General features: G+C 68.2%; 200 protein-coding genes, 3 tRNA genes and 1 pseudogene (2 of these 204 running past the window's edge). 109 read left to right on the top strand and 95 right to left on the bottom strand.

Annotated features, from left to right (window positions below; all coding sequences use genetic code 11):
* Nucleotides 1-2,053, bottom strand: partial view of an ATP-binding protein gene (locus tag ACWPXK_RS06850; RefSeq protein WP_454195120.1) — the 5' portion only. It extends 848 nt beyond the left edge of the window; 2,053 of the gene's 2,901 nt are visible here — the first part of the coding sequence; it begins with the start codon at nucleotides 2,051-2,053; its stop codon lies off the left edge, out of view.
* Between the two features lie 225 nt (nucleotides 2,054-2,278).
* Between ACWPXK_RS06850 and ACWPXK_RS06855 the strand changes: the two genes are divergently transcribed.
* The 8 genes from ACWPXK_RS06855 (at nucleotide 2,279) to ACWPXK_RS06890 (ending at nucleotide 10,713) form a co-directional block, all read left to right on the top strand.
* Nucleotides 2,279-2,965 (top strand): response regulator transcription factor, encoded by a 687-nt coding sequence (locus ACWPXK_RS06855; protein WP_454195121.1) that lies wholly within the window; start codon nucleotides 2,279-2,281, stop codon nucleotides 2,963-2,965.
* Nucleotides 2,966-2,974: 9 nt separating this feature from the next.
* Entirely contained in the window at nucleotides 2,975-4,429 is a 1,455-nt protein-coding gene (locus ACWPXK_RS06860) for an ATP-binding protein (protein WP_454195122.1), read from the top strand.
* Between the two features lie 468 nt (nucleotides 4,430-4,897).
* Nucleotides 4,898-6,310, top strand: a complete 1,413-nt coding sequence (locus tag ACWPXK_RS06865) for a S1C family serine protease (protein ID WP_454195123.1) — start codon at nucleotides 4,898-4,900, stop codon at nucleotides 6,308-6,310.
* 92 nt (nucleotides 6,311-6,402) lie between these two features.
* Nucleotides 6,403-6,897, top strand: a complete 495-nt coding sequence (locus tag ACWPXK_RS06870; protein ID WP_195044576.1) for a MogA/MoaB family molybdenum cofactor biosynthesis protein — start codon at nucleotides 6,403-6,405, stop codon at nucleotides 6,895-6,897.
* A gap of 683 nt (nucleotides 6,898-7,580) precedes the next feature.
* Nucleotides 7,581-8,249: an MspA family porin gene (locus ACWPXK_RS06875; protein ID WP_454195472.1), complete on the top strand. Its 669-nt coding sequence runs from the start codon at nucleotides 7,581-7,583 to the stop codon at nucleotides 8,247-8,249.
* A 67-nt stretch (nucleotides 8,250-8,316) separates the two neighbouring features.
* Nucleotides 8,317-8,985, top strand: coding sequence for an MspA family porin (locus tag ACWPXK_RS06880; protein ID WP_454195124.1), 669 nt, complete (start codon nucleotides 8,317-8,319; stop codon nucleotides 8,983-8,985).
* A gap of 323 nt (nucleotides 8,986-9,308) precedes the next feature.
* On the top strand, nucleotides 9,309-9,983 hold the full coding sequence (locus ACWPXK_RS06885; RefSeq protein WP_454195125.1) for an MspA family porin: 675 nt from the start codon (nucleotides 9,309-9,311) through the stop codon (nucleotides 9,981-9,983).
* 67 nt (nucleotides 9,984-10,050) lie between these two features.
* Nucleotides 10,051-10,713, top strand: coding sequence for an MspA family porin (locus ACWPXK_RS06890; RefSeq protein ID WP_454195126.1), 663 nt, complete (start codon nucleotides 10,051-10,053; stop codon nucleotides 10,711-10,713).
* Nucleotides 10,714-10,788: 75 nt separating this feature from the next.
* Here the strand turns inward: ACWPXK_RS06890 and ACWPXK_RS06895 are convergent, their stop codons facing one another.
* The 3 genes from ACWPXK_RS06895 to ACWPXK_RS06905 form a co-directional block, all read right to left on the bottom strand.
* The gene (locus tag ACWPXK_RS06895; protein WP_454195127.1) at nucleotides 10,789-11,454 is read right to left on the bottom strand and encodes an SAF domain-containing protein; all 666 of its coding nucleotides are present in this window, start codon (nucleotides 11,452-11,454) and stop codon (nucleotides 10,789-10,791) included.
* A gap of 86 nt (nucleotides 11,455-11,540) precedes the next feature.
* Nucleotides 11,541-11,831, bottom strand: coding sequence for an FmdB family zinc ribbon protein (locus tag ACWPXK_RS06900; RefSeq protein ID WP_454195128.1), 291 nt, complete (start codon nucleotides 11,829-11,831; stop codon nucleotides 11,541-11,543).
* Nucleotides 11,832-11,900: 69 nt separating this feature from the next.
* Nucleotides 11,901-12,506, bottom strand: coding sequence for a 5-formyltetrahydrofolate cyclo-ligase (locus ACWPXK_RS06905; RefSeq protein ID WP_454195129.1), 606 nt, complete (start codon nucleotides 12,504-12,506; stop codon nucleotides 11,901-11,903).
* A gap of 68 nt (nucleotides 12,507-12,574) precedes the next feature.
* Here ACWPXK_RS06905 and ACWPXK_RS06910 point away from each other — a divergent pair, with 68 nt between their 5' ends.
* From ACWPXK_RS06910 to ACWPXK_RS06930, 5 genes are all read left to right on the top strand, one after another.
* Complete coding sequence (locus ACWPXK_RS06910) at nucleotides 12,575-13,531, top strand: UTP--glucose-1-phosphate uridylyltransferase (RefSeq protein ID WP_454195130.1); 957 nt, start codon at nucleotides 12,575-12,577, stop codon at nucleotides 13,529-13,531.
* 151 nt (nucleotides 13,532-13,682) lie between these two features.
* On the top strand, nucleotides 13,683-14,939 hold the full coding sequence (gene glp, locus ACWPXK_RS06915) for a molybdotransferase-like divisome protein Glp (protein ID WP_454195131.1): 1,257 nt from the start codon (nucleotides 13,683-13,685) through the stop codon (nucleotides 14,937-14,939).
* 12 nt (nucleotides 14,940-14,951) lie between these two features.
* A complete protein-coding gene (locus ACWPXK_RS06920; protein ID WP_454195132.1) occupies nucleotides 14,952-15,602 on the top strand; it encodes a GNAT family N-acetyltransferase in 651 nt (216 codons plus the stop codon).
* Between the two features lie 260 nt (nucleotides 15,603-15,862).
* The gene (gene sepX, locus ACWPXK_RS06925; protein WP_454195133.1) at nucleotides 15,863-16,957 is read left to right on the top strand and encodes a divisome protein SepX/GlpR; all 1,095 of its coding nucleotides are present in this window, start codon (nucleotides 15,863-15,865) and stop codon (nucleotides 16,955-16,957) included.
* Between the two features lie 85 nt (nucleotides 16,958-17,042).
* Nucleotides 17,043-17,115 (top strand) — tRNA-Ala (locus tag ACWPXK_RS06930).
* Between the two features lie 543 nt (nucleotides 17,116-17,658).
* Here the strand turns inward: ACWPXK_RS06930 and ACWPXK_RS06935 are convergent.
* A complete protein-coding gene (locus ACWPXK_RS06935) occupies nucleotides 17,659-18,303 on the bottom strand; it encodes an HAD family hydrolase (protein WP_454195134.1) in 645 nt (214 codons plus the stop codon).
* A gap of 178 nt (nucleotides 18,304-18,481) precedes the next feature.
* On the bottom strand, nucleotides 18,482-18,682 hold the full coding sequence (locus tag ACWPXK_RS06940; protein WP_454195135.1) for a hypothetical protein: 201 nt from the start codon (nucleotides 18,680-18,682) through the stop codon (nucleotides 18,482-18,484).
* Between the two features lie 260 nt (nucleotides 18,683-18,942).
* On the opposite strand from ACWPXK_RS06940, the gene ACWPXK_RS06945 reads away from it, so the two are divergent.
* The 4 genes from ACWPXK_RS06945 to ACWPXK_RS06960 all read left to right on the top strand — a co-directional run bounded on the left by ACWPXK_RS06945 (nucleotide 18,943) and on the right by ACWPXK_RS06960 (nucleotide 21,806).
* A complete protein-coding gene (locus ACWPXK_RS06945; RefSeq protein ID WP_454195136.1) occupies nucleotides 18,943-19,896 on the top strand; it encodes a helix-turn-helix transcriptional regulator in 954 nt (317 codons plus the stop codon).
* A complete protein-coding gene (locus ACWPXK_RS06950) occupies nucleotides 19,893-20,657 on the top strand; it encodes a glucose 1-dehydrogenase (RefSeq protein ID WP_454195137.1) in 765 nt (254 codons plus the stop codon). The genes ACWPXK_RS06945 and ACWPXK_RS06950 overlap by 4 nt, the downstream gene beginning before the upstream one ends.
* 121 nt (nucleotides 20,658-20,778) lie before the next feature.
* Entirely contained in the window at nucleotides 20,779-21,108 is a 330-nt protein-coding gene (locus tag ACWPXK_RS06955) for an ArsR/SmtB family transcription factor (RefSeq protein WP_454195138.1), read from the top strand.
* The gene (locus ACWPXK_RS06960; RefSeq protein WP_454195139.1) at nucleotides 21,108-21,806 is read left to right on the top strand and encodes a cation transporter; all 699 of its coding nucleotides are present in this window, start codon (nucleotides 21,108-21,110) and stop codon (nucleotides 21,804-21,806) included. Before ACWPXK_RS06955 ends, ACWPXK_RS06960 begins: the two co-directional genes overlap by 1 nt.
* Before the next feature lie 130 nt (nucleotides 21,807-21,936).
* On the opposite strand, the gene ACWPXK_RS06965 is transcribed toward ACWPXK_RS06960, so the two are convergent.
* Both ACWPXK_RS06965 and ACWPXK_RS06970 read right to left on the bottom strand, forming a co-directional pair.
* Nucleotides 21,937-22,413, bottom strand: a complete 477-nt coding sequence (locus tag ACWPXK_RS06965; protein ID WP_454195140.1) for a nitroreductase/quinone reductase family protein — start codon at nucleotides 22,411-22,413, stop codon at nucleotides 21,937-21,939.
* 281 nt (nucleotides 22,414-22,694) lie between these two features.
* On the bottom strand, nucleotides 22,695-23,210 hold the full coding sequence (locus ACWPXK_RS06970) for a MarR family winged helix-turn-helix transcriptional regulator (RefSeq protein ID WP_454195141.1): 516 nt from the start codon (nucleotides 23,208-23,210) through the stop codon (nucleotides 22,695-22,697).
* Nucleotides 23,211-23,429: 219 nt separating this feature from the next.
* Between ACWPXK_RS06970 and ACWPXK_RS06975 the strand changes: the two genes are divergently transcribed.
* From ACWPXK_RS06975 to ACWPXK_RS06995, 5 genes are all read left to right on the top strand, one after another.
* Nucleotides 23,430-24,383 (top strand): NADP-dependent oxidoreductase, encoded by a 954-nt coding sequence (locus tag ACWPXK_RS06975; protein WP_454195142.1) that lies wholly within the window; start codon nucleotides 23,430-23,432, stop codon nucleotides 24,381-24,383.
* 22 nt (nucleotides 24,384-24,405) lie between these two features.
* Nucleotides 24,406-24,948 (top strand): cupin domain-containing protein, encoded by a 543-nt coding sequence (locus ACWPXK_RS06980; RefSeq protein WP_454195143.1) that lies wholly within the window; start codon nucleotides 24,406-24,408, stop codon nucleotides 24,946-24,948.
* 60 nt (nucleotides 24,949-25,008) lie between these two features.
* Nucleotides 25,009-25,656, top strand: a complete 648-nt coding sequence (locus ACWPXK_RS06985) for a TetR/AcrR family transcriptional regulator (RefSeq protein ID WP_454195144.1) — start codon at nucleotides 25,009-25,011, stop codon at nucleotides 25,654-25,656.
* 51 nt (nucleotides 25,657-25,707) lie between these two features.
* Nucleotides 25,708-27,177 carry a cytochrome P450 gene (locus ACWPXK_RS06990; RefSeq protein WP_454195145.1) on the top strand — a complete coding sequence of 490 codons (1,470 nt, stop codon included), beginning with the start codon at nucleotides 25,708-25,710 and terminating at the stop codon, nucleotides 27,175-27,177.
* A 270-nt stretch (nucleotides 27,178-27,447) separates the two neighbouring features.
* Nucleotides 27,448-27,681 carry a hypothetical protein gene (locus tag ACWPXK_RS06995; protein ID WP_364328078.1) on the top strand — a complete coding sequence of 78 codons (234 nt, stop codon included), beginning with the start codon at nucleotides 27,448-27,450 and terminating at the stop codon, nucleotides 27,679-27,681.
* A gap of 53 nt (nucleotides 27,682-27,734) precedes the next feature.
* On the opposite strand, the gene ACWPXK_RS07000 is transcribed toward ACWPXK_RS06995, so the two are convergent.
* Entirely contained in the window at nucleotides 27,735-28,499 is a 765-nt protein-coding gene (locus tag ACWPXK_RS07000; protein ID WP_454195146.1) for a uracil-DNA glycosylase, read from the bottom strand.
* Nucleotides 28,500-28,755: 256 nt separating this feature from the next.
* Between ACWPXK_RS07000 and ACWPXK_RS07005 the strand changes: the two genes are divergently transcribed.
* The 6 genes from ACWPXK_RS07005 (at nucleotide 28,756) to ACWPXK_RS07030 (ending at nucleotide 35,908) form a co-directional block, all read left to right on the top strand.
* Nucleotides 28,756-29,199: a GyrI-like domain-containing protein gene (locus ACWPXK_RS07005; protein WP_040782680.1), complete on the top strand. Its 444-nt coding sequence runs from the start codon at nucleotides 28,756-28,758 to the stop codon at nucleotides 29,197-29,199.
* A complete protein-coding gene (locus ACWPXK_RS07010; protein WP_364328084.1) occupies nucleotides 29,196-29,630 on the top strand; it encodes an effector binding domain-containing protein in 435 nt (144 codons plus the stop codon). The genes ACWPXK_RS07005 and ACWPXK_RS07010 overlap by 4 nt, the downstream gene beginning before the upstream one ends.
* 250 nt (nucleotides 29,631-29,880) lie before the next feature.
* Nucleotides 29,881-30,654 carry a hypothetical protein gene (locus ACWPXK_RS07015; RefSeq protein ID WP_454195147.1) on the top strand — a complete coding sequence of 258 codons (774 nt, stop codon included), beginning with the start codon at nucleotides 29,881-29,883 and terminating at the stop codon, nucleotides 30,652-30,654.
* Nucleotides 30,644-32,779 (top strand): Rv1355c family protein, encoded by a 2,136-nt coding sequence (locus ACWPXK_RS07020; protein ID WP_454195148.1) that lies wholly within the window; start codon nucleotides 30,644-30,646, stop codon nucleotides 32,777-32,779. The genes ACWPXK_RS07015 and ACWPXK_RS07020 overlap by 11 nt, the downstream gene beginning before the upstream one ends.
* A gap of 43 nt (nucleotides 32,780-32,822) precedes the next feature.
* Entirely contained in the window at nucleotides 32,823-34,664 is a 1,842-nt protein-coding gene (locus ACWPXK_RS07025) for a putative bifunctional diguanylate cyclase/phosphodiesterase (protein WP_454195473.1), read from the top strand.
* A gap of 116 nt (nucleotides 34,665-34,780) precedes the next feature.
* Nucleotides 34,781-35,908 (top strand): glycosyltransferase, encoded by a 1,128-nt coding sequence (locus tag ACWPXK_RS07030; protein WP_454195149.1) that lies wholly within the window; start codon nucleotides 34,781-34,783, stop codon nucleotides 35,906-35,908.
* A gap of 29 nt (nucleotides 35,909-35,937) precedes the next feature.
* Here the strand turns inward: ACWPXK_RS07030 and soxR are convergent, their stop codons facing one another.
* Nucleotides 35,938-36,423, bottom strand: coding sequence for a redox-sensitive transcriptional activator SoxR (gene soxR / locus ACWPXK_RS07035; protein WP_454195150.1), 486 nt, complete (start codon nucleotides 36,421-36,423; stop codon nucleotides 35,938-35,940).
* Nucleotides 36,424-36,544: 121 nt separating this feature from the next.
* Here soxR and arcA point away from each other — a divergent pair, with 121 nt between their 5' ends.
* Nucleotides 36,545-37,834, top strand: a complete 1,290-nt coding sequence (arcA, locus tag ACWPXK_RS07040) for an arginine deiminase (protein ID WP_454195151.1) — start codon at nucleotides 36,545-36,547, stop codon at nucleotides 37,832-37,834.
* Between the two features lie 7 nt (nucleotides 37,835-37,841).
* On the top strand, nucleotides 37,842-38,201 hold the full coding sequence (locus ACWPXK_RS07045; RefSeq protein WP_454195152.1) for a GntR family transcriptional regulator: 360 nt from the start codon (nucleotides 37,842-37,844) through the stop codon (nucleotides 38,199-38,201).
* Between the two features lie 479 nt (nucleotides 38,202-38,680).
* Here the strand turns inward: ACWPXK_RS07045 and ACWPXK_RS07050 are convergent, their stop codons facing one another.
* Nucleotides 38,681-40,306: a dolichyl-phosphate-mannose--protein mannosyltransferase gene (locus tag ACWPXK_RS07050; protein WP_454195153.1), complete on the bottom strand. Its 1,626-nt coding sequence runs from the start codon at nucleotides 40,304-40,306 to the stop codon at nucleotides 38,681-38,683.
* Nucleotides 40,307-40,809: 503 nt separating this feature from the next.
* Between ACWPXK_RS07050 and rsmI the strand changes: the two genes are divergently transcribed.
* Nucleotides 40,810-41,655, top strand: a complete 846-nt coding sequence (rsmI, locus tag ACWPXK_RS07055; protein ID WP_454195154.1) for a 16S rRNA (cytidine(1402)-2'-O)-methyltransferase — start codon at nucleotides 40,810-40,812, stop codon at nucleotides 41,653-41,655.
* Nucleotides 41,656-41,714: 59 nt separating this feature from the next.
* Nucleotides 41,715-42,467, top strand: coding sequence for an isocitrate lyase/PEP mutase family protein (locus tag ACWPXK_RS07060; protein ID WP_454195155.1), 753 nt, complete (start codon nucleotides 41,715-41,717; stop codon nucleotides 42,465-42,467).
* Nucleotides 42,468-42,653: 186 nt separating this feature from the next.
* Here ACWPXK_RS07060 and ACWPXK_RS07065 read toward each other — a convergent pair whose 3' ends face one another.
* Both ACWPXK_RS07065 and metG read right to left on the bottom strand, forming a co-directional pair.
* Nucleotides 42,654-43,334, bottom strand: a complete 681-nt coding sequence (locus ACWPXK_RS07065; RefSeq protein WP_454195156.1) for a TetR/AcrR family transcriptional regulator — start codon at nucleotides 43,332-43,334, stop codon at nucleotides 42,654-42,656.
* A gap of 215 nt (nucleotides 43,335-43,549) precedes the next feature.
* Nucleotides 43,550-45,109, bottom strand: a complete 1,560-nt coding sequence (gene metG / locus ACWPXK_RS07070; RefSeq protein WP_454195157.1) for a methionine--tRNA ligase — start codon at nucleotides 45,107-45,109, stop codon at nucleotides 43,550-43,552.
* A 138-nt stretch (nucleotides 45,110-45,247) separates the two neighbouring features.
* Here metG and ACWPXK_RS07075 point away from each other — a divergent pair, with 138 nt between their 5' ends.
* From ACWPXK_RS07075 to rsmA, 3 genes are all read left to right on the top strand, one after another.
* A complete protein-coding gene (locus tag ACWPXK_RS07075) occupies nucleotides 45,248-46,075 on the top strand; it encodes a TatD family hydrolase (protein WP_454195158.1) in 828 nt (275 codons plus the stop codon).
* Between the two features lie 177 nt (nucleotides 46,076-46,252).
* Complete coding sequence (locus ACWPXK_RS07080) at nucleotides 46,253-47,380, top strand: transglycosylase family protein (protein WP_454195159.1); 1,128 nt, start codon at nucleotides 46,253-46,255, stop codon at nucleotides 47,378-47,380.
* Between the two features lie 12 nt (nucleotides 47,381-47,392).
* A complete protein-coding gene (gene rsmA / locus ACWPXK_RS07085) occupies nucleotides 47,393-48,274 on the top strand; it encodes a 16S rRNA (adenine(1518)-N(6)/adenine(1519)-N(6))-dimethyltransferase RsmA (protein ID WP_454195160.1) in 882 nt (293 codons plus the stop codon).
* Between the two features lie 59 nt (nucleotides 48,275-48,333).
* On the opposite strand, the gene ACWPXK_RS07090 is transcribed toward rsmA, so the two are convergent.
* The gene (locus ACWPXK_RS07090; RefSeq protein WP_454195161.1) at nucleotides 48,334-48,540 is read right to left on the bottom strand and encodes a heavy-metal-associated domain-containing protein; all 207 of its coding nucleotides are present in this window, start codon (nucleotides 48,538-48,540) and stop codon (nucleotides 48,334-48,336) included.
* Nucleotides 48,541-48,787: 247 nt separating this feature from the next.
* On the bottom strand, nucleotides 48,788-50,599 hold the full coding sequence (locus tag ACWPXK_RS07095; protein ID WP_454195162.1) for an ABC-F family ATP-binding cassette domain-containing protein: 1,812 nt from the start codon (nucleotides 50,597-50,599) through the stop codon (nucleotides 48,788-48,790).
* Between the two features lie 273 nt (nucleotides 50,600-50,872).
* Here ACWPXK_RS07095 and ACWPXK_RS07100 point away from each other — a divergent pair, with 273 nt between their 5' ends.
* Entirely contained in the window at nucleotides 50,873-51,721 is an 849-nt protein-coding gene (locus tag ACWPXK_RS07100) for an LLM class flavin-dependent oxidoreductase (RefSeq protein WP_454195163.1), read from the top strand.
* Nucleotides 51,722-51,740: 19 nt separating this feature from the next.
* Here the strand turns inward: ACWPXK_RS07100 and ACWPXK_RS07105 are convergent, their stop codons facing one another.
* Entirely contained in the window at nucleotides 51,741-52,676 is a 936-nt protein-coding gene (locus ACWPXK_RS07105; RefSeq protein WP_454195164.1) for a 4-(cytidine 5'-diphospho)-2-C-methyl-D-erythritol kinase, read from the bottom strand.
* 47 nt (nucleotides 52,677-52,723) lie between these two features.
* On the bottom strand, nucleotides 52,724-53,476 hold the full coding sequence (locus ACWPXK_RS07110; protein ID WP_454195165.1) for an SDR family oxidoreductase: 753 nt from the start codon (nucleotides 53,474-53,476) through the stop codon (nucleotides 52,724-52,726).
* Between the two features lie 77 nt (nucleotides 53,477-53,553).
* Here ACWPXK_RS07110 and ACWPXK_RS07115 point away from each other — a divergent pair, with 77 nt between their 5' ends.
* Nucleotides 53,554-54,147, top strand: coding sequence for a TetR/AcrR family transcriptional regulator (locus ACWPXK_RS07115; protein ID WP_454195166.1), 594 nt, complete (start codon nucleotides 53,554-53,556; stop codon nucleotides 54,145-54,147).
* On the opposite strand, the gene ACWPXK_RS07120 is transcribed toward ACWPXK_RS07115, so the two are convergent.
* Both ACWPXK_RS07120 and ACWPXK_RS07125 read right to left on the bottom strand, forming a co-directional pair.
* The gene (locus ACWPXK_RS07120; RefSeq protein ID WP_454195167.1) at nucleotides 54,144-55,037 is read right to left on the bottom strand and encodes an Abi-alpha family protein; all 894 of its coding nucleotides are present in this window, start codon (nucleotides 55,035-55,037) and stop codon (nucleotides 54,144-54,146) included. The two genes, ACWPXK_RS07115 and ACWPXK_RS07120, sit on opposite strands and share 4 nt — an antisense overlap.
* A complete protein-coding gene (locus ACWPXK_RS07125; protein ID WP_454195168.1) occupies nucleotides 55,028-56,350 on the bottom strand; it encodes a DUF445 domain-containing protein in 1,323 nt (440 codons plus the stop codon). The genes ACWPXK_RS07120 and ACWPXK_RS07125 overlap by 10 nt, the downstream gene beginning before the upstream one ends.
* Before the next feature lie 193 nt (nucleotides 56,351-56,543).
* On the opposite strand from ACWPXK_RS07125, the gene ACWPXK_RS07130 reads away from it, so the two are divergent.
* Together ACWPXK_RS07130 and ACWPXK_RS07135 are read left to right on the top strand one after the other, a co-directional pair.
* Nucleotides 56,544-57,416 carry an Abi-alpha family protein gene (locus tag ACWPXK_RS07130; protein WP_454195169.1) on the top strand — a complete coding sequence of 291 codons (873 nt, stop codon included), beginning with the start codon at nucleotides 56,544-56,546 and terminating at the stop codon, nucleotides 57,414-57,416.
* A 451-nt stretch (nucleotides 57,417-57,867) separates the two neighbouring features.
* Nucleotides 57,868-58,395, top strand: a complete 528-nt coding sequence (locus tag ACWPXK_RS07135; RefSeq protein WP_454195474.1) for a nuclear transport factor 2 family protein — start codon at nucleotides 57,868-57,870, stop codon at nucleotides 58,393-58,395.
* A gap of 1 nt (nucleotide 58,396) precedes the next feature.
* Here ACWPXK_RS07135 and ACWPXK_RS07140 read toward each other — a convergent pair whose 3' ends face one another.
* Nucleotides 58,397-60,040: a peptide chain release factor 3 gene (locus tag ACWPXK_RS07140; RefSeq protein WP_454195170.1), complete on the bottom strand. Its 1,644-nt coding sequence runs from the start codon at nucleotides 60,038-60,040 to the stop codon at nucleotides 58,397-58,399.
* Nucleotides 60,041-60,348: 308 nt separating this feature from the next.
* Here ACWPXK_RS07140 and ACWPXK_RS07145 point away from each other — a divergent pair, with 308 nt between their 5' ends.
* Nucleotides 60,349-60,945 (top strand): 50S ribosomal protein L25/general stress protein Ctc, encoded by a 597-nt coding sequence (locus ACWPXK_RS07145; protein ID WP_454195171.1) that lies wholly within the window; start codon nucleotides 60,349-60,351, stop codon nucleotides 60,943-60,945.
* Between the two features lie 16 nt (nucleotides 60,946-60,961).
* Complete coding sequence (pth, locus tag ACWPXK_RS07150) at nucleotides 60,962-61,549, top strand: aminoacyl-tRNA hydrolase (protein ID WP_454195475.1); 588 nt, start codon at nucleotides 60,962-60,964, stop codon at nucleotides 61,547-61,549.
* 119 nt (nucleotides 61,550-61,668) lie between these two features.
* Here the strand turns inward: pth and ACWPXK_RS07155 are convergent, their stop codons facing one another.
* A complete protein-coding gene (locus ACWPXK_RS07155; protein WP_454195172.1) occupies nucleotides 61,669-63,321 on the bottom strand; it encodes a fatty acyl-AMP ligase in 1,653 nt (550 codons plus the stop codon).
* Between the two features lie 120 nt (nucleotides 63,322-63,441).
* A complete protein-coding gene (locus ACWPXK_RS07160) occupies nucleotides 63,442-64,626 on the bottom strand; it encodes an aminotransferase class V-fold PLP-dependent enzyme (RefSeq protein WP_454195173.1) in 1,185 nt (394 codons plus the stop codon).
* A gap of 177 nt (nucleotides 64,627-64,803) precedes the next feature.
* Here ACWPXK_RS07160 and egtA point away from each other — a divergent pair, with 177 nt between their 5' ends.
* The 4 genes from egtA (at nucleotide 64,804) to egtD (ending at nucleotide 69,665) form a co-directional block, all read left to right on the top strand.
* Entirely contained in the window at nucleotides 64,804-66,150 is a 1,347-nt protein-coding gene (gene egtA, locus ACWPXK_RS07165) for an ergothioneine biosynthesis glutamate--cysteine ligase EgtA (protein WP_454195174.1), read from the top strand.
* A 279-nt stretch (nucleotides 66,151-66,429) separates the two neighbouring features.
* Nucleotides 66,430-67,776 carry an ergothioneine biosynthesis protein EgtB gene (gene egtB / locus ACWPXK_RS07170; protein WP_454195175.1) on the top strand — a complete coding sequence of 449 codons (1,347 nt, stop codon included), beginning with the start codon at nucleotides 66,430-66,432 and terminating at the stop codon, nucleotides 67,774-67,776.
* Between the two features lie 93 nt (nucleotides 67,777-67,869).
* A complete protein-coding gene (egtC, locus tag ACWPXK_RS07175; RefSeq protein WP_454195176.1) occupies nucleotides 67,870-68,676 on the top strand; it encodes an ergothioneine biosynthesis protein EgtC in 807 nt (268 codons plus the stop codon).
* A 17-nt stretch (nucleotides 68,677-68,693) separates the two neighbouring features.
* Nucleotides 68,694-69,665 (top strand): L-histidine N(alpha)-methyltransferase, encoded by a 972-nt coding sequence (gene egtD / locus ACWPXK_RS07180; RefSeq protein WP_454195177.1) that lies wholly within the window; start codon nucleotides 68,694-68,696, stop codon nucleotides 69,663-69,665.
* 48 nt (nucleotides 69,666-69,713) lie between these two features.
* Here egtD and ACWPXK_RS07185 read toward each other — a convergent pair whose 3' ends face one another.
* The 6 genes from ACWPXK_RS07185 to ACWPXK_RS07210 form a co-directional block, all read right to left on the bottom strand.
* Nucleotides 69,714-70,358: a DUF2461 domain-containing protein gene (locus tag ACWPXK_RS07185; RefSeq protein ID WP_454195178.1), complete on the bottom strand. Its 645-nt coding sequence runs from the start codon at nucleotides 70,356-70,358 to the stop codon at nucleotides 69,714-69,716.
* Nucleotides 70,359-70,435: 77 nt separating this feature from the next.
* Nucleotides 70,436-71,482, bottom strand: coding sequence for a hypothetical protein (locus ACWPXK_RS07190; RefSeq protein ID WP_454195179.1), 1,047 nt, complete (start codon nucleotides 71,480-71,482; stop codon nucleotides 70,436-70,438).
* A gap of 102 nt (nucleotides 71,483-71,584) precedes the next feature.
* Nucleotides 71,585-71,845, bottom strand: coding sequence for a hypothetical protein (locus ACWPXK_RS07195; RefSeq protein ID WP_454195180.1), 261 nt, complete (start codon nucleotides 71,843-71,845; stop codon nucleotides 71,585-71,587).
* Nucleotides 71,846-72,065: 220 nt separating this feature from the next.
* Complete coding sequence (locus ACWPXK_RS07200; RefSeq protein WP_454195181.1) at nucleotides 72,066-73,046, bottom strand: ribose-phosphate diphosphokinase; 981 nt, start codon at nucleotides 73,044-73,046, stop codon at nucleotides 72,066-72,068.
* A gap of 2 nt (nucleotides 73,047-73,048) precedes the next feature.
* The gene (gene glmU / locus ACWPXK_RS07205; RefSeq protein ID WP_454195182.1) at nucleotides 73,049-74,533 is read right to left on the bottom strand and encodes a bifunctional UDP-N-acetylglucosamine diphosphorylase/glucosamine-1-phosphate N-acetyltransferase GlmU; all 1,485 of its coding nucleotides are present in this window, start codon (nucleotides 74,531-74,533) and stop codon (nucleotides 73,049-73,051) included.
* Nucleotides 74,534-74,624: 91 nt separating this feature from the next.
* Nucleotides 74,625-74,695 (bottom strand) — tRNA-Gln (locus ACWPXK_RS07210).
* A 624-nt stretch (nucleotides 74,696-75,319) separates the two neighbouring features.
* Here ACWPXK_RS07210 and ACWPXK_RS07215 point away from each other — a divergent pair.
* From ACWPXK_RS07215 to ACWPXK_RS07235, 5 genes are all read left to right on the top strand, one after another.
* Nucleotides 75,320-75,934, top strand: coding sequence for a TetR/AcrR family transcriptional regulator (locus ACWPXK_RS07215; RefSeq protein ID WP_454195183.1), 615 nt, complete (start codon nucleotides 75,320-75,322; stop codon nucleotides 75,932-75,934).
* Between the two features lie 181 nt (nucleotides 75,935-76,115).
* On the top strand, nucleotides 76,116-76,763 hold the full coding sequence (locus ACWPXK_RS07220; RefSeq protein WP_454195184.1) for a TetR family transcriptional regulator: 648 nt from the start codon (nucleotides 76,116-76,118) through the stop codon (nucleotides 76,761-76,763).
* A 285-nt stretch (nucleotides 76,764-77,048) separates the two neighbouring features.
* Complete coding sequence (locus ACWPXK_RS07225; protein WP_454195185.1) at nucleotides 77,049-77,336, top strand: DUF1330 domain-containing protein; 288 nt, start codon at nucleotides 77,049-77,051, stop codon at nucleotides 77,334-77,336.
* Between the two features lie 125 nt (nucleotides 77,337-77,461).
* Entirely contained in the window at nucleotides 77,462-81,073 is a 3,612-nt protein-coding gene (mfd, locus tag ACWPXK_RS07230) for a transcription-repair coupling factor (protein ID WP_454195186.1), read from the top strand.
* Between the two features lie 152 nt (nucleotides 81,074-81,225).
* Nucleotides 81,226-81,867: a MazG family protein gene (locus tag ACWPXK_RS07235; RefSeq protein ID WP_454195476.1), complete on the top strand. Its 642-nt coding sequence runs from the start codon at nucleotides 81,226-81,228 to the stop codon at nucleotides 81,865-81,867.
* 95 nt (nucleotides 81,868-81,962) lie between these two features.
* Here ACWPXK_RS07235 and ACWPXK_RS07240 read toward each other — a convergent pair whose 3' ends face one another.
* The 5 genes from ACWPXK_RS07240 to ACWPXK_RS07260 form a co-directional block, all read right to left on the bottom strand.
* Nucleotides 81,963-83,585 (bottom strand): FAD-dependent monooxygenase, encoded by a 1,623-nt coding sequence (locus ACWPXK_RS07240; protein WP_454195187.1) that lies wholly within the window; start codon nucleotides 83,583-83,585, stop codon nucleotides 81,963-81,965.
* A 362-nt stretch (nucleotides 83,586-83,947) separates the two neighbouring features.
* Nucleotides 83,948-84,523 (bottom strand): TerD family protein, encoded by a 576-nt coding sequence (locus tag ACWPXK_RS07245; protein ID WP_454195188.1) that lies wholly within the window; start codon nucleotides 84,521-84,523, stop codon nucleotides 83,948-83,950.
* 69 nt (nucleotides 84,524-84,592) lie between these two features.
* Entirely contained in the window at nucleotides 84,593-85,078 is a 486-nt protein-coding gene (locus tag ACWPXK_RS07250; RefSeq protein ID WP_454195189.1) for a hypothetical protein, read from the bottom strand.
* 141 nt (nucleotides 85,079-85,219) lie between these two features.
* A complete protein-coding gene (locus ACWPXK_RS07255; protein WP_454195190.1) occupies nucleotides 85,220-86,188 on the bottom strand; it encodes a DUF389 domain-containing protein in 969 nt (322 codons plus the stop codon).
* A gap of 233 nt (nucleotides 86,189-86,421) precedes the next feature.
* On the bottom strand, nucleotides 86,422-86,877 hold the full coding sequence (locus ACWPXK_RS07260; RefSeq protein WP_454195477.1) for a flavodoxin domain-containing protein: 456 nt from the start codon (nucleotides 86,875-86,877) through the stop codon (nucleotides 86,422-86,424).
* Between the two features lie 501 nt (nucleotides 86,878-87,378).
* Here ACWPXK_RS07260 and ACWPXK_RS07265 point away from each other — a divergent pair.
* On the top strand, nucleotides 87,379-88,839 hold the full coding sequence (locus ACWPXK_RS07265; RefSeq protein ID WP_454195191.1) for a stealth family protein: 1,461 nt from the start codon (nucleotides 87,379-87,381) through the stop codon (nucleotides 88,837-88,839).
* Here ACWPXK_RS07265 and ACWPXK_RS07270 read toward each other — a convergent pair.
* From ACWPXK_RS07270 to ACWPXK_RS07300, 7 genes are all read right to left on the bottom strand, one after another.
* Nucleotides 88,787-89,776, bottom strand: coding sequence for a phosphodiesterase (locus ACWPXK_RS07270; RefSeq protein WP_454195192.1), 990 nt, complete (start codon nucleotides 89,774-89,776; stop codon nucleotides 88,787-88,789). The two genes, ACWPXK_RS07265 and ACWPXK_RS07270, sit on opposite strands and share 53 nt — an antisense overlap.
* 129 nt (nucleotides 89,777-89,905) lie before the next feature.
* Nucleotides 89,906-90,997 (bottom strand): glycerol dehydrogenase, encoded by a 1,092-nt coding sequence (locus tag ACWPXK_RS07275; RefSeq protein ID WP_454195193.1) that lies wholly within the window; start codon nucleotides 90,995-90,997, stop codon nucleotides 89,906-89,908.
* A 108-nt stretch (nucleotides 90,998-91,105) separates the two neighbouring features.
* Nucleotides 91,106-92,509, bottom strand: a complete 1,404-nt coding sequence (locus ACWPXK_RS07280; protein ID WP_454195194.1) for an MATE family efflux transporter — start codon at nucleotides 92,507-92,509, stop codon at nucleotides 91,106-91,108.
* A gap of 190 nt (nucleotides 92,510-92,699) precedes the next feature.
* Nucleotides 92,700-93,731 (bottom strand): PLP-dependent cysteine synthase family protein, encoded by a 1,032-nt coding sequence (locus ACWPXK_RS07285; protein WP_454195195.1) that lies wholly within the window; start codon nucleotides 93,729-93,731, stop codon nucleotides 92,700-92,702.
* A gap of 35 nt (nucleotides 93,732-93,766) precedes the next feature.
* Nucleotides 93,767-95,194, bottom strand: a complete 1,428-nt coding sequence (locus ACWPXK_RS07290; protein ID WP_454195196.1) for an alanine racemase — start codon at nucleotides 95,192-95,194, stop codon at nucleotides 93,767-93,769.
* Nucleotides 95,185-96,195: an ornithine cyclodeaminase family protein gene (locus tag ACWPXK_RS07295; protein WP_454195197.1), complete on the bottom strand. Its 1,011-nt coding sequence runs from the start codon at nucleotides 96,193-96,195 to the stop codon at nucleotides 95,185-95,187. Before ACWPXK_RS07295 ends, ACWPXK_RS07290 begins: the two co-directional genes overlap by 10 nt.
* Nucleotides 96,167-97,321, bottom strand: a complete 1,155-nt coding sequence (locus ACWPXK_RS07300; protein ID WP_454195198.1) for a TauD/TfdA family dioxygenase — start codon at nucleotides 97,319-97,321, stop codon at nucleotides 96,167-96,169. Before ACWPXK_RS07300 ends, ACWPXK_RS07295 begins: the two co-directional genes overlap by 29 nt.
* A gap of 285 nt (nucleotides 97,322-97,606) precedes the next feature.
* Between ACWPXK_RS07300 and ACWPXK_RS07305 the strand changes: the two genes are divergently transcribed.
* From ACWPXK_RS07305 to ACWPXK_RS07345, 9 genes are all read left to right on the top strand, one after another.
* Nucleotides 97,607-99,124: an ABC transporter substrate-binding protein gene (locus ACWPXK_RS07305; RefSeq protein WP_454195199.1), complete on the top strand. Its 1,518-nt coding sequence runs from the start codon at nucleotides 97,607-97,609 to the stop codon at nucleotides 99,122-99,124.
* Nucleotides 99,121-100,050 carry an ABC transporter permease gene (locus ACWPXK_RS07310; protein ID WP_454195200.1) on the top strand — a complete coding sequence of 310 codons (930 nt, stop codon included), beginning with the start codon at nucleotides 99,121-99,123 and terminating at the stop codon, nucleotides 100,048-100,050. The genes ACWPXK_RS07305 and ACWPXK_RS07310 overlap by 4 nt, the downstream gene beginning before the upstream one ends.
* Nucleotides 100,051-100,174: 124 nt before the next feature.
* On the top strand, nucleotides 100,175-101,002 hold the full coding sequence (locus ACWPXK_RS07315) for an ABC transporter permease (RefSeq protein ID WP_454195201.1): 828 nt from the start codon (nucleotides 100,175-100,177) through the stop codon (nucleotides 101,000-101,002).
* Between the two features lie 64 nt (nucleotides 101,003-101,066).
* A complete protein-coding gene (locus tag ACWPXK_RS07320) occupies nucleotides 101,067-102,890 on the top strand; it encodes an ABC transporter ATP-binding protein (protein ID WP_454195202.1) in 1,824 nt (607 codons plus the stop codon).
* A gap of 203 nt (nucleotides 102,891-103,093) precedes the next feature.
* Nucleotides 103,094-103,819: a lytic transglycosylase domain-containing protein gene (locus tag ACWPXK_RS07325; protein WP_454195203.1), complete on the top strand. Its 726-nt coding sequence runs from the start codon at nucleotides 103,094-103,096 to the stop codon at nucleotides 103,817-103,819.
* Between the two features lie 113 nt (nucleotides 103,820-103,932).
* Nucleotides 103,933-105,219: a phosphopyruvate hydratase gene (eno, locus tag ACWPXK_RS07330; protein WP_454195204.1), complete on the top strand. Its 1,287-nt coding sequence runs from the start codon at nucleotides 103,933-103,935 to the stop codon at nucleotides 105,217-105,219.
* A 16-nt stretch (nucleotides 105,220-105,235) separates the two neighbouring features.
* A complete protein-coding gene (locus ACWPXK_RS07335; protein WP_454195205.1) occupies nucleotides 105,236-105,838 on the top strand; it encodes an FtsB family cell division protein in 603 nt (200 codons plus the stop codon).
* On the top strand, nucleotides 105,835-106,374 hold the full coding sequence (locus ACWPXK_RS07340) for a DUF501 domain-containing protein (protein WP_454195206.1): 540 nt from the start codon (nucleotides 105,835-105,837) through the stop codon (nucleotides 106,372-106,374). The genes ACWPXK_RS07335 and ACWPXK_RS07340 overlap by 4 nt, the downstream gene beginning before the upstream one ends.
* Complete coding sequence (locus ACWPXK_RS07345; protein ID WP_454195207.1) at nucleotides 106,367-107,314, top strand: Ppx/GppA phosphatase family protein; 948 nt, start codon at nucleotides 106,367-106,369, stop codon at nucleotides 107,312-107,314. Before ACWPXK_RS07340 ends, ACWPXK_RS07345 begins: the two co-directional genes overlap by 8 nt.
* A gap of 18 nt (nucleotides 107,315-107,332) precedes the next feature.
* Here the strand turns inward: ACWPXK_RS07345 and ACWPXK_RS07350 are convergent, their stop codons facing one another.
* Nucleotides 107,333-107,824: an SRPBCC family protein gene (locus tag ACWPXK_RS07350; protein WP_454195208.1), complete on the bottom strand. Its 492-nt coding sequence runs from the start codon at nucleotides 107,822-107,824 to the stop codon at nucleotides 107,333-107,335.
* A 164-nt stretch (nucleotides 107,825-107,988) separates the two neighbouring features.
* On the opposite strand from ACWPXK_RS07350, the gene ACWPXK_RS07355 reads away from it, so the two are divergent.
* The 4 genes from ACWPXK_RS07355 to ACWPXK_RS07370 all read left to right on the top strand — a co-directional run bounded on the left by ACWPXK_RS07355 (nucleotide 107,989) and on the right by ACWPXK_RS07370 (nucleotide 112,382).
* On the top strand, nucleotides 107,989-109,452 hold the full coding sequence (locus tag ACWPXK_RS07355) for a peptide MFS transporter (protein ID WP_454195209.1): 1,464 nt from the start codon (nucleotides 107,989-107,991) through the stop codon (nucleotides 109,450-109,452).
* A gap of 110 nt (nucleotides 109,453-109,562) precedes the next feature.
* Nucleotides 109,563-111,008, top strand: coding sequence for an amino acid permease (locus ACWPXK_RS07360; protein WP_454195478.1), 1,446 nt, complete (start codon nucleotides 109,563-109,565; stop codon nucleotides 111,006-111,008).
* A 137-nt stretch (nucleotides 111,009-111,145) separates the two neighbouring features.
* Entirely contained in the window at nucleotides 111,146-112,063 is a 918-nt protein-coding gene (locus ACWPXK_RS07365; protein WP_454195210.1) for a ribonuclease Z, read from the top strand.
* 245 nt (nucleotides 112,064-112,308) lie between these two features.
* A tRNA-Leu gene (locus ACWPXK_RS07370) sits at nucleotides 112,309-112,382 on the top strand.
* A 194-nt stretch (nucleotides 112,383-112,576) separates the two neighbouring features.
* On the opposite strand, the gene ACWPXK_RS07375 is transcribed toward ACWPXK_RS07370, so the two are convergent.
* The 3 genes from ACWPXK_RS07375 to ACWPXK_RS07385 form a co-directional block, all read right to left on the bottom strand.
* Entirely contained in the window at nucleotides 112,577-112,981 is a 405-nt protein-coding gene (locus ACWPXK_RS07375; RefSeq protein ID WP_454195211.1) for a hypothetical protein, read from the bottom strand.
* Between the two features lie 644 nt (nucleotides 112,982-113,625).
* Nucleotides 113,626-114,882: a serine hydrolase domain-containing protein gene (locus ACWPXK_RS07380; RefSeq protein WP_454195212.1), complete on the bottom strand. Its 1,257-nt coding sequence runs from the start codon at nucleotides 114,880-114,882 to the stop codon at nucleotides 113,626-113,628.
* Between the two features lie 385 nt (nucleotides 114,883-115,267).
* Complete coding sequence (locus ACWPXK_RS07385) at nucleotides 115,268-115,504, bottom strand: hypothetical protein (protein ID WP_454195213.1); 237 nt, start codon at nucleotides 115,502-115,504, stop codon at nucleotides 115,268-115,270.
* A 164-nt stretch (nucleotides 115,505-115,668) separates the two neighbouring features.
* On the opposite strand from ACWPXK_RS07385, the gene ACWPXK_RS07390 reads away from it, so the two are divergent.
* Nucleotides 115,669-116,634: a helix-turn-helix domain-containing protein gene (locus tag ACWPXK_RS07390; RefSeq protein WP_454195214.1), complete on the top strand. Its 966-nt coding sequence runs from the start codon at nucleotides 115,669-115,671 to the stop codon at nucleotides 116,632-116,634.
* Nucleotides 116,635-116,705: 71 nt separating this feature from the next.
* Here ACWPXK_RS07390 and ACWPXK_RS07395 read toward each other — a convergent pair whose 3' ends face one another.
* Entirely contained in the window at nucleotides 116,706-117,509 is an 804-nt protein-coding gene (locus ACWPXK_RS07395) for an SDR family oxidoreductase (protein WP_454195215.1), read from the bottom strand.
* Nucleotides 117,510-117,704: 195 nt separating this feature from the next.
* Here ACWPXK_RS07395 and ACWPXK_RS07400 point away from each other — a divergent pair, with 195 nt between their 5' ends.
* The 3 genes from ACWPXK_RS07400 to ACWPXK_RS07410 all read left to right on the top strand — a co-directional run bounded on the left by ACWPXK_RS07400 (nucleotide 117,705) and on the right by ACWPXK_RS07410 (nucleotide 120,412).
* Entirely contained in the window at nucleotides 117,705-118,286 is a 582-nt protein-coding gene (locus tag ACWPXK_RS07400; RefSeq protein ID WP_454195216.1) for a TerD family protein, read from the top strand.
* A 322-nt stretch (nucleotides 118,287-118,608) separates the two neighbouring features.
* A complete protein-coding gene (locus ACWPXK_RS07405; protein WP_454195217.1) occupies nucleotides 118,609-120,006 on the top strand; it encodes a three-helix bundle dimerization domain-containing protein in 1,398 nt (465 codons plus the stop codon).
* Between the two features lie 82 nt (nucleotides 120,007-120,088).
* Complete coding sequence (locus ACWPXK_RS07410) at nucleotides 120,089-120,412, top strand: protein UsfY (protein ID WP_454195218.1); 324 nt, start codon at nucleotides 120,089-120,091, stop codon at nucleotides 120,410-120,412.
* A gap of 76 nt (nucleotides 120,413-120,488) precedes the next feature.
* Here the strand turns inward: ACWPXK_RS07410 and ACWPXK_RS07415 are convergent, their stop codons facing one another.
* A complete protein-coding gene (locus ACWPXK_RS07415; protein ID WP_454195219.1) occupies nucleotides 120,489-121,220 on the bottom strand; it encodes a TetR/AcrR family transcriptional regulator in 732 nt (243 codons plus the stop codon).
* A gap of 60 nt (nucleotides 121,221-121,280) precedes the next feature.
* On the opposite strand from ACWPXK_RS07415, the gene ACWPXK_RS07420 reads away from it, so the two are divergent.
* Nucleotides 121,281-122,870 (top strand): FAD-dependent monooxygenase, encoded by a 1,590-nt coding sequence (locus tag ACWPXK_RS07420; RefSeq protein ID WP_454195220.1) that lies wholly within the window; start codon nucleotides 121,281-121,283, stop codon nucleotides 122,868-122,870.
* 3 nt (nucleotides 122,871-122,873) lie between these two features.
* On the opposite strand, the gene ACWPXK_RS07425 is transcribed toward ACWPXK_RS07420, so the two are convergent.
* The 4 genes from ACWPXK_RS07425 to ACWPXK_RS07440 all read right to left on the bottom strand — a co-directional run bounded on the left by ACWPXK_RS07425 (nucleotide 122,874) and on the right by ACWPXK_RS07440 (nucleotide 125,896).
* A complete protein-coding gene (locus tag ACWPXK_RS07425) occupies nucleotides 122,874-123,425 on the bottom strand; it encodes a hypothetical protein (protein ID WP_454195221.1) in 552 nt (183 codons plus the stop codon).
* Between the two features lie 140 nt (nucleotides 123,426-123,565).
* Nucleotides 123,566-124,207 (bottom strand): DUF305 domain-containing protein, encoded by a 642-nt coding sequence (locus ACWPXK_RS07430; protein WP_454195222.1) that lies wholly within the window; start codon nucleotides 124,205-124,207, stop codon nucleotides 123,566-123,568.
* A gap of 87 nt (nucleotides 124,208-124,294) precedes the next feature.
* Nucleotides 124,295-125,239 (bottom strand): hypothetical protein, encoded by a 945-nt coding sequence (locus ACWPXK_RS07435; protein WP_454195223.1) that lies wholly within the window; start codon nucleotides 125,237-125,239, stop codon nucleotides 124,295-124,297.
* A 66-nt stretch (nucleotides 125,240-125,305) separates the two neighbouring features.
* Nucleotides 125,306-125,896, bottom strand: coding sequence for an AMIN-like domain-containing (lipo)protein (locus ACWPXK_RS07440; protein ID WP_454195224.1), 591 nt, complete (start codon nucleotides 125,894-125,896; stop codon nucleotides 125,306-125,308).
* A gap of 692 nt (nucleotides 125,897-126,588) precedes the next feature.
* On the opposite strand from ACWPXK_RS07440, the gene ACWPXK_RS07445 reads away from it, so the two are divergent.
* A complete protein-coding gene (locus ACWPXK_RS07445; protein WP_454195225.1) occupies nucleotides 126,589-127,740 on the top strand; it encodes a class I SAM-dependent methyltransferase in 1,152 nt (383 codons plus the stop codon).
* 129 nt (nucleotides 127,741-127,869) lie between these two features.
* A complete protein-coding gene (locus tag ACWPXK_RS07450) occupies nucleotides 127,870-128,730 on the top strand; it encodes a Bax inhibitor-1/YccA family protein (protein ID WP_454195226.1) in 861 nt (286 codons plus the stop codon).
* A gap of 54 nt (nucleotides 128,731-128,784) precedes the next feature.
* On the opposite strand, the gene ACWPXK_RS07455 is transcribed toward ACWPXK_RS07450, so the two are convergent.
* From ACWPXK_RS07455 to ACWPXK_RS07465, 3 genes are all read right to left on the bottom strand, one after another.
* Entirely contained in the window at nucleotides 128,785-130,005 is a 1,221-nt protein-coding gene (locus ACWPXK_RS07455) for an acetyl-CoA C-acetyltransferase (protein ID WP_454195227.1), read from the bottom strand.
* 42 nt (nucleotides 130,006-130,047) lie between these two features.
* The gene (locus tag ACWPXK_RS07460; RefSeq protein WP_454195479.1) at nucleotides 130,048-130,899 is read right to left on the bottom strand and encodes an SGNH/GDSL hydrolase family protein; all 852 of its coding nucleotides are present in this window, start codon (nucleotides 130,897-130,899) and stop codon (nucleotides 130,048-130,050) included.
* Nucleotides 130,900-131,102: 203 nt separating this feature from the next.
* The gene (locus ACWPXK_RS07465) at nucleotides 131,103-131,606 is read right to left on the bottom strand and encodes a hypothetical protein (protein WP_454195228.1); all 504 of its coding nucleotides are present in this window, start codon (nucleotides 131,604-131,606) and stop codon (nucleotides 131,103-131,105) included.
* Between the two features lie 102 nt (nucleotides 131,607-131,708).
* Here ACWPXK_RS07465 and ACWPXK_RS07470 point away from each other — a divergent pair, with 102 nt between their 5' ends.
* Entirely contained in the window at nucleotides 131,709-133,097 is a 1,389-nt protein-coding gene (locus ACWPXK_RS07470; RefSeq protein WP_454195229.1) for a cystathionine beta-synthase, read from the top strand.
* 282 nt (nucleotides 133,098-133,379) lie between these two features.
* Here the strand turns inward: ACWPXK_RS07470 and ACWPXK_RS07475 are convergent, their stop codons facing one another.
* Nucleotides 133,380-133,862, bottom strand: coding sequence for a DUF4254 domain-containing protein (locus ACWPXK_RS07475; RefSeq protein ID WP_454195230.1), 483 nt, complete (start codon nucleotides 133,860-133,862; stop codon nucleotides 133,380-133,382).
* 568 nt (nucleotides 133,863-134,430) lie between these two features.
* Here ACWPXK_RS07475 and ACWPXK_RS07480 point away from each other — a divergent pair.
* Nucleotides 134,431-135,552 carry a membrane protein gene (locus ACWPXK_RS07480; RefSeq protein WP_454195231.1) on the top strand — a complete coding sequence of 374 codons (1,122 nt, stop codon included), beginning with the start codon at nucleotides 134,431-134,433 and terminating at the stop codon, nucleotides 135,550-135,552.
* A 70-nt stretch (nucleotides 135,553-135,622) separates the two neighbouring features.
* On the opposite strand, the gene ACWPXK_RS07485 is transcribed toward ACWPXK_RS07480, so the two are convergent.
* Both ACWPXK_RS07485 and ACWPXK_RS07490 read right to left on the bottom strand, forming a co-directional pair.
* Entirely contained in the window at nucleotides 135,623-136,045 is a 423-nt protein-coding gene (locus tag ACWPXK_RS07485) for a DUF6401 family natural product biosynthesis protein (RefSeq protein ID WP_454195232.1), read from the bottom strand.
* 108 nt (nucleotides 136,046-136,153) lie between these two features.
* Complete coding sequence (locus ACWPXK_RS07490) at nucleotides 136,154-137,329, bottom strand: acyl-CoA dehydrogenase family protein (protein WP_454195233.1); 1,176 nt, start codon at nucleotides 137,327-137,329, stop codon at nucleotides 136,154-136,156.
* Nucleotides 137,330-137,543: 214 nt separating this feature from the next.
* Between ACWPXK_RS07490 and ACWPXK_RS07495 the strand changes: the two genes are divergently transcribed.
* Nucleotides 137,544-138,686 (top strand): cystathionine gamma-synthase, encoded by a 1,143-nt coding sequence (locus tag ACWPXK_RS07495; RefSeq protein ID WP_454195234.1) that lies wholly within the window; start codon nucleotides 137,544-137,546, stop codon nucleotides 138,684-138,686.
* Nucleotides 138,687-138,783: 97 nt separating this feature from the next.
* On the opposite strand, the gene greA is transcribed toward ACWPXK_RS07495, so the two are convergent.
* Both greA and ACWPXK_RS07505 read right to left on the bottom strand, forming a co-directional pair.
* Nucleotides 138,784-139,278: a transcription elongation factor GreA gene (gene greA, locus ACWPXK_RS07500; RefSeq protein ID WP_364328324.1), complete on the bottom strand. Its 495-nt coding sequence runs from the start codon at nucleotides 139,276-139,278 to the stop codon at nucleotides 138,784-138,786.
* A 297-nt stretch (nucleotides 139,279-139,575) separates the two neighbouring features.
* Nucleotides 139,576-140,034: a DUF4307 domain-containing protein gene (locus ACWPXK_RS07505; protein WP_454195235.1), complete on the bottom strand. Its 459-nt coding sequence runs from the start codon at nucleotides 140,032-140,034 to the stop codon at nucleotides 139,576-139,578.
* A gap of 192 nt (nucleotides 140,035-140,226) precedes the next feature.
* Here ACWPXK_RS07505 and mca point away from each other — a divergent pair, with 192 nt between their 5' ends.
* The 5 genes from mca to ACWPXK_RS07530 all read left to right on the top strand — a co-directional run bounded on the left by mca (nucleotide 140,227) and on the right by ACWPXK_RS07530 (nucleotide 144,518).
* On the top strand, nucleotides 140,227-141,093 hold the full coding sequence (gene mca / locus ACWPXK_RS07510; RefSeq protein ID WP_454195480.1) for a mycothiol conjugate amidase Mca: 867 nt from the start codon (nucleotides 140,227-140,229) through the stop codon (nucleotides 141,091-141,093).
* On the top strand, nucleotides 141,090-141,401 hold the full coding sequence (locus tag ACWPXK_RS07515) for a hypothetical protein (RefSeq protein ID WP_454195236.1): 312 nt from the start codon (nucleotides 141,090-141,092) through the stop codon (nucleotides 141,399-141,401). Before mca ends, ACWPXK_RS07515 begins: the two co-directional genes overlap by 4 nt.
* A gap of 152 nt (nucleotides 141,402-141,553) precedes the next feature.
* On the top strand, nucleotides 141,554-142,864 hold the full coding sequence (locus ACWPXK_RS07520; protein ID WP_454195237.1) for an FAD-binding oxidoreductase: 1,311 nt from the start codon (nucleotides 141,554-141,556) through the stop codon (nucleotides 142,862-142,864).
* A gap of 427 nt (nucleotides 142,865-143,291) precedes the next feature.
* On the top strand, nucleotides 143,292-143,870 hold the full coding sequence (locus ACWPXK_RS07525) for a TIGR03086 family metal-binding protein (RefSeq protein ID WP_454195238.1): 579 nt from the start codon (nucleotides 143,292-143,294) through the stop codon (nucleotides 143,868-143,870).
* Nucleotides 143,871-144,065: 195 nt separating this feature from the next.
* A complete protein-coding gene (locus tag ACWPXK_RS07530; RefSeq protein ID WP_454195239.1) occupies nucleotides 144,066-144,518 on the top strand; it encodes a hypothetical protein in 453 nt (150 codons plus the stop codon).
* A 61-nt stretch (nucleotides 144,519-144,579) separates the two neighbouring features.
* Here ACWPXK_RS07530 and ACWPXK_RS07535 read toward each other — a convergent pair whose 3' ends face one another.
* Entirely contained in the window at nucleotides 144,580-145,305 is a 726-nt protein-coding gene (locus tag ACWPXK_RS07535) for a hypothetical protein (protein ID WP_454195240.1), read from the bottom strand.
* Nucleotides 145,306-145,346: 41 nt separating this feature from the next.
* Nucleotides 145,347-146,075 (bottom strand): hypothetical protein, encoded by a 729-nt coding sequence (locus ACWPXK_RS07540; protein ID WP_454195241.1) that lies wholly within the window; start codon nucleotides 146,073-146,075, stop codon nucleotides 145,347-145,349.
* Between the two features lie 450 nt (nucleotides 146,076-146,525).
* On the opposite strand from ACWPXK_RS07540, the gene ACWPXK_RS07545 reads away from it, so the two are divergent.
* Nucleotides 146,526-146,966 carry an SUKH-4 family immunity protein gene (locus ACWPXK_RS07545; protein WP_454195242.1) on the top strand — a complete coding sequence of 147 codons (441 nt, stop codon included), beginning with the start codon at nucleotides 146,526-146,528 and terminating at the stop codon, nucleotides 146,964-146,966.
* A gap of 159 nt (nucleotides 146,967-147,125) precedes the next feature.
* A complete protein-coding gene (locus ACWPXK_RS07550; RefSeq protein ID WP_454195243.1) occupies nucleotides 147,126-147,770 on the top strand; it encodes a hypothetical protein in 645 nt (214 codons plus the stop codon).
* Nucleotides 147,771-147,777: 7 nt separating this feature from the next.
* On the opposite strand, the gene ACWPXK_RS07555 is transcribed toward ACWPXK_RS07550, so the two are convergent.
* From ACWPXK_RS07555 to ACWPXK_RS07580, 6 genes and pseudogenes are all read right to left on the bottom strand, one after another.
* Nucleotides 147,778-148,365, bottom strand: a complete 588-nt coding sequence (locus ACWPXK_RS07555) for a hypothetical protein (protein WP_454195244.1) — start codon at nucleotides 148,363-148,365, stop codon at nucleotides 147,778-147,780.
* Nucleotides 148,366-148,648: 283 nt separating this feature from the next.
* On the bottom strand, nucleotides 148,649-148,789 hold the full coding sequence (locus tag ACWPXK_RS07560) for a hypothetical protein (RefSeq protein ID WP_454195245.1): 141 nt from the start codon (nucleotides 148,787-148,789) through the stop codon (nucleotides 148,649-148,651).
* A 10-nt stretch (nucleotides 148,790-148,799) separates the two neighbouring features.
* On the bottom strand, nucleotides 148,800-149,621 hold the full coding sequence (locus ACWPXK_RS07565) for an alpha/beta fold hydrolase (RefSeq protein WP_454195246.1): 822 nt from the start codon (nucleotides 149,619-149,621) through the stop codon (nucleotides 148,800-148,802).
* A complete protein-coding gene (locus tag ACWPXK_RS07570) occupies nucleotides 149,621-151,057 on the bottom strand; it encodes an NAD(P)/FAD-dependent oxidoreductase (RefSeq protein WP_454195247.1) in 1,437 nt (478 codons plus the stop codon). The genes ACWPXK_RS07565 and ACWPXK_RS07570 overlap by 1 nt, the downstream gene beginning before the upstream one ends.
* 170 nt (nucleotides 151,058-151,227) lie before the next feature.
* Complete coding sequence (locus ACWPXK_RS07575; protein WP_454195248.1) at nucleotides 151,228-152,028, bottom strand: alpha/beta fold hydrolase; 801 nt, start codon at nucleotides 152,026-152,028, stop codon at nucleotides 151,228-151,230.
* 40 nt (nucleotides 152,029-152,068) lie between these two features.
* Nucleotides 152,069-152,754 (bottom strand): annotated as a pseudogene (locus ACWPXK_RS07580) (alpha/beta fold hydrolase).
* Nucleotides 152,755-153,017: 263 nt separating this feature from the next.
* Here ACWPXK_RS07580 and ACWPXK_RS07585 point away from each other — a divergent pair.
* Complete coding sequence (locus ACWPXK_RS07585) at nucleotides 153,018-153,761, top strand: AfsR/SARP family transcriptional regulator (RefSeq protein WP_454195249.1); 744 nt, start codon at nucleotides 153,018-153,020, stop codon at nucleotides 153,759-153,761.
* A gap of 36 nt (nucleotides 153,762-153,797) precedes the next feature.
* Here the strand turns inward: ACWPXK_RS07585 and ACWPXK_RS07590 are convergent, their stop codons facing one another.
* Nucleotides 153,798-154,142, bottom strand: a complete 345-nt coding sequence (locus ACWPXK_RS07590) for a MoaF-related domain-containing protein (RefSeq protein WP_454195250.1) — start codon at nucleotides 154,140-154,142, stop codon at nucleotides 153,798-153,800.
* A 102-nt stretch (nucleotides 154,143-154,244) separates the two neighbouring features.
* Nucleotides 154,245-156,944: an ATP-binding protein gene (locus ACWPXK_RS07595; RefSeq protein ID WP_454195251.1), complete on the bottom strand. Its 2,700-nt coding sequence runs from the start codon at nucleotides 156,942-156,944 to the stop codon at nucleotides 154,245-154,247.
* Between the two features lie 340 nt (nucleotides 156,945-157,284).
* Between ACWPXK_RS07595 and ACWPXK_RS07600 the strand changes: the two genes are divergently transcribed.
* Nucleotides 157,285-158,394, top strand: coding sequence for an FAD-dependent monooxygenase (locus ACWPXK_RS07600; RefSeq protein WP_454195252.1), 1,110 nt, complete (start codon nucleotides 157,285-157,287; stop codon nucleotides 158,392-158,394).
* 49 nt (nucleotides 158,395-158,443) lie between these two features.
* Nucleotides 158,444-159,136: an alpha/beta fold hydrolase gene (locus ACWPXK_RS07605; RefSeq protein ID WP_454195253.1), complete on the top strand. Its 693-nt coding sequence runs from the start codon at nucleotides 158,444-158,446 to the stop codon at nucleotides 159,134-159,136.
* Here ACWPXK_RS07605 and ACWPXK_RS07610 read toward each other — a convergent pair.
* Nucleotides 159,115-161,142 carry an ATP-binding protein gene (locus ACWPXK_RS07610; RefSeq protein WP_454195254.1) on the bottom strand — a complete coding sequence of 676 codons (2,028 nt, stop codon included), beginning with the start codon at nucleotides 161,140-161,142 and terminating at the stop codon, nucleotides 159,115-159,117. The two genes, ACWPXK_RS07605 and ACWPXK_RS07610, sit on opposite strands and share 22 nt — an antisense overlap.
* Before the next feature lie 416 nt (nucleotides 161,143-161,558).
* On the opposite strand from ACWPXK_RS07610, the gene ACWPXK_RS07615 reads away from it, so the two are divergent.
* Both ACWPXK_RS07615 and ACWPXK_RS07620 read left to right on the top strand, forming a co-directional pair.
* Nucleotides 161,559-163,610: a thioredoxin domain-containing protein gene (locus ACWPXK_RS07615; protein ID WP_454195255.1), complete on the top strand. Its 2,052-nt coding sequence runs from the start codon at nucleotides 161,559-161,561 to the stop codon at nucleotides 163,608-163,610.
* A gap of 191 nt (nucleotides 163,611-163,801) precedes the next feature.
* Nucleotides 163,802-164,695, top strand: a complete 894-nt coding sequence (locus ACWPXK_RS07620; RefSeq protein ID WP_454195256.1) for a hypothetical protein — start codon at nucleotides 163,802-163,804, stop codon at nucleotides 164,693-164,695.
* Nucleotides 164,696-164,734: 39 nt separating this feature from the next.
* Here the strand turns inward: ACWPXK_RS07620 and ACWPXK_RS07625 are convergent, their stop codons facing one another.
* On the bottom strand, nucleotides 164,735-166,429 hold the full coding sequence (locus ACWPXK_RS07625; protein ID WP_454195257.1) for an adenylate/guanylate cyclase domain-containing protein: 1,695 nt from the start codon (nucleotides 166,427-166,429) through the stop codon (nucleotides 164,735-164,737).
* A gap of 345 nt (nucleotides 166,430-166,774) precedes the next feature.
* Entirely contained in the window at nucleotides 166,775-167,461 is a 687-nt protein-coding gene (gene trhA, locus ACWPXK_RS07630) for a PAQR family membrane homeostasis protein TrhA (RefSeq protein ID WP_454195481.1), read from the bottom strand.
* 222 nt (nucleotides 167,462-167,683) lie between these two features.
* Between trhA and ACWPXK_RS07635 the strand changes: the two genes are divergently transcribed.
* Together ACWPXK_RS07635 and ACWPXK_RS07640 are read left to right on the top strand one after the other, a co-directional pair.
* Entirely contained in the window at nucleotides 167,684-168,463 is a 780-nt protein-coding gene (locus ACWPXK_RS07635) for an isoprenyl transferase (RefSeq protein ID WP_454195258.1), read from the top strand.
* Nucleotides 168,464-168,476: 13 nt separating this feature from the next.
* Nucleotides 168,477-169,070, top strand: a complete 594-nt coding sequence (locus ACWPXK_RS07640; RefSeq protein WP_454195259.1) for a hypothetical protein — start codon at nucleotides 168,477-168,479, stop codon at nucleotides 169,068-169,070.
* A gap of 6 nt (nucleotides 169,071-169,076) precedes the next feature.
* Here ACWPXK_RS07640 and coaA read toward each other — a convergent pair whose 3' ends face one another.
* Entirely contained in the window at nucleotides 169,077-170,009 is a 933-nt protein-coding gene (gene coaA, locus ACWPXK_RS07645) for a type I pantothenate kinase (RefSeq protein WP_454195260.1), read from the bottom strand.
* A 949-nt stretch (nucleotides 170,010-170,958) separates the two neighbouring features.
* On the opposite strand from coaA, the gene ACWPXK_RS07650 reads away from it, so the two are divergent.
* From ACWPXK_RS07650 to ACWPXK_RS07665, 4 genes are all read left to right on the top strand, one after another.
* Nucleotides 170,959-185,202, top strand: coding sequence for an amino acid adenylation domain-containing protein (locus tag ACWPXK_RS07650; protein WP_454195261.1), 14,244 nt, complete (start codon nucleotides 170,959-170,961; stop codon nucleotides 185,200-185,202).
* Nucleotides 185,203-185,231: 29 nt separating this feature from the next.
* A complete protein-coding gene (locus ACWPXK_RS07655; protein ID WP_454195262.1) occupies nucleotides 185,232-186,152 on the top strand; it encodes an aldo/keto reductase in 921 nt (306 codons plus the stop codon).
* Nucleotides 186,153-186,260: 108 nt separating this feature from the next.
* Nucleotides 186,261-187,625, top strand: a complete 1,365-nt coding sequence (locus ACWPXK_RS07660) for a wax ester/triacylglycerol synthase domain-containing protein (protein ID WP_454195263.1) — start codon at nucleotides 186,261-186,263, stop codon at nucleotides 187,623-187,625.
* Nucleotides 187,626-187,791: 166 nt separating this feature from the next.
* Entirely contained in the window at nucleotides 187,792-188,991 is a 1,200-nt protein-coding gene (locus ACWPXK_RS07665; protein WP_454195264.1) for a DUF885 domain-containing protein, read from the top strand.
* A 275-nt stretch (nucleotides 188,992-189,266) separates the two neighbouring features.
* Here the strand turns inward: ACWPXK_RS07665 and ACWPXK_RS07670 are convergent, their stop codons facing one another.
* Nucleotides 189,267-189,725, bottom strand: a complete 459-nt coding sequence (locus ACWPXK_RS07670; RefSeq protein WP_454195265.1) for a PaaI family thioesterase — start codon at nucleotides 189,723-189,725, stop codon at nucleotides 189,267-189,269.
* 94 nt (nucleotides 189,726-189,819) lie between these two features.
* Between ACWPXK_RS07670 and ACWPXK_RS07675 the strand changes: the two genes are divergently transcribed.
* Nucleotides 189,820-190,398 (top strand): TetR/AcrR family transcriptional regulator, encoded by a 579-nt coding sequence (locus ACWPXK_RS07675; protein ID WP_454195266.1) that lies wholly within the window; start codon nucleotides 189,820-189,822, stop codon nucleotides 190,396-190,398.
* A gap of 204 nt (nucleotides 190,399-190,602) precedes the next feature.
* Nucleotides 190,603-191,898: a serine hydroxymethyltransferase gene (gene glyA / locus ACWPXK_RS07680; RefSeq protein WP_454195267.1), complete on the top strand. Its 1,296-nt coding sequence runs from the start codon at nucleotides 190,603-190,605 to the stop codon at nucleotides 191,896-191,898.
* A 93-nt stretch (nucleotides 191,899-191,991) separates the two neighbouring features.
* Here glyA and ACWPXK_RS07685 read toward each other — a convergent pair whose 3' ends face one another.
* From ACWPXK_RS07685 to ACWPXK_RS07705, 5 genes are all read right to left on the bottom strand, one after another.
* Entirely contained in the window at nucleotides 191,992-192,432 is a 441-nt protein-coding gene (locus ACWPXK_RS07685; RefSeq protein WP_454195268.1) for a nuclear transport factor 2 family protein, read from the bottom strand.
* 35 nt (nucleotides 192,433-192,467) lie between these two features.
* Entirely contained in the window at nucleotides 192,468-194,390 is a 1,923-nt protein-coding gene (locus ACWPXK_RS07690; protein WP_454195269.1) for an ESX secretion-associated protein EspG, read from the bottom strand.
* A 20-nt stretch (nucleotides 194,391-194,410) separates the two neighbouring features.
* Entirely contained in the window at nucleotides 194,411-194,992 is a 582-nt protein-coding gene (locus ACWPXK_RS07695) for a DUF3558 domain-containing protein (protein ID WP_454195270.1), read from the bottom strand.
* Complete coding sequence (locus ACWPXK_RS07700; RefSeq protein ID WP_454195271.1) at nucleotides 194,989-195,375, bottom strand: hypothetical protein; 387 nt, start codon at nucleotides 195,373-195,375, stop codon at nucleotides 194,989-194,991. Before ACWPXK_RS07700 ends, ACWPXK_RS07695 begins: the two co-directional genes overlap by 4 nt.
* Nucleotides 195,376-195,576: 201 nt before the next feature.
* A complete protein-coding gene (locus tag ACWPXK_RS07705) occupies nucleotides 195,577-196,773 on the bottom strand; it encodes an FAD-dependent monooxygenase (RefSeq protein WP_454195272.1) in 1,197 nt (398 codons plus the stop codon).
* A gap of 109 nt (nucleotides 196,774-196,882) precedes the next feature.
* Here ACWPXK_RS07705 and ACWPXK_RS07710 point away from each other — a divergent pair, with 109 nt between their 5' ends.
* Together ACWPXK_RS07710 and ACWPXK_RS07715 are read left to right on the top strand one after the other, a co-directional pair.
* Complete coding sequence (locus ACWPXK_RS07710) at nucleotides 196,883-197,602, top strand: TetR/AcrR family transcriptional regulator (protein WP_454195273.1); 720 nt, start codon at nucleotides 196,883-196,885, stop codon at nucleotides 197,600-197,602.
* A 23-nt stretch (nucleotides 197,603-197,625) separates the two neighbouring features.
* Complete coding sequence (locus ACWPXK_RS07715) at nucleotides 197,626-198,060, top strand: limonene-1,2-epoxide hydrolase family protein (RefSeq protein WP_454195274.1); 435 nt, start codon at nucleotides 197,626-197,628, stop codon at nucleotides 198,058-198,060.
* A gap of 7 nt (nucleotides 198,061-198,067) precedes the next feature.
* Here ACWPXK_RS07715 and ACWPXK_RS07720 read toward each other — a convergent pair whose 3' ends face one another.
* A complete protein-coding gene (locus ACWPXK_RS07720; RefSeq protein ID WP_454195275.1) occupies nucleotides 198,068-198,343 on the bottom strand; it encodes a hypothetical protein in 276 nt (91 codons plus the stop codon).
* A 40-nt stretch (nucleotides 198,344-198,383) separates the two neighbouring features.
* Between ACWPXK_RS07720 and ACWPXK_RS07725 the strand changes: the two genes are divergently transcribed.
* Both ACWPXK_RS07725 and ACWPXK_RS07730 read left to right on the top strand, forming a co-directional pair.
* Nucleotides 198,384-198,608: a DUF488 family protein gene (locus tag ACWPXK_RS07725; RefSeq protein ID WP_454195276.1), complete on the top strand. Its 225-nt coding sequence runs from the start codon at nucleotides 198,384-198,386 to the stop codon at nucleotides 198,606-198,608.
* 185 nt (nucleotides 198,609-198,793) lie between these two features.
* Nucleotides 198,794-200,179: a PhoH family protein gene (locus ACWPXK_RS07730; RefSeq protein ID WP_454195277.1), complete on the top strand. Its 1,386-nt coding sequence runs from the start codon at nucleotides 198,794-198,796 to the stop codon at nucleotides 200,177-200,179.
* A 63-nt stretch (nucleotides 200,180-200,242) separates the two neighbouring features.
* On the opposite strand, the gene ACWPXK_RS07735 is transcribed toward ACWPXK_RS07730, so the two are convergent.
* Complete coding sequence (locus ACWPXK_RS07735; RefSeq protein ID WP_454195278.1) at nucleotides 200,243-201,130, bottom strand: alpha/beta hydrolase; 888 nt, start codon at nucleotides 201,128-201,130, stop codon at nucleotides 200,243-200,245.
* 9 nt (nucleotides 201,131-201,139) lie between these two features.
* Nucleotides 201,140-201,748: a TetR/AcrR family transcriptional regulator gene (locus ACWPXK_RS07740; RefSeq protein ID WP_454195279.1), complete on the bottom strand. Its 609-nt coding sequence runs from the start codon at nucleotides 201,746-201,748 to the stop codon at nucleotides 201,140-201,142.
* 207 nt (nucleotides 201,749-201,955) lie between these two features.
* Between ACWPXK_RS07740 and ACWPXK_RS07745 the strand changes: the two genes are divergently transcribed.
* Together ACWPXK_RS07745 and ACWPXK_RS07750 are read left to right on the top strand one after the other, a co-directional pair.
* Nucleotides 201,956-202,540 (top strand): LGFP repeat-containing protein, encoded by a 585-nt coding sequence (locus ACWPXK_RS07745; RefSeq protein ID WP_454195280.1) that lies wholly within the window; start codon nucleotides 201,956-201,958, stop codon nucleotides 202,538-202,540.
* Between the two features lie 94 nt (nucleotides 202,541-202,634).
* Nucleotides 202,635-203,504, top strand: coding sequence for an acyl-ACP desaturase (locus ACWPXK_RS07750; RefSeq protein ID WP_454195281.1), 870 nt, complete (start codon nucleotides 202,635-202,637; stop codon nucleotides 203,502-203,504).
* Between the two features lie 209 nt (nucleotides 203,505-203,713).
* Here ACWPXK_RS07750 and ACWPXK_RS07755 read toward each other — a convergent pair whose 3' ends face one another.
* Both ACWPXK_RS07755 and glpX read right to left on the bottom strand, forming a co-directional pair.
* On the bottom strand, nucleotides 203,714-205,117 hold the full coding sequence (locus ACWPXK_RS07755) for a class II fumarate hydratase (protein WP_454195282.1): 1,404 nt from the start codon (nucleotides 205,115-205,117) through the stop codon (nucleotides 203,714-203,716).
* A gap of 488 nt (nucleotides 205,118-205,605) precedes the next feature.
* Nucleotides 205,606-206,649, bottom strand: coding sequence for a class II fructose-bisphosphatase (glpX, locus tag ACWPXK_RS07760; RefSeq protein ID WP_454195283.1), 1,044 nt, complete (start codon nucleotides 206,647-206,649; stop codon nucleotides 205,606-205,608).
* Between the two features lie 141 nt (nucleotides 206,650-206,790).
* Here glpX and ACWPXK_RS07765 point away from each other — a divergent pair, with 141 nt between their 5' ends.
* Nucleotides 206,791-207,357: a DUF4245 domain-containing protein gene (locus tag ACWPXK_RS07765; RefSeq protein WP_454195284.1), complete on the top strand. Its 567-nt coding sequence runs from the start codon at nucleotides 206,791-206,793 to the stop codon at nucleotides 207,355-207,357.
* A 355-nt stretch (nucleotides 207,358-207,712) separates the two neighbouring features.
* The gene (locus ACWPXK_RS07770; RefSeq protein WP_454195285.1) at nucleotides 207,713-208,210 is read left to right on the top strand and encodes a GNAT family N-acetyltransferase; all 498 of its coding nucleotides are present in this window, start codon (nucleotides 207,713-207,715) and stop codon (nucleotides 208,208-208,210) included.
* A 24-nt stretch (nucleotides 208,211-208,234) separates the two neighbouring features.
* Here the strand turns inward: ACWPXK_RS07770 and ACWPXK_RS07775 are convergent, their stop codons facing one another.
* From ACWPXK_RS07775 to ACWPXK_RS07790, 4 genes are all read right to left on the bottom strand, one after another.
* On the bottom strand, nucleotides 208,235-208,579 hold the full coding sequence (locus tag ACWPXK_RS07775) for a VOC family protein (RefSeq protein WP_454195286.1): 345 nt from the start codon (nucleotides 208,577-208,579) through the stop codon (nucleotides 208,235-208,237).
* Nucleotides 208,576-208,791 carry an exodeoxyribonuclease VII small subunit gene (locus ACWPXK_RS07780; protein ID WP_364328523.1) on the bottom strand — a complete coding sequence of 72 codons (216 nt, stop codon included), beginning with the start codon at nucleotides 208,789-208,791 and terminating at the stop codon, nucleotides 208,576-208,578. Before ACWPXK_RS07780 ends, ACWPXK_RS07775 begins: the two co-directional genes overlap by 4 nt.
* A gap of 62 nt (nucleotides 208,792-208,853) precedes the next feature.
* A complete protein-coding gene (gene xseA / locus ACWPXK_RS07785) occupies nucleotides 208,854-210,176 on the bottom strand; it encodes an exodeoxyribonuclease VII large subunit (protein WP_454195287.1) in 1,323 nt (440 codons plus the stop codon).
* On the bottom strand, nucleotides 210,173-210,829 hold the full coding sequence (locus tag ACWPXK_RS07790; protein ID WP_454195288.1) for a lipid droplet-associated protein: 657 nt from the start codon (nucleotides 210,827-210,829) through the stop codon (nucleotides 210,173-210,175). The genes xseA and ACWPXK_RS07790 overlap by 4 nt, the downstream gene beginning before the upstream one ends.
* A gap of 282 nt (nucleotides 210,830-211,111) precedes the next feature.
* Between ACWPXK_RS07790 and ACWPXK_RS07795 the strand changes: the two genes are divergently transcribed.
* Complete coding sequence (locus ACWPXK_RS07795; RefSeq protein ID WP_454195289.1) at nucleotides 211,112-212,116, top strand: 4-hydroxy-3-methylbut-2-enyl diphosphate reductase; 1,005 nt, start codon at nucleotides 211,112-211,114, stop codon at nucleotides 212,114-212,116.
* Nucleotides 212,117-212,430: 314 nt separating this feature from the next.
* Here the strand turns inward: ACWPXK_RS07795 and ACWPXK_RS07800 are convergent, their stop codons facing one another.
* Nucleotides 212,431-213,423: a DUF6542 domain-containing protein gene (locus ACWPXK_RS07800; RefSeq protein ID WP_454195290.1), complete on the bottom strand. Its 993-nt coding sequence runs from the start codon at nucleotides 213,421-213,423 to the stop codon at nucleotides 212,431-212,433.
* A gap of 319 nt (nucleotides 213,424-213,742) precedes the next feature.
* Between ACWPXK_RS07800 and ACWPXK_RS07805 the strand changes: the two genes are divergently transcribed.
* The 3 genes from ACWPXK_RS07805 (at nucleotide 213,743) to ACWPXK_RS07815 (ending at nucleotide 219,087) form a co-directional block, all read left to right on the top strand.
* A complete protein-coding gene (locus ACWPXK_RS07805) occupies nucleotides 213,743-214,009 on the top strand; it encodes a hypothetical protein (protein ID WP_454195291.1) in 267 nt (88 codons plus the stop codon).
* Between the two features lie 266 nt (nucleotides 214,010-214,275).
* The gene (locus ACWPXK_RS07810; RefSeq protein WP_454195292.1) at nucleotides 214,276-215,451 is read left to right on the top strand and encodes an exonuclease SbcCD subunit D; all 1,176 of its coding nucleotides are present in this window, start codon (nucleotides 214,276-214,278) and stop codon (nucleotides 215,449-215,451) included.
* A 345-nt stretch (nucleotides 215,452-215,796) separates the two neighbouring features.
* Complete coding sequence (locus tag ACWPXK_RS07815) at nucleotides 215,797-219,087, top strand: AAA family ATPase (RefSeq protein ID WP_454195293.1); 3,291 nt, start codon at nucleotides 215,797-215,799, stop codon at nucleotides 219,085-219,087.
* A gap of 213 nt (nucleotides 219,088-219,300) precedes the next feature.
* On the opposite strand, the gene ACWPXK_RS07820 is transcribed toward ACWPXK_RS07815, so the two are convergent.
* The 3 genes from ACWPXK_RS07820 to ACWPXK_RS07830 form a co-directional block, all read right to left on the bottom strand.
* Complete coding sequence (locus ACWPXK_RS07820; protein ID WP_454195294.1) at nucleotides 219,301-220,896, bottom strand: GMC oxidoreductase; 1,596 nt, start codon at nucleotides 220,894-220,896, stop codon at nucleotides 219,301-219,303.
* A 76-nt stretch (nucleotides 220,897-220,972) separates the two neighbouring features.
* Nucleotides 220,973-221,611 (bottom strand): DUF305 domain-containing protein, encoded by a 639-nt coding sequence (locus tag ACWPXK_RS07825; RefSeq protein WP_454195295.1) that lies wholly within the window; start codon nucleotides 221,609-221,611, stop codon nucleotides 220,973-220,975.
* Nucleotides 221,608-223,179, bottom strand: coding sequence for an LVIVD repeat-containing protein (locus ACWPXK_RS07830; RefSeq protein ID WP_454195296.1), 1,572 nt, complete (start codon nucleotides 223,177-223,179; stop codon nucleotides 221,608-221,610). The genes ACWPXK_RS07825 and ACWPXK_RS07830 overlap by 4 nt, the downstream gene beginning before the upstream one ends.
* Before the next feature lie 288 nt (nucleotides 223,180-223,467).
* Here ACWPXK_RS07830 and ACWPXK_RS07835 point away from each other — a divergent pair, with 288 nt between their 5' ends.
* Nucleotides 223,468-224,091: a TetR family transcriptional regulator gene (locus ACWPXK_RS07835; RefSeq protein ID WP_454195297.1), complete on the top strand. Its 624-nt coding sequence runs from the start codon at nucleotides 223,468-223,470 to the stop codon at nucleotides 224,089-224,091.
* 88 nt (nucleotides 224,092-224,179) lie between these two features.
* Here ACWPXK_RS07835 and ACWPXK_RS07840 read toward each other — a convergent pair whose 3' ends face one another.
* The 4 genes from ACWPXK_RS07840 to ACWPXK_RS07855 form a co-directional block, all read right to left on the bottom strand.
* Nucleotides 224,180-224,722 carry a methylated-DNA--[protein]-cysteine S-methyltransferase gene (locus ACWPXK_RS07840; protein WP_454195298.1) on the bottom strand — a complete coding sequence of 181 codons (543 nt, stop codon included), beginning with the start codon at nucleotides 224,720-224,722 and terminating at the stop codon, nucleotides 224,180-224,182.
* Complete coding sequence (locus ACWPXK_RS07845; protein ID WP_454195299.1) at nucleotides 224,719-226,341, bottom strand: DNA-3-methyladenine glycosylase 2 family protein; 1,623 nt, start codon at nucleotides 226,339-226,341, stop codon at nucleotides 224,719-224,721. Before ACWPXK_RS07845 ends, ACWPXK_RS07840 begins: the two co-directional genes overlap by 4 nt.
* A gap of 172 nt (nucleotides 226,342-226,513) precedes the next feature.
* Nucleotides 226,514-226,717, bottom strand: coding sequence for a YbdD/YjiX family protein (locus ACWPXK_RS07850; protein WP_357733249.1), 204 nt, complete (start codon nucleotides 226,715-226,717; stop codon nucleotides 226,514-226,516).
* A 53-nt stretch (nucleotides 226,718-226,770) separates the two neighbouring features.
* Entirely contained in the window at nucleotides 226,771-229,029 is a 2,259-nt protein-coding gene (locus tag ACWPXK_RS07855; RefSeq protein ID WP_454195300.1) for a carbon starvation CstA family protein, read from the bottom strand.
* Between the two features lie 204 nt (nucleotides 229,030-229,233).
* Here ACWPXK_RS07855 and ACWPXK_RS07860 point away from each other — a divergent pair, with 204 nt between their 5' ends.
* Both ACWPXK_RS07860 and ACWPXK_RS07865 read left to right on the top strand, forming a co-directional pair.
* The gene (locus tag ACWPXK_RS07860) at nucleotides 229,234-230,547 is read left to right on the top strand and encodes an ABC transporter substrate-binding protein (RefSeq protein ID WP_454195301.1); all 1,314 of its coding nucleotides are present in this window, start codon (nucleotides 229,234-229,236) and stop codon (nucleotides 230,545-230,547) included.
* Between the two features lie 47 nt (nucleotides 230,548-230,594).
* Nucleotides 230,595-230,686: the beginning of a carbohydrate ABC transporter permease gene (locus tag ACWPXK_RS07865; RefSeq protein WP_454195482.1), read on the top strand. Its footprint extends 784 nt past the window's final position; 92 of the gene's 876 nt are visible here — the first part of the coding sequence; the start codon lies at nucleotides 230,595-230,597; its stop codon lies beyond the right edge, outside the window.

A 230,686-nucleotide genomic window follows, 5' to 3' on the forward strand; every position in this document is an offset into this window, starting at 1 on the left:
ACGCGCCGAGCGTTGGCAGCTGATGTTCGGCGGTGATATCGAGGGGTTTGCCCGCCGGGTCGGTGGCGTCCATCGGCGGCGCGACCAGAGCACCGGGCAGGTGCACGCTTGCGGTGATGCCGGGCTGCTGCGCCATCGTCGAGGTGCGGCGCAGGCTGACCGTGATGGTGTGGCGTTTGGCCAGCCGGCCGACGACGAACAGACCCATCCGGCGCGCCGTCTCGACGGTGACCTCACCACCGGAGGCGAGCCGTTCGTTGGTCGTCTGCAGGTCTTCCAGGGACATGCCCAGGCCGCGGTCGGTGATTTCGATCAGGTAGCCGCCGTCCACCGCACGCGACACCATCACCGTGACGGGGGTGGTCGGGGGGGAGTAGCGCAGCGCGTTGTCGATCAGCTCGGCGAGCAGGTGCTCGATGTCGACCGCGGGCTCGCCCGCGACGATGCCGTCCGGCACCGCGCCGATCTCGACCCGCTGGTAGTCCTCGACCTGGGAGACCGCGCTCCAGAGCATGTCCGACAGGTGCACCGGGTGCAGCTGGCCGCGGCGCAGCGCGGTGCCCGCGAGCACGAGCAGGTTGTCGCCGTTGCGGCGCATGCGGGTGGCCAGGTGGTCGAGGCGGAACAGGCTCTGCAGCCGGTCGGTGTCGTCCTCGTCGTGTTCGAGATCCTCGATCAGCGCCAGCTGCTGCTCGACCAGCGATTGGCTGCGGCGGGAGAGGGTTTCGAACATGTTGCCGATCTGCAGGCGCAGGCGGGCCTGGTCGGCGGCGAGATTCAGCGCCTGCTCGTGGATCTCGTCGACGGCGCGGGCCAGCTGGCCGATCTCGTCGGTGGTGTGCACGGCGACCGGGGTGATCTCCGGTGTGGTGCCGCCCGCGCGCACCACGGCGAGCTCGTCGGGCAGCTTGAAATGCGCCACCTCGAGCGCGTCGCGCCGCAGCCGCCGGACCGGGACGACCAGAGTGCGCGCCACCGACAGAGCCAGCGCCAGGCCCGCGAGCAGCATGCCGATGACGATCGTCGTCTCGCGCAGCGCGCCGGTCTGCGCCGCGGTGGTGCGGTCGGCCAGTGCGCTGTCGATCGTGTCGATCAGCTGCGCGGTGGTGTTCTCATAGGTGTCCGAACTGATCTGGAGCGAATCGAGCACGGCGGGGTTGGTCGCCGGATCGGCGACGTTCTGGCTGAACGTGCCCAGGCGGGTCTGCACCGCGTCCAGCAGCGGGCGCATATTGCCCGCGTAGTCCGGCAGGATCTGCGCGTACTGGTAGATCATCGTGATCTCGGCGCCCGCGGCGACCAGCACGCGCGGCCGCACGCTCGTGTTGCGGCCCGCGTCCGGTGAGCCGATCAGCATGCGCTGCTGGGTGAGCACGCGCCGTGCGGTCTGCACCGACGCCAGCTGCAGGAAGTACCGCTGGATCACCAGGTCGTCCACGGAGGGTGACAGCGCGAGCGCGTTGCCGATGCGCACCATGATCTCGTCGGACTGTTCGCCGACCATCGCGGGCGAGCCGTTGCGCAGGCTGTTGCGCATCGTGGTGCCAGTCGCGATGGCCGAGGCGAGTTCGGAGGTGACCCGGCCGCTGGCCTTGGTGGTCTGCAGCGCGGCTTCCAGCTCGGCCAGCGCCTGGTCGAACTTCGTCAGCGCCGCGTCGGTCTGCGGGTCGGCGGTGTTGCCCCAGGTGGCCGTCGCGGTGACGCCGAGTTGCTCGGTCGCGGTACCGAACTTGACGATCGGGCGGATGATGATGGCTTGTTCGGTGGCCGCGTCCAACTGCGTCATGGTACGCAGTTCGTTGTTGATTCGGAGCACGGCGAAGACGGTGGCCAGCAGCACCGGAAGCACGAGCACCACGCCAACCTTGCGGGTGACCGACCAGTTCGACAGGCTGAATTGCCAGGACCGCGGTGCAGCTTCCATCCGCTTCCGTCGCCTCCGCTTCACCAGTGACCTCGGTTGCGCGTGGCTGTTCAGTATTGATTCAACCCGCAAAGAACCAACTAGAGGTCTTCTTTTTACCGCACGGAACATACCGTGCAGAGTGGTCATCGGCAATCCGGGGGAGTCGGTACGCAAATTCCGAATATGGTTATAGAGAACATGATTCGCGGCGGAATGCGTCAGGGACGCGTCAACTTCTCGGCACTGTTGTGGAAGCCCCTGGTCATCGGGGTCGCAGCGGGGTGACGCGCCGAACGCTGCACCAGGACTCGCCGCGGCGTGTCGGGGGTGGCCTCTCAGTTACCTCTCAGTCGCTGCGGTCAAACTGGTGGCATGCGCATTCTGGTAGTCGACGACGATCGGGCGGTCCGGGAATCGCTGCGCCGGTCGCTCACCTTCAACGGCTACTCCGTCGATCTCGCGGTGGATGGCGTGGACGCGCTGGAGAAGGCAACCGAGCAGCGACCGGATGCGCTCGTGCTGGATGTGATGATGCCCCGGCTGGACGGGCTCGAGGTCTGCCGCAGGCTGCGCAGCACGGGCGATGATTTGCCGATTCTGGTTCTGACGGCGCGAGATTCGGTATCCGAGCGGGTTGCCGGGCTCGATGCCGGGGCGGACGATTATTTGCCGAAGCCCTTCGCGCTGGAGGAGCTGCTGGCCAGGCTGCGGGCACTGCTGCGCCGCACGGCCGCCGATCCGGGTGAGGCGTCGGAGGCGATGAAGTTCGCCGATCTGTCGCTGGACCCGGTGACCCGTGAGGTTTCCCGCGGCGCCCGCCCGATCAGTCTCACCCGCACCGAGTTCTCACTGCTGGAAATGTTGATGGCCAATCCGCGCCGGGTACTGACTCGCAGTCGCATTCTCGAGGAGGTCTGGGGCTACGATTTCCCAACCTCGGGAAACGCGCTGGAGGTGTACATCGGTTATCTGCGCCGCAAGACCGAGTCCGAGGGCGAGCCGCGGTTGATCCACACCGTGCGCGGCGTCGGCTACGTGCTACGCGAAACACCCCCGTAGGCCGCTTTCATGGCACGGACACCTCCCAAGCGACCCGTCGTCGCCGCGCTCGGCCAGCGACCGCCCGAGTCGGCGGACATGCGGCCGCCGATGCCGCTGACCCGCTCGGTCTCGCTGCGCTGGCGAGTGACCCTGCTGGCCGCCTCCGTGGTGGCGATCGCGGTGGCGGTCACCTCGATCGCTGCTTACGCCCTCGTGGCGCGCGCCTTGTACGCCGACGTGGACGCGCAGCTGCGCAGCCGCGCCACCGCCGTGATCGCCAGCAATCCGTACGGATTCAACATCCAGAATCTGATGATCGCCTCGGCCTTCTACGACGACACCGGCATCGCGCTGATCTATCCCGATCTCAAGCCCTATTCGCCACCGCAGTCGACCGATCCACCGGTCGGGGCCGAGGAGATGGACGTCGCGGAGGGGGAGCGGAGTTCCTCGCTGCGCACCGTCGGCAATCAGCGGGTGCTGGCTGTGCACACGAACTACGGTGCGACGCTGGTGATCTCGCAGCGACTGGACCGGACCAGGGAGGTGCTGGACCGGCTCGCCTGGCTGCTGTTCGTGGTCGGTGGCTGCGGTGTCGTGCTGGCCGCCGCGGCGGGCACGGCGGTCGGCCGGACCGGATTGCGACCCATCGCCCGGCTCACCGCGGCCACCGAACGCATCGCGCGCACCGACGATCTGACGCCGATCCCGGTGACCGGCGACGACGAACTGGCAAGGCTCACCGAGAGCTTCAACACCATGCTGCGCGCCTTGACCGAGTCGCGCGACCGGCAGCGCAGGCTGGTCGCCGACGCCGGGCATGAATTGCGCACGCCGTTGACGTCGTTGCGGACCAACATGGAGTTGCTCATCGCGTCGAGCCGCCCGGGCGCACCCCGGATACCGGACGAGGACATGGCCGGGCTGCGCGCGGACGTCATGGCCCAGATCGAAGAATTGTCGACGCTGGTGGGCGATCTGGTCGATCTCGCGCGGGAAGACGCACCGGAAACCGTCTACGAGCGAGTGGATCTCGGCGAAGTGGTGGAACGCGCGCTCGAGCGCGCCCGGCGCCGCCGCACCGGCATCGAGTTCGTCGCGGATCTGCGACCGTGGTTCGTCTACGGGCACGATGCGGGGCTGGAGCGCGCGGTGCTCAACGTTCTCGACAACGCCGCCAAGTGGAGCCCCGCCGGCGCACAGGTCCGCATCGTCATGCGGGAGAGCGGTCCGGGGCTGTTGGAACTGTCCATCGACGACGCGGGGCCGGGAATTCCCGCGCCGGAGCGCGAGCTGGTATTCGAACGCTTCTATCGGATCACCTCGTCCCGATCGATGCCGGGTTCGGGCCTCGGCCTGGCGATCGTGAAGCAAGTGGTGACGAAACACGGCGGCACCATCGCCGTCGATACCTCCGAACGCGGTGGCACCGTCGTCCGCATCGTGCTGCCGGGTGAGCCAGGAGCCCCTGCGCCGGATTGACGCAATACCGCCCGATGGGCGTCTATTTCCCCCACAATGGTCAGTTCTGTGCGAAATATTCACCGATAATTCGGCCATTGCCGCGATCGGTTTGTCGCATAATTTGAGACATCGACATGTCAATGGTTCTAACGCTGGCCGCGATGGACAGATCTCGGAAAACTGAAAGCACGGTCTCAGTCCGCTCTCAGTCACTGAGACCAACCTGGTCGGCACATGAGCGAGCGCAGCGAGCGAACAATGGACACAGCCGAGCACTCGCTCGTGCCGGAGCCGAGCGTCAGCGAGGCGTAGGGATGAGCGAGCGCAGCGAGCGAACAATGGACACAGCCGAGCACTCGCTCATGCCGTAGCCGAGCGTCGGCGAGGTGACGAGATGGATAGTGAGCGAACCCGAGGGAGCACGCAGTCGCGAACGGCGGCGCCGAGCGCCGGCACGGTGACGACGTGAGCAGAAACGAGGATTCCATGACCGAGGATTCGAAGGACCGACCGGAACCCGGGTCGGCCGGTGCCGGTTCGGGCGGAGAGCCGACCGAGCATATCCACGGCGCGGCGTCCGGCCCGTGGTCGGCGGGTGCGCCGCATGGCGGCGCCTTCGGTCCGGGGGAGGCGCAGGCCCACGGTTACGGCCCGCAGCATCCGTCAGCGCAGTACCCGTCCCAGCACAATCCCACGCAGCCGTTCGGTGGGTACACCGCGCCCCACGGCACACCGCACGATGGCGTCCACGGTGTGCCGCCCCGGCGTCCGATTCGCACCGGCCTTGTCGCGGGTGCGGTCGCGCTCGCCTTGGTCAGCGGCGGGGTCGGCGGCGCGGTCGGCGCGCTGGTCACTCGCACCGACGATGGCCGCGCCCCGGTCACCAACGCATTGGACGCGCCGAGACCGAACATCGACAACGCCTCCACCGCCCCGGCCGGATCCACCCAGGCGGTCGCGCAGAAGGTGCTGCCCAGCGTGGTCATGATCAAGGTGGCCAGCAGCAGGGCCGAGGGCGAGGGTTCCGGGGTGGTCCTGTCCTCCGACGGGCTGATTCTGACCAACAATCACGTGGCGGCGGGCGGCGGGCCGAACGCGAGGATGGAGGTCGTGTTCGCCGACGGCAGCAGCGCGCCCGCGACGGTGGTCGGCGCCGACCCGGTCTCCGACCTGGCTGTCATCAAGGTGTCCGGCCGCAGCGGTCTCACCCCGATCGAGCTGGGCGCGTCGGCGAATCTGCAGGTCGGCCAACCGGTCGTCGCGATCGGCTCGCCGCTCGGACTCGCGGGCACGGTCACCACGGGCATCGTGTCGGCGTTGAACCGGCCCGTCGTGACCTCGGGCAACGGCAGCGAGACGAGCCCGGCGGTCAGCCCGGTGATCGACGCCATCCAGACCGACGCCGCGATCAACCCGGGCAACTCGGGTGGCGCTCTGGTGGACGGCAACGGCAAGCTCATCGGCATCAACACCGCCATCGCGACGCTCGGGCCCGCCGAGACCGTCGGTGGCCAGACGGGCTCGATCGGACTAGGCTTCGCGATCCCCGTGGATCAGGCGCGTCGGGTCGCCGATGAGCTCATCAAGACCGGAAAAGCCACCTACGCCCAGATCGGGATCACCGTGTCGCGCCAGCAGGATCCGGCACAGCAGGTTTCCGGCGCGACGGTGCGCGACGTGACGCCGGACGGCCCCGCCGCTCGGGCGGGCATTCCGCCGGGTGCGGTGGTGACGAAGCTCGACGATCGCCCGATCGACTCCGGAAACGCGCTCGTGGCCGCGGTCCGGTCCCATCAACCAGGAGACAAGGTGAAAGTCACCTACACCGATGAGCAAGGCAACAACCCCAAGACCGTCGAGGTGACCCTCTCCGGCGCGCCCGCGGAGGGCGGCCGATGATGCGAGGCGAAGCCGACCTTCGGATGGATTTCGACGCCGGCGTTGTCGGCGCGGCCGCCGAGTTGCTCGATGCAGGCGCTACGGTGAGCAGCATGGAAATCGATGCTCCTGTGGCGGGGCGTGCTCTGGTGGTGGTCGTCGACGATCGAACGGCGCATGGAGGTGTGGACTCGCTCGGCCCGCTGGTCACCGAGCTGCTCACCGAGGCGGGTTTCCTCGTTGACGCGTCGGTGTCGGTGCAGGCCGACGAGGTCGAGATCCGCAACGCGCTCAATACCGCGGTGATCGGCGGCGTGGATCTGGTCATCTCCGTCGGCGGCACGGGCATGTCCCCGCGTGACGTCACGCCGGAGGCCACCTCGCAAGTGCTGGACCGCGAATTGCCGGGAATCAGCGAAGCGCTGCGTTCCTCCGGCCGGGTAGCCGGGTCGCTGGACGCGGGTCTGTCCCGCGGCGTGGCCGGTGTGTCCGGAAGCACCCTGGTGGTCAACCTGCCCGGCACCAGATCCGCGATCCGGGACGGTATGGCGACCCTCGGGCCGCTCGCCAGCCGGGTGATCGGCGAACTCTCCGGATTGGTCGAGTAATCACCGCCCATACTCCCTCCGACAACCCTCGCCCGGCGGCTCGCCGGGCGAGGGATGCCGCGCGCCTGGCGAAGATCTTCGGTGACCCCCTGCCCGAGACCACCAGCGACGAGCGCGGCGAGGATGCCGACCACGGCCGGTCCGGCGACGACTGGCTACGCGCTCAGGTCCCCCCGCACCACGGCTGAGCCCGTTATCTACGTAGTAGCTACGTATCCGAACCAGTGTTCTCGTGATTCGGCCGTGATCATTTCCGGCCGAAAGTAATCCAAGCGAAATCTTTACGGGCCTGTCCCGTATGTGGCGACGGCCCCCTTGGGCAGGTTTCCGACCGCCTCGGCTGTAGCGAACCTGCATTTATGCACGTCACGCCATATTCAAATGTTCGCAACTGTGACTCACGTCACTCTGAACTTTACGAACCACCGCGTTGCGATTGCCGTTATCCACCGTTTAATGTCCCCATCGAGCCATGCAATTTGGACCCCGCAGGCCCGGGTATCGGCACGCATGAGGCCGCTCGGCGGAACTGGGCTCGGTTCCGTTGCCAGCTGGTACGTTGCGCTGAAATTACAACCGGTTACACACCGGCAACAAAGGAGCGACACACTGAGCTGGGCCTGAGAGGACCACGTTCAGCCTCGATGGTCGAGGTTGACTGTTTGAACCTGATGAGGGGAAGTATGAGCGAGAACCGCACTATGCGCCGCGGTGCCCGGGTCGCGGGCATCGGCGCTGCCGCGGCCGTTGCCATGGGCCTGCTTTCGACCGGTGCCGCCAATGCCGACACCTTCGTGCCGTTGCCGGACGGCCACAAGGTGGGGCCTGGCGTGACGATCACCCGGAACGGAGAGCGGGCCCTGATTTCGCCGTCGCTGGCTGCCAACGGCGCCGGTCGCGTGGTCTGGGTTTCGGGCAACGCCATCGCCGATGTCGCTGTGACACCGGAAGGCGAAATCGGCCCGAACAACGGTCCGACCGGAAACCCCGGAACCAACAACTCCTCGACGCACGGTGCTTCGCAGTTGAGCACCGGTTACATCGTCGGCTGCCAGATCAGCATCGCCGACGACGCGATCTCCGCGGGTGTGTCCGGCAGTGTCAACCTCAGCGGCGCGAGTGCTGGTGGTTCGATCGGTATCAACCTCGGGCCGGGCGAGGTGAAGTTCGTTCAGATCGATTACAAGGACATTCTGAAGCCGGGTGTGTACTCGGTGGAGTATCAGGATGCCGAGATTCAGATCCAGGGCTGCGCGGGTTACGCGCAGGCGCGTTCGTACACGGTTGTCGAGATCATCGGCGATCACTACTCGAAGACCACCCTCTACGGGATGCCGTTCAGCATCGGCTGACCAACCGTTGGATCTGTCAAATCTCTTTTCGCTCAAGCGAACTCGATACTCTAGGGGTATTACCATTATGTTCGATCGCAAAATGCTGGCGCGCGCGGCGGGGCTGTGCGCGTCCGCCGCTATCACCGTGGGTCTGCTCTCGACAGGTGCGGCGCACGCCGACACCTTCGTCCCGCTGCCGGGCGGGGAACTCGTCAAGACGTTGTCGGATGGCACCGTCGTGACGGTCCGTCTGGTCGGCGAGTCGGCCACCATCAGCCCGTCCATGGGCTCGACGCCGCTGCACCGCAACGCGTGGGTCTCCGGTAGCGCGCAGGTCGAGCTGTCCGGCACCGCCGGCGGCAAGATCTTCCCGGGTTACACCGTCGGCTGCCAGGTCAACATCGCCGGCGGCGGCGCCACCGGTGGCGTCGACGGCGATGTCGACTGGAGCGGCGACACCGTCACCGGCGGCGTCGGCGCCAACAGCGGCGGCAATCTGTCCCTCGGCCCCGGTCAGGCGAAGTCGTTCTACGTGCTCGATCTCGAGCAGGCCGACGACTTCGGCAACGAATCGCACAAGACCCGCAACGCGTTCAAGGGCACCAGCGGTTCGGTCACCTGGTCGGACGAGACCATCGGCTTGAACGGCTGCGGCGGTTACGCCCAGGCGCGGGCCTTCGTCAGTGTCGAGGTCGAGACCGACAACGTCATCACCTGGGTGACGCTGTGGGGCCAGCCGTTCAGCCTCGGCTGAGTGAAGGCGGGTAAAAACCCATAGCCACCAACGAAATGGGCCCGTCGCATCGGCGGCGGGTCCATTTCGTCATGAATTCTCCTGCCGTTCAACGGCGCTTCGCGATCCTAGCGGGGACGCTGCCGCGCCGTGCTAACTTGCCCGAATTTCCGGATAAGTCTGGTTGATACCGAATAGCATTGTTTCGTCCGCTATCGCTTGATGACGCGATGGTCGGCGGATCGTTTGGTGGACTTCACATTCCACCACCCGGCCCGTCGGCTTGGAGGGACATGTCCGCCTCGACACCCTGGGGCGGGCGGATGCAACCTGATGAGGAAAACATGAGCAAGTACCGCACCAACGGTCTGTCTCGAGGCGCCCGCGTCGCGGGCGCTGCCGCCGCGGCGGCCGTAGCCACCGGTCTGTTCTCGACCGGTGCCGCACATGCCGATGTCTTCGTGCCGTTGCCGGACGGCCACAAGAACGGCCATGGCGTGAGCATCGCCCGAACCGGTGAGCGCGCCCTGATCTCCCCTTCTCTCGCCGCGAACGGTGCCGGCCGTGTCGTGTGGGTTTCGGGGAATGCCATTGCCGATGTGGCCGTGACGCCGGAAGGTGAGATCGGCCCGAACAACGGTCCGACCGGTAATCCCGGGACCAACAACTCTTCGACGCATGGTGCTTCGCAGTTGAGCACCGGTTACATCGTGGGGTGCCAGATCAGCATTGCCGATGACGCGATCTCCGCGGGTGTGTCGGGCAGTGTGAACCTCAATGGGGCGAGTGCTGGTGGTTCGATCGGTATCAACCTCGGGCCGGGCGAGGTGAAGTTCGTTCAGATCGATTACAAGGACATTCTGAAGCCGGGTGTGTACTCGGTGGAGTATCAGGATGCCGAGATTCAGATCCAGGGCTGCGCGGGTTACGCGCAGGCGCGTTCGTACACGGTTGTCGAGATCATCGGCGATCACTACTCGAAGACCACCCTCTACGGGATGCCGTTCAGCATCGGCTGACCAACCGTTGGATCTGTCAAATCTCTTTTCGCTCAAGCGAACTCGATACTCTAGGGGTATTACCATTATGTTCGATCGCAAAATGCTGGCGCGCGCGGCGGGGCTGTGCGCGTCCGCCGCTATCACCGTGGGTCTGCTCTCGACAGGTGCGGCGCACGCCGACACCTTCGTCCCGCTGCCGGGCGGGGAACTCGTCAAGACGTTGTCGGATGGCACCGTCGTGACGGTCCGTCTGGTCGGCGAGTCGGCCACCATCAGCCCGTCCATGGGCTCGACGCCGCTGCACCGCAACGCGTGGGTCTCCGGTAGCGCGCAGGTCGAGCTGTCCGGCACCGCCGGCGGCAAGATCTTCCCGGGTTACACCGTCGGTTGCCAGGTCAACATCGCCGGCGGCGGCGCCACCGGTGGCGTCGACGGTGAAGTGGACTGGAGCGACGAGTCCGGCAATGTGGGAGCCAACAGTGGCGGCGAGCTTTCGCTGGGTCCCGGTCAGGCGAAGTCGTTCTACGTGCTCGATCTCGAGCAGGCCGACGACTTCGGCAACGAGTCGCACAAGACCCGCAACGCGTTCAAGGGCACCAGTGGTTCGGTCACTTGGGCCGACGAGACCATCGGTCTGTCGGGCTGCGGCGGTTACGCCCAGGCACGGGCCTTCGTCAGCGTCGAGGTCGAGACCGACAACGTCATCACCTGGGTGACGCTGTGGGGAGCGCCGTTCAGCCTCGGCTGAGCGCCGAACACCCGCCCGCACAACGCGAACGGGTCCGTCGACACGGCGGGCCCGTTCCGCTGTGCGCCGCAGATGTCAATGGAAGACCACGGTGAGCGCGGTGCGTAGCGAAGCCCCGGCCACGGTGGTGGCGTGGTCGGCGTCCATCGCGACCAAGACCACGCGTTCGGCGGCGCCTCGTTCGTCAGCCGGCCTCGACACCAGGATGACGGCGGCGTCGGTGGCCAGGGTGCGGGCCGGGCGGGTAGTCGGTCCGTTCGAGTCTTCGGCACCGATCACGTCGACGCGATCGCCCGCACGCAGGATGTCCGCGACGGCGGTGTCGGCGAGACGGATGGGAACGATCCTGGCATCGCGCGCTCCGGTGGCCGCCGCGGCCAACCGTGGACCGACGACCCGCAGGTCGGTGAAGACTTCGCCCTGACGCATCGCGCCGGTCAGCGTCGCGCCGACGAGAGCGGCGGGATCGGCGACCGCGCCCGCGGGCAGTGTGCCCGCTGCGCGTGACGCCGAGCGCAGGTCACCCGGCTCGAGGAGTCGTCCGGGCGCCAGCTCCCGTGCCGCGATCACCACCGTCGTGGTCTCGGTATCGGGGTCACCACGCACCAAGAGGACGGCCGCGGTTACGGCGAGGACGGCGGCGAGCAGCCGACGGGCGAGGACGGCATAGGCCCAGGGCGGGCGCTGCCACCCGGACGGATTCCAGCCGCCGTGGCCGAGGTCGGCGAGTGCGCGAGTCATGGCCGGATCCTATGGCCGAACTCACACTCAGCCGTCCCGTCTCACCGGGGGCTGTGGATGGCGACGAGGCTGTGGAAAACGTCCAATCAGCTGGCGACGGCCGTGCTGGTGGCCGCGGTGGACCCGCTGGACGCGCTCGAGTCCGAGGACGAACTCGAACCGCTGTCGCCCTTGGCGGGCTCGCTCGCGGTGGACGCGCCGCCGCGGCTGTCGGTGCGGTAGAAGCCGCTGCCCTTGAACACGATGCCGACCGAGTTGAACAGCTTGCGCAGCTTTCCCGAGCACTCCGAGCAGACGCTCAGAGCTTCGTCGGTGAAGGACTGAACGATGTCGAAGCGGTTGTCACACTGGGTGCACGCGTACGAGTAAGTTGGCACAGGATCCTCCGCGGTATTCGTCAATCTGGCACTCTACAGCCGACAGTGCCAACATCGCCAATCGGCATTTCATTCCCCGGCGCTATCGCCGAGTCGTCGCAGGCCGCCGCGGGGTGTCAGAGCCCAGCCCATACGCAGATCGTGCGGCTCCTCGGGCAGCCGCTCGACCAGTTCGTCATCCCGTACCACCGCGATCAGTCGCGCGTCCGGGCGCGCGGCCGGCAGGGTGCGGTCGTAGTATCCCGCGCCGCGGCCGAGCCGGACGCCGCGGCGGTCCACCGCGAGCGCGGGGACCAGGATCACCTCGGCCCTGGCCACCGCGGCCGGAGGCAGTACCGTGCCGATCGGCTCCAGCAGCCCGTAGCGGGCGCGGCGCATGGCAGCCGCTCCGGTGTACTCGGCCCAGCTCAGCGGCCCGGGCGGCCCGGTGACCGGCAGCAGCACCCGCGCGCCACCGGTCACAAGCGCGTCCAGCATGGCCGTCGAGCCCGGCTCCGGATCGACCGGCACATACGCGCAGACCCACTCCCGGGCACCCAGCGCGCCGACCGCGACGGCCAAGGCGAGCGCCTCGTTCTCCCGGTCAGTGGCACTCATCACAGCTCGCCGGGCCACCAGTTCGATGCGCCATGCATGTTTATCGCGCTCGCCGGGCATCTTCACAGTGATCACCATAGGCTCACCCCGGTACCGGGTCGGCTCTACGCCGCTCCGGCGGCGTGATGGATGGATAGGGTATACGCATGACAGCAAAGGCCGGACAGCCCGGTGACACCCCGGTGGTGTCGTGCTTCCGCACCGCCGTGGTGCCCGCGGCCGGGCTGGGAACACGGTTTCTGCCCGCGACCAAGACGGTGCCCAAGGAGCTCCTTCCGGTGGTGGACACCCCCGGCATCGAGCTGGTCGCCAGCGAGGCGGCCGACTCCGGCGCCGAGCGCCTGGTGATCGTCACGTCGCCGGGCAAGGACGGCGTCGTCGCCCACTTCGTCGAGGACCTGGTGCTGGAGAGCACGCTCGCCGAGCGCGGCAAGTACAAGTTGCTGGAGAAGGTGCGCAAGGCGCCGGCGCTGCTCGACGTCACCTCGGTGGTGCAGGAGGAGCCGCTCGGGCTCGGCCACGCGGTCGCCCAGGCGGAGCAAGCCCTCGACGCCGACGAGGACGCGATCGCGGTGCTGCTGCCCGACGACCTCGTGCTGCCCTGCGGTGTGCTCGACGTGATGAGCCGGGTGCGCCGCAAGCGCGGTGGGACGGTGCTGTGCGCCATCGACGTGCCGAAGGACGAGGTCAGCGCCTACGGCGTGTTCGACGTGGCGCCGGTGCCGGACGCCGTGAACCCGAACGTGCTGCGCGTCAAGGGAATGGTGGAGAAGCCCCCGCTCGCCGACGCGCCATCGACGTTCGCCGCCGCGGGCCGGTACCTGCTGGACCGCGCCATCTTCGACGCGCTGCGGCGCATCGAGCCCGGCACCGGCGGCGAGCTGCAACTCACCGACGCCATCGCGCTGCTGATCGCCGAAGGACATCCGGTTCATGTGGTGGTGCACCGTGGGTCGCGCCACGATTTGGGCAACCCGGGCGGTTATCTTCGTGCTGCGGTCGATTTCGCACTGGAACGAGAGGAATACGGCCCCGCCCTGCGGGAGTGGCTGCAGCACCGTCTCGGTCCGGACTGGGATCCGCAGCTGACTACCGACGACTGACGGGCCCGTCCGGGGTTTCGCCGAGAGTGGACCGTCGGGTACGAATGGTGGTTCACCGCGGTGCGCGCGAACGCGCTTGCGCCGCGGTGCGATCCCGCGCGCCGGCGCAGGCGGAATCGGATGGAGTGCGGAGAGGATCAGGAAGGGCTGGATGCGCTCGGTTGAGGATCAGCAGATCAAGGTGACCGCCGCGGCGGTCGCGCCTCGGCCGGTCCGGGTCGCGATTTCCGAGGCCCAGGGCCTGCTGTGCGCCGAGGACGTCGTCACCGAGCGTCCGTTGCCCGGCTTCGATCAGGCCGCGATCGACGGCTACGCGGTGCGCAGCGTCGACGTCGCCTCCGCGGGTGCCGACATCCGCGACGAGGAGGGCAATCTCGTCGACCTGACCCTGCCCGTGGTCGGTGAGGTGGTCGCCGGATCGCGTCAGCCGATCCGGTTGCAGCCGCGCCAGACCGTCCGGGTCGATACCGGCGCGCCGATGCCGACACTGGCCGATGCCGTTCTCCCGTTGGATTTCACCGACGGGGGTAGGGCCAGGATCAAGGTGTACGAGCCGGTGCGCTCCGGGGATTACGTACGGCGCGTCGGCGACGACGTCCAGCCGGGCGATGTCGCGGTGCGGGCGGGAACCATCATCGGCGCAGCGCAAGTCGGTCTGCTCGCCGCGGTCGGACAAGACAAGGTGCTGGTGCACCCGCGACCGCGATTATCGGTGATCTCGGTGGGCGGGGAACTGATCGACATCGACCGGACACCCGGCCCCGGCCAGGTCTACGACGTGAACTCCTACGCGCTGGCCGCCGCCGCCAGGGACGCGGGCGCAGACGTGAACCGGGTCGGCATCGTGAGTTCCGATCCGCGCCGGTTGCGTGACGTGGTCGAGGGGCAGCTGGTGCGCTCCGAAGTCGTGGTCATCGCGGGCGCGGTCGGCGGCTGGGCCTCCGAGCAGATCCGGGAGACGCTCGAGGGGCTCGGCGAGCTCGAAATCACCCGGGTGGCCATGCATCCCGGATCGGTGCAGGGCTTCGGCAGGTTGGGCCGCGACGAGGTGCCGACCTTCCTGCTGCCGTCCAACCCGGTCGGCGCGCTGGTGGTGTTCGAGGTGATGGTGCGGCCGCTGATCCGAATCGCGTTGGGGCGCAGGCATCCCATGCGCCGGATCATCCGCGCGCGCACGATCATGCCGATCAGCTCCATGGCCGGACGCAAGGGATATCTGCGTGCGCAGCTCATGCGGGACGAGGCGACCGGCGAATACCTGGTGCAGCCGCTGGGCAGCGCGAACTCGTCCTCGCACCTGCTCGCCACGCTCGCCGAGGCGAACAGCCTGATCGTGATCGACCCGGACGACACCGAGATCCGCACCGGTGACGAGGTGCAGGTCGCCTTTCTCGCGCAGCGCGGCTGAGACGTGGACGCGATGAACGTTTTCCGGGTCACGCAGCATCCGGGGTGGCCCGCGCGACTCGGCCCGGTCCGGGTGGCCGCGGGACAGGTGACGCTGCGTCCGGTCCGGCTGCGTGACGCGGCGGCCTGGAGCCGGATTCGGTTGCGGGACCGGGAGCATCTCGAGCCGTGGGAGCCCACCGGCCGCGGGTCGTGGGAGGCGCGCAATCACGCGTCCAATTGGCCTTCGCTGTGGTCGACCCTGAAGGCCGAGGCTCGCCGCGGCGCGATGATCCCGCTGGTGATCGAAGTCGACGGCGCGTTCAGCGGGCAGCTGACCGTCGGCAATATCGTGCGCGGCGCGCTGCGCTCGGCCTGGATCGGTTACTGGGTGGCCAAGGATCTCAGCGGGCAGGGCGTCGCGACCGCTGCGTTGGCGCTCGGACTCGACCACTGCTTCGGGCCAGTGGGCCTGCACCGGGTCGAGGCGACCGTCCGGCCGGAGAATCTGGCCAGTCAGGCGGTGCTCCGCAACGTCGGCTTCCGGGAGGAGGGGCTGCTACGGCGCTACCTGGACGTGGACGGCGCCTGGCGCGATCACCTACTGGTCGGCATGACCATCGAGGAGGTGGTCGGGACGGTTCTGGACCGGCTGGTGCGAGAGGGTCGCGTCACCCTGCTGTAGCGCGGGCCACCGAACACGGTGGCATTGGTGGAAATGTGACAGGTGTGGCGGATGTGCACGGCGCGCCTGCCGGAACTTGGTGCTACCCGGAATTAGCCTACGGACGTCGATGGTGCGTCTTGCGTCATCGGCAGGGAGCCTGCGGGCGTCCGGCGTCGACGCGGTTGCGTCGGACGGGGAGCCGGACGAGCGCGGCGTATCACGCGCCGCTCGCGGGCCGAGCCGGACGAAATCCATGCGGGGACGGAGGTGCTGACGCGATGCCGAATTCGATCCTGTGGATCGGTCTTGTCGTGCTCTGGGTCTTCGTCCTGTTCCCGATGCTCGCCGACCGCCACCCGAGAATCCGCCGGACCACCGACGCCGCGCTGGCGACCCGGGTCCTGCACCGCGGCGGAGGCAAGCGACGTCTCAGAAGGAAAGGCCCGGCCGCCGGGCACGAAACCGATCCGAACTGGCGGCCTCGCCGCGTACCGAGAGAGTATTCCCACAGCGATGATGCGGAGGACCGGATGACGACACCGGCCGACGAGCCCGTCACCGAGACCGACGAGGACAACCTGCCCGTGCCCTTCGACGCCGTGGGATCCGACATCGCTGACGCCGAACCGGAGGACATCGACGCTGCCGCTGCCGACGCCGACGCCGACGCCGACGCCGACGGCGCGACCGACGACGTGACCGCCGCGCCGGACGACGACGAGGAAGCGGCCGAAGTCGCTGCGAAGATCGACGCGGCGACCGATGATGACGGCGTGGGCGCACACCACCCAGAACCGGCCGCGGCCAGAATCCCGCCTGCGCGCTCCACCGCGCCCGCCCGCGTGGCCTATCCCGAGTACGACGAAACCGATTCGGACGAATGGGAATTCGTCCCCACTCGCCGTGGCCGCGGCGGCTTCGACCCCGAGGCCGACGCCATCGCCCGCGCCGCCCGCTACACCTTCCGGCAGCGCGCCGTGCTCGGCCTGGTGCTCACCGCCATCCTCTGCGGCGCGCTCGCGTTCGTCTTCACACCCTTGCTGTGGTGGGGCACCGGGCTCTCCTCCGTCGTGCTCGTGACGTACCTGGCCTACCTGCGCAAGCAAGTGCGGATGGAGGAGGAGATCCGCCGCAATCGCGCCGCCCGCCTCAACCGCGGCCACGGCGGAGCCAACCCACGCGCGCGCCGAGCCGGCACCCCGCAAGGCGCCATGGACCGCGACACCGCCCGCGCCCTCCGCCGCCGCTCCGCACTCGTCGACCCCGACGACGAAGACCCCCTGTTCGACCACCTCGACCCCTTCGACCCCGCCACCGCCCGCGCCCTCCGCAGCCGCACCGCCGACGATGTCCGCCGCGCAGCCGGCGAGTAACCGCCATCCGAGCAGGTCAGGCCACCGATTCGGAGTCTGAGGGCCCGGCCTGATACAGTGTCACAGCGCGGTTCGGGAGCCGCACGGGGCTATAGCGCAGTTGGTAGCGCGTCTCGTTCGCATCGAGAAGGTCAGGGGTTCGATTCCCCTTAGCTCCACGCATCGGAGGCTCATGCTCATGGAGAGCATGAGCCTTTTGCGTTCCGCGTGTTTTGTGGGGTGCAACCCCACGCCGCGGCCTGACCCCATCTCGGCTCGCCAAGTCCGGACGCCGCGCCCCGGGCCCCATCTGGGGCTCGCCAAGTCCGGACGCCGCGCCCCCGGGCCCCCATCTGGGGCTCGCCTGGTCGGGATGCCGCGCCGTGGGGCCGCCATCTCGGGCTCGCCTGGTCGGGATGCCGCGCCGCCGGACCCCAACCGGGCTCGCCAGTCTCGATGCCGCGCCGCCGGACCCAGGGCTTGTGGTTGCGTTTGGTTGGTTATCTTTCGGCCGGTTTGTTCATGCCATTCGTCTTCCCGCGTTCTTTACAGTCGATGGAGCCTTGGTCCTGGAGGGGCGTTCGGTTATGGCGGCCCAGACGGGCGCCCACGCGAAACGCTCGGCTGGGATACCCCAGCCGAGCGTCTGGCCAGGCTCGTGTCCACCATCGACCGGCAGCGGTGTTGCGCCGACCCGGAATCCTGTGACGACTCGCGGGGACCTACGCGGCGACGGTAGCGAGGCGGAGGTGATTCTCGATATCGGCGGGTGAGCCGGTGTAGTGGAGAGTTCGCAGGCCGAGGTGAGCGGCGGCTTGGCAGTTGTCGGCACGGTCGTCGACGAACAGGACGCGGCCGGGGTCGCGAACTCCGGTTGCGGCGAGTGCGTTTCGGTAGGTGTCGGGGTGGGGTTTGTTCATGCCGAGCCGGGCCGAGTAAAGGGCGTCGGTCATCAGAGTGCGCCAGTCGGAGGCGTCGAGGGCATCGCTGACCGGATGAGGTGCGTTGGAGAGCAGCACCATTGGGAGATCTGCCTGCCGGGCCTGGTGGAGGAGTGCGACGACGCGGTCGTCGGTCCGGGTCCACAGTGTGGTGTCGACGGCACGCAACCGGGTGAGCAGTTCCGGGTCCGGGCGATGGCCGAGCACGGCGGTCCAGAAGTCCGCGTCGTCGAACTCGCCGGAATCGTAGGGTTCGCGGGCGCTCCAGAAAGCATTCTGGAAGAGTCCGAGTTGGTCTGCGTGCCATCCGGCGAGTTCGGCGAGCCTGCCCCACATAGGAACGGTGGGCTGCAGGCCGATGACGCCGTTGTAGTCGAAGATGACCGCGTCGAGTTCCGCGGACTGGTGAGGTAGTGCGGTTACCACCGGTTCTCCAAGGCTTGATGGGACAGGACAGCCACGCCTGCGGCGAGCAGGGCGGGCAGCACGAGGGGATTTGGCCGTCGAGAATGAGCACGAAATCGGCTGCGTGGTACGACGATTCCCGCCTGCTTCCATAACGAAAGAGGCGCACAAACTGTGGATCGAAGGAATGTTCCGCGAGTCAAAGGCTGAAGACGATGCGCGACGCTGCGCGAACAAGCCGAAACCTACCAAGGGGTACGGCGAGGTACCACCCGGGACGGGTCTTGGTGATCCGCTCCACAAAATGCCGACCGAAGGTCTCACCGGCGTCGTAGCCGAGATCACTCGACGAGGTCGGCCAGCAGTCTTCGAAGACCAGCTCGTGGTCGAGCATCGGCACTCGCCCTCCGTCCGGTGAACGCGCACGACCGGATGGACTCGACAACAGCGAGTCCGGAAGGACGGAATCGACTGTGCGCGTGCAGAACGCATACCGGCTTGCCAATCCGGTACCGCTTTCGACGTTTCCGCGGCTTCTGCGGCCGCCCGCTCCGATCGTCCGGAGAACGGATCTGCGACGTCCACGTAGCTGCATAGCGGCCACAAAGAAGCTGATGACGACGGTTTCCCGGAGGCGTGTCGCCGTTGTTACCGTGAATCATGACCAGCGAATCCGCGCATCGGCGCCGCGAGCAGCTCCGTGAGTTCCTGCGCTCTCGTCGGGCGCGGCTCGCACCGGGAGATGTCGGTCTCGTTGCGACGGGCCGGCGACGTACTCCTGGGCTGCGGCGCGAAGAGGTCGCCGCGCTGGCCGGGGTGGGGGTGTCCTGGTACACCTGGCTCGAGCAGGGGCGCGACATCACGGTCTCGGCCGAGGTGCTCGATGCGATCGCCGGGGCCCTGCTGTTGAGTGAGCCGGAGCGGGTGCACCTGTATCTGCTGGCCGGTCTCAACCCACCGCCCGCAGGTGGGGCGCCCGCTGCCGAGGTAACTCCCGAAGTACGGCAACTGCTGGATGGGTGGGAGCGACGACCTGCGCTGTTGCGCGACCGATACTGGAATGTACTGGCATTCAACGACACTGCGCGGACGGTGTTCGGCTTCGACGACACCGCACACAACTGCTTGGTCACGTTCTTCACCAATCCCCGATACCGCGCGATGCGCGATGTTTGGGCGGCGGCTGCTCCCGCGGTCGTCGCCGCCTACCGCGCGGATACGGCGCACTGCGCCGACCACCCCGAGTTCCGCAGGGTAGTGGACGATCTCAGCACGGTAAGCGCCGAATTCGCGGAACTGTGGGCGCGCCACGAGGTCGGCGTCCCGATCCAGGCCGTGAACGCGCTGCGCCACCCCGAGGCCGGGGAGTTGTTCTTCGACGCGACGACCCTGCTGGTCGCCGACCATCCCTGCTGGCATCTCGTGCTGTACAACCCGCGACCCGGTACCGATACCGCGGCTCGACTCGAACGACTACAGCACATCCGTCTCGCCGCCCCGAGCGCGCCGCACCGCGGACGCCTGACCGGAACCTGGCCCGAACGTGGTGGTGCCGAACCCACGATAACTGCGCACTGTTTGTCTGTCGCACGGATTGACACGCTGGGGCCATGACGCACAACAGCTTCCGATTCGACGGCAAGATCGCACTGATCACCGGAGGTTCCAGCGGCATGGGTTTGGCCGCCGCGCACCGGTTGCTCACCGAAGGCGCGCAGGTCATCATCACCGGGCGCGACAAAACCCGGCTCGATGCCGCGGTCGAGGAACTCGGCGATCGGGTGCTCGGGATCCCCGGTGACGCCGCAAATCTCGCCGATCTCGAAAAGCTGGCAACAGCCATTCACGACCGGTATGGGCGGCTGGATGTGGTGTTCGCCAATGCGGGGATCGGCGCGTTCCAGCCCATCGAAGAGGTCACCGAGGCGGAGTTCTACCGCGTCGTGGACATCAACTTCAAAGCGGTGTTCTTCACCATCCAGAAGACGCTACCGCTGCTGCCCCACCAGGCCGCGATCGTGATCAACTCGTCGTTCGGGCTGTACCGTGGGATGCCCTCCGCCGCTCTCTACTCGGCGACCAAGGCGGCGGTGCACAACCTGACCCGGACCCTCGCGGCCGAACTCGCGCCAAGGAGAATCCGGGTCAACTCCGTGAGCCCCGGCTACGTCGATACGCCGGCGTTCCGGGCCGAGATCTCCGCTGAGGCCCAGGCTGCCATTGGCAGCGGGGTCGCAGCAGGCCGCATCGGCGAGGCCGAGGAGATAGCCGCCGCAGTCGCGTTCCTCGCCTCCGATGAAGCGTCCTACGTCAACGGACAGGATCTGCTCATCGACGGCGGACTGATATCGGCCATCCCGGCGGGGATGCTGTAACCCGATCCGGCGTCCCCACACAGACAGCTACCCGTAGCTGGCCGTTCCGCGGGGGAGCGGATGGTGAACCTCGCGTAGTTCAGAGCTTTCTGAATACAGATTCCAGTGTATTGTTCTGGGTGTGGAGACGTTGCTGCACAGTGACGCGCTGGCTCGATTCGGGCACGCGCTGTCCGATCCCACCCGGACGCAGATCCTGCTGAGCCTGCGCGCCGGTCCCGGTTATCCGTCGGAGCTGGCCGAGCGGATCGGGGTATCGCGGCAGATTGTGTCGAATCACCTTGCCTGTCTTCGTGGTTGTGGGCTGGTTGTCGCGGTGCCGGAGGGGCGGCGCAGCCGGTACGAGCTGGCCGATGCGCGTATCGGGGCCGCGTTGGGGGATCTGCTGGGGCTGGTGCTGGCGGTGGATCCGGCGTGTTGCCCTGATGCCGAAGCGGAAGGTTGCTGCTGATGTCGGCGCCGCTGGGGATGCCGTCGGGGGTGACGTCGACGGGTCCGTCGGCGGAGCGGCGGGCGGTGCTGTCGCGGCGTATCCGCTGGTTGGTCGCAGCGACCATCAGCTACAACGTGATCGAGGCCGTCGTCGCCCTGACCGAGGGGGCGCGGGTGTCGTCGACGGCGCTGATCGGGTTCGGGCTGGATTCGGTGATCGAGGTGTCCTCGGCGGCGGCAGTGGCCTGGCAATTCGCCGGTGCGGACCCGCAGAAGCGGGAGAAGGTCACGCTGCGGATCATCGCGTTGTCCTTCTTCGCTCTCGCGCTCTATGTCAGCGTCGACTCGATCCGGTCGCTGCTGGGCGTGGGCGAGCCGAACCCTTCCCTGATCGGCATCACCCTGGCCGCGGTCAGTCTGGCGGTCATGCCCGTGTTGTCGTGGGCGCAGCGCCACACCGGGCGTGAACTCGGCTCGGCTTCGGCCGTAGCCGATTCCAAGCAGACGCTGCTCTGCACTTATCTGTCAGCGGTGTTGCTGGTCGGGTTGTTGCTCAACAGCCTGTTCGGCTGGTCGTGGGCGGACCCGATCGCCGCGCTCGTCATCGCCGCGATCGCGGTGAAAGAAGGGATGAACGCCTGGCGTGGTGACACGTGCTGTCCCGCACCTACCGCCATTGCGGCCCCGGGCGGACACGACTGCGACTGCTGCGACTGAATCACCGCCTGGCAAGCGAGCACGGCGCGGAGCCGTGCGCAGGTTGCGGACTGCGGTGGCACGCGCCGCCGGGGCTGGCTGCGGGTTCCTGCCGCGGCTTTCGCGGTCGCCGAAGCAGCCGCCGCCCTGGTCAGCGCGATTCGGTTCGCGGCTCGAGGACCACGACGGCAGTCGGTGACGATCGCAGCGCGGCGTAAGCATCGATGTCGCGGTCGATCTCACGCCACCTGCCCCACAGCCGCGTTCGCTCCTGTCCATCGGCGGCGCGCCCGCGCACCGCGCGCGAGCTGCCCTTCAGATCGACGATCGCGTCGGGGTGCGTCTGGAGGTTGAGCCACCAGGCAGGTTCCCCATCGCCCCACCCGTTCATCGCGAGCGTGACGAGGTTCGAGCCGTCCTCGAAGTAGCCGAGCATGACGCTGCGAGCGCGACCGGTCCGGCGTCCGGTGGTGGTGAGTCGCATCGTCCCCCAATGGGTGCTGTCCTTGGGGCGCCCCAACCCGGCGCGGCCGCGGGTCACACGGTACAGAGCCCGGTGTGTGTGCCAGGCCAGGTGAATCACCCATCGTGGAGGGAGCCATGGCTTGCGGGCGGATTCGCGTGACACGACGCGTCCTCTTCTCGCTCGGCCGGCGATCGCTCGAGGCTCCCCGGCGAGTTTCTCGGTCTCTGACAGCATCGACACCTCGCCCCTGAATGTCCAGGGCCGATCACCATGACCCCTGGGGCCATTCGACTCGAGTAAGCTTCCGCCGCCCCCACCGGCACGAGCCACCTGTACGACTGGAACATCGACGGTCAGCGGCGAGTTCGCCGACATTCCGATTCGGGCCGGTTCCTGCGGACCGACCCCATCCCCGGCGGCCACACCGGAGGGAACGTGGCACATCAACCTGCGGCGTATCGGGCGAGGTTGTCCTCCAGTGCACGCAGCGCTTGTAAAGTCTGCGCCTTCTGGGTGGCGTCGAGTTCGCCGACCGCGGCGTTTTCGAGTTCGATCCAGACGGCTTCGACCTCCCGGCGCAGGGCCTGGCTGGCGGCGGTCGGCTCGATCAGGGTGGCGCGCTTGTCGTCGGGGCACGGGCGGCGACGGACGAAGCCCGAGTTCTCCAAGCGTCTGATGGTTCTGGTCATGGTGGCCGCGTCGGAATCGAGCAGGTTTACCAGGTCGGTCTGGCGTTGCGGGCCCAGTTCCCATAGCTGCATCATCACCAGTTCCTGTCCGGTGTGCAGGCCCACTCGGCGCAGCAGGTGTCCGGCGATCATCCGATGCAGGCGGGCGACTCGGAAGATGGTGTGGCTGATCGGGCCCACCTCGGCGGTGACGGGGACCGGCACGGTTGCCGTGTCGGGCGTTTCGTCGGCCGGTCGATCCCACGTGTCTCGGTGCTTCGGGTGCTGCATGGGAGACGCCTCACTTTCACTGATCGAACAGTAGAAACTGTAGTGCCTGCCCGCGGGGAAGGGTCCAACCGGTCATGGGTCGGTCTGGACTGCGGGGATGACGTGGCTGTGACCTACCTCATAAGAGGTCGGGGAATGACTCGGAGCCAGTTATCTGTTCGAACAGGTAACTTCGGAATTCCTGTCCGAGGTGCTCCTCCAACAGCAAGGAAGCAAGTGATGACAACGGAATTTTCCCCGCTGAGCACGACCACGACGCGCCGCCTCCAGTTCCGTGCATACGGCGGCCCCGAGGTGCTCGAACTCGCCGAAGTGCCGTTGCCGCAGCCGGACCGAGGGCAGGTCCGCGTCCGGGTCAGGGCCGCGGGTATCAACGGTCGCGACGCCAAGATGCGTGCGGGTCTATTCGAGCCGGGCGCGACCGCGCCCGCGGTTGCGGGCACGGTCGGACTCGAAATGGCGGGCGTGATCGACGCGATCGGTGCCGACGTCACCGAATGGGCCGTCGGACAAGAGGTGTTCGGTCGCACCGTGTCCTTCGACGCGGTCGCCACCCACGCGCTCGCGCCGGTCGGTGACATTGTCGCCAAGCCGGATTCGCTCGGCTTCGAACAGGCCGCGGCATTGCCGGTCGCGACCGAGGCGGCCTACCGGACCCTGCGGCAACTCGACGTGCGCGAGGGGCAAACGCTGCTGGTGCACGCGGCCGCGGGCGGCGTCGGTCTGATGGCAGTTCAGCTCGCCCGCCTGCGCGGCGCCACGGTCGTCGGTACCGCCAGCGAGCCGAACCATGATTTCCTGCGCGAGCTCGGCGCCATCCCGGTGGCTTACGGCGACGGCTCGGCCGAACGGATCAAGGCCGCGGCACCGCAAGGTATCGACGCGGTGCTCGACGGTTCCGGTCGCGGTGTGTTGCCGCTGTCGATCTCGCTCACCGGCGACCCAGCCAAGGTGATCACCATCGCCGATCTCGGGGCCGCGCAATACGGCGTGCACTTCTCCACCGAGATCGTTCCCATTCCGGAGGCCATGGCCGAGCACCTGGCCTTGTTCGAAAGCGGGCGCCTGCGCATGCCTATCGAAGCGGTGTTTCCACTCGATGAAGCCGCCGAGGCCTATCGCCGCCTGGATGCGGGGCACCTGCGCGGCAAGATCGTCGTCGCGGTCGCCTGATCTCCGCCGACAAGGAAAGATCATGAACCCCGACGAGTTTTCCGACACCCCTGCCGATGGAGTGCTTCCGCCCGACGATCCTCGGCGTCGACTGACTGTCGCCGACGCGAATTCCGGCGCTGGACTACGGCATCTGGCATTGGTGGGCAACGTCTACACCATCCTGATTCCGGGCTCGGCCACGAACGGCCGCTACACCCTCATCGAGATGAGGGTGCCGCCGGGTGGTGGTCCACCCCCGCATCGGCACGATTTCGAGGAAATGTTCACGGTTCTGGAGGGGCGCGTCCGCTTCACCTTCCGTGGCACGGATGTCGACGTGGTAGCCGGTGCGACGGTGAACATCCCGGCCAACGCGCCACACTTCTTCCGCAATGTCTCGGACGTGCCCGCACGCATGTTGTGCATGTGCACACCAGCGGGCCAGGAAGAATACTTCGCGGAGATCGGCGCTGTGCTCGATAGCCCTACCGACACTCCGCCCCCGCTGACCGAGGCCGAGGAGTCGCAACAGCGGGAGAAGGCGCGGCAACTCGCCGCGAAATACCGCAGCGAACTCCTCTGACATGCGGCGACGAATGAGCAGTTGACCACGATCGGCCGCGGGAATGCTTAGCATCGGAGCGTGGAGCCAGGATCATTGCTGAAGGCGCGGGCGGGCGGGAAACTGCACGGCGGTAACCATGGGATCGCGCCGGAAGAGGTGGTCGCCGCGCAGCAGGCCCGCATGTCGGTGGCGATGATCGAGGCCGCCGCGCAGAAAGGGTACGCCGCGGTCACCGTCGCGGACGTGCTCGAGCGTGCCTGTGTCTCGCGGATGACGTTCTACCAGCATTTCGCGAACAAGGAAGCCTGCTTTCTCGCCGCATACGACATGGCCGTGGAGATCGTGATGACCCGGATCGGGACTGCGCTCACGACCGACGGTCCCGCGCTGGAACGCATCGACCGCGCCCTGGACGCCTACTTCTCGACGCTCGCGCAAGAACCCGAGGTCGCGAAGGTTTTCCTGGTGGAAGTGTACGCGGCGGGAACGGCGGTGCTCCAGCGGCGATTGGCGACACAGGCCGGTTTGGTGGATGGGTTCGCCGCGGCGCTCGGCGCGAGCCTGCCGGATCAGCGTGTGGTGGCCGAGGCGGTGATCGGCGCGGTCGTCGCGCTGGCGACCAACCGAATCGTCGCGGGGGACTTCGACGGCCTGCCGGGTTTGCGGGAACCGCTGATGTCGCAGCTGATCACGAAGCTGGTGCGGGAGGATCCGGCCGCTCGGTGAGACGAGCGGCGTATGGTCGAACCGTCGCAGTGTCGCGAAGGGATGACGGCCATGAGTCTGCTTGTGCCCCAATCGATCAACGAGGTCTCCGGTACGGTCCGCCAGGCGCGGGCCACGTGGGCCTGGCATGCGCAGCGGGCGGGCGCGCGGCTCACCGAACGTTATCCAGCCCCGGTCCGGCCGCTGGCCGATCCGCCGCCGGGCAGCGGACTGAAACCGGTGCCGGGCGACTTCGGACTGCCTGGAATCGGCTACACCTTGCAGGCGTTGGCCGACCCGATCCGGTTCGCGCGGACGAGATCGGAAAAATTCGGTCCGATCCAATGGTTCGGCCTGCTCGGGCGCCGCATGGTCGGGATCGCCAGCCCGGAGGCGCTGGAGGCGGTGATGCTGGACCGGAACAAGGCGCTCTCGGCCCAGCGTGGCTGGGAATTCCTGATCGGCCCGTTCTTTCGCGGCGGGCTGCTGCTGCGCGATTTCGACGAGCACCTGTTCCATCGGCGCATCATGCAGCAGGCGTTCACCCGGCCGCGATTGATCGGCTATCTCGACCTGACCACGCCGCGGATCACCCGCGGCATCGCGGACTGGCGGCCGGGTGCGGACTTCCGCGTCTACCGCGCGATCAAGAAACTGCTGCTCCAGCAGGCCACCGAGGTTTTCGCGGGTGCCGAGCTCGGCGCGGAGGCCGCCCGGCTCGAGCGTGCCTTCGAGGACGCGGTGCGCGGTGGGGCGGCGCTGATCCGGACCAACGTCCCTGGTGGGGTGTGGGCCCGCGGCTTGCGCGGGCGGCGGGTGCTCGAGGAACACTTCCGCCGCGCGTTGCCCGCCAAACGGGCGGGCAACGGCAATGACTTGTTCAGTGTGCTGTGCCGGGCGAGCACCGAGGACGGCGAAACCTTCACCGATGCCGAGGTGGTCGAGCACATGATCTTCGTGATGATGGCCGCCCACGACACCAGCACCATCGCCGCGTCCATGCTGGTCTATGAACTCGGCAGACATCCGGAATGGCAGCAGCGGCTGCGCGCCGAATCCGTCGCGCTGGGCAAGCCCGCGCTCGGCTACGACGATCTCGACCGATTGCCGTCGCTCGATCTCGCGTTCAAGGAGGCGTTGCGGATCTATTCGCCGGTGGCCCAGCAGATCCGCGAGACGGTCACCGACACCGACATCCTCGGCTACTACCTCCCGAAGGGGACGCTCGTCCTGTGCGGCACCTACGCCATCATGCGCACCGAGGAGTACTGGCATGATGCCGACGAGTTCGACCCGGAGCGTTTCGCCGACCACCGCCGCGAGGACAAATCCCATCGTTTCGCGTGGGCGCCGTTCGGCGGCGGCGCGCACAAGTGCATCGGACTCTACTTCGGCGGTATGACGGTGAAAGCCGTTGTGCACCAAATGCTGTTGCGATACCGCTGGACTGTTCCGGACGGTTACCGGGTGCCGCTGGTCGCTGGGACCGGCCCCGTGCCAGCCGACGGCCTACCGATCCGGCTGGAGCGGATCGGCCGATGAGGATCATCGCCGACCGCACCGTCTGTGCGGGCCATGGCATGGGCACGGGATTGCCACGCCGGTCGCCGGCACGGTCGCCGCGGAGCCCGAGCTGCTCGAGCTCGTCGTGGACAGCTGCCCCGTTCAAGCGCTACGCCTCGCCTGAAGTCTCCGAATCACGGACCATCGCATCCCGGCGTCTGCCTGCCGCGCTCCGTTTTGCGTCGCCTCTTGCGGGTACCGCGAATCTCGACGAGCTGTCCATCGACTCGAGAGGACCGGTGATATCCCATGGCCACCTGCGCTACCTGCGGTAACGAGTACGACAAGACATTCACCATCACCAGGGACGGCGAATCCGCCATCTTCGACAGCTTCGAATGCGCGATCAACGCGATGGCCCCGACGTGCACGCACTGTTCGTGCCGAATCCTCGGGCACGGCGTCGAGGCGCGCGGTGACTACTTCTGCTGCGCGCACTGCGCTCACGAGGCAGGTCACCCTGCCCTGGTCGACCACGTGTGAGCGAACGTCAGCGGGTGCGGTCGTGAGTCACTGAACCGCCGGTCCGGACCGTTTCACTCGCGCGGAGCAGGCGCCCGCCGCAGATCGATGCCGGCGGCCGCCGCCGCGTCGCCGAGCACCGCCTCGAGCATGGCCGGGGTGAGTCGTCCGGTGAAGGTGTTCTGCTGGCTCACGTGATAGCAGCCGAACAGCTGCAGCGGTGTCCGTTCCCCGTCGGCCGCGGCCAGTTCCACGTGCGCACCGTGGCCGAATTTCGGTCGCGGGCGCGGCACGACCCAACCCGCCCGTGCCAGCACCGGGAACAGCGCCTGCCAGCCGAACGCGCCGAGCACCACCACCGAGCGCAAGGTAGGGGTCAGCAGGCGAACTTCGGTGTCCAACCAGTGACTGCACCGGTCGCGTTCGGCCGGGGTCGGCTTGTTGTCCGGCGGTGCGCAGTGCACCGGCGCGGTCACTCGAACGCCGGTCAGCCGCAGCCCGTCATCGATGCTCGTCGACGTCGGCTGGTTGGCCAGGCCCACGGCGTACAGCGCGGCGTAGAGCACGTCCCCGCTGCGGTCGCCGGTGAACATGCGCCCGGTCCGGTTGCCGCCGTGCGCTGCGGGCGCGAGGCCGACGATGAGCATGCGGGCGTCATCCGGTCCGAATCCGGGGACCGCACGCCCCCAATAGGTTTGGTCGCGAAAGGCGGGGCGCTTCTGCTCGGCCGCGAGTTCGCGCCAGGCGACCAGGCGCGGGCAGGCGAAGCAGTCCGCGACCGCGGCGTCGAGTTCGGCGATGCTGCGGCACACGCGGCCGGAGATCGAGCTGTTGTTCATCAGAACTCCGTTCGGTGGTGCCGCAGTTTCGGCGAACCGGACGATCATGCCCACTATGCATCAAATCGGTTGTTCATAGCCGATCCGTCCCACCCGGACCCGCGCCCTCGGACGTCTGTCCAGTTCAGCGGCGTGACGGAGCGGATATCGAGCCGGACATGTGATCGGTACCACCCGGTCCGGGTTGGTAGCATGGCGGTTCCGACCGACCGGATGCGGGGTAGCTCACCGCCGGCTTCATTCGAAAGAGTCTTCCATGCAGTTTGAAATCGTCGAGCGGGACGAGACGTGGGTTGCCGGGTTACCGGTGCGCAGCCCAAAGCGTGCGCTCGGGGAACTGCGTGACCGCGACCTGGAGGCCGCCTGGGCGGCCGTGCTGCATCAGGAACTCGGCGGACCGCTGGCCAGCGCCTACACCGATTACAGCGGTGAGCTCGGCACCTACAACACGCAGATCGTCGGCTATCAGTGCGCGTCCTTCGACGACGTCACCCGCGGGCACCTGGTGGCACGCCTGCCGCGCGGCGCCTATGCACGGTTCTCTTCGGTCGGTAACTTCCCGCAGGTGATGACCGACTTGTGGACGCAGATCGCCTATGCCGAGGAACACAACCAGATCAAACGGACCTATACCGGCGATTTCGAGTGCTATCCGCACGCCTACAAGATCGATCTCTACCTGGCGGTCGAGGCGCGATGAGCTATGCGATCGTGGTGCGCGCCGAGGCGATCTACGGCGGGTTGGTGGTCCCGCGGGTGCGCCCGAGCTTCAAGGTCAGCAACAGCGACCTGATCGAGTTCCTCAAGGACCGGCTGCGCGACCGCGCGGGCGAGGATCGCCCGATGTACACGGTGTACGTGCCGGATCCGGCCGGCAACTACAACGCGGTGGTGTGCTTCGAGTACCCCTCCGCGGATGCCGTGCCGGTGGGCGACGTCCTGGTACGTGTGCCGAAAGGTGTCTACGCGCGTTTCGCGCCGAACGGCGACTATCACGATCCGGTGGAGGACGTGTGGGCGCAGGTCGACGACGCGACGGCGTCGGCCGAGATCACCCGTGCCTACCGTGAAGAGATCGAGATCTGGCACGGACCGCAGTCGGTGGAACTGTTCATCGCCATCCTCGTATAGATTGCTAGACGGTAGCTAGAGCAGAACCGACTGGTCTCCCCGTTATTTCCGATATTGATCACAGGGCATCTGACCTGCGCAAACATGAGGTGTACCGCAGAGTTTTCGGAAGATTAGCCGGACGGCTGGTCAATTTCTGTCGGATGACGGATACTGCCCTGGGCAACTTCATCTCGGCTCATGGGCCGTGGGGGTGCTGCACGAGGCTGGGCTATCGCGCATAACAGCGCGGCGATGGAGTAGGAACAACATGACTGTGGATCTGATTGCAGTCGTGCCGACGAACTCCCTTGGGCGGGGAGGGTTTCGGTATTACGACGCGCAATCCGAGTGTGCGTTCTTTGTCGCCGAACCGAGCGTTCAGCCGGAGCTCTGGCACCGGTACCTGGACGGTGCGCTGGAGGTCTACCAGCGCTTCGGAGTCGAGCCGGCGCTCGAATACGAGTCGGTCGCCGATGGTCGATCGACGTCGCTGTTCTTCGCGGCGCTCGACGCGGGTGGCGAGATGGTCGCAGGCGTGCGGATGCAAGGCCCGTACACCGCGGCGCGGCAGGCGCACGCGCTGGTCGAATGGGCGGGTCATCCCGGAGCGGACGAGCTGCGCGGGATGATTGCCGATCGGATACCGGAGGGTGTGATCGAAGCCAAGGGTGCGTGGGTCTCCCGTGCCGCGCCCCACCGCGCCGAGTTGAGCGCGGCCATCTCGCGCACGGTGCTGCACGCGGCCCGCCTGCTCGGCGCGCGTTACGGTTTCGCCACGGTGGCGTCGTTCACCGTGGGCCGACATCGGTCGTGCGGCGCGGTGCCCGCCGAGGGGATCCCGGCGGTTCCGTATCCCGACGAGCGCTACCGGACCGTGCCGCTGTGGTGGGATACCCGGTCCTACTCGGCATTTGCCGAGGAATTGCAGCGGTCCCTGGTCCGGGTCGAGCAGAAGGCGCTCGGCATACCGGCTGCCCGACCACCCGATGGCCTGTGTGGGCGCGTCCGGGGAACGGGGGATCGGCGCCGACATGGGTGGTGACCCGAGCCGAGTGGCGTCGCACCGGCCACTGATCCTGGACGGTGCCGACCCGGGCGACGCTCGAACGCTCGCCACGCTGCGCGACGATCCGCGCATCGAATTCACCGACCTGCGCGGGTCGCTACGCGCCGAGGTCGGCACAATGGTTGCCGCCCCGGATATCTCGGAGGGCCCCGAGGCGGATCGGTGGATCTACTATCCGTGGCGCGCCGCCGTGATCGGATTGCCGGGCCCGCGGACATTACGAATGATCCGGCTGGATCGCAATCGAAACAAACTCACCAGAGCCGAACAGGATCGTCTGGCCGAAAGCACGATCGGGATCATCGGGCAAAGCGCCGGACACGCGATCGCGCATCTGCTCGCACTCGAAGGCATTTGTGGCGGGCTGCGTTTGGCCGATCTGGACGAAATCGAGTTGTCCAATCTCAACCGCGTTCCAGGAACGCTGTTCGATATCGGCGTCAACAAAGCGGTTGTGACGGCGCGGCGTATTGCCGAACTGGATCCCTATCTGCCGGTGGATATCTTCGCCGCCGGAGTCGACGAGAATTCGGTGGACGCTTTCCTGGACGGCCTGTCCGTCGTCGTCGAGGAATGTGATTCGCTCGATATGAAGCTCGTGGTCCGGGAGGCGGCGGCCAGGCACGGCATTCCATTGCTGATGGAGACCAGCGACCGTGGTTTGCTGGATGTCGAGCGTTTCGATCTCGAACCCCAGCGTCCGGCATTCCACGGGCTGCTCGGCGACATTCGCGCCGCGGATCTGCGCGGGTTGACGCCGAGGGAGAAGGCGCCGTTCGTGGTGAAGCTGCTCGGCGCCGCCGGGCTGTCGCCGCGGCTGGGCGCGAGCATGGTCGAAGTCGGGGAGACGGTGACCAGCTGGCCACAGCTGGGCGGCGACGTCACCCTCGGGGCCGCGAGTGTGGTGGCCGCCGTGCGGCGCATCGGCCTGGGCATGAAGCTGGATTCCGGCCGCGTCCGGGTGGACGTGGAACGGCATCTCGACGAGCTGGCCGACCCGCCGCCGGCCGACGAACCGAGCTGGGCCGAGGTCGCGCCGGAATCTGTCACCGGACCTGTCGACAGCGTGCTGGCCTGCGCGCAGCGGGCGCCGTCGGGGGGAAACATGCAGCCGTGGACGCTGCGCGCCGGGCCCGGCGACATCCACATCGAGCTGGCTCCGGAGTACAGCTCGGCGATGGATGTCGGCTATCGCGGCAGCGCCGTCGCGCTCGGCGCCGCCTTGTACAACGCGCGGGTGGCCGCGGCCGCGCACGGCATCCTCGGCCCATACGAGTTCAGCGAGGGCGCCGCGGGGTCCGGCGAGCTCGTCGCGCGGCTGCGGCTGGGCGGTGAACGGAATCCGGCGCTCGCCGCCGACTATCCGGCCGTGCTGGGCCGCGCGACCAATCGCCGGGTCGGTACCGGCGCCCCGCTGGCCGACGGGGTGCTGAGTTCCCTTGCGGCGGTCGCCGAATCGGCCGGTGCGCATCTGCGCGCGGTGGTGGACCGGCTGGGAATCGAAGAAGCTGCCCGTTTGCTGGGCGATTCCGATCGAATCCGCTATCTCACGCCCCGGTTATACGAGGAAATGCTCGCCGAAGTTCGGTGGCCGGACGACGATCCGGACACCGGGATCGATGCGCGCAGCCTCGAACTCACCGATGACGAGTGGGCGGCGTTCGAGATCGTCACGCGCGCCGATGTCATGGCACAGTTGCGATCCTGGTCCGGAGGTGCGGCTCTGGGGAAATACACCGCCGACCGCGTGCGATCCAGCTCCGCCATTGTGGCCGTGACATTCGACGGCGCCGACCCCGGTTTGAGCGACTACGCCGAGGCGGGGGCGGCGGTCGCACAGGTTTGGGTGCAGGCCGAGCGCCTCGGATTGTGTGTGCAACCGATTTCGCCGGTATACCTGTACGCCCGACGCCCGGGCGAACTTACCGCGATTTCCCCCGACTTCGCGGATACACTAGCGTCACTTCAAGGTCGTTTCCTGAACCTGCTGGAAGTGCCCGAGCATGAGACCATGGCGTTGGTGCTTCGCCTGAGCTACGCCTCCGCCGCCACCGTACGCAGCCGGCGGCGTCCGGTGCTCGGCGTGGACGCCAGTAGTTAGCGCGATCGGAGACAATGTGCCACGGCGGACACTCGACTCATTGGTGACTCAGGTCGCCTCCGAGCTCATGGGTGTGGACGCCACGACCATGGTCGCCGCCACCGAGCGTGTGCTCGCTCAATTGGTCGAGTACTTCGACGTGGACTTCAGCTATGTGCGACACACCGACCGCGAACGTCGAGCAACCGTGCTCATCGCGGAGTGGCCGCACCGGCAGAACGTACCGGACCCCGACCCGCTCGGCGTGATCTATTTCGAGAGCGCCGACCCCGTATTCCGTGCGCTGGAAAACGCGACCGAGCCCTTGGTCGCGCGTCCGACCCCGCAGTTCGCCGATTACCAGGAGACCGTCCGCCGGGCCTCCGGCATCGCGGGCGTCACCTCGGCCGCCGTGCCGCTGGTGTCCAGGGGCGAGCCGACCGGCGCGCTCGGGTTCGTCAAAGCGGGTGATCGAGAATGGAGCAATCGCGAGCTCAACGTGCTGAAGGCCATCGCGGCGCTCTTCGCGCAATTGCAGGCGCGGGTCGTCGCGGAGGAACGACTCCGATATATCGCGCTGCACGACGATTTGACCGGCCTGGCGAATCGACGCGCGCTGCTCGAGCACATGGAAGAGCGACTACGCGTGGGCAGTCCCGGTCCGGTGGCCGCGTTTTTCCTCGACCTGGATCGCTTGAAGGCACTCAACGATTTCCTCGGTCACACCGCCGGGGACAACTTCATTCGCACGCTGTCGACGCGGTTGCGGGAGAACCTGGACCCGAACGACATGATCGCCCGGCTCGGCGGCGACGAATTCGTCATCGTTCCCGCCAAACCCATGGACGCGGTGGCCGCGGAGTACGAGGCCAACCGCATCCAGCAGTTGATCGCCCGGCGCGTCACCGTCGGCGGCGAGTCCGTCAGCCGGGGCGCCAGCGTCGGAGTCGCGCTCGGCATTCCCGGGGAAACCACCGTCGCGGACGTGCTGCGCCGCGCCGATCACGCGCTGCTGTCGGCGAAGTCGGGCGGTGGCAACGGTGTCGCGGTGTTCACCGACGCCATGCGCGCCCAATTCGAGCTCCAGGACGATGTGGAGCTCAATTTGCGCGGCGCGGTGTCGGACGGTTCGCTGCTGCTGCATTATCAGCCCGAAGTCGATCTGCGCACCGGCCGCATCGTCGCGCTGGAGGCGCTGGTGCGCTGGTTGCATCCGACCAGGGGGTTATTGCCGCCCGCCGCGTTCGTCACCGTTGCCGAGGCCACCAATCTGGCGGGTGAGCTCGGGCGCTGGGTGATCCGGTCGGCCTGTGCGCAATTCGCGGAGTGGCGCCGCCGTGGCATGGCGGGAAATGTCGTGATGCGGATCAACGTGTCGCCGGTGCAATTGGTCAGCCTCGATTTCGTCGAGCGCATCGAAGACATCCTGCGCCTTTTCGGCATCGACGGAAGCTCGGTGTGTCTGGAGATCACCGAGCACGTCGTGGTCCAAGATCTGGCCAGGACCCAGGTCACCTTGCGTGGACTGAAGCGGATGGGCGTGCAGATCGCCATCGACGACTTCGGCACCGGGTACAGCTCGCTGTCGCATCTCAAGGCGCTGCCGGTGGACGCGGTGAAGATCGACCGCGGCTTCGTCCAGCGCCTCGGTGCCAGCACCGACGACCTGGCCATCGTGAAATCCATCATCGGCCTGGCCGGTTCCTTCGGGTTGGGTGTCGTCGGCGAGGGCGTCGAGACGGCGGTGGCCGCGCGCACCCTCGTCGGCCTCGGGTGCTATCGCGCCCAGGGGTTTCTGATCGCGCGGCCCATGCCGGCCGAACAGGTCGAATCCCATCTCGAGGCCGGTCGGATTCCGCTCGACCTCGATCTGCCGCGAGCCGGTCGGGGGCTGCCCGCGCACTGATCCGACCGCACGCCGTGGTCGTATTCCCGGGTCGAATCGGCTGGTTTCCCTGTTCTTTCACAGCTGTTCACGTGTCGTTCGGCGCAGGTAACGCGATCCGCTGCACGATCGGCGACGTGCGCATAGTTCAGCTGGCGAACTTCTACGGCCCGCGTTCGGGTGGGCTGCGCACCGCGCTGCACCACTTGGGCGAGGGGTATGCCGCCGCCGGGCATGAGGTGGTCCTGATCGTGCCAGGTCCGCGGCGGTCGGAAGAGATCCTGCCCACCGGGGTCGTGCGGATCACGCTGCCCGCCTTGGCCATTCCGTGGACCGGCGGCTACCGGGCGGCGGACCCACGCCGGGTGGCCGACGTGCTGGCCGGGTTGCGGCCCGACGTGCTGGAGGTGTCCGATCGGCTGACGTTGCGCGGATTCGGTCGCTGGGCGCGGCGGCGCGACGTGACCGGCGTGATGATCTCGCACGAGCGCCTCGACCGGCTGCTCGGCCAAGTGCTGCCCGGTCCGGTCGCGCGGCGCTGCGCCGACGTGGCCAACCGGCATACCGCCAGCGAGTACGACATCGTCGTGTGCACGACGCGATTCGCCCGCGAGGAATTCCTGCGGATCGGCGCTTCCAACGTGGAGTTGGTCCCGCTGGGAGTGGATCTGGAGTTGTTCAGCCCGCGGCGGCGCGACCGCAGGCTGCGTGCCGATCTCGGGGTGCCGGGACATCCGCTGCTGGTGCACTGCGGCCGGTTGTCGGTGGAGAAGCGGGTGGATCGCAGCATCGAGGCGGTCGGCGCGCTGCGCGAAGCGGGCATCGAGGCCCGGTTGGTGGTTGCGGGAGACGGTCCGCGGCGAGATGCCTTGCAGCGGCGGGCACGGGCGCTGCCCGCGCTGCCGGGTGGGGTGCCCGCCGTGCATTTCACCGGGTTCATCTCCGACCGCGCGATGGTCGCGAAACTGCTTGCCACCGCGGATGTCTCGCTGGCGCCCGGTCCGCACGAGACGTTCGGGCTGGCCGCGCTGGAGGCGCTCGCGGCGGGCACGCCGGTGGTGGCGAGCCGGTCCTCGGCGCTGGCCGACATCGTGACCGCCGACTGTGGCGCGGTCGCCGCCGACCATCCGTCCGCGTTCGCGCAGGCGGTCACCGACGTGCTGGCGATGCCGCAGGCCGGGCGGCGCAGGGCCGCGCGCAGCCGCGCCGAGCAGTTCACCTGGCCGCGGGCGGTCGCGGGCATGCTCGCGGTGCTCGGCCGCTAGCCGTCACGGTGTGCACGGCCGCGCGCGGTTCAGCAGGCCGCCGGTTTCGACGGGCAGTTGAGGTGCACGTCGAGGACGCGCGCGCCCGGCCCTTCGGTGCCGAGCCGGTCGTGCTCGTTGACCAGACGGCAGCTGCCCAGCGACAGGCAGCCGCAGCCGATGCAGCCGGTGAGGTTGTCGCGTAGGCGAACCAGTTGGGTGATCCGGTCGTCGAGATCGGCACGCCAGGCGGTCGACAGGGTCTCCCAGTCGCGCCGGGTGGGGGTGCGGCCTTCGGGCAGCTGATCGAGGGCGGCCCGGATCTCGCTCAGCGGTATGCCGACGCGCTGCGATATGCGAATGAAGGCAACCCGGCGCAGCGTCTCGCGAGCGTATCTCCGTTGGTTCCCGCTGGTGCGTCTGCTGGTGATGAGACCTTCGCGTTCGTAGAAGTGCAACGCGGAGACCGCGACTCCACTACGCTCGGAGAGCTGGCCGGGGGTCAGCTCTTTCGCTCGCCAATCGGCTGTCGACATGCACACTCCTCCAATCACCCTCAACAATACTTCAGGTTAGGGTGAGCGGAGGCGGATTCAGCAGCATGGGCGATCGGCACAATTGCGTGCTCTCCGGGCGGTGGCGAACTACGGTCTGATCATGGGAGCAGATGCTGTGTCCGCGCGGCGCGAGGGTCCGGACCCGCAGGGACCCGCGCAGGACGATGCGCGCCTCGCGGTGACCTCCGAAGTCGGTTCGTTGCGTACGGTGCTCCTGCACCGGCCCGGCAACGAGCTGCGCAGGCTGACGCCGCGCAACAACGATCAACTGCTGTTCGACGGCATTCCCTGGGTGGAGCGCGCGCAGCAGGAGCACGACATCTTCGCCGACGTCCTGCGCGAACGCGGCACCGAGGTGGTCTTGCTGTCGGACCTGCTCGCCGAGACGCTCGCGGTCAGCGGCGCCGCCCGCATCCAGGGCATCTCGGCCGCGGTCGATGCCCGCAGGCTCGGGCACACGCTGGCCGACGAGCTGGCCGCCTTCCTGCGCGGAGTCCCGGCCAGGGACTTGGCCGAGATCCTGATGGCGGGCATGACGTTCGACGAATTGCCGTTCGGACCGGACGCCACCTCCCTGGTCCGCCGCATGCACCACGGCGCGGACTTCGTCATCGATCCGCTGCCCAATCTGCTGTTCACCAGGGATTCCTCGTTCTGGGTCGGTCCGCGCGTCGCGATCACCTCGCTCGCACTGCCGGCCCGGCATCGCGAGACCTCGCTGACCGATCTCATCTACGCCTTCCACCCCCGCTTCCTCGGGGTCCGGCGTGCCTACGAATCGCACACCGCTCCGATCGAGGGCGGTGACGTGTTGTTGCTGTCCGACGGAGTCGTCGCGGTGGGCGTCGGGGAGCGCACCTCGCCCGCGGGGGCGGAAGCGTTGGCCCGCAGCCTGTTCGACGACGACCTCGCGCACACCGTGCTGGTGGTGCCGATCGCGCAGACCCGCGCGACCATGCACCTGGACACGGTGTGCACCATGGTCGATGCCGACGCCGTCGTGATGTACCCGGCGGTGCGGGACTCGCTGTGCGCGTTCACGATTCACAAGGAGGACGACTACGGCGGACGGCAGGGGAGCGGCCGGGTCGCCATGCGCGGTCCCGAACCGTTCCTGCCCGCGGCCGCCGACGCGATGGGCATCGGCAAGCTGCGGGTGATCGACACCGGGCTGGACGGCGTCACCGCCGAACGCGAGCAATGGGACGACGGCAACAACACCCTCGCCCTCGCCCCCGGCGTGGTGGTGGCCTACGAGCGCAACGAGATGACGAACGCCAGACTGGAGGACGCGGGCATCGAGGTGCTGCGCATCCCCGGTTCGGAATTGGGTTCCGGCCGCGGTGGCCCCCGCTGCCTGTCCTGTCCGCTGTCCCGAGACGACGTGTGAGCACGCCATGTTCACCATCACGGTGTCACACGAGTCGGCCGTGCCGCCCTACGAGCAGCTGCGCCTCGGCATCATCGCCCAGGTGCGGTCCGGCGAGCTGACCGCCGGAACCAAGATCCCGACCGTCCGCGCGCTGGCCGCCCAGCTCGGTCTCGCCCCGAACACGGTGGCTCGCGCCTACCGCGAGCTGGAGGCCGACGGAGTGGTCGAGACCCGGGGCAGACAGGGGTCGTTCATCGCGTCGTCGGGAGACCCGACGCGGGACGTGGCGGGGCGGGCCGCCACCGCATACGTCGCGACGGTGCGCAGATTGGGGTTGGACGACGCCGCCGCTCTGCGCTACGTGCGGGCTGCATTGGAAGCCTGACGAGCGGCGGCAGCGTTCCGTGGCCGCGCGATCCGGATCTTGCTGGACATCGACGCGGCTCCCCAGCGGCTTGCTCGAGGGACCGGCACCGACCTGGGCCGCAGCTGCTGCCGCACGCAACCACATGGGCCGACCCCCGTTTTCGAGCGAAGCGAGACCGAGCATTGCCCGTTCGCGGCCCGGCTCGCGTCCGAGCGGCCGCCGCGTCCGCGACGCAGTCGCCAGCGGCGGTCGCCTACCCACAGCTACCGGGCGGGAGCGACCATCAAAGTGCTGCGGTTTTCGCGCTGCGTGACCACGTGGCCCAACTCCGGTTTTCGAGCGAAGCGAGACCGAGCATTGCCCGTTCGCGGCCCGGCTCGCGTCCGAGCGGCCGCCGCGTCCGCGACGAAGTCGCCAGCGGCGGTGCGGTCGCTCGGACGCGAGCCACAAAGGGGCCGCGAACACGCAGCGCCGCAGGCGCTGCAAATCAGACAGAGCTAGCGCCAGCTGGGCAGCCAGAGGTGGTCGTGCCAGTTGCTCGGTGTGATCGGCAGGGCGGTGAGAATGGGCCAGAGCCAGATGAAGTTGGCGATCACCAGCCCGAGATACAGGCACACCATGAGCAGGCCGAGGCTGCGCCGTTCGCTGGGCGGCGCGGACAGGTAGGTTCCGGCGGGGCTGCGCGGTATCGGGCTCGGGCGCGCCGGGCCCAGGATGTCGCCGAGCACCAGCGCCACGCCCATCACCAGGAACGGAGCCATCGGGACGGCGTAGAAGTAGTACATCTGCCGGTCGAGCGTCGCGAACCAGGGCAGCAGCGCGGCGCCGTAGGCGACCAGCACCGCGCCGTAGCGCCAGTCGCGGCGGACCACGGCGCGCCACAGCATCCACACCAGCACCGGAACCGCGATCCACCAGAGGGCGGGCGTCCCGATCAGCATCACGGCCTTCACGCACTGGGTCTGGCCACAGCCGGTGACGCCGCTGTCGGCGTAGTAGTACAGCATCGGGCGCAGGCCCATCGGCCAGGTCCAGGGCTTGGACTCCCAGGGGTGATGGTTGCCCGCCGAGTTGGTCAGCTCGGTGTGGAATTCCAGCGATCTGGCGTTGAAATACCACAGCGAACGCAGGGCGCCCGGCACCACATGCGACCAGAATCCGCCGGTGCCGATCGAGTCCGTCGGTGCCGATGGATTGCCCGGCATATACCGATACACCCCGGTCTCGCTGGCGAACCAGGCCCAGTAGCCGGCCAGATAGACCCCGAGCGGCACGAGCACCAGCGCGTACAGCGCTGGGCCGATATCGCGCACCGCGACACCGAGCCAGGGGCGGCGGACCCGGTAGGCCCGCCGCGCCGAGAGATCGAAGTAGACGCTCATCAGCCCGAAGGCGGCGATGAAATAGATGCCGGACCACTTGGTTCCGCAGGCCAGCCCGAGCAGCACGCCCGCACCGAAGCGCCACCAGCGCACGCCGAGGCGCGGTCCCCAGTCCGTCAGGCCGATCCGGCCCTCGGCGTCCGCCCTGGCGATCCGGGTGCGGACCTCGTCGCGGTCGACGATGAGACAGCCGAATGCGGCGGTCACGAACAGCGCCATGAAGATGTCCAGCATGCCGATGCGCGACGAGACGAAGGTGACCCCGTCGGCGATCAGCAGAATGCCCGCGATCGCGCCGATCAGGGTGGAGCGCGCCATCCGGCGCACGATCCGGATCACCAGCAGCACCAGCACTGTTCCGGCGACCGCGGCGGTGAAGCGCCAGCCCCAGCCGTTGTAGCCGAACATCGCCTCGCCGATCGCGATGAGCTGCTTGCCGACCGGCGGGTGCACAACCAGCCCGTAGCCGGGATTGTCCTCCACCCAGCCGCCGGTGAGCATCTGCCAGGCCTGCGGGGCGTAGTGCTTCTCGTCGAACACAGGGGTGCCCGCGTCGGTCGGATAGTTGAGCATCGTGAACCGCGTCACCGCCGCGATCGCGGTGAGGAACGCCGTCACCAGCCACCCCCGCAACCGGTCGGTCGGCCCGAAGTCGGGCATGGGCCGCAGCGGCGCCGGACTCGACCAGGAGGGCACGGTCCCGAACCGTGCCGTCGCACGCTGGTCGGTCACCTGAGTCACGCCCCGATCGTATGCTGTGCCGCCTCTCCGGGTCTTTAGGCCGTACTAGTTGGGTGGCTCGGGATTTGCGTTCAGGTCCTGCGTTCGGGATCGCTCGGGTTTTGGGCGTACCCGGTGAGTTACCCATGTACTTGCGAGATCAGGTGTTGCGGGGCGAGGTCACGGTTGCGTGTTCCGGGTTCGATGAGGCAGAACTTGGGTTCGTCGGGTGGGGTGAGTGAGATTCGTCTCGGACGCGGCGCGTGGAACTGCGTCGCGGTCGCACGCTGGTCTGCCACTCGGGTCACACCCGATCGCATCTACCTACCCAACGGGCCCCGCAGCAGACCATGAGGCGTGCCCGGAATCCTCGCCGACACCGAAATACGCAACCAACTGATCTCGTGAGAACATGGGTAACTCACCGGGGACGCCCAGAACTCGAGCGGCACTCAAGGTAGGACCTGAACGCAACTGTCGAGCCACCCAACTGGTACGGCCTGAATACCCGGAGAGGCGGGGGAGTGGGAGTGGTGAAGACCGGCGGGCTGGTGCTCGCGGCGACACCGATGGGTGATGTCGGGGATGCCTCGCAGCGCCTGCGCGAGGCGCTGGCCACGGCCGATGTCGTCGCCGCCGAAGACACCCGCCGCACCAGGTCGCTGGCCAAGGCGCTCGGCGTGGAGATCACCGGCCGGGTGGTCAGCTTCTACGACCACGTGGAGACGGCGCGGATCCCGATGCTGCTCGACGAGATCGCCGCGGGTCGCACGGTGCTGCTGGTGACCGACGCCGGCATGCCGTCGGTCAGTGACCCCGGCTATCGGATGGTCGCGGCCTGCGTCGAGCGCGACCTTCCGGTGACGTGTCTGCCCGGCCCCTCGGCGGTGACCACGGCGCTGGCCTTGTCGGCCCTGCCGGTGGAACGGTTCTGCTTCGACGGATTCGCGCCACGCAAATCCGGCCAGCGCCGGGAATGGTTGCGCACTTTGGGTGCCGAGCCACGCGCCTGTGTCTTCTTCGAGGCTCCGCACCGCCTCGCCGACTGCCTGGCCGACGCGGTCGAGATCCTCGGACCGGATCGTCGTGTTGCCGTCTGCCGGGAGCTGACCAAGACCTACGAGGAAGTGGTCCGCGGCACCCTCGCCGAACTCGCGGCCTGGGCGGTCGAGGGAGTGCGCGGGGAGATCACCGTGGTCCTGGCGGGTGCTGCGCCGGCTTCCGCCGATCCCACCGACCTGGTCGACGCGGTCGAATCCCTCACCGCCACCGGCATCCGCCTCAAGGACGCCTGCGCCGAAGTCGCCGCCGTGCACGCCGTCTCCCGTCGCGAGCTCTACGACGCGGTCCTCACCGCCCGCCGCGGGTAAACAATGGCGTGGCGCGTCTCATGTGTGCTCGAGGGCATGCGGCGGGCAAGATCATCGGTATGACTTCTCTGGAGAAAAAGGCCACGACGTTTCTCGGATTGCATGTGCCGGGGGATCCAGGAGTGTTCCCGACGGTATGGGATGCCTGGTCCGCGAAAGTCGCTGTAGAAGCTGGTTTTTCGGCATTGACGGTCGGCAGTCATCCGCTGGCCGATTCGATCGGGCGGGGCGACGGGGAAGGGATGACCTTCGACGAGTCGATGACCCGGGTACGGCAGATCACGGCGGCGGTGGATGTGCCGGTGTCGGTCGACATCGAATCCGGGTACGGGCTGGAGCCGGCGCGGCTGATCGAGGGGCTGCTCGAGGTGGGCGCGATCGGACTCAATATCGAGGACACCGTGCACAGCGAGGGCAAGCGGCTGCGCACCGCGCAGGAGCATGCCGACCTGGTCCACCGGCTGCGCGAGTCCGCCGACGCAGCGGGCGTGCCCGTGGTGATCAACGCGCGCACCGACCTGTTCCTGCGCAAAGACGGCGACGACGCCGACCGCGTCGACCGTGCCATCGAACGCATGAAGCTGTCCGCCGAGGCCGGCGCCGACGTGCTGTTCCCGGTGGGCCGCCACGCCGAGGCCGACATGCGCCGCCTGACCGGCGAACTGCCGCTGCCGATCAGCGCCACCGTGCTCCCGGATCAGGCCGACAAGGCGGCCCTCGCCGATCAGGGCGTCGCCCGCATCACCTTCGGCCCGTTCCTCCAGGCCGCTTTGACCACGGAGACCAACCGCCTACTCGATCGCTGGAAGTGAGCGCGTCAGGCCGATACGGAATACGCAACCAACTGATTTCGTCTCACCACGCAACGACTGATTTCGAGAGCACATGGGTAACTCACCGGGTACGCCCAAAACCCGAGCGACACCCAAAGTAGGACCTGAACGCAAATCTCGAGCAACCCAACCAGTACGGCCTAAGGCCCGGAGAGGCGGGGGAGCCTAAATACCCGGAGAGGCGGGGTAGCGCAAGCCCAGTGTGGTCATGACGAACTGGACGAACAGCGGCGCCAGTTCCGGTACGCGCGCGGGTCCGTCCGCGATGATGACGCGGCGCGTGCGCTCGCCGATCGCATCCGGGATCAGGGCGATCAACTCGTCCGAGACCTCCGGCAGCGTCGGATCCGCCGCGCGCGCCTCGTCGTAGAACAGCCGATACAGCTGGGCGAACCGGTCGACGGCCAGGTCACGGTAGCCGACGGCGGCCTGGTTCACTTTGAAGGACTCCACCAGCACCAGTCGCGCGAAATCCGGCTCGGTGGCTACGGTCTGGCAGAACGTGACGACGATCGACTCGATCTTCGCGTACGCGTCGGCGTCCGGCGGCAGTTGCGCGAGTTCTTCGGCGATCCGGGTCGCCACGATGTCGACCCCCGTGTGCACGGCCTCGACGAAGCACTCCTCTTTGTTGGTGAAGTGCTCGTAGAAGGTGGTGCGCGAAACCCGGGCTCGGGCAACGAGATCGGTGAGTGTGGTGGCGGGGTAGCCCTTGCTGTCCACGCACTCCACCATGGCTTCGACCAGCCTGCCGCGCTGCGACGTGAGCACGGCTTCGCGCGCGGCGCGATGGCGCTCGGCGAAACCGGACCGCTGAACGGATGTCGTCGCCTGCTGCTGGCGCATGGGTGCCCTCTCTGTGCCGGAACCGATCCGAACGGAACGTCGACGTACCGATCGCGCACGGCCCGGGGGCGCTGCGCGGCCGCGAACCGGTGTTTCATTATCCGACAACGCATTCCACTGCGGGAAGGCAGGTGGTTCGGTGCCCGGCTCAGCCCCGGGGGATCAGTGCGAAAATTATTGCGCGCCTTGATGTTCCGGCACGCAATACGTCCGCGTCAATCCTTCGGTTCGACGTACTTGGGGAAAACAGCTTCCGGCGCGGGCAGTGTCACACCCGGCTCGATCGGGGTAGTGATGTCGGCGAAGGCGCGGTCGCGCTGACCCAATTGATCGAGGATGCGCCCCGCCGAACCCGGCATCACCGGCTGCACCAGGATCGCGACGATCCGCAGTACCTCCAGCGTCACGTACAGCACGGTGGCCTCACGCGCGAGGTCCTCCGGAGTCCCGGATTTCGCCAGCGCCCACGGCGCCTGGGCGGAGAAGTACTTGTTGGTCTCGCCGAGCGTCAGCCAGATCGCCTCCAGCGCGAGATGCATCTGCTGCGCGTCGAATTCGGTGCGGCAGCGCTCCAGCAGGCCGCCCGCGAGGTCGAGCAGGGCGCGATCGTCGGCGGTGAACTCGCCGGGCGTCGGCACCACGCCGCCGCAGTCGCGCGCGACCAGCTTGGTGCTGCGCTGCACCAGGTTGCCGAACTCGTTGGCCAGGTCGCTGTTGATCCGGCCGACGATCGCCTCGTGGCTGTAGCTGCCGTCCTGACCGTAGGAGATCTCGCGCAGCAGGAAGAAACGCACCGCGTCCACGCCGTAGTTCTCGACCAACTCCAGCGGGTCGACCACATTGCCGACCGACTTGGACATCTTCTCGCCCTTGTTGTACAGGAACCCGTGCACGAACACGCGTTCGGGCAGCTCCACACCGGCCGACATCAGGAACGCGGGCCAGTACACGGTGTGGAACCGGGTGATGTCCTTGCCGATGATGTGCACGTCGGCGGGCCAGAACTTCCGGAACGCGGCGGATTCGGTGTCCGGGAAGCCGACGCCGGTGATGTAGTTGGTCAGCGCGTCCACCCACACGTACATGACGTGGTCCGGGTGGCCGGGCACCGGCACACCCCAGTCGAAGGTGGTGCGCGAGATGGACAGATCCTTCAGCCCCGCCTTGACGTAGCTGACGATCTCGTTGCGTCGCGTTGCCGGCGCGATGAATTCGGGATGCTCGTCGTAGAGCGCGAGCAGCTTGTCCTGGTAGGCCGACAGCCGGAAGAAGTAGTTCGACTCCTCGGTCCAGGTCACCGGCGTCTTGGACTCGGTGGAGACGCGGGTGCCGTCCTCCAGCACCGTGGTCTCCTCGTCGGTGTAGAAGGCCTCGTCGCGCACCGAGTACCAGCCCGAGTAGTTGCCCAGGTAGATGTCCCCGTTGGCGAGCATCCGCTCCCAGATCGCCGCGCTGGCCACCTGGTGGTCCGCGTCGGTGGTGCGGATGAACCGGTCGAAGGAGATCTCGAGCGTCTTGTCCAGCGCCTCGAACACATCGGAGTTGCGCGCGGCCAGCTCCTGCACCGGGATGCCCTCGGCGGTCGCGGCCTGCTGCATCTTCTGGCCGTGCTCGTCGGTGCCGGTCATGAAGAACACGTCGTACCCGTCGAGCCGCTTGAAGCGGGCGATGGCGTCCGCCGAGATGTACTCGTACGCATGCCCGATGTGCGGCGCACCGTTCGGATAGGCGATGGCCGTGGTGATGTAGAAGGCGGGGCGGTCAGCTTCGCTCATGGTGCTGTCTACTGTAATGCTCGTGCATTCCTTCGCTCGCGTGAATATCCCCGGCGTCGATCCGCGGGTCGACGCGCCCGCGCTGCGCGACCACCGCGCACTCACCGACCACCGCGCACCCACCGGGGGTGGCCGCCGATGAGCGCCGCACGTCCCGCGCCGGAGCTGCCGGAGCCGCTCGCGCCGATCGTGGACGCGCACACCCATCTGGACGCCTGCGGCGCGACCGACGCGGCCTCCACCGCGGCGATCGTGGACCGGGCCGCTTCGGTCGGCGTCGGTCAGGTGGTGACCGTGGCCGACGACCTGGCCGCGGCGCGGTGGGCGGTGCGGGCCGCGCACTGGGACGATCGCGTGTTCGCGGCCGTCGCGCTGCATCCGACCAGGGCGAACGCGCTCGACGACGAGGCGAAGGGCGAGCTGGAGCGCCTTGCCGCCGACCCGCGCGTGGTCGCCGTCGGCGAGACCGGCCTCGATTACTACTGGCCGGGCAAGCTGGACGGCTGCGCCGATATCGAGACGCAGATCGAGGGTTTCCGCTGGCATATCGACCTGGCCAAACGGGTCCGCAAGCCGCTGATGATCCACAACCGCGAGGCCGACCACGACCTGCTGACGGTGCTGCTGGACGAGGGCGCGCCGGACACCGTGATCTTCCACTGCTTCTCCTCGGACCCGAACATGGCGCTGTCCTGCGTGGCCGAGGGCTACATCCTGAGTTTCTCCGGGTCGGTGAGTTTCAAGAACGCGCACGAACTGCGCGAGGCGGCTCGAGTCGTGCCCGACGATCAGATCCTGGTCGAGACGGACGCGCCGTATCTGACCCCGCATCCGTTCCGTGGCGCGCCCAACGAGCCGTACTGCCTGCCCTACACGGTGCGAGCGCTGGCCGCGTTGCGCGACCAGGATCCCGCGGAATTGGCGAAGATCACCACCGCCAACGCGCGTCGCCTCTACCGCATCTGAGTACCCGGCGGCTGGGCACTGACCAGAGCCGCCCATACCAAATGTGTTCTATGTCACGTTTGGTATCTCGTTTCGTGATTTACCTGCGCAGTCGATATCTGATCGTGATATTGAAAAGGCCCTGTTCCTGAGCTTGCGGTTGTCGGGTCTCGGTGCCCTCGTTATCGTGCTGTGACCATGTCACCCTTTACGCGGATCAACCAGTCGCGGTCCCCGCTGCTGTACCTCGCGGTCGGGGCGCTGCTGCTGACGCTGATCGTCGGCGCGGGCCTGGCGATCGTGAACCGCAAGACGGTGACCGTCGTCGTGGACGGCGAGAAGCTGTTGCAGACCACCATGTCGCCCGACGTGCGCGGCGTCTTGAAGGCCGCTGGCTTCGCCGTGACCGACCGGGACAAGGTCGCTCCCGCGTTGGCCGCGCACATCGGCAACGGCGCGACGATCACGCTCAATCGGGCTCGTGAGGTCGACCTCTCGGTCGACGGCTTGACGCAGAAGGTGTGGACCACCGGTGTGACCGCCGGGGAGGCGCTCGAGCAGCTGAAGATCCCGAAAGAGGTGTACGTCTCGCCCGCGCGCGAGGAGAAGCTGCCGTTGCAGGGCGGGTCACTGCTCATCGCGACCCCGCGCACGGTCTCGCTGCTCGACGGCATCGGCAACCCGGTGGACGTTCGCCTGGCCGCCCCCACGGTCGGTGAGTTCCTGAAGGTCGCGGGCATCCCGCTGATCGAGCAGGACTCCGTCGAACCCGCCGCGTCCACCCCGCTGACGAACGGCCTGCGAATCACGGTGACGCGCAAGCGGGTCGAGCGGCACACCGAGACGGTGCCGCTGGATCCGCCGGAGAACGTCATCGAAGACCCGACCTTGAACATGAGCCGCACCGTCGTGGAATCACCCGGCAAGCCCGGTATCCAGGACGTCACGTTCGCGGTCACCATGGTCAACGGCCAGGAAGTCGACCGCACGCCGATCGGCTCGACGGTGACCGTCGCCGCACAGCCGAAGACCGTCCGCAAGGGCGCCAAGCCGGGCACCGAGGTGCCGCCGGTGCGCGACGGCGCGATCTGGGACGCGCTGGCCCGCTGCGAGTCGACCGGCAACTGGTCGATCAACACCGGCAACGGCTACTACGGCGGCGTGCAGTTCGACCAGGGCACCTGGGAGCGGCAGGGCGGTCTGCGGTACGCGCCGCGCGCCGACCTGGCGACCAGGGAAGAGCAGATCGCCATCGCCGAGATCACCCGGCAACGTCAGGGCTGGGGGGCATGGCCCGCCTGCACCAGCAGGCTGGGGCTCGGTTGATAGATTCTCGAGGTGTCCGAACCTGAGATTGCCGCTCGCGGAAGTGCCGCGCTGCTCGGTCCCGCCGAGGTGCGCGTGCTGGCCGAACGGTTCGGGATCCGGCCGACCAAGCAACTCGGGCAGAACTTCGTGCACGACGCGAACACGGTGCGGCGAATCGTCGCCGCCGCGGGAGTGGGGCGCGCCGACGTGGTGCTGGAAGTCGGGCCGGGTCTGGGTTCGCTGACCCTCGCGCTGCTGGATGTGGTGGATTCGGTGGTCGCCGTCGAGATCGATCCCGTGCTCGCGCGGCATCTTCCGGTGACTGTCGCGGATCGGGCGCCGGAACTGGCGGCACGGTTGTCGGTGGTCGAGGCGGACGCGCTGCGCGTCACCGCCGCGGATCTCCCCGCCGTGCCGACCGCTCTGGTGGCCAACCTGCCGTACAACGTCGCGGTGCCCGTGCTGCTGCATCTGCTGGCCGAATTACCGAGCATCGCGGTGGCTTTGGTGATGGTGCAGGCCGAGGTGGCCGATCGGCTCGCCGCCGAGCCCGGTGGCCGCATCTATGGCGTGCCGAGTGTGAAAGCGGGCTTCTTCGGCACGGTCCGGCGCGCGGGCGCGGTCGGCACCCAGGTGTTCTGGCCGGTGCCGCGGGTCGAGTCGGGCCTGGTCCGGATCGAACGCTTCGCCGAGCCACCGTGGCCGATGGATGACGGGCATCGCCGCAGGGTCTTCGAAGTCATCGACGCCGCCTTCGCGCAGCGCCGCAAGACCCTCCGCGCCGCACTCGCCGGTTGGGCGGGCTCGCCCGCCGAAGCCGAACGCCGCCTGCTCGCCGCCGGCATTTCGCCTACCGCCCGCGGGGAGACCCTCGACACCGCGGCTTTTGTTCGTCTGGCGGCCCAGGCGTAGCGCTCCAGCAACAGCGGTGGCTCCTCGCGGGTGTGCGAGGAGCCACGCGGAAGAGGAGATCAGACGGCGACTTCGTAGCCCGCCTCGTCCACGGCGGCGGCGATATCGGCCCCGGCGATCGGCGCGGTGCTGTCGACCCGGACCGCGCCGCTGGCGAGATCGACGTCGACGCTGGTCACACCGTCGATCTTGCCGATCTCGGTCTTGACGGAGTTGACGCAGTGCCCGCAGGTCATCCCGGTGACGGTGTAGGTGGTAGTGGGCATGTCCGACTCCTTTGCTTCCTGATGCTCATACAACCAGGGGGTACCCCGGCGGCTGTAAACATACCCCCTACGGGTATATGGCGCAATGGTCACCGCTCTGCCGACATCGTCCCATGGCCGGGTTCGATTCTCGCGCCGCGGTTTCCGTGCTGCGCTGTACTGCTGGCTCGGGATTGTCACATGGAGCGGTCGGTCGCTCGAGGAGCCGCCCGGCCGCCGCGTATCGGTGGGTGACCGAGCGCCGTGACTACACGCCCTCGGCGAGTTCCAGCCAGCGTTCCTCGGCGGTTTCCTTTTCGGCGATGACCTGCTTGAGTTCCGCGCCCAAGGTGACCAGCTTGTCCGGGTCGGTGGCGGCGTCGGCCAGTGCGGTGTGCAGCCGCTGTTCGCGGTCGGACAGTTTGTCGATGGCGCGTTCCAGGCGGGTCAGCTCTTTACGGGCGGCGCGGTAGGCCGCGGAATCGGTGGCGGGCGCGTCGGCGGGCTTGGCCTCCGGTGCCGTCACACGGGTTCGCCCCGCGGTGAGCGCGGCGCGCTTGGTCAGGTACTCCTCGATGCCGCCGGGCAGGTTGGTGAGCTTGCCGTCGCCGAACAGCGCCCAGGTGGAGTCGCAGACGCGCTCGATGAGGTAGCGGTCGTGACTGATCACCACCAGCGTGCCCGCCCAGTTGTCGAGCAGGTCCTCCAGCTGTTGCAGCGTGTCGATGTCCAGGTCGTTGGTCGGCTCGTCGAGCAGCAGGACGTTCGGCTCGGACATCAGGATGCGCGTCAGCTGCAGGCGGCGGCGCTCGCCGCCGGACAGGTCGCCGACCGGCGTGCGCTGGCGGGCGGGGGTGAAGCCGAGCCGCTCGGCCAGCTGGCCCGCGGAGACCTCCTTGTCCCCGAGCATGATTCGCTGCGCGACCTGCTGCACCGCCTCCAGCACGCGCAGATCGGTCGGCAGGTCGTCGAGTTCCTGGCGCAGCCAGCCGATCTGCACGGTCTGGCCCTGGATGCGCTTGCCCGCGGCCAGCGCCGAACCATTCGGCCCGGTGTCTCCGGCCAGCGCGCGCAGCAGCGTCGTCTTACCCGAACCGTTGACGCCCACCAGGCCGACGCGTTCGCCCGGCGCCAGCCGCCAGGTCAGATCGCGCACCAGTTCCCTGCCGTCCGGGGTGGCGAGCGTGGCGTCCTCGAGTTCGACGACGACGCGCCCGAGGCGCTTTCGCGCGAACGCCGCCAGTGAGACGCTGTCGCGCGGCGGCGGCACATCCGAGATCAAGGCTTCCGCGGCCTCGACCCGGTAGCGCGGTTTGGAGGTGCGGGCCTGCGGGCCGCGCCGCAGCCAGGCCAGCTCCTTGCGGGCCAGGTTGCGCCGCCGCGCCTCGGAGGCGTCCGCCTGGCGGGCGCGCTCGGCGCGGGCGAAGATCCAGTCGCCGTAACCGCCTTCGTAGCTTTCCACCTTGCCGCCGACCACTTCCCAGGTGTTGGTGGCGACGGTGTCGAGGAACCAGCGGTCGTGGGTCACCACGACCAGCGCGCTGCGGCGGCTCAGCAGGTGTTCGGCCAGCCACTGCACGCCCTCCACGTCGAGGTGGTTGGTCGGCTCGTCCAGTACCAGCAGGTCGAGCTCGCGCACCAGCGCGGCGGCGAGCGCGACCCGGCGCCGCTCGCCCCCGGAGAGATTGTCGACCAGGGTGTCCATGCCGAGACCGGCGATGCCGATGCCCTCCATCACCGAGCGGATGCGTGGGTCGGCCGCCCATTCGTGTTCGGCGACCTGATCGGTCATCGCGTCGTCGGCGAGACCGGCCAGGACCACCGAGCCCACCGTGGCGCCCTCGGGCAGTGTGCCGCGCTGGGTGACCACCGCCAATCGCAAGCCGCCGAGCCTGCTGACCCGGCCGCTGTCCGGCTCCTCGATGCCGGTGAGTACCTCGAGCAGGGTGGTCTTGCCGCCTCCGTTGAGGCCGACGACCCCGATCCGTTCGCCCGCGTGCACGCCGAGCGACACGTTGTCCAGCAACGGCTTGATCCCGAAGCTCTTGTGGACCTGTTCGAGATTGATCAGGTTGGACATGGATCCTTCCGTGTCTTTCGGCGACGCGCCGATGATTGCCCCGAGCCAGCGTACCGACCGGCGTGGACAGGGTGCTGCCCCGGCGAGCGCGGGCGCTTGCGGAACGAACAACGTTCGTTTAGATTCGTCCTCGACGAACAACGTTCGTTCCACGGAACCGATCCGGCGCTCCCCAGAAGTAACGCCGCAGAATGGGAGCCCCACCTCGTCGTTTCGAGGTGTTCGGTGGGCGGCACTGTTCCCATTCCGCTTTGCTCCCTCTGGAGGATCCCCATGCATGTCGGCCTCGGCCTGCCCATCTCCGATCCCGCCGCTCTGCTCGACTGGGCCCGACGCGCCGACGCGGGCCCTTTTCGCACGCTCGGCTTGCTCGACCGGTTGGTGTACGACAACCCCGAACCGCTGATCGCGCTTGCGACGATCGCCGGGGCGACCCCCAGGCTGAAGGTCCAGACCGAAGTGCTGGTCGCGCCGCTGCGTGACCCGGTGCTGCTCGCCAAACAGGTCGCGACGCTGGACCGGATGACCGGCGGACGCCTGATACTCGGCCTGGGCGTCGGCGGACGCGCCGACGATCACCATGCCTCCGGCACCGACCTGCGCACCCGCGGCCGCCGCCTCGACGAGCAACTCGCACTCATGCGCCGACTGTGGTCCGGTGCGCCCTACAGCGACGAGTGCGGTCCGGTCGGACCCGCGCCGCTGCGGCCGGAAGGCCCCGAAATCCTGTTCGGCGGTTTCCAACCCGCGGCGCTCGAGCGGGTCGGCCGTTGGGGCGGAGGGTTTCTCGCCGCCGCGCCACCGTCGTGGGCGGGTGGCCTGTTCGACACCGTGCGCCGTTCCTGGAAGGACCACGGCAGGTCCGGCGCGCCCCGCATCGTCGCCCAGGTGAACGCGGCGCTCGGCCCGCAGGAGGTCATCGATGACGCCCGCGCCGCGATGGGCGCCTACTACCAGTTCACCGGACGTGCCGAGTCCATGGTCTCCGGAATGCTCACCACTCCGGACGAAATCCGCACGGCCATGGCTCAATTCGAGGATCTCGGCGCCGACGAGGTGATGCTCTACTGCTACGGACGCGATGCCGACCAGGTCGATCGGCTGGCCGACGTCGTCTCCTGACCCAATGGGGCGTGCGAAGTCAGTGTTTCCCGGATGCGTCGGCGGTCAGAATGCGCGCCCCCGGCACCGGGCCGCTGGCCGTCCGAACACTGCGGCACACGCCCGCGCCCGCGAGTTCGGCCGCCACCGATATCGCGGATTCCTCGCTTTCGCACAAGAACGCGCAGGTGGGGCCGGAGCCGGACACCAGCCCGGCCAGCGCGCCCGCGGTCACGCCCGCGCGCAGGGTGCGGCGTAGCTCCGGCTTCAGTGACAGCGCCGCCGCCTGCAAATCGTTGCCGAGCAGGGGGGCGAGCTGGTGTGGATCACCGAAGGCCAGTGCCTGCATCAGCCGTTGCGGCTCGCCGAGCCGAGGGGGTTCGCCGTGCTCACGCAGCCGGTCGAGCTCGGCGAAAACGGCCGGAGTGGGCAGGCCGCCCTTCGCGAAGGCGAGCACCCAGTGAAACGTGTTGCGGGACAGCACCGGGAGCAGGCGTTCTCCGCGGCCGGTGCCCAGCGCGGTCCCGCCGTGCAGCGCGAACGGGACGTCGCTGCCGAGTTCGGCGGCCACCGCGGTGAGCTCGTCCCGGGACAAGCCCAGATCCCACAGCTCGTTCAGGCCGACCAGCGCCGCGGCGGCGTCCGCGCTGCCGCCCGCCATCCCGCCCGCCACCGGAATGCCTTTGCTGATTGCGATTTCCACCAGGGGTGCGCGGCCGCCGAGGTGCGCGAGCCGGACCGCCGCCTTCCACACCAGGTTCGTCCGGTCGGTCGGCACCTCCGCGGCGCCCTCGCCGGTGACTCGTACGGCGAGCGATGCCGCCGGCGCGATCTGCAGATCGTCACTCAGCGACAGCGCCTGGAACACCGTGGTCAGATCGTGATAGCCATCGGCGCGCAGGTCGCCGACTCCGAGATGGAGGTTCACCTTCGATGGCGCGCGCACGGTGACGGGACTCGGCACTACGGACAACACGGTGCTCAAGCCTAATGGGCCCAGCCGGAGGAAGGCGTTCCGAAGGTTTACAGCAGCGCGCCGCCGGTGGCGTCGATCCACTGGCCGGTGACCCACCGCGCGTCGTCGGAGGCGAGGAAACCGACGACGTCGGCGACGTCGGCGGACTGCCCCACCCGATGGAACGGTGACATCGCCGCCACCATCGCCGCGACTTCCGGATCGCGCAGCCAGCTCGCGTTCATATCGGTGTCGATCACTCCGGGGGCGACCGCGTTCACCGTGATGCCGCGTGCACCGACCTCCTTGGCCAGCACGCTGGTGAAGCTATCGATCGCGGCTTTGGTCATGGTGTAGGCGATCAGCTGCGGCATGTGCGCGCCGTGGGTGAGGCCGGTGGAGATGTTGACGATCCGGCCGCCCGCGCGCAACCGGTCCAGGCCGAGGCGGGTGATGAAGAACGGCGCCTTGGCGTTGACCGCGAAGACCCGGTCGAACGCCGCCTCGTCGGTTCCGGCGATCGGCTCACGGATGCCGTCGATGCCCGCGTTGTTCACCAGGATGTCCAGCCCGTCGGCGTGTGCGTCGAAAGCGGCCCACAGGGTCGCGGCGTCGCCGGGCACACCCAGTTCGGCGCGGATCGCGAACGCTTCGCCGCCCGCGGCCTCGATCGCGGCGACGGTCGCTTTGGCCGCCTGCTCGTTGCCGTTGTAGTGGACCGCGACCCGTGCGCCGTCGCGCCCGAGTCGTTCGGCTATGGCCCGTCCGATTCCCCGGCTGGCTCCGGTGACCAATGCCGTCTTGCCCGTCAGTGTGCCCATGCCGGGCCCCTTTCTCTAGCGGTCGCTACAGAAATCAAAGTAGCACATTGTCTAGTGAGCGCTATAAAATTCTTGGCGTGGGTACGACGACCCGGGGACGACCCCGATCCTTCGATCGGGACGTGGCGCTGGAGCAGGCGATGCGGCTGTTCTGGGCGCGCGGGTACGAGGCCACCTCGATCGGCGACCTGACCGCGGCCATGGGGATCGGGGCGCCGAGCCTGTATGCGGCGTTCGGTGACAAGGCGACGCTGTTCAGCGAGGCGGTCGCGAGTTTCGGCGCACGCTACGGCGGGTTCGTCGTACGGGCGCTCGCCGAGGAGGCGACCGCGGAGGCGGCGGTCCGACGCATCCTGCGCGAGGCGGCGACGGAGTACACCCGGCCGGACTGTCCGCACGGTTGCTTGGTGATCAGCGCGGGCGTCAACACGACCAACGCCGAGATCGCCGATCTGCTGCGCGATATGCGCAATCGGAACATCGACACGCTCGCCGGCCGCATCCAGGCCGACATCGACGCGGGCCTCTTGCCGGGACATGTGGACGCGCGCATGCTGGCCCGCTACGTTGCCACGGTCATGCAGGGTATGTCCCATGCGGCCAGGGACGGCGCGAGCCGCGCGGAACTGGAGCGGGTGGCCGAGCTGGCGATGCGAGGGTGGGCGACCTAGTGCCCGGAGGCGCGCCCGTCCTGCACGATCACCGGCAGGCAGCTGCGCACGAAGTCGGCGCCGAAGTCGGTGAGTACCACGCTGCGGTAGATCACCTTGGTACCGAATCCGGATCGCTTCAGCTTCTCTCGCACCGCTGACTGCGCCTCCAGCACTTGGTAGCGGTTGGGGTTGCCGACCGGCTCGCGCGCGTGCTCGACCAAGCCGAGTCTGCGCAGGTTGGTCAGGTACTGCTGGATCCGGTTCGGGAAGCGCAGGCCGGCATGCTCGCCGATCAGCGTGAGCATCGAGCCGACGCGTTCCGCGCCGAGCGCGCGCGGGCGTCCGGTGCGGATGTCGATCGAGGGCTGTGGCCCGTCCAAGTGCAGGAAGCGCAGGATGCGTGCCTCGTCCGGGGTGAGCTCGGCCAGCATGCCCGCGAAGGCCGGGTGGTTGTCGTCCTCGCCGTGGGCGCTGGCCGACAACCGCAGCAGCGCGGCACCCTGCTCGCGCAGCGTCGGCACGCTCTCCCCGGTGGACGGTTGCGTGGCGGCCGGGATGCCGAGCGCCCTGCGCATCGCCGCGCGGACCTCGGATTCGGCCTCGGCGAGCACTTCTCGGGGCGGTGCGCCCTCGATGCTGCGCCGCACGACGGTCGAGGTGACACCGACCGCGGTGCCGACACCCCAGGCGGTCACGCCCGTGACGGCGCTCCACGCGACCCTTGCGACGCCCGTAGCGGCGCGCACCGTAGCCACGGGAACCGTTACCGGTCTGGATGATTCGTCGGAACGAGTGATGTCCGAGGCAGGCCGCCGGGCGATTTCCCGCGATGGCTCGGCGTTCGCCTCCGTCGCATCGCGGTGCTCGACGGCCTGGAGATCGCCGTCGTCCGGACCCGCTACAGCCATGATGTCGCCACTCCCGTTCCGAAGATCAGGATATGAGCGTATCCGGCGAACAGCCCGAGCACACCGCCATGGACGAAAAGCAGCCATTCATCTTGTTTGATCGCGGCGCGCAGCATGTCGACGAAGTCCGGTGGCGACAGCGCCGACATCTGCCTGGCGATGTACTCGTTGATCTGCCTGCCCTGTCGGACGTTGAACTCCGGGTCGGCGAACGCGATCGGCGCGATGGCCATGGCCTCGGTGGTCAACGTCGCCTGTAGCGAGTCGTATTCGCGACTGCCGAGCATGAACTTGACCGCGGGCCGCGCGGGTCCGAGCGCACGGTCGGCGGCGGGACGCAGCGTGTCCTCGAGCATCTGCATGGTGCGATCCGAGCGCGGACCGTTGAGCAACTCGTCGCCGATATTCGCCACCGTGATCACCTGGCTGGAAACCAATTCCGCGTAGCCGTCGGTGATTTCGGATTTGCGTTTGATCAGCAGGCCCTGCCGCCACGGGCACCACCACTTCGGATAGGCGGGCGCGAAGATCATATTGATGCCGATCCAGTTGACCACCCAGCCGATGATCACGCCGCCGATCGGGAGCACGACCAGGCTCGACCATCCGGTCAGATGCAAGACGGCGACCAGCACCGCGCCCATGGGTGCGCCGAAGTAGAAACCGAAGTTCTGCATGAAACGCAGTTCCTTGGCGCCGAGCACCTGGAACAGCGTGTTGAGCAGATGCGGCCGGGCCTGGAAGTAGCGGATCACCATCTGCTTCACGTCGAGCAGCTGATCGATATTCGCGCCCAATTCCTCGGTGAGCTCGCGCAGGATCTCCGGCAACTGCTGGCGCACCCGCTCGTGGATCACTTCGCGCACCTGCGTGGGCAGGTTGTACCAGAGTTGCGGATGCTCGCGCCGCAGGATGTCCTCGACGATGTCCTTGATCTGCGTGTCGGCGATGCTCGCGAGATGCTCGGCCAGCTTGTCCGGCTCGAGCTCGCGGTAGAAGTCGGCGACGCTGCCGAGTTTGGCCAGGCCCTTGTCGACCGCGATGCTGGCCATCTTGTCCGCGCGCGAGGGGACGATGCCCTGCCAGCCGAATCGGCCGTCGTAGCTGAGCAGTGGGAGAACTTGAATTCGCTTGGGCAGGAATGGGTACAGCGCGCGCAGGCCGGGAACTCGGAAGCCGTGGAAGGCGACCGGCTTGAACAGCATGAGCACGCCGGTCCAGTTGGTGATGTAGCCGATGACACCGGTGAATAGAGGTATGGTGACGAGTTCGAGCAGGATCGTGGGGTGGATTCCGAATACGCTCTCCAACACGACACCCTCCTGCCGACACACCGGTGATCGCCGCCTCACCGGCACCCAAAACTAGCACCCGCTCGGCAAAGAAACCCTATTGTCCGCCGCGAGCCGGTCGCACTGTCCGAGTCAGGGCGTTGCGAATGACCCGCGACACAAGGGGAAGTAATCTGTGGGGCGGATTCGTTCACCCGGCGATATCGGAGAAAACGTGACAGACGACAGAACCGGACGGGACGTGGCCCGGCCCGGTTACCGCTCCGTCGAGCGCAGTTCGGATGTCGAACAGCGGCAGATCAGCAACGAAGCGCGGCTGATCCGCGGCGTGTTCCGCGCGGCAGGACTGGCCGCGGGTACCGTCGTGCGCGGCAGCCAGTGGGCCGTCGGTACCACCTTCGAGGTCACCAAGGAGATCACTCAGGCGGCGCTGGACGGCGAGTCCTCGGCCGAGATCGCCGAGCGGACCGGAAACGCGTTGCGCTCCATCGCCCGCAGCGCCCTCGGCGTCACCGAGGGTTCGGTGCGGGAGATCGTCAGCTACGTCCCGACATCCAACGGCGCGCAGCAGGCGCTCGCGGTCGGTTCGCACCTCCGCTCGGCTACCACCGAGGAACTACGCCGCCGCGGCGACGCGCTGCTGGCCAGGTCCGCCGACGTCTACTTCACCGAGGACGTGCACCCGGCCTACGACCGCATCCTCGACGAGCTCGCGCCCGACGAGGCCCGCATCCTGCGCTTCATGGCGCTCAACGGCCCGCAACCGTCGGTCGACGTGCGCACCAACCGTCCACTGGGGATCGGCTCGGAACTCGTGCAGGGCGATCTCACCTCGGTGCCGGACCAGGCAGGTGTGCGCTACCCGGACCGCGCGCGGATGTACCTGATCAACCTCAACCGTCTCGGACTCACCCTGGCCTCCGATGATCCGGTGGTGCTGAGCCGGTACATGGTGCTCGAGGTCCAGCCCGTGGTGGAGGCGGCGCTGAAGAAAGCGGGCCGGGCGCCGAAGATCGTCCGCAAGAGTCTTCGGCTCACCGAGTTCGGCGAGGATTTCTGCCGCACCTGCTTCACGATCGGAAGCTGACCCCCAAGTCCGTTGATATTCGCCGGAATGTTGCCCTAACCGTGATAGCAATCTGATACAACCCTCCCAATTCCAGACTCGGGGTGGGATTGTTGAGGGTATGGATCAGGCAACCGGCGGGCAGGGGCGCGGCGACCCAGCTGTGGGCATCGCTGCGCAAGTGCGTACTGGCCGGGGCGCGGGCTCCGGTGGGCAGGGGCGCGACGACCCGGGATTCCACCCGGGCCGGCAACAGCGCGGCAGCGTGGGAATCGATCCCGGTAGACCGGAGCGGGCCGCTCAGGACGTCGACCAAGGCAGACCGGACCGCGGCGGCCGCGGGACGAGCACCGGTGAGGAGACCCGCGGCGATCGCACCGGCGCGCGGCTGCGCTTCGACGCGGGGCCGATCGACTTCGGGCAGGTGCGCGGCGATCCGAGACCGGCGCGAGCCCGCGAAGACGAGCGGGAAGTGGACGACGTATCGGCGATCAGTCGGTTGAAGTACCGGTACCTTCGCACGCTCGACACCAAATCATGGGATGAGTTCGCGGACACCATGATCCCCGAGGCGACCGCGACCTACAGCGAATATCTCCAGTTCGAATCGCGTGAGGCGTTCATCGCGTTCATGCGGAACACGCTCGGTCCGCACGTGATCACCGAGCACCGATGTGACCACCCGGAGATCGATGTCGACGGTGACAACGCCAGCGGCACCTGGTACCTCGCCGACACGGTCCTCATTCCGGGCCACAACATGCTGCTGCGCGGCGCGGCCTTCTACAACGACCGCTATGTCCGCTGCGACGACGGACGCTGGCGGATCTCCCACACCGGCTACGAGCGCACCTACGAGGTGGTGCTCTCGCTCAGCGATCTGCCGAGCCTGCGGCTGACATCCAGCCGCTGGGGTCTGATCGCTCGGGAAGAGGGCATTGCCTCGGTCGAACGCGAACCCACCGGCCCGACGGTGCGGACCGAGCCCGAGGCCGGCTGACTCAGTCGGCTGTGGCGACCAGGGGCTCCAACGTGAGCTTCGGGTGTTCCTTCTCGATGTATTGCAGCCGCCATTTGTCGCTGAACAGCGCGAGCAGCGCACCGTCTGAGCGGGTGAAGACTTCCACCCCGCGCTGGCGCCCGAGTTCGTCCGCCGACGCGGCGTCGGTACGCCGGGCCAGCGTGTAGCCGAGGTGCTCCATCGTGGTCTCCACGTTGAACTCGGTGAGCATGCGCGCGGTGACCACCTCGAATTGCATCGGGCCGACGGCGGCCAGCACGGGGGAGGCGTCGCCGCGGAGCTCGTTGCGCAGCACCTGCACGACGCCCTCGGAGTCGAGCTGGTCGATGGCCTTGCGGAACTGCTTGTACTTACCCGCGCTCCGGGCGCGCAGCACCGCGAAATGTTCCGGCGCGAACGACGGGATCGGCGGGAACTCCACTTTCTTGTCCACGTACAGCGTGTGGCCTGGGGCCAATGCGGTCGCGTTGACCAGGCCGACCACGTCGCCCGGGTAGGCGGTGTCGACGGTGGCGCGCTCGCGGCCGAACACGGTCAGCGCGTACTTGGTGGCGAACGGTCGTCCGGTCTGCGCGTGGGTGACCACCATGCCGCGCTCGAACTCGCCGGACACGATCCGCATGAACGCCAGCCGGTCGCGGTGGGCGGCGTCCATGCCCGCCTGCACCTTGAACACCACCGCGCTGAACGGGTCGCCGGTCGCGCGCGGTTTGCCGTCGACGTCCGGGCGTGCGCCGGGCGCAGGCGCGAGCGTGACCAGCGTCTCCAGCAGCTGCCGCACGCCGAAGTTCAGCATCGCGGAGGCATAGATGACCGGTGAGGTCTGCCCGGCCAGGAACAGTTCCTGGTCGTGGTCCTGGCCGGTGGCCGAGAGCAGTTCGCTCTCCTCGGCCGCGGTGTTCCACGGCTCACCTTCGCGCGCCTCGGCGGCCTCCGGGGTGAGCGACTCCTCCGGCGCGATGGTCGCGCCGCCCGCGGTGCGAGTGAAGTGGATGTATTCGAGCGGGACGCCGTCTGGACCGCGGCGCAGCAGGCCGCGGAAATCGCCCGCGATGCCGACCGGAAGGAATAGCGGGGTGGGGGTCAGGCCGATTCGCTCGTCGATCTCGTCGAGCAGTTCCAGCGGCGCCCGGCCCGGCCGGTCCCACTTGTTGATCACCGTGATCACCGGGATGCCGCGGTGGCGGCACACCTGGAACAGCTTCAACGTCTGCGGCTCCAAGCCCTTGGCCGCATCGATCAGCATCACCGCGGCGTCGACGGCGGTGAGCACCCGGTAGGTGTCCTCGGAGAAATCGGAGTGACCAGGGGTATCGACCAGGTTGATGACGCTGTCGACCTCCGAGCCCGCGGCGCGATAGTTGAACTGCAGCGCGGTCGAGCTGACCGAGATGCCGCGCGCCTTCTCCATCTCCATCCAGTCCGACACGGTGGACTTGCGCCCGGCCTTGCCGTGGATCGCGCCTGCCTCGGAGATCATCCTGGCGTGCAGGGCGAGCGCCTCGGTGAGCGTGGACTTGCCCGCGTCGGGATGGGAGATCACCGCGAACGTGCGCCGCCGGGCGACCTCGGCGGGCAACCCGCGGGGAGCGGGCGCGACGACACCCTCAGGGGAGGCGCTCAACGCAAAACAACCTTTCGCAGACGACCGATCGGCAACCACGCCAGCGTACGCGACCGGTGCGAACCGGAGTCGATGCGTCGGTTACCACCCGATTCAAGGAGCGCTCCCGCGCTGGGGTATGGTGTTCGGGTTGTCTCGGCGAGGGTGACCGCAGACCAGATTTGCGACACCGTGATCGACGCGGCGCGGCTTCCGGCCGTCCTCGTTCGGTCTTCGCCCCGACGAGTAGACCACCCCGGTCAGGCGTGAGCAACCCCTGACGGGTAAGACGCTGACCGCCAGGAAGAGCCGTAGGAGTAGATCCAGTCATGTCCGACGTCAACCTTCTCGAAGCCTCCGTACGCACCGAGTTCGGCAAGGGCGCCGCCCGCCGCACCCGCCGTGCCGGCAACGTTCCGGCCGTGCTGTACGGCCACCAGACCGACCCGCAGCACCTGTCGGTGAACGCCCAGGCCTTCGCCGCCATCCTGCGCGAGCACGGCACCAACGCGGTGCTGAACCTCGTCATCGACGGCAAGAAGCAGCTTGCGCTGACCAAATCCGTTGTGGTGCACCCGATCCGCCGCTACATCGAGCACGCCGACCTGCTCATCATCCAGCGTGGCGAGAAGGTCACCGCCGACGTGACCGTCACCGTGGTTGGCGACGCCGCCCCCGGCACCCTGGTCACCCAGGAGGCCACCACTGTCTCCATCGAGGCCGACGCGATGAAGCTGCCCGAGACCATCGAGGTCTCCGTCGAGGGCATCGAGCCGGGTACCCAGATCACCGCGGGCGCGCTGGAGTTGCCCGCCGGTGTCACCCTGGCCGTCGACGCGGAGGCCCTGATCGTCAACGTCATCGCCGCCCCGGCCGCCGAGCCCGCCGCGGGCGAGGGTGAGGCCGAGGGCGAAGCGGCCGAGTAAGCCGGAAGCCAGAGCGCTGAACAACACCGAATCGTCCACCGGGCCCGCGCTCGTGGTCGGACTGGGTAACCCCGGTCCCGAATACGAGCGCACCCGGCACAATGTCGGTTTCCTGGTCGCCGACGTGCTCGCGCAGCGCGTCGGCGGCCGTTTCGGTGTGCACAAGAAGTCCGGCGCCGACCTGCTGCAAGCGCGGTTGGACGGCCGCCAAGTGTTGATCGCCAAGCCGCGCTCGTTCATGAACCTGTCCGGCCGGTCGGTGGCCGCGCTGGCCAGGTTCTTCTCCGTGCCGCCCACGGAGGTGATCGTCGTACACGACGAACTCGACCTGCCATTCGGCGCGATCCGCCTCAAGCGCGGCGGCGGCGAGGGCGGGCACAACGGGTTGCGCTCCGTTTCCAGCGCCCTGACCACCAAGGACTACCTGCGCACCCGGATCGGCATCGGCCGTCCGCCGGGTCGGCAGGACCCGGCCGATTACGTGCTGAAGCCGTTCTCGGCGCCGGAACGCAAAGAGGTGCCGGTGATCGTCGAGCAGGCCGCCGACGCGGTGGAGCTGCTGCTGCGCGTCGGCTTGGAGACCGCCCAGAACCAATTGCACTGAGCCTCAGCCAGACTCGTGGCGATGCGGAATCCGGTTCCGGTTCGGCCGGGACCGATTGCGCACAGCCGGATCGGCTTCGCGTGGGCGGCTCCACGCGCGACGGGAATTTCAGCGGTGGTTCACCAGTGCGGCAGATGCATCGCGGTGGCGGACCTGCGCAGCTTGCCGGAGGAGGTTTTCGGCAGTGCGCCGGGGCCGAGCACCGCCACTGTGCGTGGCCGCGCGCCCACCTCGGAGAAGACCGCGTGCACGATTTCGTGCTGGATGCGCTTGACTTCCTCGGGGTTCTGGTGGCTGTTGCTCTCCACCACCACGGCGAAGGTCTCGCGCTTCTGGCCCGCGTCCAAGCGCACCGCGACCGCGTTGCCGGCCCGGACGCCGGGCACTCTGGTCGCCGCGCGCTCGATGTCGGTGGGATAGATGTTGCGGCCGCCCATGATGATCACGTCCTTCATCCGGCCGCACACCACGATCAGGCCCTCATCGGTGAAGTATCCGATGTCACCGGTGTCCAGCCAGCCGTCGGCGTCCTGGGCCGGGCTGAATCCGTCCATCGTCACGTAGCCGGACGTGACCGCGGGGCCGCGCAACTCGATCACGCCCACCGACCGGGGCGGCAGCGGCTGGCGTTCGCTGTCGACGACCCGGCCTTCCAGGTGGTCGACCAGGTAGCCCAGCGTGGGCAACCTGCGAATGTGGGCCGGATGCCCGTGCTCGTCCGGTACCGGCACCGCCTTGCCCAGCGCCTCGAGCAGGTCGGCGTCGATCACGTCGACCACCTGCCCGTGACCGGGATCCGGGACCGAGACGGCGAGGGTGGTCTCGGCCATGCCGTAGACCGGGGTGAGTGCCATTGGGTTGAGCCCGAAGCGTTTTCCGGCCGCGGCCATGGCGTCCATGGTGTCCGCGTCCACCGGTTCCGCGCCGTTCCACATGTATCGCACGCTGCTGAGGTCGTACGCGCCGTCGTCGGCCTGCCGCAGACGGCGGGCCAGCAGCGAGTACGCGAAATTGGGTGCGGCGGTGACGGTTCCGCGGTACTTGCTGATCAGCTCCGCCCACAGCAGCGGCCGGGTCAGGAAGTCCAGCGGCGTCACGGACACCACTTCGGCTCCGAATTGCATCGGGACACTGAGGAATCCGACCATGCCCATATCGTGGAACAGCGGCAGCCAGCTGACCATCACGTCGCTGTCGAGCTGGAACTTCACCCGGTCGAACATCGCGTAGGCGTTGACGAAGAAGTTCGCGTGCGTGATCCGCACCGCCTTGGGCGACCCGGTGGAACCGGAGGTCAACTGCTGCAAGGCGATATCATCCTCGCCGGTCGGCACCGGGTCGATGTCGGGACCGTCGGGCAGTTGGTCGATGCGCACCACGGTGATGCCGCGTTCGCGCAGCAGCGGCTCGGCCGCCTCGAACGGCGCGCCGAGCACGACCGCGCGCGCCTCGATCATGGTCAGCACGGTCTCGGTGTCGCGGGCCCAGATCACCAGGTCGGTGCGCGGGGTGGGTTGATGCAGCATCGTGATGGACGCGCCCCGCATCCAGATGGCCTGGCAGGCCGGGGCGATGTCGACCGGCATGCCCGCGAGCACCCCGACCGCGTCGCCGTGCCCGATGCCCGCCTCGGCCAACCCGCCCGCCATACGCCGGGCGATTCGATGGATTTCCGCCCAGGTACGCCGCAGGGGAGCAGTCGGCTCGCCGGTCACCAAACCGCGTTCGGAGGTCTGCGCCGTGGCATACATCTCGTCGGTGAACCTGCTCAACGTCCAACTCCTCACCGCCGACAATCGGCCGGCAACCGGCCTCCCCCAACTATCCCGCCCCGGCGGCGCGACGTTAACCCCCTTTCTCGGCGGCCAGGTCAGGACAGGGTTGAGGTGGGGCTACAGCGCAGCCACCGCGGCGACGAATCGGTCGAGTTCGTCGAAGCCGACGAAGCAGTGCGGCGAGGCGCGCACGACCGACGGGAGGCCGCGGCCGGTCATGTCGAGCAGGGTCGAGCTGGCATGGCTGACCGTGACCGTGATGTCCTGCGCCAGCAGCCGGTCGCGCACTTGGACGGAGTCGACGCCGTCGACGGTGAACGACACGATGCCGCTGTGCCGGATGCCGAGGTCGCGCACCGTCACGCCGGGAATCTCGGGCAGCGCTTTGCGCAGGTGTTCGGCGCGCGCGGCGATCGCGGCGTAAACGTCTTCCGGACCGAGGTCGAGCAGGTACCGCACGGCGGCGCCCAGACCGAGCCGCCCCGCGACGTCGCATTCCCAGAACTCGAAGCGGCTGGCGTCGGGCGCGAGCCGGTAGTCGCTCGGGCCGGTCCATTCGGCGCTGTGCAGGTCGAGCCGCTCGGGTTCCATGGACCGCGCCAGTTCTGGTCGCAGATACAGGAATCCGGTGCCGCGCGGGCCGCGCAGCCACTTGCGGCCGGTGGCCGACAGTGCGTCGACGCCGAGCTCGACCACGTCCAAGGGCAGCTGTCCAGCGGACTGACAGGCGTCGAGCAGCACCAGCGCGCCGACCGAGTGCGCGATCCGGGTGGCCTCGGCGGCCGGGTTCACCAGGCCGCCGTTGGTGGGCACGTGCAGCACCGAGACCAGCTTGACCCGTTCGTCGACCAGCGCGGCCAACGCGTCGAGATCGATCTGTCCGCCGCTGTCGCTGGGGATTGTCTCGACGGTTGCCCCGGTGGCGCGGGCGCGCTGTAGCGCGGCGATGGCGTTGCTGGCGTAGTCGGACTCGGAGACCAGGATGCGATCGCCGGGGGACAGCGGGACCGAGTAGAAGAAATCCGCCCACGAGCGGGTGGCGCTGTCGCTGAGCGCGATGCTCGCGGGATCGGCGTTGATCAGCGCGCCGATCGCCGTCTTGACGTCGGCGAGGTCGTCGAGCCGCTCGTTCGCGGCGCGGTAGCCGCCGACCTCTGCTTCGCGCCGCAGATGCGCGACAACCGTCTCGGTGACGACCCGCGGCGGTAGCGACGACCCGGCGCTGTCGAGGAAAACGGGGCCGGGTCCGGACCCCGACGCGCATCCGGGAGTGTCGGCTCGTACACGATCGTCATCCAGCATGCAGCCGACCTTAACGGGTCGATTGTTCGGCTTCATGTCGGTTTCTTGTCGGCCGTCGTGGCTACGCTGGATGGATCGCCGCGTGCGAAAGTCGGTCCAGGAGTGGCATACGACCGGGTCGCGCGGCGATAACGGAAGACAGCGGACTACATCCGGGACGCCGGAGTGGAGGTTGGCATGGCGGTCACGCTCGAGAGTCCCCAGACAGCCAGTTGTGCCACTGAGCAGGGGGAATTGTCCTCCCGCGCGGCGGCGGAGGCGTATATCGGCGGTGTCTGCTTCAAGCTGGGACCACCCGCTCTGATCGGCGCCGAACTCGAGTGGCTCACGGTGCAGGGTGAGTGTTCGGCGTCCGGCCCTTCGGCCGCTCCGCGTCCGCAGCTGACTGCCCTTGCGGATGCCCTCGGACCCTACGCACCACGGTCCATCGCCCCGGATTCACCGGCGCTCGCTCTGCCGGGGGGCAGCCGGATCACGCTCGAGCCCGGTGGTCAGATCGAACTTTCCAGTGCCCCCTACGGCACCGCCGCGCAGCTGTGCGACCGGCTGCGCGAGGACGCCCGCATGTTGCGGGAACTTCTCCAATCCCGGTCCATCCGCCCCGTTTCGGTCGCCGCCGACGCGGACCGCCGCCCCAAACGCCTGCTCCAGCTGCCGCGCTACCGCGCGATGGAGCGATCGTTCGGCGGCATCGGACCGTTCGGCAAGCTGATGATGTGCAATACCGCCGCCACCCAGGTCAGCGTCGACGCAGGCGCCGACCGCGCGGAGGTCACCGCGCGCTGGACCGCGCTGTACGCGATCGGTCCCGCCCTGCTCGCCGCCTTCGCCTGTTCGCCTCTTCTTCGTGGTGCGCCGCCGGGAGCATGGGCGTCCCAGCGCATGCGGGCCTGGCTCCGCCTGGACAACGCCCGAACCCGCCCACCGGTGCTGGACTGGACCGACCCGGTGGCCTCGTACGGCAAATGGGCGCTGGACGTACCGCTGCTGTGCGTGCGCCGACCCGACGACGCCGACGCGCCCGGTAACGGCCATGAGCACGGCTGGTCCGCGCCACCCGGCGCGACCTTCGCCGACTGGCTCTCCGGCGCGCTGGACGACGAAGTCGGCCGCCGCCCCGACACCGGCGACCTGGACTACCACCTGACCACCCTGTTCCCGCCGGTGCGCGCCTCGGGCCATCTGGAGGTCCGCTACATCGACGCCCAGCCCGGCGACGCCTGGACCATCCCGGTCCACGTGATAGCCGCGCTCCTGTCGAGCCCGGCGGTGGTCGCGGAGGCGACATCGATCGCCGCGCCGCTCGCCGATCGCTGGGTCGACGCCGCCCGCTCCGGGTTGGCCGACCCGGAGCTCCGGACGGCCGCGGTCGCGCTGCTGCGACTCGCGGCCGCGCATGCCGCGACCGAACAGGCGGCCCGTGCCATCGAGTCCGCCGCCGAGCGATGTCGCGGCGGTCGCACTCCGGCCGAAGACGACGCCGAGAACAATGGCGCCGCACAGCCTCCGGGAGGCGCCCCGTGACGACGCACCCGCCCCGCATTCTCGACCGCGGACCGGTTGAGGCCCGCATGGGCCGACTCACTGGCAACCCCCAGGACGACACCGAGAAGGGTGTGGGCGCGCAACCTCCGGCGGCCGCTTCACCTTCGCCCGCGGGAGCCGACCCGTGATGACCCACCTACCGCGCATCGTCGGCCGCGCGCCGGCCGACCAGTCCAGCAAGGGCCGAATCGCGCGCGGCCGCACCGAGTCTCGCGGCCGCGACGACGCCGACCAGCACGAATCCCGGAGACGTTTCCCGTGACTACTTCGCACCCAGCCCCGACCGACCATTCCGGCACCGAACAACTCCGCGACCGGATCGCCGACGTTCTCACGCGCGCACGGCAGCGCACCCTCGCCCTCACCGACTGTGTCGACGAAGCCGAACTGGTAGCCCAGCATTCGCGCTTGATGAGCCCCTTGGTCTGGGATCTCGCGCACATCGGCAATCAGGAAGAACTCTGGCTCGTTCGCGACGTCGGCGGCCGCGAGCCGGTACGCGCCGACATCGACGAGCTCTACGACGCCTTCAAGCACGCCCGCGCCAACCGGCCCGCGCTGCCACTGCTCGACCCGACACAGGCCCGCGGCTATGCCGGCACGGTGCGCGACAAAGTGTGGGATGTCCTGGAGGACAGCGAATTACGAGGCAGGCCACTGATCGACGGCGGTTTCGCGTTCGGCATGATCGCCCAGCACGAGCAGCAGCACGACGAAACCATGCTCGCCACCCACCAGTTGCGCGCCGGAGCCGCCGTGCTCTCCGCTGCGGCCGTGCCGTCCGCTTCGGCGACCCTCAGCGGGGACATCGTCATCCCCGCGGGCGAGTTCACCATGGGCACCTCGACCGACGCGTGGGCGCTGGACAACGAGCGCCCCGCCCATCAGATGTGGGTGGCCGGCTTCGCGATCGATGCCGCGCCGGTGACCAACGAGCAGTACCTCGCCTTCATCGACGACGGCGGCTACGAGCGCCCCGAACTCTGGTCCGAGCGCGGCTGGACGCACCGGATCGAGGCGGGGTTGGTCGCGCCGCAGTTCTGGGAGCGCGACCCGTCCGGGCGCTGGTGGCGGCGGGTGTTCGGGGTGATGACCCCGCTGCGGCCGCGCCAGCCCGTCGTGCACGTGTGCTGGTTCGAGGCCGAGGCCTATGCGAACTGGGCGGGCAAGCGGCTGCCCACCGAAGCCGAATGGGAGAAGGCGGCCAGGTTCGACCCGGTGACCGGTGCGTCGCGCCGATTCCCTTGGGGTGACGCTGATCCCGACGTCACCACCGCGAACCTGGGACAGCGTCATCTGGAACCCGCCGAGGTCGGTGCGTATCCGGCCGGTGCGTCACCTGCGGGCGTGCATCAGCTGATCGGTGACGTGTGGGAATGGACCGCGTCCGGCTTCGAGGCATACCCGGGCTTCCGCGCGTTCCCGTACCGGGAGTACTCCGAGGTCTTCTTCGGCGGCGACTATCGCGTGCTGCGCGGCGGTTCTTTCGGTACCGATCCGGTCGCCTGCCGCGGCACCTTCCGTAATTGGGACCATCCCATTCGTCGCCAGATCTTCGCCGGCTTCCGCTTGGCGCGCGATCTGCGACCGGGAGAAGGCGAGTGAACCACCACGCTCGCCCCGGTGGCCTGTGGTCGGGCTGTTCGGGCGAATCGGTGAACCACAGGCACCCCCCGTTGATCGCTTCGGCAGGTGCCGATGTGTAGACATCTGGGCTATATCGGCCCGCCGGTGCGCGTCGGCGACATGCTGACGCTCGGCTCGCATTCGCTGCACACCCAGTCGTGGGCCCCGCGGGACATGCGCCGCGGCGGCACCATCAACGCCGACGGCTTCGGCGTCGCCTGGTGGCACACCGCGCAGGACGTGATCACCGTCAGCCGGTACCGCAACGCCGCACCGATCTGGACCGATCCTGCGGTGGAGGAAGTGCTGCCGCACCTGGAATCCTCCGCGATGCTCGGCGCGGTCCGGTCGGCGACGATCGGCATGCCGGTGGAGCGCTCCGCGTGCGCGCCGTTCACCCGGGACCGCTGGGCCTTCAGCCACAACGGCGTGGTTCCGGACTGGCGCCGCACCCTGACCGCGGTAGCCGCCGAGTTCGCGCTCATCGCGGCCGAACTCGGCGCCGAGGAACTGTTCACCGCGGCGCGGCTGCTGGAGGCGGAATCCGCCACCGACACCGCGACGCTGTGGGTACTGCTGTGCGATCTGCTGGCCACCAGCTCGCCGGACGGCGAGTGGTCCGCGGCCCCGGCGGCGTTGCGGCTGCTCGTTTCCGCGATTCTCGACCGAGCACCGGAAGCACGCCTGAACTTCCTGCTCTCCGACGGTGCGCAAATGTGGGCGACCACCTGCCACCACTCGTTGTCGGCGCTGGTCACCGACGACTTCGCGATCCTGTCCTCCGAACCGTTCGACGACGACCCCCGCTGGCAGTCGATCCCGGACCGCAGCCTGGTGACCGCAAGGCCCGGTGCGCTGTCCGTCGATGCTCTCCTCTGACCCGAAAGGCCTCTGCCATGACCGCAGCGACCCTGGACATCCACCTCACCGACGACGACCTGACCGCGGCGTTGCGCGCGGACGCCCGGTTGGGACTGACCACGGACCCCAAATGGCTTCCCCCCAAATGGTTCTACGACGCCAGGGGCAGCGAGCTGTTCGAGCGGATCACCGAGCTGCCCGAGTACTACCCGACGCGCACCGAGCGCGCGCTACTGGAGCGAGTGGTCGATGAGATCGCCCGCGCCGCGCAGGCCGAGGTGCTCGTCGAGCTCGGCGCGGGTTCGGCGGCCAAGACCCGGCTGTTGCTCACCGCGCTGAGTGCGCAGGCGCCGCTGAAGACCTATGTGCCGCAGGATGTTTCCTCGGCGGCGTTGCGCGCCACGGCGGACCAGGTCGCCATCGAGTTTCCCGGGCTCGCCGTGCACGGCGTGGTCAGCGATTTCACCGACACGCTGCAGAACCTGCCGCGCGGTGGCCGCCGGATGATCGCTTTCCTCGGCGGCACCATCGGCAATCTGGTCCCGGAGGGACGTGCCGAGTTCCTGGGCAGTATCCACGACGTGCTCGAGCCCGGCGAGCATGTGCTGCTCGGCGCCGGGCTGGTCATCGACCCGGCGGTGCTGGTGCCCGCCTACGACGACGCGGCGGGCGTCACCGCCGAGTTCAACCGGAACGTGTTGCACGTGCTGAACTCCCGCTTGCGCGCCGACTTCGCGCCGGAGAAGTTCCGGCACGTCGCGGTCTGGGACCCGGCGCGGGAGTGGATCGAGATGCGGCTGGAGGCGAGCGAGGACATGACCGTCACGGTCGCCGACCTCGACCTCACCGTCGGCTTCGCCCGCGGCGAGCAGCTGCGGACGGAGATCTCGGCGAAGTTCCGGGTCGAGCGCCTCGACGCCGAACTCGCCGCCGCGGGCTTCGCCACGCGGAACGTGTGGACCGATCCGGACGAGCGGTTCGCGCTGGTGCTGGCCGAACGCCGCTGACCCTGGGCGGGCGGCGCGCTCGAACGCCGCGGTGGTCGGCCGCCCGCACTACGAAGGCGCGCCGCCGACCACCGCGGCCAGCCACTCGACGAGCGGCCGAATCGTCTCCCAGGCGGCACGAACCTCCTTCGCCGCGCGCGGCGTCTCCAGCCAGGCGGGCGCCCCCAATTCCTTTCCGCAGGTGAGGGATTTGTGCCGGAGCAGGTCGATGCGCGGATGGTCGGCGTCGTAGCCCTTCGGCCTGGTTTTCAGCTTCTCGCCGCCGATGGTGAAGCCCGCCGCGGCCAGTTTCGCGAGAATCGCCACGAGCTCGGGTCCGCGCACGTCGTCATCGATGGTGGCGCGCAACTGCGCGAGCTGGGCGGGCGAACCCTGATAGAAGCCGCCGCCGACGAACAAGCCCCCGGCGTTGATCCGGACGTACCAACCAACGCCCGGCGCGGCGCGCACCACGGCACCCTGTGCGGTCTTGTACGGCGACTTGTCCTTGGCGAACCGCACGTCCCGATAGGGCCGGAAGATCTTGGCCGGCCCGAACGCCGGCTCGAGTTCGGCGACCAGCGCGGTCATCGGCTGCTTCACCGCGCGGTCGTAGATGTCCTTGTTCGCCGTCCAGAAGGCCTTGGAGTTGTCGGCCTCGAGGTCTTCGTAGAAGTCCAATCCGGCCAGCGGGAAGCCCGCGAATCCGGTCATGATCGTGCCTCTGCCGCGGCTGGACGGTCTTCGTAGAAACCCAGCGGGACCACACCGAATCGACGCATACCGGAAATCTACGTCGTCAAGTCTCCGCCGAACACGACGAACCCGACGATGAAGCCGATCACCATCCCGACGCCCGACGCGATCGCGGCCCATTTGCCGAGCGATTCGCCCTTGTTGTGCCCGATCACGCCGAGCACTATCCCGGCGGGGCCGAACAGGATCGGGCAGAACAGCACAGCCGTCACCGCGCAGACGAATCCGATGATCGAGTACACCTGGCTGCCGGTCTGCCGAGGCGGGGTGGCATAGGGTTCGTACCCCTGCTGCGGGTAGGACGGATAGCCGTATTGCGGCGGCTGCGGTCCTCCGGGCGGATAGTTGTACGCTCCGCCCGCCGGGTACTGGGATGGACCGCTAGGCGGGTAAGGCTGCTGAGCGCCGCTAGACGGCTGCCCCGCCGCAGGGTACGGCGGTTGCTCGCCGAAGGGATACGGTGGTGGCTGCTCGCCGGAAGGATACGGTGGCTGCTCGCCGGAGGGGTACGGCGGTTGCTCGCCCCAGGGGTACGGCGGCTGCTCGCGCGAGGGGTACGGTGGCTGCCCGGCCGAGGGGTACGGCGGCTGGCCGCCGGGCGGGTACTGCGTTCGACCGCCCGGCCCGTACCGCGCTTGATCATCCGGCGTGAACGGCTTCGTCGACTCGTCGGTCGGGGGTTGCGGCGCGGAGCCGGACAACGGGGTTTCCGGCGGCTGGCCCGGCGAGGCGGGTTCGGCGCCCCACGATTGCTGACCGGTCTCGCCGTCGGCGCCCCATGGCTGCGGTTCGGCTGGCTGACCGCTGGGTTCCGCGCCCCACTCCCCACCCAGCGGGCCTGCGGGCGGTGTGCCGGTGGGCTGCCACCATTCTCCAGGGGGCTGGGCTCCGGTCGGCCCCGGCTCGCGTTCAGGTTGCGGCTCGGCGGGCTTCGGTTCTTTTCCCGCGGATTCGTCGCCTGGAGCCGTATCGCCGGTCGGCGGCTGCGCGGATTCGCCGCCGGTCGCGTCCCCGGTGGGCTTCGACGACGCCGACGGGCGCTGCGCGTCGTCGGTGGGTTCCGGATCCTTCGGCGTGCTCATCGCACCCTCCTCGTATCGTCCCGGTCACGCCACCTATGCCTACCACGGCGAACTCGTCGTCATACCCGATTGCGCCGGTGTGGCGTGCCGGACCGGCACGTCTCAGAGGTCCTCGTCGCTGACGATCTCGATCGCGGCCACCTCGGCGGATCGGTCGTCGGCCTCGTCCTCCTCGGCGCGGCCGTTGCTTTGCGTCCACTCCTGGTCGAGCTCGTCACCGATGCCGAGCCTGCCGTCGTCGTCGTTCTCGTGGTAGCGGATGGTCAGGTCGTCGGGCGGATCCTCGATGTTGCGCTGATACTCGCGGATCTCGTACTCCTGGTCGTCGTCCCCCATCTCGGTTTCCAACGGGTCACGGTCCATACCCCCAGTATCGCTCCTCCGCCTCTCCGCGTCTTCAGGCCGCACTAGTTGGGACCGCTGGATTTGCGTTCAGGTCCTGCGTCGGGTGCCGCTCGGGTTCTGGGCGTACCCGACGAGTTACCCATGTCCGTACGAGATCAGTTGTTGCGTTGGACGTGGTCAGATGTTCGAAAACGGCGGCCCGGACCGGAGTCCGAGCCGCCGTTTTCGCGACGTATTCCTAGGCGTTGCCGTTGAAAAGGCCGGTTACCGAGCCGTTTTCGAAGACCTCGCGGATGGTGCGGGCCAGCAGCGGCGCGATGGACAGCACGGTCAGCTGCGGGAATTTCTTCTCTTCGATGATCGGCAGCGTGTTCGTCACCACGACCTCCTTGGCGCCGCAACTGGCGAGGCGCTCGGCGGCGGGCGGGCTCAGCACGCCATGGGTCGCGGCGATCACCACGTCACCGGCCCCGGCCGCCTTGAGCACGTTGACCGCGCCCGCGATGGTGCCGCCGGTGTCGATCATGTCGTCGATCAGGATGCAGGTACGGCCCTCGACCTCGCCGACCACGCGGTTGGACTTCACCTGGTTGGGCACCAGCGGGTCGCGGGTCTTGTGGATGAACGCCAGCGGCGAGCCGCCAAGCGAGTCGGCCCACTTCTCGGCGACGCGCACGCGGCCGGAGTCAGGGGAGACCACGGTGATGTGCTCGAGGCTGTAGTTGTTCCGGATGTACTCCGCCAGCTGCAGCTGGGCGTGCATGTGGTCGACCGGGCCGTCGAAGAAGCCCTGGATCTGGTCGGTGTGCAGGTCGACGGTGATGATCCGGTCCGCGCCCGCGGTCTTCAGCAGATCGGCGACCAGCCGGGCCGAGATCGGCTCCCGGCCGCGGTGCTTCTTGTCCTGGCGGGCGTACGGGTAGAACGGCAGCACCGCGGTGATCCGCTTGGCCGAGCCGCGCTTGAGCGCGTCGATCATGATGAGCTGCTCCATCAGCCACTGGTTCAGCGGCGCGGGGAAGCTCTGCAGGACGAAGGCGTCGGATCCGCGGACCGACTCCTCGAACCGGACGAAGATCTCGCCATTGGCGAAGTCGCGCGCGACCTGCGGCGTGACGTGGACGTCGAGTTCCTTGGCGACCTGCTCGGCCAGCTCAGGATGAGCGCGTCCCGAGAAGAGCATCAGGTTCTTCTGGTTGTCGATCCATGACGCGGTCACTGCTACTTGCCATCCTTTTGCTCGATTGCCTGACCCGACATCTCTTTGGCCGCGATGGCTTCCGCCGCCGCGCGCGCCGCGTCCGTCCCTGGACGGTGTCGCTGCACCCAGCCCTCGATGTTCTTCTGCGGTCCACCGGACACCGCGAGAGCCCCGGGCGGAACGTTTCTGCGCAGTACAGTACCCGCCGCCGTATAGGCGCCGTCACCCACGGTCACGGGCGCGACGAACATCGTGTCGCTGCCGGTGCGCACGTGCGAGCCGACCACGGTGTGGTGCTTGCTCACCCCGTCGTAATTGACGAAAACGCTCGACGCGCCGATGTTGCTGTGCTCGCCGATGGTGGCGTCGCCGACGTAGGTCAGATGCGGCACCTTGGAGTGCGCGCCGATCGAGGCGTTCTTGGTCTCCACGAAGGCGCCCAGCTTGCCCGTGTCGCCGACCACCGTGCCGGGGCGCAAGTAGCTGAACGGGCCGATCGTCGCGTTCGGCCCGATGGTCGCGCCGTCACCGTGCGTGCGGACCACCTTGGCGCCGTCGCCGACCACGACGTCGGTGAGCGTGCTGTCCGGGCCGACCTCGGCGTCCTCGCCGATGACCGTGTTGCCGAGCAGCTGCACGCCCGGGCGCAGCACCGCGTCCCTGCCGATCCGCACACTGGCGTCCACCCAGGTGGAGGCGGGGTCCATGATCGTGACACCCGCACGCATGTGGCGCTCCAGGATGTACCGGTTGAGCGTGCGCGCCGCCGCGGCCAGCTGCACCCGGTCGTTCACCCCGGTGACCTTGGCCGCGTCCACCAGGCGGGCGCCGTGCACCGGGTGACCGGCCTCGCGGGCGAGGCGCAGCACGTCGGTCAGATACAGCTCGTGCTGGGCGTTGGCGGTGGACAGCCTGCTGATCATGGTGCGCAGCACCGCGGCGTCGAACGCGTACACGCCCGAGTTGACCTCGGTGATCGCGGTCTGCTCCGGGGTGGCGTCGGCGTGCTCGACGATCTCGGCCAGCTGGCCGTCGGCGTCGCGCACGATCCGGCCGTAACCGTTCGGGTCCTCGGGCACGAAGGTCAGCACCGTGACCGCGGGACGCTCGGCGTAGCTGCGGTGCTCGTCGAGCAGCGCGGCGAGCGTGTGCCCGTCCAGCAACGGCACGTCGGCGGAGGTGACCAGGACGTCGCCGGTGAAGCCGACCGGCAGGGCGGCCAGTGCGCACTGCACCGCATGCCCGGTGCCGAGTTGCTGCTCTTGCACGGCCGAGGTGATCTCCCGGCCCAGATCGTCGGCCACCGCGGCCACCGCAGCGCCGACTTGTTCACGGTCGTGGCCCACCACGGTGATGAGGTATGCGGGGTCGATCTCGTTCGCCGCATGCAGCGCGTGTGCGAGCATGCTCCGACCGGCCAGCGGATGCAGTACCTTGGGGGTCTTCGACCGCATTCGCGTTCCGGCACCGGCTGCGAGAACGACGACGACGGTCTGCTGTGGCATGGATCTCCCTCGGCTGCCTGTCCTCGTGCTGGGCTGTCGTCGTGCTTGGTCAGCGATATGCGGGCCAACGATAGTCGTTCGTGCTCTCGAGCTCCGCCGCCAGGACTCGAACCTGAACTCTCTGAACCAAAATCAGATGTGCTGCCATTACACCACGGCGGATTGCCACACCGGCGGTTCGGTAAACCCCCGCCGCTGTGCCACGGCACGGGATGAATCCTCGCATACTCTCCCGCCTCCCCGCGAATTGTTGGTGCTCTCCCGCCTCGCTCCCCCGCCTCTCCGGGTCTTTAGGCCGTACTAGTTGGGGAGCGCTGGATTTGCGTTCAGGTCCTGCGTTGGGAGCCGCTCGGGTTCTGGGCGTACCCGGTGAGTTACCCATGTACGTGCTAGATCAGTTGTCGCGTTGAGAGTGGTGGTGTCATTGGGGCGCTCGGTCCGGTGTCGGATGCCTGGCAATCTGGGCGTACGCAGTGGGTTGCCCGTGTCCGGGGTGGGATCGAATGAAGTGTGGAGCTGTGATCGAGGGTCGATCGGGGGCGTTGCCGAGCGGTCTGGAACAGTGGTATCCGAACATCAGTGCGTCGGGGTCTTCCCGACGTGACGACTGATTTCGTATGAACATGGGTAACTCGTCGGGCACGCCCAGAACCCAGGGTGACACCCGACGCAGGACCTGAACGTAAATCCTGGGTCACCCGACTGGTACGGCCTAAAGACCCGGAGAGGCGGGTGAGCACAGTGTCAGTGTCTTCGGGTGAGCCGCATCGGGTAGCCCGGCCGCGTATGACCGGCACCCAGCGGCGCCAGCAGTTGATCGAGATCGGTCGCGCGCTGTTCGCCGAACGTGGGTACGACGCGACCTCGATCGAGGAGATCGCGCAACGCGCCCAGGTCTCCAAACCCGTGGTGTACGAACACTTCGGCGGCAAAGAGGGTTTGTACGCGGTCGTCGTCGATCGCGAGATGTCGATGCTGCTGGACATGATCACGTCCTCGCTCACCCAGAACCGATCCCGGATCCGGCTGGAAAAGGTCGCGCTGGCGCTGCTGACCTACATCGAAGAACGGACCGACGGGTTTCGAATTCTGGTGCGCGATCAGCCCGCCGCCGCGGCGGAAGGCCGGTACTCCAGTTTGCTCAACGAGGCGACCAATCAGGTGGCGCACATCCTGGCGAACGATTTCGAGCGTCGCGGGCTCGACGCCAGCCTGTCCACCCTGTACGCGCAGGCGCTCGTCGGTCAGGTCGCCACCGCCGCGACCTGGTGGCTGGATGAACGCCAACCGTCGAAAGAGGTGGTGGCGGCGCATCTGGTGAACCTGTGCTGGAACGGCCTGAGCCATCTGGAGGCCGATCCGCGATTGAGCTCGGAATGGCGTGCGGGAGCCGGGGAGTGACCCGGATTGTTAACCAGCGAATTGCGCGGTAGGTCTGGCGGTATGCGCGAATTGGCTGCTGGGCGCGCTCCTGGTGGTACGGTTCACCCATCCTTTGGGTGCTGTTCGGGCGGTAAGTCGGTCAACTTCGGGATGTCGGTCTACTTCAGGATGGCTGGTTTTGGGATGACAGGCGGATCTGATGGCTAGGCAAGCGCGCGCGGAGATCACCCGCGATTCCGTCCTGGCAGGCGCTGCCGATGTCTTTCTGCGCTTGGGATATGCGAACGCGAGCCTGAGCGAGATCATCGCGCAGTCCAATGTGACCAAGGGCGCCTTGTACTTTCACTTCGGCTCGAAGGAAGAGCTGGCCCGCGCCGTGGTCGACCAGGGCAACGAGAGACTCATCAGCTCGTGTCAGGGCTTCTTCGATCCCCGGGTGCCCGCGCTGGAAGCGTGCATCGGGATCACCTACGTCGTCGCCGATCTATCGATGAACGACCCGATGGTCGGCGCGATGCTCAAACTGACCCACCAGATCGGCGACTACCGGGGCGCTCAGGGCGACAACATCGCCAAGACCTGGGGCGACACCTACCGGCTGCTCGCCGAACGGGCGATCGCCCAGGGCGACCTGGTCCCCGATCTGGATGCCGAGATCATCGGCTTGCTCTTGCAGGAGATGGCCGCCGGCGTGCACATCATCGCCGTCGGCACCGAGTCGATCGATCAAATGGCGGTGCGGATGGAGCGGGCTTGGTACTTTCTGCTCCCCGCCCTCGTGCCGCCCGAAAAGCTTTCGTACTTCAGGGAATTCGCGGCCAGACGGTTGCGGCGCTACGTGCCGTAACTTTGGCAGCGGCTTCGCCGCAGCGTGTTCGCGGCCCCCTTGTGGCTCGCGTCCGAGCGACCGCCGCTGGCGACTTCGTCGCGGACGCGGCGGCCGCTCGGACGCGAGCCGGGCCGCGAACGGGGAACGCTCGGTCTCGCTTCGCTCGAAAGCGGGTGGTCGAGCCGGTGTGGTTGCGTGCGGAAGCAACCGCCGTACCTGTGCCAGGCGCTGGATGACGGTTGCGTGCGATTGCCGCGCTAGTCTCGGTCGGGTTCGGATCCGCTCGTTCTACTGGAGTCGCGCATGCCCGCTTACGTCATTGTCGAGGCCGAGGTACTGGATGAAGAAGTCGATCTGGAGTACTGGCGGCTGGCGGAGCCGTCGATTCGCCGGTTCGGCGGACGCTACCTCGTCGCTACCGTGCCGGAGGCGGTCGAGGGCGCGTGGCCCGGGCGTGCGGTCGTCCTGGAATTCCCGGACCTCGATCGGGTCCGGGAGTGGTACGACTCGCCCGAGTACCTGGCGGCGCGGGAGGTGCGCAAGTCGGGGGTCGAGGTGCGGATGATCTTCGCCGACGGCGCGCGGGGGTAGATCCGCAGCGGCGAGCACAAAGGGGCCGCGAACACCCAGCGCCGCAGGCGCTGGAAAAACGAACACAGACGCTTACTAGACTCGGTTGGCTGCTCGAACCGCCCGTCTGCGCTCAGGAGTCGACGATGTCCACCCACCGCCCGCCGTTGGCGGGACTGGCCGCCGCGGCCGGTGCCGATACCTCGCTACGGACCGTCGCGGAGCTGATCGGCACCACGTCGGTCGAGTTGGTGGCGCCGTCGGCGGTGCGGCCGTTCGTCGCCGCGACCATCGCGGCGAGCAAACCGCTGGTGGTGGTCACCGCGACGGGGCGCGAGGCCGACGATCTGACCGTCGAGCTGGAGGAGATGCTCGGGCCCGCGGTCGCGCAGTTCCCGTCCTGGGAGACGCTGCCGCACGAGCGGCTCTCGCCCGGCGCGGACACCGTGGGGCGCAGGCTGGAGGTCTTGCGCCGGATCGCGCACCCGGACGATCCCCATTTCCCCGCGCCGCTGCGGGTGGTGGTGACCACCGTGCGGTCGTTGATGCAGCCCATGGCGGGCGGGCTCGGCGATATCGAGCCGATCGTGCTGGGCGTCGGCGTGGAGCTGGACTTCGACGAATTGCTCACGCGCCTGGTGGAATTCGCCTACACACGGGTCGACATGGTGGGCAAGCGCGGTGAGTTCGCGGTGCGCGGCGGCATCCTGGACGTCTTCCCGCCCACCGCTGACCATCCGGTGCGCGTCGAGTTCTGGGGCGACGAGATCACCGAACTGCGACCGTTCGCCGTCGCCGACCAGCGCTCGCTGCCGGACGTCACGGTGGACGTGGTCGTCGCGCCGCCGTGCCGCGAACTGCTGCTCACCGACGCCGTGCGCGAGCGCGCCGCCGAGGTGGCCGTCGCCAACGCGGCCGACGCGGCGCTGGTCGAGATGCTGGAGAAACTGGCGCAGGGCATCCCGGTGGACGGCATGGAGGCGCTGTTGCCGGTGCTACAACCCGGCGACCTGCGCCTGCTGACCGAAGTGCTGCCCGAGGGCACGCACGTGCTGCTGTGCGATCCGGAGAAGATCCGCACCCGCGCGGCCGACCTGGTGCGCACCGGCGAGGAATTCCTGGAGGCATCCTGGACGGCCGCCTCGTTCGGCGGTGCGGCCCCGCTCGGCGGGCACGGTCTCGACCTCGCGGCCTCGGCCTACCGCCCGCTGCCCGAAATCCATGCCAGCGCGGACCGGGAGGGCCTGCCCTGGTGGACGCTGAGCCCGCTCGCGTCCGGCGACTCGTCCGAGGTCGTGCTTCCGGTGCTGCCCGGCCCGGCGGCGCGCGGGTCCGACGAGCTGGTGGCTACCCTCTTCGCCTCGTTGCGCGCACACGTGTCCACCGGCGGCAAGGCGGTTGTGGTCGTCGCTGGTCACGGTACGGCGCAGCGCATTCTCGAACGGCTGGCCGACGCCGATGTCCCCGCCGCCGCGCTGGAGACGGGCGCCGAGCCGAACCAAGGCGTGGTCGGCGTGCTGTGCGGCTCGCTGCACGACGGCTTGGTGTTCGAGAACGCCGGGTTGGTGGTCGTCGCGGAGTCCGACCTCACCGGCAACCGGGTCACCGCGCCAACCGAGGGCAAGCGGATGCCCGCCAAGCGCCGCAACCAGGTCGACCCGCTCGCGCTGAGCGCGGGCGACATGGTGGTGCACGACCAGCACGGCATCGGCAAGTTCGTCGAGATGATCGAGCGCACGGTCGGCGGCGCCCGCCGCGAGTACCTGGTGATCGAATACGCGCCGAGCAAGCGCGGCCAGCCCGGCGACCGGTTGTTCGTCCCGATGGAATCCCTCGACCAGCTCTCCCGCTACGTCGGCGGCGAGATGCCGAGCCTGTCCAAGCTCGGCGGCTCGGACTGGGCAAACACGAAACGCAAGGCGCGCAAGGCCGTTCGTGAGATCGCCGGCGAGCTGGTGCAGCTCTATGCCGCCCGGCAGGCCGCGCCCGGCCACGCGTTCGGGCCGGACACGCCGTGGCAGCAGGAGATGGAGGACGCGTTCGTGTTCACCGAGACCGTCGACCAGATGACCGCCATCGCCGAGGTGAAGGCGGACATGGAGAAGCCGGTCCCGATGGACCGGGTGGTCTGCGGCGACGTCGGCTACGGCAAGACCGAGATCGCCGTGCGCGCGGCGTTCAAGGCCGTGCAGGACGGCAAGCAGGTCGTCGTGCTGGTGCCGACCACGCTGCTCGCGCAACAGCATTTGCAGACCTTCTCCGAGCGGGTTGCAGGCTTCCCGATCACCGTGAAGGGCCTGTCCCGATTCACCGATCCCGCCGAGGCCCGCGCCGTGCTGGAGGGAATGGCCGACGGCAGCGTCGACATCGTGGTCGGCACGCACCGGCTGTTGCAGACCGGTGTGCGCTGGAAGGATCTCGGCCTCGTCGTGGTCGACGAGGAGCAGCGGTTCGGCGTCGAGCACAAGGAGCACATCAAGGCGTTGCGCACCCACGTCGACGTGCTCACCATGTCGGCCACCCCGATTCCGCGCACCCTGGAGATGAGCCTGGCCGGTATCCGCGAGATGTCGACTATCCTCACCCCGCCGGAGGAGCGTCACCCGGTGCTCACCTACGTCGGCGGCTACAACGACAAGCAGGTCACCGCGGCCATCCGCCGCGAGTTGCTGCGCGACGGCCAGGTGTTCTACGTGCACAACCGGGTGTCGTCGATCGACAAGGCGGCCAAGCGGATTCGCGATCTGGTGCCGGAGGCGCGAGTGGTCGTCGCGCACGGCCAGATGAACGAGGACGCGCTGGAGTCCACCGTGCAGGGCTTCTGGCAGCGCGAGTACGACGTGCTGGTGTGCACCACGATCATCGAGACCGGCCTGGACATCTCCAACGCCAACACGCTGATCGTGGAACGCGCCGACGCGCTGGGTCTTTCGCAGCTGCACCAGCTGCGCGGCCGGGTCGGACGCAGCCGCGAGCGCGGCTACGCCTACTTCCTGTACCCGCCGGAGAAGCCGCTCACCGAGACCGCCTACGACCGCCTGGCCACCATCTCGCAGAACTCCGACCTGGGCGCGGGCATGGCGGTCGCGATGAAGGACCTGGAGATCCGCGGCGCGGGCAACGTGCTGGGTGCCGAACAGTCCGGCCATGTCGCGGGTGTCGGCTTCGACCTCTACGTCCGTCTGGTGGGCGAGGCGGTCGAGGCGTACCGCGCCGCGGCCGACGGCAAGCCGATCACCACCGAAGAAGTCAAGGAGGTACGCATCGACCTGCCCGTCGACGCGCACATCCCGCCCGACTACATCGCCAGCGATCGGCTTCGTTTGGAGGCGTACCGCAAATTGGCCGCGGCTCAGGACGATCCGGCTCTGGCACTGGTCGTCGAGGAGCTTGTCGACCGCTACGGCCCGCTGCCGGTGGAGGTCGGCCGCCTGGTCTCGGTCGCCAAGCTGCGGCTGCTCGCCCGCGAGTACGAGGTCACCGAAATCGCGGTCACCGGGGCGACATTGAAGATCTCGCCGCTGCATCTGCCCGATTCCAAGCAGCTACGTCTCAAGCGGCTCTACCCGAGCGCCGGTTACCGCGCCGCGTCCGGGGTGGTGCAGCTACCGCTGCCGCGGGTGGAGGACAGCGTCGGCGCCGAGCGGGTGCGCGACGTCGTGCTGCTCCAGTTCGTGGCGGACCTGCTGCTGGCCTTGGACGGAAAGGCGCAGGGCGCGGTCGACCTCACCGTCGCCGCCGAAATGGCGCCCCGATGAGCTCCGGGGATCGCGACGAATCCGTGCTGCACGCGCGGCACGGCGCGGCGGAGAAGACGAACGGGGGCGATCGTCCCGTGCCGAACGGTGAGTCGGCTCCGCGCACCGACACGGCCGTAGTCGCGGCGGGGCTGGCCGATGCTGTCGAGGTCATGGACCGCCTGTGGCATTTCGGCGGCTGGGAGGTCACCCAGACGCACGACTCCCTGCGCCCGTACCTGCTCGAGGAAACCTACGAACTGCTCGACGCCATCCAGAACGACGACGCCGAGACCATCAAGGAAGAACTCGGCGACCTGCTGCTCCAGGTCCTCTTCCATTCCCGGATCGCCGAGGCCGCAGGCGAATTCACCGTCGACGACGTGGCCGCCGCCCTGGTGGCCAAGCTCGTCAACCGCAGCCCCCACCTCGCCGACTCCGCGATCGATACCGCCGCCTCGGTCGAGGAGAAGATCGCCGCCCAGGAACGCGCCTGGGAAGAACGCAAATCCGCCGAAAAGTCCCGCCGCTCCTGCCTGGACGGCATAGCCATGGCCCAACCCGCCCTGGCGCTGGCGGAAAAGATCATCTCCCGCGCCACCAGAGCGGGCCTGCCACCCGACCTCATTCCCGAATCCCTCCGGGTCGTCCACCTCGGCGGCCCCGAAAGTGCCGAGGAACGCCTCCGCAAAGCAACCCTCGCCTTCGCCGCCGCCATCCGCTCAGCGGAAGACGACGCGGAAAAGCAACGGCACCAGCGCCTTCCGCTTACGGCCGCGGATTGGCGCGAGTTCTGGCCGGAGCGAGGCGAGTAGGCTCGGTGGCCCAGTCTCGGGCGCTCCGGCCGGGCGCGGGGACTACACGAACGGCGGCGACTGTTGCGTTCTCCTGGCGATATTCGGTCGGTCGATCAGGAGGGTCGATCGATGATCGGCGCTGTCGATTCCAGGGGTGTGCCGAACCAGGAGGAGAGTGCTTCTCGCAGCGCCAGCGCGGCGGTGTCGGCCGGTTCGTCGATCGTTGCGGCCCAGGCGATGTGGGCGTCCGGGCGGATCAGTAGGGCGTCGGCTGGCCGGTTATCGGTTTTGGCGGTGCGGATGTCGATCCGATGCTGCCAATCTCGGGCGATCTCGCGGAGGTCTTGGCGGTCGGAGAGGTCGAGCAGGACGGGCCGTGCGGTCTGCATGAGTTCCGCGACGCTGGTGATGCCCTGGTCGGTGTGCAAGGTGAGGTCGGGTGCGAACGTGCCGGCCAAGGCGTGGTGGTAGGAGCCCGGCATCGGATAGCGAATGTCGGTGTGGCCGACCAGGGCACCCATACGGCGCAATGCCGGCTCGTCGGCGACCAGTTCCTGGAAGACTTGCCGAAGCGCTTCGGCGGCCGGGTCGTGTCCGCGCCGCAGTGCCACCTGAGCTCGGGTCTGTAGCTGCGCCCGTGCACCGGCGAAGTGGCGTTCGTCGTGATAAGTGTCCAGCAGGCCGGCCGGTGCCCAGCCGTGGATGTCGGCGCCCAGCTTCCAGGCGAGGTTGACCGTGTCGAGCATGCCGACGTTGAGTGCTGTGCCGGTGGCGGGGAACAGGTGGGCCGCATCGCCGGCCAGCAGGATCCGACCGTCGCGGTATCGTTCGGCCTGCCGATCCTTGAAGGTGTAGCGGGTCAGCCGAGTCGGTTCTCCCAAGGGGAGATCCGCCCCGAGCACGCGGCGAGCACTGTCTGCGAGCTCCGTCAGAGTCAGCGGCTCGTCGTCGTCGTATTCGGTGGACTCGTCTTCGGTGGTTTGGAGGGACAGAACCCCGGAGCCGACCGCGAACGCGAACACACCGCGGTCTGTTCGTGTGAAACCCGCATGGATCCTGCCCAAGCCGGGGACGTCGATGTCGCCGTTGTCGAGCACGGTCACCGAATCGTGCACGGCGACCTGGGCAAGCCGATTGACCTCTGGATATGTCGTGCCGGGGAACGCGATTCCGGCCATGTCGCGGACCCGGCTGCGCCCGCCGTCGCAGCCAACCAGGTATCGGGCCGTCACCCGGTACGGTCCATCCGGCCCGCGCACGTCCGCGGTCACCGTGGCATCGTCCTGGCTCACCCCGACCACCTCGTGTCCGCGACGGATGTCGGCGCCGAGTTCGCGAGCGCGTTCGTCGAGCAGTCGCTCGATTTCCAGTTGCGGGAGCGGCAACGCCCGCATCGGGGGATCTGCCAGGTGTGTGAAGTCCAAATACATATTGCCGAACGGAAATCGTGGAGCCACGTTGGGGTTGCTGCTGGCTGCCTCGAATCGGTCCAGCAGACCTCGGTAGCGCAGCAAGTGCAGGATCGCCCCGCCGAGACCGCTGGCCTTCGGGGTGTCTCGGGGCTGCGGATACCGCTCCAGCACCAGCGGTCGCACTCCGGCCAGGCGCAGTTCACCGGCCAGCATCAGCCCGGTCGGGCCGGCGCCCACGATGATGACGTCGGTGTCCATCACTCGCCGTTCCCCTCGGAGTCCTTCGTCGCGTCCCCGCACATCCCGGTCATCGACAACACGCATTTCGGTACTCCCATTTCCGCAGGTTCAGGCTTCAGCCGGACATTCTGCGGCACGCCCCGGGTCTTGCCGCAAGGCCCCCTGTGCGCTATATGTTGAGAGTGGAACGGAGTAGCTGATCCTTTCCCTTGACGCCGAAGGGGGCTCGATCCGAATTGGCGGCGTCTTGTCAGTGGATCTCGGTCGCGTCGTGGCGGTAGATCCAGTCGTAACCGTCGGGCGTTCCGGTTGCAATCGCCGCATGTGCAGGCGGTACCGGTTGTCCTCGGGGCGGCCGGTACCGAACAGACACCGCGCGGGTCTTCCGGAATTCGATGTAGTGCATCGAGCGGAAGACCAGCGCGGCGTCAGGGATTCGAACGCGATCAGATGTTGACGCCGTAATCGCGGGCGATCCCCGCGAGACCCGACGCGTACCCCTGCCCGATGGCGCGGAATTTCCATTCGTTGTTGTGGCGGTACAGCTCGCCGAAGATCATGGCCGTTTCGGTGGAGGCGTCTTCGGTGAGGTCGTAGCGGGCCAGTTCCACGCCGGTGCCGGCGTCGACGACGCGGATGAATGCGTTGCGGATCTGGCCGAAGGACTGGCCGCGTGCGTCGGCGTCGTGGATGGAGACCGGGAAGAAGATATTCGTGATGGTCGGCGGGGTGGCGGTGAGGTCGACGTTGATCACCTCGTCGTCGCCCTCGCCCGCGCCGGTCAGGTTGTCGCCGGTGTGCTCGATGGACCCCTCGGGCGAGCGCAGGTTGTTGTAGAAAATGAAGTGCTGGTCGGACAGCACTTTCAGATTCGGCCCGCACGCGAGCGCACTGGCATCGAGGTCGTAGTCGGCGCCGGTGGTGGTGCGGACGTCCCAGCCGAGGCCCACCGACACCTTCGTGAGATTCGCGGCCTGCTTGGACAGCGAAACATTGCCGCCTTTGGCCAAAGTGACGCTCATGATCCCCTTCCGCGCGGCACGGCCGGTGCCGCGTCCTTTCTTCTTTGCTACCGGAAACGTTGCGCCGGTTCAGTTCTGGTCGTCCACCCAGGATTGCAGTGTGCTCACCCGGCCTTTCAGCGCGCGCAGCTCGCTCTCGTCGTCGAGCACCGTGCGCTGGATGCCCTGCACGATCGCGAAGGCCGACTGACGGTGGTCGTCGATCACGTCGACGTCGATGCGTACGGCCACATAATCTTCGGCGTCGGGCATACTCTCCGCGACCACGTGCGCGGTGCCGCGCGCGCACATCGCCACGTTGCCGCCGCCGAGGACCAGCAGCGCCACCTCCGGCCGCTCGCGCAGCCGGGCCAGCGAGCCGCGGTCGAATTTGAGGCTGATGAGGATCTGCCGATCGCCCGCCCGCACCGGCCAGGACACCGGAATCGCGTGCGGCGCCGGGTCGGTGGTCACCAGCACGCCGATCGTCTCCAGCGGCCATTCCGGGAGCACGTCCAGCTCGGGATGATCTGCCGAGTTGTATTGACGTTGGGCGGGGCTCGCTCCGGCTGCCATCTTCGTCACCTCATGCATAGTCGAGCGCGGCGGGCTGTACCGCGCTTGCTAGCAGTCTAAGGCGCTGGGCCCGTTGTCCGCTGGCGCTGCGCCCTTTGTCCGGACTGCTCTCAGGTGACTATCAGACCGCGACCAGGGTGACTACAGCATCCGGCGTGGATGGTTCATCGCCTTGGCGCGGCGCACCGACACCCGCGACCACACCGCCTGCTGTACCGCCAAGGTGGCCCAGCCCGCCAGTGCCATCCCGCACAGGTTCACCATGAGTTGCAGAGTGCTGCCCCAGATCGCCGACCCGACACCGAAGGCGGCGCCGAGCGCGATATTGCCCGCGGCGGGCACGGTGGTCACCGAGATGAAAACACCGGCCATTCCCCCGGCCTTGGCCGAGGTCAGCGCGAGCACTCCGGCGGCGGCCGCGATGACGGCGACGATGAACGACCACTTGTCGGGGGTGTAGATGAAGGCTGTCCCCGGGCGCGGACCGGTGACGTCGTCGACGGTGATCCAGCCCAGTGCGCGCCCGATCAAGGCGAGGACGAAGGTGATGGCGATGGCCGTGGCGAAACCGAGCAGCAGCGTGCGCACGGCGAGGCCGAACAACACGAATCGGCGACGGACCAAGGCCACTCCGAGCGCGGCGATGGCCCCGAATTCCGGACCGAGGACCATCGCCCCGATGACCAGAATCTGCGAATCCAGCACGATCGCGATCGCGGCGATCACCGTGGCGAAGGTCATGAAGCTGAGATAGGTCCAGTTCAGCTCGGTTTCCTCATACGAGCGCTGCGCGACATCGGCCCAGATCACGGAGTCCGCACTGCTGCCAGGCGTGCGGACCTCGGCAGCGAATCCACTGCGCGACAGCCAGGTACGCACCGGCTCGATCTCGATGCTGCCCGCATGGTGCAGGCCGATCGCGCGCAACCGCTGAATGACGTCGTTCGCCGCCTCCCGCGCCACGTCGGCCAGCACCACGTCACCGCTGGGCCGAAGGGAGGCGCCGCGCATCACCGCGAGGCCACTGACGGCATCCTCCTGTTCCAGGATTCGGATCACGCCATCGGTCATCTCGGCCGGAGCCAGCATCCGCAGGTGCAACACCCCCATAGTGTGCCGCGCTCCACCGCATATCTCGCCGCGACCCGGCGCAACACTCTCGGGGCCGCGGACAAAGCACCCGTGCGAGGTCTTGCCGTTGGCACGTAAAGGTGCTGCGCCACTTGTGCGCTAGCGCTGCGGCCCCTTTGCCGGGGCTGCTCTCAGATGACAATCACGACGGGTCCTGCGCGACGCTCAGCCGGGTCGGGCGGGGCGAAGATCAGCCGGGCCCTGGGCGATGATCAGGCCGAGACCAACGCGGGGATGTCGAGCGTGGCGGCCCACTGCTGCGCCATGTCCTCGACCCGGATCTCCGTCGACGCGTCGTGCCGGGCGTGCTCGCCGACCTGGGTGGCGCCGCATGCGATGAGCTTTTCGGCGATGATCTCGCCGCCACGGTTGAAGGTGTCGCCGTACACGGTGTCGCCGAGCCCGAACACGGCGAACCGCAGGCCGGTCAGTTCCGGCGCGTGACGGTCGAGCGCGTCGGCGAAGGGCTCCGCACCGGTCGGCAGATCGCCATCGCCGTAGGTCGAGCACACGATGACGTGGAAGTCACGCACGTCAACGTCATCGATGTCGAAGTCCGTCATGTCGTGCACCGAGACGTCGTGCGCTCCGGAGAGCTCCGCGGCGATGCTGTCCGCGGCGGACTCCGCGGTCCCCATCTCGGTTCCGAACAAAATGACGACGCGCACCAGCACTGCCCCTTCCTTCATCGATACAGTGAGGCTATCCTAACTATCCAGCTCGCGATGTGCTACGGCCTGGCGCGATGGCGCTGCTCAGAGGCGGCGGGCTGGCGAACTGCACCGATTGACGGAATGTCATCCGCGATGCATCATTCGTAACGGTGCCCGTTGTTTTCTGGGCAAACCACTTTCCTGCCGGCCAATGACCGTCCGGCTCGGCGGCTGCCACGCGTGCCCTTCGGCCTCGCCGCGCACGAGTGCAGCGCTTCCAACCATGACGCTTCGGCGTCCGGCCGTGAGTGAGGTGAAACGAAATGATCTACCAGTCGTCCGTATACCGGGTGATCAATTCGTACCCGCGCCTCGGCACCCTTCCCCATTTCTGAATTCACCGCGCCGAGCGCGGTCATCGCGCGCGCCGATGCCACGGCATCGGCGGATTCACCGCTCGGCGCGGCGCCCCGGATGCAATCGGAAGCCGGTGGATGGACGGATGTGGAGAGAGTCATGGTGGACAGGGGAGTGAATGCGGGGGCGGTAGAAGTGGTGACGCGACCGATGGCGGGCAATCTCGCCGTGTCGGCCGCGGTGATCGAGGATCTGGGCTACCTGCGCGAGGAGTTGGCGGCGGCGGAGGTGCCGTTTCTGCTCGTGCGCGACAGCGGACACCGGCTGGTGCTCGCGGCCGACGCGGCGCAGCGCATGATGGTGCGCCGGGTGACGGCCGCGGCGGTCGCGGCGGGATTCTCCTGTGTGGAATTGCGGCAGCACGTGTTCCGGCTCGGGCGTGACCGCGACCCGGCCCATCACGTCGATCTGGAACTGTGGGAGTACCACGGCGACACGGTGACCTGCCCGCGCCCGAACGCGCTCACCCGGACGGTCTTCGACCTTGCCGACGTCGAGCGCACGCAGGTGCGGCTGTTCGACCGGACCTGGCCGACCCTGGTGGACATGTTCGCGCCGCAGTCCACCGACGTCGATTTCGACATCGATCTGGTGTTCTCCTGGGTGGACGGCTCCGATCCGGAATTCCGCGCGCGCCGCGCCGGAATGCTCGCCCAGGTCGCGGTCGGCGAGGGCGACGACGCGGATGCCCGCATCCGGCAGATCGACGAGCTCCGGTACGCGCTGCGATCGGTGCAAAAGAACGCGCCATGGATCCGCAGAATCTTCATCGCCACCGACTCCGCGGCGCCGCGGTGGCTGTCCGCGCACCCGAAGGTGACGGTGGTGCGGGCGGTGGACCATTTCCGCGACACCAGCGGCTTGCCGGTCTTCAACTCACACGCGGTGGAATGCCAGTTGCAGCACATCGAAGGGCTCAGCGAGCACTTCCTGTACTCCAACGACGACATGTTCTTCGCGCGGCCGGTGCGCCCGTCGATGTTCTTCACCCCCGCCGGGGTGAGCCGGTTCATCGAGGCGGAGACCAGGATCGGTCCGGGGCGCAACAACGAGCGGCGCAGCGGTTTCGAGAATGCCGCGCGGGTGAACCGAGCGTTGCTCGCCGACCGTTTCGGCCATGTCATCACGCGGCATCTCGAGCACACGCCGGTGCCGCTGCGGCGCAGTGTGCTGCTGGAGATGGAAGAGGAGTTCGCCGCCGATTTCGCGCGCACGAGCGGGAGCCGTTTCCGGGCGGCTACCGACATCTCGGTCACCAATTCGCTGTACCACTACTACGCGCTGCTGACCGGTCGGGCTGTCCCGCAGGAATCGGCGAAGGTGTGCTACGTCGACACGACGAGCTACAGCGGCCTGACCTTGCTGGCCGGGTTGGCGCGAAACCGCGACGTCGACTTCTTCTGCCTCAACGACGGCAGTTTCCCCGAGGTCGCCGAGGCCGAGCGGGTGCGGATCGTGTCGGAGTTCCTCGCCGACTACTTCCCTGAGCCCGCGCCGTGGGAGCGGCTCAGCGCACCGTCTCGTCATCCGATTCCGGAGTCGACGCCTGGCGCCGCATGACGTGCGGGATGCGCGCGGCGGGCGGGATCACGATGCCCTCCTCCGCCAGCCGCCGCTGCGCCTCCTCAGGCGTCGCCGCGGCGCCGACGGTGGTTCCGCGCTCAATGGGGACCACCGAGTGCACCACGGTGTCCGGATAGATGTGCACGTAGTTGAAGGCCTGCGCGCCGTCCCGTCCGCGCAGGCCGCCTTGCGCGACGCCGAGATCCTGGCTGTAGCAGGTCGCCGACGCCACCGAGACCGGGATGCCCGCGAAGGTCGCGCTGGTGGAGAAGTGCAGATGGCCCGCGAGAATGGCGCGCACGTCGCTGCCGTCGAGCACGTCGGCCAGCCTGCGCTGATCGCGCAGCTCCACGGTGACGGCCAGATCGATCACGCACGGCACGGGCGGGTGGTGCATGGCCAGGATGGTGCCGAAGGGAGCGGGTTCGGCCAGCACACCGCGCAGCCAGTCCAGCTGATCGTCGGAGATCTCGCCGTAGTGGTGGCCGGGCACCGAGGTGTCCAGGGCGATGATGCGCAAGCCGTCGATCAGGTGGACGCGGTCCAGCGGGGAGGTGGTGGCGCGTTCGCCGAGTAGCCGGGCGCGCAGCGCGGCGCGGTCGTCGTGGTTGCCGGTGACCCACACGATGGGTGCCTGCAAACTTCTGGCAAACGGCTCGACAATGGACTTGAGCTTGCTATATGCCGCGGGTTCGCCGCGATCGGTGAGGTCTCCGGTGAACACGATCGCGGTCGGATGGATCCGGCTGGCCGCGGCCTGCTCCAGTAGTTGCCGCAGCCGCAGGTCGGGGTCGACATCGCCGTACAGGGGGTCGTCGCCCGCGATGAGGTGGGTGTCGCTGAAGTGGAACAACACGTGATCCGGACGCGGGTGCTCCGCGACTCTTGTGATGGGCACCGGACCGAAAATCCCTCCTGGCGGTTTGCCCGCCATTGGCTTGGCTCCGCCGCCAGAATAGCGTCGGTTACGAACAGGTTTCCCGACGGCTGGTGACGGCATGCTTGCGGGAAGGTGAGGGTTCGGTGTCGAACGCAGGGGAAATGGCCGGTGCAGTGGCGTTGGTCACGCCTGGCCGATGGCGTCCGCGGTGCGCAGCGCGTCGACCACCATCGCGGCGTCGACGGTGAACGGCTCGTTGTGGATCGTTTCGCCCGGGGCGGTGGCCCGAGCCGCGATGGACGACAGCGTCTCGTGATCGGCGTCGGGTAGACCCAGCGCGGCGAGGGTGGTCGGCAGCCCGACCTCGGTGCAGAAGTCGAGGACCGTCTCGACCTCGGACGTCGGCGCGCCTTCGAGCACCAGCTGGGTGAGCGTGCCGAAGGCGACCTTCTCCCCGTGCAGGAACGGGTGCGTCCCCGCGGCGGCGGTGAGGCCGTTGTGCACCGCGTGGGCGGCGGCCAGCCCCGACGATTCGAAACCGAGCCCGGACAGCAGCGTGTTCGCCTCGACGATGCGCTCCAGCGCCGGTGTGACGCTGTGCCGGCGGACCGCCGTCAGCGCCTGCGCCCCGTCGGCGAGGAGGGTGCGATAGCAGAGCTCCGCGAGCGCGGTGGCGCTGCGCGTGGACGCTCCGCCACGCATGTTGCGCACCTGCGCCGCACTGCACGTGCGCGCCTCGAACCAGGTGGCCAAAGCGTCACCCATGCCGGCGGCGAGCAGCCGGGCCGGGGCCTGCGCGATGACCGAGGTGTCCACGAGCACCAGCGCCGGATTGCGCCGGACCAGCTGATAGGCCTCGAATTCGCCGGACTCGGTGTAGATCACCGACAGGGCGCTGCACGGCGCGTCGCTGGAAGCGGTGGTGGGGCAGCTGATCATCGGCAGCTCGAGATCGTCGGCGACCGCGCGCGCCGCGTCAAGCACCTTGCCGCCGCCCGCGCCCAAAACGACTGTGCTGCCGGACTCTTCGACGGCGTGGGCGATCTCGGCGATCTCCGCCCTGCTGCATTCACCGCCGGACAGGTGGATCGAATAGGCGATCTTCGCGTCGGTGAGCGACCGTTCCCACGTCGTGGCGAGCAGCCGAAAAGCGCTGCCCCCCGACACGATCAGCACCGGACCGCCGATTCCGAGACGGGTCATCTCCGCGCCGAGCGCCGCCGTGGCGTCCCGTCCCTGCACATAGTGCCCCGGCGAGGAGAACACGCTCAGCATCCGACACCTCCCGATCCCGGACCACGAACCATCCCGAACGTGCACACCCGGGCAGCCCGACCGACGACCTCTCCAACGCTACGCGACCCACGCGGGCCACGGAGGCGATCAGCTCGGTGCGCTGAGGGTTTCCGGGACCAGGCGGGTGCGGTCGCGTTCCTGCTCGTCGAGCAGGGCGAAGTAGCGGCGGAGCATGAGGATCGCGGTAGTGGCCAGGCCCGCGGTGAGGCCCCACCAGACCCCTGCGGCCCCGAGCCCGAGCGGGAACGCGAGCAAAAGGGCGACAGGCAGGCCGACGCCCCAGTAGCCGATCAGGGAGAGGCGGAAGCCCGCGTTGGTCGCCTTGAGGCCGCGCAGCAGTCCGGTGCCGATGTTCTGGGCGGCGTCGAAGAACTGCAGCACGATGCCGATCAGCAGCAGAGTGTGCGCGATCCGGATGGTGTCGGCGTCGGAGGAGTCCAGGAAGGGGAGCAGCACCAGATCCGGAGCGAGTACGTACACCGCGCCCGTCACGGCCGCGACCACCGCCGCATGCCGCAGCGCGAGCCAGGCCAGCGCGCGGGCGTGGCTGTGCTCGTCGCGGGCGACGGCGTGGCTGACCAGGATCGACGCACCGTGCGACAGGCCGATCGCGACCTGGAACACGATGTAGATGATCTGGTAGACGACGTTGTGCGCGGCCAGCGCCGCGGGCCCGATGCTGCCCATGACCAGGGCCAGCACCGAGAACATGCCCGCCTCGGAGCCGTAGGTGAGCGCGATCGGCGTGCCCAGCTTCAGCTCCGCCTTGACCGTCGCCGGGCGCACCGGCAGCGGGCTCATCGGCAGGGTGCTGCCGAGCCGGTCGTCGCGCCACACCATCACCCAGAACACACCGAAGGTGATCAGGAAGACCAGCGATGTGGCGACGCCGATGCCGGTGAGTCCCAGCGCGGGCAGCCCGGCCTTGCCGTGGATGAAGCCGATGGCCAGCAGCAGGTTCAGCACCACCGATCCGAGCGTCACCAGCAGTAGCGCCTGCGGCCGCTGCATGCCGACGGTGTACTGGCGCAGCACCTGGAACCACAGACAGGGCAACAAGCCCGGCGCGAGTGCGACCATCAGCGGACGGGCATCGGCGAGCACCCCCGGGTCCTGCCCGAGCCAGGGCAGCAGCCAGCCGAGCCCGATCAGCACCGCGCCGCCGACGAGTCCGGCGACCGTGGCGATCAGGAAGCTGGACCGCAGCAGGTCCCGGATCTCCGGATCCGGCGAGTCGCCGCGCTTGCCCGCGGCACTCACCGCCGTGGCGATCTGGTTGCCGCTGGCGGTGATCAACCCGACGCACATGGTGCGGATCTGGTTGAACAGCACGATCGCCAGGCCGCCCGCGGCCACCTGCCGCACGCCGAGCGTGCCCATCAGCGCGATATTGGTGGTCGACACCGCGATCTGCGCCAGCTGGGTCAGCGCGATGGGCGTCGCCAGCGCGGTCAACCGCCGGCCGTCACCGCGGAAGCTCGACAGGTTCACCGGCCCTCCCTCAGGGACGACGGAAGCGCCGCACTCATCGCCGCGCGCGGATGGGGCGGCCAGCTGGTCTCGCGCACGCTGGAGGACGCGGGCGCGATGCGAACCCGGGTCGAGCACACCGTGGTCGGTGCGGGGTTCGTCGTTGCGTGCAGAAGCCGGGATGTGCGGGCTGACCACTGCCCGCCGGGCATCACCGCGCCTCCACGAGGGTGCGGCGGGTGGCGGGCGTGTACCGCCGCAGCATGTCCCGCACCTCGCGCTCGGTGTCGGTGCTCAGCAGGTTCCGTTCGTTCATCCACTCGTCGTCGAAGACGGTGTCCAGGTACTTTTCCCCGCCGTCGCACACGATGGTGACCACGGTGGAGCCGGGCGGGAACTCCTCCAGACGGGTGAGCGCGGCGTGCACCGACCCGCCCGCGGAGCCGCCGATCATCAAGCCGAGTTCGGCCGCCACCGCGCGGGCGGTCGCGAACGCGGCCACATCGGAGACCTTCACGCCCTCGTCGAGCAGCGAATAGTCCACGGCGGTGCCGATGGTTGCGCCCGGCGGGGTGCCGGTGCCGGACTGCCAGTACGGACCACCCGGCCCGCCGAAGGCGATCGAACCGACCGGCTCGACGCCGATCACGTGCGGGACACAGCCGAGCTGGCGCAGGCGGGTCGCGGTGCCGAACAGCGAACCTCCGGTGCCCACCGCCGACAGCAGGATGTCTACCCGCTCGACGTCCTCGAGCAGCTCCTCGGCCACCGCGTAGTAGCCGACCGCGTTGGCGTCGTTGTTGTGTTGCTCGGTGAAGTACGCGCCGTCGCGTTCGGCCGCCATCGCCTCGGCGAGATCCTCCCGCGCCGAGGTGGCCAGATTGTCGTCGCCCTCGTCGGCGACGAACACCAGTTCCGCGCCCATCGCTCGCATCGCCCGCAGTTTGTCCTTACATGCGTGGTGGTCGACCACCGCGGTGAAGCGATACCCACGTTCGGCAGCCACCACCGCGAGGCCGAGCCCGGTGTTCCCGGACGTGGATTCGATGATATGCCCGCCACTGCTCAGCAAACCCCGTCGCTCGGCGTCGAGCACCATTTCGCGCGCCATTCTGATCTTGGCCGCGCCCGTCGGGTTGAACTGCTCGAGTTTCAGCAGTAAGCGGGTGCCCGTCGCGGTGGCCGCGAGCTCGAACAGCGGCGTGCGGCCGATCAGATCCGTCACACGCGTGACGAGCGGCATTGATTTCTCCTCGTTCGTATCGGGGGAAGTGGGGGTCAGCTACCGTCGCGGGTCCAACGGAAGCGGCGGTCCGATGCGTCGTGCAACACGACTTTCGGCGGGATGGGCAGTTCGTGAAAGGCGGACTCGTTCGAATCCATCTGGTAGCCAGCGGTATTCGGGTAGACCAGCAGGTCGCCGACCTCGGCGGGGCGGGCCAGCGGCACCCGGCGCCAGCTGAGCATGTCGGAATCCAGGCAGGTGGCTGCACCGACGCTGGTGGGTGTCGGTGTGCCGGGGCGCGCAGGCCACAGCAGCGGATCTGGCAGATACTCGCTGTCGAACCACTGTTCGGAGAGGCTCAGGCTGGTGCCGTCGACGGTGAGCAGCCGGTAGGGGCGACCGCGCTCGTGCCTGGTCTTGCTGCCCTGCACGCGGAAGACGGTGCATCCCGCGTGCGCGAGCAGGGCGCGTCCGGGTTCGATCGCGAGCCGGATGGCGTTGTCCCGCAACCGCCGGGCGAGATCGTCGTGCTCGAGGATCTGTGCGAGCATGGCCGCACCCGGCACCGCGAAGTGGTAGGGGTAGTACGAGTCGAAGGACTTCCCCGAGTGGAACCAGTGCCTGCCGACGCGCTCGCTGAACGCCGCCGCCGCCTCCGCCGGGACGTAGTCGACGCCGAACCCGCCGCCGATCGACACGGTTGACGCCGGATGCCCGAGCGTGCGCGCGTGCAGACAGCGCGCGATCAGCTCGCCCGCTTGTTCCGCGCGTGCCACCGCGTCGTAGCCCGACAGGTGAAAGCTGAAGCCTTCCAAGCGAATCGACTCACGAGCGCCGAATACCGTGAGCGCCTCGGCTATTTCGTCGCAGGTCATGCCGAACCGGCTCGCCGAAGCGGCGGGCAGGACGCGCAGCAGCACGCGCGCGGGCGTGGTTGGCGACGTCAGAGCCGCGAGCCGGTCGAGTTCCCCGAGGTCGTCCACCGCGAGCAGCGCGCCATGCCGGGCCGCCAACCAGAGCAATTCGTCCGACTTGGCCGGGCCGGTCACCATGAGTTCGTCACCGCGGACGCCCTGCGCGAGCGCGGCGGTCAGCTCACCGATGCTGGCCACGTCCACGCCCGCACCGTTTTCGGCGCAGGCACGCGCGACACACGCGGCCTTGTTCGCTTTCTTGCCGTAGTAGATCGAGCCCTGCACCCCGGCTCGCTCGAAGGCGGCCCGGAACTCTCTGATGTTGTGCGCCACGCGCGCCGGATACATGACGTGGAACGGCCCGCCCGTCGCAAAGGCGATGTCGCCAAGCAGGTGGGGATCATCGAGGAGGCGACGCTCCCACGGATCGAGATGCGCGGGCATCGGCGTCGCGCTGATCGAGTCGTGCGCCGTGCTCGAGCGCACTGCGTCATCGTCTGTCGCCGCGACGACCGCGGGTCCGCTCGGTACGGAGGAAACGCTGCCGACGTCCGCCTCTAGTCCCATAGTGGCACCTCCGTCCCGCGGCCCTCGGCGATCGCCCGCTCGGCCAGGGCGTGGGCAACCGCGATATCGGTGAGCACCAGTCCGCTGTTGTAGACGAAGATGCGCTCGTCGTCCGAGCGTCGCGCCACCGCACGCCGGCTCAGGATCTGCGGTAGCTCGGCGTCCACCGCGCGCAGGTTTCCGTCGGGACCCACCATGTCGGTGCCGGTGAGCGCCATCTGCTCGGCGCTGGTCGCGATCACCCGATCGGCGTCGGACAGCGTCGAGGGGGCGAGCCCGTACCCGACCAGCACCGCTACCGAACCCGGTGCCAGATCGGCGGATTCGAGCGCGACCTCGGTGCCTGGTCCCGCGGTGGCCAGCACGACGTCGGCGGCCGCCGCCGCGGCGCGTGGATCCGGCACCGTCTCGAGCAGTGCGTGCGGGTAGTGCTCGGCGAGCCCGCGGTGCACGGCCGCCAGCCCCTCGGGGTGCGTCCCGTAGACCATCAGCTTGCGCAGCTGCGGGTTCGCGGCGAGCAGATGTGGAAGGGCGTTGCGGCCCTGGGTTCCGGTGCCGATCAGCAGCACGCTCTCCGCGCCGCGACGGACGGTCTCGCGCACCAGCAGCGCCGACACCGCCGGGGTGCGCAGCGCGCCGACCCTGGCGCAGTCCATCATCGCGATCGGCGCGCCGGTGGCGTCGTCGTAGAGCGTGATGGTCGTGTAGTACCGCTTCGTGCTGCGGTCGTGGCCGGGGTCGAACTTGTAGGAGGTCTTCATCGCGACCACGCGCCTGCGGCCGTCCCTGCCGAGCATGGCGTAGGCGACCGACCAGCCGTCCGGGTTCGCGACGCTGAGCTTGCGCGGGTTGTCCGAATCACCCGCCGCGAAGGCCAGATACGCCTCTTCCACCGCACGCACGACCGCGGCAGGCGTGATCGGCACGTCGGCCAAGTCGCTGCGGCTCAGCACCCGCAAGGGTGTGCTGCGGTCACGGGTGTTCAACGGGTCCTCGATCATTCGGTACTGCTCGCTCTCGAGTGCCGCTCTCGACCGGCAGGATGCCCGCCGCTCGGAACGGGGCAACAATTTGTTGCCCGTAGCCATTCTCGTCGGCTTCCTCGGCGCGTCGCGGTCGTTCCGGGAGCCGGACGTTCACTCGCTTGAGCCATCGGTCGGTGCCGTCGTACCGCGCGGTGAACGGCACCCGGCCGTGCACGGCGACGTCGTTGTCCACCAGCAGCAGTTCGCCGGGCGTGAGCACGGCGGTCACGCAGACGCGTTCCAGCTCCGCGGTGAGTCGTTCGTAGGCCGCGCGGAATTCGGGGTCGGCGTCCTCCAGCGGAGTGTATGCCGGGTCGTAGCGCATGGTCTGCCGGGCTGGGCCGTCCGGACTCCACAGCGTAGGAATCGCTGGGGCCGAGTACCTTTCGTGTCCGGCGCCGTAGGAGACATCCGGCAGGATCGGCAGTGTGGGCGTGCTGAGCAGTTCGCGCTGTTCGGTGGAGAGTTCGACGCGACGTACGGACGACACCGTGGTGCCGACCAGGTCCGGATTGCGCACGCAGGCGAGCATCAGCAGGTTGGCGCGCCGTGGGTGGAACGCGTCCTCGGTGTGCGGGGTCAGCAGTGTTTTGCTGCTGGCGCCGGACTGTTCGTGCTCGTGACCGGCCGCCGGAACGATGTTGTTGACCAGCCGCCCGTCCTGTTGGCCTTGCCAGCCGAACGGCTCACCCGCGCTGCGGGCGAGCAGCAGCATGACGAGGTCGAATTCGAACGAGTGTGCGCGCGTCGCCGGATCGGCGCTCCACCGCGCGGCCTCTCGCCAGCTCGGCGGAGTCGGCCCGAATTCGTTGTCCGCCAGCGGAAGTCTGCTGACGATGGTGGCTCCCGCCGCGGTGGCGGGCGGGCGCACGGCGTGGCGCACCTCGTCGGGAAGCTCCGCGACACGGGCATCGATCCGTTCGATCAGCGCCGGATCCGTGAGTGTGCGTGCGGCAGCGGCCGGATCGGCGAGCGTGGCGTCGAGTGTCGCGGAGATCTCTCTGGCGAGTTCGCGCACCGCTCGGCCCGCGTCAACGGGCAGCTCGCGCCGTTCGAGATCTTGTGGGTGAAGCGTCTTACGTTCGGAGAGAACGCTTTTCACCGGGGATTCCCTTCTTCGCATCGGTTCGAAAAGCAGGGTGACGACTCGATCTTGAAGGTAGCGCTTCCGGTAGTGTAAAGCAAGGCTTACCTAAGTAGGCGGGGAAAATAGCAAATACGCATGGCTGGCTGTGCTGTGCCGCTTCGTGTTTGCCGGCAGTGCGCCCTTGTGCTGCCGTTTTGGTGCCGTATCGGCGAGTCTCCCGGCGGATTAGGCTAGCCTGTCCTGAATCAACAGGTGATTATGCAGTATCGCGGTGGGTTCGTCCAGGAAGAGGGCAGCGTTATGGTTTTGAGTCGGCGGCAGCTGTTGTGGTCGGGTCTCGGAGCGGGGGCGGCGCTGCTGGTCGCCGCGTGCTCCGATACGGCCGACTCGTCCGGACCGGCCCGGCGCGGCGGCACACTGCGGGTCGGCGCGCTCGGCACCTCGGCTCGGCTGGAACGTGATCCGCACGCCAACCTCAGCAACGACAGCGACTTCCTGATCACCTCGCTGGTCTACGACGCCCTGACCGTGCCGGGCGCCGACCCGAACGTCGCGCCGCGCCTGGCCACCCGGTGGGAGCCGGACGCCGACCGGCGTCGCTGGAGTTTCACCCTCGCCGCGAACGCGACCTTCCACGACGGATCGCCGGTGACCTCCGAGGACGTCGTGTGGTCGCTGCGCCGGCTGCGCACGGTCGGCGGCGCGTCGAAAATGCCGGTGGCCGTCGAGGACATCACGGCCGACGGGCCGAACCGGGTGGTGCTCGCGGTGCCCGAGCCGAATACCCAGCTGCCGCTGCTGGTCCGGTTGATGACCTTCACGGTCAAGAAGGACACTACGGATTTCACCAAGGCCATCGGCAGCGGACCGTTCCGCCTGGAGTCCTACCAGGGCGGCAACGCCCGGCTGGTGCGCAACGAGCAGTGGCACGGCACGCCGCCGCTGCTGGACGCCATCGAGGTCACCATGTTCGAGAGCGTGACCGCCCTGGGCAACGCGGTACTCGGCGGGCAGATCGATCTCGCCTCCAATGTCGGCGCCATCGCGGGCCGCACCGCCGAAGGCCGTGGTGACCTGACGGTGGTGCGCCGCCCGAACGACACGGTGGTCGGCGTCGCCATGCGCACTTCCGACGGTCCGTTCGCCGACGCGCGGGTGCGCACCGCCCTCCGGCTCGGCGTCGACCGCAATGCCCTGGTCAATCAAGTGCATTCGGGTTACGGGAAGATCGCCAACGACATCCTCGGCACCGGCGATCCGGTCTACGACACCTCCATCGCGCAGCGCACTCGCGACCTGGACCGCGCGAAGGCGCTGCTGCGCGAGGCGAACTTCGACACCGGACGGACCTATCCGTTCGTCACCAAGGCCGAGGCGCCCGGCGAAGTGGAATCGGCGAAGGTCATCGCCACCCAGCTGGCCGAAATCGGCGTCCGGCTCGAGGTGGTCACCCAGGAGCCGAACGCCTTCTACGACCAGACCTGGCTGAAAGCGCCGATCTACACGATGTCCTGGGGCACCAACGATTCCACGCTGTTCTTCGCGAGCAAGCTGCTGTCGAGCGGATCCAACCGCAACGAGACCGCCTTCAAGGACGCGGCGTTCGATGGGGCGACCGCTAAGGCACTTGCGGCACATAGTGACTCGGAATACAAGCAAGCCGCCCAGGAGCTGCAGCGTATTCAGTACGACCGCGGCGGGTACCTGGTCTGGGGCATGGCCGACGGCATCGACATCGCGTCCTCCCGAGTGCGCGACCTACCCACGCTCGGCGGATTCGCCCGGGTCCAGCTGGAAAGGGCTTGGCTGGCCGGGTGATCTCCTTCGCACGACTTCTGCTCCGGCGCGTCGCCCTGCTGGTGGCGCTGCTGGCCACCGTGTTCGTCGCCGTGGACCTGCTGCCGGGAAACACCGCCCGCTCCGTTCTCGGCCGCGAGGCCACGCCGGAGCAGATCGCGGCCAAGGAACACCAGCTCGGCTTGGATCGTCCCCTGCCGGTGCGGTTCTGGGACTGGATATCGGGCGTCGCCACCGGCGATTTCGGCCATACCGCGCGGGGGCGTTCGGTGAACGAGTTGCTGGTCGACAAGTTCCCGCCGACGCTGCTGCTGGGCGGGCTCGCCTTGGCGGCGACCGTGTTCGCTTCGCTCGCGCTCGGCGCGTGGTGGGCGACGCGGCCCGGCAGTGCGGCGACGCGCGTGCTTCAGCCCGCGACGACCACGGCGGTGGCGATCCCCGAGTTCGTGATCTCGACGGTGCTGATCCTGGTGTTCGCGCTGGCCCTCGGCTGGCTGCCCGCGGTCACCATCACCGACCGGTCCGGCTTCCCGGCCGGTCCCGACATGCTGGTGTTGCCGGTGCTGGCACTGGCGCTGCCGCAGATCGGCTGGAACACCAGGGTGGTGCGGGCCGCGCTGGCCGACGCCGCCGAAGCTCCGCACGTGGAAAGCGCGATGCTGGATGGGCTTTCCACCCGCGTCGTCCTGGCGCGGCACGTACTGCCGTTCGCGCTGCCGACGATCGTCGCCAGCTTCGCCACCACGGTCGGGATGCTGCTCGGCGGCTCCCTGGTGGTCGAGACCATCTTCAACTATCCCGGTCTCGGCGCGGTGCTGGCCGGTTCGGTCGCCGACCGCGACACCTCGGTGGTCGCCGCGGTCGTCGCGCTGTCCGGGGTGGTCATCATGGGGATGCTGGCCGCCGCCGACGGCATCCGGGCCTGGTCGCTGCGGGGGCGGCGATGAAGCCCGGGTCCCATCGCGTCGGCCATCGGAAGTGCCGGGGAAAACGAGCAGGAACGGTCGCCACGCTCGGTGCGAGACAGGGCGCTATCGCAGTGACGCACCGCGACCAGGGGGAGGGGAGCCGATGATCGCTTTCCGTTCGATCGATATCGCCGGTCCGGTGCGGCGACGGCTCGGCTGGCTGACCGTCGCGCCCGCCGTGGTGGTCACCGTGCTTGCATTGCTGGGACCGACGCTCGCGCCGCATCCGGCCGAGGAGGCGATCGGGATCCCGTTCGGCGATCCCGGCGACGGCGCGGTGCTCGGCACCGACCGGCTCGGCCGCGACGTGTTCAGCCATCTGCTCTACGGCGGTTGGGGATTGCTACTGCTGTCGGCGGTCATCGCGGTGGTGGTGACCGGGACGGCGTGTGTGCTCGGCGTTGTGGCGGCGCTGCGCCCGCGGATCGGCGCGGTGATCGAACTCGGCACCGACTTCTTCATCCTGCTGCCCGCGGTGCTCGGCATCCTGCTCGTGCTGACCTCGTGGCCGGAGGCGGGCAGCGTCGGACTGATCGTGTTGGCGCTGCTGTTCGGAGCTCCTTATTGCGCACGGATCTTCACGGCCGCCGCTGCCGGTGTCGCCGCATCCGGATACGTGGAAAGTGCGCAGGCCGCGGGCGAGTCGTTGCCGTATCTGGTCTTCCGGGAGGTGATCCCGAATACGCGCGAAGCACTGACGACTCAGCTCGGTCTGCGTTTCGTTGCCGGGGTCTATCTGGTCAGTACCGCCTCGTTCCTGCATCTGCCCACCACGCTGGGCGCGAGCAACTGGGCGGTCATGGTGCGCGAGAACGCATCCGGCATGCTGCTCAATCCCTGGGCGGTGCTGGCGCCGAGCCTGGCGATCGCGATCGTCGCGGTGAGCGTGAACCTCGCCGTCTCGGCATTCGGGCGAGGGGAGCGGGAATGAACACCGTCACGACGGAAACCAAGAGTGTCGGAGGATCGCGCGTACCCGATGCGGCGGTGCGGCGATGAGTGAAGTCGTGCTGGTCGACAACCTGACCGTCCTCGGCTCGAACGAGCAGGAATTTGCTGGACCCACGACCTTCCGGATACCGGCGGGCACGGTCACCGCGCTGACCGGTCCGTCCGGGTCGGGCAAGACCACGGTGATGCGGGCCTTGCTCGGGCACCTGCCGTCCGCCGCCGCGCGAACCATGGGTTCGGCGTCGGTCGCCGGACACGACGTGCTGGCGCTGAATCACGAAGCGCTGCGGCATTTTCGGCGGCAGCACATCGCCTACGTCGGGCAAGACCCCGGTTCGGCGCTGAACCCGCTGCTGCGCGTGCGCGCCTTGCTGCGCGAGGTGGCGCCGGACGCGTCCAAGGCCACACTGACCGACACGCTCGCGCTGGTCGGCCTGTCGCCGGACTACCTGCACCGCCGCCCCGGCGAACTCTCCGGCGGCCAGCAGCGCCGGGTCGCCCTGGCCAGAGCGCTGATCCGGAGGACCGGCGTGCTGGTGCTCGACGAACCGTTCGCCGGACTGCACGGCGCGTTACGCACCGATATTGCGGGTCGGCTCACCGAACTCGCCCGCGAACGGTCAGCGGCGATCCTGCTCTCCGGCCACGACACCGCCCTCGTGCACTCGATCGCCGACGATGTGGTCGAACTCGGCGCGGTCCACCCGGCATCCGTGACCACGCGTCCCTCTGAGGCGCTCCGAAACGGAAACCACATGTCGGCAAAGGCTTTCGGCACGGTCGCCGGGGCCGCGCATCAAGCATCGAGCATCCCGCCCGCGGTGCTGCACGAAGTCGCTGATCCGAATGCTGGGGACCGGACCGGTGATCATTCCCGGACAGAGCCGGTGTCGGTGCTCGACGGCGATCGCGTTCGGTCCGGTCACGCGTCCGGTGTGGCACCGCTACACGAGAGCCGCCTCGCTGACTCCGGCCCAGCACGGGCGGGTTCGGAGGATAGGCGCGAAGGTGCCTGCGCGGGGCAGGTACGGGACACCGTGACGAAAGAGAACGACGTTCGGTCGCTGCCCGCCCCGCTCACCGGTGTCGCGGCGGCCGGTGGCGGCATCGAGTCGGATGACCGACCGGTGGACCAGGTCGTCCTGCGCGCACGGGGAATCAGCGCTTCTGTCGACGGTCACCAGGTACTCGCGGACATCGATCTCGCGCTCGGTACGGGTGCGGCGCTCGCGGTGGTCGGCGCTTCCGGCGCGGGCAAGACCACCCTGGCGCGTGTCATCGCGGGGTTACATCCGTGCGCGACCGGTTCGCTCCAACTGCGCGGGAAACCGATCACGGTCGGCGCGGGTAGGCGAACCCGCTACGGCGCGGGCGGTATTCAACTGGTCACCCAGAACCCCAGATCGGCGCTCAACCCGCGGCGCACCGTCGCGCAGACGCTCGGTCGTCCGCTGCGTCGTATCGGGCGCGTCCCGAGACGGGACATTCCGCGGCGCGTCGCCGACCTCCTCGCGTCGGTCGAGTTGCCCGCCGACTCTGCCGCCCGCTATCCGCACGAGCTGTCCGGTGGCCAACGCCAACGCGTCGCGCTGGCCAGAGCCCTCGCCGCCGAACCCGCCGTGCTGCTGTGCGACGAGATCACCTCCGCGCTCGACCACACCACCGCTGCCGCGATCATGGCCCTGCTGGACCGCATTCGCACCGAGCGCGACACCGCCCTGCTGATCATCACCCACGACATGTCGCTGGTCGCCGAATACTGCCCGCGGCTGCTCGTCCTCGATAACGGGCGCATCGTCGAATCCGGCCATACCAGAACGGTTCTCGCCGCGCCGACACACACCGCGACCAGCGAGCTGCTCGTCTGAACTCAGCTGCCGGTCGGCCCCGGAACAGTGAACCGATGACGAGCCCGCTGCTGGGCGTGGCGCGACACCGTGTGGGTAATCACCGAGTGCCGACAGAGCATGCGATGCACGCACAATCGACGGCAATGGGCGGGTATGCGGCCGACACGCGCGAAGTGGCGTCGAGCACTTGTTATCCGCGAGCACCCGTCCTCATCTGGATCATGGGAGAGGTGGTGAAGAAGACCGGCGCCTTGGCCGCCGCCGTGGTGTTCCTCGGACTAGCCGGTTGCGGGATCGACCGCACACCGATCCCGGAGGGCATTCCGCCCGGCCCTGGCACCCCGCTGCCCGTCATCGATCTGGACGCCCCCGGCCGCACCGCTCTCCAATTGCGCGGCTGGGCCGACGAGCAATCGGACCGGCTCGGCATCCCGTCGATCGCGCTGGAGGCCTACGGCTACGCGGCGGCCGTGATGACCAGGGCCCGCCCCGACTGCGGCGTCGCGTGGACGACGCTCGCGGGCATCGCCAGCGTGGAGAGCAAGCACGGCACCCACCGCGGGGCGGCGGTCGGCGACGACGGCGCGGTTCGCCCGCCCATCATCGGCATCGCGCTGGACGGCTCGCCCGGCGTCGCCCTGATCGAGGACACCGACGGCGGCGCCCTCGACGGCGACCCCGTCCACGACCGCGCCGTCGGCCCGCTGCAGTTCATTCCGGAAACCTGGAAGCGCTGGGGTGTCGACGCCAATGGAGACAACGTCGCCGACCCACAGAGCATCGACGACGCCGCGCTCACCGCAGCGCGCTACCTGTGCGCCAGCGGCGGCGATCTCACCTCCGAGCACGGCTGGCAACGGGCATTGCTCACCTACAACCAGTCGCGCGGCTACCTGCTCACGGTGCGCGACCGGGCCGCCAGCTACAGCGTCGGGCGCCGCGTGTGATGGGTTGCTCCCCGGAGTGCCGGTTACCCGCCGAGCCGCGGGGACGATAGGCTCGCAGCGCACGGCCAACCCGTAAGACCTACCGTGTCAGCAGCCGAAGGAGTGTCGTTTTCGTGGCCATCATCGAACAGGTCGGAGCTCGCGAGATCCTGGATTCGCGCGGTAACCCCACCGTCGAGGTCGAGATCGCTCTCGACGACGGCACCCTGACCCGGGCCGCCGTGCCTTCCGGCGCGTCCACCGGCGAGCACGAGGCCGTCGAGCTGCGTGACGGCGGCGAGCGCTACGGCGGCAAGGGGGTGCGCAAGGCCGTCGAGGGTGTGCTCGACGAGATCGCGCCCGCGGTCATCGGCTTGGACGCCGTCGAGCAGCGCACCGTCGACCAGGTGCTGCTGGACTTGGACGGCACCCAGGACAAGTCCCGCCTCGGCGCCAACGCCCTGCTCGGCGTTTCGCTGGCGGTGGCGCGCGCGGCCGCCGAGTCCTCCGGGCTCGAGCTGTTCCGCTACCTCGGTGGGCCGAACGCGCACGTGCTGCCGGTCCCGATGATGAACATCCTCAACGGCGGTGCGCACGCCGACACCGGCGTGGACGTCCAGGAGTTCATGGTCGCCCCGATCGGCGCGCCGACCTTCAAGGAGTCGCTGCGCTGGGGCACGGAGGTCTACCACGCGCTCAAGTCGGTGCTGAAGTCCAAGGGCCTGGCCACCGGCCTCGGCGACGAGGGCGGTTTCGCGCCCGACGTGGCCGGCACCAAGGCGGCGCTGGACCTGATCAGCGAGGCCATCGGCAAGACCGGCCTGAAGCTGGGCAACGACGTGGCGCTCGCGCTGGACGTCGCGGCGACCGAGTTCTACACCTCGGGCAGCGGCTACAAGTTCGAGGGCGTCGTGCGGTCGGCCGACGAGATGGCGCAGTTCTACGCCGAGCTGCTCGCCGCTTACCCGCTGGTGTCCATCGAAGACCCGCTGTCGGAGGACGACTGGGACGGCTGGGTGGCGCTGACCGACCTGATCGGCGACAAGATCCAGCTCGTCGGCGACGACCTGTTCGTCACCAACCCGGAGCGCCTGGAAGAGGGCATCGCCAAGGGCGCCGCCAACGCGCTGCTGGTGAAGGTGAACCAGATCGGCACGCTCACCGAGACGTTGGACGCGGTCGAGCTGGCGCACCGCAACGGGTACAAGACGATGATGTCGCACCGGTCCGGCGAGACCGAGGACACCACCATCGCCGACCTGGCCGTGGCGGTCGGCAGCGGCCAGATCAAGACCGGTGCTCCCGCGCGCAGCGAGCGCGTCGCCAAGTACAACCAGCTGCTGCGCATCGAGGACGCGCTCGGTGACTCGGCGCGCTACGCCGGGGACGTCGCGTTCCCGCGTTTCGTGTTCGAAGGCTGAATCTCCAAGGCATGAGATGACGGAGCGACGTGCGCGTGGGACCAGTCCGGCCGGACGAGGGGACCGCCGCACGTCGCGTGCCGCCGGATCACGCCCGGCCGATGCCGCGGCCAAGCGTGGTCGCAGACGGTCGGATTCCGCGGAGAAGAAGCCGGGGCCGCGTAAGCGCGAACCGAATTCCCGCGGCGACCAGCACGACCACACCATCCTCGGGCTCTCCACCGGCAAGGCGGTGATCCTCGCGATGGTGGTGTGCGGGCTCGCGCTCACCCTCGCCGTGCCGATGCGCACGTATTTCACCCAGCGCGCCGAGGCGGCGCAGCTGGCGAATCAGCGTGCGGAGCTGGAGGCGGATCTGGCCCGGTTGCGCGATCGCCGTGCGCAGCAACAAGATCCGGCTTACATCCGTACCGAGGCGCGGGATCGGCTGCGTCTGGTGATGCCCGGGGAGACGCCATATATCGTGCAGATCCCCGGCATCGAGGCGCCCGCACCGCCGCCGGCGCCCACCAAAGCCAGGGAACCGGACCCCTGGTACACCGAATTGTGGCGCAGCATCTCCGAGCCGCAGCCGACGCCGGCCGCCCCGCCACCGCAAGCACCGGAAGGACCTAGGTGACCGCACCCACCGACCAGGATCTCGCGATCATCGCCGAGCAGCTGGGCCGCGCGCCGCGCGGCGTGCTCGCCGTCGCCTACCGCACCCCGGACGGGATCCCGGCCGTTGTGAAGACCGCGCCGCGGCTGCCGGACGGCACCCCCTTCCCGACCCTCTACTACCTGACCGATCCGCGGCTCACGGCCGAGGCGAGCAGGCAGGAATCCGCGGGCGTGATGCGCGAGATGACCGAACGGCTCGGCGCCGACCCGGAACTGGCCGCCGCCTACCGCGCGGCCCATGAAAGCTATTTGGCCGAGCGCGACGAGATCGAATCGCTCGGCACCGATTTCACCGGCGGCGGGATGCCCGAGCGGGTCAAGTGCCTGCACGTGCTGATCGCGCACGCGCTGGCCAAGGGGCCGGGCGTGAATCCGCTCGGCGACGAGTCGGTGGCGCTGGCCGCCGAGCACGGCCTGCGCGGCACCGCGATTCCGGCCGACTGGCCGAGATATCAGCCGACCGGCCCGGGAAAGACTGGAGGCAGCAATGAGTGACCGGGTAGCCGCCGTGGACTGCGGCACGAACTCCATCCGACTGCTGATCGCCGACGTGCTCGGCGACGGACACCTGACCGACGTGCACCGGGAGATGCGTATCGTCCGGCTCGGCCAGGGCGTCGACGCGACCGGTTCCCTCGCCCCGGAGGCGATCGAACGCACCCGCGCCGCGCTGGCCGACTATGCGGCCCTGATGCGCGAAGCAGGGGTCAGCCGGGTCCGCATGGTGGCCACCTCCGCCACCAGGGACGCCGCCAACCGGGAGGACTTCTTCGCCATGGCGCGTGCCGAACTCGGCACCGTGGTGGCGGGCGCCGAAGCCGAGGTGATCACCGGCGACGAGGAGGCGCGTCTGTCCTTCGCCGGGGCGATCGGCGAATTGTCCAGCGCGGCGGGGCCTTTCGTGGTCGTTGACCTCGGTGGCGGATCGACCGAGCTGGTATTCGGGGACAGCTCGGGCGTGCGGGCCGCGTTCTCCGCCGATATCGGTTGCGTCCGGATCACCGAGCGCTGCCTGGCGGGCAATCCGCCGACCGATGAACAGATCGCGGCCGCCCGCGCCTTCGCCACCGAACGGCTGGGAGAGGCGTTCACCCACGTCCCGGTGGAAGGGGCGCACACCTGGGTCGGTGTGGCCGGAACTATGACCACCATTGCCGCGGTAGCGCTCGACCTTCCGGAATACGACTCGGAGAAGGTTCACCTCACCCGGCTCAGCCTGGAGCAGGTACACGACGTCTGCGGCAGGCTGATCGCCATGGACCATGACCAGCGCGCCGCGCTCGGCCCGATGCACCCGGGCCGGGTCGACGTGATCGGCGGCGGTGCGGTCATCACCGAGGTGCTGGCGGAGGAGTTGTCCCGCCGCGCGGGCATTTCCGAGCTGGTCGTCAGCGAGCACGACATCCTCGACGGCATCGCCCTGTCCATCGCCTGACCCGCCCCGCGGACGCCGTCAGGTAACCGGGAGCCCCTGCCCGGAACCCACTTCGGCGCGAGCGGCCGCGCGGCGTGCCTTGCCGACGGCGATATCGGCGAGCCTGGACAGCGATTCCTTGTTGCGCGGTACCAGAAGCAGTTCCTGGACGACGGTGGGTATCAGGGCGCCGAGCCCGTGTTTCGAGTGCTCGTACATGCGGACCTCGGTTTCGCCCGTCGGCGTCGCGACGAGCTCGAGGCGAATCCATGCCGAGCCGAGCGGCCGGAGCTTGGCCTCCAGTTCGAGCATCCGCGGCGGGGCCGACGCGACCACCTCGGTGGTGTCATCCACGGTGAGCGGCCACACACCGGCGCTGTAATGCAGCCGGGAGCCGACCGCGGGCCAGTCGTCGTCGACGTCGCGAATGTGCGTCGCGCCGACCACCCAGGCCGAGAACAGCCACCCGTCGGCCAGGACGTCGAAGATCTGCTCGGGTGTCGTCGGCACGGTCATTTCCACGTGAACCATCAGCACAATGCTTTCTGGAGTGCGGCTCGGGCTGGTTTGCCTGCTGCTAGCCGGGTGCCCGACCGCGTGGAAAACAAACCACCTCAGGGCGCCGAACCAAATTTGTTCCTGAACAGAACAAACGAATCTCACCGGATCATTCGCCCACGTGTGATCGTCGGAAAATGGTTGAAGCGGCAACATCGCACGAATCACCGACACGGACCTTGTTCGGCCACCCGATCGGGCTGGCCAACCTGTTCGGCGTCGAGCTCTGGGAGCGTTTCTCGTTCTACGGGATGGTCACCATCCTGGGGTATTACCTGTACTACTCGGCCACCGACGGCGGCCTGGGACTGGCCAAGGACACCGCCGTCGGCATCGTCGGCGCCTACGGCGGCCTGGTCTATCTGTCCACCGTGCTCGGCGGGTGGATCGCCGACCGGCTGCTCGGCATGGAGCGCACGCTGTTCTACGGCGGCGTCGTGGTCATGGCCGGGCACATCGCGCTGGCCGTGTTGCCGGGACTGTCCGGCGTGGGGGTCGGCCTGATGCTGGTCGCGCTCGGCAGCGGTGGGCTGAAGGCCAACGCCTCCTCGCTGCTCGGCACCCTCTATCCGAAGGGTGACGCGCGCGCCGCGGGCGGTTTCACGCTGTTCTACCTGGGCATCAATCTCGGCGCGTTCAGCGGCCCGCTGCTCACCGGCCTGCTGCAGACCCACCTCGGGTTCCATTACGGCTTCGGAGCGGCGGCGATCGGCATGGCATTCGGTCTCGCCCAGTACGTGGTGTTCCGCCGCAATCTCGGCACGCACGGCCGCGAGGTACCGAATCCGCTCCCGCGCACCGCCGTCCGGCCGCTGGTCGCCGCGCTGGCCGGGGGCGTGCTGCTCGTGGTGGTGGTGTGGGTGACCGGCCTGGTCACACTGGACAACCTGCCCGCGGTGACGACCGGCGTCATCGTCGTCGCGTCGGTCGCGTACTTCGCCGTGCTGCTCACCAGCGCCAAAGTCACCCCATTCGAGCGCAGCCGGGTGCGCGCGTTCCTTCCGTTGTTCATCGCCAACGCCGTGTTCTTTTCGCTGTTCAAGCAGATCTTCACGGTGCTGGCGGTCTACTCCGACGAACGGATGAACTGGAGCATCTTCGGGTGGACCGCGCCGTCCAGCTGGATCGGCTCGGTGCAGCCGGTCTGGGTCATCCTGCTCTCGCCGGTGTTCGTGCTCCTGTGGACCAGGCTGGGCCAGCGCGCACCGAGCACGCCGCGGAAATTCGCGCTCGGCGTGATCGGCATGGGCGCCGCGTTCTGGTTGTTCGTGCCCATGTCCGGCACCACCGGGCGCGCTGTGCCCGCGCTGCTCGTGCTGGCGATCATGGCCGTGTTCGCGATCGCCGAACTGTTGCTGTCACCGGTGGGACTTGCGGTCACCACCCAGCTGGCACCGGAAGCTTTCCGAGCGCAGATGATGGCACTGTACTTTTTCTCCATTGGCATCGGCACCTCGATGTCGGGTACCTTGGCTCGGTTCTATGACCCGGGCCACGAATTCGCCTACTTCGGTATCACCGGGACGGTCGTGGTGTGCGCGGGACTGATCGTCGCCGCCGTCGCACCGTGGATCAGCAAATTCATGGCGGGCGTGCATTGACGCGCCGCCGGGGTACAGAACAGATGCACATCAGCGTTGATTAAGGAGAACCAGTGACGAACCCCAGGCCACAAGCCGAGACGGGTGATGTCTCGTCCCGATGGGGCGGCATGTTCCGCACCAAGTCCATCGAGCAGTCGATTCGCGACACCGACGAGCCCGACTCGAAACTCCGCAAGGACCTCACCGCCTGGGACCTCACCATCTTCGGTGTGGCCGTGGTGGTCGGCGCGGGTATCTTCACGCTGACCGCCCGCACCGCGGGCAATGTCGCGGGTCCCTCCGTCTCGCTCGCCTTCGTCTTCGCCGCGATCGCCTGCGGGTTGACCGCGCTGTGCTACGCCGAGTTCGCCTCGACCGTTCCCGTGGCGGGCAGCGCGTACACCTACTCCTACGCCACCTTCGGGGAGCTCGTCGCCTGGATCATCGGCTGGGACCTGATCCTGGAGTTCGCGCTCGCCGTGGCGGTGGTGGCCAAAGGCTGGTCGCAGTACCTCGGGGAGGTGCTCGGCACCACCTCGCCGATCGCGCACTTCGGCTCGGTGAGTTTCGACTGGGGCGCGGTGCTGCTGATCGCGGTGCTGGGAGTGCTGCTCGCGACGGGCACCAAGTTGTCCTCCCGGGTGTCGGCGCTGGCGGTGGCCATCAAGCTGGGCGTGATCGCCCTCGTGCTGGTCGTCGGCATCACCTACTTCAAGTCCTCGAACCTCTCGCCGTACATCCCGCCTTCCCAGCCCGGCGAGCGAGGCGAAGGTCTGCGGCAATCGCTGTTCTCCTATCTGACCGGCGCCGGGCACAGCAACTTCGGCTGGTACGGCCTGCTCGCGGCGGCCAGCCTGGTGTTCTTCGCGTTCATCGGCTTCGACGTCGTCGCCACGACGGCCGAGGAGACCAGGAATCCCCAGCGCGCGGTGCCGCGCGGCATTCTCGGGTCGCTGCTCATCGTCACCGTCCTGTATGTGGCGGTGTCGATCGTGCTCACCGGCATGGTCTCCTACACCGAGCTGTCCGGTACCGACGCCACGTTGGCGACGGCGTTCGCGCTCCATGGCGCGGACTGGGCGAAGAACATCATCTCGATCGGCGCGCTCGCCGGGCTCACCACGGTGGTCATGGTCATGTACCTGGGCCAGACCCGGGTGCTGTTCGCGATGGCGCGCGACGGCCTGGTGCCGCGCAAGCTCGCGCACACCGGTAAGCACGGCACGCCGGTCCGCGTCACCGTGCTCGTCGGTGTGGCGTGCGCACTGCTGGCCGGGTTCGTGGACTTCGGCACGCTGGAGGAGATGGTCAACATCGGGACGCTGTTCGCGTTCGTGCTGGTCTCGGTGGGTGTGCTCATCCTGCGCCGCACCCGTCCCGACCTGCCGCGCGGATTCCGCGTCCCGCTGGTTCCGCTGATTCCCGTCCTCGCGATGCTGTCCTGCCTGTGGCTGATGCTCAACCTGTCGGTGGAGACCTGGTTGCGGTTCCTGGTGTGGATGCTGATCGGCTTCGTCATTTACTTCAGCTACTCCCGCCGTAACTCCCTGCTCGGGAAGACTCCGGCTGCGTAAGGGCGACTCCGCGTCGGGCGGCGTGGCGGCTGGTTGCCGCCGGACGAAGTCCTGCGGCGCCGAGCCGAGGAAAGTGAGGCAGCCGCCCAGCCGCATGCCGTGTTCGGCTATCCGGTAGCGGCGGATAGCCTGGCGCGGTGTCGCAGCGTGAGTTGGTTGTTCTCGGGACCGCTAGCCAGGTGCCGACGAAACAGCGAAACCACAACGGGTATCTCCTGCGGTGGGATGACGAGGCGATCCTCTTCGACCCCGGCGAGGGGACGCAGCGGCAGATGACGTATGCCGGTGTCTCGGTCACGGGGCTGACGCGGATCGCCATCACCCATTTCCACGGCGACCACAGTCTCGGGCTGGCCGGGGTGGTGCAGCGGATCAATCTCGATCGGGTGCCGCATCCGGTCGATGTGTGGTTTCCGGCGTCGGGGGCCGTGTACTACGACCGGCTGGTCAACGCTACGTCCTACTATCACCGCGCCGAGCTGCGGCCGCGTCCCATCGACGGACCGGGCGTCGTGGATCTGCCCGAGGCGCCGTTCACGGTGACCGCGGTCCGGCTCTCGCATCCGGTCGACACCTTCGGCTACCGGCTCAGCGAGCCGCCCGGCCGGCGCATCCTGCCCGACCGGCTGCGCGCCCTCGGGCTGCGCGGCCCGGTCATCTCCGAACTCCAACGGCGCGGCAGCGTCGAGTCGGCCGGCCGCACAGTCACTCTGGACGAGATCAGCGAGCCGCGGCCCGGGCAGAGCTTCGCTTTCGTCATGGACACCCGGTTGTGCTCCGGTGTCCAGGAACTCGCCGCCGACGTCGACATGCTCGTCATCGAGGCCACTTTCCTGGACGCCGACGAACACCTTGCCACCGAATACGGCCACCTCACCGCGGGCCAGGCCGCCCGAGCCGCGGCCGACGCCGGTGTCCGCACCCTGGTGCTCACCCACTTCTCCCAGCGCTACCGCGATCTGGACGAGCACTTGGCCGAAGCGTCGAAGTACTTCACCGGCGAGATCCACATCGCCACCGACCTCGCCCGGATCCCGCTGCCGCCCCGACGCTGACACGCCGAGGGCCGACACGCCGACGGCCGAAATCTCCGCGCCAGTCCGGTCACGGACGCGTAACACCAGCCCGCCGCCGCCGATCTAGTTCTCTGGGACGCCTGCCACCACCGGGCCGAAACACCCGCCACCACCCCTGGTCGCACTACCGCACCACCCACCGTCCGGCCACGGCAGACGCCCCGCACCCCGGCGAATTGTCGGAATTCCGGTACAGCCGTACGACTCGGTACGCTGTCCCGGACGCCCCTATAGCCCAATTGGCAGAGGCAGCGGACTTAAAATCCGCCCAGTGTCGGTTCGAGTCCGACTGGGGGCACTCACGAGACCTCAGGTAGATCGCATTCCCCGTCGGCTGGCTTGCTGGCCCAAGTCGAGCGACCGCGTGGGGTGATCCACCGATTGCCCGCGTGCGGTGTCATGATCACGTCAGCGATTTGAGCTGACCCATCGCACAGGCCGCTGTCGCAAACCACCACCCACGGGTGCGCGGCCACGCCGCGCACCCCACTCCTAGATGGCGGTGACCAACGCCTTGATCTGTTCGACGGTGGCCCGCAACGAGTCCAGTTCTTCGGTCTGGTTTGCCGCGGCATCCTTGGCTGCCACCTCTTTGATCGCCTTGAAGAGGTCGGTGTGCGAGTGCTCAGTACCTCCGTGAGCGGCGTCGATGATTCGCCCAACCGGTGAAGAGGTGCGATAGACAAGGGTCCAAGCCCATTGGGACTGGGTCAACTCAGTGGCGGCCAGTCCGACTCTTTCGAGGTTGTGCTCGATTTGCGAGATCGGTCCCGGTGCAAGCCGTCCAGCCTGTACCAGGTCTCGCAGCTCACCCATGTCCGTCGCCAGGGCACCCCCAGCCGCATCGACCCTCTCGGCGAGGTCGGAAAAGTTCTCCTGAATTTCTTTAGCCGACATAAGTCTTCCCTTTTGTGAACAAGCTTCTGGAACAAAGATCTACGTGATCCAATGTGGTACGCGGTTTTCTCGTCGTACAGCCTGAGCTCTCCGTTACACAGGTGTCGAGCGACGATCGGTAGACCAGCAGCGGCTGACGTTGGTGGAGCCAATTGTTTGTTCCAGATGCGTGTTGAGATAGGCCGTGCACTGTCTCACGGCAAGGTCGCCAGTCGTGCACCAGCTCGTAAAGGACCGACTCGTCGGTCGTTTCGCGGTGCGCGGGTTTCGAGCAGAAGGTGCAGGGACTGTTCGGTTCGACATACCGCGCACGACAACGCTTGACCTTGCCGTACCGCTCGTCGGACTTGACCTTCTTCTTCGACTTTTCGCCCGTCACCGGATCAACCACGGTCACCGTCGGAAACCATTGGTAGTACCCCACCCACGGCGAGCAGCAGGAGATCCGGTGGCGCTTCCACTAGTTGCCGAACTACTGAGCATCCTCCGGCCGCTTGGCCCTGTAAGGCGCGGAAGTTCGTTTCCTCCACCTAATCGTCTGATCCCCGCGAGTGGCACACCACGGAGAGATCTTCTCGCGTTTTGCCGCAGCCATGTGCCACTCACGAGGCATTGGCGGCGGGATTCGTTTGGTGCGATCGTTGCTAACGGATTCCGGGGGTCGCCGGATGGGGGCCGAGGCAACCGAGGATGAAGCAGCCCGGCGGCCAATTCGCGAACGGTGCGGACATGGGTTTGCCGAGGCAGGACAGCGGGTTGCAGCCCGGGTAGGCCATCGGACCGATGCCGAGGGCGGCGAGGGTCGCGTCCGGATTCGAGATCATCGGGTCGGATAGTTGGATATCGGATTGCTGTTCATAGGGTCCCGAGTCGGGTAGCCGGGGTTCACGGAAGGCGGCGCCGATCGCGCGCAGCACCTCGTGTGGGAAGCTCAGCGCGCTCCCGGGGACGGTGACACCGGTCCAGCTGACCAGCAAGCCGAGGCTCGGCACAATGAAGTTGTCCTGGCGCATCATCCCCGACATCTGCATCGCATCTGGCGGTAGGCCGGGGAAGTAGTTGGTGCACTCCGGCCCATTGACCACGAACAGGAATCCATAGCACGGGTTCGTCGGGCCTGGCCGACCTGCCTCCTCCAGGTACTCCGCCGAAATGATCTGATTGCCGCCCCAATTGCCGCGGTTGGTGAGCAGCAGGCCGAGTTTGGCGAAATCATCGGGTGGCAGCAGCAGATGCGCGTAGCCGTAGGTGTTTCCGCTGCGGTCGCGCCCCCAGAAGTAGTCGGTCCGTGGAATGCCCAATGGGTCGAACAACTTTCGTTGCGCGTACGCCTGGAAGTCCTCGCCGACCGCTCGCTGGACGACGTAGACGAGCAGATCGACGGCGCGCTGACTGTAACGCCACTCAGTGCCCTGCTGCTGATCGATCGGCATCGCCAAGGCCTGCGCGACAACGTTCGGGTCGAGGTGCGCCAACCCGGTTATGCCCTCGGATGCCACCGCCACCTGCATACCGGACGATTCGAGGAGGAGATTCCGCACCGTGATCGCGCGATGTCCGGAATCACCGAGATCGGTTGGCAGATAGGCGCCGATCGGGTCGTCGAGCCGCAGCCGCTGCTCGTCCACCGCGATCCCGGCAACCATCGCCACCACACTCTTGGTGCTGCTCCACAGATTCCACGGCACACCGCTGGCCCGCGCATTGTTCGGCCCGCTCGCGATCAAGCAGTTGTTCCGGAACACCTGCAGCGTGGTGCGCGTCGGATCCGCCGCGAACGCCACCGCCTGCCGCAGCGCCGCCGAATCGATTCCGACTTCCTCCGGCGTCGCCGTCTCGGGTGCCCGTCCGCTGCTGACCGCACAATGCTTCAGCCCGTCCGGCGTTGCCTGCGCGATCACCGGCGCACCCACCCCCAGTATCAGTGCGCTCGCCGCAATGGCAGCCCCCACAATACTTCTCGAACCACGGCCCACGCCGGCCTCCACTCTCGATGAACTCAACCGGCTCATCGCCCCCAACCCACCCCCGGTTACCGCCCTGAGCGCCCCTACTTATTGGGGCGGACCTGCGCAAATGCCGACTCACACCCAGTTATTTCGGTACATTCGTACAAGCTTGGTGTGCTGATAGACGCCCCCGCACGACTGCGAAGTTCGGGTCGATTCCCGGCGGGGGACCGTGAAGGTGCTGGTGGCTTCCAACCCCGAGCCGTCTCGGGCGCAGGGTCACAGTGCTTGTGGTGGGTCTTCTTCGTTCTCGATCCGAATGTGACCCAACTGCCACTCATTCCGCGTACCGCCTGCCTTTGTTGGCCCAAGCCGAGCGACCGCGTGGAGTAATCGACCAGCGGGCGGAATGCGGTGTAGCCATGATCAGCCCCCGCGATTCCAGCTGCCCTATAGCCCGGCGGGCACTCCATTCGGTGAGCTGCGCGTCTCGGGTGATCTGGTCGGCGGTCAGCATGCCGCCCGGTGCCAGTACGGCCAGTATTGCCGTCTCGGCCGCCGTTCCGGTACTCATTGGTCCCCCTTTGGTCCGCTTCCGTGGTGAGCACCCGCCGCCGCGGATAACGACAGGCCAGTGGCTCACGTCCGGCGGTACCGATGCGCGTGTCCACCCGGCGGCGGGGCTGAAAACACTGTGGAGGACTACCGGGTTGAGAGCAGGGCCAATACGGTTTACCTATGTTTACCGATGGCGGGGCGGTGTCCGGTAGCTTGCTGCGCGAACTGCGCATAATGGCCGGTATTGGACTGCGGACGATGGCAGAGCGCACGTGCTGCACGCCGGGCTATCTGTCCTTGGTTGAGACAGAGCGCAAGCCGGTGACCCCGGCGGTTTTGAACGCCTACCGCGCCGCTCTGGGCGATCCGACGTTGGGGCTAGCGAACGTCGACCCGGAACGGCTACAGGCCACGGTTGCCGATCCGTCTACCGCCGGGCGATCCAGCCTGGAGGACATAGCGGTAATCCTGCAGCGCACGCGTCATTTGGAGGACGTCGCGGGCGCTGAACTCGTGACACCCGTGATACGAGGAATAGACGGTGTAGCGCGTGCACTGGCTGCCGAGCGGGTAGGCGGGCGTGCAGCGGCGAGTATCGCGTCGGAGGTGGCTCGTTACCGGGGATGGCTGGAGCACGCCATTTACAGCCCGCATGTATCGAACAGGGCGCTGGAGGATGCGGCGCGTCTGGCGGAAGACGCCGGAGACCGGTCTCAGCTGGCGCACTCCTATAGCTTTCGGGCGTACACCGCTCGGCATCAGGGCGATACTGCACGCGCGATAGCACTAACCGATGCCGCAATCGGAGTAGACGGCGCACACCCTATTCTCCGGGTGTACGACCGGTACCAGCGCGCTGAACTCCTCGCCCTGCGTAGGCAATCACGGCAGGCGAGCAAGGCGCTGGCCTTGGCCGACAAGGCTGCGGAAGCTGCTGAAGGCATCGAGTTACCCTCGTTCGGCTACTGGTATACCTTGGGATTCTGGGGCGTACAGCGCGGCATAGTGCTGGCACTGTTGGGACGCAAGGCCGATGCAATCAAGGAGGCTATGCAAGGTGTAGCCGCAATGCCCGCTCCACATCGGTCCGCCGGGTGGCTGGCATCAATGCTCGACCAGATCGCTCCCAGAAATGAACGCGAGTAGCGGCGCGGAGTAGGTAAGTTTTTGCGTCGGCACCGCCCGGTAACGGAGCCCACCGCTGGTGACCGCTCCGCTCAGCGGGAAAGTCCGTGCGCTCGGGCGATGATGCGTTCCATGACCGTGCGGGGGAGCAGGCGGCGGACAGTGAACAGGACGGGGGCATTGCTGCCTACGGCGTAGAGGGGGAGAGGGCGGTCGGCTTCGATTGCTTTGACGATGGTGGTGGCGACCTTTTCCGGCGTAATGCCTTTCGCTTGCTTTTCGTCGAGTTTCGCCATGAAAGTGGTGAAGTCGGTGGTGTGGGCGGAGCCTTCGGTGAGGTATTTCGTGCGGCGCTCGCGCAGGCCGGTGTCGATCTGGCCGGGCTCGACGGCGGTGATCCAGACGCCGAAGGGGGATTCCTCGAAGCGTGCGGCGACCGCGAAGCCGCGCAGTGCTGCCTTGGTGGCGACGTAGGAGGAGCGGTAGGGCATCGGGAAGCTCGCGAGCATCGATCCGACCATCACCACGCGGCCGTACTTGCGCTCGCGCATGCCGGGCAGGAGCGCCTTGGTCAGGGCGACCGGGCCGAGCACGTTCAGTTGGAACAGTCGCTCGACCGCGTCAGTGGGTAGCTCGGCGAGTGGTCCGGCCTGGCTTTCGCCCGCATTGTTGACCAGGACGTCGACCTGGTCGAGGCCAGCGACGAATGCTTCGATCGATTCCTTGTCGGTCAGGTCGAGCGCCCGATACTCGACGCCCGGCACCACGGCGTCCGCGCCGATAGTGTCGGGATTGCGGCTGGTTCCGATCACCTGATAGCCCCGCCCGGCAAGTGCGGCGGCCGTGGCCTTTCCGATTCCGGACGAGGCACCGGTAACCACGGCGATACGGGACATGAGGACAGCTCCTTTCGACACCAACGCGCTGACGATATCGTCAACTTGCGATACGCGCTACAGCGGCGGGCGATGCGCCGAGAAAGGGCGGTACGGAAATCCCCGGAAGAGCACGGTATTCGCGGGGATTCGCGAGTGTGATCCGGTGTCCGCTCCACCGCTCGGCGTCATGGAATCGCCGGTAACCTGGCGACCATGATTACGCTCAAAAAAGAAGATGGCGCCGCGGATCTGGCGGGTATCACCAAGCTCAGTGTGGGCGTGAGCTGGGATCCGTCGGGCGGCACCAGCGGCGGGGCACTCGGCTGGGCGCGCCGCAAGCGTGGCGTGGACCTGGACTTGATCGCGATTCTCATGCAGGGCAGCGAGCCGGTGCGCTTCGCCGGACTGGACTCCTTGGATCCCTTGGGCAACGGCTCGGTTGTGCACACCGGCGACGAGCAGACCGGCGCCGCTTCCGGTGACGACGAGACGGTGCACGTCACCTTCGCGGATGTGCCCGGCGCGATCGACGGGATCATCTTCGTCGCCGCGGCCTTCAAGAAGGGGAGTTCGTTCGAGAAGGCGAACAACATTTCGTTCAAGGTCTACGACTCGACCGGTGGCAGCAGCCAGCAGGTCGCCGATATCTGGCCGTCGCTGCTCGGCAACGACAACGCCAACGCGGTCGCTCGGGCGTTCCGTTCCGGCGATGCGTGGCAGCTGGAGGTGCTGAACCGCAAGGGCAAGATCAAGCAGGGCGACAAGCAGGCGCTGCTGCGCTTCGCTATGCGGTAGCGCCCCGGTGCGCGTGGGAAACACGAGTACAACGCGCGGTGGCGGATCGGCGATGCGGTATTGAATTCTCCATGGCGAGTTCAGGGGGCCGGACAGCCTGTACGGGCGGTGCCGGGTCCCCTGCACATCGGTGTTTCGGGGGCCTCTGAGCTGGGCGGAAGCAACTCGCCGGGCGCGTGAGATGTGCTCCGGCGCAGTGCAAATCATTCACTGGCGGGAAGTCCGGGCGGATGTCGGCGCCGCACGGATGCGGCTACGGTTGGCCGGCGCGGTGCAGCCCGGGACGCTGCCGCGCTAGCGTCGGCACGCCGAGGAGATTGTGGTGGTTATCGATACCGTCCGTGAGGAACAGGCGATTCGTCAGATGACGGAGCGGCTGGTCGAAAACTACACCGAGACGTACTCCGCGGAGCATATCGAGAGCACCATCGGTGCGGCGAGACGCAAGTTCGAAGGTCGCCCGGTGCGGCAGTTCGTTCCGATCCTGATCGAGCGGCTGGTGCGACGCGAGTTGGAGAAGGCCGCCGAGGCGGAAGCCGAAGCCGCGGCCGTGGCGGTGGAAAAGGCGACCGAGCCGAATACCACGTTCACGCTGCCGGATCTCCGCCAATTGTGGTCGGCGAACAAGCGTTTCGCGCCGCTTGCCGTCGCGGCAGCAGTCGTCGTGGTCGTGCTGGCGGTTGTCTTCGCTGTGCGTCAGCCGGTCTCGCAGCCGCCTGCCGCCGCACCTGCCCCCGCTGCCGCGCCCACCGTGGTGCGCGGCGTCGTCGGTTCGGAGAAGATGGCGTTCTTCCAGGACCCGAAGGTGATCGACGCGCTGGCGCGCAATGGCGTCCGCGTCGAAGTGGAGCCGGCCGGATCGCGGCAGATCGCCACCTCCATCGACCTCGCGAAATACGATTTCGCGTTCCCGTCCAGCGAACAGGCCGCGGAGCGAATTCAGCGGCAGCGCAACGTGACCGCCAAGTACACGCCGTTCTCCGCCCCGATGGCGATTGCGACGTTCAAGCCGATCGCGGATCTGCTGGCCGGGGCGGGTGTGGTACGCCAGGGGCCGGTGTCGACCCTCGACCTGCGCCGCTACCTCGATCTGGTCCGCAACAACACGCGCTGGGACGAGTTGCCCGGCAACACCGCCTACCCGGTGCGCAAGAACATCCTGATCTCGACCACCGACCCGCGCAGCTCGAATTCCGCCGCGATGTACGTGGCCGCGGCGAGCTATGTCGCCAACGGCAACACGATCGTGCAGGGCCAGACCGCCGAGCACTCCGTTTCGCCCGCGCTGGCACGGCTTTTCGTCGGCCAGGGCTACACCGAGAACACCACCGAGGGACCGTTCAACAACTATCTCGCCACCGGCATGGGCCCCACACCGATGGTCTGGATCTACGAGGCGCAGTACGTCGAGGCCACCGTGCGCGGACAGGTCAAGCCCGACATGACGCTGTTGTATCCGTCTCCGACGGTGTTGTCCCGGCACACGCTGGTGCCGTTCGGGGCGACCGGTGACCGGCTGGGTCGCCTGCTGTCCACCGACCTCGAGCTGCAGCGGCTGGCCGCCGAGCACGGCTTCCGCACCAACGACGCCGCCCAGTTCGCGAAGGTCGCCGCCGAGCGCAATGTTCCGGTGGCCGCGGACCTGATCGACGTGGTCGCCACACCGACCTACGACACCCTGGAGCATCTGCTCGACGGAGTCACCAAGTCCTACAACTGAGTTCCGCGTCCGCGTTTCGGTGCGGACGAGCCGGGCATCCTCCTCGTATCAGGTATCCGACCGTAGGTATGAGGAAGCAGCAATGACAGCGGATGACGAGCCGTGGGAGATTCCCCCGCTCGATGACGCTCCGGACATCGCGCGCGACCCTGCACCGCAACCGGGGGCGGCGTTGGCCGACACCAAGAATTGGCCGGGGTACGGGTTGTTGCTGGTCGCGGCGTTGGTCGCGATCGGCGCCGCGCTGCTCGCGGGGTGGGGCCTCGATCGTGCCGCGCTCGCGGCAGCGGTCATCGCCGCTGTCTTCCTGGTGGTCGGCGTGATCCTGGTCGTGCTCGAACGACTGCGCGGACAAGCACGGACTCGACAGAACGCGGATCGGAACACCGTGTACCCGCGGAGTTGACGAACCCGGCTGGTTCCGCGCTGTGCCGACGGCCCAGTCCAAAGGATCTGGGAGGTTCGCGAAACCAAGCCCGCCGTCAACCGGCCGCGTGCGCCGCGATGCCGTCCAGCACGCAAGCGAGCCCGAAAGCGAAGCGCTGGTCCGCGTCCTGGTCTACGGCTTCGCGAACGCGGCGTCCGAATTCGGGATACCGGCCGCTCGCGATGACCTCCCGGATATAGGGCGCGACCGCTTGCCGCCATTCGTCCTCGGTGCGACCGGTTCGGCGCTGGGCTCTCTCGTCGGCCAGCTGCTGGGCGACGGCGCCGAAGACATACGCCTGCACCGTCTCGACAACCGCGGCGGCGAGGGTGATGTCGGCGGTGAGAGCTCCGGCGGCGGTCAGTGCGAGGTCTTGCAGGCGTAATGAATTCGCGCCGAGGGCAGGGCGTCCGGTGAGTTCGGCGCCGAGCCACGGGTGCCGGATCAGGGTGCTGCGCAGATGCCGGGCGACCGCGTCGAGGTCGGCGCGCCAGTCCCCGCTGAGCGTGGGCGGGTCGGATTCGCCGAGGACCGCATCGATCATCAGGTCGAGCAGGTCGTCGTGGCTGGCGATGTAGCGGTAGAGCGACGCGGTGCCGGAGGCGAGTTCGGTGGCGACCCGCCGCATCGACACCGCGTCCAAGCCCTCGGCGTCGGCGAGGTCGACGGCGGTGCGCACGATCCGCTCCACGCTGGGTGCCTGACGGCGCGGGGTGCGCGGCTGCTTGCTCCACACCAGGGTGGGCGGCTTGGGCGAACTCGTCATCACGTCCTCCTTTGCGCTCATTCTAGCACTGTGGTTACGGTGTATCCGTTATGAGAACGCTGTAACCATAAGGAGTAGGGCATGTCCGTGTCGAGAATTCCCGTGCTCATCGTCGGTGCCGGGTCGGTCGGGCTTTTCGCGGCCGTCTTCCTGGCGCATCACGGTGTGGCGGTCCACGTGGTGGAGCGTGCGCCGGGACCGTCGATCCATCCGCGTGCGACCGGACTCGGCCCGCGCACCATGGAATTCCTGCGCGAGGTCGCTCTCGCCGACGAGGTGAACGCGGCGGCCGTCGACATGTCGGCGGGCAGCCGAGGGCGGGTATCGGGCGCGACACTGGCCTCGATCGATTTCTCTTCCATCGCCGCGGCGCCCACCCGGCCATGGTCGGTTTCCGACCTGATCAGCCCGGCAGCGATCCGCGGCATCTGCGCGCAGGACCGGCTGGACGCGGTATTGGCCCCCGCCGCGGCGAAACGCGGTGCGGTGATCCGCTATTCGACCGCGCTGGTCGCACTGGAAGAGGACGCGGACGGCGTCACCGCCCGGCTCGACGACGGCACCGCCGTGCGCGCCGACTACGTGATCGCCGCCGACGGCGTGCGCAGCGGCGTGCGCGCCGCGCTCGGCATCGGCACCTCGGGTCCCGGGGCACTCGGTAATCCGAAGATGAGCATCTTGTTCCGCGCGGATCTGCTGCCCTACACCCACGGCAGGCACTTCGCCACGGCGGAGATCACCGGATCCGACGCGCCCGGCCTGCTGGTCACCGTGGACGGTGCGCGGGAGTGGATCTTCCACACCGATTACCACCCGGAGGCCGGGCAGTCGGCCGACGACTTCACCGACGAGCGGTGTCGCGCGCTGATCCGCACGGCGGTCGGCGATCCGGCTCTCGAGCCGGCGATTCTGAGTCGAATGTCCTGGCGCGCACGCGGGTTGCTGGCCGATAAGTTCCGGGACGGACGGGTCTTCCTGGTCGGTGACGCGGCGCATGCCGTGCCGCCGCAAGGCGCTTTCGGCCTGAACACCGGCGCCGCGGACGCGCACAACCTGGCCTGGAAGCTGGCCGCGGTGCTCCGCGGGCAGGCCGGATCCGCCCTGCTGGACACCTACGAGTCCGAGCGGCGCGCGGTCGCCTCGTTCACCCTCGACCAAGCGCTGCTGCGGGTGGCTCATCCTCGCCTGCACTGGGATATCAGCCAAGGGGCGGGCGCTGCCCGCGCCGAGGTGGGCATGGTCAACGGGCCCGTCGTGGCCATGGGGTATCGGTACGACTCCGCCGCGGTGATCGATGCGCGAACCGATCTGCCGGACACCGAGGAACTCGACTCGGTCCTCGACGCGACTCCGGGTTCTCGGCTCCCGCACCTGTGGATCGGCGAAGGGGAGTCGACACTCGATCTGGTCCGCTCCCAGTTCTGCGTACTGGCCGGTCCGGGCGGGGCGCGGTGGGTCGGCGCGGCGCGTGCAGCGGGCGATCGGCTGGGCGTTGCGGTCGGTGCCCAGGTGATCGACGTGCCGGAGTGGCCGCGGCGGGCAGCAATCGCGTCCGACGGCGCACTGCTCGTGCGGCCGGACCACATCGTCGCGTGGCGCGCCGACGCGCAGGGCGGCGATCCGGCCGACGCGCTGTCCAGCGTGTTGCGAAGGCTACTGCACCGTGACTAACGCCTACCGGGTGCCATGGCCTTGGCATGCCGTCAGCGCCGTGTTCTTGGTGGCGTTGAACCGGTCGATCACGGCGTTCAGTGTGTCGGTGTCCGCGCGACGGTCCAGCGTGTCGGCCAGGGCGGTGGTGTCATCCCGGTATGCGCGTAGCGGGTCGGCGACCGCGGACGGCACGTCTCTGGTGACCTTCTGATCTACCGAGCGCGCGTTGTCGCGCAGGGTCGCGACGGCGTGGACGGCTTTACCGTTCGTGTCGGGGTCGTTGCGGCCTTTGCTGTTGCTGGCGTCGATGTAGTCGTTGAACGCCCGTACCGAACTGCCGTTCGCGGTGAGGAATGCGTCGCAGGCCGAGTCGGTGGCGCGTTCCACGGCCGCGGCTCGCGACGACGAGGCCGCGGCCGCCGACGAGGTGACTTCCGAGGCGTACGCGGCCAGGTCCGTCTCGTTGACCTCCGCGGTACCCGAAACCTGCTGTGCGCAGGCACCGATGATCAACACGCCCGCCGCGGTGGTCATCGCGGCGGCCACCAGGCCCGTGCGTTCCAGTCGTCGCATGGTCGGTCCCACTTTCCCCTCGTACGTCCGGCTGGGACAGATGCAACAGTGCCGGACAGTCCGACCGTACTTGCCGAGCACGAGCGTCGCGCGGCCGCGCCGATATCGATGGTCAACCGATATCGGCGCGGCGCGCTGGTTCAGCTCTGGCCGAGCATGGTGCGCATCTGGTCGATCTCCGCCTGCTGGGCCGTGATGATTGCGCGGGCGAGCGCTTGCGCGTCCGGGTTCGTGCCGTCGGCGAGTTCGGTCTCTGCCATGGCGATGGCGCCCGTGTGGTGCTCGATCATCATGGTCAGCCACTGGCGGTCGAAATCCGGGCCGGATGCCGCTTGCAAGGCCGCCATCTGTTCGGCGGACATCATGCCGGGCATCGGCGTCCCGGGCATGGGTGTGCTCGGCATGTCGTGGCCTTGGTGTTCCTGGCCGACGCTGGGTGCGGGCTGGCCGAAGCTCTGCAGCAGAGTGGTGATCTGCTGCATCTCCGGCGCCTGTGCCTGCTCGATCGATGCGGCCAGGGCGCGCACTTGCGGATTGTCGGTGTGGCCGGGTACCAACCTGGCCATTTCGACGGCCTGCGCGTGATGCGGGTACATCATCCGCAGAAACGTCACGTCGGCGTCGTTGTGCTCGGCGCGCGCCGGTGCGCTCGTGGTCGCTGTCGCGCTCACCGAGGTGCCGTGCTCGGTGGTGTGGCCGGTATCGGCGTCGCCGCATCCGGCGAGGCTCAGCGCGGCGACCGCGGCGATGGCGGTGGTCACGCGGATTCGGGTGACGAACATGGGTGTGCTCCTTGCGAAATGGAAAGTCTGATGGCGGAGTGGACAACGCCGCGACCGTGGTTCGGACACAGGGACGCGGCGGAGCTGTCAGATCCGCAGAATCGCCAGTTCGGCCAAGGTGAGCACGGTCCACGGCGGTGGCCGTTCCTGCCGCGGTCGCCAATGCCGAGGCAGCGCCACACCGCGGCCGGGGCGATCGGCCGCCATGCGGTAGAGCAGCACCAACGCGACCAGTGCCGTGAGCACGACAAGGATGAACACGCAGCCGTGCATCCCGCTGTGCGCGCGATCGCACCCGTCCCCGGCGCAATCCGGACCGGGTGTGGCACCAGCCGCGAACACCACTGCGACCGGCCGCACGGTATGGGCCCACGGCGCCGCGCTCGCGGCGTCCACGGTGGTTCGACCGAGACCGCCTGCAACCGTTGTTACCGAGCCGATCCCGCCCGCGGATCGGAAGGATTCGCGGTAGCCGGGTTGGGCCCCGTCCTCCGCCCGTTTCCGGTCGTGGCCCGGCACGGTGCCGTTGAGGCTCGGTCGTGTCCAGACGGGCTCGGTGCGTATCCGTGCGTCGCCAGGCTCGACTCGGTGGTGCGGTCGAGCCTCGTCTGGGCCGGGCAGAGTGCCGTCACGGTTGTGCTGTGTCCAGGCGACTTTCGTGCGAATCTGCCCATCACCGGGCTCGATTCGGTGCAGTCGAGCTTCGGAGTGGCCGGGCACAGTGCGGCGACGGCTCGGTAGCGAGTGTGGCCGAGTCTCGGTGTGGCCTGACCGGGCGTAGGCGATATCCGGCATGGCGGTAGCGGCGGGACCGCTTCTCGCGACCGCAGCCGGTGCGTGCGCATCGGCCGCCTCCGGATCGGGCGTGCGGTTCGCGATCTCAGGGTGCACCGCGTTCCTGCCATGCGCACCGGCGGCATGGCCGACGACCGTGAAGACGGCCGAATGCATGGCGACGATTCCGGCGAGCAATGCCAGCACGCCGAGCAACCGGGCGAACCCGGTCGCTCGGAGCATGCGGCTACGGACCACGACCGCGAGTCTAGTGCCTGCGGATTTCCTCGCGGCCGCATACCCCTTGGGCGTACTGGTATAGGTCTACGGGCTGGCGATGTCCACGACCAGCCTGGTCGGATTGGACAGGGCAGTGACGGTGAAGGCGGGCCGGTCGGCCTGCACGCCGATGAACGACTGGGTGGCGCCTTCGAACACCGTCGTCCGGTACACACCCGCGACACCGGGCACCGCCGGGTCGACGGCGGGATCAGGGCCCGCGTACGGTGTCACCCCGCTGTCGAAGGGGTAGGCCGAGCCCAGGATCCGCACCTCGAGAATCGACCGGCCCGCCACGTCGACGCGATTGCCGCTGCCGTCCTGCACGGCGCGGTCGGTATATCGGACGAGCCAGCCGGGCGTGCCGACGCCGCCGAGGTCGTAGACCACGCGATCGAAGCCGGGTTGGCGGCCGATGCGGATGTCGGTGACCGTCAGCGCCGCGTCACCGGAAGCGGTGCCCCGCTTGGGCGAGGCGTCCTGCGGCACGGCGGGCGCCGGCCCGGCCGGTGTGCCGGTGGCGGCCGGCGCGCCGGTGAGCGACGGGGCCGGTAGCTCCGGGGCCGACTCGCCATTGCCGCAGCCCGAGAGCAGTACTGTCGCGACCGCGACCGTCAGCACCATCCAGTTGCGCATGAGGCCGATGCTACTCAGCGGCGCGCGTCGGATGGCGTAATCGGGGCTCGTTGCGGATGATTCGCCGTGCAGCGGAAGTGAAAGGGACGTCGCCGCGAGTGGGTTACGGCGCGGCAGGACAGCGGTGCCGAGCAGGAAATTGCCGGTCCATTGCTATTTCTCGTTCTCGGCGGCGCACGGGGTCTGTTCGCGCGGCGCGCGCCGATCGCCGCCGTCAAGCCGGGTAACAGCTCGGCCCGCTCGATCCCGCTGTGGCGCACGGATTGCGTAGTTCGATTGGCGAGCAGCGCCTTTCGCAGATCCGGGCTGGATCGGCGCGAGGCGCCGGTCCGGATGCGTCAGGGGATGTCGAGAAGCGACCGCCCCGAGTGGCCAGGTCGGTCGAGGACACAGCCGTTCTCGCGAACGGTCCGCTCAACGGTGGATGGCGCGATGTCGTTCGGGTCGCTTCGATGACCGTGCCGTCGGCGCGGTGCGTTCCGTCGACGATGCGTAGCCCGTGAGTTGTCCGGCCGCGGACTCCGTTCACCTCGGAGCGGTCGACACGCCGCGATCCGGTGCGTTTCTCGCTCCACGTCGAATTCCTCTGCGGCAATGCGTCACTCGGCCCGCTGATGTCACCGCGAACCACGAGACGGTCGGTTGGACGGGGTGGTCGCGACCATTCGGCAACGATCTAGCACACTTGAGGCGTGGGAAATGTCGAGGACGTACTGAGCCGATTGCGGCGGTATCCGGACGTGGAGGCGCTGAACCTCTATGCCGTGGATGCCGCCGATCGGCTGATCCTCGACGTCGCCGCGGACGCTTTGGCGACCGTCGATAGCGGAAAGGTAGCCGTTATCGGCGACAGTTACGGCGCACTGACCCTCGGCGCCATCGCCGGTCACGATCTGCGCGACGTCCGAGTGCACCAGGATCTGCTCACCGGCGAACTCGCGCTGGCGAACAACGCTCGCGCGCTCGGTCTGTCGGATCGCTACACCGCGCACCCACTCGGCGCCGGATTGCTGCGTGATGCCAGAGTGGTGTTGCTCCGCCTGCCCCGAGTGCTGGCCGGGCTGGCCGAAACAGCCGACGCCATCGCCCGTTACGCCGATCCGGACGTGGAGGTGTTCGCGGGCGGCCGGGACAAGTATCTGACCAAGTCGATGAACGACGTTCTGGCCCAGTCGTTCTGCGAAGTACGCGCCAGCCGTGGCAGGCAGAAGTCGCGCACCCTCCTGGTGGCGGGGGCGAAGCCGGTGGGCGACCCGCCCTTCCCGGTGCACGAACGGCTCGACGAATTGGGTCTCGAGGTGGTCGCGCACGGCGCCGCCTTCTCCGGCGCCCGCCTCGACATCGGCACCAGGTTCCTGCTCGAACATCTGAAATTGATGAAGCCGGACGCCCGCGACGCGATCGACCTCGGCTGCGGCACCGGCATCCTGGCCGTCGCGCTGGCCACCGCGCGGCCGGGAATCAAGGTGGTCGCCACCGATCAATCGGCCGCCGCGGTCGCCTCGGCGCGAGCCACCGCCGATGCGAACGGCGTCGCCGACCGCGTGTGCGTCGCGCGCGACGACGCGATGTCCTCGGCCGCGGACAACAGCGCCGATCTGGTGTTGTGCAATCCGCCGTTCCACGTCGGCGCGGCGGTACACACCGGATCGGCGATCAAGATGTTCGCCGAGACCGGACGGGTGCTGCGCCCGGGCGGTGAGCTGTGGACCGTGTACAACTCGCATCTCAACTATCGCGCCGTGGTGGAACGGATGGTCGGCCGGACCGAGGTGGTCGGGCGCAACCGGAAATTCACGGTGACTCGGTCCGTGCGTGGTCTGCACGACCCGAGGCAGCGGTAGAGTCCGAATTGTCTGGCTCAGTGAGCTTCCCCGGGGAACTCGCGGCCGGGGACAAACGTTGGACAAAGCAGTTGGATATCGAGGCGACCACCTCGATGAACAGCGGCAACGACTCCAGAAAGGGACGCCGTGCGTACCACGAGCAATCCGGTTTTCAGGAACCTGCCCAGGCAGGAGGGCGGTGGATACGCCAACTTCGGTTCCGGTGTGACCACCGCGGGACAGTTCGGCAACCAGTACGGCCAGCCGTACGGCCAGCACCCCCAGCAGCCCTACCCGCCACAGGCCCCGTCCACCACCAGGGCGATGACGATCGACGACGTGGTGACCAAGACGGGCATCACCCTGGCGGTGCTCGCCCTGTCCGCGATCGTCTCCTACGGCCTCACCAACGCGAACACGTCGCTCGCGCCGCTGTTCGTGATCGTCGGCGGCCTGGTCGGCCTGGTGCTGGTGCTGATCGCGACGTTCGCGAACAAGATGGACAACCCGGTGCTGGTGCTGTCCTACGCGGTCGCCGAGGGTTTTTTCCTCGGTGCGCTGTCGTTCATGTTCACCAATATCGAGTTCGGCGGGGCCGGCGGTAGCGCGCTGATCGGTCAGGCGGTGCTCGGCACGTTCGGTGTGTTCGCGGGCATGCTCGTGGTCTACAAGACCGGCGCCATCCGGGTGACGCCGCGGTTCACCAGGATGATCGTCGGCGCCATGATCGGCGTCCTGGTGCTCATGCTGGGCAATCTGATCGCCAGCTTCTTCATCTCCGGCGGTCTGGGTCTGCGCGACGGTGGCCCGCTGGCGATCGTCTTCAGCCTGGTGGTCATCGCCATCGCCGCGTTCAGCTTCCTGCTCGACTTCGACGCCGCGGACCAGTTGATCCGCGCGCAGGCGCCGGAACGGGCGGCCTGGGGCGTCGCCCTCGGCCTCACCGTCACCCTGGTCTGGCTCTACGTCGAGATCCTGCGACTGCTGAGCTACTTCCAGAACGACTAGCCGCACAGCGAAAGGGCGGTCGCCGGATCATCCGGCGACCGCCCTTTTCGTGTCTCAGCTCAGGCGTTCGATGACCATCGCCATGCCCTGGCCGCCGCCGACGCACATGGTCTCCAGACCGAACTGCTTGTCGTAGGTCTGCAGGTTGTTGATCAGCGTGGTGGTGATCCGGGCGCCGGTCATGCCGAACGGGTGGCCCAGCGCGATCGCGCCGCCGGAGACGTTCAGCTTGTCCTCGTCGATCTTCAGCTCCCGGGCCGAGCCGAGCACCTGCACCGCGAACGCCTCGTTGATCTCGACCAGGTCGATGTCGTCGATGGTCTTGCCCGCCAGCGCCAGCGCACGCTTGCACGCCTCGATCGGGCCGAGGCCCATGATCTCCGGCGACAGTCCGGACACGCCCGTGGACACGATGCGCGCCAGCGGGGTCAGCCCCAGCTCCTTGGCCTTGGTGTCGCTCATGATGACCAGCGCCGCCGCGCCGTCGTTCAACGGGCAGCAGTTGCCCGCGGTGATGGTGCCGTCCGGGCGGAACACCGGCTTGAGCCCGGAGACCGCCTCGTAGGTGACGCCGGCGCGCGGGCCGTCGTCCTTGCTGACCACCGTGCCGTCCGGCAGCGTCACCGGGATGATCTCCCGCTCGAAGAACCCGTTCTTGATGGCCTCTTCGGCCCGGTTCTGCGAGCGCACACCCCAGCGGTCCTGCTCCTCGCGGGTGATGCCGGTGAACGTGGCGACGTTCTCGGCGGTCTGGCCCATCGCGATGTAGGCGTCGGGGAGCAGGCCGTCCTCACGCGGGTCGTGCCAGATGCCGGCGCCGCCCTCGGCGGTCTTGGCGGTGCGCTCCTGTGCCTCGGTGAACAGGGGGTTCTGGGTGTTCGGCCAGCTGTCGGCGGAACCGGTCACGTAGCGGGAGACGGTTTCGACGCCCGCGGAGATGAACACGTCACCCTCGCCCGCCTTGATCGCGTGGAACGCCATCCGGGTGGACTGCAGCGACGACGCGCAGTAGCGGTGCACGGTGGTGCCGGGCACGAAGTCGTAGCCGAGCTGCACGGCGACGATGCGGGCGATGTTGAAGCCCTGTTCACCTCCGGGGGAACCGCAGCCGAGGATCAGGTCGTCGATCTGGGCCGGGTCCAGGGCGGGCACCTTGTCGAGCGCTGCCCGCACGATCTGCGTGGTCAGATCGTCGGGCCGCAGGTCGACCAGCGAACCCTTGCGGGCCCGGCCGATCGGGGAGCGTGCGGTCGAAACGATGACGGCCTCAGGCATGAGGACTCCTTTGTCTGACTGTTGTGGCGAACCTTTTTGTACTTACTCGCTGGTTCGTATCGAATTTACGTCCCGTCGCCGAGAACCGGAAGCGGGTGTCCCGTCCAGTGCGTCGATCAGCACCGGAAGCAGCTGCGCGGCGGCGAGTTCGTAGCCCACGGCGGAGGGGTGGAATCCATCGGCGGCGAACAGGAGTTCCGGCGCGGCGCGGAACTCCGGGGCGAGCAGGTATCCCATCGGCACCGGATGCCCGCCCGCGACGGTCGTCGCCACGTGCTGCGCTCTGGCCAAGCGGACGCTCCAGTTGTGCACCACGCTCCGCAGCGGTTGCGGGATGGCGGTCACCGTGCCCAGGTTCGGGCAGGTACCGACCACCACCACGGCGTCGGCGCGGCGCAGCCGGGCCACCGCCGCGGCGAGCCTGCGCGCGGAGGCGCGGATCGAGTGTTTCTTGGTGACATCGTTGGCGCCGATCAGGATGACCGCGGCGTCCGGTGGCGGACCCGCGACGAACATCGCGTCCACCTGACCGGCCAGGCCCTTGGAGGTGGCGCCGGAGATCGCCTTGGTGCTCAAGCGGACTCGCTGCCCGGTCGCGTCGGCGAGGCCGCGGGCCAGGCGCACGCCCGGTACCTCGTCGGGTACCAGGCAGCCGACGCCCGCCGCGGTGGAGTCGCCGAAGATCATCAGGTGCAGGTCGGCGTGTTTGCCGGTACGCCACGGCTCGGGTTCCGCGCAGCCCGCGGTGTAGATGCCGTCCGCTTCCGGCGGTTTCGAGGTGTCCCGGCCGATCACGCCGCGCGCGGCACCCGCTTGGGCCATGAGCAGGCGATAGGTCACCCACCACGCGGTGCCCGCGCCCGAACCGGCAAGCAGGGCCGCGGCACCGGTCATCGCCGCCGTCCGCCAGCGGAATTGAGGTGCGCTCACGCCAGGAATTTTACGAAATCACGCCGATCCGCTCAGTCCCGCGCCGCAACGAATCGGGCCCCCGACGTGATCGGCTGGACGCGTCCGCGGCACCTCTGCGCCGAGGCGGGTGCGATAGCCCCGCGCCCGTCGGCCGTCCCTGGTCGGTGCAGTCGCCATCCGGCCGGTCAGGACGTACCGGTCCGAGGCGCCGTCACCGGAGCGGCTGGGTCGCCCGGCACCACGAAGGAGCCGCGCGCGGGGACGCTCGCGGCGTCGGTGGAGATGGTGACCTCGACCAAGCCCGGCCCGGTGTCCTGGAACAGCGCGTACTGGATGCTGCCGTAGATGCCGGTGACCACCGTGTTGTCGTAGCGGCCGGTGGCGCCCGTGGTGACGTTGCGCCAGGCGACGGTCGTGCGGACCTCGCACAGCGGCGCGAACGGGTGGCGACCCGGCCCGATGCCCGACACGGGGAGTGCGCGGACGTTGAGAACGGCGCGGCCCGGCCATTCCGCGCTGGTATCGGCCCAGGTGCGGATGGTGGTCCAGCACAGACCACCATGCGCCAGCGTGGGCACGTCGGGGAATTCGACGGTCGCCGCGTCCGCGTGCGCGCCGGATCCGATCGCTAGAGCCATCGCCGATCCGGCCAAAATCGCTGCGGCGCGGGCGATGTTCGGCTGCTTCATGGCAGCGATCCTAAAGGCGCGAGCGCCGGTTTGCCGGTAGCCGGGACCGTTGCGTCCGGCGTGCGCGAACTCACAGGTAGTGCGTCTGCAACGATGGGGGCCATGCGCATCGCGGATCATGTCGTGGATCTCATCGGCAACACGCCGCTGGTCCGGTTGAACTCGGTCGTCGGACCGAACGCGGGGCTGGTGGCGGCCAAGATCGAATACCTCAACCCGGGCGGCAGCGCCAAGGACCGGATCGCGGTGAAGATGATCGACGCCGCCGAGAAGTCCGGGCAGCTGCGCCCCGGCGGCACCATCGTCGAGCCCACCTCCGGCAACACCGGGGTCGGCCTGGCGCTGGTCGCGCAGCAGCGCGGCTACAAGTGCGTCTTCGTCTGCCCGGACAAGGTCAGCGAGGACAAGCGCAACGTGCTGCGCGCCTACGGCGCCGAGGTCGTGGTCTGCCCGACCGCCGTGCCGCCGGACCACCCGAACAGCTACTACAGCGTCTCCGACCGGCTGGTCCGCGAGATCGACGGCGCGTGGAAGCCCGACCAGTACTCCAACCCGGGCGGGCCGGACAGCCACTACGAGACCACCGGCCCGGAGATCTGGCGCGACACCGACGGCAAGGTCACCCACTTCGTGGCGGGCGTCGGCACGGGCGGCACCATCACCGGCACCGGCCGCTACCTCAAGGAGGTCTCCGGCGGGAAGGTGCAGATCATCGGCGCCGATCCGGAGGGTTCGGTGTACTCCGGCGGCACCGGGCGGCCGTACCTGGTCGAGGGCGTCGGTGAGGACTTCTGGCCGTCCGCCTACGACCCCGCGGTGCCGGACGAGATCATCGCGGTGTCCGACGCGGACTCCTTCGAGATGACCCGCAGGCTGGCCCGCGAGGAGGGTCTGCTGGTCGGCGGTTCCTGCGGCATGGCGGTGGTCGCGGCCATCGAGGTCGCGCGGCGTGATCCGGACGCGCTGGTCGTGGTGCTGCTGCCCGACAGCGGGCGCGGCTACCTGTCGAAGATCTTCAACGACGAGTGGATGAGCTCCTACGGCTTCCTCCGCGAACGGATGGACGGCATTGCCGAACCGCTCGTGGGTGACGTACTGCGCGGCAAGTCCGGCGAGCTGCCCGACCTGGTGCACACCCATCCGTCGGAGACGCTGCGCGACGCCATCGAGATCCTGCGCGAGTACGGCGTGTCCCAGATGCCCGTGGTCGGCGCCGAGCCGCCGGTGATGGCGGGTGAGGTGGCGGGCAGCGTGTCCGAGCGCGACCTGCTGTCGGCGGTCTTCGAAGGCCGGGCGCACCTGACCGATTCGGTGGCCCAGCACATGAGCCCCTCGTTCCCGCTGATCGGCTCGGGCGAGCCCATCTCCGCCGCGACCAAGGCGCTCTCGGACACCGACGCCCTCATGGTCGTCGAGGACGGCAAGCCCGTCGGCGTCATCACTCGTCACGACCTGCTCGGCTTCCTCAGCACCGGCCACATCGGAAAGTAACCGAGCACGCCGGGCCGCCGCATCGATCGAGCGCGCCCTGCGGCATCGAGGTTATGGCGCAGGGCTCTCATGATTCGACGGCCGACGCGGTGGCAAGGCCTCGGGAACGCCCCATGTGAGACTTGTGGCGGATGCATGAATGGCCCGGCAGCGAAGTGGATGCGGCGTGACTCGCGCGGTGCCGGGCTTTGCCCGGGTGCACCGGCCGCGCTTCGCCGAGATTGCGGCCGGGCTTCCCGGGTGTCCTTTACAGGGCACTGACTTTCGGCTGTCGAGTCGAGCCTATGCCGGTCGCCTGCTGCGCACTGTTTCGCGTACCCCGCCGGTGATCAGGTCGGTCCACTCGTCGGCTAGCAGAGCCAGCCGGTACCAGGCGGCGTGCACCCGGGCGTCGGAGACCTTTTCGGCGGTGTGCAGCAGGTGGCTGGCGTGGACGTGGGCCGCGGCCATGCGATCGACGGTGGCGCCGAGAGATTCCGCGCGCAGATGGTCGGTCGAGCGCTTGCGGGGGAACTGGTCGACCACCCACGCATCGATGGCGGCCACCAGTTCGGCACGGCGGCAGTCGATTCCGGCGGCGGCCAGGGGATCGGTGTGCCGCTGCCGGTGCAGCGTCGCCAGTGTCGCGGCCCAGGTGAGCAGGGGATGGTCGTCGTCCGAGTCGCTCGAATGCCCGCCGAAGGCGGCGACGAGTTCGCGCTGATCCGGCAATGGCCTTTCGCCGCCGCGCGGATGCCGCGGCAGGTGCTGGTTACGCACGAACATGGCTGGCTCCCAGTGCATTCGGAACCGACCACCGTGCGCTACGGTCGATTGTCAAACTGTGCATCGTGCACCTCCGATGGAGTGGCGGTGGAGGCATCGCCCAAATGCCGGGGTCCCCCTCTAGCTTGAGCACCGCCCTTGGCGTGCCGGTGACACCCACATGGCACCAAAATGACCAAACGTAACAATCCCCTACCCGTGGCGACCCACCACGCCGTGAGCGTTTCCCCTTGGAGAACTCGGCTTCGCACGGCAATCCTTCGCACCGGCCGCGAGGTGTGCTCGGGCCTCGATTCAGCTTGCGAAGTGGGTCGGCAGGCAGTCTGCCGGGCAGGGCTCGATGCTGTCAATTCGGCGCTGGGCGAGCGCAATCGAGCTCGGCACGCGGAAGGCGGGAATTCAGTGGTGCGCGCGATCGGCTGTGACCGAGAAGTCCGACAAAGATCAAAATAAAAAAATGGCAATCTGTCCGCAAATATCAGATTCAGAGATTCTTCCAGGGGTATAGCCGGGCTGGACGCAGCCGTGGCAAATAGCCGCGGCGCCATCGCACAGCGAAGGGATGGAGATGCACACCTCTAGTCTGGCCATCGATTTTCAGCAGGGGTTCTCCGACGCTTGGGCTTCCATCGCCACGTTCGTGCCCAAGCTGGTCGGCTTCCTCGTCATCCTGCTCATCGGCTGGCTCGTCGCGAAGGCGGTAGAGAAGATCGTCGACAAAGTGCTGGAGCGGGTCGGGTTCGACCGGGCCGTCGAGCGCGGCGGGGTGCGGCAAATGCTGGCGCGGAGTAAATACGACGCCTCCGGCATTCTGGCGCGGCTCGCGTACTACGCGATTCTGCTGATCGCCCTGCAAATCGGCTTCGGCGTCTTCGGCCCGAACCCGGTCAGCGACGTGATCGCAGGCATCGTCGCATGGCTGCCGAGGGCGGCGGTCGCGATCGTCATCGTGGTGGTCGCGGGTGCGATCGCGACCGCGGTGCGCGATGTGGTCGGCAACACGCTCGGCGGCCTGTCCTACGGCCCGATGCTCGCCCGGATCGCGGCGGTGTTCATCTGGGCCATCGGCATCGTGGCCGCGCTCAACCAGATCGGCGTCGCCACAGCGGTCACCGTGCCGATTCTGATCGCGGTGCTGGCCACTGTCGGCGGCATCCTGGTCGTGGGCGTCGGCGGCGGCATGATCCGCCCGATGCAGCAGCGCTGGGAGAACTGGATCAGCGACCTGGAGCACGAGATCCCCACGGCCAGGGGGCATGCCGAGGCCTACCGCCGGGGCCGTGAGGACGCTGCCCGCGAACAGATGCTCATGGATCAGCAGGCGGCGCGGGGTCAGCAGCCCGCCGCCGAAGGGCAGTGGGAACAGCAACCGGTTGGCGCGCCGGCGCAGCAGGAGGGCGCGCAGGGGCAGCAATGGCAAGAACCCGGCACCCGCGGCCCGGGGCAGCAGCCAGGTCAGGGCACAACCCCTGGTGCGGCCTACCCGCAGCCTGGTCAGGGTGCGGCGCCGGGCGGAGGTTATCCGCAGTCCGGTCGGGGTGCGGCGCCCGGTGGAGGCTACCCGCAGCCCGGTCGGGGTGCGGCGCCCGGCGGAGGCTACCCACAGCCCGGCCAGGGGACGACCCCGGGCGGGGGCCGACCGCAGCCCGGCGAGTACCGGGACTACCGCGATGAAGGCGACGAGCGGTAGGTCCAGATCCGCCGCGTGGACAGCGTGTCCGTCGTAGGCACGGCGGACGCGCTCGGCTGCGGCAACTCGCTCAGTGCAGTTGCGGGAGCGCGGACTCGGTGGGGTTGCGCATGCCGTGCAGGCACACCCCGGCCAGGCGCAGATGGATCCATTCCGCCTCGGCCCACTCGCGGACATCCTGCGGCAGCCCGGCGCGCGTCACCGGCGCGTCCGGCTGGCCGTAACCGCCGCGTTCGGCGGCACGGTCCGCACGCACCTGGTCGAGCAATCCGCGCGCGTAACCCGCGAGCAGCACGGCGGGAGGAACGTCCGACGAATCCGCCACGCCGTGCCGCAGGATGTCGCGAACTGCGGCAGCATGCTGGTCCAGGACGGCCGAAAGCGCGGGCAGCCGCGCGGCAGCGGCGGTCGCGGGCGCTCCGTGCGTCTGGTGCAGGCGATTCAAAGTCCTGCGCGCCGACGCTTCGAGAAAGCTGGGGCCGAGCAAAAACATCACAATATGCTAGCAATCATCCAGTATTTATCAAATTGTGACTTCGGCCGCGGTCCAATGATCGGTCGAGGTTCGACTCAGCAAACTTATTGCCAGGGAAAGATTTTGTCAGCGAAAAGCATTCGCGTCCGTCAAGGCACGGCCGAGTACCAGCTGATGCACCTCCGCGGTGCCCTCGTAGGTGAGCACCGACTCCAGATTGTTCGCGTGGCGCAGCACCGGGTAGTCGAGCGTGATGCCGTTGGCGCCGAGGATGGTGCGGCACTCGCGGGCGATCGCGATGGCCTCGCGCGTGCTGTTCAGCTTGCCCGCGCTCACCTGCTCGGGCGTGACCACGCCGCGGTCTTTCAGCCGCCCGATATGCAGCGCGAGCAGCTGGCCCTTGCCGAACTCCAGCGCCATGTCGGCCAGCTTGGCCTGGGTGAGCTGGTAGGCGGCCAGCGGCTTGTCGAACACCTCGCGGGTCCTGGCGTACTCGATGGTCGTCGCAAGGCAGTCGCGAGCGGCGCCCAGCGCGCCGAAGATGATGCCGAAGCGCGCCTCGCTCAGACAGGCGAGCGGCGCGGCCAGTCCGCGCGACCCCGGCAGCACCGCCTCGGCCGGCAGGCGAACGTCGTCGAAGTCCAGTTCCGCGGTGATCGAGGCGCGCAGCGACAGCTTGCGGTGCATCTCCCGCGCCGTGAACCCGGGCGTGCCCGCCGGAACCAGGAACCCGCGGATCACCTGCTTGCCCTCGTGCTCGGTCTGGGCCCAGACCACCGCGACATCGGCCACCGATCCGTTGGTGATCCACATCTTGGAGCCGTTCAGCACCCAGTCGGCGCCGTCGCGCTTGGCCCTGGTCCGCATGCCACCCGGGTTGGAGCCGAAATCGGGTTCGGTCAGTCCGAAGCAGCCGAGCGCGCGGCCCGCGGCGAGTTCCGGCAGCCACTGCTGCTTCTGCTCCTCGGAGCCGAACTTGTGGATCGCGGTCATCGCCAGCGAACCCTGCACCGAGACCATGCTGCGCACCCCGGAATCGACCGCCTCCAGTTCCTGGCAGGCCAGGCCGTAGGTGGTCGCCGACATGCCCGCGCAGCCGTAGCCGTCCAGATGCATGCCGAGCAGTCCCAGCTTGCCCAATTCCGGTGCGAGCTCGCGTGCCGGGAAGGTGCCCGCCTCGAACCAGTCCGCGATGTGCGGGCGCAGTCGCTGGGCCGCGAACGCCGCGACGGCGTCCCGGATCTCGCCCTCCTCCTCGGACAGCAGTGCATCGGTGGCGAACAGTTCTTCGACGGTGACCATGGACTCAGCGTAAACGGACGCCGTACCGGTGAGACCGATCTCACGCGGCGCGTGCGGCGCAAGATTTCCAGAGCATGATCGGCGCGTAATTCGATCGGGGCCAGCGGAGAGACCCCGCGATGCGGGAGGTCCCGGCGCGTTCGCGTGCCCGGCATTTCCCCCATGCGAACCCACCGGGACAGTTGCCCGGGAATCGCCCGATTAGGCTGAGCCCATGAGCGAGCTGGGATTCTCCACACGTGCCGTGCACGCCGGGTACGAGCCCGATCCGCAGACCGGCGCGGTGAATGTGCCCATCTACGCGAGTTCGACGTTCGCCCAGGACGGCGTGGGCGGGTTGCGCGGCGGTTTCGAGTACGCCCGCACCGGTAACCCGACGCGCTCGGTGCTGGAGGCGAACCTCGCCGCGCTGGAATCGGGCCGCTACGGCCGGGCGTTCGCCTCGGGCATGGCCGCGACCGACTGTGCGCTGCGTGCCACGCTGCGTCCCGGCGATCACATCGTGATCCCCGACGACGCCTACGGCGGCACCTTCCGGCTGATCGACAAGGTATTCAGCCAGTGGGGCATCGAGCACTCGCCCGCGCACGTGTTCAACGTCGAGGAGATGCGCGCCGCGATCCGGCCGAACACCAAACTGGTGTGGATCGAGACCCCGACCAACCCGCTGCTGAGCATCGGCGATATCCCCGCGCTGGCCGACGTGGCGCACGCCGCGGGCGCCAAACTGGTGGTGGACAACACCTTCGCGACCCCCTACCTGCAACAGCCGTTGCTGCTCGGCGCCGACATCGTGGTGCACTCCACCACCAAGTACCTCGGTGGACATTCCGACGTGATCGGTGGCGCGCTGATCACCAACGATCCGGAACTCGACGCGGCGTTCGCGTTCCTGCAGAACGGCGCGGGCGCGGTCCCCGGCCCGTTCGACGCCTTCCTCACCCTGCGCGGTACCAAGACCCTCGCGCTGCGGATGGACCGGCACTGCGACAACGCCGAAACCCTCGCGGAGTTCCTGTCCCGGCACCCAGCGATCTCCCAGGTGATCTACCCCGGCCTGCCGGAGCACCCGGGCCATGCCGTCGCCGACAAGCAGATGCGGCGATTCGGCGGAATGATCTCGGTGCGCCTGCACGGCGACGTCGAGGCCGCCCGCAAGTTCTGCTCGCGGACCGAGGTGTTCACCCTGGCCGAGTCCTTGGGTGGGGTCGAGTCGCTGATCGAGCATCCGGCCGCGATGACGCACGCGTCCACCGAGGGCTCCGAGCTGGAGGTGCCCGCGGATCTGGTGCGGCTGTCGGTCGGCATCGAGGATGTCAGCGACCTGCTCGCGGACGTCGAACAGGCGTTGAGCTAAATTCACGGACATGACGAAGCGGCCGCACCCGGTGATCGGGCGCGGCCGCTCGTGTCCGCGGGGGTATCGGCCGGGCGGCGCGCCGCGGCCGCGAGCATCAGCTGTGGTAGGGCTCGGCGCTGATCAGCGTGACCTTCATGGTGTTGCCGTTGGGCAACGTGTATTCCCTGGTCTCGCCCACCTTGGCGTTGATGAGTGCGCCACCGAGCGGGGAGTTCGGCGAGTAGGTCTCCAGCTTGGAATCGCGCAGACCCTCTTCGCGGGTGGCGATCAGGAAGGTTTCGGTGTCCGTCTCGTCGCCGTCGTAGTAGACCTTGACGACCGACCCGGGAAGCGCGACGCCGGATTTGGTGGGTGCAACGCCGACCTTGGCGTTGTTCAGCAGCTCCTGCAGTTGGCGAATGCGCGCCTCCTGCTGACCCTGCTCCTCGCGCGCGGCGTGGTACCCGCCGTTCTCCTTGAGGTCGCCTTCTTCGCGGCGTTCGTTGATCTCGGCGGCGATGACCGGACGATTGGCGATGAGCGCGTCGAGTTCGCTCTTGAGCCTGTCGTGCGACTCCGGGGTCAGCCAGGTCACTTGCGTCTCAGTCATCTCGATCACTCCCTAGTAGTTGTTCCCGGCGGGCCGGGATTCCCTGAGCACTGGCGTATACCCACTCGACAGCAGGCACGCGCCAGTCGACGGCTAGAGCGATCCTGGGAAGTTCATCGAACCCCGACAGGCCCTGGTCGCGGGCAAGCTCGCAAGCCCGAACCGTCAGCGCTGGCCGCCAATGCAGCAAACACGGCTCCGAACCCCGGAACCGTGTATCCAGCCATTTTAGCATGATTCACAAATGTGCAGGTCGGAGTTGATTTCCTGGGCACGTCGGGGGCAAACGCGCGGAAATCAGCCAGCTCGCAGATAACTGGGCACCTGATCACTACATGCGTAGATGCTGCCCGATACCGGCCGCGCGGACGCGCGCACGGTGGTGGTCAGCTCCACGGTTCCGCTGCTCGAGGGCTCGACGAGCACCTCGCGGCGGCCCAGTTCGGACCCGTCGCGCGCCATCGCGCGCACGAAGCACACCACCGGCCGCGATGGGTCGGCACGGGTGACCTTGAGCCGGATGGTCATGGTCGAGTCGTCCACCACGGTGTAGCCGAGCTGCTCGGCCTCGATGTCGTCCGGGCCGTACTTCTGATAGCCGAGGTAGGCGACGCCGAGCCCGGCGAGCACCACGAGCGCGCCGAGCACCGGCACTATCCAGCGCCGCCGCGCCGATGGCCGCGTCCCGTACCGGTCGGCGGGCGGGCCGCTCGGCGTGGCCTTCCCGCCGCCGTTCTCCGGCGCAGGCTCACTCATGCCGCCCCCTCGCTGCGCTCGGCGCCGCCACGAGCGAGCGCTCGGCTGTGCCTGCTTGTTCGCTCGCTCATGGGTAGGCGCTCCCGGGGGGTACGTCGGAACAAAGATGGGTCGAATGGAACTATAGGTAACGAAGCCCCGACACCCGCGAGCGAGAGCGACGGTGAACGAGACGTGAGTGGCCTTCGCCTCATGGCGGTGCATGCCCACCCGGACGACGAATCCAGCAAAGGCGCCGCGACGACCGCCCGTTACGCCGACGAAGGACATGAGGTCCTCGTCGTCACGCTGACCGGCGGAGAACGCGGAAGCATCCTGAACCCGGCCATGGACACCCCCGGCGTCCTGGAACGGATCCACGAGATCCGCCGCGAGGAGATGGACGCCGCGGCCCGCGCGCTCGGCGTGCGCCAGCACTGGCTCGGTTTCGTCGACTCGGGCCTGCCGGAGGGCGATCCGCTGCCGCCGCTGCCCGAGGGCTGCTTCGCGCTGGTTCCGCTGGAGGAGGCGACCGAGGCGCTGGTCCGCGTGGTGCGCGAGTTCAAGCCGCACGTGATGACCACCTACGACGAGACCGGCGGCTACCCGCATCCCGACCACATCCGCTGCCACGAGGTGTCGATGGCCGCGTTCGAGGCCGCGGGCGACCCCGAGCGCTTCCCCGACGCCGGCGAGCCGTGGACGCCGCTGAAGCTGTACTACGACCACGGGTTCAACATGCGGCGGATGGAACTGTTCGCCGCGGAGTACGAGCGGCTCGGCGAACCGTTCCCGCTGCAGGAATGGCTGGACCGGATGCGCAAGTACGCCGCCGAGCGCGGTGACGTGGTCTCCCGGATCACCACGCAGATCGAGTGCGCCAAGTACTTCCCGCAGCGTGACGACGCCTTGCGTGCACACGCGACGCAGATCGACCCGAACGGCGCGTTCTTCGCCATTCCGCTGGAAATGCAGCAGCGGCTGTGGCCTACCGAGGAGTTCGAGCTGGCCAAGACCCGGGTGAGCACCGCGCTGCCGGAGACCGACCTGTTCGCGGGCATCGAGGACGAGCGGTCGTGACGCTGGTCCTGCTCGCCCAGACGCCGGGCACCCCGACCGGGCCGGAGTTCGGCAAGGCATCGCCGCTCGGGCTCGTCATCGTGCTGATCCTGCTCGTGGGCACCTTCCTGCTGATCCGGTCGATGAACCGGCACATCAAGGGCCTGCCCGCGACGTTCGAGCCGGATCACCCCGAACCGGATCAGGAGGCCGACGAGGGGACCGAGCACGGCATCACGCGCCGCGCCGAGGAGTCCGAAGACGCGGATCCCGAGGAGCGCGCCGAGTCCAAGGGCGCGGATCCCGATGGCCGCGCCGAGTCGAGCTGAAACCCCCGCTGAGCTGCGCTCTGTTACCTTTCCGCGCTCTCGATCGTCAATGAGGCAGTCGCGGCACGAACCACGGCCCGCAGGACGGCCGAATACCTGGATTCGTTGCTCGCGTCTCCCTTCGATACGAACGCGAGAGTCAGGACAGAGCGATGACATTCGAGGAACTGCGTGGTGCGCTGCCGGGCCGCGTGCTGCTGCCGGGTGATGAGGGTTTCGAGAACGCGGCCCGGCCGTGGACGCTGACCGTCGTTCAGCCGGTGGCCGCGGTGGTACACGCCGCCGACGCGTACGACGTCGCGGCCGTCGTCCAGTACGCGCGCGGCGCCGGTGTTCCGGTAGTCACCCAACCGACCGGGCACGGTGCCGCGGGTGACATCGCGAACGCGATTCTGCTGCGCACGGGAGAGTTGGACAGCATCGAGATCGATCCCGCACGGCGGGTGGCGCGGGTCGGCGCGGGCGCGAGCTGGGGCCGGGTGCAGGCCGCCGCCGGTGCGCACGGGCTGACCGGCCTCGCGGGCAGCAACCCCGCGGTCGGCGTGACGGGTTACACCGTGGGCGGCGGGATGAGCTGGTTCAGCCGCAAGCACGGCTGGGCTTCCGACGCGGTGCGCGCCTTCGAGGTCGTCGATGCCGAGGGCATGCGCCGCCGGGTCACGGCTGCGGACGACCCGGACCTCTTCTGGGCGCTGCGCGGAGGCGGCGGAGACTTCGCGGTGGTCACCGCACTGGAATTCGACCTGTTCCCCGCGCCGGAACTGTTCGGTGGCCGCGTCTTGTGGCCCGCGACGCGCATTCGCGAGGTCTTCGAGGCGTTCCAGGAGATCACCGCGACGGCCCCGGACGAGCTGGCCGTCTGGTTCCAGCGTCTGCAGATTCCGGACGCGCCGCCCATGGTCGGGCTGGACGCGGTGTACCTCGGCGATCCGGACCAGGGCCGCGCTCTGCTCGCCCGGCTCGATGCCATCGGGGATGTGATCATCGACAGGCGTGGGGTTTTCGGGCCCGCCGATATCGGCGCCATCACCGCGGAACCCACCGATCCGAGCCCCTCGCTGTCGCGTGCCGAGCAGCTGACCGATCTCGGCGACGCCGTGGTCAAGACCCTGATCGACGAACCGGTCGCCCCGCTGGCCAATCTGCAGATCCGCCACCTGGGCGGGGCGCTGGCCGAACTCCGTTCCGACGGTGGCGCGCGCGGCCCGGTCGCCGAGCCGTATCTGCTCTACTGCTTTGGTCTCGGGCTCCCGCACCTTGCCGAGGCCGTCAGGGCCCGGCGCACGGCGATAGTCGACGCGCTGAGCGGCCAGATCAGTGGACGGAAGCCGTTCACCTTCCTCACGCCCGACGAAAACGCCTCCGCCGCTTTCGATTCCGCGACGTTGACCCGGCTGCGCGAGATCAAACGCGCTCGGGACCCGCGCGGCGTCATCCGGGCCAACTACCCGGTGCTCGGGTAGCTGCCGGGGCGGACAGTCGCGGCGGCTGCGGGCAGATGGACTCTGCCCGGCGCTGGGTACGCACCAGCGCAGGAGCCGTCGCGCAGTGGCGGCTGCGGGCGGGTGGTGATCGACCTCCGTGGGGCCGGGGCCGGAAAGTGGGCTCGGCCCCGCGGGTCGTCGTAGCGAAGGGATAGTCGACTTCGCACCGGGAGGTGCAATGGAGTTGTGGTGCCCCTTGTCACCGCCGGATGCCGGAGCTCGGTGGCGCGCCTGAATTGTTTGCCGCGGATTGTTTTTCTCGGCTCCCACACGACTCATTACTTTCGCGGTTGCCCGTAAGCGCACTGCCGGCAACCATTTTGCGCAATATGGTGTTCGCAATACCGCGCGTCGGTCGGTGTCCTGTGTTACCAATTCAGCCAAACCGCTCGACCGAAGGAACATCATGGACAACGTGATCGGACAGATCGACCGTGCACTCGATGCGACCGGAGCGATCGTCGCCGCCGTGGAACGGGCGGGCCTGGCCGCGCCGACGCCGTGCCGGGACTGGGACGTGCGGGCCGTCCTCAACCACACCGTGGGTGGCATGCACATCTTCGCGGCGGCACTGAGCGGCACGGATGCCGGCGCCGAACACGATTCCGACTGGCTCGGCGGTGACCCGCAGGGCGCCTACGCCGCGGCGGCGGAGGTCGATCGCGCCGCCTGGCACCGGCCGGACGCGCTGGACGGCACGGTGGGCATTTCGCTGGGGGAACTGCCGGGCCCTGCGGCGGCGCTGGTGCATCTGACCGAAGTTCTCGTCCACGGTGTCGACATCGCGGTGGCCATCGACCGGCCGGATCTCGCCGACGACGAGCTCTGCGGCGAATTGCTCGCCACCATGCAGGCGATGGGCGGGATCGATTCCTTCCGAGCGCGGGGCGTTTTCGGACCGGAAATCGTTGTGGCCGAGGAAGAACCGGCACACCGTCGGCTCTTGGCCTATGTCGGACGCGAGGTGTTGACCCGGACGCCGTAGTCGGCGACGAACCACCTACGCGGCTGTCACTGGATTTCACCGAAGGTTGCGTGACGAGGCACTAGGGTTGACGGAGCCGACCATTCGCCCACCGCAGTGCAGCGGTCTCCTCAGTGCGGGGCGCGCTGGCAGTCACGAGCGCCGGGCCGGAGGGGGCGGGACCTGCCCGAACCTGCTGAAAGGCGCCACCGACCGATGCCGAGAACGATCCTGTACCCCTCCGACGAGCAGATCCGAATCACCACAGCGAGATTGCTCGACCTGTATGTCGACTCCGCCCCCGTGTTCTTCGGCCTCACCTTGGCGGGACCGGATCGAGTCGGCGTCATGCCGCAGCCGATACCGCCGACGGACGAACCGCCGATTCACGACCTTTCGACGCTGATCTTCTCGCGTGCCCCCCGAGCAACGTTGTGGGGCTTCGGATATCGCGACGAAGTACGCACCGAACGCGACGGCGAATCGGTCGAAGCAATGGCCGTGTGGACCGCCGACGCGCGGGGCAACATGTGGAAGGCCGTGCAGTTCCAGGACCAGCCGGACACGGACCCGGTGGTGACCTTCCGCCCGGCCGACGAAGGCCGCCCGAACGAGGAGGCGATCATGCTGGAGTTATGGGTCGCGGCAATCGCTCTCGCCGCAATCTAACGGACGCCGAAGCCGCGACCTACCTCAACCTAGCTGTCCCGCGGAAGGCGGGACAGTTCGGTCAGCGGCCGGAACCGCTGAATGATCCGCTCCTCAGTCCGCCGGCGGATCCGCTTGGCAGCCGGAGTTCGGCATCCGGCACACCGGCGCCGTTGGGGTCCAGCAGATCGTCTTGGTTCGCGTAGGGGCTCGTGCCGGGTGCCGCCTGTCGCGTCGTGAGGTACTTCCACAATCCGTCCGCAAGTCCGATGCCGCCGCCGAGCAACGTCCCGACCAGGCCGCCACCCGCGGCGAGCGCCATGATCACCGCGGGTGCCGTTGCGAGACAACCAGGGCCGACGACCAGGCATGAGCCGAGGCCGATTACGGCTCCGATTACGGCTCCGGTAGCCAATCCGACGACGGTACCCACCACTGTGCCGCGGGTGAGATTGTTGGACAGGTCGTTGAGCGCCAATTGCTCCTCGAGTGGTGAGGCGACCGGCTGCGCTCGGTCCCGATGCGACGCGACGTCCGGTATGAGCGTGAGAACTCTTCCCGCACCGGTGATCTGCTGTGCGATCTCATGACGTTCGCCGTCGATGGTGAATGCCAACGGGAGAGTGTCCAGCAGCTCGCCATCGAGGTCGAGGATGGACACGGATTGCCGGTCCGGGGCGAGAGCGAAGGTTGCGCCATCCAAGGTGGTGACCACGGACTGCCCGATGATATCGACACGGTAGGTGTCAGACGGCAACGTTTCGGCGCCCGCCGACGCCACCGCCGCGAACACTACGGTCGTGGCCAAGATTGCCGATCCCCATTTGATCATGATCGTCCCTCCACCCGTCACTGGCCGTGCGACGCATGAGCGGGAGCCGGAACCCCACCCGGCCGGCCCTGAACGTGCGGGGCGTACTTGGTCTCGCCCGGCGGTGTCTGCAGCGTGGTGACGTATTCGTACAACGCATAGGCGGCGGTCGGTCCTCCACCCAGAACCAGCCCGGCGATGCCGCCTACGGCTCCCACCAGGCCGATGATCGGAAGCACCGTGACCACGCAGCCGAGACTGATGACCACGCATGCCGCGCCTGCCAGTACGAATCCGACGCCGATTCCGACGACCGCACCGATCGCGGTGCCGACCAAGCTGCCGAGCGACGTGCCGATGTTGACCGCATTGATCAGATCGTTCATTGCCAGCTGGTTCTCCAAAGGCGAAGCGACCAGGTTCAATTCGTCGCGCCGTATGCCTTCGGTCTCAGGGGTCATCGTCAGCGTACGGCTGTCGCCAGAGATCTCATATCGAATCGGCAGCCGCTGTCCGTCGATGCTGAAGGTCAGCGGAACGGCCTCGAGGTCGTGTCCGGCAGCGTTGCGCACGACCACCGACTGCCGGTCTTCGGCAAGGGCGAACACCCCGTGGTCGAGTGTGGTGATCACCGACCTGTCGACGACGCTCGCGTAGTACGCCACCCGAGGCGGGTCGGTCTCGGGGCCTGCCGCCGCGGTCGCGGTCGCGGTCACGACGGTAGTGGCGGTGAGTATTGCTGCCCACGCAGCTCTGCGAAGGGGCATTGATCTTTCCTTAGCTTGGGTTCCTCGTCCGGCGAGTCCGGGTGAAGAACAGGGGAGCCGCATCCACGCGAAGTTCGGATCGATGAGTTCGATACGAGATCGCTGCACGAGGCGCCGCACGGTCTGGCGGGCCCCCGGCTGACATCGGCTGGTTGTTGTTGTTGCGGTGCGCTCTCGCAAGCGGGTGCGCACGCTGAGTATATCTTCATAGCTGACGATAAAGTCAGCAATTTCGAAAACCCACCCCACCGCCGCGGAAAACGCGGCAGCGCCACCTCTCCTGCAACCAGCCCTCGCCAAGATCGGTGGCCTCGGTGAACCTTGCTCGTTCCCGTGGCTCTGCCAGAGGCAGCGCCGGATACAAGATCGGCTGTCTGTGCATTCCGGTAGCGTCCCTGCGGCGCCCCCCGCGCGGATCGACGCCACGACACCCCTTCTGGACGACCCGACATGACACACGACTCCGACATCGACGCGGCGCTGGCCGGCCTCGACGGCAGGCGCGGCAGCATGGTTCCGTTCGCCGGCACCTGGTGCCTCGCACCGTATCCCCGCACCCAATTGGCCGATGGCCGCGCCTGCACAGTCCTCGCTGACGACGACGGGCTACAGACCCTGGTCGTCGCCGACGACGGCGAAGTCCTGATCGTGACCGACGACGGCACAGGACTGGTCAACACCACCATCGAGCGCTTCGCCGCGTGCGCCCGCGCCTACACCGAGGCCCGCAAGCAAGCCCGCCACATCGACGAGGACGATGAGGAGACCTTGGAAGCGCACGGAGAACAGACCCTCGCCACGTTCCGCGGCATCGACCCTGCCGCCGTCGCTGGCGAGAACCAGTTCTGGTCCGTCGCCGCTGAGGAACTGGGCTACGGCCTCACCATCTGAGCTCGGGGCCGCCCGGGGTTCGCGGGCGCACCGGCGGGCAGATGGCCGAATTCGGGCCGCGGCAGGTGTAGCCCGCCCGGCGGCAGGGCATCTATCCAGTGCCGCAGCAAAGGGCGAGCCAACCATGAGTACGGTATGGTCCGCCGCGACCGAGGAGGAATGACTACCGATATGAGCTTCCAGTACGGCGGGCCCGGTGCCGCACCGGGCGGCTATCCGCCCCCTCATCCCCACCTGCCGGGTCACGGCTATGGGCCGCCCCAATCTTCGGCGGGTGGCGGCACCGGAATCGCGGCTGGACTGCTTGCGTTGCTGGGTGGCGGTTGGGAGACATACGGTCTCGTCTCGCTGGTGACTTCTCGGATCTTCGACACTCTGGCAGGTCTTGCGCTGGTCAGCGTGGCGGTGGCCGGACTTGTGGCGTTCCTGCTGCTTCTGGGCGGTGTCCTGCTGCTGTGCCGATTGACGGTCGGCCGAGTTCTGGTGATCGTCGGCAGCGCGCTGAGTTTGATCAACCTGGCTATCGGGCTCGCGATGATAGGACTTTTCGGCCTGCAGCCGATAATCGCCGGTGTGCTCACGCTGGCGACCATTGTCCTCGCCGCCATCAGTCCGACCGGCCGGTGGATCGCGGCACGTCGTCAATCAGTTCCGATGTACGGCCACCAGCCCGCGCCGCCGTATGGTCAGCCCTCGTTCCCGCAGTACGGCCACCAGCCTCCCCAGCCTTACGGACATCCAGCCGCTCCACCCCCCGGCTATCCGGCTCCGCCGTACGGCCAGCCGCCATATCCGAACCGCTGACACCGGCTCATTCGTCGTCGTCGGCGGCGACGATCTCGACCACCCGGGCACGGTTCGCCGGGTCGAGCAAAAGTGCTGCCGACCACAAGAATCCGGACATGCCCAGTGGGGGTTTGGTGATCGCGTCGGCGGGGGTGAACAGCTCGGAGATGCCCCGCTCGGGCAAGTACCGGTAGGTGAGTGCCACCCATTCGTTTCCACGCGCGTCGTAGATGACCGCATTGCACATTTCATCGGCGGTGGGGCGCTCATGGAAGTGACCGTCGAGCATGGTACGACGTAACTCGTCGGAAGCGGCTTCCTCAGGCGTGAGATCCTCACAGTAGCCCTCGAAGAGGAGTCCGAAACCCCACAACGGCATTCGCGCCTGCTTGAGTTGCGCCGCCCGGAAGTGGACCGGGTTCAGGCCGGATTCTTCGGCCTCCTCGCTGTGCAGCGGACCGGCTGCGATGGCGAGTTCGCCGCTGGGATCGGAGGCGAATCCGAAGAACATCGGCGGCGAGTCCCATTCCTGATGCTGATCGAGCATCCAGTGCGCGAGCGCTCGAATCGACTCGTCTTTCGGGTAGTGGATCGGCGCAGATTCGGTGGTCACTCGTTGTACCCCTTTCCTCGCCACGGTCGCCGCTTCCAGGGCTGTGCGCCCGGCCACTTCCGATGCGGCGGATCTCGTCGAGCAGGATACGACGGATTGCTCTGCGGTGATCAGTCATTGCCTCATGGCTCGATTTCACATGGGGCTGTCGGCGAGTTCCTGTTCGGCCTACGCGTCATACTTCCTGACACCGGTGCGTTCCCGTCGTACGGCAGGCTCACGAAGGTCTGGAGTGACCAGCCTCAACAGGGCGAGAATCAGACGTCTGCCAGACGCGAAACCATCAGGCCACCACGACGCCCGCCGTGATGGTCAGGAAGCTCTGTTCACCCCCGGGTCCAATCTCACTCGCCACTTGCGTGGACGACCTTCCAGCGGTCGTCGATACCGACTCGATCTTGGTGGTCAGGGGGTGAACGACCATATCCGAGAGGCTAATGCGGCGTTGTGGACAGGAAGTCCAGCAGAAGCTCGTTGACCCGGTCCGGAGCCTCGAGCTGCATCCAGTGGCCGATGCCGTCGAGCCGTTCGTACCGCCACGACCCGCTGACATACTTCTCGTTGCCGAGCATCGCCTGCTCGGTGAGGAACGCGTCTTCGCTGCTCCACACGCCCATCATGGGTGCGAGCACGGGTGGCAGGACGGGCGGTTCGACGAGGAATTCCGGTCCGGCCCCGGTGCGGTATAGCCCTAGGCTGGTGCTGAGGGCCCGCGGGTCACGCATCCGCTCGATGACCTCGTGCAGATCCGGGTGACTGGCCAGCCACTGCCGGGTATTGGCGAAATCGTCTTGCGAGAGCCAGCGTTCAGCGATCCCCAAGGACTGGAACAGCAAGAAGTACCAGGACTTCTCACGCTGTGGCAGTCCCCCGTCCACGACCGCAGCCGGGGTCCCGACCGACAGGGTGGTGAGGCTGGCGACTCGCTCGGGATGCAGCCCTGCGAGCAGCACGGCCAGTGACGCTCCCCAGTCGTGTCCGATGAGGTGTGTGCGCTGCACTCCGAGTTCGTCGAGCACGCCCACCAGATCGGCGACATACTGCGCAAGCTCGTACTGTGCCAGTTCCGTGGGTTTGTCCGAGGACCCGAAGCCGCGCAGATCGGGCGCGATCGTGCGGTAACCGGCGGCGTTCAACGCGGGCACCTGGTGGCGCCATACGGCATGGGTATCGGGATAGCCGTGCACCAGCAGCACATCCGCGCCGGAGCCGCTGACCTGTACCTGCAATTCGATGCCATTGGTTTCGATACGCATTACTTCGCTCCGATCACAGTGAGCAGCTCGACACGCGACGGGCCGGGCTCCGAATAGCCGGCAGCATCGCCGCCGAGTTCGATGATTCGATCGAGCACGCCGGGTCGCGCCAGCGCTTCCTCGGAGGTGCTCAGTCCCGAACCGACATCGCCGAAAGCCCGCAGTACGTCGGGATCCCGCAGTTTCGCGACCTCCAACGCCTGCCGCAGGTTCCAGTCCTGATCATCGGTTTGGTAAGTGACACCCACTTGATACGGGATGGCGGCGATTTCGAGGTCGATCTGCGCGAGCCGATGCAGATCCCATGCCGCCGAGGCCTGCTGCGCGGGGAGGAGCGTGGCATTGGTGACCTCGTCGAACCGAAGAGCGAGCTTCTCCCTATCGTCGAAGCCGACCTCGCGCAGCACATCCCGCAGCAGCAGACCATGTGACATGCCCATGGAAATGCCGAAGCCGAAGGTCGGATTGGTTGTCGCCCAGGCGTCTCCGATGCTGAGCACCCCGGTCGCCACCGGCTTGTCGTCGACGACGAAGCGTCGATGCCGGGACTCCATGCCGGACATGGCCAGCACCCCGGTGATGGGTTCACCGTAAGAAGCCCAGTGCGCCATACCGGGATACAGCGCCGCGACGCGCTGCCAGACCTCCGGATCGCTCAATGCCCGCATGGCGCGGTCCTTGGCCGAGACGAACAGTGCCAGTGCCCAGGTTCCCGCATCACCGGGAACGGTGGTCAGCCCAAGACTGTCGTGGTGTTCCAGCGGCCACGTCGCCTGTTCCGGATAGGATCCATCTGCGGAGCGGAAATAGCGGCTGTAGGCCAGGAATCCGGTCTCGTGCTTGTCGTATTTCGGGGCGACAGCGCCGATGTCGGTGAGCATCTTGCTCGCGGGAGAGTTGCGGCCGAGGGCGTCGACGACCAGGTCGGCGTGGATGGACTCACCGTGCGCGGTCACCACGCCGGTGATGTGCGGAATGCCGGCGGCCGGTGTGGCATCGGTCAGGAATCCGGTGACCTGGGTGTCTCGGCGGACGGTGACCCCGGCGTGCGCGGCGGCGTTACCGAGTCCCTGCTCGATGACGGGTCGACGGGCAGCGAGGGTGTCGAACCGTTCGTCGCCGGGCTTGCGGCCGCCGATGGCCGGTAGATCGAAGGCGCCGTCGAGCATATTGTGTGTCCGTGCGCCCAGCGCCCGCAGCTCGGTGACCGCATCGGGTAGTTCGCGGGAGAGCAGGTGATACGCCCCGGGCAGCATGATGTGCGGATGCCGGAACTGGTTGACTCCCGGTCGCCGCCACTGGTCCCATGCGTGCTCGGCGTCGGCGCCGGGACCACCGGAATCCTTGTCCAGCAGGGTGACCCGGTGGCCTTCGCCGGCCAGCAGCATGGCCGCGGTCAAGCCGGTCGGACCGGCGCCGAGTACTACCACGTGCATCGGCCGGCCTTCCTTGGTGGTTCGCATGATGTGCCCTTTCGGCTCTTGGGGATGTCCGGGCAACTGTCGGCCGGAATGGCGCTCAGTTCCCAGACCGGAAACTGCTCATTTCTTCAGAAGTTGGCGGTGCCGCGTATCCACGCGGCACCGCATCGGATCGGGCGGGATGATCAGGAGACGGCGTCGGCGGCGTCGATGATGACCTTGGCCACGGCGTCGGGCTGCGAGACCGTGAGCGCGTGTGAGGCGCCGGGGACTTCGACGATCGCGCGGGCTCCGGCGCGTTCGGCCATGAACCGGTGCGCGGCGACCGGGATGTTGTAGTCGGCGTCGGGGTAGACGAACCAGGACGGCAGGGTCTTCCAGTTGGGTGCACCGGATTCGCCGTTGAGCGCGCGATCGTTGAGCGGCCGCTGGGTGCGGGCGTCGAGTGCCGTCTGCGTAGCGGGCACGTCGGCGGCGAACTGGCGGTGGTACTTGTCGGGCTGGATGTAGAGGTCGGTGCTGCCGTCGGCAAGCGTGACCTTGTTCAGGGTTTCGCCGAGGGTGCTGCCCGGGAACTTGCCGGACAGCTCACCGATGGACTCGCCCTCCTCGGGGGCGAAAGCGGCCACGTAGACCAGGCCCTTGACCTTGGGGTCGTTGATCTGCGAAATGACTTGCCCGCCATAGGAATGCCCGACCAGCATGACCGGACCGCTGATGGGGGCGACCACACCTCGGACAGCGTCCGCGTCGCCCTGGACGCTGCGCAGCGGATTGCCCACCGCGATACTGGTCAGGCCCTGCTGGTTCAGCCGGTCGATCACCCCGTTCCAGCTGGCGGATTCGGCGAACGCGCCGTGGACCAGGACGATGGTCGGCCGCACCGGGGCGGGACCCGGGTCGGCAGTAGCGCAACCGGCGCTGGCGATGGTCGCGGAGAGTCCGAGTACGAGAGCGGCGATCTTGGCGATGTTGGTGATACGCATGATGAGGTCCTCTGTGGAATGGCTTGAATGACAGTGGAAGTCAGTTCTTCAGAAACTCGAGGAGGTCCGTTTCGAAGGCGGTCCGGAATTCGCCGTAGAGCCCGTGCGGCCCGCCGGGGTAGACGCGCAATGTCGAGTTCTCGATCAGCTCAGCGGATCTCACCGCCGAGTTGTGCAGCGGGACGATCTGGTCGTCATCGCCGTGGGCCACCAGCACCGGAATGTCGATGCGCCGCAGATCCTCGGTGAAATCGGTCTCGGAGAACTGGGTGATGCATTCGTAGGCGGCGCGGATTCCGGCCTGCATACCGAGCCGCCAGAACGCGCGGCGCAAACCTTCCGACGCGATCACGCCGGGACGGTTGAAGCCGTATAAAGTTTCGCGACGCGGGCGCTGCCGTGCCTGCTCAGATAGCGGGCGACCTCGCCGCCGCCGGTGGAGTGGCCGACGAGCACGGCATCACGCAGGTCCAGGTGTTCGATCAGCTCGGCGAGGTCGTCGGCGTAGCGGTCCATATGGTTGCCGTCCCAGGTCTGGGCGGAGCGGCCGTGTCCCCGGCGGTCGTGAGCGATCGCCCGGAAACCGTTCTCGGCGACAAGTCGAGCCTGTTCGTCCCAGGCGTCGGCATTGAGCGGCCAGCCGTGGCTGAAGACGACGGGCTGTCCCTTGCCCCAGTCCTTGAAGAAGATCTCAGCGCCGTCCGTGGTGGTGAATGTCGATGTCATGGCATTGAAATTACGAATCCGGGCACCTGTGCCGAATCAGTCGAACGACTGCGAGCGCTCGGGGGAGTCGCCGCCCGGCGCGAGCACCGACCGCGGCTCCTCGGCCGGAGACGCTGATTTCGAGCAATGCTGAACAGCCGAACGGGCTGGGAAGTGAGCAGCTTTCGCGGTGATCATGGGCTCCTGCCCAGAGGAAGGAGTGCACGGCGGTGGTGGACATGGATGTGGCGTTGTTGCGGCTTTCGGTGCTCGGACCGGTGGAGGTGCGGTTCGGCGAGGTTCCGGTGGCGATCCGGCAGCAGAAGCCGCAGACGCTGCTGGCGATGCTGGCCCGGAACGCCGGCCGGGTCCTGTCGATCGACGAGCTGATCGATGGCTTGTGGGGAGTCGAAGACAGCCCTGCTTCGGCGGTCGGGGCCATTCGGAACTTCGTGTGGTCGGTACGACGCCAGTTGGCCGTTCATCTTGGCAGCGCCGATGCCGTGGTTTCGGTGCGCGGTGGTTACCGCCTGGCGCTCCAGGTCTGTACCGATGCCGATGTCGCCGAGCGACATCGAGTTGCGGCTGATATAGCGCGCGCCGCAGGTGATCTCGTCGATGCGGACCGGCAAGTCGCTGCTGGACTGGCGCTTTGGCGAGGCGACCCACTGACCGGGGTGCTGGGGCCGTGGGCGGCGACGGAGCGTGCGTGGCTGCGGCGGCTGCGGCGAACCCTGCAGGAGTACTCGATCGAAATCGCCTCGGCAACCGGACAACATGACCGCGCCATCGCGGAGGTCGCGTCGTTGCGACGGGTGGATCCGCACTGCGAACGGTTGACGGCGCTGATGATGACGGCCCTGCACGACAGCGGTCGACGGGCCGAGGCATTGGCCGTCTATCTGGACGCCAGGCGGCAATTGGTGGCGGATCTGGGCCTCGAGCCGGGCGTTGCGCTGGCCGCCTTGCATCAGCGAATACTCTTCGATGATGTCCTGATGCCGCGCTGTGCGGCATGCGCTTCCTGACCGCTGCGCCGGTAGCGTTGCCTGGGCGGTCGGGCCTCAGGACAGGAACTCGTCGTCGCACGCAGCACGGAGCACTCGCAACGTGCCGACCAGAATCACCGCGTTACCCTCGACAGGCACGGCCACGGCACGCACTACGCCATTGGGGAAGTCGGCGATCTGGGTGACCGTGGTGCCGCTCCGCTCCCGCCAGGTACTGAAGAACAAGCCGGGGCGCAGCTCCGCCATGGTGGTCTCGACGGACTCGCGATGGCCTCCCTCGGCCAGCCCGGCTCCTTCCAGCACCGTGATCGTCAATCGGGTGTCCGACTCGTACCGCAACACGGCTACGTAATCACCCATATAGGCCAGGAAGCGACTGCCGAATATTCGCAGCGCCATCGATGAACCCCGTTCCTCGGTGGGAGTACGGACTTGTGCTCCATCCTGCCGAGGCGCCGGCGGCGAACACATCCGTCACATGACTGTCCCGAGCCGGGGCGTCTAGCCTTCCGCGACAGCGTCTCTGAGCTGGGAACGTGCGGTGACGCCGAGCAATGGGAAGGCTTGATACAAGTGGCTACCGACCGTACGGTGCGACAGATAGAGACGCTCGCCGATCTCTTTGTTGGTGTAGCCCGCGGCGGCGAGTTCGACAATCTGGCGGGTGCGAGCGGGCAGGTTGGCCACTGCGCCGCGGCTGACGGGTTTGGGGTTCAATCCCGCCGCGCGGAGCTCGGCGCGGGTCCGTTCGGCCCAAGGTGCGGCACCCAGTCTTTCGAAAATCCGCAGTGCCTCGTTGAGAACGGGTCTGGCCTCGGTGATCCGGCGGGCTCGGCGCAGCCATTCGCCGAATTCCAGCTGGGTCTGCGCCCGCTCGAACGGCCACTCCACGCCCGCCGATGTGTCGAGTGCCGTCCGAAAGTGCTTCTCGGCGTCGTCACCCGCGGCGAGCAGGGCGTGCGCACGGTCGAAGATCAGTCGCAGCCGCGGTGACGGACCTGCCGCGGTGTCGGTGACGACACGTTCGAGAATGGCACGGGCCTCCTCGATCCGGCCTGTTCTGGCGGCGGCCGCCGCCAGGTCCGCGACGCAATAGCAGGAGACGCTGTAATGGAGCGGCCCGCCCGCACCATCGAATGTCTTTCGCAACCAAGCGAAACCGGACTGGTGATCACCTTCGGCGATCGCCGCCATGCCCGCGACCCAGCAGGCTTTGACGGTCAACTCGCTGGTGCTCGCCGGATCCGGGATGCGGGCGAGAATGTCCGCGGCCGAGGTCGACGCACGGACCGCGTCGCCGCGCAGGGCGGCGACCGCGGCCTGGGTGAACCGAGCGAACTGGACAGCCAAGAGTGTGCCCTCGCCTTTGCCGATCTTGGCGATGGCACGTTCGGCCTCGTCCCAGCGGCCCGTGTAGAACAGCGCGGTGCCGAGATAGGCGGCCATCAGCCCACCGAGCACGACGTGGGCGTCCGAGCGTTCGGGGTGTGCACCGGAGTTCAGCAGGCTCACGGCAGTCGCGGTCTCGTCGAGCCGCAGGCAGATCCGCGCGACGTGAAAATTCAGCGCGGTGTGCTCCTGCTGCGATGCGGTCATGTCGGGCAGGCTGTTCCGGGCGGTCTCGGCGAATCCGAAGGGATCGACCGCCACCAGCATGTCCAGCCGGTACTCCTGCGGGATCCAGTCGATATCGTCCATGGCGCGAAGACTTCGTGCGCGGTGTGCGGTGCGGCCGGACAGATAGGTGGTCTCCCCGGCGATGGTCAGGACGGTCAAGGTGCCCGCGTCGTACGGCACGGCGTTGTCCAGGGCGGGCGTGAGCAGGAGGTAGGCCCGATCCAGCTCGAGATCCTGGACGGCGGCGATCGCGCGCCATGCCCGGGCGATCGCGTCGTCGGCCGATTCCTCGTTCTGCGCGACGAGCTCGCCGGCGCGGGCGGCGAGTGTCGCTGCCTGCGACACCATTCCCACGGCGAAGAACTCGATCGCGGCATGGAACAGTCGTCGGCCGCGGTCGCGCACGCCGGGCGTGAGCTGGGCCGCACGCACCAGGCCGGTCGCGCCCTCCGCCAACGCGCCGCGGCCCCAGGACAGCGTCGCGGCCTGCTCGATAGTCTGCGCGATTTCCTCGTCCGGCTCGATGGTGGCTACCGACAGGTGCCAGGCCCGGCGGACGATGTCTCCGGTCAACGCCTCGGCGAGGTCGAGATGCACCGTTCTGCGGACGGACGACGGCGCGGCGCCATAGATCGCCGAGCGAATGAGGGGATGACGGAACTCGATGCGCCCGGGGCTCAGCCGGATCAGTCCAGCCTGTTCGGCGGGCCGCCAGACCTGGTCGCGGGCGGGCGGGAGAATGGCCCGGACGACCGCCTGATCGGTGGTGTCCGCGGCGGCGGCGACCAGCAGCGCGTGCTGGGTGTCCGCGGGTAGCGCGGCGAGTTGGGCGGCGAAGGCTCGGATGAGCCGATCGGTGACGGGTATGGCAGGGGCGAAGACGTCGGCGTTGCGCATGGCCTTGGGCAGTTCGTGCAAGGCGAGCGGATTGCCTTCCGCCGCGGCGAGCACCCGGTCCCGCAGCGCGCCGTCCGGTGCGTCGGGAAGCAGGTCCAGCACCTGCCCCGACTCGACCGGCCCGAGGGGAGCCAGCACGATCGAGGGCAGCGCATCCTCGAACTCATCCGGCAGCCGGTCGCCCCGGCATCCGGCCAGCAGGCCGATGGGTTCGCCTTCCAGCCGTCGGATCAGGAAGGCCAGCAGCGCCCGGCTGGCGAGGTCGAACCATTGCAGGTCGTCCAGCACGAGCAGCAGCGGCTGCTGCTCGGCCAGGTTCGACAGCAGCGTCAGCACGGCCATATTGAAGATCATGCGGTCTGGTGCGGCGGTCTCATCGCCGAAGCCGAAGGCGTTGAGCAGCGCCGACCGCTGTCGGGTGGGCAGCGCGCCGGCATGGTCGAGGAACGGGAAGAGCAGCTGGTGCAGACCGGCGTAGGCGAGGTCGGTCTCGGCGGCGCTGCCCCGGGCGCGCAGTACGCAAACGCCGCGCTCGACGGCCTCCTCGGCCGTGGCGGCCAGCAGCGCGGATTTGCCGATTCCCGCCTCGCCCAGCACGGCGATCAGCGATGGGCCCGCCGTGTGCGGCGACAGCGCATCGGCTATCAGGGACAGCTCCTGGTCGCGGCCGACCAGCATTCCCTGCATTGGGTCACCCTCTCCGCATCTGCCTGCCGATACGTATGGGGAAACATCCCCAATTGATCGATTTCGACCGTATCGACTGTGGACCCTATCCGAATTCTCCGGTGCCCCCCGGACCAAGTCACATGACCGATGCGGGGCCGTACTCGTCTCGCTCATCACGGGAGCGAGCCAGATCCTCGGCGGTGTTTCCTCGGCCTGGCCGGACTGCTCGCCGCGGACGGCACCTGACCCTGAATTCTCGAAGTGAGCAATTTCTGGCCTGGCAAATGAGCTGTGGCGGCGGGGACGGTAGGTGCCGTACCGGCTCGGGTGAGTTGGGCAGACACGACGAGGAGACAACATGCCGATTCCGCTCAGCGTTCTCGTCGTCGGAGCCGGAGTCGCAGGAATGGCGGTCGCGGCCGCGATGGATCGTCGCGGGATGTCGGTAGACATTGTCGAGCGACGGACGTACAGCCCGTCCGGGACTGGACTTTTCTTGCCGGGCAACGCCGTTAGGGCGCTGACGGAACTGGGATATGGGGGCGCGCTCGGCGAGCATGGCGTACCGATCCGCACCCAGCGACTGCGGGACCATCGGGGCCGAGCACTGGCCGAAATCGACATGGCCGCCCTGTGGCAGGGAGTCGGGCAGCCCGTGGGCATTACGTATGACCGGCTGCGGTCGGCGCTGGCGGACAACCTGTGTCTTCCCGTCCGGTCCGGCGCCACCGTGCGCGCGCTCACCGAGTCCGAATCCGGTGTGGAGGTGGAGTTCAGCGACGGGAGCAGCGGCCACTACGACGTCGTGGTCGGGGCCGACGGGGTGCACTCCGAGCTGCGGCGCATGGTGAATCCGCACGCCGAAGCGCGCTATGTGGGTCAGGTTTGCTGGCGGTTCGTCACCGACAATGCAGCGGACATCGATGGCTGGACCGTGTGGCTCGGGCGAGGGTCGACCTTCCTCGCGGTACCGGTCGGCAAGGATCTGCTGTACTGCTACGCCGATCTGTCGACGTCCGAACCGGCCGCTGCACCGGCGGGATCAATACCGGCCGAATACTTTTCTCATTTCGACAACCGAGTCCGAGCCCTGCTCGCCGGACCGGAGGCCACCGAGGCCTACTTCTCCCTCATCGAGGAAGTCACCGACTCTACCTGGCGAACCCGGCGAATCATCCTCATAGGTGACGCCGCGCACGCGAGTTCACCCAATATGGCCCAGGGCGTGGCGATGTCGGTGGAAGACGCCCTCGTTCTGGCCGAATCACTATGCGGGACCGGAGAAATCGAGCATCTATTGGAACGGTTTCGGCGGCGGCGTCTCCCACGCACCCGGTGGGTGCAGGCGAGGACGCGGCGGCGCGACAGCACCAGGGGCATGACCCCGGTCGTTCGCAATGCGGTGCTCCGTCTGGCGGCACCCCGAATCTACCAGCGCGACTACGGCCCGCTCCGCGCACTGCCATGAGCCACACCGAAAAGCCGCGCTACTCAGCAGTTTCAAGAGAGGAACTCGAATGACCGTCGTCTTTGTACACGGCGTCCCGGAGATGGCGTCCCTGTGGGACGGCCTCCGCGCCCACCTCGATAACGACAGCATGGCACTGTCGCTGCCCGGTTTCGGGAGCGCCAGACCGGAATCATTCGCCGCCACCAAAGACGAATACGCAGACTGGCTGGCTGCCGAGCTGCGCCGAATTCCCGGCCCCATCGACCTGGTCGGCCACGACTGGGGAGCCCTGCTGACCTATCGGATTGTCACCAAATACAGTCTTCCACTGCGCAGTTGGGTAGCCGACGTCGCGAGCATCATGCACCCGGACTATCTCTGGCACGAGCTGGCACAAACCTGGCAGACCATCGGCGCCGGCGAGGAATTCATGCGGCAGTCCACCGATATCGACGCTCGCATGGGCCGAGCCATCCTGCATCTCTACCGGTCGGCCACCCCCAATCCCTACCGCGACTGGGGGCCCGACCTGAAGCGCACCGACGCACCGGGACTCGTCATCAATCCGCTGCAAGACCCCTACGACGATTGCCAACGAGCGGCCGAAGTCGCCCGGCAACTCGGGGCCACCTTCTACCTCATGCCGGACGCGGGCCACTGGTGGATGGCCGAGCGCCCGGCGGCGGCAGCCGAAGCGCTGCAGGACTTCTGGACGTCACTGTTTCCCGCACACGGTTCTCAATGGCCGTTCAACTCGTGATGCCAGAGTAGCTCGCTCATCCGCTCCACGGCGGTGCTGACATGGCGGCGGTAGGTGCTGAACGGCAATCCGAGCAGTTCCGCCGCCACTTCCTGCGTGGGCGCGCCCTTGAAATAGGTGACACTCACAGCACGGTGCAACTTCTCACCGCCGCGCTCCCTGAGCAGCGACTGCGCCGCGTCCGCGAGCACTTCGGCCAGCGACTTCCCGCTTTCCACGACCAGACGGCTTCGATTGAGCGGATTGTCGTCGAGCCCAATTGGTCTGCGCAGCGTGCGCAGTGCGTCGCGGATGGCGGTCTCGAACTCCGGACGTGACAGCACTACCAACTCCGCGGGCCCGCGAACCGGCCCATCGGCCATGGAGGCGCCCGCGAGCATGGCAGCGGACTTCTCCTCCAGCCACGGACCGGGTGGCTGCGTGCGCCAATCGTGGGCGAACAGTGCGTACCGATGGGCACCGACAGTGGGCGGAGAATCGATGGGCACCATATTGATATCGCCCAGATGCGCGTCCCAGTAGCCGTCGTCTCGCATGACGACGTACGACCAGGCGAGCCGTTCACCGCGAACCATTTCACCGGTGGCACGCCACTGGGCGAGGGTGGTGGACGCAGCCGGCCGCTGGTAAGCGGTGGCATCGACGGTGAAGCGGGCCAACGCCATATACTCACCCGAGCGCAACGGCCCATTGGCCCGCGCGTAGTTCCACGCCGCCGCGACCACCGGATCGACGTCCAGTCCCACGGGTTCGGTGAGTGCCAGCCACGCGGAGAACGCGACGAGCTCCCCCGTCTGCGTGGCGAGATAGACACGGAACGCCGCGGGCTGATGGTCCAGCCAGAATGCCGCGATCGCCGCCGACGCCTCCCCTTCGTGTCGTCGTACCAGCGCCAGCACCTGCTCGCGGTGCGACTCGGCGTAAGGATGGTCCTCGACGAGCCCGACATCGCGCCAGATATTGAATTCCGAGATCTGCCTGTCGGTGCGATACAGGAAGATCACCGCACCGGTCGCCTGTAGCAGCTGCGATTCCGGAACCGAACGCAATTGTGCCAGATGTACTTCCCGCATCTGGTGATGCATTTCCGCAAACCCCTCCGGGTCACGCCACTTCAGATCGGCCTCGAGCGCCTCCCGCACCACATCGTGCGGAAACAGCCCGGTGTCGGTGTATTCGATGAACGGCTGCACCCGCAGCCACGCGAACAGCTCCGCCGCCCTTTCGCCGAATACGGCCCGCAGCAGCGACTCCGAGGTGACGTACGCGTGCGCGCAGACTTCGAGCGCCCTGCGGTGCTCGGGACTCGGTGTGTTGCCGACCAATTGGCGCAGCAGCGTCGCGATGGTGTCCTGGCTCGGTTTCCAATCACCGATCGGTGTACGGTCTTTCACCGCCACGACCGCCGCCAATGCCAGCGCGAGCGGATTACCGCCGGTGAATTCGAGCACGGCCTGCTGCGCACTGGCCGGCACGTGCCGCGCGTGCAGGAATTCGGCGGCCTCCTGCGGAACGAGATTCCGTAGCGCGGTGACGCGGAGTAGATCAACCCACCCCGGGTCGGAGGTCCACAGCGGGTCCGGCTCGGCACGCCCGGCGACCACCACCACCGCGCCGACGGGCAACTGCGGCAGAAACCGCTCCCACAGCCATCCTTCGAGCCCCTGACACTTTTCGAAGGTGTCGACGAGCAGCACCACCCCGGGCTGGTGCAGTGCGGTCCCCGCGGCCGCAACAAACCCTTGGGGTGTGGGAACCACTGTACGGCCGTCGATTTCGACCACCGACCGACCCGCGCGCCGGGCTTGTGCAGCGAATTTCCGCAGCAGTGTGGACTTTCCGATACCGCCCGGCCCGTGCAGGTAGTGGACGGGCCGGGCTTCAGTCTTCCCCGCGAGCGCCGCGGCGAACCACTCGAGCTCGGCGCGCCGGCCGACAAAGGCCCGGTCGCGCCCGGCGGCCAAGGTGTGAGCCAGCATCGATGGTGTTTGTGTGGACTCTGTCATGACTTCCCTTCTCCGCCGCCGCGAGCAACCCGCTCAGTGCTCGGACAGGAAGTCGAGCAGCAACCTGTGACTGATCGGGTCCTTCGAGCTGCATCCAGTGTCCGATACCGTCGAGCCGTTCGTAACGCCACGACCCGTCGACGTACTTCTCGGTTCCGGTCATCGACGCCTCGGTCAGTGGCATGCCAATGAATTTAGGAGTCGGAGAATCCCTGCCGAATCAGTCGAATGACTGCGCCGGCGACCGAGTCGCATGTGATGACCGAGTCGCTTCGAAGTCACACCCCTACCGGGTAGGTCACGACCGTACGATCCGACCACCACGGACCGGATTGCGGGGGCCGGGTGCTGACGCACATTCCAAGCGGCCGCTCGATGAAAGCCGAGCACCTCGACGACGGTCTAGGCTGACATGCATGGGTAGATTGAACGACGCGACGTCGCCCTACCTTCGTCAGCATGCCGGCAATCCGGTTGATTGGCGGGAGTGGGATGCCGAGGCGCTGGCCGAAGCGCGGGAGCGAGACGTGCCGATCCTGCTCTCGGTCGGGTACGCGTCCTGCCACTGGTGCCACGTGATGGCGCACGAGTCGTTCGAGGACGCGGAGACCGCCGAGCAGATGAACGAGAACTTCGTCTGCGTGAAGGTCGACCGGGAAGAGCGGCCCGACCTCGACGCGGTGTACATGAACGCCACGGTCGCGATGACCGGTCAGGGCGGCTGGCCGATGACCTGCTTCCTCACCCCGGACGGCGAACCGTTCTACTGCGGCACCTACTACCCGAAACTCCCGCGTGGCGGCATGCCGTCGTTCACCCAGCTGCTCACCGCGATCACCGACACCTGGCGCACGCGCCGCGACGAGGTGGACCAAGCGTCCGCGCAGGTGGCCGCGGCGCTGCGCGCGCAGACGGCGGGGCTGCCCGACGCCGATCTGACCATCACGGCCGAGCTGCTCGACCACGCCGTAGCCGCCGTGCTGCGCGACGAGGACGCCAAACACGGTGGATTCGGCGGCGCGCCGAAATTCCCACCGTCCGCGCTGCTGGAGGGTCTGCTGCGGCACTGGGAGCGGACCGGCGAACCCGCCGTGTTCGACGTGGTCGCGCGGACCACCGAGGCGATGGCGCGTGGCGGCATCTACGACCAGCTGCGCGGGGGTTTCGCACGGTATTCGGTCGATGCCGCGTGGGTGGTGCCGCACTTCGAGAAGATGCTCTACGACAACGCCCAGCTGCTGCGCGCCTACGCGCACTTGGCGCGGCGCAGCACGTCGGCGCTGCCGGAATCGTTGTCGCACCGGGTCACGCGCGAGACGGTGCGGTTCCTGCTCGACGACTTGGGTACCGCCCAGGGCGGGTTCGCCTCGGCGCTGGACGCCGACACGCACCTGGAGCCCGGCCAACCCGGTGTCGAAGGCGCGACCTACGTGTGGACGCCCGCCGAACTGGCCGGTGTGCTCGGGGCGATCGACGGGGCGTGGGCCGCCGAATTCTTCGGCGTCAGCACCGCGGGCAACTTCGAACAGGGCACCTCCGTATTGACCAGGTACACCGAGCCGACCGGCGCGGAGGGCAACGCCCGCCTGGAACGCGTTCGAGCGACGCTGATCGCGGCGCGCGACCGCCGTCCGCAGCCGGAGCGCGACGACAAAGTGGTGACCGCGTGGAACGGGATGGCGATCACCGCGCTCGCCGAAGCCGCGGCCGCGCTGGACGAGCCGGAGTGGGTGGCCGCCGCCGTCCGGTGTGCGCGCTTCCTGCTCGCCGAGCACGTGGTGGACGGGCGGCTGCGGCGCGCGTCGCTGAGCGGTGTCGTCGGCGCCGCGACGGGCATCCTGGAGGATTACGCCTGGCTGGTCACGGGCCTGCTCGCACTGCATCAGGCCACCGGTGAACTCGGCTGGCTCGAGGACGCGCAGCGTTTGCTGGACACGGCGATCGAGCACTTCGCCGACCCCGACCAGCCCGGCGGCTGGTTCGACACCGCCGACGACGCCGAAACACTGGTCACCCGTCCGCGCGACCCGATCGACGGCGCCACACCCGCAGGCGCCTCCGCGCTGGCCGAGGCGCTGCTCACCGCCGCGGCCGCGAGCGACCCGGAACGCGCCGCGCGCTACCGCGAGTTCGCCGACCGCACGCTCGAGCGCGGCGCGATCGTCTTGGCTCGTGCTCCGCGTTCGGCGGGCCAGTGGCTCACCGTCGCCGAGGCCGCCCTGCGCGGGCCACTCCAGGTCGCCATCGCCACCGAATCCAGCTCCCATCCAACGGAATTGCTCACCACGGCCCGCTCGGCCGCCCCTGGCGGGTCGGTCGTGCTGGCCGCCGCCCCGAACGCCGTCCCGCTCCTGGCCGATCGCCCCCTGGTTCGCAACGCCGCCGCGGCCTACGTCTGCCGCGGTACGGTGTGCGACCTCCCGGTCTCCACCCCGGACCAACTCCGCATGGCACTCCAGCGGAATTAGCCTCTCGAGTTGCGGAGTGCTGGTTCGACTTCGGGCCAACTCCGCACGGCACTCCAGCAGAACCAGCGGGTGTCGATAACGCGGAAGCGCGCGGCCGAGTGTCCGGCCCGGATTCAAGATCGCGCTGATCGCAATCATTCTGCGGACGTACTGCGCCTCCTACTGTCGGGGCAGCCCCTGCTGTGCGGACTGTGACCGACGACAGCGACGACGCCTCGGTCCGGTTGCACCACGTCCCGGGCAGCGCGAAAACCAGCACGGACGACCAGCGGCAGGGGAATCACCATGTCCGCCTCGGCTCGACGCCGACCTATCCCCGATTCGGAGCGACGGTGCAGCCAACTCCCTGGTCAGTCAAGGACATCCGACCCGAACCAGCGCCGAGCGCAGCACCCGGACGGCCCGCCGATTTCCGGGCACGCCTGTCGAGGCTGAACGGCAACTGGGGCTACCTGGGCGCCGCGTCGGGCGGCATTGTCACGCTGATCCTGCTGTTCCGGCCATGGCTGACCGCTGCCGGTGCCGACGGCAAGGCCAGCGTCAACGCCTTCGGCCGGATGACCGCGACCACGTCTCTGCTCAACATCTGGTCATCGTCGCCGCCGCCCGCCGCACGTATCAGCGGCGCCTTCGCGATACTCTCCGCTGCCGCGATCGCCGTCACCGTCTGCACGGTGGTGGCGAATCTGGGGCGTCGCACCGAAGCCCTGTCCCGGATGGCGACGATTTCCACGGTGACCGCCGCGGCCCTGGTCATCCTCACCGTGCTCTACCTGAACAGCAAAAGCCCGGAGCTACGGGCCATGCTCTACCGCACCTCGGACCTGGGTGGACAGGCCGGAATGGTGATGAGCTGGGCTTTCGGCAATGGCAGCATCGTCGTGCCGGGAGTCCGGCAGATCTCGTACGACACCGCCGGACTCACACCCTGGGCTCTGCTCGCCGGCGCCACCGCACTGTTCTCCGCCATCACAGCGCTCGCCCAGTGGATACACGACCACCCGCCCACCTCCATCCGCCTGCCATGGCGTATCGCCCTCGACAGATCCGGAGCCCCGGAGCAACCGGCTCGGCAAGGCGAGTGAAAAGCCTGACGCGACAGGCGACGTCCGGTGATGTCGCGGCTATCGCCGGGGTGGGGTGTCCAGTTCGGTGTTCCGCGTCTGTACCCCGGGTTCAGCTGCGGCGGTGTGGATTTCGATGACGGGGTTGGTATCTGCCGGATTGCCGTTGTCGGGCTGCTCGGCGCGGGTCGCGGTGGAGTCGGGCGGCGTGGCGGGGCGATCGATGTCGGTCCAGCATGCCGTTGGGTCCTTCATGCCTCGCAGCACGATCGTGTCGTAGAACGTCCACTTGGCGCGCTCGTGGTCCGCGGCGGCTTCGGTCACCGCTTCGCTCACCAGGATTCGCCGCGGCACCGCTTTGGCCGCGGTGGTGAGGCGGGCGGCCTCGTTGACCGCGTCGCCCAGCACCGTGAACTCCAGCCGGGTGTCGGAGCCGACGTCGCCGGCGAAGACCGGGCCCCGCGCCACGCCGATGCCGATGTCGAGTTCGCCGGTGGCGAGTACCTCGTCGCGGATCCGGCGTGCGGCGCGCAGGGCGGGAGTCGCGTTGTCGCGCAGGGCGATCGGCGCTCCGAAGACGCACAGCGCCGCGTCGCCTTCGAACTTGTTGACCAGCCCGTTGTTCTCCTCGGTCGCCGCGACGACGATCGCGAGCAGCCGGTTGAGTTTGGCGACGAACTCCTGCGGCGGCAGCCCGGTGGACAACTCCACCGACCCGGTCACGTCGACGAACAGCGCCGAGACCTCGCGCACGTCACCGGTGAGATCGACGCCGCGCGTGAGCGCGCGCTCGGCCACCTCCGCCCCGACGTGCCTGCCGAACACGTCCCGCATCCGCTGCCGCTCGCGCAGATTCGCGGCCAGCTCGTTGACCGAGTGTTCCAGCCTGCCGATCTCGCTGGTGCTGCCGACCGGCACCCGGACGTCCAGATCGCCCTGGGTGATCCGGTCCAGCGCCCGGCGCAGCGTGCGCATCGGCGCGGCCACGGCACGCGCGAGGAAGGCGGTGGCCAGCGCGCCGACACCGAGACCGACCGCGGACAGGTAGATGGCGGTCCGGACTCGATCGGGCGCGGCGGCGGCCGGGTCGGCCAGCACGACGATCAGCATGAGCAGCGGAAGCGCCGCCGCCACCGCCCAGGTCACCACGACCCGCACCAGGACCGACGAACTCCAGTGCATCGTCCAGCCGAGAATTCCGGCGACCACGGGAATGGTCGGCCGGATCAGCCGGTCCACGATCAGGAAGGTGACCGCCGCCGTCTCGAACGCCCCGATCGTGAACAGTGCCGTCGTCACGCCAGGGTCGTTCTCCGGGCTCAGATGCGCGAAGATCGCCGCGGCCACGATTACGCCGGGAATCCACAGCGCGATCGCGCGGATGCTGATGGCGATCGGCAGCCGCAGCAGGCGTCGTGCCTCCGCCTCGGTCGGTTTTCGTCCGGCGTCGAGCCAGCCGAAATACACCTTGCGGTCACGCACCGCGAGAACGACGCCGACCAGGAACCCCACCGCCGGATAGATGCCGACGAGCACCAGCGCCCGCAGCCAGTCCGCACCGAGCCTGCCGAGGAAGCCGTTCAGCCACAGCTGGGTGACGATCACCGCGAGGCCGCTGAGGTTGGCGGTGGTGACCACCACGGCCAACCCACCCCTGGCCTTGAGCGCCCATAGGACGAACTTCGAGATCATCGGTTTCGCAGCCCGGGTCGCCACACCATGCGTGATCCCGCCGCGCGGCGCTTCGATATCCACGCGAACGCTCCGGACCCCAGCGATGGCCCAGGCGCGTCCATGGGCCGCACGAGCTGGAAGAGTCCGGTACCACCGAGCGCCGCCCCGGTGCGGGACGGGCTCATCACGACTGCCCGCTCCGGCAGGGCGATGCGGCGGAAGGCAGCGACGAGGAACACGAACGAGCAGCATAGAACCAGGGTGACCAGCACAGGCGGTTTCCCCGTGATCTTGGCGGAGAGGTCGCCGCATCCGGCCGCCACACGGCTGGGGAGCACCGGCGGCCTCCCGGAACGCCTGCGCCTCCCATCGTCTGCCGTGCCATTGCGCGCCTCTCGTCGGTTCTCCCCGCCGACTGTATTGCGCTCAGCGCAGGACCACGAGCCAGACCGCGGCGTAGTGGGTCAGCGCCGCGAGGACCGTGGCCGCATGGAAGAACTCGTGGTGACCGAAGACGGTCGGCCACGGGTTCGGCCATTTGGTCGCGTAGAGGATGGCGCCGCCGCTGTAGAACAGACCGCCGATCAGCAGCAGGATCAACGGCGCGATGCCGATCTGGCTGTTCAGTTGCCCGGCCACCGGCACGATGGCCCAGCCGAGCAGCAGATACAGCGGAACGCCGACCCAGCGGGGCGCGGTCGGCCACAGCAGTTTCAGCGCCACTCCGGCCAGCGCCCCCGCCCAGACCACGGACAGCAACGTCTGCCCGGTGGGTCCGGGCAAGCCGAGCAGGGCGAACGGCGTATAGCTGCCCGCGATGAACAGGAAGATCATCGAGTGGTCGGCCCGCTTCATCCGGATCCGGGCGCGGGCGGTCGGCCAGGTCACCCGGTGGTAGACCGCGCTGATGCCGAACAGTCCGCACACGGTGACGCCGTAGACCAGCGTCGACCATCCCGCCGTCGCCGACACCGTGGCGGCCGTGGTGATGAGGACCACGGCCGCGATCGCCGCGATGCCGACGGCCCAGGTGTGGATCCAGCCGCGCAGGCGTGGTTTGACGAGCGCCTCCGCGAGCGCTTCGCCCGCCGAGTGGGAGCCTGTTGTGACCAGTGCCGCGTCGACGGCGCCGACCGATTCGGACACGAGTACCTCCTGATAGACGCAGCCGGACGAAGTGCGTCCGTAGCCAACCCCGGGCCGAGCGAAGGCGTGGTAGCCGCCCAGCCGAACCCGCGAGTAACCTACGGAAGCGTAAGTTTGAGCTTCCAGCCACTGTACCGGCGTATCGCGGTCGATGCCGAGATCGTGTCGCCGAGGCGTAGGGTTGCCCGCGTGGAACTTCCGAGTCAGGTGCGGGGTCTGCCGTATCGCATCTACGAGGCCCGGCTGTCCAGGCAGCTGGCCGGCAAACAACATCCCCGGCACGTCGCGGTGATGTGTGACGGCAATCGCCGCTGGGCGCGGGAGAACGGTTTCACCGACGTCAGCCACGGTCATCGGGTCGGCGCGCTGAAGATCGCCGAACTGGTCGGCTGGTGCGAGGCCGAGGGTATCGAGATGGTGACCGTCTACCTGCTGTCCACCGAGAACCTGCAGCGCGATCCGGACGAGCTGGAGACGCTGTTCGAGGTGATCACCGACGTGGTCGAGGAACTGTCTGCGCCGGAGCAGAACTGGAGCGTGCGCATCGTGGGCACGCTCGACGGATTCCCCGAGCTCATCGCCAAACGGCTGCGTACCGCGGCCGAGCGCACCGAAGGGCGGGGTGGTGTGCACGTCAACGTCGCGGTCGGTTACGGCGGCAGGCAGGAGATCACCGACGCGGTGCGCTCGCTGGTCCGACAGGAGATGGCCGCGGGCGAGACGGGCGAGGACCTGGTCCAGTCGATCACCGTGAACGCGATCGGCCAGCACCTCTACACCTCCGGCCAGCCGGACCCCGATCTGGTCATCCGAACCTCCGGCGAGCAGCGATTGTCCGGGTTCCTGCTGTGGCAGAGCGCATACTCGGAAATATGGTTCACCGAGGCGTACTGGCCGGAGTTCCGGCGGGTGGATTTCCTGCGCGCGCTGCGCGACTACGCCGCGCGCCATCGCCGCTTCGGCGTGTGATCGGATCTCGCTCGTGACGGAGCCGAGCGCCAGCGGGATGGTGCGGCACGGTCCGGGCGATTTCATCGGCTACGCGGAGTTCGGTAGGCGCTTCCTGGAGTTCGCGGCCTCCGAAGAGCGCATCTTGGGCGCGTTCGGTCAGCTGACCGGTGCCGCCTTCGATTTCGGCCCGATCGGCGTCGGCCCTGGGCGATTGGCGAAAGTGACCGCGGAGGTCCAGCTCGGCCGGTCGCGGCTGCGCCGCCTCGGCGGCGAGCTGATCGCGTTCGAGCTGCTCATTCCGCTGGACCTCGATCTGCTGCTGGACTTGGCGGTCGATCGGCATCGGTTCCATGTCGAGGGGACCGTCCACCTGCACCTGACGGTGCGCACCGCCACGCCGTTGCGGGTGGTGATCGATATCGCCGAGCCGCGTCCGGTCGACGTGCGCGTGAATGTCGCCGCCGCCACCAGGCGCGGACAGTTGCTGCGGATCTTCGCCAGCGTCGATCACGAGGTCAGGCGATTCGTCGCCCGCTATATCTCCGCCGAGATCCGCAGGCCGGACATTGCCGCGGCGTGCGATATCGATGTCGCCCGCCGCCTCGATGAAGCGTGGAAGCTGTAAGCGAGATCACAATTTGCGCAGCCGCAACCGGTTGATGGTGTGGTCGGCATCCTTGCGCAACACCAGGGTCGCGCGCGGCCGGGTGGGCAGGATGTTCTCCACCAGATTGGGGCGGTTGGTGTTGTTCCAGATCTCCTTCGCGGCGGCGGTGGCCTGCTCGTCGTTGAATCCGGAGTAGTGGTGGAAATGCGCGTCGGGATCGGCGAACGCGGTCTCGCGCAGCGTGAGAAACCGTTGCACGTACCAGTTTTCGATGTCCTCGATGCGCGCGTCGACGTAGATCGAGAAGTCGAACAGATCAGAGACCATCAGCCGGGGACCGGTCTGCAGCACGTTCAGCCCCTCCACGATCAAAATGTCGGGCTGCCGTACGCAGTGCAGCTTTCCCGGCACGATGTCGTAGGAGATGTGCGAATACACCGGCGCGCAGACTTCCGCCGAACCGGATTTCACCTCGGTGACGAAGCGCAGCAGCTTGCGGCGGTCGTAGCTCTCCGGGAAACCTTTGCGGTGCATGATGCCGCGCCGAGTGAGTTCCGCGGTGGGATAGAGGAATCCGTCGGTGGTGACCAGGTCGACGCGGGGGTGGTGATCCCAGCGCGCCAGCAGGGCTTGGAGCACGCGGGCGGTGGTCGACTTGCCGACCGCGACGCTGCCCGCGACGCCGATCACGAAAGGTACCTGCTGGTCCGGGTGGGTTTCGCCGAGAAAGGTCGCGGTCGCGGCGAACAGGCGCTGGCGCGCGGCCACCTGCAGGTGGATGAGACGAGCGAGCGGGAGGTAGACCTCCGCGACTTCCTCGAGATCAATCTGTTCACCGAGGCCACGCAGGCCGATCAGCTCTTCCTCGGTGAGCACCAGGGGAGTCGACTTACGCAGGGTCCGCCACTGTTTCCGGTCGAATTCCACGTATGGACTCGGCTCGCTCATCCGTGCCACTTACCCGACACTCCACTTCGGCAAACACGCACAGTTACCGTGCGGATCCGGTGAGATTCGGTCTAGCTGTCGCCGCATAGCCGAATTCTGCTCTGTGTCGTGACGACGTGCTGAGCGGGGTCCACTACCGGCTGGTAACGAGCCGATGACCAGCGCGGGAGACGACGACGAACCGCTTGGCGGCGGGCCGGTCTCGTCCATCCTGGATCGTCTTCGACGAGATCGGCGAGGTCCATTGCGGGGTACGAGCGGCGTTCGCTGTCCGGCGGGTTCGCATACCGGTCGACTGTGCGGCGATATCCGGGGCCGGTTCGGTCCGAGTAGTCGGGCGGTTCACAAAAGAATGCGGGTCCCCGTTGCACTCGACCGTGTGACCGAAATGAATTCCTGGTATGCGTCGGAAAAACCATCCGCCCAGTCCGATCAAGTGCGTCTCTGCCCGAATCGCCGCACGGCTGGGCAATTCTGTCCGGGGTATGCATAGGACCTGTTCGTGGTGCTATCGATGTGGGCTGCATTACATTTATTCGCGCGTCTTCGACCCTCGCCCGTGGTCCGAACCGCTCTGTGGCAGCAATGGATATGCTCCGGCCAGAAGGAGGTGCGCGTGGTACGGCGATCGGAACGGGTGGGTGAACGAAATCCCAGGTAAAAGGGTATTTTCGTGCAGGCTGTGGCGAGCTTCGCGCCGCAATCGGCCGCGTCGGCCGAGCTGTGCACCGATTCCCCGAGTTGTATCGAGCATGTCGGAGCGGCGCTGAGTAAGTCGGCATAATTTCGATCCGCGGGCAACCGGATATTCCTGCATGTGGGAATATCCGGCAATGTGTTTTTGGTAGGGTAATTAATTTGTTCGCGACGGTGTGGTATTTGGTTCGCGAAGTGTGGTTTGTTTTAAATGACTTTCTTCATGCAAAATGCCGCCAGCGGCGAGAGGTGAAATGCGGGAATGAGTAGGGATCGTCGTGCCTCGCGGGGACGTCGCCGGGTCGGTCTACTCTTCGGGGGGCTGCTCACGGCCGCTGTGGAATCCGCGGCCGACGTCGTCGCCGTCCGGTTCAACCCCTCGGGGGATCCGTCCGATGACCGGCAGTTGACCTACCGGGAGCTCGATGAGTTGTCGTCCCGGTGGGCGCGCGAGCTCATAGCGCGCCGGATCGGCGCCGGTGACACGGTGGCCATCGGGATCACGCGCAGCATCGAATCCGTGCTGGCCGTATGGGCGGTCGCGAAGACGGGCGCGGCGTATGTGCCGGTGGATCCGGCGTATCCGCCCGAGCGGATCGCGCACATGCTCTCGGATTCGGGTGCGGTGCTCGGATTGACCACCACGGCACACCGGTCGGCGCTCGGTCCGGATGTGGACTGGATCGAACTCGATGATCCAGTGCACACCGAGCGAGTCGCCGAGCGGCCGGGCCATCCGATCTCCTACACCGACCGGGTACGCCCGATCGATCCCCGGCACCCCGCCTACGTCATCTACACCTCGGGTTCGACCGGGAAACCCAAGGGCGTGGTGGTCACCCACACCGGTCTCGGCGGGCTGGTTGCCGCGGCGCGTGAAGGCCTGCGCGTGCAGCAGGGCTCGCGCATCTTGCACGTGTCCTCGCCCAATTTCGACGCCTCGGTGCTGGAGCTGTTGCTGGCCTTCTCGTCCGGTGCGACGCTGGTGGTCGCGCCGCCGCACGTGTTCGGTGGCTCCGAGCTGGCCGATCTGCTGCGCCGGGAGCGGGTCACGCACATCGTGATCACGCCGGGCGCGCTGGAATCGGTGGATCCGGCCGGGCTCGACGACCTCGAGGTGGTGGAGGTCGGCGGCGAGAAGTGCAGCCCGGAGTTGGTGGGGCGCTGGGCGCGGGACGGGCGGCTGTTCGTCAACGGGTACGGCCCGACCGAGGTGACGGTGTGGGCGACGTTGAGCGGGCCCTTGCGGCCGAGCGAGCCGATCACGATCGGCACCGCGATCGCAGGGGTGGGTGCGTTCGTGCTGGATGCGCGGTTGCGACCGGTGCTGGCGGGAGTGGTCGGGGAGTTGTACCTGTCAGGGCCGGCGCTGGCTCAGGGTTATCTGGGGCGGCCGGGGCCGACCGCGGAACGGTTCGTGGCCAGTCCGTTCGGTGCCGAGACCGGTGAGCCGGGCGCGCGGTTGTACCGGACCGGTGATCTGGTGCGGCGCAACGAGGCCGACGGCACCCTCGAGTACCTGGGCCGCTCGGACTTCCAGGTCAAGATCCGCGGCTTCCGTATCGAACTGGGTGAGATCGACAATGCGCTCACCGCCCATCCAGCGGTCGATTACGCGGCCACCCTCGGCAAGACGCTGCCGTCCGGTGCGAAAGCCCTGGTGTCCTACGTGCTGCCGCATGCGGGGGCCGATGTGGACACGGGAGAACTCGCGACCTTCATCGGTGGCAGGTTGCCGGAATACATGGTCCCGGCGGCGATCGTGGTGCTGGACGAGATTCCGCTCACCCCGATCGGCAAGCTGGACCGCAACGCGCTGCCGGAGCCGGTCTTCGTGGGGCGCGACTTCCGTGCTCCGGTGAGCGAGGCCGAGTCCGTCATCGCCGAAGTGTTCGCGGCGGTACTCGGTGTCGAGCGGGTCGGCCTCGACGACTCGTTCTTCGCGCTGGGCGGCGATTCGATCCTGTCGATCCAACTGGTGTCGCGGGCCAAAGCGCGCGGTGTCGTGTTCACCGCACGGGATGTGTTCGATCACCGCACGGTCGCGGCATTGGCCGAGATCGCCACGCTCGCCGGCGCCGCGGAGCAGCACCGGCTGGCGGAACTGCCCGGTGGCGGGGTTGGCGAGATTCCGTTGACGCCGATCATGGCGGGGACGCTGGCCAAAGGCTCGTCGTATCAGCGGTTCTCGCAATCGATGGCGCTGCGGCTGCCCGCCGACATCGATCGGGAGACTTTGGTCGCGACCATCGGCGCGGTGTTCGATCACCACGATGTGCTGCGCGCTCGCCTGCGCCGAAATGGCCGAGCGGCATCCGGGACGGCGGACGCCTCATGGCTCTTCGAGGCGCTGGAGCCCGGCGCGGTGGAGATCGGCACGCTGGTGCGGCGGGTCGAGTTGCCCGCCGACATCGACGATGCGGAGTTGTCTCGGCGGGCGAGTGACGAGTACGACGCGGCCCTGGGGCGGCTCGATCCGTCGAATGCGGCCATGGTGCAGTTCGTCTGGTTCGCTTTCACCGGCGACGCCGCGAATGCGGGGTCTGCTCGGCGTCGCGATGTGTTGCTCGTCGTCGCCCACCACTTCGTGGTCGACGGCGTCTCATGGCGGATTCTGATTCCGGATCTGGCGGTGGCCTGGTCGCAACTGGCCGGGGGACAGCCGGTGACGCTGCCGGCCAATGGAACCTCGATGCGGCGCTGGGCGCACGCCCTCGTCGAGGCGGCGAAGCAACCCGCGCGCGTCGCGGAACTGCCGTTCTGGCAGCAGGTTTCGGCTACCCCGGATCCGCCACTGGGTGCACGCGCGTTCGATCCGGCGGTGGACACGTTCGCCACCGTCGACCGCGTCGAGGTGACGTTGTCGGCGGAAGTGACCGAGGCCGTGCTGACCGCGATCCCGGGTCGGTATCGGGGTGGCGTCAACGATGGCCTGCTGTCGGCGCTGGCGCTGGCGGTGAGCAAGTGGCGCGGCGACACCTCCGGCGGCACGGTGCTGGTCAAGCTGGAGGGCCACGGCCGGGAAGAGGATGTCGCCGCTGGCGCGGATCTGTCCCGGACGGTCGGCTGGTTCACCAGCGTCTACCCGGTTCGGCTGGATCTCGCAGGAGCCGGTGTCGATGCGGCGTTCGAGGGCGGAAAGCCCTTGGGTGACATCGTGAAATCGGTGAAAGAGCAGCTGCTGGCGATCCCCGACAAGGGCCTCGGCTACGGCCTGCTGCGCTACCTGAACCCGGAGACCGCCGCACAGCTGCGCGACGCGGGCCAGATCAGCTTCAACTATCTGGGTCGTGTGTCGACGGGCGAGATACCTGGCGAACTCGGCGAGTTGGGTTGGGTGCCGGTCGCGGATCTGGGGCAGTTGGATGCCGAGATGGATCCGGACATGCCCGCGGGCGGCGTGATCGATCTCAACGCGATCGTCACCGACGGCGCGGACGGTCCGCGGCTCGGCGCGTCGTTCGCCTTCCCGAGCGGGCTGTTGTCGCGGGAGCGGGTGCGGGAGCTCGCCGATCTGTGGGCCGCCGCGCTCGCCGCGCTCGCTCGGCACGCACAGCGGCCGGACGCCGGTGGCCTGACGCCATCGGACCTGCCGTTGGTCGCGGTAGGCCAATCGGATATCGACGTATGGGAACGGGATTACCCGGCGCTGTCGGACGTGTGGCCGCTGTCGCCGTTGCAGTCCGGCCTGCTGTTCCATGCCCTGATGGCGCAGTCGAGCGTCGACGTGTACATCACCCAGGCGCGGGTGGAACTGGGCGGCAGCCTGGACGTCGAGCGGCTGCGGGCCGCGGCGCAGGCGGTTCTGGACCGCTATCCGAACCTGCGGGCAGCGTTCGTCACCGACACCGAGGGGCACCCCGTGCAGGTGATCATGGACCGGGTCGAGGTGCCCTGGCGTGAGGTCGATCTGACGCACTTGCCCGAGTCGGAGCGCTCGGCGGAGCTACACCGGTTGGTCGCGCTGGAGCGCGAGACCCATTTCGATATGTCGGTGGCGCCACTGATGCGGTTCACCTTGTACCGCACGGGACTGCCGGGCACCGGCGCGGCGGTCGACGAAACCACCGAGACGCGGTGGCATCTGGTGATCACCAGCCATCACATCCTGCTCGACGGCTGGTCGAACCCGCTGTTGCTGCGCGATGTGCTGGTGCTGTACGCGACGCGGGGCGATCAGTCCGCGCTGCCGCGGGTGTCGTCCTACCGCACCTTCCTGAGCTGGCTGGCCGGCCGGGATCGGGAGGCGTCGCTACGGGTGTGGGCGGAGGCGCTGTCCGGTGTGGAGGAGCCGACGCGGCTAGCGCCGCAACCGAGGGCGGCCGAGCAGTACGAGATCGGGAAGCGGATCACCGAGATCGACGCCGACGGCGCCGGCCGGATCACCGAGCGCGCCGCCGAACTCGGCGTCACGGTGAACACGCTGGTGCAGGCCGCGTGGGGCATTCTGCTCGGGCGGCTCACCGGTCGCGGCGACGTGGTGTTCGGCGCGACGGTGTCCGGCCGCCCCGGCGAGCTGACCGGCGTGGAGTCCATGGTGGGCTTGTTCATCAACACTCTGCCGGTGCGTGTGCGTATCGACGATCGCCTCGCGGTGGGCGAGTTGCTGGAGCGCCTGCAACGCGACCAGGCCGATCTGCTCGACCACCACTATGTGGGCCTCACCGATATCCAGCGCGCGGTCGGTGCCGGAGCGCAGTTCGACACCCTGCTGATCTTCGAGTCGTACCCAATCGACCGGGACGCGATCGCCGCCGTGAGTTCCGTGGACGGCATGTCGGTGACCGGTGTCGGTCTCCAGGACGATACGCACTACCCGTTGACGCTGCTGGTGCACTCGGCGTCGACGATCGAGCTGACATGGAAGTACCTGGGCAGCCGCTTCACCGCCGACGAGGTGGAAGCCCTTGCCGCACGGCTGCTGCGGGTGCTCGAGGCACTGGTCGGCGATCCCGGCGCACGAGTCGGCGATATCGATATCATGCTGACCAGCGGTGAGCGGAATCGAATCCTGCGGGAGTGGAACGACACCCGGCATGCGGTCGAGCCGGAGCTGCTGCTGGACGGCTACCGACGTGCGGTGCGGACGTATCCCGATCGGGTCGCGGTGGTCTACGAGGGCCACGAGCTGACCTATCGGGACTTCGACGTGCGCGTGAATCGGCTTGCGCGCCTGCTGATCTCGCGCGGCGTGGGTGCGGAATCGCTGGTCGGCCTCGCGGTCCGGCGTTCGCTGGACCTGGTCGTCGGAATGTATGCGATCGTCACCGCGGGCGGTGCCTACGTGCCGTTGGATCCGGATCATCCGGACGAGCGCATCCAGCACGTCCTGAACACCGCCGAACCGCTGTGCGTGCTCACCACGACCACGGACGCCGTGCCCGTGCCCGACGGAATTCCCGTGCTGCACATCGACACCGTGGAACTGGACGGCTTCGACGGCGCGCCGCTGCGTGCCGAGGAACTGGCGCGACCGGTGCGGCCGGAAAACCCGGCGTACGTGATCTTCACGTCGGGCTCTACCGGACGCCCGAAAGGCGTCGCGGTGTCGCACGGCGCGATCCAGAACCAGATCACCTGGATGCTTGCCGAGTACCCGTTGGGCGCCGACGATGTGTACTTCCAGAAGACGGCCACCACCTTCGACGTCTCGCTCTGGGGCTACTTCATGCCGCTGCGCGCCGGTGCGAAACTCGTGGTCGCCACGCACGACGGCCATCGCGACCCCGTCTATATCGCGGAAACGATTGCGGCACAGCGAGTTACCGTTACCGACTTCGTTCCCTCGATGCTTGCGGTGTTCGCCGCCCACACGGCGGCGGATGCCATCCCGACGCTGCGACACGTCTTCGCGATCGGCGAGGCGCTGCCGCCGGAGACAGTCGCCGCGCTCCGGGCGATCTCCGATGCCGCCGTACACAACCTGTACGGACCGACCGAGGCCGCGGTATCCATCACTTATCGGCGAGCGTCCGGCGGCGAGCTCACCAGAGTGCCGATCGGATCGCCGCAGTGGAACAGCCGTGTCTACGTGCTGGATTCGCGGTTGCGGCCGGTGCCGTCCGGGGTTCCCGGCGAACTGTATCTGGCCGGTGACCAACTGGCCCGCGGCTACGTGGCCCGGCCCGATCTGACCTCGGATCGGTTCGTGGCCGATCCGTTCGGTTCCGGCGAGCGGATGTACCGGACCGGGGATCTGGTGATCTGGCGTGAGCCCGGTCGCTCCACGGATGGACCCGGCGACCGCGTCGCGGCGCACGGCGTGCTGGAATACCTGGGCCGCACCGACTTCCAAGTGAAGTTCCGCGGCCAGCGCATCGAGCTCGGCGACATCGAATCGGCGCTGCTCGAGCAGCCCGCGGTGAGCCAGGCCGTCGTCGTGGTGGTGCCGTCGGAACTCGGCGATCAGCTGGTGGCCTACGCGGTGCCTGCGCCGGGAGCCGGCATCGATCCGGCGCAGCTGCTGCCCGCGTTGGCGCGGACGCTGCCCGCCTACATGGTCCCGGCCACGGTCGTGGAGCTGGCCGCGTTCCCGCTCAACACCAGCGGCAAACTGGATCGCAAGGCGTTGCCGCTGCCGACGTTCACCGGCCGTGAGTTCCGGGCGCCGTCCACCCCCATCGAGGAGATCGTGGCCGGGGTGTTCGCCGACGTGCTCGGCCTGGACCAGGTCGGCGTCGATGACGACTTCTTCGCCCTCGGTGGCAACTCGCTGGTCGCCACCCAGGTCGTGGCCCGGCTGAGTGCGGCGCTGGACGCGCGGGTGTCGGTGCGGACCCTGTTCGACGTACCCGTGGTCGCCGAACTGGCGGCGGGGATCGTGCCGGGCTCCGGTGCCGCGAGTCGTCCACCACTGGCTCGGGCCACGCGACCGGATCTGGTGCCGCTGTCGCTGGCGCAGCAGCGCATGTGGGTGCTCAACCAGGTCGACACCGAATCTCCGGCCTACAACCTGCCGTTCGCCCTGCGGCTCACCGGTGCCCTCGACGTGTCCGCCCTGCGGCAGGCGGCGGTGGATGTGCTGGAGCGGCACGAAGCGCTGCGCACGCGGTTCCCGGTGGCCGGCCCGGACGGCACGCCGCACCAGGAGATCCTGTCGGTGGCCGAAACGCTGCCCGACGGGCTCGAGGTCGAGACGGTCGCCGCCGCCGATCGTGATCAGGTGGCCAAACTGTTGTCCGCGGGATTCGACGTCACCGAGCATCCGCCCGTGCGGATCCGGTTGTTCTCCGGCCCGGCCGCCGACGAGCATCTGCTCGTCTTCGTCGTGCACCACATCTCGGCGGACGGCTCTTCACTCGCGCCGCTGGCGCGGGATCTGGTGACGGCCTATCTGGCGCGCATCGCTGGCAGCGCGCCGAGTTGGGCGCCGCTGGCGGTGCAGTACGCGGATTTCGCGGTCTGGCAGCGCGCGGTCGTCGGCACCGATGCGGAGGAGAACTCCATCGCCGCACAGCAATTGGCGTACTGGCGGCAGCAGCTGGCCGGAGTGTCCGCGGCGGCGCAGCTGCCGCTGGACCGTCCGCGTCCGGCTGTCGCGTCGCTGCGTGGTGCGTCGACCGGCGTCGTGGTGCCCGCGCAGGTGCACGAGGGCATCGCCCGCATCGCGCGCGAGCACAATTCCTCGCTGTTCATGGTGGTCCACGCCGCGTTGGCGGCGCTGCTGGCCCGGTTGTCCGGTGGCTCCGACATCGCGATCGGCACCCCGATCGCGGGTCGCGGCGCGGCCGCTCTGGACGATCTGGTCGGCATGTTCGTCAACACGCTGACGCTGCGCACCGATGTCGATCCGGCCGCCGCGTTCGCGGCGCTCCTCGGCCAGGTGCGCGAGACCGACCTCGCCGCCTTCGCCAACGCGGACATCCCGTTCGAACAGGTGGTCGATGCGGTCCTCCCCGCTGCGGCCGGCGCGGGGAACCCGCTGTTCCAGGTGATGCTGTCGTTCCAGAACACCGAGCAGCCCTCGCTGGAGCTGCCCGGCCTGACGGTCTCGGCGCTGGAGACCGACGAGGTCGTGGCGAAATTCGATCTAGAGGTGATCGTGGAGCCGCGGCACCGGGCGAATGGAACGCCGGACGAGCTCGTCGTAGTGTTCACCTATGCGTCTGAGCTTTTCCAGGAGGCGACCGTGCAGCGGCTCGCTCGACGATTCGAGCGGGTCCTCGCCGCTGTCGCCGCTGATCCCCGCGCGATCGTCGGTGACCTCGACATTGCCGACGTCGCCGAACAGGATCGGGCGCTGACCGCGCCGGTCCGGCCCGCCGAGCCGAGCACGGCGGAGCAGGTCGGTGTGACGCTGTTGCCGGAGCTGCTGGCGGGCGCAGTGGAGAGCAATCCCGATGGTGTCGCGGTGGTCTATGCGGACGCCTCGACGCAGCTGGGCGAGATGGAGTACGTCGACCTCGACGATCGGTCGACCCGGTTGGCTCGGCTGCTGATCGAGCGCGGCATCGGCCCGGAGGACCTGGTCGCGATCGGCATTCCGCGGTCGATCGACTCGGTGCTCGCGGTGTGGGCCATCGCCAAGACCGGTGCCGGGTTCGTCCCCGTGGATCCCAACTATCCGGCCGAGCGGGTCGCGCACATGGTCTCGGATTCGCGTGCGGTGCTCGGACTCACTGTCGCCGAAGTACGCGCTGACCTGCCCGAAGAGGTGGACTGGCTGGTCATCGATACCGACGATGTCGATCGACGGCTCGACGACTACTCGGCCGCGCCGATCGAGGACGTGGACCGCACGCGGCCGTTGCGCGCCGCGCACCCGGCCTACGTCATCTACACCTCCGGATCGACCGGCAAACCCAAAGGCGTGGTCGTCACGCAGGCCGGGCTGTCGAGCTTCTGCGACGAGCAGCGCGAGCGCTACCGGGTGACGAGCACGTCACGGACCTTGCATTTCGCTTCGCCGTCGTTCGACGCGTCGGTGCTGGAACTGCTGCTGGCGGTGGGCGGCGCCGCGACCATGATCGTGGCGGCGCCGACCGTCTACGGCGGTGCCGAGCTGGCCGCGCTGCTGCGCCGGGAGCGGGTGACGCACGCGTTCATCACCCCGACGGCGCTGGCGTCGGTCGATCCGGCCGGACTGGACAAGCTCCGCGTCGTGATCGCCGGTGGCGAGGCGTGCCCGCCGGATCTGGTCCAGCGCTGGACGATCCCGATCGGTGGACGCCGCACCCGTGAGTTCTACAACGGGTACGGGCCGACCGAGACCACGATCATGACCAATATCAGCGCGCCGCTGGTGCCGGGGGAGACCGTCACCATCGGCGGGCCGATCCGCGGCATCACCGAGTACGTGCTCGACCCGCGGCTGAATCCGGTGCCGGAGCTGGTCGTCGGCGAGCTGTACATCGCCGGCGCGCAGGTGGCACGGGGATATCATGAGCGACCGGGGTTGACCGCCGCCCGGTTCGTGGCCAACCCGTTCGACCCGAGCGGAGACCGCCTGTACCGGACCGGCGATCTGGCGCGACGCACGGCCGATGGCAGGCTGGAGTATCTGGGCCGCAACGACTTCCAGGTCAAGATCCGCGGGTTCCGCATCGAACTCGGCGAGATCGACGCGGTCCTGGGCGCGCACGACACCGTCGACTTCGCTGTCACCATCGGGCACGAACTCGCCAGTGGCGCGACCATCCTCGTCTCGTACGTGCATGCCGCCGCCGGTGCGATCGCCCGGCCCGACGAGCTCGTCGCGTTCGCCGAACGCAGCCTGCCCGCGCACATGGTGCCCACCACCGTCATGGTGCTGGACGAGATCCCGCTGACCCCGGTCGGCAAACTCGACCGTGCCGCGTTGCCAGCGCCGGTGCTGCAGGCGAGGGAGTACCGGGCGCCGTCCGGGCCGCTGGAAGAACTGGTCGCGGGCGCGTTCACCGAACTGCTCCGTCCGGCGACGCCGGTCGGAGCCGACGACGACTTCTTCGAACTGGGCGGCAACTCGCTGATCGCCACCCGGGTCATCGCGCGGCTCGGGGCCGCGCTGGATATCCGTATCCCGGTGCGGCTGCTGTTCGAGGCGTCGACGGTGGCCGCGCTCGCGGAACGCTTGGGCGAGAATTCGACCGGTGCAGGCCGTCGGCCGTTGACCGCCGGTCCGCGCCCGGAGCGGATTCCGTTGTCCTTGGCGCAGCAGGGAATGTGGTTCCTCAACCGCTTCGACACCGCTTCGGTGGCCTACAACGTGCCGCTGGCGGTGCGGTTGACCGGCGCCATCGATACGGACGCGCTGCGGACGGCGATCGAGGATCTGGTGGCTCGTCACGAGATCCTGCGCACGATCTATCCACACCAGGGTTCCGGTTCGGGGGACTCCCAGGACGCTCCCGTGCAGGTGATCCTGCCTGTGGCACAGGCGGTTCCGCAGTTCGAGATCCGGGCCGTCGCCCCGGCCGACGTGGCGGATGCCGTGGTCGCCTTGGCGGGTACGGCTTTCGACCTCACCACCGACGTGCCCCTCAGGGTGGTGCTCTTCGACCTGAGCGGCGACAACCCCGACCACTCCGGCGCGGCACCCGAATATGTGCTGGCGATGGTGGTGCACCACATTGCCGCTGACGGGTCGTCGATCGGCCCGCTGACCCGTGATCTGATGACCGCGTACGCGGCTCGCTGTGCCGGTGCGGCCCCGGCTTGGGCGCCGTTGCCGGTGCAGTACGCCGACTACAGCATGTGGCAGCGGGAGCTGCTCGGCGCCGAAGACGATCCGGAATCCCTGGCGGCCAAGCAGATCGCCTACTGGAAGCAGGCTTTGGCCGGGCTGCCGGATCAGCTCGACCTGCCGTCGGATCGGCCGCGTCCGCTGCTGCGCTCCTACGCCGGAGGCGGGGTGGCGGTGCGCATCGATGCCGAAACCCACCGTGCACTGGTGGAATTGGCTCGGGCCGAAGGCGCGACGCTGTTCATGGTCGTGCACACGGCGCTGGCGGTGCTCCTGGCGCGGTTGTCGGGCACCGACGACATCGCGATCGGTTCGCCGGTTGCCGGGCGGGGCGAAGCGGTCCTGGACGACCTGGTCGGCATGTTCATCAACACCCTGGTGTTCCGTACCGGATACGACGCCGGGGAGACCTTCACCGACCTGCTCCGACGGCAGCGGAAGGCCGATATCCAGGCGTTCGCGAACGCGGACGTGCCGTTCGAGCGTCTGGTCGACGTGCTGCGGCCGGTCCGGTCGACCGCGCGGCATCCGCTGTACCAAGTGGCACTGTCGTTCCAGAATCTGGAGCCCGTCACGCTGGAACTGCCGGACCTCGCCGTCTCCAGCCTGGATATCGGAACCGAGGTATCGCAGTTCGACCTGCATTGGATGGTGGGCGACACCTACGACGGTGCGGGCACGCCGACCGGGATCGGCGGCGTGGTCAGCTACGCCGCCGACATGTTCGACCACGACACCGTGCAAGGCTTCGTCGACCGGTTCGTGCGCCTGCTGTCCGCGATTGCCGCCGACCGCACGGCGGTTCTGGGTGACATCGAGGTGATCGATCCGGCCGAACGCGTGCGGCTGCTGTCCGACGCGGTCGACACGGCTCACCCGGTGTCGGCGGATGTCCTGCTGACCGGCTATCGCCGCGCCGTCACCGCGACACCGGACGCGATTGCTGTGGTGCACGACGAGACGGCGTGGACTTACCGGGAATTCGACGCGCGAGTCAACCGCTTGGCCCGGTACCTGATCGAGCAGGGGATCGGTCCCGAGTCCGTGGTCGCCCTGGCGATGCCGCGTTCACCGGGGCTGCTGGTCGCGATGTACGCGGTGCTCACCGCGGGAGGCGCGTACCTGCCGCTTGACCTCGATCATCCCGCAGGCCGGATCGCGTACGTGCTGGAAGTGGCCGAGCCCGTGTGTGTGCTCACGGACAACGGCAATCCGGTATCCGTTTCCGGGGTTCCGGTCATCGATGTCGACTCCCTTGATCTGGCGGCGTACTCGGCGGATCCCGTCGCCACGGGCGAGTTGCGTGCGCCCCTGCGTGCGGACCATCCGGCGTACGTGCTGTTCACGTCGGGGTCGACCGGACGCCCCAAGGGTGTGATGGTGTCGCACGGCGCGATCACCAACCAGATCGAATGGATGGCGGCGCAGTATTCGTTCGGGCCCGACGACGTCTACCTGCAGAAGACGGCGACCACGTTCGACGTGTCGCTGTGGGGATTCTTCGTTCCACTGTGGGTGGGCGCGCGACTGGTGCTCGCCGCACCGGGCGGCCAGCGCGATCCGGGTTACATCGCCGACCTGATCGCCGCCCACCAGGTGACGGTCACCGACTTCGTCCCCTCCGTGCTCCAGGTGTTCCTTGCCGCGGCCACGGCGGAGCAATTGGCTTCCCTGCGTGCGGTTTTCGTCATCGGTGAAGCTTTGCCGCCCAGCACCGTCGCGGACTTCGCCGCGTTGTCGGGTGCCGGACTGCACAACCTGTACGGTCCTACCGAAGCGGCCGTGTCGGTGACGTATTGGCCCGCGTCCACGAATGACCGGGCCACCGTGCCGATCGGTGTCGCGGAGTGGAATACGCGGACCTATGTGCTGGATTCCCGGCTGCATCTCGTACCGGCCGGCGTGGTCGGCGAGTTGTATTTGGCGGGAGACCAGTTGGCGCGCGGCTACCTGCGGCGTGCGGACTTGACCGCGGATCGATTCGTCGCCGACCCCTATGGGCCGCCTAGCGCCCGGATGTACCGGACCGGTGATCTGGTGCGCCGCCGTGCCGACGGCGTGCTGGAGTATCTGGGACGCAGCGACTTCCAGGCGAAGATTCGTGGCCACCGGATCGAGCTGGGTGAGATCGAGGCCGCGCTGCTTGCCGAGTCGTCCGTCGCCCAGGCGGTGGTCGTGGTGACGGCGTCGGAGAGCGGCGACCAGTTGGTCGCCTACGTGGTCCCGGCGGCGGCCGATCTCGCGGCCGACGCTCTCCGCGAGTCGCTGGCGCAGGTGCTGCCGTCGTACATGGTTCCGTCGGCCATCATGGTGCTCGATTCCTTCCCGATGAACGACAGCGGGAAGCTGAATCGTGCCGCGCTGCCGCGGCCGGTGTTCCGGGCCCGCGATTTCGTCGCCCCGGCGAGTCCGACCGAGCGGGCGGTCGCCGAGGTGTTCGTCGACGTGCTCGCCATCGCCAGGGCCGGTGCCGAGGACGATTTCTTCGATCTCGGCGGCACGTCGCTGCTCGCGTTCACGTTGCAGCGCGCGCTGACCGCCCGGCTCGGTGTCGACGTGCCGATGGCGGCGTTGTTCACCGCACCCACCGTGCGCGGACTGGCTGCCCGCATCGACAACCTGGACGAGCCGGCGGCGGTCGCGGCCGACGACTCCGCGACGATCGCCGCCGATGCGGTGCTCGAGCCGGAGATCGATGGTGCCGGTGCCGCGCCGGCGCGCTCGGAAACCCCCACGGACGTGCTGCTCACCGGTGCGACCGGGTTCGTCGGCGCGCACTTGCTCCGGGAATTGCTGGTCAGCACCCGGGCGCGCGTCTGGTGCCTGGTCCGCAGCGATGACGACGAGCGGGCACACAAGCGGATTCGCAACGCCCTGGAGAAGTACCGCATCTGGGACGACGCCTACGAACTCCGCATCGTCGCTGTCGCAGGCGATCTGGCGGCGCCCCGCTTCGGGCTCGACGAGGTCGGTTACGACCGGCTGACGGAGCGGATCGACGTGGTCTACCACAACGGTGCTCGGGTGAACCACATCGAGCCCTATGCGCGGCTGCGCGCCGCCAACGTGGATGGCACTCGCGAGGTGTTGCGGCTGGCGACCACCGGCCGGATCAAACCGGTGCATTTCGTCTCCACCGTCAACGCGGTGATTCCGGCCGCTCCCGGACCGGATTTCCGCGGCAGTGAGGACGCGGTGCTGGACGTCGGTGAGGTCTCCCCGAACGGGTATGTGGCCAGTAAATGGGTTGCCGAGCAACTGGTCCGGCAAGCCGGCGAACGCGGTGTGCCGGTGAGCATCTACCGTCCCGGCATCGTCTGCGGTGATCCGCGGGTAGGCGTGAACAGCGCGGACGACTCGTTCTGGAACATGATCCGCGCGGCCGCCATCCTCGGGCTCGCCCCCGACACCGGCGACGCCGACACGGCCCTGGTGCCGGTGAACTACGTGGCCGGTGCCATCGTGGCGCTGGCGGCCGAAGCCCCGAGCGGGTCGGCCTACCACCTGGTGAACTCGCAGCGGGTGGCGATCCGCGACATCTTCCAATCCCTGCGCGGGCACGGGATCCCGGTCGCGATCGCCTCGGTGGAGGAGATCGTCACCAGGCTGGCCGAGGAAGCCGCGGCGCGCGACGCGGCCGGTGACGACTCGCTGGTACGCGCCGCCCTGGTCAGCGGCAATTACGGCGGGGTTGCGGTCTCCGTCGACGACACCCAGACTCGTACGGAGCTCGCCGGGCACGGAATCCATTGCCCGCCGATCGATACGGCTGCGCTGGACGCGTATGTCGAATCCTTCATCGACTCGGGGTTCTTTCCCGGCCCGAGCGATGACGGCGCACGCTGAGTGATCAGCCCCCCATTCGGAAGGAAAGCATGACCACACAAGCCGAGTCACGTCCCGCCGCCGCCTCGGGCACCTTCGCCCTCGGCGGCGACCTCCCGGTCCATCGCCTTGGCTACGGCGCGATGCAGATCACCGGGGAGGGCGTATGGGGCGACCCGAAGGATCCGGATGAGGCCGTGCGCGTCCTGCGCCGTGCCGTGGAACTCGGTGTCACCTTCATCGACACGGCGGATTCCTACGGTCCGTTCGTCAGCGAAACGCTGATCCGCAAGGCACTGCATCCGTACGCCGACGACGTGGTCATCGCGACCAAAGGCGGTCTGACCCGGCCCGGCCCCGGCGACTGGCGTCCCGTCGGCCGCCCCGAATACCTGCGCCAGCAGCTGGAACTGAGCCTGCGGCACCTCGGTCTGGAGCGCATCGATCTGTATCAACTGCACCGGATCGACCCGAAGGTGCCGCTCGCCGACCAACTCGGTGAGCTGGCGCTGCTGCGGGAAGAGGGCAAGATCCGGCACATCGGCCTCTCCCAGGTGACCGTCGCCCAGCTCGAGCAGGCCCGCAAGATCGTCGACATCGTCTCGGTGCAGAACCTGTACAACCTGGCCAACCGGGAGGCGGAGGACCTGCTCGAGTACGCGGAAGCGAACGACATCGCTTTCATCCCGTGGTTCCCCATGGCCACCGGTGAGCTCGCCCGTCCCGGTGGTGTCCTGGACACCTTCGCGCGCGAGGACGCCAGCCCGTCCCAGCTCGCGCTGGCCTGGTTGCTGCGTCGCTCTCCGGTCCTGCTGCCCATCCCCGGCACCTCCAGCGTGGCGCATCTGGAAGAGAACATCGCGGCCGCCACCATCTCGCTCACCGACGAGGAATACGCCGCCCTGTCCGAGGTCAGCGCTCCCGCACCGCGTGCTCGCCGCTTCCGGCTGCCGAAATTGACCCGTAGCTGATCGGACAGGCCGCCGGGCGCGGACGTCGCACTGTTCCGCAGGCGGACAGGCGATTTCGGCCTTCCGGCGATAGAGTGCGGCAAACCCGAGATCGACGAGAGCAGCAGGATGCGCGAATCACAGCTGGTGGCCAATGATGCCTCCTATTACTACTTCGCTCGCTCGGGGCGGGTCACCGACTGGCCGATGTGGTGGGTGTTCGACAGCGAGACCGGTGCGCCGCCGGAGGCCGCCGACATCGCTCGCCACATCGGCGAACGCGCCGAAGTGCTCGAACCGCTGCGCCGCCGGATTCACGACGTGCCGGGCGGGCTCGGGCATCCGTTCTGGGGCGTCGACGACAGTCCGATAGACAGTCACGTCGTCACCCACGCGGTGGACCTGGACTGGGCGGGGTGTCTCGACCAGATGGGGAGCATTCTGGAGCGACCGCTGGATGCTCGGGTCAGCGCATGGCAATTGCACGTGTTCCCCGGCGTATCCGGCATACCGACGCTGAGCGGTGCGGGCATCGTGGTGATGATGCAGGTCAGTCACGCGCTCATGGCCGGCCCGGCCATGACGTCGCTGTCGGAAGCGTTGTTCGCGTCGGCGCCCGCACCGGTGCGGATCGAGGGGCAAGGGCCCGCCGCCAAGCGTCTGGGCCTGCGCCTGGGACTCGCCGCCGCGGGTGGCGCGTTGCGGTGGCCGTTCCAGGTGATGCGTTTCAACGCCCGGGTCGGGGCCGAGAACCGGCGCATCGCCCGAGACGGCGACGACAGCGGGCCGAGCACGCCACCGCGCAGCCGGACGGTGCTCAACCAGCGGATCGGTCCGGGACGCGTCATGCGGACATTCCCGTTGGAACTGGCGGCTGTCCGGGCGTCGGGGATCACCGTGACGGCCGTCGGCCTGACCGCGATCTCGCGCGCTATGCAGCGTTATCTCGAAAAACAGGACGCGTGCCCGGACGATCTCGCGGCGTTCGTGACCATCGCGGTGCCCGATGCGCCGGTGATGGGGGTCAATCACGTTGGCGCCGACGTGGTCGACCTGTTCCCGGGAGAACTCGACCTCGCCGACCGCGCGCGGGAGGTCGACGCCACGCTGCGGGTACGTCGCCATTCGGCGTCGAGCCGCCGCGAACTCAACCGGCTGGAGTTGGTCGACCTGCTCCCGAGCCGGGTATACCGGGCGAGGTACGGCACGCTCCCGCCCGCCGACGCTCCCGCCGTCGCGCATACGATCTTGACCAGCATCAGGTGCGAGCCGACCGCCGAATGGTCGTTGCTGGGCAAGCCGTTTCGCTTCGCGGGCATGCTGCCGCCGGTATACCCGGACATCGGCCTGGCGCACTCGTTCGTAGGCGTGCGCGACAGCTTTACCGTGTCCGTGGCGTGTGATCCGGAGATCGTCCCCGACCTGGACGATTACAGCGACATCCTGCGGGAATCGTTCCACGAGATCGCCGCAGCCCTCGGCGACTCGGACTGACGAACTGCTGTTCTGCGCCGGATTCGCTGGGTGGCCGCTCGGTCAGAGCTCGCGTTCCGGCGGCTGCGTCGCTGGACGGCTCCCCGCCATCCCGGGACCGTTCCAGTCACCAGCTCCAGAAGCCCCGCACTGTGGCTGTCCCCTCGCCGCGCTAAGGTCGGCGGGCATGGAAGCGCATCCACTCGTCACCGAATACCTGCGGCTCGGCCTCGCCTTCGACCGGCTCGAGGAAGGGTTCGTCGACGCCTACACCGGCGATCCCGCGCTGCGCCGCGAGGTGGAGAACGCGCCGGCGCCGCAGCCACGCGAGCTGGCCCGCCGCGCCGCCGACTTGCGCGCCGCGGTACCGGATGCCGGGTTGTCGCCGCAGCGCGCGGAATTCCTCGACGTGCACCTGCGCGCGCTGGAATGTTCCGGCCGCAAGTTCGCCGGAGACGAGATCGGGTTCGTCGAGGAGGTCCGGGCCTACTTCGACGTCGACATCGCCCCCGGCGACGTGGCCGACTACCGCGACGCACACCGGCAGATGGACGAGGTGCTCGCGGGAGACGGCCCCCTGGCCGAACGCATGGCCGCGCATCGTAAGGCCGACGAGATCCCACCGGAGCGCCTGTCGGTCTGCGTCGAGGCGTTTTCCAGCGCGCTGCGCGAACTGGTCCGCGCCCGCTACCCGCTGCCCGACCACGAGCACGTCACCTATGAGGTGGTCGGGGACAAACCCTGGTCCGGATTCAACTACTACCTGGGCAACTACCACTCACGGGTCGCGATCAATTCCGACCTCAAACAGCACATGGCACACCTGCCGCAGCTGATCGCACACGAGTCGTACCCGGGGCACCACACCGAGCACTGCCGCAAGGAGGCCGGGCTGGTCGCCGACGGGCAGGCCGAGCAGACGCTGTTCCTGGTGAACACGCCGCAGTGCCTGATGGCGGAAGGTCTGGCCGATCTGGCGCTGCGCTCCATCGTCGGGCCGGGCTGGGGGAAATGGGCGCAGGAGATCTACGCCGACCTCGGCCTGCGCTTCGATGGCGAACGGGCCGAACGCCTTTCGAACGCCTCGGCCAAGCTGCTCGGTGTGCGCCAAGACGCGGCGCTGCTGCTGCACGACCGGGGGCGCACCCACGACGAGGTGGCGGAGTTCTTGCAGACCTGGAGTCTGGTGACGCCGGATCGGGCGCGGCAGTCGCTGCGGTTCCTGTCCTCGCCGCTGTGGCGGGCCTACATCTCCACCTATGTGGAGGGGTATCGACTGCTGGGCGGGTGGCTGGATCGCGCGGTCGACGCCGACGACCGGGCCGACCGGTTCCGCAGGCTGCTCGACGAACCGCTCACGCCGGGCGCGGTACGCGCCGCGGCCTGAACGACGAATACGACGTGTGCCCGACTCCGCCCGGGCCACACGCCATTCCGGAGTGCTACTGGATGACGGCGCAGCCCTGTCCGCCCGAGGAAATGCTGCACAGCAGCAGCGAAAGGGTGCGCAGTAGCGCCTCGATGGGAGAGTTGGGCACCGAAACCAAGCCGACCATGGTCGTTCCTCCACTGGGTGGTCCTGAATAGCTGTCACCAGGGAAACCGCTCGAACCGCCGGTTTTCGTTACGGCTCGTAGAGCCCCATGAATTCGGGTCCCGGGGTCAGCGGTCACCGCGGAAGATGACGCAGGTGGTGGTGGCGTGCGCGACCAAGCGGCCCTTCTCGTCGACCACCCGCCCCTCGGCGGTCGCGGTGGTGCGGCCGACGTGGATGGTGGTGCCGGTGGCGGTGAGCCGCTGTCCGTCGGTGGGGACGGAACGGATGTAGTTGATCTTCAGTTCGAGCGTGGTGTAGCCGACGCCCGCTTCCAGCGTGCTGTGCACCGCGCAACCCATCACCGAGTCGAGCAGGGTGGCGCAGATGCCGCCGTGCGTGGTGCCGAGCGGGTTGGCGAAATCGGGCCGGGTGCGCAGCGCGAAGACCACCTTGCCGTGTTCGAGTTCGTCGACCTCCATGCCGAGCAGATCACCGATGAACGGCGGGCGATCCGTCCTGGTCATCGCGATCCGCAGGAGTTCGAGACCGGACAGCTGAGCCAGGTCGACCGTGGCTTCGGACATCAATCCCCATCCTTTCGGTGAACCGATCGGTCCACATCTGCCATGATTGCAACATGGACCGATCGGTTCACGCAACCGTGAGCAAGGAATCCGCATGACCGCCGGGCCGCGTACCAGGCTGATCGACAGCGCCATCGAGCTGGTTCGCGAGCAGGGCGTGCACGCCGCGGGCCTGGCGGCTCTGCTGGAACGCAGCAACGCCTCGCGTAACTCGCTCTACCAGCACTTTCCCTCCGGAAAGAGCGAGCTGGTCGAGACGGCGACCCGGGTCGCGGGCGACCGGATCGGTGCGGTGATCGACAAGATCACGGCCGCGCCCCCGCGGCGCTGGTTCGGGTCGCTGCTCGGCTGGTGGGTCACCGCGCTGGAGAAGACCGAATACCGCGCGGGGTGCCCGGTCGTCGGCGCGGCCCTCGCCGAGTCGGAGCCCCGCGTGCAGGCCGCGGCGGGCGCGGTCTTCGCCGACTGGCACGAGCGGCTGGGCGCGGCGCTGACCGCCGCGGGCCTGTCAGCGGAGGAGGCGCGGTCGTTCAGCAGTTTCGCGTTCAGTGCGATAGAAGGCGCCATCGTGCAGGCGCGGGCTATGAAATCCCCGAAGCCGCTGGAAGACGCGCAGCGATACCTCACCGTGCTGCTGGAGAACTATCTATCCGCCGACGGCGAATCGCGCTGAGCGCACGCAGCCCTGGGGTGCGGTACCGCGGTTCGCGGCTGGAGCGGGACCGACAGTTCCAGGTGGACGATGTGCCGGGCGGCGTCCGTTATGGCCGCGCCTGGCGTGTCGCACGTCACGACTGGACAGCCGGGCGTCCTCGCGCGACCGCGAGGGACGAACCCCCTGCTCGAGACCCCGGCCCCAGGCCCATAGACTGAGTCCGTGACGCAGACGACCGCCTCTGTCAATTCCCAGTCTCTCGGTGAGCTCGATCCGGAGCTCGCTGCCGCGATGGCAGGCGAGCTCGCCCGCGAACGCGACACCCTGGAGATGATCGCCTCCGAGAACTTCGTGCCGCGCGCGGTGCTGCAGGCCCAGGGCAGCGTGCTCACCAACAAGTACGCCGAGGGTTACCCGGGTCGGCGCTACTACGGCGGCTGCGAGCACGTCGACGTGGTGGAGACCCTGGCGCGCGACCGCGCCAAGGAGCTGTTCGGCGCCGAATTCGCCAATGTGCAGCCGCATTCCGGCGCGCAGGCGAACGCGGCGGTGCTGATGGCCCTGATGGACCCGGGCGACAAGCTGCTCGGCCTCGACCTCGCGCACGGTGGTCACCTCACCCATGGCATGCGCCTGAACTTCTCCGGCAAGCTCTACGAGGTGCACTCCTACGGGGTGAGCAAGGAAGACCACCGCGTCGACATGGACCAGGTGCGCGACATCGCCCTGCAGGCGCGTCCGAAGGTGATCGTGGCCGGCTGGTCGGCCTACCCGCGCCACCAGGACTTCGCGGCGTTCCGCTCGATCGCCGACGAGGTGGGTGCCTACCTGTGGGTGGACATGGCGCACTTCGCCGGTCTGGTCGCCACCGGGCTGCACCCCTCGCCGGTGCCCTACGCCGACGTGGTGTCCTCGACCGTGCACAAGACGCTCGGCGGCCCGCGTTCGGGCCTGATCCTGGCCAAGCAGGAGTACGCCAAGAAGCTGAACAGCTCGGTGTTCCCAGGCCAGCAAGGCGGACCGCTCATGCACGCCATCGCCGCCAAGGCCGTCGCCTTCAAGATCGCCGGGACCGAGGAGTTCCGCAACCGCCAGGAGCGCACCCTGTCGGGTGCGAAGATCCTCGCCGAGCGCCTCACCGCCGCCGACGTCAAGGACAAGGGCATCAGCGTGCTCACCGGCGGCACCGACGTGCACCTGGTGCTGGTCGACCTGCGCAACTCCGAGCTCGACGGCCAGCAGGGCGAAGACCTGCTGCACGAGATCGGTATCACGGTGAACCGCAACGCCGTTCCGTTCGACCCGCGTCCGCCGATGGTCACCTCCGGCCTGCGCATCGGCACCGCGGCCTTGGCCACCCGTGGCTTCGGCGACACCGAGTTCGCCGAGGTCGCCGACATCATCGCCAGCGCGCTGGCCGGTACCGCGGACCTGGACTCGCTGCGGGCCAGGGTGAGCAAGCTCGCCAAGGACGTTCCGTTGTACGACGGTCTGGAGGACTGGCGCCTCCTCGGCTGACCCGACTCCGCTTCGCACATCCGGTGAGTACCAATCGGATGTGCGAAGCGGAATCGTTGAGCACTGATGTGGCGAAGTCGCACGGGGCAACGATCACGAACCCGGTAGTTCGATGCCTTTAGCGGCGGCGAGTTCGGTCAGCTTCCGCATTTCGTCGATCGCGACCGCGACATAGACGCGCAGCGCGCCGTCATCGTCGCGACGCAGCAGGTATTCGTAGTCGCTGTCGGTGAGCAATTCGCCCGCGTTGTCGAAGAAGTGCCAGCGGACGCGCAACCGTGTGATGCGCTCGGTGAGCTCCACTTGTCCCAGCAGGGTGTGGTCGACCGACGCGAGCCCCAATGCTCGGTAGAACGGATAGGACTGCCGCAGCCCCTGCTCCATCTCCGCGCGCGAGGACAGCGAGCCGACGAATCCGTCGCTCACGATGGTGCCCGGCGTTCCCCACAGTGCGGCCGAGCGTTCGGCGTCGAACGAGCTCAACGCCTGCTGATACTCGTCCAGAAATGCTTCGATTTCGTCCCGAGTTCGCATAGCCCCAAACTACGAGTCCGGTCGGCGATCCGGAACTACCGATCGATGCGGGCTTTGGCGCGCACGATCGCCTCGTCCAGGTAGCGGGCGATATCCCCGCTGGTACCGGGGCGGATCATCAGCGCGCGGTTGGCCGGAACCTCGCAGTAGCGGCCGTCGGGCGTGTCGATCCAGCGCAGGCGGCCGGTGCGCAACGGTTCCGCGTTGCGCGGGCCGAGCAGCACGACGGCGGTGCCACGCGTGGTGCACGACTGGCGCCAGAAACGCCGGTAGCGTTCCTTGACCTGACTGGCGGGCGCGCTGCCGAGCAGATCGGGCCGATCGTCGTTGAGATCATCGAGCAGAAAGCTCTTCTCACCGGCTGTGCCGGCCGGGGTGTCCGGCAGCAGGCGCACCAGTTCGGTGGCGAGCTGGTCGGTTCGACAGCGGCGCAACCGGACTCGACCACCGTCCGGCCCGGGGGATTGCTCGGCGAGCACACCCGAGCCGGTGCGGGTGCCGCAGGCGATGGCGCGCAGCTCGATGCCGTCGCGGGTGTTGTCGTAACCGACCAGTTCGACGCGCCAATCGGGCCGGGCCAGCGTGGTGATCGCCGTGCGCAGCGGCAGCCGGTCGTCACGTCCCAGCTCGGCGCGGAACTGCTGCTGGTAAGCCTGGTACTCGTGCAGGCCGGGAAAGCGGCTGGTGAACCGGAACGGGAACGGCATACGGTCCAGGCCGGTACCGAACCACGCCGCGGCGAACTGCTCGGCCGACAGTGTCCACCGCGCCATCATTGCTCTCCGAACACCGGCGGCACCGTCGGCTCGACTTCGCCGAGCAACTCTTTCGCGTGCTCTTCGGTGCGCAGGTACTTCGGCGATTTGTGCTCGTCGTCGTCCGCGCCCCGGCCGCGGATACCGGGCGGGATCATGCCCGAGTATCCCGAGACGCCGGGCACACCGGGGCGTCCCGGCACGGCGGATGGTGCCGCCGACGCCGCGGGGGCGGTGGGCGGTGCGGCGCGGGAGGTACCTGGTCGAGGTTGGTTGTCGTTGTCTCCCGTGACACCCGGCCGACCGAGGGGACCGGGAGTGCCCGGCCTGCTGGGCGTGGCGTTGAGTGAGGTGGGAGTGACGGTGGCGGGCGTCGTCGGCAGTGGCGTGGTGGGCGCGATCGGGGTGCCGAGGGTGGATGCTGGCGACCTCGTGGTGGACGCCGTCGACGTACCAATGTCCTGGGTTGGTTGAACCGGCTGGGGCAGAAACTGTTTCGGGAAGGGTCTGGGGGGTTGGCGCCGTTTCCCCATCGGGTTTCTTTTCCGCGTCGCCACCGCCGGTGGAGCCGCTGCTCTCGGAAGAGGACGTGTCCTCGGAGGAAGCGGTGTCGCTGGTGCCGGTACCGTTCGACAGCGCCTGCGGGCTGACGCTCGTACCGGCCTCCGCGCCGCTTCCGGCCTCGACGCCCGATGACGCGGCGGCGGGTCCGATGGGTGGCGGCAGGGTGGGAATGCCCGGTGCGGTGGTCCCGTACGGCTGGATGTACTGGGTATTCATCTCGTCGCGGGCTTGTTCTTCCCGCGAGTTGCGCTGCTGTGGATCGGCCGGACTGCCGGAGGTGTCCAGCACGTCCGGCACCGACACCTTGAACTTCGCCGCCGCGTTCGCCGCCGCCGACAGCGGCCCGTTCTGGGCGCCCAATGCCTCGCCGAATTCACCCACCCGCGCCACGTAGTCCCGTACGGCGCGCACCGCGTTCTCCGCCGCCGCGCCCTCCCAATGCTGTTCCACCGCTTTCTTGATCGCGGTTTCGAACTCCTGCCCAGCGTTCGTCACCGCCGCCGCGATACCCGCCCACGCGTCGAACGCACCGCCCAGCTCGGCCGGGTTCATCGCGTCGGCCGCCTGTTTGATCTCGGCGTGCGAGAAACTCTGGGCGTTCTCCGGATTGGTGATCGCTCGGCCGTCGGTCTGTCTCATGATCGCGCTTCCCCCGATGTTCAGCTGCCCGAGGGCAGCAGCGGTGCGACTGTCTGGGCGATGTCGGTGGCGATATCGCAGGCAACGAGGTTCTTGTTCGCCGAGGTCTGTGGCACGTTGGTGAGAATGTAGAGCGAGCCGGAGGTCATCTCGACGTTGACCGTGCAGCCACCGGGAACATCCGGACGGGCCTCATAGCGCACGGCTTTCCGGCCGCCCGCCGAGATGTTCATGGCAGCCGGATATTTTCCTCGAACCTGATCGAGGGTGCCGTTGGTCGTCTCGACGACGAAGCCGTAGCCGGCCCGAGCGACGTAGCGGCACCCTTTCCAGGTGACGCCGCCTTGACTGTCTTGTTTCGGTTCCGGCGGTTTGGCGTCCCACTGGTGCTGGGCGAGAAGCTGGGGCGTCAGTGCGGTGCAGGGATCGAACTTCGCCTCCGAGGTCGCTCCGCTGGACGGCCTCGGCCCCGCACCGGCAGTTCCTGAAGCGGCCGACGTCGGTGAGTCGGTAGGCGTGGCCTGGCCGCACGCGGCCAGCAAGACGACACCAGCTGCTCCCACCGCGAAACCCGTTCCCCGAGCGGCTGTGCCGAGCCTCATACGTGGAGCTCCCGCATAGCCGCCGCGAATTCCGCATCGGTGCGAACGTAGGCATCGCACATGGCTTTGAACATGGCTTGGATCTCCTGCGTCATGGAGATGTAGTCGGTCAAGGTGTCGAAGGCGTTGTTCGGCCCGCCGAAGGCCTTCTCCCGGAACAGGCGGACCAACTCGATAGCGGACGACAACCGCGGATTGTTTTCGCCGAGCCCCCAGTACTGTCGCTCACCGAGTTCTCGTACGTCGGTTTGCGCTGCCACAAGCGCATCGATCAACTCCTGGCACGCCCGGTCGATCTCGACGAACCCTTGCGGATCCATTCGCACCTGCAACGCCCCGGTTTTCGCAGCCTCGATGTACCCGGGAAACGGACTGTCCACCATCGCCGCCCCTTCCGTCAGTGCTGTCTGACCTTATAGACGCGTCCCATCCCGCTCCGGTTCCATCGAAACACAACGGAGTTCCCGGGTCGATGCCCCGCAGCACTCGGTGTTGGCGATGTGGCCCTCGCGAACTGCGGTTCTGTGTCGAGCAACCCGGCGAGCGGGCTGAGGCCGATCGATGTCAAGGCGGGTGACGAGTTCTCAGCTCGCATCCCGCGCGCCGACGAGAGCGGGGTAGTCCCGCAGGTCGATGTCGTTGGCGGCATTGTCACCGTATTTCGCCATCAGGCCGAACAACCGAGATCCGAGGAACCAGTTGCGCATTCTGATGCCGAGCGCCGTCTTCGGAGCGAGGAAGGGGCCGACGTTGCTGTTGCCCGCGATCTTCGCATACCGCTTCATGATCTCGTCATAACGGGCGAAGGCCACCGTGTGATCGCCGTCGGCCAGCGCCAATTCGCCCGCGATGACGTACGCGCCGACCACGGCGAGCCCGGTGCCGAAGCCGCCAAGCGTGTTTCCGTACGCGGAGTCGCCGACCAGCGCGACGCGCCCCTTGGTGTAACGGCCCGCCATGCGGACCTGGCTGATGGAGTCCAGGTAGACGTCGTCGAAGTCGGCCAGTTCCGCGAGCATCCGGGGCACTTCCCATTCCACGTCGGCGTAGGACTCCGTGAGAATGCGCCGTTGGGTGGCGCTGTCGTCGCGGGCGTAGTCGAGCTCGGGGGAGGCGAACATGTACATCTGCTGCGCCTTCGGGCCGCCGGTGATGACGAGCCGCCCGGGAGCGTTGTGGGCGTAGGCGGTCGCCCGTTCCCGCGGTCCGGTCGTCGTCGTGCTCCACGGACTCGCGCCTGCGACGGCGTAGTAGTAACCCAGGTACTTCACGGGATCCCGCTCCGGGCCGAAAGCCAGCGCCCGTACCCGCGAATGAATGCCGTCCGCTCCGAAGACGAGATCGAAGGTGCGCGCGGGGGCGCGCTCGAACTCGACGTGCACGCCGTCCGCGGTCTCGCCGAGCGCGGTGATCGAATCACCGAACAGGTAGTCGCAATGGTCGGCGGTACGCCGGTAGATGACCTCCGACAGGTCGCCGCGCAGGATCTCCACGTCGCCGCCGGTGAAATCGCCCGACATCAGGGCGAGCCGGGTGCCGCGTTCGTCGACGAACACGATGTCGGTGGTGCCGGTCCTGCGTTCCTCGACGTCGTCCAGGATGCCCATTCGCTCCAGGACGGTGCGGTGGGCGCGGCCCTTGAAGTCGACAGCCTGCCCGCCGGGACGCAAGGCGGGAGCGCGCTCTACGACGGTGACGGCGAATCCGTAGCGATGCAGCCAGTAGGCCAGTGCAGGCCCGGCGATGCCGGCGCCGGAAATGAGGACGGTGGTGTTGCGCATGGGAGTCTCCTGGAGAATCTGCGTCCTATGGAATCTGTTTCCGCTGGACGCAAATTAGCGTATGGTAGACACAGTTTCACGTCAAGGCGTTCTCCGGAAGGATTCGGTCATGCCGACACCGACCGCCCTCGAACTGCTCTGGGGCACCCAGCAGCGCCCCAAGCGCGGGCCGAAACCCGCGCTGTCGCTGGAGCGGATCGTCGCGGAGGCGATCGCGCTCGCCGACGCCGAGGGCTTGGCCAACCTGTCGATGCAGCGACTGGCCGAGCGCTTGGGCTTCACCAAGATGTCGCTGTACCGCTACGTGCCGGGCAAGGCCGAACTCGTCGCGCTGATGTTGGACGCCGCCCTCGGTGCGCCCCCGGAGATGGCGGCGGCCGAGTCGGCGTCTGCCGCGGAGCCTTGGCGCGGCCAACTGGGCTTATGGTGCGAGACGCTCTACCATCGCTTCCGCGAACACCCCTGGTCACTGGAGGTGTCGGTGGGGGTGCGGCCGATCGGCCCGAACGAGATGGGCTGGATGGAATCAGCACTCGGCGCCATCGCCGGGACCGGACTCACCAACGCCGAACGCCTGGACACCATCGTCCTGCTGACCGGCCACGCGCGCAGTCTGGTGCAGCAGGTGCGCGTGATGGACGCCGAGGCGCTCGAGAAACAGATCGCGGGGCAGTTCGCCGACCTGGTCGCCGCCGCGGCCGATCGCTACCCGGAGTCGGCCGCCGCGTTCGCCGAGGAGGGCGCGGCCGCGGGCGGGGAAGGCGCACTGAAGTTCGGCATCGGGCGCATCCTCGACGGACTTGCCGTGCTCATCGCGCGCCGCCGCTGACCGGTGCGGCTTAGGCTCGGGCCATGACCGACGAACCCGATCTGAAACAGGACTCGATCACCACGGTGCGGGAGTTCTTCGCCGCGCTGGAACTGGGCGCTTCCGAGGAGGCGATCGACCTGCTGCACCGGGACATCGTCTGGAAGAACACCTCGCTGCCCGATGTGAAAGGCGTCCGCCGGGTCGGCGGCGTACTGCGCGGCCTGCGCCGCGGCTGGCTCGGATTCGGCGTCGATATGCACCACATCGCCGCCGACGGCGACATCGTGCTCACCGACCGCACCGACTACCTGCGCTTCGGGCCGGTGCGCATCGGGTTCTGGGTGGCGGGCACGTTCGAGCTGCGCGACGGCCGAATCATCCTGTGGCACGACCACTTCAGCTGGGAGAACTTCCTCCGCGGCACGGCCGCCGGCCTCTGGCGTGCGGCACTGGCGCGTGGTACCCAGCGCGGCTGACCCGGACTCAGGACGAGTGCTGGGTCAGGTACTCCAGGTAGACCGGCCGCAACACCTCGGCGACCGCGGTGTCGCCCCCGCGGATGTAGTCGTCGATCATGGGCAGCACATATTTGATGTCCGCCTCGCTCTCGCCGACATTGCCCGCGGCGGCCTCCGCGGCCGGGATCGAGGTGAGCAGCCGCCAGAGGAACTTCACATCACCGCGCCGCACGGCCAGCTTCATCGCTCGGTCGTGCAACTCCTTCGACGACAGCTTCTCCAAATCCTCGTTACCGGACATACCAGCGACTCTATCCGTCCGACCCGGCGACAGCGACCGCGTGGCGTCTCTCGCCACGACACAGGCTCAGCAAGATTTGCGGGAATTACGCGCCCTGGCCGCCGAAGGTCCGGTCACCTTGCTCACCGCCGTACAGGATCCGGCGCACAGCCATGTCGCGGTACTGCTCGACCTGCTGCGTCGAGCGCCCGCGACGCTGCGGTTTACGACAAATTCACGGACATGCCTCTCCGTCCCTGAGCGCGGAAGTGGGGTTCGCAGGTAGCGTCGGGTGTGCGGGCCGCGGCGGTGTGGCTCGTACGGGAGGTCCTGGCCGTGACTGAGCTACTCAGTACGAGGGGGCCGGCACCCGGCCCTCGTGGCACCTGACGGCAACGTCGGGTCCATCAGGACGGACCGGTCCAGCGCGATCGTTCGTGCGAGTGCCGCACGAACACTTAGGAGCCCACCGTGACTGCTGCACGCTCCGTTTCCGCTCCCTCGGCGAACTCCCGCTCCGCGAAAGGCGGAGCCGCCGCGAAGGGGGCCCGCCCCTCGCAATTACTCGGCAAAACCTTCGTCATCGACACGTCCGTCCTGCTGTCGGATCCTTGGTCCTTCACCAGGTTCGGCGAACACGACGTGGTGTTACCTCTGGTGGTGATCAGTGAACTCGAAGCAAAAAGGCACCATCACGAGCTGGGCTGGTTCGCGCGGGAAGCACTGCGCAACCTGGACGATCTGCGCCTGCAGTACGGCAGGCTGGATCAGCAGGTGCCGATCGGCACCGAGGGCGGAACGTTGCAGGTGGAACTGAACCACACCGATCCCGCGGTCCTTCCGGTCGGGTTCCGCACCGACACCAACGACTCCCGGATCCTGGCCTGCGCGCTCAACCTCGCGGCCGAGGGCCGCGAAGTGGTGCTGGTGTCCAAGGACATTCCGCTGCGGGTCAAGGCCAGTGCGGTGGGTTTGCACGCCGACGAATACCACGCCCAGGACGTGGTCACCTCCGGCTGGACCGGCATGGTGGAGCTGGACGTCAGCTCGTCGCGGATCGATCAGCTCTACGCCGAGTCGGTCATCGATCTCGACGAAGCGCGGGAACTGCCCTGTCACACCGGTATCCGGCTGCTCGGGTCCAGCTCCAGTGCCCTCGGCCGGGTCACTCCGGACAAGCGGGTGCAATTGGTGCGCGAGCGCGAGGCGTTCGGGTTGCACGGTCGCTCCGCCGAGCAGCGCATCGCGCTCGACCTGCTGCTGGACGAGAGCGTCGGCATCGTCTCGCTCGGTGGCCGGGCCGGCACCGGCAAATCCGCGCTCGCGTTGACCGCGGGTCTGGAAGCGGTGCTGGAGCGGCGCACCCAGCGCAAGGTGGTGGTCTTCCGTCCGCTGTACGCGGTCGGCGGCCAGGAACTCGGTTACCTGCCCGGCACCGAGAGCGAGAAGATGGGCCCGTGGGCGCAGGCGGTCTTCGACACGCTCGACGGGCTGGCCAGCCGCGAGGTGATGGAGGAGGTGCTCAGCCGCGACATGCTGGAGGTGTTGCCGCTGACCCACATTCGCGGACGATCGCTGCACGATTCCTTCGTGATCGTGGACGAAGCCCAGTCCCTGGAGCGGAATGTGCTGCTCACGGTGCTCAGCCGGCTCGGAACCGGGTCGCGGGTGGTGCTCACCCACGACGTGGCCCAGCGCGACAATCTCCGCGTCGGCAGGCACGACGGAGTCGCCGCGGTGGTCGAGAAGCTGAAAGGCCACCCGCTTTTCGCGCACATCACCCTGACCCGCAGTGAACGGTCGCCGATCGCGGCACTGGTCACCGAGATGCTGGAGGAGTACGGCCCGAACGCCTGACCAGGTTCTCCCGTCGCGCATGTCCTCCTGGCGGACCCGGAGGACATGCGCGACGGCCGGAGGTCAGGCCGGAGCGAGGATGCGTTCGAGGAAAGCGACCTGGTCGGCCACAACGGCATCGCGGTTGGCCGGGTGGTAGATCTCGAAGTGCGAGAACGGATAGGTGCGCAGTTCGCCGTGCGGTGCGCGGCGGGCGAGTTCGGTCGTGTCGGCCGCGACGGTTTCCCGGTCGTTCTGCGCGATGCACACCAGCAGCGGCATCCGCAGTCGGGGTGCGTGGTCGCCGGGTTTGTAGCGCATCATATTCAGCAGGGCTCGTGGCGCGACGGTGTTGCGCCACGTGGCGCTGTCCATCGCCGCGATGGTGCGTTGTGCTTCGGGGCCGGTCATGACGGCAAGCGTGCCTGGGGGGCCGACAGCGGGTATGTAATGCGGCGGCAGTCCGAACACCCCGCGCAACCAGTCGGCCACCATCGCCCGTAGCAGTGCGCGCGTCTCCGCCGCCGACCGTCCTTCGGCCTGCTTCGGAAAACCGTTGAACGGCACTTGGGCGATCACCGCGGTGATCCGCTCGTCGTCGGCGGCCACGGTGACGACGTGGCCGCCGCCCAGCGATGTCCCCCACAGCACGATGCGCTCGGCGTCGACGGCGGGGTGCCTGCGGGCGAACTGGATCGCGGCGCGGATATCGGCGAGCTGGCCTTTGATGTCGACGATCTGCCGTGGCTCACCGGCGCTCGCCCCGAAGGAACGGTAGTCGAAGGTCAGCGCCGCGAATCCAGCGCTGGAGAATGCCGCGGCAGCGGCGACGAGTGCGGGGGTGTCCTGGGTGCCGCCGAACCCGGGACACAACACCACGCAGGGGCGCTCCAAGAGGCCGTCGTCAGCGCGGTAGAGCGTGCCCGCGCATCGGGTGCCCTCGGAGTCGAATTCCACTGTACGAGTCGTCATCGGCCTCTCCTAGATTTTTCGGCGTCCTGGGAATTCGGTGCCGAGCATTCGCTCCAGCAGATCCAGGAGTTCGTCGCGATGCACGGCGAGGTCGAGGCCGGGGCGGTCGGCATAGACCTCGTGCAGTTCACGCAGAGCCCCCAGCAGCGCCACCGCGGTGAATTCGGGAGCCCGCACGCGGAATTCCCCGAGGGCCGACCCTTCCGCGAGCAGAGCGACCAGTACCGGGCGCAGTGTGCCGGCAACCTGCTCGACGACGCGGTGGTGCATACCCCGGAAGCGATCTCCGTGCAGCGCCGTGAACAGTCCGGGTGCGGTGTGTTCGGTGAGCGCGTAGCCGTGATCGATGTAGGCAAGCAGCCGATCGCGGGGCGTTGCCGAATCGTCTTGCAAGATCTCGAGATAGGTCGCGCACAGCCGATCGGCCAGCGCCGCTACCGCTTCGGTGAACACATGTTCCTTCGAGGTGAAGTGGTGATAGAAGCACCCCTTCGCTACGCCGAGAGCGGTGGTGATGGATTCCACCGTGGTCTGGTCGTATCCGTGCTCGGCGAAGCTGCGCAGTGCCGCGTCCACGATCTCGGCCTTACGGATTTCCGGCTTCTTCACCTGCCGCACAACGCACCTCCGCGCCAGAGGTTACCGACCGACGGTCGGTCGGTCAATGGTGGGCGGCACGCTGACGAGCCTTGTCGTGCGCGTTTCACGGCATATTCGCCGGGTAATATCCGCCGCGATAGCTGTTCGGTATGACAATCGGCCGAGGTTACGTGCGGCGTCACCGTGCCCGTGGTGCGCCGGGTAGCCCCTTGCGAGAGGACGGACATGCACCACTTCGCTCGTCGAACGGCGGGATTCACCGCGGTGCTCGCCGCGGCAGGGCTGGTCGTGGCCGGCTGCGGGGACGATGAGGACACAGGTACCGTTGCGACCACGACCGCCTGGTTGACCACCATCGCGTCGCCGACGACCACCACCGCCGGGTACACCACAACCCCGGACAACGCAGACCGCACCCCCACGGGCACCCCGGGCGCCGCCGCGGAGGAAACCAGGATCCTGACTCCGGCCGGCGAGATCACCGTCGCAGGCGACATCTACGACAAGTACATCCAGAGCGGCGGCCCGACCGGGCCGCTCGGCCTTCCCCTGCAAGCCGAGGAAGACGGCCCCGACGAGGGCGAATTCCAGGACTTCGCCGGCGGCACGATCTACGAGGCCAAGGAGGGTGAGCCCTATATCGTCTGGGGTGAGATCCGCAAGGCATGGGAGGAAAACGGCGGCGCGCACGGCAGGCTCGGCTACCCGATCAGCGACGAGAAGGACATCCCCGGCGGTAAGCAGAGCGATTTCACCGGCGGCACCATCACCTGGGTGGACGGTACTATCACCGTCACGCCGAAGTCGTAGCCCGGTTCTCGGCGTCCGGGACCGCCGGGCGGTTCCGGTTGCCAGTCCGTCCCATCCATCCCCGCTTCGCGGGCCAAGCCGCTAGGTTGTCACGGTGCAAACTCTCCTGACCGATCGCGAACTGCTCGAATCGCTCGCGGTGGACGTAGAACTGATTCTGCGCAAGCACATCGATGCCGCCGAGGGATGGCAGCCGCACGACTTCGTGCCGTGGGACAACGGGCGCAACTTCGCATTTCTCGGCGGCACCGACTGGGCGCCGGACCAGTCCGAGCTCAGCGACACCGCCAAACTGGCCTTGACCGTCTCCGTGCTGATCGCCGACAACCTGCCCTCGTATCACCGTGAGATCGGCAAGTACCTGCGCACCGGCGCGTGGTGGCGCTGGGTCGGCCGCTGGACGGCCGAGGAGAACCGTCACGAGATCATGATCCGCAACTACCTCATGGTCACCAGGGCGGTCGACCCGGTGGAGCTGGAGCGGCTGCGGATGGAGCACATGACCAAGGGCTTCCGCCGTCCGGCGCTGCACCTGCTCGATGTGCTGGCCGCCTGCGCGTTCGAGGAGGCCGCCAGCGCGATCCGGCACCGCAACATCGCGGCCCTGGAGGAGAACCCGCTGGTCACCGCCATCGCCGAGCGGATCGCGCTGGACGACGAACTGCAGTCGGCCGTCTTCGCCGACCTGATCGCCGCGGCTCTCGATCTGGTACCGGACCAGACCATCCGCTCCATCGCGGACCGGGTCGCCGATTTCCAGGTCCCCACCGTCACCCTGCCCGACGGCCGCAGCAGCGACGAGGTGCTCGCCGAGGCGGGCGTCTACGACCGCGCCAAAGAGGGCGAGCTGGTCTTCGCTCCGCTGCTGAAGCGGTGGAACGTCTTCACCCGCACCGATTTCGGTCCGGACGGCGAGCGCGCGCGCGACGAACTCGCACGCTTCGCCACCTCTCCGGGTCTTTAGGCTCCCCCACCTCTCCGGGTCTTCAGGCTCCTCCGCCTCTCCGGGTCTTCAGGCCGTACTGGTCGGGGGCGCAGGATTTGCGTACAGGTCCTGCGTTAGGTGCCGCTCAGGTTTGGGCGTACCCGGCGAGTTACCCATGTGCTCACGAAATAAGTTGTCGCGTCGGCCGAACGTCCACGTTGTTCGCACAACGTGGACGTTCGAGCCGCTTATCGAGCGTCTTTCAGCTTCGCCATGGCGAGGACGTCGAGGCGGCGGTCGAGTTCCTCCTCGGTCAGCTTCTCGTCGAGCAGTCCGCGGTCGATGACGGTCTGGCGAATCGTCTTCTTCTCCCGCAGCGCTTCCTTGGCGACCGCGGCCGCCTCCTCGTACCCGATCGCGGAGTTCAGCGGGGTGACGATGGAGGGCGAGGACTCGGCGAGGGTGCGCAGGTGCTCGACGTTGGCGACCAGGCCGCGCACGCATTTGTCGGCGAACAGCCGGGAGACGTTGGCCAGCAGGCGAATCGACTCCAGCAGGTTGCGCGCCATCACCGGGATGTACACGTTCAGCTCGAAGGCGCCGCCCGCGCCGGCGAACGCGACCGCCGCGTCGTTGCCGATCACCTGCGCACCGACCTGGGTAACCGCCTCGGGCAGAACCGGATTCACCTTGCCCGGCATGATCGAGCTGCCCGGCTGCAGATCGGGCAGCTGGATCTCGGCCAGTCCGGTCAGCGGGCCCGAGCCCATCCAGCGGATGTCGTTGGCGATCTTGGTCAGGCTCACCGCGATCGTGCGCAGCGCGCCGGAGGCCTCGACCAGACCGTCCCGCGCGGCCTGCGCCTCGAAGTGGTCCTCGGCCTCCCGCAACGCGTCGATGTCGGTAGCGCGCACCAGCTCCGCGACGACCTTCGCGCCGAAACCCTCCGGCGCGTTGAGCCCGGTGCCGACAGCCGTTCCGCCGATCGGCAGCTCACCGAGCCGCGGCAGCGTCGCCATGATGCGCTCGATGCCCGCCCGCACCTGGCGGGTGTAACCGCCGAACTCCTGGCCCAAGGTCACCGGGACGGCATCCATCAGGTGAGTGCGGCCGGACTTCACCACGGTGCGCCACTCGGTCGACTTGTCCAGCAGCGCGAGTCGCAGATGCTCCAGCGCGGGCACGAGATCCGCGATGATCGCCTCGGTGGCGGCGAGATGCGTTGCGGTGGGGAAGGTGTCGTTGGACGACTGCGACATGTTCACGTCGTCGTTCGGATGTACCGTGACGCCCTTCGCCTTGGCCAGCGAGGCGATCACCTCGTTGGCGTTCATGTTCGAGCTGGTGCCGGAACCGGTTTGGAAGACGTCGATCGGGAACTGGTCGTCGTGCTTGCCGTCCGCGATCTCGTTGGCCGCCGCGATGATGGCGTCGGCCTTCACGGGATCGAGCAGACCCAGGTCGCGGTTCACCGTGGCACACGCGGCCTTCAGCAGGCCGAGCGCGCGAATCTGCGCGCGCTCCAAGCCACGTCCGCTGATCGGGAAGTTCTCCACGGCCCGCTGGGTCTGCGCCCGCCACAAAGCATCCACCGGAACCCGAACCTCACCCATGGTGTCGCGCTCAATGCGGTACTGAGTCTCCTCGGTCATATTTCCGACCTTATGCCGCACCCGCCCCCGATGGGGCTGCCACGCCTGAGGTCATTCGCACACCCGCCGCACGCCGGAGCCGGGAATAGGGCATCGAATCAAGCACCGATCGGACATATGCAACCGAACGCAGTACTGCGAGTACTCACGAGCGCTTGCCCGGCCTGACACGGGTCGGCGGCCGTCGGATCCCCGAGAAGTCCCTGGCGATCCGCCCGCGGCGTCCGCGTGTAGTCGCCAGCGGACGATTCCCGTCACCGCAGTTCCGAAGGTTTGGCGAATGCTGAGATCGGCGGATCCGGCTATACGCGCCCACTCGGCCGAACGAACTACGGTTTTCGAGCGCAGAGAGCCCTGGCATTGGCTGTTCGCGGCCCGGCTCGTGCCGGAGTGGCCGTCGCGCCCGCGACGAAGTCGCTAGCGGCGGTCACCCCGACACGAGCCATAAGGGGGCCGCGAACACGCAGCGCCGCAGGCGCTGCAAAAAATTACGGCAGCGGCGGGACCGCGTGCTCGTCGCCGATGAAGTCGACCGACGAGTACTCGCGCAGCTTGGTCAGGCGGTGGTAGGCGTCGATCATGCGGACGGTGCCGGACTTCGAGCGCATGACGATCGAGTGGGTCGACGCGCCGCCGCCGAAGTAGCGCACGCCGCGGAGTAGGTCGCCGTCGGTGACGCCGGTGGCGCAGAAGAAGACGTTGTCGCCGGCGACCAGGTCTTCGGTGGTGAGCACGCGGTCGAGGTCGTGGCCTGCGTCGAGCGCCTTCTGCCGTTCCTCGTCGTCCTTCGGGGCGAGCATGCCCTGCAGCTCACCGCCCATACACCGCATCGCGGCGGCGGCGATGATGCCCTCGGGCGTGCCGCCGATGCCGACCAGGATGTCGGTGCCGGAGTCCGGGCGGGCGGCTGCGATCGCGCCAGCCACGTCGCCGTCGGAGATCAGTCGGATGCGGGCACCCGCGTCGCGCACCTGCTGGATCAGCTCCGCGTGCCGTGGACGGTCCAGGATGCAGACGGTCAGGTCGGACTTGGAGGAGTTCTTGGCCTTGGCGACCCGGCGGATGTTCTCGCCGATCGGGGCCGAGATATCGATCACATCGGCGGCGTCGGGGCCGACGGCGATCTTGTGCATGTAGAACACCGCCGACGGGTCGAACATCGCGCCGCGCTCGGCGACCGCCAGCACGGAGATGGCGCCCGGCACGCCCTTGGACATCAGCGTGGTGCCGTCGATCGGGTCCACCGCGAAGTCCACTTCCGGGCCGGTGCCGTCGCCGACGGCTTCGCCGTTGTACAGCATCGGCGCCTCGTCCTTCTCGCCCTCGCCGATCACGACGATGCCGCGCATGGACACCGAGCTGACCAGCTGCCGCATGGCGTCGACGGCGGCCCCGTCGCCCCCCTCCTTGTCGCCGCGTCCGACCCACCGGCCCGCGGCCATCGCCCCTGCCTCGGTCACGCGGACCAGCTCGAGTGCGAGGTTACGGTCGGGCGCCTCGCGGCGGCTGGGGCTGGGGGAAGTTGCCGTCATTGCGGGGTGCCTCCTGTGCGTCGGTACGTGCCGGTCAATTGTCTCATTCGGTGTGGCACGGTCGTACACCCCTGGTCCGGGTGATCTCCGGGTGATCGGGGTGCACGGGTGAGCGTCGCGGCGCGAGTGGATACTGGGAGCGTGTCGTACCAAAAGCCACGCATCATGAACGACTACCGGGATCTGTTCTGGTCGCTGATCCCGCTGGTGTTGATCGCCGTGGTGTTCGCGGGCCTGGCAAGCCAGTGCAGTTTCGCCGCGAACGGCCCGACGCAGGGGAAGATCCCGCATTTCGACGCGCAGGCCGCGCTCACCGCCGACGCCAGATCCCTGCCGTTCCCGATCCGCAACCCGGCTCTGCCCGCGGACTGGACGCCGAACTCCGGCAGCCGCGAGTCCATCGGCGGCACCGGCGGCGGACCGGTCAGCACCGTCGGCTACATCACCCCGCAGGGCACCTACATGCGGTTCACCCAGAGCAACGCGACCGAGGAGGCGCTGGCCCGGTTCGTGCTCGGATCCCGGTACGCCAGCGGCACCGAGCAGATCGGTGCGCAGAAGTGGATCGTCTACGCCGAGCAGGGCTCGGAGACCGCGTGGATCGCCGACCTCGGCCAGTCCCGTGTGCTGATCACCGGCGCGGGCAACCAGGCGGCGTTCACCACCCTGGCCCAGGCGATCACCGCCGCCCAGCCGCTTAAGCCCTGATCAACTGGGTGCGGCCCAGGTCGATCCAGCGGCCTCCGCGGCCTCGCCGAACCGTTTGTCAAAGGTCACGACCGCGGTCGGATCGTCGGCGAGTTCCAACGCGGCGGCCAGGTGCAGCGCATCGAGAGTTTGAATGTCTCACATGCGCCGCCCAGTCGCGCAACCTGAAAACACGGTTGCCTTGGGTCGCCGACGACGGCTAGGTTGACCGCGGCGCGAGACACGTGCCGAACCGGATCGCGGAGGTTGATGAATATGGCTGTTCTCAGCCGTCTTTCGCATGCCTTCTTCCGGTCCGCGCGCCACTGATTCGCGCTGACGCGGACCGGTCCTCTTCGATGACCAGGAGTGTCACGTGTCTCTTGTTGTTTCCCCGGATCTGACCACTGAACGTCTCGTCCTGCGGTTGTGGACGGCCGACGAGGCCGCCGCGGTGCTCGACGACCGGCGCGCGGCCGCGTGGGCCGCGGATTTCCCGGCCGAGGGTGATCGCGTCATCGCCGGGCTGTTCGACGCGCACCCGGACTGGCTCGGACCGTTCGGGCACCGATTGATCGTCGAGCGGGCCAGCGGGCTCGTCGTCGGATCGATCGGGCTGTTCTGGCCGCCGCTCGACGGCGATCTCGAGATCGGGTATGGCATCGTCGCGTCGCGGCGTGGTCGCGGCTACGCCACCGAGGCGGCCGTCGCACTGACCGCCCACGCGTTCACCGCGCCCGGCGTTCGCGTGGTGCACGCCGATGTCGAACTCGCCAACCCGCCGTCGGTGCGTGTGCTGGAGAAGGCCGGGTTCGAGCGGGTCAGCACACAGGACGGCGTGGCCCGGTTCCGCGCCACATCCGTGCGGCGCTAGGCGGCAACCCGGCGGGGCCGTCGGTCAGCGGTGGCTCACCACGTTGACGATGGTTCCGCTGGGGTCGCGGACGAAGAAGCGGCGTACGCCCCACGGCTCGTCGCGCAGGGGATAGACGATGTCGGCGCCAGCGGCGGTCATCGCTTCGTGTACGGCGTCGACGTCGTCGACCTCCACGCTCATGTCCGGCTGGAGCTGTTCGGCGTCCGGGCCGACGAGCAGAACTTGGGCGGTCGGGTTGGACGGGGACGCCATCGTGACGACCCAGCCCAGGTCCATCGCCTCATGGAAGCCGAGCAGCCGGTAGAAGTCGCGGCTGGCGGCCAGGTCGGTGGTGTGGATGTCCGGGGTGGCGCGGCGGATGGTCATTCGCGCTGTTCCAGGTCGGAGCGGTGCAGCGCGTCCTCCACGCGTTTGCGCGCGCCCGCCAGGTGCTCTTCGCAGCGGTTGGCCAGTGCTTCGCCGCGTTCCCACAGGGCGAGGGATTCGTCCAGGTCGAGGCCGCCTTGCTCGAGGATCTTCACCACGTTGACCAGTTCGTCCCGGGCGCGTTCGTAGCCGAAGCCGGCGATCTCGGCCAGTTCGTCGGCGGGGTCGGCGCCCGTCGTTTCCTCATCCGCTGACTTGCCGGGCTCGGCCAAGGTCAGTTCCTCCCTGTGTCGGTGTGCGGGGTGCCGAGCGCCTTGGCACCGAGCGCGGCGGCCGTGACGGCGCCGTCGGCGACTCGGATGCGCAACTGGCTGCCCGGAGGCGCGTCCTCGATCGAGCGCACCACCACCCGCTCCCGGCCGGTGACGCGCTGTACGACAGCGTAGCCACGGGCCAGCGTCGCGGCCGGGCCCACCGCCGTGAGTTTCTCGCGCAGATGCCTGGTAGCGGTGGATTCGGTGCGGATACATTGCTCGGCGTAGCGGCGCGCCGACGTGCGCAAGCGCTCGATCTCTTCCTGACGGCGGTCGATCTCGCGCAGGGGGTCGGCGAGCGCCGGCCGCGACCGCAGCTGGGTGAGCGTCCTGGTCTCGCGGTCCACCCAGCCGCGCAGCGCGGCGGCGGCGCGGCCGCGCAGCTCACGGACGCAGGCCAGCTCGGCGGCGGCGTCCGGGACGATGCGCTTGGCGGCGTCGGTCGGGGTGGCCGCGCGCAGATCGGCGACGAAGTCGCTGAGCGGATTGTCGGGTTCGTGGCCGACCGCGCTGACGATCGGGGTGGTCGCGGCCACGATGGCGCGGCACAACGCCTCGTCGGAGAACGGCAGCAGGTCTTCCACGCTGCCGCCACCGCGCGCGAGCACGATCACCTCGACGGCGGGGTGGCGATCGAGTTCGGCCAGCGCGGCGAGCATCTGCGGCACCGCGGTGGGTCCCTGAACCGCGGTGTTGCGGATCTCGAAACGCACCGCGGGCCACCGATTGCGCGCGACGCTGAGCACATCGCGTTCCGCGGCGCTCGCGCGGCCGGTGATCAGCCCGATCGTTCCGGGCAGGAATGGAAGCGGGCGCTTGAGCCGGGGATCGAACAGGCCCTCGGCGGCCAGCAGCGCCTTCAGCCGCTCGATGCGGGCCAGCAGCTCGCCGATGCCGACCGGCCGGATCTCCAGCACGCGCAACGAGATCGTGCCGCGTCCGGTGAAGAAGGAGAGTTTGCCGTAGACCACCACCCGGCTGCCCTCGTGCAGCGGGAGCGGGGAGTTGCGGATGAGGTCCGGATCGCAGGTCACCGAGAGGGACATGTCGGCGGACGGGTCGCGCAGCACCAGGAACGCGGTGCGCGTGCCGGGGCGCAGGTTGATCTGGGTGATCTGGCCCTCCACCCAGATGCTGCCGAGCCGGTCGATCCACTGGGCGACCTTGACGGCCACGGAACGCACCGGCCAGGGGTGCTCGGCGGAGTTGGCCGGTGCGGCGGCGGGTTGGCCGGAGGTCTCCCGGCCAGCCGTCGGCGAGGCGGGCGTCCGAGGGTCGGTCACTGGGCCCGGACGGTGGCGATCCGGTTCGTCAGCATGGTCACGAACGCCGCCCTGGCACGGGTCTGCTGCTCGTACTCCAGCAGCGCGGTGAGGTCTTCGACGGTCAGCATGCGCAGCCGGGCCCGCAGCTGGGCCAGGGTCATGTTGAGGTAGTCGTAGCGGGTGGCGACTTCCGGTTCCACGATCTCGGGCGCGGCGGGCTCGGGATCCGATGCGGATTCCGGCTCAGCGCTTTTCGACTCGGCCGGAGCATCGATGGACGGCGCGGAGGTGGTGTGGCCGTTGGTCTCGGTGGCGCGGGCGGCGTCGGCAGGAAAGGTTTCCGGCGTGCGGACCGTTTCGGGCTCGTCGGCGGTGTAGAGATCGAATCGACTGGTGTGGTTGGTTGCGGGACTCGAATCGTCGTCGAGGTCTTCGTCGAACGTGGCCCATTCCGGCTGCTCGACCGGGCGGTTGGCCAAACGGTCGAAAACCACGTCGCCCTTCAGGGCCAGGCTGGTCACGAACTGCTGGACGTGCATCGTCGTCTGCAGCAGCTGACTGATGGCCGTGATCGGGAAATTCATTGCCGCCGTGGGTAGCCGGCGGGTTTCCTCGAGGGCGTATACGGCGGCGCCGGCGGCGACCCGGGCCAGAAAGGGTGGTCGAAGCATGATCCTAGCCTGCCCGAAATGGTGTGTTATGCAAAGGAGGGGGGTGCGCTCGAATATCCGTCCGCCCCGGCGCGTGGCGGATCGGCCGGAATTACGCGGCGCTGCGCTCATATCCGGAGAATAGACCGCGGGTCGCGCCGCGAGTATTCGTGGCGGTCACCCGCGCGTCGCGGCGCCCTGTTCCGTGGTGATCTTCCGGCCCAGCTGGCGGCCGGTAGCAGGGCGGTGTGACGGACAACTCCCGGACGTGGCGAACCCCCGGGCCGCACGTATCCTGTGGGCATGTCTTCGGCCATTCCCCTGAACGTCGGAATCGCCCGCTCGGCAGGCGTCGCGAACGCCGACGGCGGAAAGCGTGTGCTGCTCGCCGAGCCGCGCGGGTACTGCGCCGGCGTCGACCGTGCCGTCGAAACCGTCGAGAAGGCGCTGGAAAAGCACGGCGCCCCGATCTACGTGCGCAAGGAGATCGTGCACAACCGGCACGTGGTGGAGACGCTGCGCGAGCGCGGCGTGGTCTTCGTCGACGAGACCGACGAGGTCCCCGAGGGTGCGGTCGTCGTCTTCTCCGCGCACGGCGTCTCACCCGCGGTGCACGAGTCCGCCGCCACGCGCAATCTGCACACCATCGACGCGACCTGCCCGCTGGTCACCAAGGTGCACCAAGAGGCCAAACGGTTCGCCCGCGACGACTACGACATCCTGCTGATCGGCCACGAGGGGCACGAGGAGGTCGAGGGCACCGCCGGCGAGGCGCCCAAGCACGTCCAGCTGGTCGACGGGCCGGATGCGGTGGACAAGGTCACCGTGCGCGACGAGTCCAAGGTGATCTGGCTCTCGCAGACCACGCTGAGCGTGGACGAGACGATGGAGACGGTGCAGCGGCTGCGGCAGCGTTTCCCCGGCCTGCAGGATCCGCCGAGCGACGACATCTGCTACGCCACGCAGAACCGCCAGGTCGCGGTGAAGGCGATGGCGCCGGAATGCGACCTGGTGATCGTGGTCGGTTCGCGTAACTCCTCGAACTCGGTGCGGCTGGTCGAGGTGGCGCTCGGTGCGGGCGCCAAGGCCGCCCACCTGGTGGACTTCGCCCGCGAGGTCGACCCGGCCTGGCTCGACGGCGTCCGCACGATCGGCATCACCTCGGGCGCGTCGGTCCCCGAGATCCTGGTCCGCGGCGTGCTGGACATGCTGGCCGAGCACGGCTACGGCGATGTCCAGCCGGTCACCACGGCCAACGAGACGCTCGTCTTCGCGCTGCCCCGAGAGCTGCGCGAGGCCCGGCGCTGATTGTGTTCGATGTGCGGCGCCTGCGGCGCCGCGTGTCTGCGGACTCCTGAAGGCTCGCGTCCGAGCGACCGCCGCTGGCGACTGCGTCGCGGCCGCTCGGAGACGATCGCGGTCCGCGAACGGGGGAATGCTCTGTCGCGCTGCGCTCGAAAACCGGGTTGGTGCCGATGGGGTCGCGTGTGCGGTAACGGGCGACCCCGGATGTTCGCCACCTTTTGGTGGACGGGCGGTTGGGTGAGTGCCGCTGGGACTTGGCCGCGGATGTAGCGGCCAATCGGGTGCGTGCCGGAACGGGTGGGGCCGATTCGATCGCGTCAGGCGGGATGGCAGCACCAGGGGTGCGAAGCATGCCTGCGGTTCTGGTGACGCGAGCCATCACATGCGATTCGTCGCAGTCGCGAGGTCACTGCGCGGCAGCGAACTGTAGCGAGAGGACCCTGGCTACAGACTCTCCGGCCTGCGTCGTTCGGTGCGGCTCGAATCACGCTCGCGGTAGCGGACATTGGGCTGTGGATGCGGCGGGATGTCGCGGCGTGCCCCTGGTGCACGCGGTGGTTCGCCTTCGGCGCGGGGCATGGCCCCGGTCGGGCGGGAGCCGCCGCGTGCCGGGGCGCGGCCCTCGCGCGGGCGGGCCGGCGCGACCCGTGGCGGTGTGTCGGCGACCTGGGCCGCGGGCCGACGGGCCGGGCGGGGGGCGGGGTCGTCAAGTTATCGGGGTCGGGCTCGTCTGGCTCGGGCCGCGGGCGGCGGGCTTTGCGGCGCGCCGCCTCCGCGAGCGTGCCGGAGGAGCGACCGGGCTTGGTCTTCTTGGCGGGCGTCTTCCCGCCGCTCGCGCCGCGGCGCACGGGCAGTGGCCTGCTCGCCTCTTCCTCGCGCCGGCGCATCAGGATTCGGGCGCCGCCGATCAGCGCCACGGCGAGTGTGGCAAGCATCATGGTCGGGAAGCGGTTCACCAGCGGGATCGCCAGGTTCAGCAGGATGTCCTTCATCGAGGTCGAGCCGCGGCCGGTGAGCTGTTGATAGGCCAGTGGCACGGCGACGAACAGCAGGAGCGGCGGCAACACCATCGTGCTGAACAGCCCGCGGTAGCGCACGGCCGCGACGGCCGCCATGCACCCGACGATGTACAGCGCGGCGAACGTGCCGGTCAGCTCGCCGCCTCCGCCGCTGGCATCGATCAGGAATCCCACAAACGTGCAGGCAACCGCGATCAGGACCGCCGCGCCGACGGGGATCCCCGGCACCGACGGCAGGATCGAGCGTTGCGGCGCGGGCACCCGGGATCGCGCACGTTCGGAAGCAGCCACGCTATGCACCCTAGTTGCCGCCGCGCTCGGCGGCGTGGCGGCACGGCCATACGGGCTATCCCCGCGACTCCACCGAGGTCACGGTGTAGTTGACAGCCTCAACGGCCCTGCCGACTTGGACGCCCGTCCTGTCCGGGGTGCTTGCCGGTCAGCCAGAGTGGGTGGCACGGCTCACAGCCTGCCGCTGCACCGTCGTCCGATGCCGGTACCCCGGCCGCCATCCGAACGTGATGCCGCGCAACAACGTGGTCACCGTCCCGAGGACCGCAATGCGGCCGACGGCGTTACCACCGCGCAGAGGTCGTGAGGATGCCTGCACGTGGTATTCGCATCGGCCGCAGGACGCCTGCGCGTGGCATTCGCACTGGCCTCGCTGGGCGACTGCCATGGCAAAGCGCTGGTTGCCGGCCGACGTAGCGAGGCGGGCGTGCGCCGCCGTGGCGCGGGGCCCGGCCCGTGCGGCATGCCGCTGCCAGTCGAGCCCGAACCGGAACCGGTCGCGGATACCAGCGTCAGGGCGACGAGCGTGGGTGCGGTCATAGCGCGGATAGTGCCGCACGCCACCGACAAGTACGAGCGCGAGTAGCTGTTCGGTATTGTGTCGGCGGCACGCCGCCAGCGGATCGCCATCCGATCCACATAGCGCTCGGTGACTCGGCATACGGAGTCGCCAGTGTCCCGGCGCTCGGGAAGTGAAGGCAGACGCGGTGATTCGATTCGCGGGACGAACCGAGGTCCCGGATCGAACACGCTGCTCGGCGCGGCGGACACGCCGTATGGTGGCTGGGCAAACCCGACACAGCGGGCAGGGCAATTGAAGTCTGTCGGTGGGTTGCCCTACGGTTTCGCGGCATGCGGATGCTGCACACCTCGGACTGGCACATCGGGCGTACGTTTCACGGTGTCGATCTGCTTGCCGACCAGGCTCGTTCACTGACCGCGATAGCGGAACTGGTGGCCGAGGAGTCGGTCGACGTGGTCGTGCTGCCGGGCGACGTGTACGACCGGTCGATCCCGAGCGCCGACGCGATCGCGGTGTGCAATCGGGGGTTCGAGGCCATCCGGGCGGCCGGGGCGCAGATCGTCGCCACCTCGGGCAACCACGATTCGCCTGCCCGGCTGGGCGCGGGCGCCAGTTTCGCCGCGGCGGGCGGGTTGCACTTGCGCACCACGGTCGCCGATGCCGATCGTCCGGTTCTCCTCCAGGACGAGCACGGGCTCGTCGCGTTCTATGGCATCCCATACCTGGAACCAGAGATCACCCGCGCCGAACTCGATGTGCCACAGGCCCGCTCGCACGCCGAAATCCTGGACGCGGCCATGGCACGCATTCGCGCCGACATCGCGCGGCGGCCGGGCGCGCGGACGGTCGTGCTGGCGCATGCCTTCGTCGTCGGTGGTGAGGCCACCGGGTCGGAACGGTCGATCTCGGTCGGGGGAGTGGAGACGGTACCGTTGGCCGCCTTCGAAGGCATCGACTATGTGGCGCTCGGTCACCTGCATTCTCCGCAGACACTGGCGGAGTCGGTGCGCTACTCCGGCTCGCCGCTGCCGTATTCGTTCGCCGAGAACTCGCATCGCAAGGCGGTGTGGATCGTCGACCTGGACGCGTCCGGCTTGGATGCGGTGCGGCGGCGGGAGCTGCCGACGATCCGGGGATTGAGCAAACTCACCGGCACCCTGGACGAGTTGCTGAGCGAGGAGGAGCACACCGCGGCCGAACAGCACTATGTGTCCGCGGTGCTCACCGACATCGCTCGCCCGGTCGACGCCATGCGTAAGCTCAGAGAACGGTTCCCCTACGCCGTGCACGTGGAATGGGCACGGCCCGAGGGTAACCCGGAGCTGCGCTACCGTGAGCGGGTGCACGGCCGCCGCGACACCGAAGTAGCCCGCAGTTTCCTCACCGACGTCCGCGGCGCCCCGACCCAGAGCGAGATGACCTGGCTGGACCGTGCGCTCGCCGCCGCCGTCGCGGAACGGGAGCAGCTGACCGTGGTAGCCGCGCCCGAGGATCTGTCGGCATGAGTGAGCCTGCCGCGCGAGCAGTGGTCGCAACAGAGCGTTCGCGGGAGCCGGGTGTCGGCGAGGTGCAGGGATGACCGAGTGCGGTGAGCAAGGAGAGGAACGCGGCCGTGCGCTCGCACGTGCGGAAGCCGGGTGTCGGCACTATGCAGCGATGACTGAGCGCGGTGGGCGAGGAGCAGGCGCAGCCGAGCACTCGCGCACCGGATCGGAGCACCGTCGCGGGACAGATACGAGAGAGCGCTCCGAGCGGATCATCGGTCCAGTGCGCATCGCGCATGATCGTCTCGAGGGCTGTCGAGGCGCCGCGACGGGTGTCCGGCCGGGACCAGTGGTAAGCGCGGTGGCATGAGGCTGCACAAGCTCGAGATGACCGCGTTCGGCCCGTACGCCGACACCACGGTCGTCGACTTCGACGCGCTCGGTGCGGACGGACTGTTCCTCCTGCACGGCCAGACCGGAGCGGGGAAGACCACGGTGCTGGACGCGATCGCGTTCGCTCTGTACGGCAAGGTGCCCGGTGCGCGCGGCGAAAGCAAGCGGTTGCACTCCGATCACGCCCCGGAGCACACGCCGCCGCAGGTGGTGCTGGAAGCGACCTTGGGCGGCCGGCGACTGCGGCTCACCCGCAGCCCCGAATTCGAGCGCCCCAAACGAGACGGCACCGGCATGCGGACCGTGCCCGCGAAGGCCACGCTGACCTGGCTGGACGGTCGCGGCGAAAACCTCGCTCGGATAGTCGATATCGGCGAGGAGGTCCTTCGCCTGCTCGGTATGAGCGCCGATCAGTTCTTCCAGGTGGTGCTGCTGCCGCAGGGCGATTTCGCCCGTTTCCTGCGATCGGACAACGAAGATCGCGAAAAGCTGCTCGAAAAGCTCTTCGACACCAAGCGCTTCGGCACCGCCGAGCAGTGGCTCGCGGACAAACGCCGCGCCGCCGAAGCCGATCTGGACGCACGCACCGAGGGCATCAAGCGACTGATCACCCAGGTCGGCATGGCAGCCGGAGTCGCGGATTCGATCGGGATCGCGGAATCGGTCACGTGGTCGGAAGATCTGCTGTCCGCCGCGCGCGCCGACCTCGCGACCGCCGTCACCGAGCTCGAACGCTGCCAGCAGGAGTCGGCGCACACCCGCGAGCAGGCCGAACAACAGCGTCGACTGCACGAACTGCGCCGCCGCATGGCCGCGGCCCGTCGGCAATTGGACGATTACGCGGCCGACGCCGAACGGCGCGGCGCGCTGCAAGCCGAACTCGAACTGGCGCGCCGGGCGGAGCCGGTCGCGGCGGCCATCGACGAGGCGCGCGCGGCGGTCCGGACGCAGCGGCAGCGGGACAGCGAAAAGCACAGCGCGGCAATCCGATTGGCCGACCGGCTCCGGGAACCGGCGAGCGCCGACCTCGGCGGCGCCGAGTTGCTCCGGTCCGATGACGACGCCCCTGTGCGCGACGACGCCGACATCGATGCGGCGATTCAGCGCTGGAGCGGGCAGATCGGCGCTCTCGACGAAGTGCGCGCCGACGCGGCTACCGCCACTCGGCTGGGTGACGAGCTCGTCGCGCTGCACGCCGAGGACACGACGCTGGCCGAACGAATCATCCAACTCACCGAGCGACGTGACCAGTTGCCCGCCGCGCTCGCCGGCGCGGAGGCCAGATTGCGCGAGGCGACCGAGGCGGCCGCGGCGCTGCCCGGCCTGACCGCGGAAAGCGAGCGACTGCAGACCGCCGCGACGGCCGCCGTCGAACTGGCCGCGCGCCGAACGGCGCTCGATCACGCCAGGATCGAGCTCGACACCGCCCGCACGGCGCACCTCGACGCCAAGGAACTCGTGCTCGATCTGCGCGAGCGCAGGCTATCCGGAATGGCTGCCGAGCTGGCCGGTGAACTGGTCGACGGAAGTCCGTGCGCGGTGTGCGGTTCCGCTGATCATCCCGCGCCCGCCCGGCCCACCGCGACCGCGGTGTCCAAGGACGAGGAGGAAGCCGCCGCGGCCGCCGAGCGCGCGGCCGAGGACACCCGCGACCGTGCGCTGGCCCGCATCACAGGGTTGGAGCGCGAGATCGAAGCGCTGGTCGCGCGCGGCGGCGACACCGACCGCGTGGAGCTCGCTGCCGCATTGCGCGCCGCGACCGACCGCTACGAGGACACGGCGGAGCTGGCCGCGCACGCCGAGGACCTGAACGCCGACCTCGCCCGTCTGCGCGACGACGAGACGCGCCTGAACAACGAGCTGCGCGAATGCGATGCCCGCCGCAGCGCGGTCGCCGCCACCATCGACTCCGCCGAAAAGCGCCTGACCGAACTCACCGAACGGTTGCGCGCCGCGGCCGGTGCCGACCAGACCATCGAGCGCCGCCGTGCCCGGCTCACCGCCCTCGTCGCCGAGGCGTCCGCTCTGCGTGACGCCCGCGCGGAGGCGCTGGCGGCACGCGAGCAGGTCTCGCTTGTCGCGGATCGCGTCGAAAAGCTCGCCCGCACTGCCGGTTTCGTGGCCGAAGAGCCGGTCGGCGGTCCCGCATCCGGTGCCGGTGGCTCCGTACCGGCAACACGGCTGGTGGCTGCCGCGGACGACCAAGGAGGGCAGGTCGGCGATGCCGCGTCCGGTGGCGGCTGCTCTGTGCCCGAATCGCACCTGGCGGCTGCCGCGGAGGAGCAGGTGGCGAGCGCAGACCGGTCCGGTGCCGTACCGGCGGAAGTCGGCGACCCGGATTCCGGCGTCGTGCATCGCGAGGCCGCGAAGTCCGGTCCACGCGACGACATCGCCTTGCTGACCGCATACGCGAAGGTCGTCGCCGCCGCGTCCCGTACGCCCGGGCAGCAGGCTGAGATCGAAGCCGAACTCTTGGCGGCCGACCGGGCCCGCGCCCACGCGGAAGCCGTTCTGGCGGAACCGGAGATCCAGGCCGCGGCGGCGCTGGAGCCCGGTGATCCGACCGAACTCGACGCGCGGGTAGCGGCCGCGCAGAGCAGCCTGAACGCCGCGGTGGCCACCCATGCCGAAGCCAGCAGGCGGGCGAGCCAGCTCGAGGACCTGGTGGGTCAGCTCTGGGCCGCTGTCGACCGGATCGCACCGGCCCAGCAGGCCTTCGAGGAGCTGAAGGGACTCGCCGACGTGGTCGCCGGGCGCGGCGCGAACAACCGCCACATGTCCCTGCACTCCTACGTGCTGGCCGCCCGCCTGGAAGAAGTAGCGCAGGCGGGGTCGTTGCGGTTGCGCAAGATGTCCGGTGGCCGTTACGAATTCGTCCACTCCGACAAGGCGGGTCCGCGCGGTCGCCGCGGCGGGCTCGGCCTCGACATCCGCGACGACTACACCGGAGCCATCCGCCCCGCCAAAACGCTTTCCGGCGGCGAGACCTTCATGGCTTCACTGTCATTGGCACTCGGCTTGGCCGATACGGTCGCGGCCGAATCCGGTGGCGTCGTGCTGGACACCCTCTTCATCGACGAGGGCTTCGGCGGCCTGGACGCCGACAGCCTGGACGCCGTCATGGGGGTCCTCGACGAACTTCGTGCCGGTGGCCGTGTGGTCGGCGTGGTCAGCCACGTCGACGAAATGCGCCAACGCATTCCCAGCCGCCTGCACGTCGTCCGCGGCCGCACCGGCTCCCGCCTGCAAGCGACGATCGCCTGATCGAGGCGTCTGCGCGGCTGCGCCTGCTGCGGGAATTCTGGCCGTTCCGGCCGCGAGGTCCTCCGGGACCGGACGATCCCGCTTGCGGCTGCTCCTGCGTCCCGGCCTGCGAGGCTTCGCCGGTGTCCGCGTGCGGACCACCATCTGCGTCCGGGTGAGCACTCAGGGCGGTCGCATCAGGGCTGCGAGGAGACCGCTGCCACGCGACCGATGTCAGATCACGGTTCCCACATCATGGGCTACCAGGTGGTCGAGGGCTCGTTCCGCGACCGCGGCGATGGTCATCGACGGGTTGCACGCGGCGGTGTTGCCCGGCATGAGCGCGCCGTCGAGCACGTACAGGCCGCGCTGGCCCAAGACTCGGCCCTCGAGATCGCATACCGTGCCCATGCTCGCCCCGCCGAGGGGATGCCAGGTGGACGGAAAGAGCGCATTGGTGTCGAGCAGTGCACTCGCCGCGCCCGCGATCGTGTGCGCGGTGGGTCCGATGTGGTTGTCCTGGATGTAGGAGTCTCCGTCGGCCGGCCAGTGCAAGGTGGCGTCGTCTTCGGCCGAGTCGTAGACGAACCGGCCGCGCCCTGTGCTGACGCCGTATCCGACCATCATGGTGCTATGGGGATCCATCGACAGCGGCGGTATGGAGGCTTGGATAAGAGTGTGGGCGGTGTGTGGATCGTCCCAGTTCTGGCTTCCGTAGACCACCGGGCCGCCCTGAGCGGTACCGAAATTCGCCGCGGGGTCGGTCCACACGTAGATCCGGTCGGCGTTCGTTCCCCAGCCTTGGCCGAGCTCGTCGGGCGGGTCGGGGATCTGGCCCTTCGCGGCGGCCCGGACCAGCAGCCTGGTCGTGTTGAGGCTGCCGGCCGCCAGCACCAGGGCGTCGGTCGTGATGATCTTGTTCTCCAGCACGGCGCCGGAGGTGTCGAGCCGCTCGACGTGTACCACCCAACGTCCATCGGCGGCGCGTTCGACATCGGTGACCTGGTGCAGGGTTCGCACCGTCACGCGCCCGGTCGCTTCGGCCGCGGCGAGATAGGTGACGTCGACCGAGTGTTTGCCGCCGTTGTTCACGCCCATGGCGCCGTCACCGTTGGTGTACGACGGCGTCATCGCACCGCGCAACTCGGCCAGCGCGAAGTCCCAGTCGATGGGCATCGGAATCTTCGATAGTGGCAGCCCGGCCCGCCGCACGCGCTCGGCGAAGAAGCGGGCCGCCGCGTAGTTCGAGTTCGCGATCAGCTCATCGGGTGCCACCGCAAGATTCAGCATGCGCGCCACTCTCGGGTAGTGCACTCGATCCATGGTCGCCCAATCGAGCTTCTCCGGAAAATGCGTGCTGAATACCGCTTCCGACGGTTGCAACGACATGCCCTGATAGATCAGCGACCCGCCACCGAGACCCGCGGCGCACAAGGCCGTCATATTCTCCCCGGGTACCGCCTCGACCAGGCCGGTGTACGGCTCGAAAAGCATGGGCCTGCCGAATAATTCCGGGCTGGAGCGGTACCACAGTATCCGCTTGTCCGGTGCGGAGGCCCGCGGGAACGTGTCGGCGTTCGGTCCGGTAGGCCAGCGCATACCGCGCTCTAGTACCAGCACCGGAACGCCCGCCTCGGCCAGCCGTAGGGCGGTCACCCCGCCGCCGAATCCCGATCCCACGACGACGACGCGGTGCTCTTCCCGAGTCAGCGGGACGCTGTTGACTCGTGCGGCGATGCCATTCCGCACATCGATTTTCCGGGTACCGGTCAGAAGGGCACCGGCTGCGGCCGCCCCCACCAACAGGGAGCGGCGCGAGATTACTGACATGCCAAACCTTCAGGGTGCTGAGAAAGTGATTTCGGGATCGATGACGCGGTCATCGGGAGGGCGCGCCGAGCATCGGCTACGCCGCCCGCTGAGACAGCAGCAGGACCATCAGACCGACTTCCTGTCCTTGCGTGGAGATCATGTCGCGCGCTGACTGCTTCACCACGCCGCCGACCAGGAGGTCGTCCACGGCGCGCGCCATCTGGATACCGCCATGGTGGTGGCGCTGCATCAAGCGCAGGAATTGGATTTCCGCTTGCGTTCCCCGCGCCGCGGCGAGGGCGTCGAGTTCGGCTCGGCTCGCCATGCCCGGCATCCGGCCGTCTGTGTGCTGAGGTGCGCCGGCGTGGTGGCCTGCGGCGTTCGGCTGGCCCCGGTGCATCCACGCCATCGGCCGAGGATTGGTGGTGCTCGTCCCGGCGAGGCGCAGCCAGCCGAGGAACATTCCGATTTCGGTTCGCTGGGTGTCCGCGATCTGCCGCGCCAATGTTCGTACGGTCGGATCGGCCGCCGGATCCAGGCGCTGCACCATCAGCAGCGCCTGATTGTGGTGGGCGACCATGTCTTGGATGAAGCCGATCTCGGCATCGTCCAGGATCGCGAGTGGCCTGTGTTTCCCGGGCAGAAAAGTCGGCCCGAGAGCCGCGCCCATGACGAGCAGTAGCAATGCGAGTCCGCCGAGCGCCGCGGCCCCGATCCACCTGTTGCGGATCATGATCCGATGGTCGAGCGCTGATCGGTGGGTGGGACGTAGACGTCGGGAGCCAGCTCGAGCGTCAGGAATCCGTTGTCGGCACAGGTTGTCCACAGTTGGGCGCCGCGCCATTCGGGAGCCGAGAAGCACCAGTCGGTGGAGAGGTCGCCGAACGCGAGTCGGCCGGTTCTCGGGCCTGCGGCTTGGTAAGGGTCGAACTGGCCCTGCAATATCGCTTCGGCCACGGTCGGCGACGCGAGCAGCGGCGGACCGATGATCGACGCGAGGGCGTGCGGGGAGTTCCAGAGTTCGCTGTTCTCTCCCGTGTGGGCGGGCGGGTTGTAGTAGGCGATCTCGCGGACGTCGAGCGGATCGTGCACATCGAAGACCCGTATGCCCGAGGATGTCCAGCCGCAGGCCAGCGCGGTGGGGTCGGCGGGCCGATCCGCGGCGCAGTAGTGCGCTTCGTAGCTGAACAGTGAGCCGCCCGACGCGGAGGCGATCATGCTGTCCTGGTTTTCGGCCAGGTTGATGGCGAGTTTGATCGTGTTGATGATCCGCGGGTTTCGGTCATCGGAGACATCAATGATTTTCACGCCGCCGGATCCCGACTCGTCGACGGCGAAAACGTGGGGCTTGCCGTTGTAGGTGACCGGGACGCTGTGCTGGGTCGCCCAACCATCGGTCCAGGTCATATCCGCCAGTTGCCGAACCTGCGGATCGGGGTCACGGCGTTGTACGGCGCTGATGTCCATGATCATGAGGCCGCCGAGATTATTCGCCAGATACATGCGATTGCCGTCGGCGCTGAAGCCGAACCCGTGCATGGATAGTCCCGGCAGGCCTTGCCAGATGATGTGCGGAGCGGCCGGATCGGTGAGGTCGACGGCGGTGACCAAGCCCGGCGCGACGCCGGAACTCCAGTAGGTATTGCCGTCGGGTGAGAACCCTCCTTCATGTGCGGTAAGCGGCAGCGGCATGGACAAGTTGGTGCCTGGACCGGGGTTGAGCAAGCGTGGGTGCGCGCAATCGGAGATGTCGTAAACCGACAGCAGACCGGCGCCGGTCAACGCGGGTACTCCCGCGCCGACCAGCAGCTTTCGGGCTACGTTGACTTTGAGGGTTTCCCATGTGCCCGCCAACATCGCCGGCTCGGTCAAGGTCGCGGTGTGGACGGGTGCGGCTGGTTCGGAGACATCGAGGACCCGCACTCCCTGCTCGGAGCCGAGGAGATTGCCCGGAAAGAACGTCCCGATGTACGCACAGTGTTCAAAACTGGCCGAGGTGATACCACCTCCCCGTCCGGCATGATTGCCCACTGGCCGAATGTTGCAGCTATAGCCGAGCCTGCTGCGGCCGCTGTCGCGGTCGGCGGCCGGCACGTCGCCTTGGAGGCCGGGTTCGGGGCTCGAGCCGGGACCGCAGGTCGCACGCGCTACCGACGTGTGGGAGACCGCGGTGACTTGTTGTGGCCCGCTGAACGGATCGGACGGTGATTGGCCGGAAGAGACGCTGACGGGTAGTAGTGCGGCTGTGGCTGCGACGATGACGAACGAGCGTCGCGCCAGGGAACTGAGCGATGAAGTCATGGATGGCGTTGGCCCTCGACGGTGAGGGCGCCTCGAGTAGGCGCTGATCGACAGGTGCGGACGAATTCGGGTTCGGGCAGGCTGCGCCCGCGGAATCGGTGCGTGCGCTCAGCACCCGCAGGCGGCACGGTGACAGGTCAACGCAGTCGGGCAGGTGCTGGTAGCACGCACCGTCAACAGGGGTTCGGGGGTGTGATCCCATCTCGGTAACCTGGTTACCAGTAACGAAGTTACCATGATGGGGTGGGTAGAGGGCAAGAGTCTGACGCGACTGTTCGCATCATCGCGGTGGTTCTGGATCTGCTCGCGTCGGACGGCTATGACGCCGTGCAACTCCGCACGGTCGCGAGCCGTGCACGCGTCTCACTTGCCAGGATTTACAAGATCTTTCCGACTCGAGACGAACTGATCGTGTCCGCCCTCCAGCAGTGGATGACCGACCATGCGTATGCCGAGGTAGCTCCGCCATCGCCCGGCGAAACCGTCCGGGAGCTGATGATGCGGGTCCTGCGGTGTGTATTCGAGCCATGGGAGCGGAATCCGAGAATGCTCGAGGCTTACCACTATGCCCGGTCGGGCCCCGGTGGACAGCGCCTCGACGAGCAGGGCCTGTCCGCGATGTTGCCGATAGCCGAGATGGGGCTGCGCGATGTGGATCCGGACTATATCGAAGACGTCGCGATCATCCTCTCCAATATGGTCGTGGCCCTCATCGGTCGATTCGCCACCGGCACCTTGGCAATCACCGAGATCCTGCCAATTCTCGAACGCACGGTCTATCGCCTTACTGCCGACAACGAAAGCGCTGCGAGTAGACGCATGACAGCTGAGCCCGTGAGTCCCGAGCGACTCGGCGAATCACTGGCAAAATCTCGGACATATCTGGGGCGGATGAGAGCCGACGGCGGATAGAGGGGTTGCTCGCAGGCCCCGGTGAGCTTCAGCCAAGACTGAAACGATCCTGCCCCAACGGTTTCCTACGAAGCGTGGTCCGGGACGCTCACCCCTCGTGGTCGAGTAGCCAACGTTTCACCGGCAACCCCCAGCGGAATCCGCCGAGTGCGCCGCCGATGCGCAGGATTCGATGGCAGGGCACGAACAGGGCGGCGGCATTGCGGGCGCACGCGTTGGCGGCGGCGCGCGTAGCGTCGGGGCGGCCGGAGCGGGCGGCGAACTCGGTGTAGGTGAGCGGGCTGCCCGCGGGCACCTTGCGCAGCACCTCCCACGCGTGCACCAGGAACTCCCCGGATCGTTGGCGAACCGGAATCGGGTCGATCGCCGTGAGGTCGCCCTGGTGGTAGGCGATCACGGCGCTGGTCACCTCGCCCAGCGAATCGCGTTGCCGCAGTTCGCTCGGGCGCAGCGCGGGATGGATCAAGCCGCGCAGGTTCTCCGCGTCGGAGGTCCAGCCGGAGGCCAGGACCGCTCCCTCCGCGTCGACAATCGCGGTGAACGGCCCGAGTGGGGTATCGGTAATCGCGAAATCCGCGGTAGAAGTGAGGTTTCCGGTGACTGGGGAGGAAACGGCGATGCTGGCGTTCATGATTCGACACTGCCTTTCGGGGTGGCGAGCGCGGGGACTTTGATGAATGTGGCGCGGTCGGTCAGGGCCGCTTTCCAGAGGTGCATCGACAGGTATGACCGCCACGGCGCCCAGCGCGCGGTATCCGTCAGATCGATGCCAAGTAGGGTCGCGCCTTGGCGGACGACCAAATCGGTGCTCAGCAGGACGTCCGGGTCGGCGAGCAGGCGCATCGTCACGTAGTCGGCCGTCCATGGCCCGACGCCGTCCAGCGCGAGCAGATCGCGGCGCAAGTCGGCGGCGGTCCGTCCCTGGTGCAGCTGCAACTCCCCGGCGGCCAGCGCCTCGGCGGCAGCGATGATGGAGCGGATCCGCCGCGCCGGGCCGGTCAAGACTTCGGCGCCGCGCTCGGCGATCACCTCCGGCGTCGGGAACAGCAGCGGTATCGGACCGTCGACACGCTCGCCGAGTGCCTCGACCAGCCGCGCGGTGTGCGTGGCCGCGGCGGCGACCGAGATCTGCTGCCCGATCATGGTGCGCAGCAACAGTTCCGCTCCATCCAGGCAGCCCGGCACCCGGATACCCGGCGTGAACAGTGGGCGCATCGCGCCGAACCGGTTGGCCTCGGGCATCGCCTCGGCGTCCGGCGGCGAGCCCGCACCGGCATCCGGCAAGTACTCGGTGTGGTGATCCGACAGCCGTTCCAAGGACGGCCCGTGCGCCCCCGGCCCGACGCCGAGCGCCTCATCGATCCCGACCGGGTCGGCGTCCAGATCCAGCAGATGCCGCAGCCGCGCCACCGTCGGCGCCAGATCGCGCATGTCGTGCAGTGACAACTCCGCGCGCACGTGGTCGCGCTGGAAACTCAGCCGCACCGTGGCGTGCCCATGTGGCGTGCGCAGATTCCTCGTGTAGGCGCCGTTCTCCCACAGCTCCATGCCGGGCACGACGTGCGCGGACAGGAACCACTCCAGCCAGGGGCGGTCCAGCGGTTCCCGGTAGGGCAGCCGAAGCGTGAGCGAGCCGTTGGTGGCGGGTACCGGACGACCGGAGGTGCCGGAATTCGCTCGCTGGGCCTCGCTCCGCATCGTGGTGGGGCTGACCGCGAACACCTCGCGCACCGTGTCGTTGAACTGCCGGATGGAGGCGAACCCCGCCGCGAACGCGATATCGGACATGGGCATCGTGGTGGTCTGGATCAGCAGCCGCGCGGTATGCGCCCGGTGGGCACGGGCGAGCGCCAGCGGTCCCGCGCCGAGTTCGGTGGTCAGCACCCGGGTGAGCTGCCGCTGGGAGTAGCCGAGCGTGGCGGCCAACGCCGGCACCCCGCCGCGTTCGATGACGCCGTCACCGATCAGCCGCATCGCCCGCGCGGCCAGATCCGCCCTGGTGTTCCACAGCGGCGAACCCGGCGCCGCATCCGGCAGACAGCGGCGGCAGGCACGGTAGCCGGCTTGCTGGGCCGCGGCGGCGGTCGGCAGGAACGACACGTTGGCCCGCTTCGGGGTGATCGCCGGACACGAAGGGCGGCAATAGATTCCGGTGGTCCGCACCGCGGTGAAGAATTGCCCGTCGAAGCGCGAGTCTCGGGTCGACACCGCCCGATAGCACCGTTCGAAATCCAATGCCGTGATCGTCACGCCAACCACAATGTCAGCTACGGCGGACCCGTGCTAGCGGAAATCCGCCATCATTGCCAGCCGTGGTCGTCACCTCGCACAAGCGTCATGACAGCGCACAATTGATACCCGGCGCAGAGTAGTGCGGAGCACCAACACGATGTGCGGCGGCGCGCACCAAGAAAAGTTTCGCTCAGCAGCAGCGGTTGGCCGGATTGCGATCCGCCTCGGCATGCCGCTGCCGCCAGTACTCCCGCTCGGTCGGAATCGCGCACTCCGGGTGCCTGCGGCGCAGGTGCTCGACGTAGCGCTGATAGTCCTGTCCGCCCAGGATCGAGTTGAACCACCAGATCCCGGCACGAACACCGTTCCCGCAGGCACGGGCGGTGGCGCGCAGCCGGGTGCCGACCGGTCGCGCGGACCGGTCGGCACCCGTGGCGGCGGAATGACTCATTGCGCGTGCACGTGCGCCGCGCCGGGCGCGCGTACCTGTCCGGTCGCGATCAGCTCGTCCCACTGCTTCTGGACTTCCTTCTCCGCCGCGGTGGCGACGAATCCGCTGGGCGCGAAGAGCTTCGACGGTTCCTCCGGGGTTTCGCTGGTCGTCGTCTCACCGGAGCGCCAGGCGCGGAAGGCGACCACAGCGCCGACGACCGCCACGATCAGCACCAGCACCGCGAACACGATCGACAACGTGCCTTGGATGAAGGTGTTGCGCACGATCGCGTTCATGTCGTCCTGGGTCTTCGCGGTCAGGCACAGCTTCCCGGCCTCCTGCGCCGCTTGGCAGATGCTGTGCTGCTTCCAGTACCCCAGCTTCGGGTCGGCGGAGAAGATCTTCTGCCAGGACGCGGTCATGGTCACCGCGAGATCCCAGGCCAGCGGGATGCCGGGAACCCAGGCCCATTTGGCCAGGCCCTTCTTCACCAGAATCACCAGCACCACGGTCAACGCCATCGCCGCGAGCAGCTGGTTGGCGATGCCGAACAGCGGGAACAGCGTGTTGATGCCGCCGAGCGGATCGGTGACGCCCATCAGCAGGATCGACCCCCACGCGGCGACCACGAGCGCCGAGCACAGCCACGCCCCGACCCGCCAGGAGGGATCACGGAACTTCTTCGCCGCCCCGCCGAAGTTGCCCAGCGCGTCCGACAGCATGAACCGCGCCACCCGGGTGCCCGCGTCGATCGTGGTGAGGATGAACAGCGCCTCGAACATGATCGCGAAGTGGTACCAGAACGACTTCATGCTCGCCCCGCCGAGGAACTGGTGGAACACCTCGGAGATGCCGACCGCCAGCGTCGGCGCACCGCCCGTGCGGGAGATGATGCTCGTCTCGCCGACGTCGCTCGCGGCCTGGCTCAGCTCCGCGGGCGTCGTGGGAGGACCGCTGAGACCGAGGCCGTTGGTGTAGGCCGCGGCCTTCTCCGCGGTGCCGCCGGTGAGCCCGACCGGCGCGTTCATCGCGAAGTACAGGTGCTGGTCGATGACCGAGGCGGTGATGATGGCCATCACCGCGACGAACGATTCCATGAGCATGCCGCCGTAGCCGATCATGCGCGCGTGCGATTCCTTCTCCAGCAGCTTCGGCGTGGTTCCGGAGGAGACCAGCGCGTGGAAACCGCTGAGCGCGCCGCATGCGATGGTGATGAACAGGAACGGGAACAGCGAGCCCGCGAACGCCGGGCCGGTACCGGAGGTCGCGAAACTCGAGACCGCGGGCGCCTGCAACACCGGCAGCGTGACCAGGATGCCGACCGCGAGCAGGACGATCGTGCCGACCTTCATGAAGGTGGACAGATAATCCCGCGGCGCCAGCAGCAACCACACCGGAAGCACCGACGCGAAGAAGCCGTAGGCGATCAGCAGCCAGGAGATGGTCACCGGCGAGAGCGTGAACCAGTCGGCGCCCCAGTCTGTTTCCGACACCCAGCCGCCGCTCACGATGGCCAGCAGCAGCAGGCCGAATCCGATCGCGGACACCTCGCCGACCTTGCCCGGCCGCAGGAACCGCAGGTAGACACCCATGAACAGCGCGATCGGGATGGTCATGCCGATGGAGAAGACGCCCCACGGGCTGTGCGCGAGCGCGTTCACCACCACCAGCGCGAGCACCGCGAGCAGGATCATCATGATCACGAGAATGCCGACGATGGCCGCCCAGCCGCCGATCACGCCCAGCTCATCGCGGGCCATCTGGCCGAGGCTGCGGCCGCGCCGCTTCATCGAGACCCACAGCACCAGGTAGTCCTGCACCGCCCCGGCCAGCACCACGCCGACCACGATCCAGATGGTCCCCGGCAGGTAGCCCATCTGCGCGGCCAGCACCGGACCCACCAGCGGACCCGCGCCCGCGATGGCGGCGAAGTGGTGCCCGTAGAGCACCCGCCGGTCCATCGGCATGTAGTCCTTGCCGTTCTCCAGGATTTCGGCGGGCGTGGCCAGGTCGTCGCGCGGCTTGGTGATCTTGCGTTCGATGAACCTGGCATAGAACCGATACGCGATGACGTAGGTGCACACCGCGGCGATCACGATCCACACCGCGTTGACCGATTCGCCACGCGAGATGGCGAGAACCGCCCAGGCGATCGCACCCAGTACGGCGATCCCGGCGAAGATCAATTTCTTTGCCGGAGTGATCGGGGACTTGTCGACCACGCCGACGGGCGGCAGATCGGGATCGGTCCGCAGATATTCGATTGTCGCCATCGGCCTACTCTCCTGTAAAACGCGCAGGATCTTGCTGAAACACGTGACAACGTATCCGATCGGTGAGCGCCGTCGTGCCGATTCCGGCCGCCAGGCGAGCAGCGTGAAATATTGTTCATGTGTCGGCCGTCACCTCGTGATAGCCGAACGTATGCTGCCATGCGGTTCGAAGAAGGTCCACATCCGCCCTGGAGGAGGGCTGTGTTGCGTGCCGATCCCGTCGCCCGGGTCCGTCGCCGGACGCTGCTCGGGTCGGCGCTGGCCGCTCCGCTGCTGGCGACCGGCGGCTGCGGCTCCGATGACGACGCGCTGACCTTCTTCTTCCAGGCCAGGCCGGAAGAGGCGCGGGTGCGGCTGAAGATCATCGACGAGTTCCGGAAACGACATCCGGACATCCGGATTCGCACCATCATGTCGGGTCCGGACCCGATGCAGCAGATGCTCACCTATTGCGCGGGCGGCAAGTGCCCGGACGTGCTGATGGCCTGGGAGCTGCTGTATTCCGGCTTGGCCGAGCGCGGTGTGCTGCTGGATCTGAACACGCTGTTGGAGCGCGACCCGCAGTACGCGGCCCAGTTGCGCGCCGACAGCTACCCGGCGCTGTACGACACCTTCAACTACGCCGGTGGCCAGTACGCCCTGCCCGAGCAATGGTCCGGGGTGTTCCTGTACTACAACCGGGAATTGTTCGCCGATGCGGGGATCACCCCGCCCGTTCGCTGGCGTGACGCTTGGTCGTTCGACGAGTTCCTCGCCGCCGCCCGCGCTTTGACCAAGGACGATTCCTCCGGGCGGACCCGGTGGGGCTTCGCCGACGCCTGGGTGCCCTACTTCTCGGCAGCCTGCTTCGGCATGAACAACGGCGCCGAGTGGTTCACGCCGTCGGTGAATCCGACCAGGACCAATATCGGTGATCCGCGGTTCGCCGAAGGATTCCAGTTCTACGCCGACCTCGCGGTCCGCCACCGCGTGGCGCCGAAAGCCGCCGATACGCTGTCGGTTTCGGCGCCGGACCTGTTCCGGCGGGGACGGGCGGCGATGGCCTTGGGCGGGCATTGGCTGTACTCCGAATTCGCCGGGCACGACGATCTCGCCATCGACGTCACGGTACTGCCGGTGGGTCCGCGCGGCGGTCCCGGCGCCATTACCGACGTCGGCAGCACGGGACTGTCCATTGCCGCGGACAGTCCGCGCATCGAACAGGCATGGGAGTTCGTCAAATTCGCGACCGGGCCGGTGGGGCAGGAGATCATCGCCGCGTCCGGCTTGTTCGTTCCGGTGCTGAAGTCCGCCATGAGTTCGCCGGGGTTCGCCGCCGCGCACCGCGAGATCCGGAATATCGAGGTGTTCACCGAGGGCCCGGCCAACTCGCGGCCCCTGCCGGTGACACCCGTCTGGGGCAAAGTGTCCGCACTGCTCGAGCGGGGCTCCAACCGCGTCCTGCGCGGCGCCGCCACCGCCGATTCCTTGAACGGCCGCTTCGCCTCCGACGTCGACGCCCTCTTGGAGGCACGATGAGCCGGTCGCAAACCGCGGGCAAAGCCACCCGTCGTGCCCCGTCCCGATTGGCGCGGCGACGGGAACGGGCCGGTTGGGCATTCGTCGCGCCCAACTTGGGAGCCGTTGCGGTTTTCTTGTTGTTTCCGTTGGGCTTTTC

This window comes from Nocardia sp. Marseille-Q1738 (assembly GCF_965283145.1).

Coding starts and splice junctions, on each gene's coding strand:
- ACWPXK_RS07545 (WP_454195242.1), top strand. CDS start 146,526: ATGACACACGACTCCGACATCGACGCGGCGCTGGCCGGCCTCGACGGC.
- ACWPXK_RS07010 (WP_364328084.1), top strand. CDS start 29,196: ATGAGCTATGCGATCGTGGTGCGCGCCGAGGCGATCTACGGCGGGTTG.
- ACWPXK_RS06855 (WP_454195121.1), top strand. CDS start 2,279: ATGCGCATTCTGGTAGTCGACGACGATCGGGCGGTCCGGGAATCGCTG.
- ACWPXK_RS07855 (WP_454195300.1), bottom strand. CDS start 229,029: ATGGCGACAATCGAATATCTGCGGACCGATCCCGATCTGCCGCCCGTC.
- ACWPXK_RS06895 (WP_454195127.1), bottom strand. CDS start 11,454: ATGACTCGCGCACTCGCCGACCTCGGCCACGGCGGCTGGAATCCGTCC.
- ACWPXK_RS07265 (WP_454195191.1), top strand. CDS start 87,379: ATGGTGGACAGGGGAGTGAATGCGGGGGCGGTAGAAGTGGTGACGCGA.
- ACWPXK_RS07540 (WP_454195241.1), bottom strand. CDS start 146,075: ATGCCCCTTCGCAGAGCTGCGTGGGCAGCAATACTCACCGCCACTACC.
- ACWPXK_RS07345 (WP_454195207.1), top strand. CDS start 106,367: ATGAGTGACCGGGTAGCCGCCGTGGACTGCGGCACGAACTCCATCCGA.
- ACWPXK_RS07440 (WP_454195224.1), bottom strand. CDS start 125,896: ATGCGCAACTGGATGGTGCTGACGGTCGCGGTCGCGACAGTACTGCTC.
- ACWPXK_RS07360 (WP_454195478.1), top strand. CDS start 109,563: ATGTTCCGCACCAAGTCCATCGAGCAGTCGATTCGCGACACCGACGAG.
- glmU (WP_454195182.1), bottom strand. CDS start 74,533: ATGCCACAGCAGACCGTCGTCGTCGTTCTCGCAGCCGGTGCCGGAACG.
- ACWPXK_RS07690 (WP_454195269.1), bottom strand. CDS start 194,390: ATGAGACAGACCGACGGCCGAGCGATCACCAATCCGGAGAACGCCCAG.
- glp (WP_454195131.1), top strand. CDS start 13,683: ATGCGCTCGGTTGAGGATCAGCAGATCAAGGTGACCGCCGCGGCGGTC.
- arcA (WP_454195151.1), top strand. CDS start 36,545: ATGGGAGCAGATGCTGTGTCCGCGCGGCGCGAGGGTCCGGACCCGCAG.
- ACWPXK_RS07810 (WP_454195292.1), top strand. CDS start 214,276: ATGCGGATGCTGCACACCTCGGACTGGCACATCGGGCGTACGTTTCAC.
- ACWPXK_RS07185 (WP_454195178.1), bottom strand. CDS start 70,358: ATGACCGGATTCGCGGGCTTCCCGCTGGCCGGATTGGACTTCTACGAA.
- ACWPXK_RS06870 (WP_195044576.1), top strand. CDS start 6,403: ATGGAAATCGATGCTCCTGTGGCGGGGCGTGCTCTGGTGGTGGTCGTC.
- ACWPXK_RS07605 (WP_454195253.1), top strand. CDS start 158,444: ATGACCGTCGTCTTTGTACACGGCGTCCCGGAGATGGCGTCCCTGTGG.
- ACWPXK_RS07080 (WP_454195159.1), top strand. CDS start 46,253: ATGTCACCCTTTACGCGGATCAACCAGTCGCGGTCCCCGCTGCTGTAC.
- ACWPXK_RS07465 (WP_454195228.1), bottom strand. CDS start 131,606: ATGAAGCAGCCGAACATCGCCCGCGCCGCAGCGATTTTGGCCGGATCG.
- ACWPXK_RS07355 (WP_454195209.1), top strand. CDS start 107,989: ATGGTTGAAGCGGCAACATCGCACGAATCACCGACACGGACCTTGTTC.
- ACWPXK_RS07670 (WP_454195265.1), bottom strand. CDS start 189,725: ATGTCCGAAGCCACGGTCGACCTGGCTCAGCTGTCCGGTCTCGAACTC.
- ACWPXK_RS06920 (WP_454195132.1), top strand. CDS start 14,952: ATGAACGTTTTCCGGGTCACGCAGCATCCGGGGTGGCCCGCGCGACTC.
- ACWPXK_RS07615 (WP_454195255.1), top strand. CDS start 161,559: ATGGGTAGATTGAACGACGCGACGTCGCCCTACCTTCGTCAGCATGCC.
- ACWPXK_RS07475 (WP_454195230.1), bottom strand. CDS start 133,862: ATGTTCGTGCGTAACCAGCACCTGCCGCGGCATCCGCGCGGCGGCGAA.
- ACWPXK_RS07525 (WP_454195238.1), top strand. CDS start 143,292: ATGGACAACGTGATCGGACAGATCGACCGTGCACTCGATGCGACCGGA.
- ACWPXK_RS06945 (WP_454195136.1), top strand. CDS start 18,943: ATGACCAGCGAATCCGCGCATCGGCGCCGCGAGCAGCTCCGTGAGTTC.
- metG (WP_454195157.1), bottom strand. CDS start 45,109: ATGAGCGAAGCTGACCGCCCCGCCTTCTACATCACCACGGCCATCGCC.
- ACWPXK_RS07190 (WP_454195179.1), bottom strand. CDS start 71,482: ATGAGCACGCCGAAGGATCCGGAACCCACCGACGACGCGCAGCGCCCG.
- ACWPXK_RS06970 (WP_454195141.1), bottom strand. CDS start 23,210: ATGCAGCACCCGAAGCACCGAGACACGTGGGATCGACCGGCCGACGAA.
- ACWPXK_RS07005 (WP_040782680.1), top strand. CDS start 28,756: ATGCAGTTTGAAATCGTCGAGCGGGACGAGACGTGGGTTGCCGGGTTA.
- ACWPXK_RS07385 (WP_454195213.1), bottom strand. CDS start 115,504: ATGAGTACCGGAACGGCGGCCGAGACGGCAATACTGGCCGTACTGGCA.
- ACWPXK_RS07530 (WP_454195239.1), top strand. CDS start 144,066: ATGCCGAGAACGATCCTGTACCCCTCCGACGAGCAGATCCGAATCACC.
- ACWPXK_RS07090 (WP_454195161.1), bottom strand. CDS start 48,540: ATGCCCACTACCACCTACACCGTCACCGGGATGACCTGCGGGCACTGC.
- ACWPXK_RS07705 (WP_454195272.1), bottom strand. CDS start 196,773: ATGCGCAACACCACCGTCCTCATTTCCGGCGCCGGCATCGCCGGGCCT.
- ACWPXK_RS07425 (WP_454195221.1), bottom strand. CDS start 123,425: ATGCGACGACTGGAACGCACGGGCCTGGTGGCCGCCGCGATGACCACC.
- ACWPXK_RS06890 (WP_454195126.1), top strand. CDS start 10,051: ATGTTCGATCGCAAAATGCTGGCGCGCGCGGCGGGGCTGTGCGCGTCC.
- ACWPXK_RS07065 (WP_454195156.1), bottom strand. CDS start 43,334: ATGCGCCAGCAGCAGGCGACGACATCCGTTCAGCGGTCCGGTTTCGCC.
- ACWPXK_RS07015 (WP_454195147.1), top strand. CDS start 29,881: ATGACTGTGGATCTGATTGCAGTCGTGCCGACGAACTCCCTTGGGCGG.
- ACWPXK_RS07695 (WP_454195270.1), bottom strand. CDS start 194,992: ATGAGGCTCGGCACAGCCGCTCGGGGAACGGGTTTCGCGGTGGGAGCA.
- ACWPXK_RS07195 (WP_454195180.1), bottom strand. CDS start 71,845: ATGGACCGTGACCCGTTGGAAACCGAGATGGGGGACGACGACCAGGAG.
- mfd (WP_454195186.1), top strand. CDS start 77,462: ATGTCCACCCACCGCCCGCCGTTGGCGGGACTGGCCGCCGCGGCCGGT.
- ACWPXK_RS07000 (WP_454195146.1), bottom strand. CDS start 28,499: ATGAACAACAGCTCGATCTCCGGCCGCGTGTGCCGCAGCATCGCCGAA.
- ACWPXK_RS07400 (WP_454195216.1), top strand. CDS start 117,705: ATGATTACGCTCAAAAAAGAAGATGGCGCCGCGGATCTGGCGGGTATC.
- ACWPXK_RS07335 (WP_454195205.1), top strand. CDS start 105,236: ATGACGGAGCGACGTGCGCGTGGGACCAGTCCGGCCGGACGAGGGGAC.
- ACWPXK_RS07160 (WP_454195173.1), bottom strand. CDS start 64,626: ATGCTGGATGACGATCGTGTACGAGCCGACACTCCCGGATGCGCGTCG.
- ACWPXK_RS07710 (WP_454195273.1), top strand. CDS start 196,883: ATGCCGACACCGACCGCCCTCGAACTGCTCTGGGGCACCCAGCAGCGC.
- ACWPXK_RS07820 (WP_454195294.1), bottom strand. CDS start 220,896: ATGTCAGTAATCTCGCGCCGCTCCCTGTTGGTGGGGGCGGCCGCAGCC.
- ACWPXK_RS07225 (WP_454195185.1), top strand. CDS start 77,049: ATGCCCGCTTACGTCATTGTCGAGGCCGAGGTACTGGATGAAGAAGTC.
- ACWPXK_RS07560 (WP_454195245.1), bottom strand. CDS start 148,789: ATGGTCGTTCACCCCCTGACCACCAAGATCGAGTCGGTATCGACGACC.
- egtD (WP_454195177.1), top strand. CDS start 68,694: ATGACCGCAGCGACCCTGGACATCCACCTCACCGACGACGACCTGACC.
- ACWPXK_RS07495 (WP_454195234.1), top strand. CDS start 137,544: ATGAGCGAGCTGGGATTCTCCACACGTGCCGTGCACGCCGGGTACGAG.
- ACWPXK_RS07745 (WP_454195280.1), top strand. CDS start 201,956: ATGCACCACTTCGCTCGTCGAACGGCGGGATTCACCGCGGTGCTCGCC.
- ACWPXK_RS07325 (WP_454195203.1), top strand. CDS start 103,094: ATGGGAGAGGTGGTGAAGAAGACCGGCGCCTTGGCCGCCGCCGTGGTG.
- ACWPXK_RS07255 (WP_454195190.1), bottom strand. CDS start 86,188: ATGGGGGTGTTGCACCTGCGGATGCTGGCTCCGGCCGAGATGACCGAT.
- ACWPXK_RS07675 (WP_454195266.1), top strand. CDS start 189,820: ATGACCGCCGGGCCGCGTACCAGGCTGATCGACAGCGCCATCGAGCTG.
- ACWPXK_RS07075 (WP_454195158.1), top strand. CDS start 45,248: ATGAGCGCCGCACGTCCCGCGCCGGAGCTGCCGGAGCCGCTCGCGCCG.
- ACWPXK_RS07590 (WP_454195250.1), bottom strand. CDS start 154,142: ATGGCGCTGCGAATATTCGGCAGTCGCTTCCTGGCCTATATGGGTGAT.
- ACWPXK_RS07120 (WP_454195167.1), bottom strand. CDS start 55,037: ATGGCTGTAGCGGGTCCGGACGACGGCGATCTCCAGGCCGTCGAGCAC.
- ACWPXK_RS07490 (WP_454195233.1), bottom strand. CDS start 137,329: ATGGTCACCGTCGAAGAACTGTTCGCCACCGATGCACTGCTGTCCGAG.
- ACWPXK_RS07020 (WP_454195148.1), top strand. CDS start 30,644: ATGGGTGGTGACCCGAGCCGAGTGGCGTCGCACCGGCCACTGATCCTG.
- ACWPXK_RS07320 (WP_454195202.1), top strand. CDS start 101,067: ATGAGTGAAGTCGTGCTGGTCGACAACCTGACCGTCCTCGGCTCGAAC.
- ACWPXK_RS07060 (WP_454195155.1), top strand. CDS start 41,715: ATGACTTCTCTGGAGAAAAAGGCCACGACGTTTCTCGGATTGCATGTG.
- ACWPXK_RS07650 (WP_454195261.1), top strand. CDS start 170,959: ATGAGTAGGGATCGTCGTGCCTCGCGGGGACGTCGCCGGGTCGGTCTA.
- greA (WP_364328324.1), bottom strand. CDS start 139,278: ATGACTGAGACGCAAGTGACCTGGCTGACCCCGGAGTCGCACGACAGG.
- ACWPXK_RS07415 (WP_454195219.1), bottom strand. CDS start 121,220: ATGAGCGCAAAGGAGGACGTGATGACGAGTTCGCCCAAGCCGCCCACC.
- ACWPXK_RS07295 (WP_454195197.1), bottom strand. CDS start 96,195: ATGATCGAGGACCCGTTGAACACCCGTGACCGCAGCACACCCTTGCGG.
- ACWPXK_RS07825 (WP_454195295.1), bottom strand. CDS start 221,611: ATGATCCGCAACAGGTGGATCGGGGCCGCGGCGCTCGGCGGACTCGCA.
- ACWPXK_RS07795 (WP_454195289.1), top strand. CDS start 211,112: ATGTCTTCGGCCATTCCCCTGAACGTCGGAATCGCCCGCTCGGCAGGC.
- ACWPXK_RS06880 (WP_454195124.1), top strand. CDS start 8,317: ATGTTCGATCGCAAAATGCTGGCGCGCGCGGCGGGGCTGTGCGCGTCC.
- egtC (WP_454195176.1), top strand. CDS start 67,870: ATGTGTAGACATCTGGGCTATATCGGCCCGCCGGTGCGCGTCGGCGAC.
- ACWPXK_RS07095 (WP_454195162.1), bottom strand. CDS start 50,599: ATGTCCAACCTGATCAATCTCGAACAGGTCCACAAGAGCTTCGGGATC.
- ACWPXK_RS06975 (WP_454195142.1), top strand. CDS start 23,430: ATGACAACGGAATTTTCCCCGCTGAGCACGACCACGACGCGCCGCCTC.
- ACWPXK_RS07305 (WP_454195199.1), top strand. CDS start 97,607: ATGGTTTTGAGTCGGCGGCAGCTGTTGTGGTCGGGTCTCGGAGCGGGG.
- ACWPXK_RS07755 (WP_454195282.1), bottom strand. CDS start 205,117: ATGACCGAGGAGACTCAGTACCGCATTGAGCGCGACACCATGGGTGAG.
- ACWPXK_RS07235 (WP_454195476.1), top strand. CDS start 81,226: ATGGACCGCCTGTGGCATTTCGGCGGCTGGGAGGTCACCCAGACGCAC.
- ACWPXK_RS07480 (WP_454195231.1), top strand. CDS start 134,431: ATGCACACCTCTAGTCTGGCCATCGATTTTCAGCAGGGGTTCTCCGAC.
- ACWPXK_RS06980 (WP_454195143.1), top strand. CDS start 24,406: ATGAACCCCGACGAGTTTTCCGACACCCCTGCCGATGGAGTGCTTCCG.
- soxR (WP_454195150.1), bottom strand. CDS start 36,423: ATGTCGACAGCCGATTGGCGAGCGAAAGAGCTGACCCCCGGCCAGCTC.
- ACWPXK_RS07685 (WP_454195268.1), bottom strand. CDS start 192,432: ATGCGAACTCGGGACGAAATCGAAGCATTTCTGGACGAGTATCAGCAG.
- ACWPXK_RS06910 (WP_454195130.1), top strand. CDS start 12,575: ATGACAGCAAAGGCCGGACAGCCCGGTGACACCCCGGTGGTGTCGTGC.
- ACWPXK_RS06905 (WP_454195129.1), bottom strand. CDS start 12,506: ATGGTGATCACTGTGAAGATGCCCGGCGAGCGCGATAAACATGCATGG.
- ACWPXK_RS07100 (WP_454195163.1), top strand. CDS start 50,873: ATGCATGTCGGCCTCGGCCTGCCCATCTCCGATCCCGCCGCTCTGCTC.
- ACWPXK_RS07790 (WP_454195288.1), bottom strand. CDS start 210,829: ATGCTTCGACCACCCTTTCTGGCCCGGGTCGCCGCCGGCGCCGCCGTA.
- ACWPXK_RS07455 (WP_454195227.1), bottom strand. CDS start 130,005: ATGCCTGAGGCCGTCATCGTTTCGACCGCACGCTCCCCGATCGGCCGG.
- ACWPXK_RS07610 (WP_454195254.1), bottom strand. CDS start 161,142: ATGACAGAGTCCACACAAACACCATCGATGCTGGCTCACACCTTGGCC.
- ACWPXK_RS07715 (WP_454195274.1), top strand. CDS start 197,626: ATGACCGACGAACCCGATCTGAAACAGGACTCGATCACCACGGTGCGG.
- ACWPXK_RS07485 (WP_454195232.1), bottom strand. CDS start 136,045: ATGTTTTTGCTCGGCCCCAGCTTTCTCGAAGCGTCGGCGCGCAGGACT.
- ACWPXK_RS07660 (WP_454195263.1), top strand. CDS start 186,261: ATGCGCGAATCACAGCTGGTGGCCAATGATGCCTCCTATTACTACTTC.
- ACWPXK_RS07395 (WP_454195215.1), bottom strand. CDS start 117,509: ATGTCCCGTATCGCCGTGGTTACCGGTGCCTCGTCCGGAATCGGAAAG.
- ACWPXK_RS07460 (WP_454195479.1), bottom strand. CDS start 130,899: ATGACCGGTGCCGCGGCCCTGCTTGCCGGTTCGGGCGCGGGCACCGCG.
- ACWPXK_RS06950 (WP_454195137.1), top strand. CDS start 19,893: ATGACGCACAACAGCTTCCGATTCGACGGCAAGATCGCACTGATCACC.
- ACWPXK_RS07315 (WP_454195201.1), top strand. CDS start 100,175: ATGATCGCTTTCCGTTCGATCGATATCGCCGGTCCGGTGCGGCGACGG.
- ACWPXK_RS06960 (WP_454195139.1), top strand. CDS start 21,108: ATGTCGGCGCCGCTGGGGATGCCGTCGGGGGTGACGTCGACGGGTCCG.
- ACWPXK_RS07285 (WP_454195195.1), bottom strand. CDS start 93,731: ATGCCGCTCGTCACGCGTGTGACGGATCTGATCGGCCGCACGCCGCTG.
- ACWPXK_RS06990 (WP_454195145.1), top strand. CDS start 25,708: ATGAGTCTGCTTGTGCCCCAATCGATCAACGAGGTCTCCGGTACGGTC.
- ACWPXK_RS07045 (WP_454195152.1), top strand. CDS start 37,842: ATGTTCACCATCACGGTGTCACACGAGTCGGCCGTGCCGCCCTACGAG.
- ACWPXK_RS06875 (WP_454195472.1), top strand. CDS start 7,581: ATGAGCGAGAACCGCACTATGCGCCGCGGTGCCCGGGTCGCGGGCATC.
- ACWPXK_RS07290 (WP_454195196.1), bottom strand. CDS start 95,194: ATGGGACTAGAGGCGGACGTCGGCAGCGTTTCCTCCGTACCGAGCGGA.
- ACWPXK_RS07775 (WP_454195286.1), bottom strand. CDS start 208,579: ATGACCATCCGCCGCGCCACCCCGGACATCCACACCACCGACCTGGCC.
- ACWPXK_RS07575 (WP_454195248.1), bottom strand. CDS start 152,028: ATGCGTATCACCAACATCGCCAAGATCGCCGCTCTCGTACTCGGACTC.
- ACWPXK_RS07245 (WP_454195188.1), bottom strand. CDS start 84,523: ATGAGCGTCACTTTGGCCAAAGGCGGCAATGTTTCGCTGTCCAAGCAG.
- ACWPXK_RS07520 (WP_454195237.1), top strand. CDS start 141,554: ATGACATTCGAGGAACTGCGTGGTGCGCTGCCGGGCCGCGTGCTGCTG.
- ACWPXK_RS07470 (WP_454195229.1), top strand. CDS start 131,709: ATGCGCATCGCGGATCATGTCGTGGATCTCATCGGCAACACGCCGCTG.
- ACWPXK_RS07565 (WP_454195246.1), bottom strand. CDS start 149,621: ATGCGTATCGAAACCAATGGCATCGAATTGCAGGTACAGGTCAGCGGC.
- ACWPXK_RS07720 (WP_454195275.1), bottom strand. CDS start 198,343: ATGTCCGGTAACGAGGATTTGGAGAAGCTGTCGTCGAAGGAGTTGCAC.
- glpX (WP_454195283.1), bottom strand. CDS start 206,649: ATGACGGCAACTTCCCCCAGCCCCAGCCGCCGCGAGGCGCCCGACCGT.
- ACWPXK_RS07840 (WP_454195298.1), bottom strand. CDS start 224,722: ATGAACGCCAGCATCGCCGTTTCCTCCCCAGTCACCGGAAACCTCACT.
- ACWPXK_RS07420 (WP_454195220.1), top strand. CDS start 121,281: ATGTCCGTGTCGAGAATTCCCGTGCTCATCGTCGGTGCCGGGTCGGTC.
- ACWPXK_RS07665 (WP_454195264.1), top strand. CDS start 187,792: ATGGAAGCGCATCCACTCGTCACCGAATACCTGCGGCTCGGCCTCGCC.
- ACWPXK_RS07275 (WP_454195193.1), bottom strand. CDS start 90,997: ATGCTGAGCGTGTTCTCCTCGCCGGGGCACTATGTGCAGGGACGGGAC.
- ACWPXK_RS07735 (WP_454195278.1), bottom strand. CDS start 201,130: ATGACGACTCGTACAGTGGAATTCGACTCCGAGGGCACCCGATGCGCG.
- ACWPXK_RS07390 (WP_454195214.1), top strand. CDS start 115,669: ATGTTTACCGATGGCGGGGCGGTGTCCGGTAGCTTGCTGCGCGAACTG.
- ACWPXK_RS07350 (WP_454195208.1), bottom strand. CDS start 107,824: ATGGTTCACGTGGAAATGACCGTGCCGACGACACCCGAGCAGATCTTC.
- ACWPXK_RS07410 (WP_454195218.1), top strand. CDS start 120,089: ATGACAGCGGATGACGAGCCGTGGGAGATTCCCCCGCTCGATGACGCT.
- ACWPXK_RS07110 (WP_454195165.1), bottom strand. CDS start 53,476: ATGGGCACACTGACGGGCAAGACGGCATTGGTCACCGGAGCCAGCCGG.
- ACWPXK_RS07270 (WP_454195192.1), bottom strand. CDS start 89,776: ATGGCGGGCAAACCGCCAGGAGGGATTTTCGGTCCGGTGCCCATCACA.
- ACWPXK_RS06885 (WP_454195125.1), top strand. CDS start 9,309: ATGAGCAAGTACCGCACCAACGGTCTGTCTCGAGGCGCCCGCGTCGCG.
- ACWPXK_RS07600 (WP_454195252.1), top strand. CDS start 157,285: ATGCCGATTCCGCTCAGCGTTCTCGTCGTCGGAGCCGGAGTCGCAGGA.
- ACWPXK_RS07655 (WP_454195262.1), top strand. CDS start 185,232: ATGACCACACAAGCCGAGTCACGTCCCGCCGCCGCCTCGGGCACCTTC.
- ACWPXK_RS07240 (WP_454195187.1), bottom strand. CDS start 83,585: ATGCGTGTTGTCGATGACCGGGATGTGCGGGGACGCGACGAAGGACTC.
- ACWPXK_RS07550 (WP_454195243.1), top strand. CDS start 147,126: ATGACTACCGATATGAGCTTCCAGTACGGCGGGCCCGGTGCCGCACCG.
- egtA (WP_454195174.1), top strand. CDS start 64,804: ATGGCGGTCACGCTCGAGAGTCCCCAGACAGCCAGTTGTGCCACTGAG.
- ACWPXK_RS07700 (WP_454195271.1), bottom strand. CDS start 195,375: ATGGTGGACAGTCCGTTTCCCGGGTACATCGAGGCTGCGAAAACCGGG.
- sepX (WP_454195133.1), top strand. CDS start 15,863: ATGCCGAATTCGATCCTGTGGATCGGTCTTGTCGTGCTCTGGGTCTTC.
- ACWPXK_RS07375 (WP_454195211.1), bottom strand. CDS start 112,981: ATGTCGGCTAAAGAAATTCAGGAGAACTTTTCCGACCTCGCCGAGAGG.
- ACWPXK_RS07215 (WP_454195183.1), top strand. CDS start 75,320: ATGACCGGCACCCAGCGGCGCCAGCAGTTGATCGAGATCGGTCGCGCG.
- ACWPXK_RS07250 (WP_454195189.1), bottom strand. CDS start 85,078: ATGGCAGCCGGAGCGAGCCCCGCCCAACGTCAATACAACTCGGCAGAT.
- ACWPXK_RS07595 (WP_454195251.1), bottom strand. CDS start 156,944: ATGCAGGGAATGCTGGTCGGCCGCGACCAGGAGCTGTCCCTGATAGCC.
- ACWPXK_RS07505 (WP_454195235.1), bottom strand. CDS start 140,034: ATGAGTGAGCCTGCGCCGGAGAACGGCGGCGGGAAGGCCACGCCGAGC.
- ACWPXK_RS06995 (WP_364328078.1), top strand. CDS start 27,448: ATGGCCACCTGCGCTACCTGCGGTAACGAGTACGACAAGACATTCACC.
- ACWPXK_RS06865 (WP_454195123.1), top strand. CDS start 4,898: ATGACCGAGGATTCGAAGGACCGACCGGAACCCGGGTCGGCCGGTGCC.
- ACWPXK_RS07220 (WP_454195184.1), top strand. CDS start 76,116: ATGGCTAGGCAAGCGCGCGCGGAGATCACCCGCGATTCCGTCCTGGCA.
- ACWPXK_RS06860 (WP_454195122.1), top strand. CDS start 2,975: ATGGCACGGACACCTCCCAAGCGACCCGTCGTCGCCGCGCTCGGCCAG.
- mca (WP_454195480.1), top strand. CDS start 140,227: ATGGCGGTGCATGCCCACCCGGACGACGAATCCAGCAAAGGCGCCGCG.
- ACWPXK_RS07430 (WP_454195222.1), bottom strand. CDS start 124,207: ATGTTCGTCACCCGAATCCGCGTGACCACCGCCATCGCCGCGGTCGCC.
- ACWPXK_RS07145 (WP_454195171.1), top strand. CDS start 60,349: ATGTCCGACGTCAACCTTCTCGAAGCCTCCGTACGCACCGAGTTCGGC.
- ACWPXK_RS07830 (WP_454195296.1), bottom strand. CDS start 223,179: ATGACTTCATCGCTCAGTTCCCTGGCGCGACGCTCGTTCGTCATCGTC.
- ACWPXK_RS07570 (WP_454195247.1), bottom strand. CDS start 151,057: ATGCACGTGGTAGTACTCGGCGCCGGTCCGACCGGCTTGACCGCGGCC.
- ACWPXK_RS07815 (WP_454195293.1), top strand. CDS start 215,797: ATGAGGCTGCACAAGCTCGAGATGACCGCGTTCGGCCCGTACGCCGAC.